The 229,282-nt window shown below is 54.2% G+C and carries 216 protein-coding genes and 1 tRNA gene (2 of these 217 cut by a window edge); 100 read left to right on the plus strand and 117 right to left on the minus strand.

The window, feature by feature from the left end; genetic code table 11:
• The 6 genes from hflC to rlmB form a co-directional block, all read left to right on the plus strand.
• Positions 1-645 carry the 3' portion of a protease modulator HflC gene (gene hflC, locus G506_RS0104120; protein ID WP_035387000.1) on the plus strand. Its footprint begins 237 nt before the window's first position, so 645 of the gene's 882 nt are visible here — the last part of the coding sequence; its start codon lies beyond the left edge, outside the window; the stop codon is at positions 643-645.
• Positions 646-802: 157 nt separating this feature from the next.
• Positions 803-982: a DUF2065 domain-containing protein gene (locus G506_RS0104125; protein WP_240473381.1), complete on the plus strand. Its 180-nt coding sequence runs from the start codon at positions 803-805 to the stop codon at positions 980-982.
• 56 nt (positions 983-1,038) lie between these two features.
• Positions 1,039-2,334, plus strand: a complete 1,296-nt coding sequence (locus G506_RS0104130) for an adenylosuccinate synthase (protein WP_028115772.1) — start codon at positions 1,039-1,041, stop codon at positions 2,332-2,334.
• An 88-nt stretch (positions 2,335-2,422) separates the two neighbouring features.
• A complete protein-coding gene (locus G506_RS0104135; RefSeq protein WP_028115773.1) occupies positions 2,423-3,043 on the plus strand; it encodes a tetratricopeptide repeat protein in 621 nt (206 codons plus the stop codon).
• A 130-nt stretch (positions 3,044-3,173) separates the two neighbouring features.
• Complete coding sequence (rnr, locus tag G506_RS0104140; protein WP_028115774.1) at positions 3,174-5,567, plus strand: ribonuclease R; 2,394 nt, start codon at positions 3,174-3,176, stop codon at positions 5,565-5,567.
• Positions 5,564-6,298, plus strand: coding sequence for a 23S rRNA (guanosine(2251)-2'-O)-methyltransferase RlmB (rlmB, locus tag G506_RS0104145; protein WP_028115775.1), 735 nt, complete (start codon positions 5,564-5,566; stop codon positions 6,296-6,298). The genes rnr and rlmB overlap by 4 nt, the downstream gene beginning before the upstream one ends.
• A 90-nt stretch (positions 6,299-6,388) precedes the next feature.
• On the opposite strand, the gene accC is transcribed toward rlmB, so the two are convergent.
• From accC to G506_RS0104170, 5 genes are all read right to left on the minus strand, one after another.
• Positions 6,389-7,735 carry an acetyl-CoA carboxylase biotin carboxylase subunit gene (accC, locus tag G506_RS0104150; RefSeq protein WP_028115776.1) on the minus strand — a complete coding sequence of 449 codons (1,347 nt, stop codon included), beginning with the start codon at positions 7,733-7,735 and terminating at the stop codon, positions 6,389-6,391.
• Between the two features lie 11 nt (positions 7,736-7,746).
• Positions 7,747-8,199 carry an acetyl-CoA carboxylase biotin carboxyl carrier protein gene (accB, locus tag G506_RS0104155; RefSeq protein ID WP_028115777.1) on the minus strand — a complete coding sequence of 151 codons (453 nt, stop codon included), beginning with the start codon at positions 8,197-8,199 and terminating at the stop codon, positions 7,747-7,749.
• Positions 8,200-8,207: 8 nt separating this feature from the next.
• The gene (gene aroQ, locus G506_RS0104160; RefSeq protein WP_028115778.1) at positions 8,208-8,663 is read right to left on the minus strand and encodes a type II 3-dehydroquinate dehydratase; all 456 of its coding nucleotides are present in this window, start codon (positions 8,661-8,663) and stop codon (positions 8,208-8,210) included.
• Between the two features lie 197 nt (positions 8,664-8,860).
• On the minus strand, positions 8,861-9,274 hold the full coding sequence (arfB, locus tag G506_RS0104165; protein WP_028115779.1) for an alternative ribosome rescue aminoacyl-tRNA hydrolase ArfB: 414 nt from the start codon (positions 9,272-9,274) through the stop codon (positions 8,861-8,863).
• A gap of 32 nt (positions 9,275-9,306) precedes the next feature.
• Complete coding sequence (locus tag G506_RS0104170; RefSeq protein WP_156904783.1) at positions 9,307-9,663, minus strand: hypothetical protein; 357 nt, start codon at positions 9,661-9,663, stop codon at positions 9,307-9,309.
• A gap of 471 nt (positions 9,664-10,134) precedes the next feature.
• On the opposite strand from G506_RS0104170, the gene G506_RS18695 reads away from it, so the two are divergent.
• From G506_RS18695 to G506_RS0104185, 3 genes are all read left to right on the plus strand, one after another.
• Positions 10,135-11,175 (plus strand): patatin-like phospholipase domain-containing protein, encoded by a 1,041-nt coding sequence (locus tag G506_RS18695; RefSeq protein ID WP_156904784.1) that lies wholly within the window; start codon positions 10,135-10,137, stop codon positions 11,173-11,175.
• Between the two features lie 98 nt (positions 11,176-11,273).
• Entirely contained in the window at positions 11,274-11,477 is a 204-nt protein-coding gene (locus G506_RS0104180) for a DUF2061 domain-containing protein (protein WP_028115781.1), read from the plus strand.
• 87 nt (positions 11,478-11,564) lie between these two features.
• On the plus strand, positions 11,565-12,152 hold the full coding sequence (locus G506_RS0104185; RefSeq protein ID WP_028115782.1) for an LON peptidase substrate-binding domain-containing protein: 588 nt from the start codon (positions 11,565-11,567) through the stop codon (positions 12,150-12,152).
• Positions 12,153-12,238: 86 nt separating this feature from the next.
• Here the strand turns inward: G506_RS0104185 and G506_RS0104190 are convergent, their stop codons facing one another.
• The 6 genes from G506_RS0104190 to cutA form a co-directional block, all read right to left on the minus strand.
• Entirely contained in the window at positions 12,239-13,465 is a 1,227-nt protein-coding gene (locus G506_RS0104190) for an ABC transporter permease (RefSeq protein WP_028115783.1), read from the minus strand.
• The gene (locus tag G506_RS0104195; RefSeq protein ID WP_028115784.1) at positions 13,465-14,148 is read right to left on the minus strand and encodes an ABC transporter ATP-binding protein; all 684 of its coding nucleotides are present in this window, start codon (positions 14,146-14,148) and stop codon (positions 13,465-13,467) included. The genes G506_RS0104190 and G506_RS0104195 overlap by 1 nt, the downstream gene beginning before the upstream one ends.
• A complete protein-coding gene (locus G506_RS18700) occupies positions 14,145-15,518 on the minus strand; it encodes an efflux RND transporter periplasmic adaptor subunit (protein WP_051201887.1) in 1,374 nt (457 codons plus the stop codon). The genes G506_RS0104195 and G506_RS18700 overlap by 4 nt, the downstream gene beginning before the upstream one ends.
• A 168-nt stretch (positions 15,519-15,686) precedes the next feature.
• The gene (locus tag G506_RS0104205; protein WP_028115785.1) at positions 15,687-16,100 is read right to left on the minus strand and encodes a desulfoferrodoxin family protein; all 414 of its coding nucleotides are present in this window, start codon (positions 16,098-16,100) and stop codon (positions 15,687-15,689) included.
• A 182-nt stretch (positions 16,101-16,282) separates the two neighbouring features.
• Positions 16,283-18,046, minus strand: a complete 1,764-nt coding sequence (locus G506_RS0104210) for a protein-disulfide reductase DsbD (RefSeq protein ID WP_028115786.1) — start codon at positions 18,044-18,046, stop codon at positions 16,283-16,285.
• Positions 18,047-18,048: 2 nt separating this feature from the next.
• On the minus strand, positions 18,049-18,363 hold the full coding sequence (gene cutA, locus G506_RS0104215) for a divalent-cation tolerance protein CutA (protein WP_028115787.1): 315 nt from the start codon (positions 18,361-18,363) through the stop codon (positions 18,049-18,051).
• A gap of 210 nt (positions 18,364-18,573) precedes the next feature.
• Here cutA and G506_RS18705 point away from each other — a divergent pair, with 210 nt between their 5' ends.
• Positions 18,574-19,143, plus strand: coding sequence for an FxsA family protein (locus G506_RS18705; RefSeq protein WP_276197521.1), 570 nt, complete (start codon positions 18,574-18,576; stop codon positions 19,141-19,143).
• A gap of 13 nt (positions 19,144-19,156) precedes the next feature.
• Here G506_RS18705 and G506_RS18710 read toward each other — a convergent pair whose 3' ends face one another.
• Positions 19,157-20,461: an MATE family efflux transporter gene (locus G506_RS18710; RefSeq protein WP_240473382.1), complete on the minus strand. Its 1,305-nt coding sequence runs from the start codon at positions 20,459-20,461 to the stop codon at positions 19,157-19,159.
• Positions 20,462-20,733: 272 nt separating this feature from the next.
• Here G506_RS18710 and G506_RS0104230 point away from each other — a divergent pair, with 272 nt between their 5' ends.
• The 4 genes from G506_RS0104230 to G506_RS0104245 all read left to right on the plus strand — a co-directional run bounded on the left by G506_RS0104230 (position 20,734) and on the right by G506_RS0104245 (position 23,626).
• Positions 20,734-21,024 carry a co-chaperone GroES gene (locus G506_RS0104230; protein ID WP_028115788.1) on the plus strand — a complete coding sequence of 97 codons (291 nt, stop codon included), beginning with the start codon at positions 20,734-20,736 and terminating at the stop codon, positions 21,022-21,024.
• Between the two features lie 37 nt (positions 21,025-21,061).
• Complete coding sequence (groL, locus tag G506_RS0104235) at positions 21,062-22,699, plus strand: chaperonin GroEL (protein WP_028115789.1); 1,638 nt, start codon at positions 21,062-21,064, stop codon at positions 22,697-22,699.
• A gap of 207 nt (positions 22,700-22,906) precedes the next feature.
• A complete protein-coding gene (locus tag G506_RS0104240) occupies positions 22,907-23,128 on the plus strand; it encodes a hypothetical protein (protein ID WP_156904785.1) in 222 nt (73 codons plus the stop codon).
• 183 nt (positions 23,129-23,311) lie between these two features.
• A complete protein-coding gene (locus G506_RS0104245; protein WP_156904786.1) occupies positions 23,312-23,626 on the plus strand; it encodes a hypothetical protein in 315 nt (104 codons plus the stop codon).
• A gap of 57 nt (positions 23,627-23,683) precedes the next feature.
• Here the strand turns inward: G506_RS0104245 and G506_RS0104250 are convergent, their stop codons facing one another.
• Entirely contained in the window at positions 23,684-24,112 is a 429-nt protein-coding gene (locus G506_RS0104250; RefSeq protein WP_028115792.1) for a PACE efflux transporter, read from the minus strand.
• A 118-nt stretch (positions 24,113-24,230) separates the two neighbouring features.
• Here G506_RS0104250 and G506_RS0104255 point away from each other — a divergent pair, with 118 nt between their 5' ends.
• Together G506_RS0104255 and G506_RS0104260 are read left to right on the plus strand one after the other, a co-directional pair.
• Entirely contained in the window at positions 24,231-25,121 is an 891-nt protein-coding gene (locus G506_RS0104255; RefSeq protein WP_028115793.1) for a LysR family transcriptional regulator, read from the plus strand.
• A gap of 62 nt (positions 25,122-25,183) precedes the next feature.
• Positions 25,184-25,804 carry a TetR/AcrR family transcriptional regulator gene (locus G506_RS0104260; RefSeq protein ID WP_028115794.1) on the plus strand — a complete coding sequence of 207 codons (621 nt, stop codon included), beginning with the start codon at positions 25,184-25,186 and terminating at the stop codon, positions 25,802-25,804.
• On the opposite strand, the gene G506_RS0104265 is transcribed toward G506_RS0104260, so the two are convergent.
• Entirely contained in the window at positions 25,794-26,804 is a 1,011-nt protein-coding gene (locus tag G506_RS0104265; protein ID WP_035387002.1) for a DUF2804 domain-containing protein, read from the minus strand. The two genes, G506_RS0104260 and G506_RS0104265, sit on opposite strands and share 11 nt — an antisense overlap.
• 116 nt (positions 26,805-26,920) lie before the next feature.
• On the opposite strand from G506_RS0104265, the gene G506_RS0104270 reads away from it, so the two are divergent.
• Positions 26,921-27,160, plus strand: a complete 240-nt coding sequence (locus G506_RS0104270; RefSeq protein ID WP_028115796.1) for a hypothetical protein — start codon at positions 26,921-26,923, stop codon at positions 27,158-27,160.
• Positions 27,161-27,219: 59 nt separating this feature from the next.
• Here the strand turns inward: G506_RS0104270 and G506_RS0104275 are convergent, their stop codons facing one another.
• Both G506_RS0104275 and G506_RS18715 read right to left on the minus strand, forming a co-directional pair.
• On the minus strand, positions 27,220-30,393 hold the full coding sequence (locus G506_RS0104275; RefSeq protein WP_035387003.1) for an HD domain-containing phosphohydrolase: 3,174 nt from the start codon (positions 30,391-30,393) through the stop codon (positions 27,220-27,222).
• A 201-nt stretch (positions 30,394-30,594) separates the two neighbouring features.
• A complete protein-coding gene (locus G506_RS18715) occupies positions 30,595-31,479 on the minus strand; it encodes an AraC family transcriptional regulator (RefSeq protein WP_051201890.1) in 885 nt (294 codons plus the stop codon).
• A 456-nt stretch (positions 31,480-31,935) separates the two neighbouring features.
• Between G506_RS18715 and G506_RS0104285 the strand changes: the two genes are divergently transcribed.
• On the plus strand, positions 31,936-33,081 hold the full coding sequence (locus G506_RS0104285) for an iron-containing alcohol dehydrogenase (RefSeq protein ID WP_035387030.1): 1,146 nt from the start codon (positions 31,936-31,938) through the stop codon (positions 33,079-33,081).
• Positions 33,082-33,145: 64 nt separating this feature from the next.
• On the opposite strand, the gene G506_RS0104290 is transcribed toward G506_RS0104285, so the two are convergent.
• Positions 33,146-33,769: a sugar O-acetyltransferase gene (locus tag G506_RS0104290; RefSeq protein ID WP_205619469.1), complete on the minus strand. Its 624-nt coding sequence runs from the start codon at positions 33,767-33,769 to the stop codon at positions 33,146-33,148.
• On the minus strand, positions 33,715-34,239 hold the full coding sequence (locus G506_RS21215; protein ID WP_035387004.1) for a prepilin-type N-terminal cleavage/methylation domain-containing protein: 525 nt from the start codon (positions 34,237-34,239) through the stop codon (positions 33,715-33,717). The genes G506_RS0104290 and G506_RS21215 overlap by 55 nt, the downstream gene beginning before the upstream one ends.
• 190 nt (positions 34,240-34,429) lie before the next feature.
• Between G506_RS21215 and G506_RS18725 the strand changes: the two genes are divergently transcribed.
• Positions 34,430-34,906, plus strand: a complete 477-nt coding sequence (locus tag G506_RS18725) for a phosphatase domain-containing putative toxin (protein WP_051201891.1) — start codon at positions 34,430-34,432, stop codon at positions 34,904-34,906.
• Positions 34,907-35,943: 1,037 nt separating this feature from the next.
• Here G506_RS18725 and G506_RS18730 read toward each other — a convergent pair.
• The 3 genes from G506_RS18730 to G506_RS0104315 form a co-directional block, all read right to left on the minus strand.
• On the minus strand, positions 35,944-37,455 hold the full coding sequence (locus G506_RS18730) for a DEAD/DEAH box helicase (protein ID WP_035387005.1): 1,512 nt from the start codon (positions 37,453-37,455) through the stop codon (positions 35,944-35,946).
• A gap of 257 nt (positions 37,456-37,712) precedes the next feature.
• On the minus strand, positions 37,713-38,237 hold the full coding sequence (locus G506_RS0104310; protein ID WP_028115800.1) for a MerR family transcriptional regulator: 525 nt from the start codon (positions 38,235-38,237) through the stop codon (positions 37,713-37,715).
• A gap of 34 nt (positions 38,238-38,271) precedes the next feature.
• On the minus strand, positions 38,272-39,156 hold the full coding sequence (locus G506_RS0104315; RefSeq protein WP_028115801.1) for a DMT family transporter: 885 nt from the start codon (positions 39,154-39,156) through the stop codon (positions 38,272-38,274).
• Between the two features lie 597 nt (positions 39,157-39,753).
• Between G506_RS0104315 and G506_RS0104320 the strand changes: the two genes are divergently transcribed.
• The 7 genes from G506_RS0104320 to rfaH all read left to right on the plus strand — a co-directional run bounded on the left by G506_RS0104320 (position 39,754) and on the right by rfaH (position 47,352).
• On the plus strand, positions 39,754-40,017 hold the full coding sequence (locus tag G506_RS0104320; RefSeq protein WP_028115802.1) for a chaperone NapD: 264 nt from the start codon (positions 39,754-39,756) through the stop codon (positions 40,015-40,017).
• Entirely contained in the window at positions 40,014-42,512 is a 2,499-nt protein-coding gene (napA, locus tag G506_RS0104325; protein ID WP_028115803.1) for a nitrate reductase catalytic subunit NapA, read from the plus strand. The genes G506_RS0104320 and napA (G506_RS0104325) overlap by 4 nt, the downstream gene beginning before the upstream one ends.
• Positions 42,513-42,522: 10 nt before the next feature.
• On the plus strand, positions 42,523-42,939 hold the full coding sequence (locus G506_RS0104330) for a nitrate reductase cytochrome c-type subunit (protein WP_028115804.1): 417 nt from the start codon (positions 42,523-42,525) through the stop codon (positions 42,937-42,939).
• Between the two features lie 451 nt (positions 42,940-43,390).
• Entirely contained in the window at positions 43,391-43,663 is a 273-nt protein-coding gene (locus G506_RS0104335; RefSeq protein WP_035387006.1) for a chaperone NapD, read from the plus strand.
• Positions 43,660-46,164 (plus strand): nitrate reductase catalytic subunit NapA, encoded by a 2,505-nt coding sequence (gene napA, locus G506_RS0104340; RefSeq protein WP_028115806.1) that lies wholly within the window; start codon positions 43,660-43,662, stop codon positions 46,162-46,164. The genes G506_RS0104335 and napA (G506_RS0104340) overlap by 4 nt, the downstream gene beginning before the upstream one ends.
• A gap of 9 nt (positions 46,165-46,173) precedes the next feature.
• Entirely contained in the window at positions 46,174-46,605 is a 432-nt protein-coding gene (locus G506_RS0104345; RefSeq protein ID WP_028115807.1) for a nitrate reductase cytochrome c-type subunit, read from the plus strand.
• Between the two features lie 252 nt (positions 46,606-46,857).
• Entirely contained in the window at positions 46,858-47,352 is a 495-nt protein-coding gene (gene rfaH, locus G506_RS18735; protein WP_051201892.1) for a transcription/translation regulatory transformer protein RfaH, read from the plus strand.
• Positions 47,353-47,517: 165 nt separating this feature from the next.
• On the opposite strand, the gene G506_RS0104355 is transcribed toward rfaH, so the two are convergent.
• From G506_RS0104355 to G506_RS0104370, 4 genes are all read right to left on the minus strand, one after another.
• The gene (locus G506_RS0104355; RefSeq protein ID WP_028115808.1) at positions 47,518-48,912 is read right to left on the minus strand and encodes a cytochrome c biosynthesis protein; all 1,395 of its coding nucleotides are present in this window, start codon (positions 48,910-48,912) and stop codon (positions 47,518-47,520) included.
• A gap of 1,370 nt (positions 48,913-50,282) precedes the next feature.
• The gene (locus tag G506_RS0104360) at positions 50,283-50,894 is read right to left on the minus strand and encodes a LysE family translocator (protein ID WP_028115809.1); all 612 of its coding nucleotides are present in this window, start codon (positions 50,892-50,894) and stop codon (positions 50,283-50,285) included.
• Between the two features lie 240 nt (positions 50,895-51,134).
• Positions 51,135-51,965 carry a CvfB family protein gene (locus G506_RS0104365; RefSeq protein WP_028115810.1) on the minus strand — a complete coding sequence of 277 codons (831 nt, stop codon included), beginning with the start codon at positions 51,963-51,965 and terminating at the stop codon, positions 51,135-51,137.
• 54 nt (positions 51,966-52,019) lie between these two features.
• A complete protein-coding gene (locus tag G506_RS0104370; RefSeq protein ID WP_028115811.1) occupies positions 52,020-52,712 on the minus strand; it encodes a pseudouridine synthase in 693 nt (230 codons plus the stop codon).
• Between the two features lie 148 nt (positions 52,713-52,860).
• Here G506_RS0104370 and epd point away from each other — a divergent pair, with 148 nt between their 5' ends.
• The 3 genes from epd (at position 52,861) to fba (ending at position 56,224) form a co-directional block, all read left to right on the plus strand.
• Positions 52,861-53,877, plus strand: coding sequence for an erythrose-4-phosphate dehydrogenase (gene epd / locus G506_RS0104375; protein ID WP_028115812.1), 1,017 nt, complete (start codon positions 52,861-52,863; stop codon positions 53,875-53,877).
• Positions 53,878-53,891: 14 nt separating this feature from the next.
• Entirely contained in the window at positions 53,892-55,076 is a 1,185-nt protein-coding gene (locus G506_RS0104380; protein ID WP_028115813.1) for a phosphoglycerate kinase, read from the plus strand.
• An 80-nt stretch (positions 55,077-55,156) separates the two neighbouring features.
• Positions 55,157-56,224, plus strand: a complete 1,068-nt coding sequence (fba, locus tag G506_RS0104385) for a class II fructose-bisphosphate aldolase (protein ID WP_028115814.1) — start codon at positions 55,157-55,159, stop codon at positions 56,222-56,224.
• Between the two features lie 371 nt (positions 56,225-56,595).
• Here fba and G506_RS0104390 read toward each other — a convergent pair whose 3' ends face one another.
• Positions 56,596-57,486 (minus strand): LysR family transcriptional regulator, encoded by an 891-nt coding sequence (locus tag G506_RS0104390; protein WP_028115815.1) that lies wholly within the window; start codon positions 57,484-57,486, stop codon positions 56,596-56,598.
• A 96-nt stretch (positions 57,487-57,582) separates the two neighbouring features.
• On the opposite strand from G506_RS0104390, the gene G506_RS0104395 reads away from it, so the two are divergent.
• Complete coding sequence (locus G506_RS0104395) at positions 57,583-58,038, plus strand: PACE efflux transporter (protein ID WP_240473383.1); 456 nt, start codon at positions 57,583-57,585, stop codon at positions 58,036-58,038.
• Between the two features lie 263 nt (positions 58,039-58,301).
• On the opposite strand, the gene ettA is transcribed toward G506_RS0104395, so the two are convergent.
• Complete coding sequence (gene ettA, locus G506_RS0104400; protein WP_028115817.1) at positions 58,302-59,966, minus strand: energy-dependent translational throttle protein EttA; 1,665 nt, start codon at positions 59,964-59,966, stop codon at positions 58,302-58,304.
• 331 nt (positions 59,967-60,297) lie between these two features.
• On the opposite strand from ettA, the gene G506_RS0104405 reads away from it, so the two are divergent.
• Positions 60,298-62,565: a TonB-dependent hemoglobin/transferrin/lactoferrin family receptor gene (locus tag G506_RS0104405; protein WP_028115818.1), complete on the plus strand. Its 2,268-nt coding sequence runs from the start codon at positions 60,298-60,300 to the stop codon at positions 62,563-62,565.
• 252 nt (positions 62,566-62,817) lie between these two features.
• Positions 62,818-64,074, plus strand: coding sequence for a serine hydroxymethyltransferase (gene glyA / locus G506_RS0104410; RefSeq protein ID WP_028115819.1), 1,257 nt, complete (start codon positions 62,818-62,820; stop codon positions 64,072-64,074).
• A 285-nt stretch (positions 64,075-64,359) separates the two neighbouring features.
• On the opposite strand, the gene arcC is transcribed toward glyA, so the two are convergent.
• The 3 genes from arcC to G506_RS0104425 all read right to left on the minus strand — a co-directional run bounded on the left by arcC (position 64,360) and on the right by G506_RS0104425 (position 67,270).
• Positions 64,360-65,301 carry a carbamate kinase gene (arcC, locus tag G506_RS0104415; protein WP_028115820.1) on the minus strand — a complete coding sequence of 314 codons (942 nt, stop codon included), beginning with the start codon at positions 65,299-65,301 and terminating at the stop codon, positions 64,360-64,362.
• 39 nt (positions 65,302-65,340) lie between these two features.
• Entirely contained in the window at positions 65,341-65,802 is a 462-nt protein-coding gene (argR, locus tag G506_RS0104420; RefSeq protein ID WP_028115821.1) for a transcriptional regulator ArgR, read from the minus strand.
• A 79-nt stretch (positions 65,803-65,881) separates the two neighbouring features.
• Complete coding sequence (locus G506_RS0104425) at positions 65,882-67,270, minus strand: YfcC family protein (protein ID WP_240473384.1); 1,389 nt, start codon at positions 67,268-67,270, stop codon at positions 65,882-65,884.
• 388 nt (positions 67,271-67,658) lie between these two features.
• Between G506_RS0104425 and arcA the strand changes: the two genes are divergently transcribed.
• The 12 genes from arcA to rimK all read left to right on the plus strand — a co-directional run bounded on the left by arcA (position 67,659) and on the right by rimK (position 78,459).
• Positions 67,659-68,882: an arginine deiminase gene (arcA, locus tag G506_RS0104430; protein WP_028115823.1), complete on the plus strand. Its 1,224-nt coding sequence runs from the start codon at positions 67,659-67,661 to the stop codon at positions 68,880-68,882.
• A gap of 196 nt (positions 68,883-69,078) precedes the next feature.
• Positions 69,079-70,080 carry an ornithine carbamoyltransferase gene (argF, locus tag G506_RS0104435; RefSeq protein ID WP_028115824.1) on the plus strand — a complete coding sequence of 334 codons (1,002 nt, stop codon included), beginning with the start codon at positions 69,079-69,081 and terminating at the stop codon, positions 70,078-70,080.
• Positions 70,081-70,563: 483 nt separating this feature from the next.
• Positions 70,564-71,016: a transcriptional regulator NrdR gene (gene nrdR / locus G506_RS0104440; RefSeq protein ID WP_028115825.1), complete on the plus strand. Its 453-nt coding sequence runs from the start codon at positions 70,564-70,566 to the stop codon at positions 71,014-71,016.
• Positions 71,016-72,131, plus strand: coding sequence for a bifunctional diaminohydroxyphosphoribosylaminopyrimidine deaminase/5-amino-6-(5-phosphoribosylamino)uracil reductase RibD (gene ribD, locus G506_RS0104445; protein WP_028115826.1), 1,116 nt, complete (start codon positions 71,016-71,018; stop codon positions 72,129-72,131). The genes nrdR and ribD overlap by 1 nt, the downstream gene beginning before the upstream one ends.
• 14 nt (positions 72,132-72,145) lie before the next feature.
• Complete coding sequence (locus G506_RS0104450; RefSeq protein ID WP_028115827.1) at positions 72,146-72,805, plus strand: riboflavin synthase; 660 nt, start codon at positions 72,146-72,148, stop codon at positions 72,803-72,805.
• A 15-nt stretch (positions 72,806-72,820) separates the two neighbouring features.
• A complete protein-coding gene (gene ribBA, locus G506_RS0104455) occupies positions 72,821-73,924 on the plus strand; it encodes a bifunctional 3,4-dihydroxy-2-butanone-4-phosphate synthase/GTP cyclohydrolase II (RefSeq protein WP_028115828.1) in 1,104 nt (367 codons plus the stop codon).
• A 110-nt stretch (positions 73,925-74,034) separates the two neighbouring features.
• The gene (gene ribH / locus G506_RS0104460; RefSeq protein ID WP_028115829.1) at positions 74,035-74,505 is read left to right on the plus strand and encodes a 6,7-dimethyl-8-ribityllumazine synthase; all 471 of its coding nucleotides are present in this window, start codon (positions 74,035-74,037) and stop codon (positions 74,503-74,505) included.
• A gap of 19 nt (positions 74,506-74,524) precedes the next feature.
• The gene (gene nusB, locus G506_RS0104465) at positions 74,525-74,944 is read left to right on the plus strand and encodes a transcription antitermination factor NusB (protein ID WP_028115830.1); all 420 of its coding nucleotides are present in this window, start codon (positions 74,525-74,527) and stop codon (positions 74,942-74,944) included.
• Positions 74,945-75,210: 266 nt separating this feature from the next.
• Entirely contained in the window at positions 75,211-76,176 is a 966-nt protein-coding gene (gene thiL, locus G506_RS0104470; protein WP_028115831.1) for a thiamine-phosphate kinase, read from the plus strand.
• Complete coding sequence (locus G506_RS0104475; RefSeq protein WP_028115832.1) at positions 76,173-76,649, plus strand: phosphatidylglycerophosphatase A family protein; 477 nt, start codon at positions 76,173-76,175, stop codon at positions 76,647-76,649. The genes thiL and G506_RS0104475 overlap by 4 nt, the downstream gene beginning before the upstream one ends.
• Before the next feature lie 379 nt (positions 76,650-77,028).
• On the plus strand, positions 77,029-77,517 hold the full coding sequence (locus tag G506_RS0104480) for an ATP-dependent zinc protease family protein (RefSeq protein ID WP_028115833.1): 489 nt from the start codon (positions 77,029-77,031) through the stop codon (positions 77,515-77,517).
• Between the two features lie 36 nt (positions 77,518-77,553).
• Positions 77,554-78,459 (plus strand): 30S ribosomal protein S6--L-glutamate ligase, encoded by a 906-nt coding sequence (gene rimK / locus G506_RS0104485; RefSeq protein ID WP_028115834.1) that lies wholly within the window; start codon positions 77,554-77,556, stop codon positions 78,457-78,459.
• 9 nt (positions 78,460-78,468) lie between these two features.
• Here rimK and G506_RS0104490 read toward each other — a convergent pair whose 3' ends face one another.
• Positions 78,469-78,702, minus strand: a complete 234-nt coding sequence (locus tag G506_RS0104490) for a hypothetical protein (RefSeq protein WP_156904787.1) — start codon at positions 78,700-78,702, stop codon at positions 78,469-78,471.
• On the opposite strand from G506_RS0104490, the gene G506_RS0104495 reads away from it, so the two are divergent.
• Positions 78,695-79,774 carry a succinylglutamate desuccinylase/aspartoacylase family protein gene (locus G506_RS0104495; RefSeq protein ID WP_051201893.1) on the plus strand — a complete coding sequence of 360 codons (1,080 nt, stop codon included), beginning with the start codon at positions 78,695-78,697 and terminating at the stop codon, positions 79,772-79,774. The two genes, G506_RS0104490 and G506_RS0104495, sit on opposite strands and share 8 nt — an antisense overlap.
• A 60-nt stretch (positions 79,775-79,834) precedes the next feature.
• Here G506_RS0104495 and G506_RS0104500 read toward each other — a convergent pair whose 3' ends face one another.
• The 4 genes from G506_RS0104500 to aceK form a co-directional block, all read right to left on the minus strand.
• Positions 79,835-81,055 carry an MFS transporter gene (locus G506_RS0104500; protein WP_028115837.1) on the minus strand — a complete coding sequence of 407 codons (1,221 nt, stop codon included), beginning with the start codon at positions 81,053-81,055 and terminating at the stop codon, positions 79,835-79,837.
• A 12-nt stretch (positions 81,056-81,067) separates the two neighbouring features.
• A complete protein-coding gene (locus tag G506_RS18740; RefSeq protein WP_035387007.1) occupies positions 81,068-81,301 on the minus strand; it encodes a hypothetical protein in 234 nt (77 codons plus the stop codon).
• A 305-nt stretch (positions 81,302-81,606) separates the two neighbouring features.
• Complete coding sequence (locus G506_RS18745) at positions 81,607-82,191, minus strand: FKBP-type peptidyl-prolyl cis-trans isomerase (RefSeq protein ID WP_035387008.1); 585 nt, start codon at positions 82,189-82,191, stop codon at positions 81,607-81,609.
• 294 nt (positions 82,192-82,485) lie between these two features.
• Complete coding sequence (gene aceK / locus G506_RS0104515) at positions 82,486-84,195, minus strand: bifunctional isocitrate dehydrogenase kinase/phosphatase (protein WP_028115838.1); 1,710 nt, start codon at positions 84,193-84,195, stop codon at positions 82,486-82,488.
• An 86-nt stretch (positions 84,196-84,281) separates the two neighbouring features.
• Between aceK and G506_RS0104520 the strand changes: the two genes are divergently transcribed.
• The 5 genes from G506_RS0104520 to G506_RS18755 all read left to right on the plus strand — a co-directional run bounded on the left by G506_RS0104520 (position 84,282) and on the right by G506_RS18755 (position 92,190).
• Entirely contained in the window at positions 84,282-84,962 is a 681-nt protein-coding gene (locus tag G506_RS0104520) for a tRNA/rRNA methyltransferase (protein ID WP_028115839.1), read from the plus strand.
• 535 nt (positions 84,963-85,497) lie between these two features.
• On the plus strand, positions 85,498-87,954 hold the full coding sequence (gene thrA / locus G506_RS0104530; RefSeq protein WP_028115840.1) for a bifunctional aspartate kinase/homoserine dehydrogenase I: 2,457 nt from the start codon (positions 85,498-85,500) through the stop codon (positions 87,952-87,954).
• A 3-nt stretch (positions 87,955-87,957) separates the two neighbouring features.
• Positions 87,958-89,007, plus strand: a complete 1,050-nt coding sequence (gene thrB, locus G506_RS18750; RefSeq protein ID WP_084631186.1) for a homoserine kinase — start codon at positions 87,958-87,960, stop codon at positions 89,005-89,007.
• Complete coding sequence (thrC, locus tag G506_RS0104540; protein ID WP_028115841.1) at positions 88,994-90,274, plus strand: threonine synthase; 1,281 nt, start codon at positions 88,994-88,996, stop codon at positions 90,272-90,274. The genes thrB and thrC overlap by 14 nt, the downstream gene beginning before the upstream one ends.
• 458 nt (positions 90,275-90,732) lie before the next feature.
• A complete protein-coding gene (locus G506_RS18755) occupies positions 90,733-92,190 on the plus strand; it encodes a multiheme c-type cytochrome (RefSeq protein ID WP_240473385.1) in 1,458 nt (485 codons plus the stop codon).
• A 106-nt stretch (positions 92,191-92,296) separates the two neighbouring features.
• On the opposite strand, the gene G506_RS0104550 is transcribed toward G506_RS18755, so the two are convergent.
• From G506_RS0104550 to G506_RS0104565, 4 genes are all read right to left on the minus strand, one after another.
• On the minus strand, positions 92,297-92,626 hold the full coding sequence (locus G506_RS0104550) for an SMR family transporter (protein ID WP_028115842.1): 330 nt from the start codon (positions 92,624-92,626) through the stop codon (positions 92,297-92,299).
• A gap of 12 nt (positions 92,627-92,638) precedes the next feature.
• Positions 92,639-92,986: an SMR family transporter gene (locus G506_RS0104555; protein WP_028115843.1), complete on the minus strand. Its 348-nt coding sequence runs from the start codon at positions 92,984-92,986 to the stop codon at positions 92,639-92,641.
• A 122-nt stretch (positions 92,987-93,108) separates the two neighbouring features.
• Positions 93,109-94,086 carry a LysR family transcriptional regulator gene (locus G506_RS0104560; RefSeq protein WP_205619470.1) on the minus strand — a complete coding sequence of 326 codons (978 nt, stop codon included), beginning with the start codon at positions 94,084-94,086 and terminating at the stop codon, positions 93,109-93,111.
• A 137-nt stretch (positions 94,087-94,223) separates the two neighbouring features.
• Complete coding sequence (locus G506_RS0104565) at positions 94,224-95,519, minus strand: OprD family outer membrane porin (protein WP_035387009.1); 1,296 nt, start codon at positions 95,517-95,519, stop codon at positions 94,224-94,226.
• A 410-nt stretch (positions 95,520-95,929) separates the two neighbouring features.
• Here G506_RS0104565 and G506_RS0104570 point away from each other — a divergent pair, with 410 nt between their 5' ends.
• A complete protein-coding gene (locus G506_RS0104570) occupies positions 95,930-97,717 on the plus strand; it encodes a flavocytochrome c (RefSeq protein ID WP_156904788.1) in 1,788 nt (595 codons plus the stop codon).
• A 133-nt stretch (positions 97,718-97,850) separates the two neighbouring features.
• Complete coding sequence (locus tag G506_RS0104575) at positions 97,851-98,741, plus strand: LysR family transcriptional regulator (protein WP_028115847.1); 891 nt, start codon at positions 97,851-97,853, stop codon at positions 98,739-98,741.
• 641 nt (positions 98,742-99,382) lie between these two features.
• Here G506_RS0104575 and G506_RS0104580 read toward each other — a convergent pair.
• A complete protein-coding gene (locus tag G506_RS0104580; RefSeq protein WP_028115848.1) occupies positions 99,383-100,675 on the minus strand; it encodes an SLC13 family permease in 1,293 nt (430 codons plus the stop codon).
• A 144-nt stretch (positions 100,676-100,819) separates the two neighbouring features.
• Here G506_RS0104580 and G506_RS0104585 point away from each other — a divergent pair, with 144 nt between their 5' ends.
• The 4 genes from G506_RS0104585 to G506_RS0104600 all read left to right on the plus strand — a co-directional run bounded on the left by G506_RS0104585 (position 100,820) and on the right by G506_RS0104600 (position 104,420).
• On the plus strand, positions 100,820-101,275 hold the full coding sequence (locus G506_RS0104585; RefSeq protein ID WP_051201894.1) for a YeeE/YedE family protein: 456 nt from the start codon (positions 100,820-100,822) through the stop codon (positions 101,273-101,275).
• A complete protein-coding gene (locus G506_RS18760) occupies positions 101,275-101,730 on the plus strand; it encodes a YeeE/YedE family protein (RefSeq protein WP_051201895.1) in 456 nt (151 codons plus the stop codon). The genes G506_RS0104585 and G506_RS18760 overlap by 1 nt, the downstream gene beginning before the upstream one ends.
• A gap of 95 nt (positions 101,731-101,825) precedes the next feature.
• On the plus strand, positions 101,826-102,203 hold the full coding sequence (locus tag G506_RS0104595) for a hypothetical protein (protein WP_028115850.1): 378 nt from the start codon (positions 101,826-101,828) through the stop codon (positions 102,201-102,203).
• Between the two features lie 753 nt (positions 102,204-102,956).
• Positions 102,957-104,420 carry a catalase gene (locus G506_RS0104600; RefSeq protein WP_028115851.1) on the plus strand — a complete coding sequence of 488 codons (1,464 nt, stop codon included), beginning with the start codon at positions 102,957-102,959 and terminating at the stop codon, positions 104,418-104,420.
• 67 nt (positions 104,421-104,487) lie between these two features.
• Here the strand turns inward: G506_RS0104600 and G506_RS0104605 are convergent, their stop codons facing one another.
• A complete protein-coding gene (locus G506_RS0104605; RefSeq protein ID WP_028115852.1) occupies positions 104,488-105,597 on the minus strand; it encodes an anhydro-N-acetylmuramic acid kinase in 1,110 nt (369 codons plus the stop codon).
• Entirely contained in the window at positions 105,594-106,904 is a 1,311-nt protein-coding gene (locus G506_RS18765; protein WP_051201896.1) for a peptidoglycan DD-metalloendopeptidase family protein, read from the minus strand. The genes G506_RS0104605 and G506_RS18765 overlap by 4 nt, the downstream gene beginning before the upstream one ends.
• Before the next feature lie 168 nt (positions 106,905-107,072).
• Here G506_RS18765 and tyrS point away from each other — a divergent pair, with 168 nt between their 5' ends.
• On the plus strand, positions 107,073-108,260 hold the full coding sequence (gene tyrS / locus G506_RS0104615) for a tyrosine--tRNA ligase (protein WP_028115853.1): 1,188 nt from the start codon (positions 107,073-107,075) through the stop codon (positions 108,258-108,260).
• Positions 108,261-108,390: 130 nt separating this feature from the next.
• Here the strand turns inward: tyrS and G506_RS0104620 are convergent, their stop codons facing one another.
• Both G506_RS0104620 and G506_RS0104625 read right to left on the minus strand, forming a co-directional pair.
• A complete protein-coding gene (locus G506_RS0104620) occupies positions 108,391-108,852 on the minus strand; it encodes a threonine/serine exporter family protein (RefSeq protein ID WP_028115854.1) in 462 nt (153 codons plus the stop codon).
• Positions 108,849-109,631, minus strand: coding sequence for a threonine/serine exporter family protein (locus tag G506_RS0104625; RefSeq protein ID WP_205619471.1), 783 nt, complete (start codon positions 109,629-109,631; stop codon positions 108,849-108,851). The genes G506_RS0104620 and G506_RS0104625 overlap by 4 nt, the downstream gene beginning before the upstream one ends.
• Positions 109,632-109,805: 174 nt before the next feature.
• Here G506_RS0104625 and G506_RS0104630 point away from each other — a divergent pair.
• From G506_RS0104630 to G506_RS18775, 9 genes are all read left to right on the plus strand, one after another.
• A tRNA-Trp gene (locus G506_RS0104630) sits at positions 109,806-109,882 on the plus strand.
• A gap of 143 nt (positions 109,883-110,025) precedes the next feature.
• A complete protein-coding gene (locus G506_RS0104635) occupies positions 110,026-110,241 on the plus strand; it encodes a hypothetical protein (RefSeq protein WP_156904789.1) in 216 nt (71 codons plus the stop codon).
• A gap of 647 nt (positions 110,242-110,888) precedes the next feature.
• Complete coding sequence (locus tag G506_RS0104640; RefSeq protein WP_028115857.1) at positions 110,889-112,118, plus strand: integrase family protein; 1,230 nt, start codon at positions 110,889-110,891, stop codon at positions 112,116-112,118.
• A gap of 82 nt (positions 112,119-112,200) precedes the next feature.
• A complete protein-coding gene (locus G506_RS0104645) occupies positions 112,201-112,587 on the plus strand; it encodes a hypothetical protein (protein ID WP_028115858.1) in 387 nt (128 codons plus the stop codon).
• A gap of 2 nt (positions 112,588-112,589) precedes the next feature.
• Entirely contained in the window at positions 112,590-113,114 is a 525-nt protein-coding gene (locus G506_RS18770; RefSeq protein ID WP_051201897.1) for a hypothetical protein, read from the plus strand.
• A gap of 705 nt (positions 113,115-113,819) precedes the next feature.
• Positions 113,820-114,020 (plus strand): hypothetical protein, encoded by a 201-nt coding sequence (locus G506_RS20850; RefSeq protein ID WP_156904790.1) that lies wholly within the window; start codon positions 113,820-113,822, stop codon positions 114,018-114,020.
• 439 nt (positions 114,021-114,459) lie between these two features.
• Positions 114,460-114,912: a hypothetical protein gene (locus G506_RS0104660; RefSeq protein ID WP_028115859.1), complete on the plus strand. Its 453-nt coding sequence runs from the start codon at positions 114,460-114,462 to the stop codon at positions 114,910-114,912.
• A gap of 25 nt (positions 114,913-114,937) precedes the next feature.
• Positions 114,938-115,204, plus strand: coding sequence for a hypothetical protein (locus G506_RS0104665; protein WP_028115860.1), 267 nt, complete (start codon positions 114,938-114,940; stop codon positions 115,202-115,204).
• Between the two features lie 167 nt (positions 115,205-115,371).
• Complete coding sequence (locus tag G506_RS18775) at positions 115,372-118,266, plus strand: DNA polymerase (RefSeq protein ID WP_156904791.1); 2,895 nt, start codon at positions 115,372-115,374, stop codon at positions 118,264-118,266.
• A gap of 267 nt (positions 118,267-118,533) precedes the next feature.
• Here G506_RS18775 and G506_RS20300 read toward each other — a convergent pair whose 3' ends face one another.
• Entirely contained in the window at positions 118,534-119,559 is a 1,026-nt protein-coding gene (locus G506_RS20300) for a hypothetical protein (protein ID WP_028115861.1), read from the minus strand.
• A 257-nt stretch (positions 119,560-119,816) separates the two neighbouring features.
• Between G506_RS20300 and G506_RS0104680 the strand changes: the two genes are divergently transcribed.
• Entirely contained in the window at positions 119,817-120,134 is a 318-nt protein-coding gene (locus G506_RS0104680) for a hypothetical protein (protein WP_156904792.1), read from the plus strand.
• A gap of 357 nt (positions 120,135-120,491) precedes the next feature.
• Here the strand turns inward: G506_RS0104680 and G506_RS0104685 are convergent, their stop codons facing one another.
• The 12 genes from G506_RS0104685 to G506_RS0104740 all read right to left on the minus strand — a co-directional run bounded on the left by G506_RS0104685 (position 120,492) and on the right by G506_RS0104740 (position 140,100).
• The gene (locus G506_RS0104685; protein WP_028115863.1) at positions 120,492-121,808 is read right to left on the minus strand and encodes a hypothetical protein; all 1,317 of its coding nucleotides are present in this window, start codon (positions 121,806-121,808) and stop codon (positions 120,492-120,494) included.
• Positions 121,789-122,466, minus strand: coding sequence for an ATP-binding cassette domain-containing protein (locus tag G506_RS0104690; RefSeq protein ID WP_028115864.1), 678 nt, complete (start codon positions 122,464-122,466; stop codon positions 121,789-121,791). The genes G506_RS0104685 and G506_RS0104690 overlap by 20 nt, the downstream gene beginning before the upstream one ends.
• Entirely contained in the window at positions 122,463-123,200 is a 738-nt protein-coding gene (locus tag G506_RS0104695) for an ABC transporter permease (protein WP_028115865.1), read from the minus strand. The genes G506_RS0104690 and G506_RS0104695 overlap by 4 nt, the downstream gene beginning before the upstream one ends.
• A 75-nt stretch (positions 123,201-123,275) precedes the next feature.
• Entirely contained in the window at positions 123,276-124,295 is a 1,020-nt protein-coding gene (locus G506_RS0104700) for an NAD-dependent epimerase/dehydratase family protein (RefSeq protein WP_028115866.1), read from the minus strand.
• A 12-nt stretch (positions 124,296-124,307) separates the two neighbouring features.
• On the minus strand, positions 124,308-126,317 hold the full coding sequence (locus G506_RS0104705; RefSeq protein ID WP_028115867.1) for a glycosyltransferase: 2,010 nt from the start codon (positions 126,315-126,317) through the stop codon (positions 124,308-124,310).
• Positions 126,318-126,325: 8 nt separating this feature from the next.
• Positions 126,326-128,749, minus strand: coding sequence for a hypothetical protein (locus tag G506_RS20305; protein ID WP_156904793.1), 2,424 nt, complete (start codon positions 128,747-128,749; stop codon positions 126,326-126,328).
• Between the two features lie 18 nt (positions 128,750-128,767).
• A complete protein-coding gene (locus tag G506_RS0104715) occupies positions 128,768-130,048 on the minus strand; it encodes a nucleotide sugar dehydrogenase (RefSeq protein ID WP_035387010.1) in 1,281 nt (426 codons plus the stop codon).
• A gap of 45 nt (positions 130,049-130,093) precedes the next feature.
• Positions 130,094-131,923, minus strand: a complete 1,830-nt coding sequence (locus G506_RS0104720) for a hypothetical protein (RefSeq protein WP_156904794.1) — start codon at positions 131,921-131,923, stop codon at positions 130,094-130,096.
• Positions 131,924-131,933: 10 nt separating this feature from the next.
• Positions 131,934-133,067, minus strand: coding sequence for a polysaccharide biosynthesis/export family protein (locus tag G506_RS0104725; protein ID WP_084631158.1), 1,134 nt, complete (start codon positions 133,065-133,067; stop codon positions 131,934-131,936).
• A gap of 268 nt (positions 133,068-133,335) precedes the next feature.
• Positions 133,336-135,141: an AMP-dependent synthetase/ligase gene (locus G506_RS0104730; protein ID WP_035387011.1), complete on the minus strand. Its 1,806-nt coding sequence runs from the start codon at positions 135,139-135,141 to the stop codon at positions 133,336-133,338.
• A gap of 179 nt (positions 135,142-135,320) precedes the next feature.
• Positions 135,321-137,753, minus strand: coding sequence for an immunoglobulin-like domain-containing protein (locus G506_RS20310; protein ID WP_051201898.1), 2,433 nt, complete (start codon positions 137,751-137,753; stop codon positions 135,321-135,323).
• Positions 137,754-137,868: 115 nt separating this feature from the next.
• Complete coding sequence (locus tag G506_RS0104740; RefSeq protein WP_084631160.1) at positions 137,869-140,100, minus strand: immunoglobulin-like domain-containing protein; 2,232 nt, start codon at positions 140,098-140,100, stop codon at positions 137,869-137,871.
• Positions 140,101-140,673: 573 nt separating this feature from the next.
• Here G506_RS0104740 and G506_RS21220 point away from each other — a divergent pair.
• Positions 140,674-141,162, plus strand: a complete 489-nt coding sequence (locus G506_RS21220) for an acyltransferase (RefSeq protein ID WP_084631162.1) — start codon at positions 140,674-140,676, stop codon at positions 141,160-141,162.
• 640 nt (positions 141,163-141,802) lie between these two features.
• Here the strand turns inward: G506_RS21220 and G506_RS0104745 are convergent.
• The 21 genes from G506_RS0104745 to G506_RS20325 form a co-directional block, all read right to left on the minus strand.
• Positions 141,803-143,383 carry a hypothetical protein gene (locus G506_RS0104745; protein ID WP_028115874.1) on the minus strand — a complete coding sequence of 527 codons (1,581 nt, stop codon included), beginning with the start codon at positions 143,381-143,383 and terminating at the stop codon, positions 141,803-141,805.
• Positions 143,380-143,838 carry a baseplate complex protein gene (locus tag G506_RS0104750; protein WP_028115875.1) on the minus strand — a complete coding sequence of 153 codons (459 nt, stop codon included), beginning with the start codon at positions 143,836-143,838 and terminating at the stop codon, positions 143,380-143,382. The genes G506_RS0104745 and G506_RS0104750 overlap by 4 nt, the downstream gene beginning before the upstream one ends.
• Complete coding sequence (locus G506_RS0104755) at positions 143,823-144,386, minus strand: hypothetical protein (RefSeq protein WP_156904795.1); 564 nt, start codon at positions 144,384-144,386, stop codon at positions 143,823-143,825. The genes G506_RS0104750 and G506_RS0104755 overlap by 16 nt, the downstream gene beginning before the upstream one ends.
• An 11-nt stretch (positions 144,387-144,397) precedes the next feature.
• Entirely contained in the window at positions 144,398-146,533 is a 2,136-nt protein-coding gene (locus G506_RS20315; protein ID WP_028115877.1) for a phage tail-collar fiber domain-containing protein, read from the minus strand.
• Positions 146,530-147,108: a phage tail protein gene (locus G506_RS0104765; protein ID WP_028115878.1), complete on the minus strand. Its 579-nt coding sequence runs from the start codon at positions 147,106-147,108 to the stop codon at positions 146,530-146,532. The genes G506_RS20315 and G506_RS0104765 overlap by 4 nt, the downstream gene beginning before the upstream one ends.
• Positions 147,105-148,274, minus strand: coding sequence for a baseplate J/gp47 family protein (locus tag G506_RS0104770; protein WP_028115879.1), 1,170 nt, complete (start codon positions 148,272-148,274; stop codon positions 147,105-147,107). Before G506_RS0104770 ends, G506_RS0104765 begins: the two co-directional genes overlap by 4 nt.
• The gene (locus tag G506_RS0104775) at positions 148,271-148,597 is read right to left on the minus strand and encodes a DUF2590 family protein (RefSeq protein ID WP_028115880.1); all 327 of its coding nucleotides are present in this window, start codon (positions 148,595-148,597) and stop codon (positions 148,271-148,273) included. Before G506_RS0104775 ends, G506_RS0104770 begins: the two co-directional genes overlap by 4 nt.
• Positions 148,590-150,887, minus strand: a complete 2,298-nt coding sequence (locus G506_RS0104780) for a phage tail tape measure protein (protein ID WP_028115881.1) — start codon at positions 150,885-150,887, stop codon at positions 148,590-148,592. The genes G506_RS0104775 and G506_RS0104780 overlap by 8 nt, the downstream gene beginning before the upstream one ends.
• A gap of 2 nt (positions 150,888-150,889) precedes the next feature.
• The gene (locus G506_RS21005; RefSeq protein WP_169628069.1) at positions 150,890-151,030 is read right to left on the minus strand and encodes a DUF6890 family protein; all 141 of its coding nucleotides are present in this window, start codon (positions 151,028-151,030) and stop codon (positions 150,890-150,892) included.
• Positions 151,031-151,074: 44 nt separating this feature from the next.
• Positions 151,075-151,335 carry a putative phage tail assembly chaperone gene (locus tag G506_RS0104790; RefSeq protein WP_028115882.1) on the minus strand — a complete coding sequence of 87 codons (261 nt, stop codon included), beginning with the start codon at positions 151,333-151,335 and terminating at the stop codon, positions 151,075-151,077.
• Positions 151,332-151,670 (minus strand): hypothetical protein, encoded by a 339-nt coding sequence (locus tag G506_RS0104795; protein WP_028115883.1) that lies wholly within the window; start codon positions 151,668-151,670, stop codon positions 151,332-151,334. The genes G506_RS0104790 and G506_RS0104795 overlap by 4 nt, the downstream gene beginning before the upstream one ends.
• Positions 151,657-152,181, minus strand: coding sequence for a hypothetical protein (locus G506_RS18805; RefSeq protein ID WP_051201899.1), 525 nt, complete (start codon positions 152,179-152,181; stop codon positions 151,657-151,659). The genes G506_RS0104795 and G506_RS18805 overlap by 14 nt, the downstream gene beginning before the upstream one ends.
• A complete protein-coding gene (locus G506_RS0104805; RefSeq protein WP_028115884.1) occupies positions 152,178-152,594 on the minus strand; it encodes a DUF5675 family protein in 417 nt (138 codons plus the stop codon). Before G506_RS0104805 ends, G506_RS18805 begins: the two co-directional genes overlap by 4 nt.
• On the minus strand, positions 152,594-153,037 hold the full coding sequence (locus G506_RS0104810) for a phage protein (RefSeq protein WP_028115885.1): 444 nt from the start codon (positions 153,035-153,037) through the stop codon (positions 152,594-152,596). The genes G506_RS0104805 and G506_RS0104810 overlap by 1 nt, the downstream gene beginning before the upstream one ends.
• Positions 153,038-153,049: 12 nt before the next feature.
• Positions 153,050-154,192 carry a DUF2586 domain-containing protein gene (locus G506_RS0104815; RefSeq protein WP_028115886.1) on the minus strand — a complete coding sequence of 381 codons (1,143 nt, stop codon included), beginning with the start codon at positions 154,190-154,192 and terminating at the stop codon, positions 153,050-153,052.
• Positions 154,193-154,201: 9 nt separating this feature from the next.
• Positions 154,202-154,849, minus strand: coding sequence for a phage virion morphogenesis protein (locus G506_RS20320; protein WP_028115887.1), 648 nt, complete (start codon positions 154,847-154,849; stop codon positions 154,202-154,204).
• Positions 154,842-155,318, minus strand: a complete 477-nt coding sequence (locus tag G506_RS0104825; protein ID WP_028115888.1) for a phage tail protein — start codon at positions 155,316-155,318, stop codon at positions 154,842-154,844. Before G506_RS0104825 ends, G506_RS20320 begins: the two co-directional genes overlap by 8 nt.
• Positions 155,315-155,776 carry a head completion/stabilization protein gene (locus G506_RS0104830; RefSeq protein WP_028115889.1) on the minus strand — a complete coding sequence of 154 codons (462 nt, stop codon included), beginning with the start codon at positions 155,774-155,776 and terminating at the stop codon, positions 155,315-155,317. The genes G506_RS0104825 and G506_RS0104830 overlap by 4 nt, the downstream gene beginning before the upstream one ends.
• A 94-nt stretch (positions 155,777-155,870) precedes the next feature.
• Positions 155,871-156,539, minus strand: coding sequence for a phage terminase small subunit (gene gpM / locus G506_RS18815; protein ID WP_051201900.1), 669 nt, complete (start codon positions 156,537-156,539; stop codon positions 155,871-155,873).
• A complete protein-coding gene (locus tag G506_RS18820; RefSeq protein ID WP_084631166.1) occupies positions 156,536-157,663 on the minus strand; it encodes a phage major capsid protein, P2 family in 1,128 nt (375 codons plus the stop codon). The genes gpM and G506_RS18820 overlap by 4 nt, the downstream gene beginning before the upstream one ends.
• Positions 157,663-158,562, minus strand: coding sequence for a GPO family capsid scaffolding protein (locus G506_RS20325; RefSeq protein ID WP_169628070.1), 900 nt, complete (start codon positions 158,560-158,562; stop codon positions 157,663-157,665). The genes G506_RS18820 and G506_RS20325 overlap by 1 nt, the downstream gene beginning before the upstream one ends.
• A 176-nt stretch (positions 158,563-158,738) precedes the next feature.
• Between G506_RS20325 and G506_RS0104850 the strand changes: the two genes are divergently transcribed.
• Positions 158,739-160,514: a terminase large subunit domain-containing protein gene (locus G506_RS0104850; protein ID WP_028115890.1), complete on the plus strand. Its 1,776-nt coding sequence runs from the start codon at positions 158,739-158,741 to the stop codon at positions 160,512-160,514.
• On the plus strand, positions 160,499-161,521 hold the full coding sequence (locus G506_RS18830) for a phage portal protein (RefSeq protein WP_205619472.1): 1,023 nt from the start codon (positions 160,499-160,501) through the stop codon (positions 161,519-161,521). Before G506_RS0104850 ends, G506_RS18830 begins: the two co-directional genes overlap by 16 nt.
• Positions 161,522-161,556: 35 nt before the next feature.
• On the opposite strand, the gene G506_RS20615 is transcribed toward G506_RS18830, so the two are convergent.
• From G506_RS20615 to G506_RS21300, 12 genes are all read right to left on the minus strand, one after another.
• On the minus strand, positions 161,557-162,207 hold the full coding sequence (locus tag G506_RS20615; protein ID WP_084631170.1) for a Rha family transcriptional regulator: 651 nt from the start codon (positions 162,205-162,207) through the stop codon (positions 161,557-161,559).
• 364 nt (positions 162,208-162,571) lie between these two features.
• Positions 162,572-162,820 (minus strand): ogr/Delta-like zinc finger family protein, encoded by a 249-nt coding sequence (locus tag G506_RS0104865; protein WP_028115891.1) that lies wholly within the window; start codon positions 162,818-162,820, stop codon positions 162,572-162,574.
• Positions 162,811-163,077 (minus strand): hypothetical protein, encoded by a 267-nt coding sequence (locus tag G506_RS0104870; protein ID WP_028115892.1) that lies wholly within the window; start codon positions 163,075-163,077, stop codon positions 162,811-162,813. The genes G506_RS0104865 and G506_RS0104870 overlap by 10 nt, the downstream gene beginning before the upstream one ends.
• A gap of 8 nt (positions 163,078-163,085) precedes the next feature.
• On the minus strand, positions 163,086-165,209 hold the full coding sequence (locus tag G506_RS20330) for a replication endonuclease (protein ID WP_051201902.1): 2,124 nt from the start codon (positions 165,207-165,209) through the stop codon (positions 163,086-163,088).
• 4 nt (positions 165,210-165,213) lie between these two features.
• Positions 165,214-165,390 carry a hypothetical protein gene (locus G506_RS20855; RefSeq protein WP_156904796.1) on the minus strand — a complete coding sequence of 59 codons (177 nt, stop codon included), beginning with the start codon at positions 165,388-165,390 and terminating at the stop codon, positions 165,214-165,216.
• Between the two features lie 2 nt (positions 165,391-165,392).
• Positions 165,393-165,695, minus strand: a complete 303-nt coding sequence (locus G506_RS0104885; protein ID WP_028115893.1) for a hypothetical protein — start codon at positions 165,693-165,695, stop codon at positions 165,393-165,395.
• 15 nt (positions 165,696-165,710) lie between these two features.
• Positions 165,711-165,923, minus strand: coding sequence for a hypothetical protein (locus G506_RS0104890; RefSeq protein ID WP_028115894.1), 213 nt, complete (start codon positions 165,921-165,923; stop codon positions 165,711-165,713).
• Entirely contained in the window at positions 165,920-166,135 is a 216-nt protein-coding gene (locus G506_RS0104895; RefSeq protein WP_028115895.1) for a hypothetical protein, read from the minus strand. Before G506_RS0104895 ends, G506_RS0104890 begins: the two co-directional genes overlap by 4 nt.
• A gap of 19 nt (positions 166,136-166,154) precedes the next feature.
• On the minus strand, positions 166,155-166,439 hold the full coding sequence (locus G506_RS0104900; protein WP_028115896.1) for a hypothetical protein: 285 nt from the start codon (positions 166,437-166,439) through the stop codon (positions 166,155-166,157).
• Positions 166,436-166,648 (minus strand): hypothetical protein, encoded by a 213-nt coding sequence (locus G506_RS0104905; protein WP_028115897.1) that lies wholly within the window; start codon positions 166,646-166,648, stop codon positions 166,436-166,438. The genes G506_RS0104900 and G506_RS0104905 overlap by 4 nt, the downstream gene beginning before the upstream one ends.
• A 37-nt stretch (positions 166,649-166,685) precedes the next feature.
• Positions 166,686-166,937, minus strand: coding sequence for a pyocin activator PrtN family protein (locus G506_RS0104910; RefSeq protein ID WP_028115898.1), 252 nt, complete (start codon positions 166,935-166,937; stop codon positions 166,686-166,688).
• Positions 166,934-167,149 (minus strand): helix-turn-helix domain-containing protein, encoded by a 216-nt coding sequence (locus tag G506_RS21300; protein ID WP_084631172.1) that lies wholly within the window; start codon positions 167,147-167,149, stop codon positions 166,934-166,936. The genes G506_RS0104910 and G506_RS21300 overlap by 4 nt, the downstream gene beginning before the upstream one ends.
• 447 nt (positions 167,150-167,596) lie before the next feature.
• Between G506_RS21300 and G506_RS21010 the strand changes: the two genes are divergently transcribed.
• The 3 genes from G506_RS21010 (at position 167,597) to G506_RS20335 (ending at position 169,245) form a co-directional block, all read left to right on the plus strand.
• A complete protein-coding gene (locus G506_RS21010; RefSeq protein WP_051201903.1) occupies positions 167,597-168,010 on the plus strand; it encodes a S24 family peptidase in 414 nt (137 codons plus the stop codon).
• A 305-nt stretch (positions 168,011-168,315) separates the two neighbouring features.
• Positions 168,316-168,486, plus strand: a complete 171-nt coding sequence (locus G506_RS20865; RefSeq protein ID WP_156904798.1) for a hypothetical protein — start codon at positions 168,316-168,318, stop codon at positions 168,484-168,486.
• 72 nt (positions 168,487-168,558) lie between these two features.
• Positions 168,559-169,245 carry a hypothetical protein gene (locus tag G506_RS20335; protein WP_051201904.1) on the plus strand — a complete coding sequence of 229 codons (687 nt, stop codon included), beginning with the start codon at positions 168,559-168,561 and terminating at the stop codon, positions 169,243-169,245.
• Between the two features lie 29 nt (positions 169,246-169,274).
• On the opposite strand, the gene G506_RS0104930 is transcribed toward G506_RS20335, so the two are convergent.
• Positions 169,275-170,348: a tyrosine-type recombinase/integrase gene (locus tag G506_RS0104930; protein WP_028115899.1), complete on the minus strand. Its 1,074-nt coding sequence runs from the start codon at positions 170,346-170,348 to the stop codon at positions 169,275-169,277.
• Between the two features lie 123 nt (positions 170,349-170,471).
• Between G506_RS0104930 and dusA the strand changes: the two genes are divergently transcribed.
• The 4 genes from dusA to G506_RS0104950 all read left to right on the plus strand — a co-directional run bounded on the left by dusA (position 170,472) and on the right by G506_RS0104950 (position 172,460).
• Entirely contained in the window at positions 170,472-171,485 is a 1,014-nt protein-coding gene (dusA, locus tag G506_RS0104935) for a tRNA dihydrouridine(20/20a) synthase DusA (protein ID WP_051201905.1), read from the plus strand.
• Between the two features lie 224 nt (positions 171,486-171,709).
• On the plus strand, positions 171,710-172,051 hold the full coding sequence (locus G506_RS0104940; protein ID WP_028115901.1) for a hypothetical protein: 342 nt from the start codon (positions 171,710-171,712) through the stop codon (positions 172,049-172,051).
• Positions 172,052-172,059: 8 nt separating this feature from the next.
• Complete coding sequence (locus G506_RS0104945) at positions 172,060-172,245, plus strand: PspC domain-containing protein (protein WP_169628071.1); 186 nt, start codon at positions 172,060-172,062, stop codon at positions 172,243-172,245.
• Positions 172,245-172,460: a hypothetical protein gene (locus G506_RS0104950; protein WP_028115903.1), complete on the plus strand. Its 216-nt coding sequence runs from the start codon at positions 172,245-172,247 to the stop codon at positions 172,458-172,460. Before G506_RS0104945 ends, G506_RS0104950 begins: the two co-directional genes overlap by 1 nt.
• 6 nt (positions 172,461-172,466) lie before the next feature.
• Here the strand turns inward: G506_RS0104950 and G506_RS0104955 are convergent, their stop codons facing one another.
• Complete coding sequence (locus G506_RS0104955) at positions 172,467-173,201, minus strand: enoyl-CoA hydratase-related protein (RefSeq protein ID WP_028115904.1); 735 nt, start codon at positions 173,199-173,201, stop codon at positions 172,467-172,469.
• 82 nt (positions 173,202-173,283) lie between these two features.
• On the opposite strand from G506_RS0104955, the gene G506_RS18855 reads away from it, so the two are divergent.
• From G506_RS18855 to dbpA, 5 genes are all read left to right on the plus strand, one after another.
• Complete coding sequence (locus G506_RS18855) at positions 173,284-173,745, plus strand: copper chaperone PCu(A)C (RefSeq protein WP_051201906.1); 462 nt, start codon at positions 173,284-173,286, stop codon at positions 173,743-173,745.
• 97 nt (positions 173,746-173,842) lie between these two features.
• A complete protein-coding gene (locus tag G506_RS20340; protein ID WP_051201907.1) occupies positions 173,843-174,508 on the plus strand; it encodes a TIGR04219 family outer membrane beta-barrel protein in 666 nt (221 codons plus the stop codon).
• A 90-nt stretch (positions 174,509-174,598) separates the two neighbouring features.
• Positions 174,599-176,059: a cryptochrome/deoxyribodipyrimidine photo-lyase family protein gene (locus G506_RS0104970; RefSeq protein ID WP_028115905.1), complete on the plus strand. Its 1,461-nt coding sequence runs from the start codon at positions 174,599-174,601 to the stop codon at positions 176,057-176,059.
• Positions 176,060-176,094: 35 nt separating this feature from the next.
• Entirely contained in the window at positions 176,095-176,244 is a 150-nt protein-coding gene (locus tag G506_RS20870; RefSeq protein WP_156904799.1) for a hypothetical protein, read from the plus strand.
• Positions 176,245-176,395: 151 nt separating this feature from the next.
• Entirely contained in the window at positions 176,396-177,772 is a 1,377-nt protein-coding gene (gene dbpA / locus G506_RS0104980) for an ATP-dependent RNA helicase DbpA (RefSeq protein WP_028115906.1), read from the plus strand.
• A gap of 1,016 nt (positions 177,773-178,788) precedes the next feature.
• Here dbpA and G506_RS0104990 read toward each other — a convergent pair.
• A complete protein-coding gene (locus tag G506_RS0104990) occupies positions 178,789-180,318 on the minus strand; it encodes a M17 family metallopeptidase (RefSeq protein WP_169628072.1) in 1,530 nt (509 codons plus the stop codon).
• Between the two features lie 130 nt (positions 180,319-180,448).
• On the opposite strand from G506_RS0104990, the gene G506_RS0104995 reads away from it, so the two are divergent.
• A complete protein-coding gene (locus G506_RS0104995; protein WP_028115908.1) occupies positions 180,449-181,906 on the plus strand; it encodes an aminoacyl-histidine dipeptidase in 1,458 nt (485 codons plus the stop codon).
• A gap of 87 nt (positions 181,907-181,993) precedes the next feature.
• Here the strand turns inward: G506_RS0104995 and G506_RS0105000 are convergent, their stop codons facing one another.
• The 7 genes from G506_RS0105000 to G506_RS0105030 form a co-directional block, all read right to left on the minus strand.
• Positions 181,994-182,872, minus strand: coding sequence for a DUF808 domain-containing protein (locus G506_RS0105000; protein WP_028115909.1), 879 nt, complete (start codon positions 182,870-182,872; stop codon positions 181,994-181,996).
• Positions 182,873-183,199: 327 nt separating this feature from the next.
• Positions 183,200-183,961, minus strand: coding sequence for an SDR family oxidoreductase (locus tag G506_RS0105005; RefSeq protein ID WP_028115910.1), 762 nt, complete (start codon positions 183,959-183,961; stop codon positions 183,200-183,202).
• Positions 183,961-184,857 (minus strand): 3-hydroxyisobutyrate dehydrogenase, encoded by an 897-nt coding sequence (gene mmsB, locus G506_RS0105010; protein ID WP_028115911.1) that lies wholly within the window; start codon positions 184,855-184,857, stop codon positions 183,961-183,963. The genes G506_RS0105005 and mmsB overlap by 1 nt, the downstream gene beginning before the upstream one ends.
• Positions 184,854-185,978, minus strand: coding sequence for an enoyl-CoA hydratase/isomerase family protein (locus G506_RS0105015; protein ID WP_028115912.1), 1,125 nt, complete (start codon positions 185,976-185,978; stop codon positions 184,854-184,856). Before G506_RS0105015 ends, mmsB begins: the two co-directional genes overlap by 4 nt.
• The gene (locus G506_RS0105020; protein WP_028115913.1) at positions 185,975-187,132 is read right to left on the minus strand and encodes an acyl-CoA dehydrogenase family protein; all 1,158 of its coding nucleotides are present in this window, start codon (positions 187,130-187,132) and stop codon (positions 185,975-185,977) included. Before G506_RS0105020 ends, G506_RS0105015 begins: the two co-directional genes overlap by 4 nt.
• A gap of 27 nt (positions 187,133-187,159) precedes the next feature.
• Positions 187,160-188,653, minus strand: a complete 1,494-nt coding sequence (locus tag G506_RS0105025) for a CoA-acylating methylmalonate-semialdehyde dehydrogenase (protein ID WP_028115914.1) — start codon at positions 188,651-188,653, stop codon at positions 187,160-187,162.
• 63 nt (positions 188,654-188,716) lie between these two features.
• A complete protein-coding gene (locus G506_RS0105030) occupies positions 188,717-189,919 on the minus strand; it encodes a thiolase family protein (RefSeq protein WP_051201908.1) in 1,203 nt (400 codons plus the stop codon).
• A gap of 598 nt (positions 189,920-190,517) precedes the next feature.
• Here G506_RS0105030 and G506_RS0105035 point away from each other — a divergent pair.
• Positions 190,518-192,989 carry a TonB-dependent receptor plug domain-containing protein gene (locus tag G506_RS0105035; protein WP_028115916.1) on the plus strand — a complete coding sequence of 824 codons (2,472 nt, stop codon included), beginning with the start codon at positions 190,518-190,520 and terminating at the stop codon, positions 192,987-192,989.
• Positions 192,990-193,062: 73 nt separating this feature from the next.
• On the opposite strand, the gene metA is transcribed toward G506_RS0105035, so the two are convergent.
• A complete protein-coding gene (metA, locus tag G506_RS0105040; RefSeq protein ID WP_028115917.1) occupies positions 193,063-193,983 on the minus strand; it encodes a homoserine O-acetyltransferase MetA in 921 nt (306 codons plus the stop codon).
• Between the two features lie 142 nt (positions 193,984-194,125).
• On the opposite strand from metA, the gene G506_RS0105045 reads away from it, so the two are divergent.
• From G506_RS0105045 to G506_RS0105060, 4 genes are all read left to right on the plus strand, one after another.
• Positions 194,126-194,845, plus strand: a complete 720-nt coding sequence (locus tag G506_RS0105045) for an SDR family NAD(P)-dependent oxidoreductase (RefSeq protein WP_028115918.1) — start codon at positions 194,126-194,128, stop codon at positions 194,843-194,845.
• A gap of 274 nt (positions 194,846-195,119) precedes the next feature.
• Entirely contained in the window at positions 195,120-195,788 is a 669-nt protein-coding gene (locus G506_RS18865; RefSeq protein ID WP_051201909.1) for a hypothetical protein, read from the plus strand.
• Positions 195,789-195,874: 86 nt separating this feature from the next.
• A complete protein-coding gene (gene ygfZ, locus G506_RS18870) occupies positions 195,875-196,753 on the plus strand; it encodes a CAF17-like 4Fe-4S cluster assembly/insertion protein YgfZ (protein ID WP_051201910.1) in 879 nt (292 codons plus the stop codon).
• Between the two features lie 122 nt (positions 196,754-196,875).
• Positions 196,876-197,070 (plus strand): DUF4250 family protein, encoded by a 195-nt coding sequence (locus G506_RS0105060; RefSeq protein ID WP_028115919.1) that lies wholly within the window; start codon positions 196,876-196,878, stop codon positions 197,068-197,070.
• A 258-nt stretch (positions 197,071-197,328) separates the two neighbouring features.
• Here G506_RS0105060 and G506_RS0105070 read toward each other — a convergent pair whose 3' ends face one another.
• From G506_RS0105070 to G506_RS21015, 5 genes are all read right to left on the minus strand, one after another.
• The gene (locus tag G506_RS0105070) at positions 197,329-198,105 is read right to left on the minus strand and encodes a ferredoxin--NADP reductase (RefSeq protein ID WP_051201911.1); all 777 of its coding nucleotides are present in this window, start codon (positions 198,103-198,105) and stop codon (positions 197,329-197,331) included.
• A 148-nt stretch (positions 198,106-198,253) separates the two neighbouring features.
• A complete protein-coding gene (locus tag G506_RS0105075) occupies positions 198,254-199,528 on the minus strand; it encodes a dicarboxylate/amino acid:cation symporter (protein WP_028115921.1) in 1,275 nt (424 codons plus the stop codon).
• A 301-nt stretch (positions 199,529-199,829) separates the two neighbouring features.
• Positions 199,830-200,702 (minus strand): mechanosensitive ion channel family protein, encoded by an 873-nt coding sequence (locus tag G506_RS0105080; protein WP_051201912.1) that lies wholly within the window; start codon positions 200,700-200,702, stop codon positions 199,830-199,832.
• Between the two features lie 99 nt (positions 200,703-200,801).
• A complete protein-coding gene (locus G506_RS0105085) occupies positions 200,802-201,848 on the minus strand; it encodes a hypothetical protein (protein WP_156904800.1) in 1,047 nt (348 codons plus the stop codon).
• Positions 201,790-201,975: a hypothetical protein gene (locus G506_RS21015; protein ID WP_028115924.1), complete on the minus strand. Its 186-nt coding sequence runs from the start codon at positions 201,973-201,975 to the stop codon at positions 201,790-201,792. Before G506_RS21015 ends, G506_RS0105085 begins: the two co-directional genes overlap by 59 nt.
• 371 nt (positions 201,976-202,346) lie before the next feature.
• Between G506_RS21015 and G506_RS18875 the strand changes: the two genes are divergently transcribed.
• The 3 genes from G506_RS18875 to G506_RS0105105 all read left to right on the plus strand — a co-directional run bounded on the left by G506_RS18875 (position 202,347) and on the right by G506_RS0105105 (position 205,504).
• The gene (locus tag G506_RS18875) at positions 202,347-203,330 is read left to right on the plus strand and encodes a phospholipase A (protein ID WP_051201913.1); all 984 of its coding nucleotides are present in this window, start codon (positions 202,347-202,349) and stop codon (positions 203,328-203,330) included.
• A 278-nt stretch (positions 203,331-203,608) separates the two neighbouring features.
• Entirely contained in the window at positions 203,609-205,135 is a 1,527-nt protein-coding gene (locus G506_RS0105100; protein WP_028115925.1) for a flavocytochrome c, read from the plus strand.
• 3 nt (positions 205,136-205,138) lie between these two features.
• Positions 205,139-205,504: a cytochrome c3 family protein gene (locus G506_RS0105105; RefSeq protein WP_028115926.1), complete on the plus strand. Its 366-nt coding sequence runs from the start codon at positions 205,139-205,141 to the stop codon at positions 205,502-205,504.
• Between the two features lie 117 nt (positions 205,505-205,621).
• Here G506_RS0105105 and G506_RS0105110 read toward each other — a convergent pair whose 3' ends face one another.
• The gene (locus G506_RS0105110) at positions 205,622-206,572 is read right to left on the minus strand and encodes a LysR family transcriptional regulator (RefSeq protein WP_028115927.1); all 951 of its coding nucleotides are present in this window, start codon (positions 206,570-206,572) and stop codon (positions 205,622-205,624) included.
• A 437-nt stretch (positions 206,573-207,009) separates the two neighbouring features.
• Between G506_RS0105110 and G506_RS21225 the strand changes: the two genes are divergently transcribed.
• Positions 207,010-211,947 (plus strand): S8 family serine peptidase, encoded by a 4,938-nt coding sequence (locus G506_RS21225; RefSeq protein ID WP_028115928.1) that lies wholly within the window; start codon positions 207,010-207,012, stop codon positions 211,945-211,947.
• 133 nt (positions 211,948-212,080) lie between these two features.
• On the opposite strand, the gene G506_RS0105120 is transcribed toward G506_RS21225, so the two are convergent.
• The 3 genes from G506_RS0105120 to G506_RS18880 all read right to left on the minus strand — a co-directional run bounded on the left by G506_RS0105120 (position 212,081) and on the right by G506_RS18880 (position 214,432).
• Positions 212,081-212,497, minus strand: coding sequence for a hypothetical protein (locus G506_RS0105120; protein WP_156904801.1), 417 nt, complete (start codon positions 212,495-212,497; stop codon positions 212,081-212,083).
• A 124-nt stretch (positions 212,498-212,621) separates the two neighbouring features.
• Positions 212,622-213,578, minus strand: a complete 957-nt coding sequence (locus tag G506_RS0105125) for a winged helix-turn-helix domain-containing protein (RefSeq protein ID WP_156904802.1) — start codon at positions 213,576-213,578, stop codon at positions 212,622-212,624.
• Positions 213,579-213,691: 113 nt separating this feature from the next.
• On the minus strand, positions 213,692-214,432 hold the full coding sequence (locus tag G506_RS18880) for a TetR/AcrR family transcriptional regulator (RefSeq protein ID WP_051201914.1): 741 nt from the start codon (positions 214,430-214,432) through the stop codon (positions 213,692-213,694).
• A gap of 438 nt (positions 214,433-214,870) precedes the next feature.
• Between G506_RS18880 and G506_RS18885 the strand changes: the two genes are divergently transcribed.
• Positions 214,871-215,671, plus strand: a complete 801-nt coding sequence (locus tag G506_RS18885; protein WP_051201915.1) for a cupin domain-containing protein — start codon at positions 214,871-214,873, stop codon at positions 215,669-215,671.
• Between the two features lie 71 nt (positions 215,672-215,742).
• Here the strand turns inward: G506_RS18885 and G506_RS0105140 are convergent, their stop codons facing one another.
• The gene (locus tag G506_RS0105140) at positions 215,743-216,588 is read right to left on the minus strand and encodes an enoyl-CoA hydratase/isomerase family protein (RefSeq protein ID WP_028115931.1); all 846 of its coding nucleotides are present in this window, start codon (positions 216,586-216,588) and stop codon (positions 215,743-215,745) included.
• A gap of 94 nt (positions 216,589-216,682) precedes the next feature.
• Here G506_RS0105140 and G506_RS21230 point away from each other — a divergent pair, with 94 nt between their 5' ends.
• Both G506_RS21230 and G506_RS0105150 read left to right on the plus strand, forming a co-directional pair.
• Positions 216,683-216,808 carry a hypothetical protein gene (locus G506_RS21230; RefSeq protein ID WP_276197522.1) on the plus strand — a complete coding sequence of 42 codons (126 nt, stop codon included), beginning with the start codon at positions 216,683-216,685 and terminating at the stop codon, positions 216,806-216,808.
• Positions 216,809-217,013: 205 nt separating this feature from the next.
• Entirely contained in the window at positions 217,014-217,814 is an 801-nt protein-coding gene (locus tag G506_RS0105150; RefSeq protein WP_028115932.1) for a DUF4437 domain-containing protein, read from the plus strand.
• A 55-nt stretch (positions 217,815-217,869) separates the two neighbouring features.
• Here G506_RS0105150 and G506_RS0105155 read toward each other — a convergent pair whose 3' ends face one another.
• Positions 217,870-219,069, minus strand: a complete 1,200-nt coding sequence (locus G506_RS0105155) for a DEAD/DEAH box helicase (protein ID WP_035387014.1) — start codon at positions 219,067-219,069, stop codon at positions 217,870-217,872.
• Positions 219,070-219,167: 98 nt separating this feature from the next.
• Between G506_RS0105155 and G506_RS0105160 the strand changes: the two genes are divergently transcribed.
• The 4 genes from G506_RS0105160 to G506_RS0105190 all read left to right on the plus strand — a co-directional run bounded on the left by G506_RS0105160 (position 219,168) and on the right by G506_RS0105190 (position 222,845).
• Positions 219,168-219,776 (plus strand): LysE/ArgO family amino acid transporter, encoded by a 609-nt coding sequence (locus tag G506_RS0105160; protein ID WP_028115934.1) that lies wholly within the window; start codon positions 219,168-219,170, stop codon positions 219,774-219,776.
• Between the two features lie 163 nt (positions 219,777-219,939).
• A complete protein-coding gene (locus G506_RS0105165) occupies positions 219,940-220,929 on the plus strand; it encodes a zinc-dependent alcohol dehydrogenase family protein (protein ID WP_028115935.1) in 990 nt (329 codons plus the stop codon).
• Positions 220,930-221,808: 879 nt separating this feature from the next.
• Positions 221,809-222,396 carry a hypothetical protein gene (locus G506_RS0105185; protein WP_028115937.1) on the plus strand — a complete coding sequence of 196 codons (588 nt, stop codon included), beginning with the start codon at positions 221,809-221,811 and terminating at the stop codon, positions 222,394-222,396.
• Positions 222,397-222,455: 59 nt separating this feature from the next.
• Entirely contained in the window at positions 222,456-222,845 is a 390-nt protein-coding gene (locus tag G506_RS0105190; protein ID WP_205619473.1) for a hypothetical protein, read from the plus strand.
• A 56-nt stretch (positions 222,846-222,901) separates the two neighbouring features.
• Here the strand turns inward: G506_RS0105190 and G506_RS0105195 are convergent, their stop codons facing one another.
• The 5 genes from G506_RS0105195 to G506_RS0105220 all read right to left on the minus strand — a co-directional run bounded on the left by G506_RS0105195 (position 222,902) and on the right by G506_RS0105220 (position 228,254).
• Positions 222,902-223,321 (minus strand): arsenate reductase family protein, encoded by a 420-nt coding sequence (locus tag G506_RS0105195; RefSeq protein WP_028115939.1) that lies wholly within the window; start codon positions 223,319-223,321, stop codon positions 222,902-222,904.
• A 13-nt stretch (positions 223,322-223,334) separates the two neighbouring features.
• Positions 223,335-223,646: a N(4)-acetylcytidine aminohydrolase gene (gene yqfB, locus G506_RS0105200; RefSeq protein WP_028115940.1), complete on the minus strand. Its 312-nt coding sequence runs from the start codon at positions 223,644-223,646 to the stop codon at positions 223,335-223,337.
• A gap of 236 nt (positions 223,647-223,882) precedes the next feature.
• Positions 223,883-225,388, minus strand: a complete 1,506-nt coding sequence (lysS, locus tag G506_RS0105205) for a lysine--tRNA ligase (RefSeq protein WP_028115941.1) — start codon at positions 225,386-225,388, stop codon at positions 223,883-223,885.
• Between the two features lie 68 nt (positions 225,389-225,456).
• Positions 225,457-226,555 (minus strand): peptide chain release factor 2 gene (gene prfB, locus G506_RS0105210; RefSeq protein ID WP_156904803.1). Its coding sequence is split into 2 segments (ribosomal slippage): positions 225,457-226,479 and positions 226,481-226,555, totalling 1,098 coding nucleotides; the frame shifts between segments, so codons are not numbered across the junction.
• A 163-nt stretch (positions 226,556-226,718) separates the two neighbouring features.
• On the minus strand, positions 226,719-228,254 hold the full coding sequence (locus tag G506_RS0105220; RefSeq protein WP_028115943.1) for a sigma-54-dependent Fis family transcriptional regulator: 1,536 nt from the start codon (positions 228,252-228,254) through the stop codon (positions 226,719-226,721).
• Between the two features lie 390 nt (positions 228,255-228,644).
• Here G506_RS0105220 and G506_RS0105225 point away from each other — a divergent pair, with 390 nt between their 5' ends.
• On the plus strand, positions 228,645-229,282 hold the start of the coding sequence (locus tag G506_RS0105225) for an HAL/PAL/TAL family ammonia-lyase (RefSeq protein WP_028115944.1). It continues 1,009 nt past the right edge of the window; the window shows 638 of its 1,647 coding nt (coding positions 1-638); its start codon is at positions 228,645-228,647; its stop codon lies off the right edge, out of view.

Below are 229,282 nucleotides of genomic sequence, written 5' to 3' on the forward strand. Positions count from 1 at the left end.
GTGACTTCCGAGCAAAAAGATGTGATCGTCGATTCCTTCGTGAAGTGGCGCATCATCGATTTCGGTCGTTACTACCTGGCGACTCAGCAGGGTAACCAGTTGTTTGCTGAATCTTTGCTGCAATCGAAGATCAACAACGCCCTGCGGGCTGAGTTTGGTAGCCGTACTATCAAAGAGATCGTCTCTGGCAGCCGCGATGAACTGCAGCGCGAAGCTTTGGATGCGACCGCGAAAGACGCCGCTGAGATTGGTGTGGCCTTGGTCGATGTGCGAGTGAAGCAGATCAACCTGCCGCCGGAAGTGTCGGAGTTCATCTACAACCGGATGCGTGCTGAGCGTGAAGCGGTGGCTCGTAAGCACCGCTCTGAAGGTCAAGAGCAAGCTGAGATCATTCGCGCCGGCGCGGATGCCAAGGTGACTCTGACCCTGGCGGAAGCCGAGCGTCAGTCGCGGGCTCTGCGTGGTCAAGGCGATGCGCAAGCAGCCAAGATCTATGCTGACTCTTATGGTCAGAATCCAGAGTTCTACAGCTTGCTGCGCTCTTTGGACGCTTACCGCGCTTCATTCACCAGTAAGGAAGACGTATTGGTCGTTTCACCGGATTCAGAGTTCTTCCAATACATGAAAAGCAATGCCGTGAACTAGGATAGAATCCTCCGGCAAAGCCCAACGCTCTGCGTTGGGCTTTTTTATTGCGTGAATTTTGGCGATACCCATTGCTCTCAGCGTCATTGAGTCAGTCTGATAACTGGCGATAATGGCGGGATTGTGGGTGTAATCGGTATCGCAAATGGAAATCGCAATGTTGGTCTTGGCCGGCGTGATGTTGGTCGAGGGCCTTGGCCCGTTGTTGTTGCCCAAGCAGTGGCAACGGGTGATGTCAGAGATGGCACATCAATCGCCAGAATCGTTACGACGCCTTGGCGGCTGCTTAGTTAGCGCCGCGGTGGTGCTGATTTGGATTTTTTCCGGTGCGGCATAAAACCAGTCAGTGGATTCTGGTAGAATCCTTTTTTAACCAGAAAGTGTGAACATCAAATGGGCAAAAATGTAGTAGTTCTGGGAACTCAGTGGGGCGACGAAGGTAAAGGTAAGGTTGTTGACCTGCTGACCGATCAAGCTAGCTATGTAGTTCGTTACCAGGGCGGTCACAATGCTGGCCATACTCTAGTAATCAACGGCGAAAAGACCGTATTACACCTCATCCCATCAGGGATCCTACGCGACAACGTTAAGTGCATCATCGGCAACGGCGTGGTGCTGTCTCCAGAAGCGCTGAAAAAAGAGCTGACCATGCTGAAAGAGCGTGGCGTGCCAGTTGAACAGCGTCTGGTGATCTCTGAAGCCTGTCCACTGATCCTGCCTTACCACGTTGCCATCGATCAGGCTCGTGAGCGTGCTCGCGGCAACGCCGCCATCGGCACCACCGGTCGCGGTATTGGTCCAGCTTACGAAGACAAAGTGGCTCGTCGTGCCCTGCGCGTTGGCGATCTGCTGGATGCAGAGCGTTTTGCCACCAAGCTGAAAGAAGTGATGGCGTACTACAACTTCATGCTGCGTGAATACCACCAGACTGAAGAAGTGGACTTCGACACCGTACTGGCGGATTCGCTGGAACTGGCTGAACTGATGCGTCCGATGATCGTTGACGTTGCCGATCTGCTGGATAAAGCCCGCAAAGCTGGCGAGCCAATCATGTTTGAAGGCGCTCAAGGCACCCTGCTGGACGTGGATCACGGCACCTACCCATACGTTACCTCCTCGAACACCACCGCTGGTGGCGTAGCGACGGGCTCTGGCTTTGGCCCGAACCACCTAGACTACGTACTGGGTATCGTTAAGGCCTACACCACCCGCGTTGGTGGCGGTCCATTCCCAACTGAACTGGATGACGAAGTGGGCAACCACTTGGGCACCAAAGGCCACGAGTTTGGCGCGACTACCGGCCGTAAGCGTCGTTGTGGCTGGCTGGACATCGTGGTGCTGCGCCGCGCAGTACAACTGAACGGCATGACCGGTATCTGTCTGACCAAACTGGACGTACTGGATGGTCTGGAAGAGCTGAAGATCTGTACCGGCTACCAGATGCCAAACGGCGAAATCCTGTCGGTACCACCGATGGACGCTGAAGGGTACGAAGCCGCAACTCCTGTATACGAAACCATGCCAGGTTGGTCCGACAACACCTTCGGTGTGGTTGAGCACGACCAACTGCCTAAGGCAGCACTGGATTACATCGCTCGTATCGAAGAGCTGCTGGAAGTGCCAGTGGACATCATCTCTACCGGTCCAGACCGCGTTGAGACCATGATCCTGCGCCACCCATTCGCTTAAGCGGATCGGATGTGGTAACTACGGGGCCTGCGGGCCCCGTTTGCGTATCTGCTATAAAGTTCTCACCCGCGCTGCCGATAACTTTGCTATGAAACGATGGTCTTTGATCGTTGCGGCATGGCTACTGGCCCCCGTGACCCAAGCGGCACCCATTCAAGCGGTAGATATCTATCCGCAGGATCTGCTGCTGCAGATGCTGCGAGACAACACTCACCTTAAGCGGGTGCGCGCCGATGACTGCCAGCTGCTGCAAGATATTGAAGCCCGAGCGGCGGTACTGAAAGTGCCGGCCTATCAAATGTTGTGGGCCGATATGCTGTTGTATGGGGTGTGCACCAACAAAGACGTTGAACAGGGCTGGCTATACCTCAATCGCGCTGCCGAGCAAGGGTTGGCGGACGCCATCGAACAGATCGGCCGCTATCATCTGCAAGGCAAGTTTGTGGTGACCGACGAAGCCTATGGCTTGCGGATGCTGCATACGGCCGCGTCGCTCGGTCATCAACGGGCGCTGTTGGCGGTGGCCGACTACTACGGTCAAGGCCGTGGCAGTGCGCTGGATTACCCCGCCGTGTACCAATGGCTGCACCAAGCCAAATTTGCCAATGACGCCGAGCGCGCCCGCGCCGAGCGCCTAAAAAATCAGTTGGCGTTGCAACTGCCGCCAAGCCTGCGGGAGCAGACCCGTCGCAGCGTATTGATGCGCTGACACTCGCTGGTGGCGATCGCGCTAGTAAAACTTAGAACTAGCGCAACTATTTCCGCGTCAGATCGCGAATTCCGTTATACTTTCCGCAACTTCTACTTCTGACCTTTATGGTTCCTCAATTGGTCTTTCTATGACTCAAGATCCCCACTTTGGCCGCGAGGCTGAAAAGTACGATAACCCCATCGCCAGTCGCGAATTCATTCTGCAGTTTATGCAGCAGCAACCGGCGCCGGTGGCGCGGGAAGAGTTAGCGGCCCACTTTGCCATTGTTGGCGATCAATACATCGCACTGACCCGCCGCTTACGAGCGATGGAGCGGGACGGTCAGATTGTTTACACCCGCAAAGGCCGCTACGGCCTGCCAGAGCGGATGGATCTGATCACCGGTACCGTGCTTGGCCACCGCGATGGCTTTGGTTTCTTCCGTCCGGACGACGGCGGCGACGATCTGTACCTGCCAGAACAGGCGATGTTCTCAGTCCTGCACGGCGACCGCGTGATGGCGCAGCTTGAACAAGGCGACCGTCGTGGGCGTAAGAGTGCCCGCATCGTTCGCGTGGTTGAACCGCGTAACCCGATGATCGTTGGCCGTTACTTCTCCGATCATGGCATCGGCTACGTGATCCCAGACGACAGCCGTTTGTCGCAAGACATTCTGATCCCAGCCGAAGGCCGCAACGGTGCCCGCGAAGGCCAAGTGGTGGTGGTTGAGCTGGTAAAACGTCCGGCGCCGCACACCCACGCCATCGGTAAAGTTGCTGAAGTGCTAGGTAACGAGATGGATCCGGGCATGGAGATCGAGATGGCGCTGCGTAGCCACGATCTGCCGCACGTGTTTGGCGACAAGGTGCTGACTGAGTGCGCTGCCATCCACGAAGAGGTGCTGGAGGCGGACAAACAGGGCCGTCGCGATCTGCGTAAGCTGCCGCTGGTAACCATCGACGGCGAAGACGCCCGTGACTTTGACGACGCGGTGTTTGCCGAGCGCAAAAAGAGCGGCGGCTGGCGCTTGTACGTGGCGATCGCCGACGTGTCGCATTACGTTCGCCCAGGCATGGCACTGGACAGCGAAGCTCGCGCTCGTGGTAACTCGGTGTACTTCCCGGCGCAAGTGATCCCGATGCTGCCAGAGAAGCTGTCTAACGGCCTGTGTTCACTGAACCCGCACGTAGACCGCCTCTGTATGGTGGCGGAGATGACCATCTCTGAAGCCGGTAAGCTGTCGGGCTACCAGTTCTACCCAGCGGTGATGCACTCCCACGCTCGTTTGACCTACACCAAGGTAGCGAAAATCCTCGATGGCGACGGTGCCCTCAGCGAAGAATACGCCGAGCAACTGCCGCACCTATTTGAACTGCACGAACTGTACCAAGCGTTGGATAATGCTCGTCAGCAGCGCGGTGCACTGGTGCTGGAGTCAGAAGAGACGCAGTTTATCTTTAACGAGCAACGTCGCATCGAACGCATCGAACCGCGCGCCCGTAACGTCGCGCATAAGATGATTGAAGAGTGCATGATCCTCGCCAACGTCGCGGCCGGTAAGTTCGTTAAGAAACACCAAGGCGAAGTGCTGTACCGTGTCCACGAAGGCCCTAGCGAGCAAAAGCTGCTGACTCTGCGTGACTTCTTGAAGCAGCAAGGTCTGGAGCTGGGCGGTGGCAGCGAGCCAAGTCCACTGGATGTGCAGAAACTGCTGCTGGAAACCAAAGATCGTGGTGATGCGGAGCTGATCCAAACCATGGTGCTGCGCTCGATGAAGCAGGCAGTTTACAGCGCCGATAACATCGGTCACTTCGGCTTGGCGCTGGGCAGCTACGCCCACTTCACCTCGCCAATTCGTCGTTACCCGGATCTGATCCTGCATCGGGTGATCCGCTTCCTGTCGGCCAAACAGGCGCAGCCAGAGCTGGCCACCGGCAAGCTGCAAAGCGACGGCGGCTATGGTTACGACGAGCAAGCGTTGGCTGAGCTCGGCGAACACACCTCGATGACGGAGCGCCGTGCCGATGACGCCAGCCGCGATGTCTCCGACTGGCTCAAGTGCGAGTTTATGCTGGATCACGTTGGCGACGACTTTGAAGCAGTCGTCAGTGGCGTCACCAGCTTTGGTTTGTTCGTACGCTTGAAGCGTTACCACATCGATGGTCTAGTGCACATCTCCAGCCTGGCCAACGACTACTACCACTACGATCCACTGCGCCAAGCATTGGTTGGCGAAGCCAGCGGTAAACGCTACCGTTTGGGCGATGAAGTGGAAGTGAAAGTGATGGCGGTGAAACTGGATGACCGTCAGATCGACTTGGCGCTGCTTGATGGTGGCCGCGCAGTCACTAAACGCAAAGGCAGCGGTAAGTCCAAAGCGGGCTCTGGTGTGTTGCGTAGCGGCAAGGACGCGCCGCGGAAACCGGCCGCTAAAGGCGGTTATAAGGGCGATGCCAAAGGCAAAGCCGACTCCAAATCTAAGGCCAGCCGCAGCGGCGACAGCAAGCGCGGTGGCAGTAACAAACGGAAAAAGCGTTCATGAAACATGAAATGGTGTTTGGTCTGCATGCCGTCGAGGCACTGTTGCAGCGCCAACCAGAGCGAGTAAAAGAGCTGTGGCTGTTAAAAGGTCGCGAAGATGAACGCCTGCAAAGCATCATCAGCTTGGCTGACGCCTTTGGCTTAAAGCCGCAGCTGACCAGCCGTAAGGTTCTGGATGACAAAGCAGAATCACCACAGCACCAAGGTGTGGTGGCCCGTGCGGTTGCCGAGCCAGTAAAAGGCGAGAATGAACTGGCCGAGCTGCTGGATAACGTCGAGGTGCCGCTGCTGTTGGTACTGGATGGGGTTACCGATCCGCACAACTTGGGTGCTTGCATTCGTAGCGCCGACGCCGCTGGCGTGCATGGGGTGATCGTGCCGCGGGATCGCAGCGCTGGTCTGGGCCCAATCGTACGTAAAGTGGCGGTGGGCGCAGCGGAAACCATGCCGCTGTTCCAAGTGACTAACTTGGCTCGCACCCTGCGTACTCTGCAAGAGCGCGGCGTGTGGATTGTCGGCGCCGCCGGTGAAGCGACCCATACCCTGTATGACGCCAAACTGACTGGAGCGCTGGCGGTGGTGATGGGCGCCGAAGGCAAAGGCCTGCGTCGCCTGACTCGCGAAGTCTGTGACGATCTGATCAGCATCCCAATGGCCGGAGAGGTGTCCAGCCTAAATGTATCGGTAGCCACTGGGATCTGTTTGTTCGAAGCCGTTCGTCAACGTCGCTGAACGCAGTCATACGATTGCAAATGATGTAAAAAATGCAGCCCGAGGGCTGCATTTTTTGTATCCGTTGACCGGTTGCTAGCAACGACGAGATTACTTCTCGTTTTCCAGCTTCTTCTCAAGATAGTGGATGTTGGTGCCACCATTTTGGAAGTGTTCGTCGGCCATGATCCGCTGCTGCAGTGGGGTGTTGGTCTTGATGCCATCCACTACCAGCTCACGCAGGGCGTTGCGCATCCGCGCAATCGCAATACCGCGGTTCTCACCGAAGGTGATCAGCTTGCCGATCATTGAATCGTAGTGCGGCGGTACGCTGTAGCCAGCATAGATATGGCTGTCCCAACGAATGCCCATACCACCTGGTGGGTGGAAATGTTCAATCTTGCCTGGTGATGGCATGAAGGTGTTCGGATCTTCGGCGTTAATACGACACTCAATCGCATGGCCGCGGATCTTCACATCGTCTTGGGTGATCGACAGCGGTTGGCCTGCGGCGATGCGCAGCTGCTCTTTGATCAGATCGATGCCAGTGACCATCTCGGTTACTGGGTGTTCTACCTGAATACGGGTGTTCATCTCGATAAAGTAGAACTCGCCGTTTTCAAACAGGAACTCGAAGGTACCAGCGCCACGGTAGCCAATTTCGATACAAGCACGCGCACAGCGCTCACCAATGGACTTACGCATTTCTGCGGTAATCCCCGGTGCTGGCGCTTCTTCGACCACTTTCTGGTGGCGGCGCTGCATCGAACAGTCACGTTCACCTAAGTGAATCGCATTGCCTTGGCCGTCGGCCAGCACTTGGACTTCGATATGGCGTGGGTTTTCTAGGAATTTTTCCATGTAAACCATGCTGTTACCGAAGAAGCTACCGGCTTCTGACTTGGTGATGGCGATCGCCTTCAGCAGTTCAGATTCGTTACGAACCACCCGCATGCCGCGACCACCACCGCCACCGGCGGCTTTGATGATCACCGGGTAGCCGATGCGCTTGGCGCACTGGATATTAAAGGCGTCGTCGTCGCCCAGCGGGCCGTCAGAGCCGGGTACGCAAGGTACACCGGCTTTTTTCATCGCTTCAATTGCCGCTACTTTATCGCCCATGATGCGGATGGTTTCCGCTTTCGGGCCGATAAAGATAAAGCCGCTTTTCTCTACCTGTTCGGCAAACTCGGCGTTCTCAGACAGAAAGCCGTAGCCTGGGTGGATGGCGATGGCGTCAGTTACCTCAGCAGCGGCGATGATTGCCGGTACATTCAGGTAGCTTTCCATTGCCGGTGCCTTACCGATACAGATGGTTTCGTCGGCCAGCAGTACGTGCTTCAGATCGCGGTCAGCGGTGGAGTGTACCGCTACGGTTTTGATCCCCAGTTCGCGACAGGCGCGCAGGATCCGCAGGGCAATCTCACCACGGTTGGCGATGACCACTTTATCCAACATGGTCGACTCCCTTATTCGATGATGAACAGTGGTTCGTCAAATTCGATTGGATCGCCGTTCTCTGGCAGGATCGCTTTGATTACACCCGCTTTGTCGGCTTCAATTTGGTTCATCATCTTCATCGCTTCGATGATGCACAGGGTATCGCCAACGTTAACGGTGTCGCCCACTTCCACAAACGGCTTAGCGCCTGGGGTGGCGGCACGGTAGAAGCTGCCGACCATTGGGCTGCGAACGTGGTGGCCAGCAGCAACGGCTGGTTCTGCGGCTGCGGTAGCAACCGGCGCGGCAGTGGCCACTGGTGCAACCGGTGCTGCTGTAGGGGCAACTACGGTGGTGGCGACTGGGGCAGCTGCGGTGGTCGCGGCGATACGTACGCTTTCTTCACCTTCGGTGATCTCCAGCTCAGCAATACCGGATTCCTGTACCAGTTCGATCAGTTTTTTAATCTTGCGAATGTCCATAGTGGCGCTTAATCCTGTGGTTTACGGTGCTCAATGTGGCGGCAGGCGGCATCAAAGGCGTATTGATAACCGTCACTGCCAAGGCCACAGATCACGCCCACGGCGACATCAGAGAAGTAACTGTGATGTCTAAATGGCTCTCTGCCGTGAACGTTGGAAAGATGGATCTCGATAAATGGGATGGCGACCCCCAGCAGCGCATCGCGCAGGGCAACGCTGGTGTGGGTAAACGCGGCAGGGTTGATCACAATAAAGTCAGCATCGCTGGCATGGATTGCGTCGATCAACTCCGCTTCGCTGTTGCTCTGCAGGTGCGACAGACGTACTGCGCGTTGCGCGGCGAGTTGCTGCAAGTTAGCGACAATGTCATCTAAGGTTACCGCGCCGTAAATGCCTGGTTCGCGGCGGCCTAACAGATTTAAGTTGGGACCATTAACCACAAAAATATGGGCAGGTTTCGGCATCTTGCAGCAATCCTCGGTTATTTTCGGTGACTTCGCGGTTAAGTTCCGAGAATCGCTAATTTTGCTCTCGAAAACCCACCATCCCTAGGTGGTCGGGTTATTATAACGACAACTTTTGGTTTAGCAGCACTTTACTGGTCTTATCACCGCATTTTAGCAGCAAGGTTTGTTTAAGCGCGGTTTTATTGTTCAGCCTGTTAATCGGGCTTGCGCCGCAATGCCTTGGTCTGACTGAGTTTCTTTTTGTTATCAACCCGACGTTTTTTCGAAGCTAGGGTGGGTTTGGTCGCCAACCGTTTTTTCGGCACCACCATCGCCGCCAGTAAAATCGCCTTTAGCCGTTCCAAAGCATCTTGGCGGTTTAGCTCTTGGCTGCGGTATTGCTGGGCTTTGATAATCAGTTTGCCGCTGGCAGTGAGATTCGCGTGGCCACGACTGAGCAGGCGCTGCTTGTAGATATCTGGCAGCGACGCTGAGTTTTTGACGTCAAAGATTAACTGGATAGCGCTGCTGGTTTTGTTGACGTGCTGGCCACCAGGACCGGAGGCGCGGATCATCTGCAGTTCCAGTTCAGCGGCCGCAATAGTGACGCGGTTAGAGACGATCAGCATAGGGGCGTATTGAGCAATTAAAGCGAATAGCACTATGGTACAGGCAATAAAAAAGCGACGCTAAAGCGTCGCTCTTTGAAACTGGTGTCGGCGTTACAGCAAGGCTTTATGCAGCGCCTGAGCATCGCTGTAGAACTTAGCGCTAACGCGACCGGTGCCGATACGGTGTATTCATTTTGCTCTGAGCTAATGATGTTGTTCTGTTCGAAGCGAACGGTCACGACCTGCTTACCAGCGCTTAGCTTGTGGCTGTCGGCGTAAGCGGGTACCGCTTGACCGTTGATCGCAGTAGCGAAGAAGCCATCACCCAATTGCAGTGAAGCGGCGGATGCAGTGGCGCTCATAAGTAGAGCCGTTGCAGCAGTAGCCAAAATAGTTTTAGTGCGCATGATGATTCTCCTTCCATTAGTTACAGCACTAGAAAGTCCATCTTCGGCAGGGCACCGAGATGTCCCCTGTAAACCCAATGACCCTTGTTATTGCCTTTATCAGTCATTTTAGAAGAGGCTCGTTTTGTGAGCTTCGTCACAGGTTGATTTAAGTTGTAACATCGGTTGTTAGCGAAGTGAACTCGGCAGCGACTGCAACTTTGGAAATTGTTGCTGAAAGTGGTGATTGTTTTGTGAGCAAGTTCACATTCAGGCTGGATGGCTAGCGGTGGCAACAAATGGCGGCAAAGCACGCCACAAGGCGGCTGAAAAAACAAAGTTCACCCTAAATTTTAACAAATTTGCCAGTTTTACTGTTGCTGGCTATCGATAAAAACGATTGTGAATTGGCTGCGGTTGACCGCTGATTGAAGCCGGTGATAAAAGGTTAAGCTGCTGAAATTAATTGTTAAAACTTAATGGAGAATGGCGGTGTTGCAGTTAGTGGTGGGGCAAGAGGCGAAGTATCAAATAGAGCGTCACGGCTTAATTCCGTCACTGTTTGATAAGTGGCTTGGTGCCAGTGGTGGGCCTAAATGGCTGCCGTTGGCGCCGTTAGAGCGACACTTAAGCCAACATTTTATTGGTCACAGCCAGCCGATGACGATGCTTGGTACCTCATCTGGGGCATGGCGCTGTACCACCTTGTGCCATCCAGAGCCGGAGCAAGCTCACCTGCGTCTACAGCAAGGTTATATTCATCAGTGGTATGCCCAAAAGCCGAGCCAAGCTGAAGTTGAGCGTCAATGCCGTGATCTGTTAGCTAAAGCGATCGCAGGGGCCGAGCCGCAGCAGCTGTTATCTCACCCCAATCGTCACCTTAATTTGATTGTCTGTCGTGGCAAGGGCATTGCGGCGAGTGAGCATCGTGGCGTAGCGACCTTGGCTGCGGCCTGCACTATGGCGTTAAACCTGCTTGGCCGCGAGCAATTGGGCTGGCTATGGCAGCGCTGGGTACTGCATGCCAAGGCGGATAGCCCCTTTATCGGCATGCGCGATCTGCTAACCCACAACACCCAATTGACCGCTGACGGTTTGCTGGACGCGATGTTGGCTACCGGGAGCATCCCGGTAGTGCTGCGAGGGGTTGCTGATCTGCCTAATACTGAACCGGGTTACTACTACGATGGCGGGGTCACCGATTACCACTTGGATCTGCCGGCACTGACTCAAGGTGGTTTAAGCCTGTATCCGCATTTCTATCCATATGCTGCGCCAGGTTGGTTTGATAAGTCGTTGCCATGGCGCCGCGCCAAGGGCAATTTCCGTAAGGTGGTGATGTTGGTACCAAGCGCCGAGTTTGTGGCGCAGTTACCCGACGGGCGGCTGCCGGATCGACATGATTTCGCCAAAATGGATAACGCCACCCGGATCGACCGCTGGCAGCGTTCCGTGGAACTGGGCGAGCAGTTGATCGATGCCTTTGAGCAGCTGCGGCAAGATCCGAGCAAAGCCATGATTACGCTGAAGTGACGTTGGTTTTTTAGATGACGCTGTTCGGCATTTTTAAGTTGATATGCAAATGATAATTGTTATCATTAAATCAACTTCCGAATGATATCGAGGCTCCCATGCTGAAAACCGCGACCTTTGCCGTAATGCATTTTTCTATCGCCTTTGCCGTGGCGTATCTGTTGACTGGCAGCGTGATGATTGGCGGCCTAGTGGCAATCGTTGAACCGGCGGTAAATACCGTTGGTTACTTTTTCCACGAGAAACTGTGGCGTCGTTTGGAGCAGCGAAAGTCTGCGCCAGCTCTCCTCACAACTGCTTAGACGCGAGCCGTTGAACACTAACTACACTTAGCTTTATGAAATGCGCGCCCGCAGTTGGGCGCGAGCGTCCTTTGTGTAGGAGGTGCCATGAATCGAGTCGACGCCGTATTGTTGCCCATCGACACGCCCGTGCTGCCAAAAGGCCGTAAGGCGCTAAAGATTGTTACCCCTGGGCAATTGCGCCGGCTGGCGGAGTGTTTGCAACATCCGCAGCCGTGGTTGGTGGTTTGCATGAACCGCGATGACGACAATCCGCTGCCGTGTTACCCATTGGCGACTCGGGTGGCGATCACCGATTTTTACAGTTTGGATGATGGCACCTTAACGGTGGTTGTTGAGGGTCAACAGAAGGTGCGGATCTCCGACGTTTGGGCGGAAGCCGATGGCGTTTGGATGGGCAAGGTGCTTCCAGTGCCGAATTGGCCACAGCGGCCATTGGAGCAAACCTACGAGATGGTCGGCACCGCGTTGGAACGGTTGTATGAGCAAGAGCCGAAACTTGGCGATCTCTATCCTAATCCCGATCTGCAAGACGCCAGTTGGATATCCCAGCGCTGGTTGGAAGTGCTACCGTTGATGGAGAAAGACAAGCAGATGCTGATGGCACAGCCGGATTGTCGCAAGACCATGCGTTATGTGCTGCAACTGATTATGTCCAAGCAGGAAGCGGAATAGCCCGATCTCCTTGCCACAGTCGCATTGCATCAGTGCGATAGCAAAAGAGCAGCCAATGAGCTGCTCTTTGTGGTTTTTTGGGGGGCTCACTCGTAACGGAGCGCTTCGATGGGATCGAGATTGGCGGCCTTGTAGGCCGGATAAAAGCCAAAGCCGACGCCGATCACCGCGGTGGCGGCAATGCTGATCAGCATGATGGTGGGCGACAGTGCCATACTGAAGCCAAATAAGTGCTCTAGTAGCAACAGCGCTGCTACTGACAACAGCAAGCCGATAATCGCGCCGACCAAACAGAGCACCACGCTTTCAATCAAAAACTGCCACAAGATGTGTTTGGGTTTGGCGCCAACCGCCATCCGCAGGCCAATTTCGCGGGTGCGCTCGGTGACGCTGACCAGCATGATGTTCATCACCCCGATGCCGCCGACCAGCAACGACACCGCCGCCACCCCAGCCAGCAAGCTGGCAAATACCTTGTTGGCGTTGGCGCGAGTCGCCAACATCGCCGACAGATCCATCACCGAGAACGGGTTCGGTTGATCGGCACCGATGCGATGACGTTGCGCCAGCAGGCGCTCAAGCTCGTCACTAACGTAAGCCATATCGTCGGCGGCAATCACAGACACCACCAGCAGTTTGACCCGATTAATGTCGCTGCCGCTAAAACCGATAACGCGGCGGTTGGCGGTGGTGAGTGGCATGATCAAGGTGTCGTCTTGGTCGCTGCCGCGCATATCTTGGCCTTTGGCTTTGAGCAAGCCGATGATCTGCAGCGGCACCCGATTGACGCGGATGGTTTGACCGACGGCCAACTCTGGATCGCCGAACAGTTCGGTGGCGACGGTACGGCCAATGAGGGTCACCTTAGCGGCACTTTTCAGTTCGCTTTCGCTAAAGGGACGGCCCAGTTCCAGTTGGTGATTATTGGCAATTAACAGATCGGTATTGCCGCCTTCAATTGAGGTATTCCAGTTCTGATTGCCCCAAACCGCTTGGGCTTGGCCACGAACCGAGGCGCCAACCGCGGCGATCTCCGGCAGTTCTCGGCGAATGGCATCGGCGTCGGCCAGAGTTAGCTTATTGACGCTGCCGGCCGCGCCTTGCACGCCGGTGTTGCTGACTGCACTGGTGCGCACCATCAATAGGTTGGTCCCTAGACTGGCGATCTGTTTATCCACTTCACGTTGCGCGCCTTCACCAAGGGCAAACATGATCACCACGGCACTGATGCCGATGATGATCCCAAGGGTGGTTAAGATTGAGCGCAGTAAGTTACGCCGCAGCGATAACAGCGCGGTTTCAATTAAGATCATCAGCTTGCCTCCGGCAACTGCAGTTGGCCATCGCGAACGGTGATGATCCGATCCGCTTGGGCGGCGACCTCGGCTTCATGGGTGACCAGCACCACGGTGTGGCCGCGTTGATTGAGCTGGCGAAACAGCGCCATGATCTCCGCCGAGGTTTTGCTGTCGAGCGCGCCGGTCGGTTCGTCTGCCAGCAAAATATCTGGGCGGTTGATCAGCGCTCGGGCAATCGCCACCCGTTGCTGCTGCCCCCCAGAAAGTTGGCTCGGGTGGTTTTGCAGCTTGTCCGCCAATCCCACCAGTTCCAAGCATTCGCGGGCCCGTTGTTCGGCGTCGTTAAGCCGTTGCTCGGCATACATCAGCGGCATCTTGACGTTATCCAAGGCTGAGGTTCGCGGCAGCAGATGAAACTGCTGAAACACAAAGCCGATATGATCCCGTCGTAGGGTCGCCAACTGATTGCGATCCATGCCGCTGGTGGCGGTGCCAAGAATCGACAGCTCACCAGCCTCGGCGGTCATCAGGCAGCCAATCAGGTTCATTAAGGTCGATTTGCCTGAGCCAGAGGGGCCGATGATCGCCACCATCTCCCCCCGCTCAATGGTCAGGTTGATGTCATTCAGCACCTGAAATCGTTCACCGGCCATCGGAAAGCTGTGGCTGATGGCGCGGCACTCGATGGCGGCGGTCATGACTTCACCTGTTTGATCTGGGTGATCACTTCGGTGCCGGTTAAATCTGGTGCCAAGATGGCGGTGTAGTCGTTATCCGCCAGCCCTAATTGCACCTCGACAATCTGCGGTTGGCCATCTTTAAGCAGCTGCAACTGGCCTAACTTCAGCTCGCCCCGTTGCAACTGTTGATAACGGTGCAACTGCTCTGGCGTCAGCACTTCGGCGGTCAGTTGCTCCATTCGTTGTTTCATCTGGGCACGGCCACCTTTAGCCATCGGATTGCCCGGTTGCGGCATGCCATCCCGCAGGTCTTGCTGTTGCTGCTCTGATAATCCGAGCTGCTCGGCGAACGCTAATGGCCCCCGGGCTTTGCCTTTGGCATCGCTGCTGGTGCTGCGGGCGGTTAAGCGCAGGGCGCTGTTGGGCACGCGCTGAATGCCGGCCAGATTATCAATCTGAATATCGAGATTGGCGGTCATCCCCGGCAGCAGCTGGTTGGCGGGATTATTGGCATTGATGATCACGGTGTAGCTGATCACCCCAGAATTGGACTGCGGCGCACGGCGGATCTGACTCACTTGGCCACGAAACGGTTGGTCAGGGAAGGCATCAACGGTGAAGTTGACCCGCTGTTTTAAGGCGATTTGGCCGATGTCGGACTCATCGATGTAGGCTTCGATCTCCATCTGGGCTAAGTCTTTGGCCAAGGTAAACAGCTCTGGGGTGTTGTAACTGGAGGCCACGGTTTGCCCGGCTTCGATGGTGCGGTCAATTACGAAACCGCTGATAGGGGCGCGGATCTCGGTGCGGTCCAGTTGGATTTGCGCTTGCTGCAAGCTGGCCAGATTACTGGCTTTGGTGGCGGCCAGTGCCTGCAACTGCGCTTGTGCCTGTTGCAGTAGTAGTTGCTGTTGTCCCAGGCTGGTGGCCAGCTGATCCAGCTCTTCTTCGGAAATGTTATTGCTGCGCTTAAGGCCCTCGCCACGGCTGAGATCGCGCTCGGCCTTGGCCAAGTCCAACTTGGCTTGGTCGATGCTGATCGCTTGTAAGGCGATGTCGGCCTCGGTCCGTTGCAGTTGTGCTTGCGCTTGCGCTACTTGGGCAGCAAAAGTGCGATCGTCGATTTTCGCCAGCAGTTGGTTTTGGCTGACGCTGTCATTGAAATCCACCAGCACTTCGGTGATTTGACCGGACAGTTGCGAGCCGACGACGACGTCATCAACCGCCGCTAAGGTGCCGGTGGCGCTGACGCTTTTATTGATGCTGCCGCGCTCGATGGTGGCGGTACGGTATTCAAATTGGGCGGTGGCTTGAGTCGGGCGGCTTTGTTGCCATGCCAGCGCGGCTACGGCGCTCAGCACGATGCCTGCAACAAGGGTCTTTTTCATAGGAACAGCTCGGACAGAAACAGTAGAGCTATTGTGCGCTGTCGGGTTTCGGCGCTGAATCGACTTTGCAGAGATTTACTTTAAAGGGGGCTGGCGGTGAGTTTGGCTTAGGGCGGAGTGTCATCAGCGCCCCTTTAGCGCGATGGAACACGCTAAAGGGGCAGCGGATTAGGCGACAGCTTCGGCAACCCAAGCGTCGTGCAGGTTGCACAGGCTGACGGCGTAGATCTTGCCTTGGTAGCCTTTCAGATCGTGCTGAGACACCGGCTTGTCACCGTTTTTCAGGCTAAATACGGTTTCGCTTAGCAGCTCCATCTGTTCGTTAAACAGGGTGTGCTTAACGATGTAGTGGGCTTCGGTCATCGCATGTTTGGTGGTGACGGTCGCGATCCCCTTGGTGATTTCTACCTTCGGCAGGTGGCCGCCAGCCTTGCCCTGCCAGCGCCCTTGCTGCTCGGCGGTAAAGTACGCCATGCCGGCAAAATTAACGGTGTTGGCGTTGGTTGCCGCAGCCACTTGGCTTGGCAGCAATAGCGCAGCAGAGGAAACCGCACCCAGTTTAATGAAATCACGACGTTGCATCGATGGCCCTTGAATTAGTGGTTATTGGTCGGCTTTGAAGATAGATATTGTTGGCCGTGAATAATGCTAACTAACTCATGTAAAACGATTGATTTAGTTAGGCAAAATCGATTGTTCTGATGGGAATTTAAGATAAAAAAATCCCACCTTGCGGTGGGATTTGTGGCTCGAACCGGCGGGCTTTAGTTGGCTAACACTTTATCTAAGTGGGCGGCGAACTTGTCGGCATTCATAAAGCCGGTCACGCGCAGATTGCCAATTTCATTGCCGTCGGTGCCGAAGAACAGCAGCGTCGGCAGACCCAACACATCGTATTGCTCATAGAACTGGCTGGTGATGTCGTTGGTGTCGGTCAGATCCGCTTGCAGGATCACCATCTGATCGGTGCGCTCAACCACCTGCGGTGCTGGGAAGGTTTGGTGCTCAAACTCTTTACAGGAGACACACCAGTCGGCGTACAGATCCAGCATCACCGGTTTGCCGGCGGCGTTGGCTATGGCCACCTCTTCGCGCAGTTGTTCAACGGTATCGATGTAGACGAACTTCAGCTGTGCATGGGCGGTTACGTCATTATTGGTGACCGCTTGGATGCCGTAACCGGCGCTGCCCAGCAGGGCTACCGACAGCGCACCGTAACGCAGCCACTTCATGGAAGACTGCTGAGTTTTGCTGTTGGCCCACAACAGGTAGCCGAACATCGCCAGACCCAGCGCCGACCACGCCAGATTCAGCCACATGCCCGGCCAGATCCGCTCCAGCATCATCAAGCTGACCGACAGCAGCAGGAAGCCGAACACGTGTTTGATGGTTTCCATCCACGCGCCAGCCCGTGGCAGCAATTTACCGCCAGAGGTGCCGATCAGCAGCAGTGGCAGGCCCATCCCCAATGACAGCGCGTACAGGGCGCTACCGCCGACCACCAGATCACCGGATTGGGCGACGTAGATAAGTACCCCAGACAGCGGCGCGGTGGTGCATGGCGAGGCCACCAGGCCGGAGATCAGCCCCATCGCAAACACCCCAGCGAATGAGCCGCCTTGCTGTTTGTTTGAAGCGATGTTCAGTTTGGTCTGCATGCTGGTTGGCAGTTGCAGTTCATAGACGCCAAACATCGACAGTGACAGCGCCACAAACAGCACCGCCAGACCGATCAGCACCGTTGGGCTTTGCAGTACCGCTTGGTATTGGGCTCCGGCGGAAGCCACCACCAAACCCAGTGCGGTGTAGGTTAACGCCATCCCTTGGACATAGGTCATCGACAGCGCAAACGCTTTAGCACTGGAGATCTGCTTGCCGTGGCCTGCGATGATCCCGGTCAGGATTGGGTACATCGGGAACACACATGGGGTGAACGCCAATAGAATGCCCAGACCAAACAGGGTTGCCAGTACCAGCCACAGGTTTTCGCCGGCCAGCATCGCCGCGAAACCGTCTTGCTCGGTTTGGAATTCGGCGCTATCGGCTGCTGCTGGAACGGCTGTCGCCGCCGCAATCACACCATCGTTCGCCGCCACTTCGCTCAGTGGCACTTTGACCTTAGTTGGTGGGTAGCACAACACCTTATCCAAACAACCTTGGTAGGTGATGGTCAGCTCGGTACCGCTGTCGGCCTGTAGGATCGGCAGTTGCAGATTGGCATTGTTGAAGTACACCGGCAGATCACCGAAGAAATCATCGGTGTGGATGGTCGCTTCGGGGTAGACCATCTCGCCCACTTCAGCGTTGCCTTCAACCTCGACCTTAACCTTGAACTTGTCTTGGTAGAGGTAGTACTGGTCGCTGGCCATGGTGAAGTTCAACTGCAGCTGGTTACCCTGCTGATAGAAGTCGAATAGGTAAGCTTGTTCGACCGGTAAAATTTCCGGTTCATCCTTTAAAAAATCGAAATTGGCTAAGGCGCTGCTAGTGGTTAGCAGTAGCATCAGCGAAGTAAGCACTCTTTTCATAATCAGCAGTTTTGTTGTATCCATTCCAGATAGGGCTGATGTCCCCACTGCACTGGCAGGGCGAGCATCTCTGGCACTTCGTAAGGATGGTGTTGGCGTAGCCACTGTTCCACCATCGGTAACTGGGTGCTGCGGGTTTTGATCAGCAGTTGGGTTTCTTGCTCACGACACAACTGCCCCTGCCAGTGATACAGCGAAGTGATCCCCGGCAACAGGTTTACGCAGGCGACCAATTGTTGGTCTAGTAGGCCGCTGGCTAGCTGCTCGGCAACGCTGTCGTTGGGGCAGGTACACAACAGCACCACGGTGTTGGTCATCGTTACTAAAATTCCCGATAAGCGAGTTCAACTCACAATCTGAACATTCGGTCAGTGCCGCTGTCCAAACTGCATTGATGTGGCGCCACTGTACTGCAGATCCAAGCGTGGTACTTCGGATCGGATCCCAGTTCAGGGCGCAACTTGAAATCAGACCACCAAACCCCAATCTATGTTGCAATGGTTATGAAAAAAATGAGGTCGCCGTTCGTGTTTCCACTGTTTCTGTTGTTCGCGGTAATGCCAATTGTCGAGATCTACCTGTTGATGACGGTAGGTTCGGTGCTGGGGGCGCTTAATACTGTGGCCATCGTGCTGCTGACCGCCGCGCTGGGCGCGTCACTGGTGCGCAGCCAAGGGTTAAGTACCTTGATGAATGTGCAGCGCCGCCTGAATCAGGGCGAACTGCCGGGCATTGAGATCATGGAAGGGGTGTTGCTGGCGGTGGCCGGGGTACTGCTGGTAACCCCAGGCTTTGTGACCGATTTTATTGGTTTGCTGCTGCTGACCCCATTTACCCGCCGCTGGTTTGCCAAAGCGATGCTGGCGCGAGTACAAGTTAAAGCCGCCAATGGCAGTGCCGGTTTTGGGGCGACTTTTGGCCAAGGCGGGTTTAGCCAGGGTGGTTTTGGTCAAAGCCCATTCGAGCAAGACCCGTTTGCAGGACAAGGCGGCCGCACCTTCGATCATGAAGGGGACAGTCATGTTGCCGCTGGGCGAGACCGCCAACTGGGTAAAGACGACGATATCATCGACGCCGATTACCGCCGCAAGGATTGATGCTTAAACTAACTTAGCTAAGACCTTGCTGTAACGCCGCGCCATTGTCATAGCGACAGGCGCGGCGTTTTGCTATCTGCCAACAGAGAACGCCAGCAAGACAGTTGGCACTGGCCATGGCGATAAAGATCCCTTCGGCGCCGCCAAGGCGCTGCCCCAGCCATGCCGCAGGCAACAGCAGCCCAAGTCGGACGATGTTCAGCGCCAACGCCGCCATCGGTTGTTGTTCGGCATTGAGCAGCACCGACAGCAAAATCACCATCCCCAACAGGCCATAACTGGCCGGCAGCCACAGCAGGAATTGGCTTAAGTAGTGGCCGGTGGCCGCTTCAATGGCAAATAACCCGGTTAACGGTTGATTGGCGAACCACACCAGCAGATACAGTGCCAATTGCACCAATAGTACCACTTTAAGGCAGCCAAACAGTGCGTGGAACGCCCGCTGATGTTGACCGCTACTCAAGTTCAGCGCCAAAAACGGCGTTAGGGTGCCGGACAGGGCGGTAACCAAAATCAGCATTACCCCTTCGATCCGCATGCCGACGCCAAAGGCCGCCACTGCGTGGGTATCGATCCGCGCTAGCATCGCAATTAAGGTCGCACTGGCGAGCGGATTAAGCAGGTTCGACGCAGTACAAGGGCGGGCGATATGCAGCAGTTCGCGCCAGTGCTGCAGCAGCAAGGGCGGTTGCGGCAGCGCCGCTAAGCGATATTTCAACAGCAACAACGCCAGTGCGGTTGCCGATGACAGCAGCCATGCCAACACCGTTGCCAGCGCCGCACCTTGCAGTCCGAGCTCAGGAAACGGGCCAATGCCAAAGATCAGCAGAGGATCAAGAATGGCATTGGTTACCGCAATCAGGGTAGTTACCAGCGCTGGGGCGAAACTGTAACCGGCGGCGCGCAGCGCTTGGTTAGCTTGGATCTGCAGCACCAACAGCGGCGCCCCCAAATACCAAAGCCAGATGTAGTCGTAGTACAGCGGCAATAGCGCCCCTTCGGCGCCCAGCAACTGAAACTGCCAATCGATGCTAATCATGCCGAAACCGCACAGCAGCACCGCAATCATGCCGGTGAACAGTAAGCTGTGGCTGACGAAGCGCCGCGCTTGCAGCAGATCGCCACGGCCGAGCAAGCGGGCGACGTTGACCGACAGGGCGCTGCCGCAGCCCAACGCGATGGCTACCACCATCAGGGTCGGCGCTAGCGTGAGCCCGAATGCGGCAAGGGGATCGGCCCCAAGGCGAGAGATAAAATAGGCATCGGTAAGCTGATACGCCAATAGGCTAAGTACCGCCAACAGATTGGAACTGGTCATGCGCGCCAGCGTCGGCAAAAGCGCGCCGTGGAGCATGTCCAACTTGGTTCTTAACAAGCGCAACCTACCGCTTATGGCTTAGCTAAAAAGAGAGGCGAGTGTAACAACTGCATACGCTACTGAGCAAAGTGCAAAGCGCACTTGTGGGCGATGGGTAACTTTTTTGCGGTGCTGCCCTTGTATTCAAATTGGCGAGCCCCATATCAGATTTCAGTTAGCAGCCTAGCTGCATTTTTTACCCTTACACGGAACCGTTTTAGGAGAGATATCAGATGACTATCCGTCCGTTGCACGACCGCGTTATCGTTAAACGCACCGAAGTAGAATCCAAGTCTGCTGGCGGCATCGTTTTGACTGGCAGCGCCGCTGAGAAGTCCACCCGTGGTGAGATCATTGCCGTAGGTAATGGCCGCGTTCTGGACAACGGCGAAGTGAAAGCGCTGGACGTTAAGGTTGGCGACACCGTGATTTTCAACGAAGGCTATGGCGTAAAGACCGAGAAGATTGACGGCCAAGAAGTGCTGATCATGTCCGAGTCTGACATCCTGGCGATCGTCGAATAATCCCAATCTGATTCAAGTTTGTAGAAGGAGCTAAGCAATGGCTGCTAAAGACGTAAAATTTGGTAACGACGCCCGCGTAAAAATGCTGGCTGGCGTAAACATCCTGGCCGACGCCGTAAAGGTAACTCTGGGTCCTAAGGGTCGTAACGTAGTTCTGGACAAAGCCTTCGGCGGTCCAACCATCACCAAAGACGGTGTATCGGTAGCCAAAGAGATCGAACTGGAAGACAAGTTCGAGAACATGGGCGCGCAGATGGTTAAGGAAGTCGCTTCCAAGGCCAACGACGAAGCGGGCGACGGTACCACCACCGCTACCGTACTGGCACAAGCCATCGTTAACGAAGGCCTAAAAGCCGTTGCCGCTGGCATGAACCCAATGGATCTGAAGCGCGGCATCGACAAAGCCGTTGTTGCTGCGGTTGCCGAGCTGAAAGAGCTGGCGCAGCCATGTGCCGATTCCAAAGCGATCGCTCAGGTAGGTACCATCTCTGCTAACTCTGACGAGTCCATCGGCCAGATCATCGCTACCGCGATGGAAAAAGTAGGCCAAGAAGGCGTGATCACCGTTGAGGAAGGTCAAGCACTGGAAAACGAACTGGATGTAGTAGAAGGCATGCAGTTTGACCGCGGTTACCTGTCTCCGTACTTCATCAATAACCCAGAAAACGGCACCGTTGAGCTGGACTCTCCGTTCATCCTGCTGGTTGATAAGAAAGTATCCAACATCCGCGAACTGCTGCCGATCCTGGAAGGCCTGACCAAAGCGGGCAAGCCACTGCTGATCGTGGCTGAAGACGTGGAAGGCGAAGCGCTGGCGACTCTGGTTGTTAACAACATGCGCGGCATCGTTAAAGTAGCTGCAGTTAAAGCCCCAGGCTTTGGCGATCGTCGTAAGGCGATGCTGCAAGATATCGCCATCCTGACCGGCGGCACTGTGATCTCTGAAGAGATCGGTCTGGAGCTGGAAAAAGCCACTCTGGAAGACCTGGGTACCGCTAAGCGCGTAGTTATCTCTAAAGACAACACCACCATCATCGATGGCGTTGGCGAAGAAGATCAGATCAAAGGCCGCGTAGCTCAGATCAAAGCCCAGATCGAAGAAGCCACCTCCGATTACGACAAAGAGAAACTGCAAGAGCGTATGGCCAAACTGGCTGGCGGTGTGGCAGTGATCAAGGTTGGCGCTGCCACCGAAGTCGAAATGAAAGAGAAGAAAGATCGCGTAGAAGACGCGCTGGCTGCAACCCGTGCTGCGGTTGAAGAGGGCGTGGTTGCTGGCGGCGGTACCGCACTGGTACGCGCGGCAGCGAAGATCGCCGATCTGACCGGTGACAACGAAGACCAAAACGTGGGTATCAAACTGGCACTGCGTGCAATGGAAGCGCCACTGCGTCAAATCGCGTACAACGCGGGTGTTGAAGCCTCTGTGGTGGCTAACAACGTTAAAGCCGGTGAAGGCGCGTACGGCTACAACGCCGGTAACGACACCTACGGCGACATGATTGAGCTGGGCATTCTGGATCCAACCAAGGTAACCCGTTCTGCACTGCAGTTCGCGGCGTCTGTGGCTGGCCTGATGATCACCACCGAAGCGATGGTCTCTGAGATCAAGCAAGATGCCCCTGCGGGTGCCCCAGACATGGGCGGCATGGGTGGCATGGGCGGCATGATGTAAGCTGCCGTTAGCCCCGCGTTCTCGGGCGCGAGCTTGTCAAAAAGCCGTGAGTTCAGCTGAACTCACGGCTTTTTTGCTTATAAAGCATAGGGTTACTTAAAGCGTGAAAATATTTGTCGAAGCGGTGATCTTGTCTACGTGTAACGGCGTTACACGAACTTAACCCCACAATTGGCTGGCGTATCGTTCCTTAGGAGGAGGATGGCGATGAGTAGATTACAAGCGCAGAACCAGCAGTATCGGATCGAGCTAATCCGCTTTCCGGTGCAGGATTGGTCGCTACCACAGCGGCGCTACCAAGTTGCACTGTATGATAATCGCACCGGCAATTGGTTGGGACACTCGCGCCCCAAAGTGTTCGACAGCTTCCTAAAGGCGCAAAGTTACTTTGATGGCTTGCGGCAACGCTACATCGTCGCTCAGCCGTAACCGAAGCCAAGCAGGTTGAACCGAAGTCACCACTTTGGCCACAAAACCACTGTATATGAACACAGCGGTGCAGCTTTAGGGTAGAATGGCAGGTGACTGTTAGTCACCCATGTTGAACAAAGGTCATCGCGCAAGCCGATGGCCTTTTTAGATCGCCCTTTGCGGCAGTTAGTAAAAGCGTTGATGAACCCCGATTCAAATCTAGAGGCCGCCACGCCTGCGGCTGAGTTTCCCTACGTTGCGATCCGCTTCTTCGAAGATCTGCGTGCCGGTCTGCGCATTCGCAGTGTCTACCGCAACCCCCATAATGACATCCAGTTTGGCGATATCGTCCAAGTGCCGGTAGGGGTGTTTGGCTGGCGTAAAAAGCGAGCATTGGTGGTGGAGTTGCTGGATCAGCCGCCGCATCAAGGTCGTTTGAACGCCATTGGTAATATTGTTGGTTCGGCCAATATTAAGCGCAGTGAGCAACTGCGCCAGCGTGACCAGGCCGCTTAAAGCCAGATACAACAACGCCGATGCAAATGCATCGGCGTTGTTGTGTTAACCGCAGGATTACGCTGTGGCCGGTTGCCGGCGGCGGACAATGGCAGCACGAATGTGGTCGTAGGCCAGATTGTAGAAAAAGGCGTAAATGGTGATCAGCACGGTTACGCCAATATCCATTAACAGCGCTTCCAGCCAGCCCACCTGCAGCATATAGGCCATCACCGGTACGGTGATCAGCAGTAACCCGCTTTCAAACAGCAGCACATGAGCAATTCGTGTCGCCAAGTTGCGATTTACCCGATCACCTGGGACCAGTTGATCAAAGCCCCAGTTAAAGACGAAGTTCCAGATCATGGCGATGGTGGCGATCAACACCATGGTGCCGGACAGCGCGGTGACCGGATGGTCGGTAAACAGCATCAGGCCGATAACCGATAGGGCGATCGCCAGCAGTTCAAACAAGGTCGCATGAAAAATGCGTTCAAAGGTACTCATGGGGGTCTCTAGTTTACGAAGTGTGGCGATTATCGAGATCTCGATAGCACAGCCAAGTCAGTCGCCATCACTACTCGTGATACCCTAGATTGGGCCGAACAGCTAACAGAACATCATCATGTACAGTTTCGAACAGCTAAAAATATTCGTATGTGTTTGCCAGTGTGGCTCATTTTCAGCGGCAGCTCGCCAGCTGGGAAGGGTGCAATCGGGGGTCAGTCAGGCCATCGCTAATCTTGAAATTGCGATTAACCAACCGTTATTTACCCGCAGTGGTAATGCCACGCAGATAACGGAAGCTGGGCAACTGTTGCTGCCAATCGCGCAATCGATTTTGGATCAAAAACGCTATTTTGATCAGAAAGTTGAGTCGATTGATCGGCAATTGGAGCAGCAGTTAGTGCTGGCGGTCGACGAATCGCTGCTGGAGCCATCATTAATGGCGATACTGAGTCAACTGGCGGAACGCTTTCCTATTACCGATGTCGAGCTGATTGGTGTCCCGACCTTTGACGTTGAGCAGTTGGTCAGGGAGAAACGTGCCCAGTTGGGGCTGCTGTATGCTGATGGTGAACTAAAAGTGGATATGGATTTCGTCACCTTGGGGCAGCGGCGATTTGTAACGGTTGCAGCGCCGCAACACCCGTTGGCGCAGTTAACTCAGGTGACCGATGCCGACCTTACAAGTCAGCGACAGCTGGTGCACCGCAGCTCTGATGGCAAAGAGTTGTGGTTCAGTTATCGGATCAGCAGTCGCTGCTGGTACGCCAATAGTCATCAAGCGTTAATCGATATGGCTGCTGCCGGCGTTGGTTGGGCAGTAGTCCCGGCTACACAAGTGCAACCGATGTTAGCAACTGGGAGACTGGTTCAGCTGCCAGTGAGCCATGAAGATCGGGGCTGGTTAACGACTTGTGGCTGTGTGATTTCTCGTAGCTATACCCGTGGTCCGGTGCTTGAGGCATTGCTCACTTTATTGCAGCAACACTACAGCGATTCTCACCATTAACCGGTTTGGATTTGCTGCTTGCGGGTGTTAGCTTAATGTAAATTAAAATTCGCATTTAGCTTATGTCACAGCCGAAACAGCAACGCAGCCAACAGACCCAGCAACGATTGTTGCTGGCGTTAGATGCCTGCTTGCAGCGCAAGTACTTTGAACAGATCACCGTGGCGGAATTGGCCGCAGAAGCGGGAGTGTCGGTCGGCACTGTCTATCGTCGCTTTAAAGACAAAGAGGCGTTGTTGCCACTGTTGTATCAGCGTTTCAGTGATGATCTGCAGCGCTGGCTTAGCAGTTTTACTGGGCAGTCGCTGGCGAGCTTTGAGCAAGCGTTGCAGCGCTATTGTGTGGAAACGTGGCAGTTTATGAGCGCGCAGCGGCATGTGCTACGAACTGTGCACCTGAATGCGCGCTTGCATGCCGAAGCGCTACCACAGGCGCAGTTGCAAGGGCGCTCGACCGAATATCAGTTGTTGCAGCAATGGCTGGCTAGCCACCTAAGTCAAGCGCAACAGGAGCGCTGCCATGAGCAGTTGCAACTGGTGGTATTTACGGTGACCAGTACCACCTTAGAAAAAGTGCTGTATCCGCAACTGACCCCAGCAATCGCCTGTGAACAGCAGGGGCAACAGTTCGCACAAGCGTTGGCGCAACTGCTTGGTGGCAGTTTTACCTCAGTTACCATTTAGCGTACTGATCCTCGACAAAGCCCCATTGCTGCTCGATGTGGATGTGGCGGCCATCAGCTAGGGTAATGCTGCCAGCAAAGAGGCCAAACAGCTGTTTAAAATCGCTGGCTGCCAGCAGTAGGTTAAGCCGTTGTCGATGACTGCCCTTGGGGGTAAAGCGCAAGTTGATGGCGCCGTCAGCACTGCGGATCTGCCACGGCTGTTGGGGATCATGCCAGTGATAATCAAATTGGCATTGTGGCAGTGGCAGCAGTTGGCCATTTAACCACAGAGCGTTTTCGCTGAAGCTGGTTTCGTTTACCCCGCAGGACAGGTTCAGGCCGATAATATCGCCGGTGCTGCTGCGGCCAGAGAGACAGGCCCAGTTCCAAAAGGTTTGTCGGCGTAGGTAGCCAGCAGTGAAGTCATGGTGGGCAAAGGCATCGAGGTCGGCCAGAGCAAACGATTGCTCACCCGTTTGCAGTTCGCCGAAGCAGCGGGTGCCCGCCACCTTGCGGGCGTAAGCCCAGCCATTGCGGCCGATGCGGCTGCACAGCGCCAGCGGCTCAAATTCGCTTTCATCAAACCACAGATCGGCCTGACAACGGGGATGATTGATCAGCAATCGCTTGCGCTGTTGCTGATGGCATAACTGCACATGCAGATCGCCGAGCCGCGCCAGACTTTGCCCCTGACGCAGATCATTGGTCAAGGATACGCCCAGCCCCAGCGGCGCGCGTTTGCTGATCTCCAACAACATGCCGTGCTGGGGTTGGTACAGGTAAACAAACGCTACTGCGGTGTGGCGCAGATGAGCCAAAGCACAGCCTCCGACTAACTCTGGGCTAACAAAGCCGAAGTATTGAAACTGCTTAAAGCCCAATTGGCGGCTAAGCCAATGGCTTGGTTGATAAAAGGCGTTTAGGTGTTGGTAATGGTTTAGGTCAATAGCATCAATGCTATCGCCATGATGGCCAAAGCGCGGCTGGCCATTAACAAACAATCCGTTGTTGTTATCCATCAAGCGTCCACTGCTGGAAATTGAGATTGGCTATGACCATAACAATTGTTGCCGCTCAATGGGCAGAGTTTTAACTATGGTTGCTGAAGGCTTTTACTGTTACCGAGGAGGCAAGCATGGCCTACGTGCAAATTGACGGTGTGCGCTTGGAAAAAGAGTTACTGGATCTGGCTAAAGCCCACACTACAGGGCGTGGCGAGGGGCGGATCTCTCAGGATGAGGCGCAGGATCTGATCAACAGCGCCATGGATGGCCAAGGGATGACGGCTACCGAGATCGCTACCCTAAACTACATCCGCGAGAATTTTTCGCTAACCAGTGCCGCCGAACGGGTGTTTGATGAACATCTGAAGTAGGTGCTATCGCCCTAAAACAACGCCGCAGTCGTTTGACTGCGGCGTTGTTGTTGGTGGCGCTAAAGTTCGAGCTGGTCGAGGCAGTGTTGAATGTCGACCTCATCGATCTGTGCTGGATCGAGATGCTCGTGGGCGTAGCGCAGATAGGTACCACTGCGCAGGAACAGCGCAAACAGCTGCTTATCAAAGTGCTGACGGTTGGCCATCTTAGTCATTATCTGGATCGATTCCGACAGCGTTTTGGCGCGCTTATAGGGGCGGTCGGCGGCGGTGAGTGCTTCAAAAATATCAGCAATCACCAGCGCTTGCTCTGGCACCGACAGCTGTTCGCCGGTTAGACCGCGAGGGTAGCCACTGCCGATGAGGGTTTCATGGTGGCTAGTGGCATAGCGCGGCACTCGGCTAAGTTCTGGCGGGAACGGCAGGCTTTCCAACATCTTAATGCCGCTGACCATATGTTCGTTGATGCGGTAGCGATCCTCCGGCGTCAGCGTGCCACGCTCGATCGACAGGTTGTACAGTTCGCCTAGGTTTTGCAGCAGTTCTGGCGGCGCCATGTTGATGCCATAGCTGGGCTCGTTGCTGTGATCATGCTGACTGCAGATCCGGTGCTGTGGTTTATCACTGAGCAACGCTTCGGTTGCCGGCAGGCTAGGTGCTTCACCGCGCAGCAGAGTTTGCTCTAATGGCGATAGCCCTAAGCGATCGTCAAAGTGGCGTTGCCAAGTTTGCGTGGCGATCTGCTGCAGTTGCTGACGTTGCTGCTCACTGAAACGCTCGCCGCCGATATTGCACTCGGCGACAAAAGCAAACTGTTGTTGCAGTTGTTGTTGGCGGGCGGCTAACTCGGCTTGGATCTGCTCGAGCTGTTGCGGCTGGGCGATCTGCTGCACTAAGGCTTTGATCTCAGCATCGCGCCACAGCACTTCAAAACGCATCCGTACTTCGTGAATGCGATTGTAGATCGCCTCTAGCTTACTGCCCTTGTCGACGATGTGATCTGGGGTAGTGATCTTGCCGCAATCGTGCAACCACGCGGCGATGCGAAACTCGCGGCGTTCATCATCACTATTGAAATGGAAGCCGGCAAAGGGGCCATCTTGGGCTTGTTCGACCGCTTCCATTAGCATAATCCCCAGTTCCGGCACGCGGTGACAGTGGCCGGCAGTATACGGTGACTTTTGGTCAATGGCGTTGGCGATCAGCTTGATGATCGATTCGATAAACGCTTTCTGTGCCTGTTCATGAGCGGCGATGGTGTCGGCCATCTGCTGCACCGAGCCGGACAGATCAGCCAGTTCACTGATGCTGGTTGGTACCGGTGCCACTTGCTCAAATTGGCGCCGCTTTATTTTTTGGGTTTCACGGCGTAATTGCAGAATCGGCCGCACTACCGGTTGGCTGAAAAGCCACGCCAGCGGCAGCAATAACACGATAATCGCGGCGGTAAACAATACCGAACCGCGGATCTGTTCGGTAACCTGATCAACCAAGTACTGCTCTGGTATCGCAACGACAAAGTAATCGTTTAGCTCACTCAAGCTACTGACCTTATCGGCGTAGACGTAGGTCGGCTGACCTTGAACAGTCAGCAACTGCAAGCTGCCTAGTCCTTGTTGTTGTTCCAGCAGTTGCAACAGCTTTTTATAGGGCAGAGTGCTTTTTTCGGTGGATGCCAATAACTGTGGTGAACCGCTGAGCCAGCGTCGGTCTAGAGCTTGATGCTGTTCGCGACTGATATTGGCCAGCGCCTTATTTAAGATCTGTTGTAGCAGTGGTTGCTCGTCGGCCACCACCATGTAGTAGTGACCGTCAAACAACGCATCAAGATCGCTGAGGTTGTCATGTAGGTTGATCTGATTGAGGTAATACTGTGCTTGCTTGTATTGCAGAATTTGCTTGGCTCCAAGCACGCCATCGATCTGGCCGTCACGCAGCGCATCAAACGCTGGTTTTAGCTCGTTAAATTCGATAATGGTAATGTCTGGATAGTGCTGCTTTAGCAGCGGGATCACCGACCAGCCAGCCAATATCCCCAAACGGCGCCCTTGCCACTGCAGCAGCTCGGTGATTGAGTCGGTTTCTAACGTTGCCAGCGCAAATGGCATGGTGAACATCGGTGTACTGAAGCGACCCAGTTGCTGGTTATCCTGATGGCGTTGTGACGATTGCAAAATATCGATTTCACCGGCAATAAAGGCTTGCTGTAACTGCGCCCAACTTTGGCCATTGCTAAAACGAAATTTAAGTCCGGTCATCTCGCCTATCAGCGTAAACAGATCAATGGCATAGCCTTTGGGAACGCCACCAACGGTAAAATCCATCGGCTCCCAAGCGTCTTGATTGGACACCCTCAGGGTTGGAGAATGAGCAATAAATTGCTGTTGCGCTTCGGTTAACAGCAGCGGCTGCGAAGGCGGTAGTGAGACGTCGTCGGTTGACTGTTGGTTGGTGGCCAGCACCTCGCCGTATTGGTCGACTAAATAGGCTTTGGTTATGGCGCTTAATGGCCGCCGTTTAGGATCGTTTTGGATCATCTTGGCGATGCTGGCCAACACCACATCGATAGCAATGACCGCATCAGTGTCGCCGATGCGGTGGCTGTAACTTTGGCCATTAATGTCGACTTCAAAAAACTGATAGGGATCGGTTTTATGGTTGCCGTGTTGCTGGGCTTGTTTGAACCAGGTTCGCTGCGATGGAAAGTAGTTATCGACCTCACTGAATTGGCGAGTCAGTTGAAATTGTTGATCGTAAATTTCGGTGGTTTGGATGCGCGGCAGATTTTCGCTGGCGGCCTGATAACTGGATACTACCCAGCGATCGTTGTCGCCAGCGGCTACCTGTTGACGCATTTGCGGCGCATGATTCAGGTCAAACAGCTGCAAAAAGCGATCGTCGCCGAAGCCGATGTAGGCGCTGTAGAATGCAGGCTGTTCCTCTAGGGCTTGGCGTAGCAGTTGCATCTGTTGTTGACGATGTTCGCCAGTCAGCAGCGGCTCGGCTAATTGAGCCAATAAGGCAACGGTGTAATTGGCATCGCGGTCGATCTTGCTGATCTGGGCCGACAGCAATTGGCCATTAAGCGAAAAGCGCTCGACCATGCTCTGCTGAATCATCTGTTTGGTGAAATGGTATTGCACCCCGATGACGACGGCGCCGGTAATTAGCGTCGCCAGAACCAACAGCCCAGCGGCCATTGCTTGGATGGAAAAAGTGCGGTTACGCAGCATTTAAGGAACGAGCCTCTAAGGTATCGCCGATGGCGCTGCGGGTAAGTATCGCTGCAGTCTGCCACCAGCGCCATTGATGAAGGTCATCTTGGATGAAGTTAATGGGAGGATGCCGGTTGCCGTGATTGATAACCCCGTTCCCAAGAGCTGGCTAAAACAATCATGAACTGCGGCAAACCCCTAGGACATATGTCAGTTCTGTCATAAGGCAGGGATTTTGCTGGGCGGGGTGCCAAAGTAGCGTTTGAATTCTCGGCTAAATTGAGTCGCGCTTTCATAGCCGACGGCAAAGGCGGCGGCACTGGCTGCCATCCCTTGATAGACGATCAGCCCTTTGGCTTTGTTTAAACGCAGCTTTTTTAAGTACTGCAGCGGCGAATCCGCCACTGACGCTTTGAAGGCGCGAAAAAAGGCCGATTCGCTCATTCCGGCGACTTGTGCCAGTTGCTCTACCGTTAGTTTCTGCTCGAGGTTCTGCTGGATATGCTCGATGCTGGCACTGATCCGTGCCAGATGTTGATCCTGCTGCACTAACGCGGCAAGCAGATGACGCTTGGGACCGGTAAGCAGTTGGTAGTAGATGATCGCCAACCAATGCGGCGCTAAGGCGTTAGCTGAGGCCGGTTGCAACAGCGCTTGAGCCAGCTGGTTCAGTGCTTGATGCAGAGCTTCGTTGCGTCGGAGCTTATCCACGCCGCTGCCCTGATAGGGCGCAAAGTAACTATCACCATGCTGCTGTTGCAGTTGTGCCACCATGGGGCGCAGCAGCGGCAACTCAAACGGCAGGTACATCCCTAGCATCGGCTGGCTCTTGGAAGCGAAGCTGTGACACTCAATGGGGTAGCTGGTGGCGATCAGTAATATGTCCTGATTGTCATAATCGAACCGTTGCTGGCCAAAGCGGACTTGTTTACGGCCTTGGGCTAACACCGCCATCCCTTGTGGATACATCACCGGCGTTGATTGCTGTGGCTGGTCGCGGCCATACAAGGCAATTTTTGGATAATGGCAGCACACCGGCTCGCCTTGATAATCACCACCATGCTGTTGATACAGCTGGCTTAGGGTGTCGCTAAACCGGGACATTGGCACATCCTTGAACCGTTGCAAATAATCACCATTGTGCGTAAGCCGGTAGCATTAGACAAACATTTGCCAAGATCTGGCAGGAATAGGCTGAAACTTGATGGGAATGGGCAAGAGTTATCGATGTCGTTGTTATTATGCTAAAGCAACTAATCTGGATAGCTTACAGATACGTGATCGGTAAGCGCTAGGGCGTGTTGACGTTTGGTGTTCAGAATTTGGTCGAGGATAGCGACTGTCAATCGAGGATTACGATTGAAGGCATAGTGGCTTTATGTCGAAATCGTATGACAAAGAGTGACAGGCGCTAGTCCGGCCCTGCAAGGCGCCCTTCGGTGATTAATGAACAGTCAAATTGATTGAGCAAGTCTAATTTGGCATTAACAATGGCCGATGATGGGCGCAAAAATATACGACAAAGGTCAACACGCCCTAAAACATCACCAAGGAGTGACGATGAAATTCAGTTTTGAGAACTCGACCCGAATCCATTTTGGCGAAGGGCAGATCGCCCAAATCAGCCACGATATTCCTACCGATAACAAGGTACTGGTGCTGTATGGCGGTGGCTCGATTAAGGCCAACGGCGTGTATGACCAAGTGGCAGCGGCGCTGGCGGGGCATCAGTGGGGCGAATTTGGCGGTATTGAACCCAATCCGCAGTATGACACCTTGATGCAGGCGGTGGAGCTGATCCGCTCAGAAGGTTATGACTACTTGCTGGCAGTTGGCGGTGGTTCGGTTGCCGATGGCACTAAATTTATCGCCGCCGCAGTCAGCTACCCAGGTGATCCGTGGGAGATCCTAGCTCAAGGCAAGCCGGCAGTCAGCGCCTTGCCAATTGGCTGTGTGCTAACCCTGCCGGCAACCGGTTCGGAATCTAACATCGGTGCGGTGGTCTCTCGCGGTAGCAGTAAGCTGGCGTTTATGGATCCGCGAGTACGTCCGCTGTTTGCGGTGCTGGACCCACAGGTCACCCTGACTCTGCCACCACGGCAGGTCGCTAATGGTGTGGTTGATGCCTTTGTTCATGTGATCGAGCAGTACCTGACGTTTGATCACGGTGCCAAAGTGCAAGATCGCTTTAGCGAAGGCTTGCTGCTTACGCTGATTGAAGAGGGGCCGAAAGCGCTGAGCCAGCCGGATGACATCACGGTTCGTAGCAACGTAATGTGGGCCGCGACCATGGCGCTTAATGGTCTGATTGGCGCTGGCGTACCGCAGGATTGGACCACCCATATGATTGGCCATGAGCTTACCGGCCACTATGGCGTCGATCACGGTCGCAGCCTAACCATCATGCTGCCTGCGGTCATGAAGGCGCGCCGAGTGCAAAAGGGCGACAAGATTGTCCAGCTTGGTGAGCGCGTGTTTGGGATCACCGCCGGCAGTCGTGATCAGCGTATCGATGCCACCATCGAGGCGGTAATCGCCTTCTTCAAGCAGATGCAAGTGCCGACGTCGTTGGCGGATATCGACTTAGGTGATGAGGCGATCGAAAAAGCGCTGGCAAGCCTGGCCGCTCATGGCCGCCAAGGGATGAGCGAGCAGGGCGATGTTGGCCCAGCAGAGCTGCGGCAGATGCTGGAATTGGCTCGTTAAGGTTGCGCTGTTAGCCAAATCAAAGCCCTGCAATTGCAGGGCTTTGTTGTTTCTGGAGCGTACTTTAAGCGCGGTTATCGGCTTTCAATACTCTGGCTGGATTACCACCGACGGTGGTAAAGGCGGCAACATCTTTGGTGACGACCGAACCGGCCGCGACAATCGCCCCTTTGCCGATGGTGACCCCCGGCAACACAATCACCCCTGCGCCCAGCCAAACGTTGTCTTCAATTACGATCGGTTTGGCGGTTTCCATCCCAGCTTGGCGCTCGGCCATATCATTGGCGTGATTAACGGTGATCAGCTGACATTTGGGGCCGATCAGCACGTAGTCACCGATGGTGATGCCGGCGTGATCCAACAGCACACAATCCCAATTGATAAAGCTGCGCTCGCCGATGCGAATAAACTGGCCATAGCAGGTGAACAGCGGCGGCTGGATCATGGCGCTATCAGCCATCTGCAGTCCCATCTGGCGCAGTAGCTGCTGACCGTCGTTGCAACTCACCCCTTGGTTAAAGGCTTTAAGTAGTGGATACAGTCGCTGACGGATCTGCTCCAGTTCATCGGCAAACAAGCTGTAGGGCTGGCCGGATTGCATTAGGGTGATGGCGTTGGTCATGGCGTTCGGGCTTAACAGCCGGTGGTTACGTACTTTACGGAATTTTGGTCGTAATACATACGACACAGACCTGCTTTGATGTCGCCGTTTTTAAGCGTATCAAAACCGATATAAAGTTGGTGCTGACTTGCCCCGGTCTTAATCACCAGGCTGGGATCGATTTCAATCACTTTATGTACTTGATGATTATCAACCATCCACTTGCCGTGTTCGTTAATCATCATCACGTCGATGCCATCGTTATTGAGGATGTCTTCTTGATCCAACGAGCTGTCACTGTCGATAGCCCCATTGTTGTTCATATCTAAAAACGGTTGGGATGCGCCGGTAGCAAATAGCAAATTACCGGGGATCTCTGCGGCGACTTGGGTCATGCGGATGGCGTCTTTTAACGATGCTGCTAGGGCCTCAATGGTGGCGATTCGCGCCTCACGTTGCATATCAATGTACTTGGGAGCTGCCACTGCAGCTAGTACACCTAAAATGACGATCACCACCACCAATTCAACCAAGGTAAAGCCGGGTTGCTTGTTCATGTTGTTCACCTCAGTGACAAAAAAGGGCGTTATTGTACCGCTCTCTCGCAGTTTAGCTGTTGAGTATCGATGTAAATTTGCGCGAGATCGGTAATTTTGCGCTTGAATTTGATTCGGGTTATCACCATTTCCTATGCATCTCATCGGCAAGCGTTAGGTTTGCTGTTTTTCCCTAATTGGATCAATTGATATGAGCTTTACTCCTGCCTTAACCGCCATTGGTGAACTGCAATTTGCCCTGCATCCCGCCCCAGGTCTAGATGGCCAATTAACGGCCGATGTCGCGACGTTAAAACAAGCCGGTGTCGGCGTGGTGGTAACCACTTTGACTCCAGCGGAGCTAACCGAGTTTGGTTTGGCTGAGTTAGGCCAAACTGTGCAAGCGGCCGACATCGTTTGGCTGCATCTACCGGTACAGGATAAGTCCCTGCCTGCCGCAGAATTTGAACAAGGCTGGGCGGATGCTTTAGAGCAGCTAACTGAATCTGCCGCAGCCGGTGAGCGAATTTCGGTGCATTGCCGTGGTGGCACCGGTCGCACCGGCTTAGTCGCCGCCAAAATCGCCTTGGCACTGGGTGCCGATTTTGATGCCACCATCGACGCGATTCGCGTCGCCCGCCCGGGTGCGCTGCAAGCGGAAGCGCAGTTGGATTACCTGCGCGGGTAAATTTTCGTTGGCGCAATCCTCTGCGGTTCATTCGGCCTGCTCTAAGCCGACTTGTTGACGCCGAGTGGAATCGCAAACGTAGCGGCACGCCGAGGGCAGGATGCCCGAGAGGCCCGTGAAGGCAGGGATGCCGCCTCGGGCCGGTGCTGCCGCGAAGTGCGGTGAGAACGAGGGGCTTTCGTCAACCTTGGAGGCAAAGGGGAATCCAATGGGGCGAAGCCCCGTGGCCGCCGGAGGCAGAGAAAAGAGAGTTGGTAGTGATTGATTCGCCGTAGGCAGAAACAGCAAGGCGATCGCCAAGTTCTATCTCCCTATTGCATAGCCATTAGCCTCCGGCGGGCGAGGGCTGCGCCCTCTGCACACCCGAAAGCCTCCAACACGGCGACAACTCTTCGCTCCTTGTGCTGCTCCTTTCGGCACTGCGCTGATGCGCCATCCCGGATACCAATGCTACGAGGTAGTTTCTCTGCTCAGAAGCGCTCACAGGCAATGAATCGAGGCAGCGTTTAGTGGCAATAGTGGGCCTATTTCGAGAAACGCTAACGTAGAGTCAATGGCTGTGAGCGCTTCCCTTCGGGCTGGCTGAAATGGCCACAATACGGCGTTAGTTAACTTTGCTTTAGAGCCACTAAAGCGTCAGTTAACTGCCTTGTCTTGTACCCATTTCAGCTCAGCTGAGTGCGGAAATACCTCGCAGCATTGGTATATAAGCAGCGCACTTCGGCCATCCATGCCCTACGGCCTCAATACGCAGCCCACCACTCAGCGCCGCGAGTCGGCCAAAGCCCGTTGGCGCAACCGTCATCTATAAATTGTATTAGGTTGCGTTTTTGATGACGGTGATTTGAAGTGCTTTTGACTGACAACTGACAACTGACAACTGACAACTGACAACTGACAACTGACAACTGACAACTGACAACTGACAACTGACAACTGACAACTGACAACTGACAACTGACAACTGACAACTGACAACTGCGCCAGATACAACAAGGGCGTCATCTTGCGATGACGCCCTTGTTTATGGACAAGCCTTAACCGTTGTTAGAACGGTTTGGCTGGCGGTTGCCGCCTTGGCCACCGGCGGCGTTGCCACTGCGGTTTTGACCGCCACGACGACGCTGGCCGTTGCGGTTACCGGCAGGCTTATCACCTTGGCCGCCATTGCCCTGATTGGTGCGCTGGCCGCCAGTTGGGCGCTGACCATCACGACCTTGACCACCTTGACGTTGGCCTTGGCCGCCGTTTGGACGACGACGGCGGTTGCCGTTGTGGTTGCGAGCCTGACCTTCACCGTTAGTGGCAGCGTTGCCTTGTGGCTGACCGCCTCCAGCTTGTGGGGCTTTCGGCTTTTTCGGTTTCTTTGGCTTTTTCGCTTTCAGCGGACGCAGTGGCTTTGATTCTGGCAGCGGGTGATGCGGATTGAAGCCGTCGACAACTTCCCGTGGCAGATGCTGCTGGGTCAGCTGTTCGATGTCATTCAGCAGCTCGAACTCTTCGGCGCACACCAAGGAAATGGCATGACCTGAAGCGCCAGCGCGACCGGTACGACCGATGCGGTGAACGTAGTCTTCCGCCACCTGTGGCAGTTCGAAGTTCACCACCTGTGGCAGCTGATCGATATCGAGACCACGAGCGGCGATATCGGTAGCAACCAAGGCGCGAATGTCACCGGATTTGAACTCGGCCAAAGCGCGGGTACGAGCACCTTGGCTCTTGTTGCCGTGAATTGGCGCCGCTTTGATGTTGAACTCTTCCAAATGACGCGCCAAGCGGTTGGCCATGTGCTTGGTCTTGGTAAACACCAATACCTGCTGCCAGTTGTTTTGGCCGATCAGCTGGGTCAGCAGCATCGCTTTTTGCTTCTTATCAACCGGGTGAACCAGCTGCTCTACGGTGCGGGCGGTGGCGTTTTTCGGGGTGACCGAAATTTCCACTGGGTTGTGCACCAAGCCTTTGGCTAAGTCGCGAATTTCATCAGAGAAAGTGGCCGAGAACAGCAGGTTCTGACGCTTGGCTGGCAGCAGCGCCAGGATCTTTTTGATGTCGCGGATAAAGCCCATATCCAGCATGCGGTCGGCTTCATCCAGCACCAGCACTTCCAGCTGGTCAAAACGGATGGCGTTTTGCTGATACAAGTCCAGCAGACGGCCGGGACAGGCCACCAGCAGTTCCACACCGCGGCGCAGATTCATCATCTGCGGGTTGATCTTCACCCCACCGTAAACCACCGCGCTGCGCAGCGGGGTGTGACGGGCGTATTGGTCGATGTTTTCCTGCACCTGCGCCGCCAGTTCGCGGGTTGGGGTCAGGATCAGCGCTTTACAGCGGTTAGCGCTGGCACGCTGACTGCCTTGCAGGCGCTCAAGGATCGGCAGGGTAAAGCCAGCAGTTTTGCCGGTACCGGTTTGCGCCGCCGCCATTACGTCTTGGCCCGCGAGGACCGCTGGGATCGCCTCAGCCTGAATTGGGGTTGGGGTGGTGTAGCCCTGTTCTTCAATGGCACGCAGCAGCGGTGCCGATAGGCCGAGATCGTTAAAACTCATGAGTTCTCGCAGTAGGGGGATTCAAAAGGGGGCGCAGTGTAGCCGAAAGTTCGAGCAATTGCTGCTTAAATGCGTCGATGGGGGTAATTGGCCATCTCTTGGCAGTGATTAGATGTTCGTTATCAGTCGTGAGTTTTGAGTTGTTAGCTAGCAGTAATCAGCTTGCAGTTATCAGTTATTAGGAGCTTGGTAACGGTGCCAGAATGTCAGCAATTAACAGCCGCTTTGGTGTGCTTGCTCTAACTGAAAACTGCCGACTAATAACTGCTTTTATCTGACCGTATTCGGTCGATCTCCACCTCATCGATACCGAGCGAGCGTAAAAACTGCAGGTGGCTGGCGGGCGCGCTTTGTTCAAAATTACGGTGCCACTGGCGCATCTGCGCTTCATCAAAGCCGGCGGTTTGCATCATCGCTACCCAACGGGCTTTGCTCATCGATACCGTCGCTGCCAATTGCGGCTGCTGCAGGGCCAACATTATCGCGTGCTGTTGTTGCCGCAATTGCTCAATCTGCTGTTCCAGCTCGCTGAAGTGTTGGCTCAGCAGCGCAGCTTGTTGGCTTAGATCATCCCGGCTGAGCAGCTGTTTGATCTCGCTGATCCCAAGGCCGTAGCTGCGATAACTGCAGATCTGCTGCAACCGCGCCACCGCTTTGGCGTCGTAATAGCGGTAGCCGTTGGCCGCTCGTAGGGTCGGCAGCAGCAGTTGCTCGCGCTCGTAATAGAGTAACGTGGTGCGCGACAGCGAATGCTGTCGCGCCAATTGGGTGATGGTGATCATGCCAAGCAAGCCAATAGTTTTGATGTCCGCCAGTTTAGCGTTTCGAGCGCCACAGCGGCAGCAGTGCCGACAGCATTAGTACCGCGATGCCAAGCACACCGACGCAGTTTGGCAGTTCGTGGAATAGGCCATAACCGAGGCCGATGGCAAACAGCATCTTGCTGTAGCCGACGTTGCTCACCACATTGGCGGGCGCTTTTTGATAGGCGCTGACCCCCAGCCCGGTGGCTAGCGCCGATACCAAACCGATCAGCCCAAGACCTAACAGTTCATGAATAGTTGGCGTCTGCCATTGGCTGAGCGCGAACGGCAGCACCAGCAGTCCCACCGCTGCCGCTTGATAGGTCATTAGGGTGGTTTTGCTGTGCACTTGGCTTAAGTGACGAACGCAGCTGGCGGCGCCGGCTCCGCCCAGTGCCGCTAACAGACCAGCGCCAATATAGAGGCTGTCGGTCAGGGCGAATGTCGGCTGGGTGATCAGCATTACCCCAATAAAGCCGACGGCGATGGTTAATACCCGCTGGCGGCTGATCGACTCGTTTAGCCACAGTTTGGCGATCAGCGCCACAAACAGCACCCCAGTAAAGCCCAGAGCAGTAGCGTCGGCCAGTGGCAGGTTGCTGAACGCGATAAAGCCAAAGTACAGCGACATCAAGGCGGTGATGATCCGCAGGCCATGCAGTGGCAGCGATTTGGGCCGCCACAAGTCTTGGCCGAAGCGCCGGATCAGCGGCAGTAACAGCAGCAGAAACACCAGTTGCCGACACAGCAGAATTTGCAGCAGCGACAGCTGCGCCGCCAATTGCTTGACCAGCGCCCCCTCCAGCACAAACAACAGATTGGAACCCAGTGCCAGTATCACTCCAAGTTGCAGCGGCGACAGTCGCTGGCAGTGGTTTTTTAACGCCGTTAACGACATCGGTTTATCTCCCCCAAACCCATAAAGGGGCGAGACGGTAAAGGTGACACTGGTAGACGGGTCAACGCCCAAGAGCTTCAGTTAATAGTTTTTAGCTATCAGCTATCAGCTATCAGCTATCAGCTATCAGCTATCAGTTGTCAGTTAGTCGTGAGTAGTTGCTCAGCGGGATGGGATTGGTTACTTCGCGGTGCTGTTGCTGTTACTAACCGCTAATGACTATCAACTGATTACTTCGTGGTGCTGTTGCTGTTACTAACCGCTAATGACTATCAACTGATTACTTCGTGGTGCTGTTGCTGTTACTACCGCTAATGACTATCAACTGATTACTGTGTGGTGCTGTTGCTCTTACTAACCGCGAATTATTACCCACTGTTCACAACGTTGGCCGCGCTTTCTGATCTTGCTCTTACTAACGACTAAATACTGATAACTGCCATCGCTATAACTGCTTATTTAGAAAGGCATTTCACTTGCATGTTAGGTATTTGTGACAACCTTTTCATAACAATTCTAATACCCCATAAGGGGTAGTTGCATGGGCGTTGCTCAGGCAGATACTGAGGGTGTTTTTTCACACGGTAAGGTAAGGGAATGGATCAGGAATATCACGTCGTAAGCCTGGTGGTACACGCTAATCCGGCGCAGCAGCAACTGGTTGAGCAACAACTGGCACAGCAGCCGCACGCCGAAGTGGTGACCGCCACCGAGGATGGCAGATACGTGGTGGTGATCGACGGCGACACTCGCCAACAGGTGCTGGATGACATCGAAGCCGTACAGCAGTTTGAAGGGGTGATCTCCACCGCCTTGGCTTACCACCAAGTTGAGCAACTACAGAGCGAGAATGCCCAATGAGTATTAGTCGTCGCGATTTTATCAAAGCCAATGCCGCGGTTGCCGCGGCGACCGCCGTGGGAGCCGCCATCCCAGTATCGGTGGCCAACGCTGCCACTGCCGGCACCTCTAACATCAAGTGGGATAAAGCCCCATGCCGCTTCTGCGGTACCGGCTGTTCGATCCTAATCGGCACCCAAAATGGCAAGGTGGTGGCCTCCAAAGGCGATCCGGAGTCTCCGGTTAACCAAGGCCTTGCTTGTGTGAAAGGCTACTTCCTGCCGAAGATCATGTACGGCGAAGACCGTCTGACCGCGCCGCTGCTGCGGATGAAAAATGGCCAGTTCGATAAGTCTGGTACCCTGCAGCCGGTCACTTGGGATACCGCCTTTGATGTGATGGCCGACAAATGGAAAGCCGCCCTGAAAGCCAAAGGCCCAACCTCGGTGGGGATGTTTGGTTCTGGCCAATGGACCGTTTGGGACGGCTACGTTGCCGCCAAGATGATGAAGGCCGGTTTCCGGACCAATAACATTGATCCGAACGCCCGCCACTGTATGGCGTCGGCGGTAGTGGGCTTTATGCGCGCCTTCGGTATCGATGAGCCAATGGGCTGTTACGACGACATCGAACACGCCGATGCCTTTGTGCTGTGGGGCGCTAACCCAGCGGAAGCGCATCCAGTATTGTGGTCGCGTTTGAGCAAGCGCCGTCTGGGTCACCCAGGTTGCACCGTGCATGCACTGTCCACCTATGAAAACCGCTGCTTCGACTTGTCTGACAACAAGATGATCTTTAAGCCGCATTCCGACTTGGTGATCCTTAACTTCTTGGCCAACTACATCATTCAAAACGATGCGGTTAACAAAGACTTTGTCAGCAAGCACACCAAGTTTGCCGAAGCGACTCCAGACATCGGTTACGGCCTGCGTCCAGAGCACCCACTGCAGCAGAAAGCCAAGAATCCAGACAACGGCAAGATGACGCCGATGAGCTTCGAGCAGTACGCCAAGTTCCTTGAACCGTACACCCTCGAGCATGCGGTAGAGATGTCCGGGGTACCGGCCGAGCAACTGCTGCAGTTGGCCAAGCTGTACGCCGATCCAACCAAGAAGATCATGTCGCTGTGGTGCATGGGCGTGAACCAGCACGTTCGCGGCGTGTGGGCCAACAACTCGATCTACAACCTGCACCTGCTGACCGGCAAGATCTCCGAGCCTGGCAACAGCCCATTCTCGCTGACTGGCCAGCCATCCGCTTGTGGTACCGCCCGTGAAGTGGGCACCTTTGCCCACCGTTTGCCAGCCGACATGGTGGTGATGAACGAGAAACACCGTGATATCACCGAGAAACGCTGGCAGCTGCCAAAAGGCACCATTCCAGCTAAGCCGGGCTACCACGCCACCTTGCAGAGCCGGATGCTGAAAGACGGCAAGTTGAATGTGTACTGGACTCAGACCACCAACAACCTGCAGGCCGGGCCGAACATCAACCAAGAGACCCTGCCGGGCTTCTTGAATCCACAAAACTTCATCATCGTTTCCGACGCCTACCCAACTGTGACCGCGTTGGCGGCGGATCTGGTGTTGCCAACCGCGATGTGGATTGAAAAAGAGGGCGCTTACGGCAACGCCGAGCGTCGTACCCAGTTCTGGCATCAGATGATCAAAGCCCCAGGGGCGGCACAATCTGACTTGTGGCAGATGTTGGAGTTCTCCAAGCGCTTCCAGATGGAAGAGGTATGGCCGGAAGAGTTGCTGGCGCAAGCGCCGCAGTACCGTGGCAAGAGCATGTATGAGGTGCTGTTTGCCAACGGCGTGGTCGACAAGTTCCCACTGTCAGACTGTAAAGGGCCAATCCACGACGAGAGCAAGCACTTTGGCTTCTACGTTCACAAAGGTCTGTTTGAAGAGTACGCCGCCTTTGGCCGTGGCCATCAGCACGATCTCGACAGCTTCGACGTCTACCACCAGACCCGTGGTAAACGTTGGCCGGTGATCAATGGCCAAGAGACCAAGTGGCGCTTTAAAGATGGCTTAGATCCGTACGCCAAAGCCGGCAGCGACTTTGATTTTTACGGCAAGCCAGATGGCAAGGCGCTGATTATCGCCAACCCATACGAGCCGCCAGCGGAGATGCCGGATGCCGAGCACGATCTGTGGTTGTGTACCGGTCGGATCTTGGAGCATTGGCACACTGCCTCGATGACTGGCCGGGTGCCAGAGCTGAAGCGGGCGATGAACTCCGCCAAGGTGTACATGCACCCACAAGATGCCGCTAAGCGTGGTTTGGCTAACGGTGACGAGGCTGTGGTGTCGAACTCTCGTGGTGAGATCCGCATTCGAGTGGAAACCAAAGGCCGTAACAAGCCGCCGGTAGGAGTGGTGTTTATCCCATTCTTTGATGCGCGGGCGCTGGTGAACAAGCTGATTCTGGACGCGGTTGATCCGCTCTCGAAAGAGACCGATTTCAAGAAGTGCCCAGTGAAAATCGTTAAAGCATCGGCCGAGGCCTAAGGAGAGCAACATGAACAAGTTACTGTTAACCGCTGGTGCCGTTGCCATCTTGCTGTCCGGCTGCAGCATGACCGAAAGCGCTCAGGTAGAAGCCCCGAAAGGGATGCGTGATGGGGCTGCTCCGGCGGTAACCATGGCTGCCGGCCCGGCGCCGGTGTACCCAAAGAAAGCGGCAACCGCCGCGCGCAATTGGGATGGGCAGCCACCGGTGATCCCGCACGATTACAAGCGGCCTATTACCACCAAGCGCAACAGCTGCACCAGCTGTCACAAAGCGCCGGTGGCTGGCAAGACCGCCAAGATCACCGCAACCCATGCCAGCCACTATGAGGCCAATGGCAAGTTGAACAACCTGTTCTACAACTGCACCGCCTGTCACGTTGCCCAAGCGGACAACGTTAAACCGGCGATTGGTAACCTGTTTTAAGGTTGCTGGTTAGGATCAAAGGGTCACCGCAAGGTGGCCCTTTTTTTATCGGCGACCAGTCATTAGTTATCAGTATTGATAGTAATTAGTCGTTAGTTATCAGTATTGATAGTAATTAGTTGTTAGTTATCAGTGATTAGTAAGAGCCAGAGCTAGAGGTTAGAGGTTAGAGGTTGGGGTCGACTGAGTTTTGCTCTTCTCAAAAACTACTGACTGACAACTGACAACTGACAACTGACAACTGACAACTGACAACTAACTACTGTGACGGCCAACTAAGCGTTGTGGCGTCCCACACAAATTCACGGCTGTGCAGAAAAGAGTTTCAAAAGCGTGAGTTGGATCTGTGAGCAACTTCTCTCGTGAACGGCATTACTCCCAACGGGGTATAGAGCAAGCGTTCGCCACAGGTCGATACTCGCTGCCTAATTAATCTGATAAGGCATTGATTGTGGGACAACATCCTCAAGAGTTGCACGTTGCCAGTTTGGTGGTGCACGCCAATCCAAGCAAACATCTGCAGGTGCAGCAGCAGATCGCGACACTGGCTAACGCAGAACTGGTTAGTCAAACCGACGATCACCGCTACATCGTGGTGCTGGACGGCGACAATCGTCAGCAACTGTTGGACAGCATCGAAGCGCTGCAGCAGTTCGATGGAGTGATCTCCACTGCCCTTGCCTATCACCAAGTTGAATCTGTAGAGAGCGAGAACGCCGCATGAGCATCAGTCGTCGCGATTTTCTAAAAGCCAATGCCGCCGTTGCTGCCGCTACCGCCGTTGGCGCCACCCTGCCTGTAACCATGGTGGAAGCCGCCGAAGCCGGTGAATCAAAACTGAAGTGGCAAAAAGCCGCTTGCCGATTCTGTGGCACCGGTTGTTCAATCATGGTCGGTACCGAAAACGATCGGGTGGTGGCCACTAAAGGCGATCCGGAATCCCCAGTAAACCAAGGTTTGGCCTGTATCAAAGGCTACTTCCTGCCGAAGATCATGTACGGGCAGGATCGCCTAAGCCAGCCACTGCTACGGATGAAGAACGGCCAGTTCGATAAATCCGGCAGCCTGCAGCCTGTCACTTGGGAACACGCCTTTGAGGTGATGGCCTCTAAGTGGAAAACCGCACTGAAGAAAAAGGGCCCAACCTCCGTTGGTATGTTCGGCTCGGGCCAATGGACCATCTGGGAAGGCTACGCCGCCTCCAAGCTGATGAAAGCTGGCTTTCGCTCCAACAACATCGATCCTAATGCCCGCCACTGTATGGCATCGGCGGTAGTGGGCTTTATGCGCACCTTCGGCATCGATGAGCCAATGGGCTGTTACGACGATTTCGAGCACGCCGACGCGTTTGTGCTGTGGGGCTCGAACGCCGCCGAGATGCACCCGATCCTGTGGTCGCGGATGTCCAACCGTCGCTTAAGCCACAAAGGCACCAGCATTCACACCCTGTCGACTTACGAGAACCGCAGCTTCGAGTTGACCGACAACAAGATGGTGATGAAGCCGCAGTCGGATCTGGTGATCCTTAACTACATCGCCAACTACATCATCGAAAACGATGCGGTAAACCACGACTTCGTTACCAAGCACACCAAGTTTGCCGAAGCGACCCCGGACATCGGCTACGGCCTGCGTCCAGAGCACCCAGCAGAGCAAGCGGCTAAGAACCCGGGCAATGGCAAAACTAAGCCGATGAGCTTTGCTGAGTACGCCGAGTATTTGAAGCCATACACCTTGGAGTACGCGGCGCAGATGTCTGGCGTTGACGCCGACAAACTGGAAGCGCTGGCTAAGGTGTACGCCGATCCGAAGCAGAAGGTGATGTCGCTGTGGTGTATGGGCATCAACCAGCACACCCGTGGTGTTTGGGCTAACAACTCGATCTACAACCTGCACTTGCTGACCGGCAAGATCTCCGAGCCAGGCAACAGCCCATTCTCGCTGACTGGCCAGCCGTCGGCCTGTGGTACTGCCCGTGAAGTGGGTACTTTTGCCCACCGTTTGCCGGCGGACATGGTGGTGGCCAATCCAAAACACCGCGAGTTCACCGAAGCCAAGTGGCAGCTGCCAAAAGGCACCATTCCAGCCAAGCCGGGTTACCACGCGGTGGCGCAGAGCCGTGCTCTGAAAGATGGCGATCTGAACGTGTATTGGACCATGTGTACCAACAACATGCAGGCCGGGCCGAACATCAACGATGAGATCTTGCCGGGCTTCCTAAACCCAGAGAACTTCATCATCGTTTCCGATCCATACCCAACCGTGACCGCGCTGACCGCCGATCTGGTGCTGCCAACCGCGATGTGGGTTGAGAAAGAGGGCGCCACCGGTAACGCTGAGCGTCGTACCCAGTTCTGGCATCAGATGGTGAAACCACAACCAGGAGCGAAATCCGACCTGTGGCAGTTGATGGAGTTCTCTAAGCACTTCACCGTCGAAGAGGTGTGGCCAGCGGAGCTTATCGCCCAGAAGCCGGAATACGCCGGTAAGACCCTGTTCGATGTGCTGTTTGCCAACGGCAAAGTGAATAAGTTCGAACGCAGCGAGTGTCAGTCACCGCTGAACGACGAATCCGATCACTTTGGCTTCTACGTGCAAAAGGGCCTGTTTGAAGAGTACGCCGCCTTTGGTCGCGGCAAAGCCCACGATTTGGCGTCGTTTGAAACCTACCACCAAGTGCGCGGTCTGCGTTGGCCGGTGGTGGATGGCAACGAAACCCGTTGGCGCTTTAAAGAGGGTCTGGATCCGTATGCCAAAGCCGGCAGCGGTTTTGATTTCTACGGCCACGCCGATGGCAAAGCGGTGATCATCGCCTCGCCATACGAAGCGCCAGTGGAAGTGCCAAACAGCGAATACGATCTGTGGCTGTCGACCGGTCGAGTGCTGGAGCACTGGCACACCGGTTCTATGACCGCCCGCGTGCCAGAGTTGAAAAAAGCGATGCCGTACGCCAAGGTCTACATGCACCCACAAGATGCCCAGCAGCGTGGCCTCAGCAACGGCGATGAAGCGCTGGTGTCTAGCCCGCGCGGCGAAGTGCGGGTGCGGGTGGAAACCAAAGGCCGCAACAAACCGCCGGTCGGTTTGGTGTTTATCCCATTCTTCGACGCCCGGGCGCTGGTCAACAAGTTGTTGTTGGATGCTACCGATCCGCTATCGAAAGAGACCGACTTTAAGAAGTGTCCGGTGAAGATTGTTAAAGCCCCAATGGTTGCGAAGGCGTAAGGAGAAACCATGAAAAAACCAATGATGGCCGCTTCCTTAGTATTGGCCTCGTCACTGACTTTGGTGGGCTGCTCGCTGTTTCAAGCGGCGGAGCCGTTCGAGGCGCCACAAGGCTTGCGTCAAGGCACCCCAGTTGCGGCAACCCAAGTGCAAGGTGAGAAGCCGGTGTACCCGAAAAAGGGCGAGATCCTTACCCGTAACTGGGATGGCCAGCCGCCGCTTATTCCACACGCGGCGGATAAGCCGATGAACCTGAAGCGTAACGGCTGTTTGATGTGCCACAAACCGGCTAAGCCGGGCGCTAAGCCAGCCAAGGCGACCGCGACCCACGCTTCGCACTTTTTAGACGGTGGCAAGAAACTGAACAACCAGTTCTACAACTGTACTCAGTGTCACGTACCGCAGTCACAGATTGTGCCGGAAGTGGCTAATAGCTATTAAGAACTGGGCTGCTAAATGCAGCTACGACTTGTAATTATCGAACTCCATCATTAACTCCGATAATTGTTAAGCGACAAAACCGACGCAGGCAGGCGTCGGTTTTTTTTTACGCATTTTTCGACAGGTTTTTCGACAAGCGGCCAGTGAATCAAATTCGTCACTTTGGTGCATTTAAAAGCTTTGTTATGCTGCTCTGCTTATATAGAAATGCAGTTTTTAGCGACTGTAGGTTGCCTAAAGCGAGGGAGTGGCATGCTGGCGTGGTATCTACTGCACTGTAAAAGTCGCAAGGAACAGGCGGTAGTTTCCTGGTTTGCGGCGCAGGACATCAACACCTTTGTGCCCGAAATTGCGGTGCAAAAGTTGGTGGCGGGTAAGAAAGTGCAGCGTACCGAAGCGCTGTTTCCGGGTTACCTGTTTGTTCGCTTCGATCCCCACGTTACCCCGTTCGCACGGATCAACGGCGCCCCCAATGTCGGTTCGATAGTCCGTACCAATAAGCAGTTGTTGCCGGTGGAAACCTCGTTGGTGGTAAGCCTGCGTGAAGCGCAAAATCGGCGCACCGAACCGATGGATGAACTGCCTAAGCGCGGCGATAAGATCCGCATTCATCAAGGCCCATTCGCTAATCTGGAAGCGATTTTCGACGAGCCCGATGGTGACAAGCGCAGCATGTTGTTGATTGAGATGATGGGCAAACCGCAGCGATTGTCGCTGGATAACCTCTCCTTCGGGCGGTTACGTTGATTGGGTAATAGTTTGATGTCCAGAATCTGGTCGAGGATAGCGGCTGTCAATCTAGGATTACGATTGAAGGCATAGTGGCTCTACGTCGAAATCGTATGACGAAGAGTGGCAGTTGCTAGTCCGACTCAGCAAAGGCGCCGGTTGGCGCCTTTGTTGTTTGGGTTATTAAACTCTGGCCTCGCGCCAACGTCGTACTAGGGTGATTGCCGCAGTCAGCAGGATAGAGCCCAAGATCAAGCCGATTGCCAGAGTCGCTTGTTGCAAGGCGGTTGGATCGATCACCAACATCAACCCCATCCCCGCCATCATGATGCCGGACATCAGCTTCAGGGTTTGCCCCTCTTTCTCGGTCAGCTTGCGCTTGCCCATGGTCATCGCAAACACGATCACAATCGCCAGCAGTGGGATCACGTAGATCAGGTTATACAGCACCAGATAGAGGTAACGACTGCTCAGTGGCAGATCGTGCAGAGTCAGCACGCTGGTGAAAATCATCGGGAAACCGGCGGTGCACAGCAGTTCATAAGCGTTGGCCAGAATCGACAGCACCACGGTGCCGATGATCATGGTGGTCATACTGCTGGCTTTGGTAAGTTGCCCCATCCGTTTAATCAGACCGCTGCGATTTTCCGCCGACATCGACAGTGACACCTCACCCTTAGTGGTGAAGTACTCCTTGATGTTCACGGTGGCGGCGGTAAGCGCCAGCAGTCCAGCGGCGGTCATGATCCAGCCGCCGTCGGAGCCCCCTAATAGCTCAAAGATGTTGAGCCAAGCGGTCATAAACAGGAAGTAGATAAAGCCGGAGAAGAACACAAAAATGCCGCCGACAATCAGCATTCGTACGCGACTTTTGGCATTGACCATAATCGACAGCAAAAACAGCAGCACAAAGAAGGCGCAGGGGTTAAAGGCATCAACCCCCGCCAGCACTACCGTCAGCAGCGGCAACGACATCTGTTCGGGCGCGACCACACCCAGCAGCGGTAACTCAATCGGTTGAATCGCTGGGGCCGTGGCAACCGCGCTGGTATCTAGGCCACAACTGCCATCGCTGCCTTTATCGCAGGTGGCGAACAGCGGTGGTGGATTGTCTTGTTGCAGTTTGAGAGTTTTGGCGAGCTCCGCTTGTTCGGCGTCGGTCAGCACGCCGCCATTGTGGCGATAGCAATCCACCAACTGCTTTAAGATAAAGCTGCCACTAACCGCTTCGCTGCTGTAGCCGACACTGGCTTTGCCGCAATAGGCAAAGTAGGGCACTGAACTGGCGGGGATTTGGGTTTCAGCGGCCACCTGTTGCAGTAGCTCGACGGTACCGGCCTGCTGGACTTTGGGGCTGATCAGGTTAATCCACGGGAAGCGTTGTGGCAGGGCATCGATAAACGGGTGGGCTTCGGCGCAGTGGGGGCAGGTTTCTGACCAGAAGAAATAGAGATTTACCTGCGCTGGCTTGGCACCTTGATCATTGAGCCACTCAACCTCGTTCGCTGCCAGCGGCGTTGCCACAATGGCCAGCAGTAACCATAGCGAGCCCCAAAGCCGCGCTAACATTCGTTCCATGAAACTTCCTAAGTAACCAAAATACTAATTGCTTAGGTTGTATAACAATTCCTCCTTGAGGTGTGTGATCCCCTTGGCTTGTTTGCTTTTTAAACAACATTCGAAAAGTTGGCGAGTTAAGTTGATGTGGCTTCGAGCGAACCGCTGACGCTTGCGCTAACGGGCTTCGGCTGTGCTCTTACGACTTACTGCAAGCTAATTGCTATCAACTCGCTTTTACCTTTGCCTCCGGCGGCCAAGGGCTGTGCCCTTTGGAATCCCCTACGCCTCCAAGGTTGACGAAAGCCCCTCGTTCTCACCGCACTTCGCGGCAGCATCGGCCCGAGGCGGCATCCATGCCTTCGCGGGCCTCTCGGGCATCCTGCCCTCGGCTTGCCACTGCGTTTGCGGTTTCACTCGGCGTCAACAAGTCGGCTTAAAGCCGCCATAGCAACCGTCATCAGAAGCATTAAGGGGAGTGATTTTCTAGCAACGGTTGCGCCAACGGTCTTTGGCCGACTCGCGGCGCTGAGCGGTGTGCTGCGTATTGAGGCCGGAGGCCATGGATGGCCGAAGTGCGCGGCTTAAATACCAATGCTACGAGGTATTTCCGCACTCAGCTGAGCTGAAATGGTTACAAGACAAGGCAGTTAAGTGACGCTCTAGTGGCTCTAAAGCAAAGTTAACTAACGCCGTATTGTGACCACTTCAGCCAGCCCGAAGGGAAGTGCTCACAGTCACTGACTCTACGTTAGCGTTTCTCGAAATAGGCCCACTATTGCCACTAAACGCTGCCTCGACTCATTGCCTGTGAGCGCTTCTGAGAAGAGAAACTACCTCGCAGCATTGGTATCGGTGACGATGCATCCGCGCAGTGCCGAAAGGAGCAGCGCAAGGAGCGAAGGGATTTCGCCGTGTTGGAGGCTGTTGGGTGTGCAGAGGGCAACGCCCTTGCCCGCCGGAGGCAAGAGGCTATGGAATGCCAAGCTTTAAGAGCTCGATAGCTGAGGCCAATAACACGTCGAATCGTCGTTACCTGCGAGTGACGCATTAATTGGCTAGGCTACCGAGATTTCCGCGAACGTGTTCGCGGCTACGATCGAATCACTGACGGTTGCGCCAACGGGCTTTGGCCGACTCGCGGCGCTGAGCGGTGTGCTGCGTATTGAGGCCGGAGGCCATGGATGGCCGAAGTGCGCGGCTAAATCAGGGACGATGCATCAGCGCAGTGCCGAAAGGAGTAGCACAAGGAGCGAGGGGATTTCGCCGCGTTGGAGGCTTTTGGGATTGAAAAGGGTGAAACCCTTTCCCGCCGGAGGCAAACGGCTATGAAATGATGACTTTGCCAGTTACCAGTGACACGTCAATGGCAGAGGAAACCGGCGAAGCCATCACCCCAACCACAACCACACTCCAAGACCAATCATCACTAAGCCAGAGAGGCGATTAACCCGTTTAACGTTTTGCTGATTGAGCATCCGCCGTAGGCTGCTGCCGCCGCTGGCGTACAGGCTCATGCAGATAAATTCGCTGGCCAGAATGATCGCCAGCAGCGCGCCCATTTGCGGTGCTAACGCTTTGCTGTGATCCAGAAACGGCGGTAGCAGCGACACCATAAAGGCCCAGCCTTTCGGGTTGGCAATGGCGGTAACAAAGCCGCGGCCAAACAGGTTTTTGCGGTTGATGGCGGCGATCTCGGCATCCGAGGCCAGCTTGCCGCTGCTGCGCATCCCTTCAATGCCTAGGTAGATCAGGTAACCACCACCCAGCCACTTTAAGGCGGTAAACAGTTGCGGGGTGTTCAGCAGCAGCGCTGCGACACCAAAAGCGGCGGCAAGGGCGACGATGGCGACCCCCAGCAGTTCGCCGAGCATCATCGGCAGGGTCCGGCGAAAACCGATGGTCATCCCCAAACTCAGTGCCAGCATCATGCATAAGCCAGGGGTTACTGAAACTAAAAAGAAGGTGGGGATAAACAGGGCGAGGGTAGTGATATCAGGCATGGCTGCGGGGTAGTGGCTAGCGATTAGTTTTTAGTTATTAGACAAAAGCGAGCAGCTGTTAGGCGGTGCTCCTATATTGATACCGCTTACGCTGATAAGAGCAGCTCTTACTAACGACTGCAACCTAATAACTACTGGCTATCCAGAATCAATAAAAAGCCGAGAACAACGTGGCGGGATCGGCTCAGCACAAGGCCTCTGGCGATCCCGAGAACGGGTTCTCGGCTACGGCTAAGCGGCTTATTTCAGCTCGATACCATTGTCCAGAATGGTGATGCGGCCGGCTTTGTAGAGGCCACCGATGGCGCGCTTAAATACCGCTTTGGATACGCGGAAGGTGCGCTTGATGGTCTCTGGATCGGACTTATCGTGGATCGGGGCAAAGCCGCCCGGCTGCTTGTTCAGGTAACCGATGATGTGCTCTTGCAGTTGATCTGCTTGCTTGTGGGCTGGCGGTGCGATGCTTAGGTCGATGCCACCGTGCTCGCGCACCTTTTTAATAAAGCCCTGCATCTTCATCCCCGGCTTCAGCTCTTGGTGCACGCTGTCGAAGTAGATCAGGCCCCAGTGCTGATGGTTGATGATCGCTTTAAAGCCTAAGTCGGAGCGACCGGCGATCAGCAGATCCACCGCTTGGCCGTTGCGGTAGCTTGGCTCGCTGGTATTTAGCATGCGGTCGATCTTGGCGGTGGCGGCGATGCGATCGGTGTTGTCGATGTATAAGCCAACCACGTAGTAGCGACCTACCTCGAACGGCACTTTTTGCTGGCTGAACGGCACAAACAGATCTTTATCTAGACCCCAATCCAAGAACGCGCCGATGCGGTTCACTTGGGTGCACTTCAAGCTGGCAAACTGGCCAACTTGCGCTTTTGGGGTTTGGGTGGTGGCGATCAGCTGATCTTCCGAATCTAAAAAGATAAACACTTCCACCAGGTCGCCAATTTCGGTCTCTTTTGGTACCCATTTGTTTGGCAGTAGGATCTGCCCCAGATCGTCGCCATCAAGGTAAACGCCGAAGCCGACCTGCTTAACCACCTTTAAGGTGTTGTATTGACCAATCTGGACCATGGGAACTCCGAAACAAGAGAAAACAAAAGGGCGCCGAGTATATCCACTTTGGCGTTAAATTGCCGCGATTTCCGCAGCGGTTAATGGCCGATATTCACCGGCTTGTAAACGTCTATCCAGCACAATTGGCCCCATCGACTCACGATGCAGTGTCAGCACCGGATTACGAAAGCGGCCAAACATCCGTTTGATCTGATGATAGCGGCCTTCGTAGATGGTTAGCCGTGCCTGATGGCTGCTGAGCTGTTCAAGCTGGGCTGGGCTGGTGGTGATCCCCTCATATTCAAAATAGATCCCCTCGGCAAAGCGGCGGGCGGTATCGGGATCGATTGGATTAGCGAGGGTGACCAGATAGGTCTTTGGCTTCTTCAGTTGCGGCTCGGTAATTCGCCGCGACCACAAGCCGTCGTTGGTCAGTAGCAACAGCCCAGTGCTGGCTTTATCTAAGCGGCCGGCGATATGCAGTTCCTCCTGCCACGCTTGGGGTAGCAGCGAAACCGCAGTTGGATGCTTCGGATCGCTGGTGGCGCTAACCACCCCAGCGGGTTTATGCAGCATCAGATATAGCGCCGGTTTGCCCGCTTGCAGCAAGCGGCCGCCGGCGACCACTTTGGCAAAGCGGTCAACAGCAAACAGCGGGTTGGATTCGACCTTATCATTGACCCACACTTGGCCATCGTCGAGCAGTTTTAGGGCGGTGCGACGGCTCCAATCCCGTTGCTGGCAGATAAGTCGGTCTAATCGCATGATAGCTTACGCTCAAAATCTAACAAATAATCACAAAATTGCGTGATTTAAGGGCAAACATCCTAGCAGATCCGAGACTTAAGCTGGTGAGTTAGGCTAGAATGGCTGCCGTTTTCTTGGCCCCTCGAACACACAAGGCATTGGACGCATGACGCTACGGGTTGCAATCAACGGATATGGCCGCATTGGTCGATCAACGCTGCGCGCCTTGTATGAAAGTCAACGTCAGCAGCAATTGCAGATTGTGGCGATCAATGAACTGGCCAGTTCCGCCGGCATTGCCCACCTGACCCAGTTCGATACCACCCATGGCCGCTTTCATCTGCCGGTCGAGGCCGACGACGGTGAACTGCGGATCGGTACCGATCGCATCACCCTGTTAAGTCATGCCGATCCCCGCGATTGCCCTTGGCGCGAGCTTAATATCGATATGGTGTTTGAATGCACCGGTCGTTTGAATAGCGCCGAGGCGTGCCGAGCTCACCTTGAGGCGGGCGCCAAGCGGGTGCTGATCTCCCATCCGGCCGACAGTGCCGTAGACGCCACCGTGGTCTATGGGGTTAACCACAGCCAGTTAACCGGTACCGAAACCATCGTTTCCAACGCCTCGTGCACCACCAACTGCAGTGTGCCGGTATTGAAGTTGCTGGATGATGCCTTTGGCATTGAACGCGGCGCCATCACCACCATCCATTCGTCGATGCATGATCAACAGGTGATCGATGCCTATCACGACGATCTGCGTCGTACCCGCGCCGCCAGTCAATCGATCATTCCGGTGGATACCAAACTAGCTTTAGGGATTGAGCGGCTGTTGCCCCACCTGAAAGGCAAATTTGAAGCGATTGCAGTGCGGGTACCGACCACCAACGTTACCGCCATGGATCTGTCGTTAACCCTATCCAAGTGGGTTGATATTGCTCAGGTAAACCAACTGCTGCAGCAGGCCGCCGCTAACCAACCACAACTGCTTGGCTACACCGAAGCGCCGTTGGTGTCGGTGGATTTTAATCACGATCCACGCTCGGTGGTGATCGATGGCAGCCAAACCCGAGTGGCCGATGGTCATCTGGTTAAGTTGTTGCTGTGGTGCGACAACGAATGGGGCTTTGCCAACCGAATGCTCGATACCGCGTTAAGTTTGAACGCGGTGTCTAAGTCTTAGAAAAAGGGAATGTTATGACCATCTTAAAAATGACCGAACTGGATCTGACCGGCAAACGTGTGCTGATCCGTCAAGATCTGAACGTGCCAGTGAAAAACGGCCAGGTAACCTCCGACGCCCGTATTTTGGCGTCGTTGCCAACTATCGAACTGGCGCTCAAAGCCGGTGCCAGTGTGATGGTGATGTCGCACCTTGGTCGTCCAACCGAAGGTCTGGTGGAAGCGGAATATTCCCTGCAGCCGGTGGTGGATTACTTGGCGACCAAGCTCGATGTGCCAGTAACCTTGGCCACCGACTACCTGAATGGCGTTGAGGCCAAAGCCGGTGAACTGACGGTGCTGGAAAACGTTCGTTTTAACGTTGGTGAAGGCAAGGATGACGAGACTCTGTCTAAGGCCTACGCGGCGCTGTGCGACATCTACGTGATGGACGCCTTTGGTACCGCCCACCGTGCTCAAGCCTCAACCCACGGGGTTGGTCTGTACGCGCCAATCGCTTGCGCTGGCCCTTTGCTGGCGGGTGAACTGGAAGCGCTAGGCAAGGCGCTGGATAACCCAGCCCGGCCGCTGGTGGCGATTGTCGGTGGTTCTAAGGTGTCGACCAAGTTGACTGTACTGGAGTCACTGGCGACCAAAGTGGATCAGCTGGTGGTGGGTGGCGGGATCGCCAACACCTTTATTGCCGCTGCCGGTTTTCCGGTAGGCAAATCGCTGTATGAGGCGGATTTGGTGGCTGAGGCACAAAAGCTGACCGCCGCGGCGCAAGCTCGTGGTGGTGACATTCCAGTACCGACCGACGTGATCTGCGCCGATAAGTTTGCCGAAGACGCGACCGCGACCTTACGAGCGGTATCGGAAACTGGCAGCGAAGAGATGATCTTCGATATCGGTCCAGACAGTGCTGAGGCGTTGGCGGCGATCATTAAGGACGCCGGTACTATCGTCTGGAATGGCCCAGTAGGCGTATTCGAATTCGACCAGTTTGGTAACGGCACCGAGCGCATCGCCCGCGCCATTGCCGAATCCGAAGCGTTCTCTATCGCCGGCGGCGGCGATACGCTGGCGGCGGTAGATAAGTACGGCATCGCCGATCAGGTCTCTTACATCTCTACCGGTGGTGGCGCTTTCCTAGAGTTCTTGGAAGGCAAAACCTTGCCAGCGGTAGCGATGCTGACCAAGCGCGCCGAGCAGGCAAGCTAAAGCAAGCACAACAACCTAATTTAACGCGCTGGCGCTGGTGCCGGCGCGAGCTGTTTCAAATCAATCAGTGGAGCCCCAACATGGCCTTGATCTCCCTTCGTCAGCTGCTGGATCACGCAGCGGAATACAACTACGGCGTACCCGCCTTTAACGTCAACAACCTGGAGCAGATGCGCGCCATCATGCAGGCGGCAGAGCATACCAACTCGCCGGTTATCGTGCAGGCGTCTGCCGGTGCCCGTAAGTACGCTCGCCCACAGTTCCTGCGTTACCTGATGAATGCGGCGCTGGAGCAGTACCCAGATGTGCCAGTGTGTATCCACCAGGATCACGGCACCTCGCCAGACGTATGTCAGCGTTCTATCCAGATGGGCTTTAGCTCGGTAATGATGGACGGTTCTCTGCGTGAAGACGGCAAGACCCCAGCGGATTACGGTTACAACGTGACTGTTACCCAGCGTACCGTGGCATTTGCCCACGCTTGTGGTGTTTCTGTGGAAGGTGAAATCGGTTGTCTGGGTAGCCTAGAAACCGGCATGGCGGGCGAAGAAGATGGCGTTGGCGCCGAAGGCATTCTGAGCCACGATCAGCTGCTGACCGATCCAGAAGAAGCGGCCCGTTTCGTTGCCGCGACTAAGGTAGATGCGCTGGCAATCGCCATCGGTACCTCCCACGGTGCTTACAAGTTCTCTAAGAAGCCGACCGGTGAAGTGCTGCGTATGGATCGCATCAAAGAGATCCACGCTCGCATCCCAGATACCCACCTGGTAATGCACGGTTCCTCTTCCGTACCGCAAGAGTGGCTGCAGATCATCAACCAATACGGCGGCGAGATCCCAGAGACCTACGGCGTGCCAGTAGAAGAGATCGTAGAAGGCATCAAGTACGGCGTACGTAAGGTAAACATCGACACCGATCTGCGTTTGGCCTCTACCGGTGCGGTACGTCAGTTCCTGGCTCAAAACCCAGCGGAATTCGATCCACGTAAATTCCTGCAAGCGTCAATGAATGCCATGGCTGGCATTTGTACTGATCGCTTTGACGCCTTCGGCTGTGCTGGCCACGGCAGCAAGATCAAGCCACTGAGCCTGCAAGCGATGTACAAGCGCTACCAGACCGGTGAAATGGATCCAAAAGTACACATCTAATCGCTAACCGATTGAGATTACCCAACCCCGCCTCGGCGGGGTTTTTTGTGCCATTTATCCGCCATCAGTTGTTAGGTGTCAGTCACTAGTTAGCAGTTATTAGCTATCAGTTGATAGTAACCAGTAAGAGCCAGTGCCAAGCGCTGCCATCGATGTTCCACCGACCTACTAATCACTAAAAGCTGATAACTGCTTTTGGCTATCGAGCCAGTGCCAAGCGCTGCCATCGATGTTTCACCGACCGACTAATCACTAAAAGCTGATAACTGCTTTTGGTTATCGAGCTAGTGCCAAGCGCTGCCATCGATGTTCCGCTGACCGACTAACGACTAACGACCAACGACTAACCACTGATAACTGCTTTTGACTCTTTAAGACGGTTCTTCGATTAATAACCCTGCCAAGGCGTTCTCTAGCCACAGCAGCGCTGGCCCTTTTATGCTCCCTAACGCGGTCACCCGATCCACTGGGACGCTCCATTGCTGCAGATCAAAACGGATTGGCAGCGACATCAATCGCCCCTGAGCGATCGCCGGTTCGGCAATGTGGGCGGGCAGGTAACACCAGCCTAGCTGTTGTTGGGTTAATTCACTCATGGCGATGAAATCGTTGCACCACAACAACTTAGGGGAAATCGTTGGGCAGGTGCTGATGCCTTTGCCATCGATACTGCGCAGCAATAGTTGCCGATGGCTGCTGAGATCACCGCGACCAACACTGGTCAATTTGGCTAAGGGGTGCTCCGGGTGGGCGACCGTGGCAAACGGCAACTGGCCGATGTAACCCAACTCGACCCCAATCGGCATGCTGTGATCAATCAGCGTTAGGCCGATGTCACCACGTCCCTGGCGAATGTGCTGATTAATGGCATCGCTATTCTCCACGTGCAGTGACAGGGTAGTGGCACTGAACTGGGCACTAAATTCGGCGAGGATCTGATACAGCTTGGGCAGCAGCAACGCCGGATCCACCAGCAGTGCCAGGCTGGTTTCGGTATCGCTATTTAAGGTTAAGGCGGTGGCTTGCAGGTCTTGCGCTTGCAGCAATACTGCTTGCGCCTGTTGCAGCAGCAGTTGCCCTTGCGGGGTCAGGGTGGGTTTGCGGGTGCTGCGGTCAAACAGGGTTTGGTTGAGATCGATCTCAAGATTGGCGATCCCTTGGCTGATGGCCGATTGCGCTTTACCCAGCTTACGAGCGGCGGCGGAGAACGACCCTTGTTCGGCGCAGCAGACGAACATCTCCAGTTGATGCAGATTGATCATGGCATTTATCTATCAGTAAAGCTGATGGTTACTAACTTGGGTTAATCATAAATAACGATAAATTGGTCGTCATTCAATTTTGATTAGGAAACGCCAGTGACCACAACTGCTGCTCAACCCATTCCAATGAGCCGCCGTGAGCGCGTCGGCCACAGCCTGTTATTTGAAGTGATTGCGCTGCTGATTATGATTCCTGCGGGCAGTTACCTGACGTCGATGGACATGAGCAAGATGACCGGCGTGGCCATCGCCATGAGCTTGATCGCCATGACGGTTAACTATGGCTATAACCTGTGGTTTGACCGAGTGTTTGGTGAAGATCGTTTAAACCGCAGTTGGCAGATGCGCTTGGGCCATGGTATCGGCTTTGAAGTGAGCTTGATGGGCCTGATGTTGCCGCTGTTGATGTGGGCGACCGGCTTTGATTTCTGGACGGTGCTGATTCTGGATATCGGTATTGTGCTGTTCTTCTTTATCTACGCCATCGTATTTAACTACGGCTATGACCAAGTGCGGGCGCGGTTACTGAAAGACCGTCTGCAAATCGCCTAGTTTAATGTGTGGCTATCAGTTATTAGTTAATAGTTGTTAGTTATTAGTAAGAGCTAGAGCAGTGTCCTTGAGTTACCGCTGAGTAACTGATTACTAAAAACTCATAACTGCTCTTACTAATGCAAAAAACCGCAACCTTTCCGGCTGCGGTTTTGTGTTAATGCCGAGTTCGTTATCGGTATCCGCACCGCTAAAATTAAGCGTTATGCTGGATGCACTGATGAGCAACTAATTACTAAAAACTGCCCACCGTAGACTGAACCTTAGCTAATGCGCTTGTACTTAACGCGGCTTGGCTCGGTGATGTCGATGCCTTGCTCTTTCTTCATCCACTCGGCGTATTCTTGGAAGTTACCTTCGAAGAAGTTGTGCTTGCCTTCGTCGCGGTAGTCCAGAATGTGGGTCGCTACGCGGTCCAAGAACCAGCGATCGTGCGAGATCACCATGGCACAGCCTGGGAATTCCAGCAGCGCGTTTTCCAGTGCCCGCAGGGTTTCGATATCCAAGTCGTTGGTTGGTTCGTCAAGCAGTAGCAGGTTGCCGCCAGCTTGCAACAGCTTCGCTAAGTGCAGACGACCGCGCTCACCACCGGACAGCTCGCCAACGCGTTTTTGCTGATCCACGCCTTTAAAGTTAAAACGGGATACGTAAGCGCGGGAGTTAATCTCGAAGTTACCGATACGCAGGATATCTTGGTCGTTGGAGATCTCTTGGAATACGGTTTTGGAATCGTCCATGTTGTCACGGAACTGATCCACCGAGGCGATCTGCACGGTTTCACCCAAGGTGATGGAACCGGAATCTGGCTGCTCTTTGCCGGAGATCATCCGGAACAGGGTAGACTTACCAGCACCGTTAGAACCGATGATGCCAACGATGGCGCCTTTTGGAATCGAAAACGACAGATCGTCGATCAGCACGCGGCCATCGTACGACTTGGTCAGGTTGTTCACTTCCAGCACTTTGTCGCCCAGACGTGGCCCTGGCGGAATGAACAGCTCGTTGGTCTCGTTGCGCTTCTGGTAGTCGCTGGTGTTCAGCTCATCAAAGCGGGCCATACGCGCCTTGGACTTAGCCTGACGGCCTTTTGGATTCTGACGAACCCACTCCAGCTCTTTCTCGATCGACTTCTGGCGGGCTTTCTCTTGCGCCGCTTCTTGCTTCAGACGCTCGTCTTTCTGCTCCAGCCAAGAGGAGTAGTTGCCTTCCCATGGAATGCCTTCACCACGGTCCAGTTCTAGGATCCAGCCAGCGGCGTTATCCAAGAAGTAACGGTCGTGGGTAATCGCCACCACGGTGCCTGGGTATTCCACCAAGAAACGCTCCAGCCACGCTACGGATTCGGCATCCAAGTGGTTGGTTGGTTCGTCCAGCAGCAGCATGTCTGGCTTTTCCAGCAGCAGACGGCACAGTGCCACACGGCGGCGCTCACCACCGGAAAGGTTTTCAATCTTGGCGTCCCACGCTGGCAGACGCATCGCATCGGCCGCGCGCTCTAGGGCGTTTTCCAGATTGTGACCATCTTTGGCACTGATGATCGCTTCCAGTTGCCCTTGCTCTTTGGCCAGCGCGTCAAAATCCGCATCTGGCTCAGCGTAGGCGGCGTACACCTCGTCCAAACGCTTTAGCGCACCAGCCACGTCGGATACCGCTTCCTCGACCACTTCACGAACGGTCTTGGCCGGATCCAGTTTTGGCTCCTGCGGCAGGTAGCCAACGTTGATGCCAGGTTGTGGACGGGCTTCACCTTCGAATTCGGTGTCAACGCCGGCCATAATGCGCAGCAGGGTGGATTTACCGGCACCGTTCAAACCCAATACGCCGATTTTGGCGCCAGGGAAGAACGACAGGGAGATGTCTTTAAGGATGTGACGCTTTGGCGGGACCACCTTGCCAACGCGCAACATGCTGTAGATAAACTGAGCCATGGTTGTGCTTCTGCTTAAGTTACAAGAAAACCCCAATTTTACCGCAAATTTGCCGACTGCTGCTGGCCTTTTAGTGGATTGTTGCGCGCTCGCTGTAAAGGGTAAACAGCCAAGAAGTTCGGCTTTGGTGAATGACACTGCCAGTTTGCTAACAACTACCGCTAACTAGGTAAAAGTTGGTTGCTGCAAAGTAAAAATGAGAACTGCACCTCCGTTTTTAATAAACCCTGCTGTTACATTCCTGCGCGATTTTAATTCCACTAACTAAGAATTGTTAACGTTTGCCCGCTTTTTGTGCAGTGGTGAGCGTTCTTCCTACGAGTTTCACTCCATGAACATGCGTTTGAATGTTATCAGTGCTGCGGTTGCCGCAGCCTTGACCGCCCCTGTTGCACTGGCTGAGCAGGCCGCAATTGATCCCGCTTCGGCCAAAGCCAAGCAAGATGTCGAGGTTATCGTGGTATCCGGCTCTCGTTTGGAGCAGAACCTGCAAAACGTGGCTGGCTCAGTATCGGTGCTGACCGAAGAGGACATCGCCCGCAACATGAGTACTGACTTTGCCACCTTGTTCCGCACCGAAGCGGCAGTGGACGTTAAGGGTGGCGCTGGCAAATCGACCTCAGTAACCATTCGTGGCATCGGCGGCAACCGAGTGATGATGGTCAAAGACGGCGTGCGCGTGAACAACCAGTACGCTTCACCACTGGGTCCTGGCGCTGAAGGTACCGGCCGTGGTCTGACTGAAGTGGAAGGCCTAAAACAGGTGGAAGTGGTTAAGGCTGCAGCTTCGACCATCTACGGCTCTGATGCCCTTGGCGGCGTGGTGGTAATGCAAACCAAAGACGCCGAAGACTATCTGCTGGGCGCTGATCACTACGCTTCAGTTAACGCTGGCTACACTGGTCTGAACGACGAGTATGCGGCGGGTTTCACTGCCGCCGCAGCCTACAACGATTTTGAAAACCTGATCGCATACCAGCACCGCACTGGTGAAGAGCAGCAGAACTACGACAAAACCCTGCCAGATTCCGATCTAGTGACCGACAGCGTGCTGTTTAAGTCTAAGTACCACTTCAACGACGACACCAACCTGCAGCTGACCCTGGATTTTCTAGAGCAGAATCTAGAGCGTTGGGAAACCGATGTTGAAGGTACAAACCAGGCAAAGCATGAGTGGATCGATACTGATCGTACCACCAAGGTGTTTAATGGCTCGCTGCGTTTGCGCTCTGAGAAAGCCACGTTCATGCACGATAATCTCGACTTGGTGATGTATTTCGGTAGTACCAAGCAGGACGAGTGGCGTGATTACTACAAGCACGACAATGCACCTAAAGACACTTTGACGCAGACCCGTGATTACGGCTTTGAGGAGCAGCGTTACGGCTTTACTTCGACCTTTGCTAAATACATTGGTCACGATAGTTACGGCCATAACCTAACCTACGGCGTTGATATTGAGCAGTCAGAGATGAGCCGTCCGCGCCAATACAACCAAATTACTGATTGTAATGCGACTGGTGCATTCGGTAAGCCTAAATGCGGTATATCTAACCCGTTTGCCTTTGCAGACACCGAGAGCCTTCGTGTTGGGGCTTTTATTCAAGACGACATTACTCTGCTTGATGGTGATCTGAACCTGGTAATGGGCTTGCGTTACGACTACTTCCGCAACACTCCTGATATTCAGATGGCGGTTGATGCAGGTAAAGATGCTGAAAACTTTGCGCAGATGAGTGAAGGTTTCTGGTCGCCAAAGGTTGGTTTGGTTTATCAACTGACAGATGACGTTAATGTCTATGCGCAATACGCGTACGGATACAAAATGCCTACCCCTGACCAGAAATGGGGGGAGTTGGTCGTCGAAGCATTACCTGGGATGGTCGAGATTCAGATTAATCCAAATTACGATCTTGAGTCCGAATCTAGCCATACCTACGAAGTGGGTGTGCGTGGAAACCACGACAATACCAGTTATGAACTGACCGCTTTCTACATTAGTGCTTCAGATTACATCGATTGGGAATTTACCGGTTGTGAAGGTTTCTTGTGTGACATGGGACTGGGCAATCTTCAATACCGTTACATTAACCTGGATGAAGTCACAATGTATGGTGCAGAGATGCAAGCCAGCCATTGGATCACTGATGACCTAAAGGTGTGGGGTAATATTGCCTATACGCATGGTGAAGATGGTAACGGTGATTACCTCAATACCATTAGCCCGCTGAAAGGTAATGTTGGTGTTAACTACTTTGATGAGTTGATGGGCAAACCATTGGATGTTGCCTTAAATGTTCATTTTGCCGACCACATGAGCAGAACAACTGATTTGGCTTTGGTTGATGTTGATCCTACTGGGATGAACAAGGTGTTCAATACAGCCGGTTGGGCTACCGTCGACTTTACTGTTGGCGTTGAGATGACCGATAACCTGCAAGTTCGTGCAGGGGTATACAACTTGTTTGATAAAGAGTACGTCAACTACGCCGATGTGGCTTCCTTGTCTAAAGGATTGGTTAATGCACTTGGAAGCGAGGATGGTGACTTTACCCAACCTGGCCGTTACGCTGGCGTTAACCTGAAGTACACCTTCTAAGCCTATGCTTTAGTTTCTCTCAAAAACCGGACCTCGCGTCCGGTTTTTTGTGCCTGTTGCTGGGCGGGAACGTAGTAATCAGGGTAGGCCGTTATCAAAGTGGTGGCTGTCAGTTATCGCTACCACCAAGGGATTGGCTTTTGCCGACGGTTGGCTTGGGTTCAAAATTTCACCGCGTTACAATCCGGCCACTGTTCACGAGCGCTGCGCTGTCAAACAAGCAGCAGCGGATCAACGCCATGGAGTAATGGAATGCTGGAAAAGAACATGAACATTGCCGATTTCGATCCCGAATTGTGGGAAGCAATGGAAGCCGAGCGAGTGCGCCAAGAGCACCACATTGAGCTGATCGCTTCGGAAAACTACACCAGCCCACGGGTGCTGGAAGCCCAAGGTTCGCAGCTAACCAACAAGTACGCCGAAGGTTACCCAGACAAGCGTTACTACGGCGGTTGTGAACATGTGGATGTGGCGGAAAAACTGGCTATCTCCCGTGCTTGTGAACTGTTTGGCGCCAGCTATGCCAACGTTCAACCGCACTCTGGCTCGCAAGCCAATGCCGCGGTATTTATGGCGCTATTGCAGCCCGGCGATACCGTATTGGGGATGAGCTTGGCCCATGGGGGTCACCTGACCCACGGTGCGTCGGTGTCGTTCTCTGGCAAGATCTACAACGCGGTGCAGTACGGCATTACCCCTGATACTGGCGAAATCGATTACGCCGAGGTACGTAAGCTGGCGTTAGAGCATCAACCAAAGATGATCATCGCCGGTTTCTCGGCTTACTCTGGGGTTTTGGATTGGGCCAAGTTCCGCGAGATTGCTGACGAAGTTGGCGCCTACCTGTTTGTCGATATGGCCCACGTCGCCGGTTTGATTGCCGCCGACGTTTACCCGAATCCGCTGCCACACGCCCATGTGGTTACGACTACCACCCACAAGACCTTAGCTGGCCCGCGTGGCGGCTTGATTCTGTCTGCTTGCGGCGATGAAACCATCGAGAAAAAACTGAATTCCGCGGTATTCCCCGGTGGTCAGGGTGGCCCGCTGTGTCACGTGATTGCAGCTAAAGCGGTGGCCTTTAAAGAGGCGCTGCAGCCGGAATTTAAAACCTATCAGCAGCAGGTGGTGAAAAACGCCCAAGCGATGGCGTCGGTCTTTAAAGGTCGCGGCTACAAGATTGTCTCTGGCGGTACTCACAACCACCTATTCCTGCTGGATCTGATCGATAAAGATATCACCGGTAAAGACGCCGATGCCGCTCTTGGTCGCGCTAACATCACCGTCAATAAAAACTCGGTGCCAAACGATCCGCGCAGCCCATTTGTGACCTCCGGTTTGCGGATCGGTACCCCGGCATTAACCCGTCGCGGTATGGGTGAATCGGAAGCTCGCGAACTGACCGGTTGGATCTGCGATATTCTGGATAACTTCGGCAACGAAGCGGTTGAGCAACGCGTAAAAGCGCAGGTGTTGGAGTTGTGTCAGCGCTTCCCGGTGTACGCTTAACGCTCTGATGCAGAGAGCAGGAATTAGTTGGTAGTGGATAGTTAATAGCTAGTAGTTAATAGTTAATAGCCAGTAGTTAAGAGCGTTTAGTTGATAGTGGATAGTTAATAGCTAGTAGTTAATAGTATTTAGTTGATAGTGGGGTAGAGCCGGTTAACTACCCTGACTGACAACTGACAACTGACAACTGACAACTGACAACTGACAACTGACAACTGACAACATAACAAAGCCGGTCATTGCCAAGCAGTGACCGGCTTTGATGTTACTCAAGGTTATTGCCTGTTAGCTGGCGACCGCTGGTGCAACGGTTTCTCGGCTAACGTGGGTACCGGCGGTGCCCGCCATGATCTGCTCTGCTTTGGCGAGGGCGCCGATGTGACCAATACCACCGGTCTCGGCGGCGAAGCGACAGACTGCATCCACTTTGGGCCCCATCGAACCGGCGGCAAATTGATATTGGCTGATCTCTGCCACGCTTACCTGATGCAGTGGGGTGGCGTCACTCTGGCCCCAATTCAGCACCACATTGTCGGCGTCGGTCAGGATCAACAGATGCTCGGCGTGCAGTTGCTTGGCCAACAGCGCCGCCGCCAAGTCTTTATCCACCACCGCTTCAACGCCATTGATCTCATCGCCATCGCGAATAACTGGGCTGCCACCGCCGCCACAGCAGATGACGATCTCGCCCGCATCCAGCAGCTCTCGTACCGATTCTAATTCGATGATCCCCAACGGCTTAGGTGAGGGTACGACTCGGCGCCAATGGTCGCCGTCGGCTTTGATGGTCCAGTCGTTGGCTCGCGCCAGCGCCAGCGCTTGTTGGTGCTCGTAGATGGGGCCGATAAATTTATCGGGATTGGCGAATGCCGGATCGTCCTTGCTTACTTCAATTTGCGTCAAGATGGTGGCGATCTGCGCCTGCGGCATCGACCGCTTGAGCCCCTGCGCCAGTAGCAGGCCGATCATCCCTTGGGATTCGGCGCCCAGCACATCCAATGGGTAACTGGCGACTTCGGTGTAGGCCAAGTTTTGCAGGGCAATCAGCCCCACTTGTGGGCCATTGCCGTGGACGATCACCAATCGATACTGTTGCGATAGTGCCGCCAACGCCGAGGTGGTTTTGGCGATGTTGTCGCGTTGATTCGCGCAGGTCATGGCTTGGCCGCGCTGCAGCAGGGCATTGCCACCAATGGCAATGACGATCAAAGGTTTTTGCTGAGTCATGTCATTATCTCTACAACGGATAACACAGTGGGTAAACGGCTAGTGGAAGGCCAGCACGGTCTTGATGGTCTGATACAGCCGTTCGATTGAGGTATTGCGGGTCGGGGTAACAAACATGGTGTCGTCGCCAGCAACGCAGCCAAGAATGCCGTCGCCTCGGCCTAGAGAGTCCAACAGTCGTGCGACCACTTGGGCGCCGCCCGGGGTGGTTTTGATCACCACCAGATAATCGTTAAAGTCGATGTCCGACACTAAGCTGGCCAACGGCACATCAATTGCCGGTACTGCGATTTCACCTGGCACGCAGTAAACGGTCTCCTTTTTGGCGTTGCGGGTGCGCACCGCGCCGATGTTATTCAGGATCCGCGACACCTTGGACTGGCTGACGTCGTTGAATCCTTGGGCTTTTAGCGCCTCTACCATCTCTTGCTGATTATGAAAGTGCTGCTCGGCGAGCATCGCTTTAAACGCTTTGATCAATCCAACATCTTGAGTACGCATATCGTCTTCCTTGCTGGTGCGGCAAATCGGTTGCGGTTGTCGACTCTGCGGCGGCGACCACCGCAGAGTCACGGTGCGATTACAGGGCGGCGAGGCTTAAACAGACCATGGAGATCACCGCCAGTGCCAGCAGCAGTGGCGCGATAAACTTGATCCAGCGGACGATGGAGATCCGGCCGATGGCCAAGGCGGCAATCACCACCCCAGAGGTAGGGGTGATCAGGTTGACCCAACCAGAGGCGGATTGGTAAGCGGTGACGGCCAGATCACGACCTACCCCAGCAAAGTCCGCTAATGGCGCGATGATCGGCATCGAGAACACCGCCAGACCGGAAGTGGAAGGGATCAGGAACGATAGGATGATGTGAATGCCGTACATCAGGTTAACGAACAATACCGAGTTAACGTCCGCCAATACGGTTTCACCCCAGTGCAGAATGGTGCCGGAGATCATGCCGTTATCCATGATGATGCCAATGCCGCGGGCGATCCCCAGAACCAGCATTACCCCGAGCAGATCGCGGGTGCCATCGACAAACTTTTCGGCAAACTGCTCTTCGCTAAGGCCGCCAATCAAGGCCACCAGAATCGACGCCAACAGGAACAGCATCGACATCTCGTTCATCCACCAGCCGCCGTAGGCCACGCCCCACACCATAATCGCGAAAGTGGCACCAAAGATGGTCAGAATGATTTTGTGACGACCGGTAAATTCAAGCGTTTGCGCGTCTTTTTGATGTAAGAAGTGCTGCTCATTTTGCTGTTTCAGATCCGCCACGACTGACAGTTCTGGGTTTTGCCGCACCTTAGCGGCATAGCGCATAACAAAGGCGCAGGCGGTGACAAAGCTGAGTACCAGAATCACCAGGCGCAGCATCATGCCTTCGGTAAAGGGGATGCCGGAGGCGTCAGAGGCGATAACGGTGGCAAACGGGTTGATGGTGGAACCCAGCACGCCGATGCCAGAGCCGATCAGCACGATGGCGACGGCGGTGACCGCATCATAGCCTGCGGCGATCATCACCGGCAGCAGCAGAATGTAGAAGGGGATGGTCTCTTCGGCCATGCCATAGATGGTGCCACCAGCGGCAAAGCAGAGCATCAACGCTGGGATCATCAGATGTTCTTTGCCCTTTAGCTTAACCACCGCTCGGGCGATGCCGCTGTCGATGGCACCGGTGGCGGTGATCACCATCAGGTAGCCACCGATAAACAGAATAAATAGCCCTAAATCGATGGTTTTTTGGATGCCGATGATCGGCGCGCTGATGATATCGAGAAAGCCTTGGGGGTTGGCTTCGGTGGCCGCATAGGTACCGGCAACGGCGATCTCACGGCCGAGATCTTCATTCATGACCATCTCGTATTGCCCGGCAGGAACCACCCAGGTCATCGCCGCCATAAACGCAATAATTATAAAAAGAATGGTGTATGCAGAGGGTAACTTAAATCGACTGATTGCTTTCATCACATTATTTCCTAAATGAAAAACCAATGACGCGAAACTGAATCAAGAACGAACTTTTGGGCCGGGCTTCCGGTGATTTAAGTATTTCAAATTCGACTTGTTGAATTTAGTGATCTGGGTCACTTAATGGTTGTTTTGTGCATAATGAATAAAGCGTGAGTAAAACTGGGTAACCGACCATTTTTAACAATGGAACACCCGTTATTAGCAAATATTCAGTCGCTATGTCGGTCAACCCAACAAATATTCCGATGAAATCGTTGATTTAAGTCAATTCTGGCGACCATGGCAGCGCTACACTTGCCGACAACAGCGACAGACTCCAATAGCCGCAGTTAAATCAAATATTTCATTTATCTAAGCAGTTAATTCTGTAGCGAGGTTCAAAATGAAAGATCTGTATGTTGGTTCCGAAGTCGGTAAACTCCGCAAAGTGTTGCTTCATCGTCCGCAATTAAGTCTGAAACACCTAACTCCCAGTAACTTTGAAACGCTGTTGTTTGATGATGTGCTGCGCATCGATCAAGCCGGTGCCGAACATGATCGGTTTCAACAAGTACTGACCGAAAATGGCGTTGAGGTGTTGCTGCTAAACGACATGTTGGCGGAAACCTTTATCAGTGCCGAGGCGAAAAAATGGGTACTTGACCGGCAGATCAACCACTACCGATTTGGTGAAACCTTGGCGACCGAAGTACGTCAGTACCTGGAAAGCTTAAGCAACCCAGATTTAGCCGAATGCTTAACTGGCGGGCTGACGCTGGCGGAGATGGGCGCTTGCAGCAAAAGCATGACCTTGGGGCGTTTAAAGCCGACGGACTTCTTAATTGAACCGATCCCCAATCATCTGTTCACCCGCGATACCTCTTGCTGGATCTACGGTGGGGTGTCGATGAATCCGATGGCCAAACCGGCACGCAAGCGGGAAACCGTGCACCTGCGGGCGCTGTATCAGTTCCATCCGATGTTTAAAAATAAAGACTTTATCAACTACCTAAGTGACTGCGATTGCAATTACGATAACGCCACCATTGAGGGCGGCGATGTGCTGGTACTTGGCCGTGGTAACGTGCTAATTGGCATGTCAGAACGCACCACGCCGCAAGGGGTAGAGCAGCTATCACGGGCGCTGTTTAAAACCGGCCAAGCCAAAAAAGTGATCGCGCTAGAACTGCCTAAATCGCGCAGTTGTATGCACTTAGATACCGTCTTTACCCAGATGGATCTGGATTGCTTTACCTACTACCCAGAGATCATGCGCAATGACACCGATTGCTGGGAATTAACCATGAATAATCAGGAGCAGCTGGAAGCCAATCGAGTTCAAGGCTGCTTTACCGATGCTATCGCCAAGGCGCTGGATGTGCCGGAACTGCGACTGGTTCCCACCGGTGGCGACATCTTTGAAGCGGAGCGCGAGCAGTGGAATGACGCCAACAATGTATTAGCCATCGAGCCTGGGGTCGTGGTGACCTACGAGCGCAACGTCAACACCATCAAAAACATGGAACAGGCGGGCATCAAGGTGCTGACCATTCCGGGTGAAGAGTTGGGGCGTGGTCGAGGTGGTGCGCGCTGCATGAGCTGTCCAATTTCTCGCGATGATATTTAACCTGCAGTAATAAAGTTCACGGTTATTAAAATTTGAGTTGCGTAAGGCTATTCCAGAAAAAGCTACTGCATAATTAAGTTTGCTTAATCTTAGATGTATTAGGTTAGCGACTTGGAATTTTAATAATTAGGTTTCATTAAAATGTTTTTTCGAATGTGCTTCTGCTGTTGTTGCTGTCGGCAACTAAGGAATTATTATGTCTTTTAATTTGCGTAATCGAAACTTTTTGAAACTTTTGGATTTCCAACCGCAAGAGATTCAACATCTGTTGACCCTAAGTTTAGAATTAAAAAAAGCCAAATACGCCGGCTATGAAAAACCACGGCTAACCAATAAAAATATTGCGCTAATTTTTGAAAAAGATTCCACTCGCACCCGCTGTGCCTTTGAAGTGGCGGCGCTGGATCAAGGCGCCCATGTAACCTACATCGGCAGCGGCTCGCAGATGGGCCATAAAGAATCGGTTAAAGACACCGCGCGGGTGCTTGGCCGCTTCTACGATGGCATTGAGTTCCGTGGCTTCTCGCAACAGGCGGTGGAGGAGTTGGGACAATACGCCGGGGTGCCAGTATGGAATGGGTTAACCGACAAATGGCATCCAACCCAAATCTTGGCAGACTTTATGACGATGCTGGAACATGGCCAAGGTAAACAGCTGCAGCAGATAGCGTTTGCCTATCTAGGTGATGCCCGTAACAACATGGGTAATTCGTTGTTGGTCGGCGCGGCCAAGATGGGGATGGATATTCGCTTGGTGGCGCCCAAGCAGTTTTGGCCGGATCCCGAGTTGGTGGCCACCTGCCAACAGATCGCCCAACAAACTGGGGCGCGGATCATGTTGACCGAAGACACCAGTGAAGGGGTACAAGGGGTCGACTTCCTCTACACCGACGTGTGGGTGTCGATGGGCGAAAGCAAAGCGGCGTGGGTGGAACGGGTTGAATTGATGAAGCCTTATCAAGTCAACATGGACTTAGTGCGTCGCACCGGCAATCCCCAAGTTAAGTTTATGCACTGTTTGCCAGCGTTCCATAACGATGAAACCACCATCGGCAAAGAGATAGCCGAACAGTACGGCATGAAGGGACTGGAGGTCACCGAAGAGGTGTTTGAATCCGAGCATTCGATCGTCTTTGATGAAGCGGAAAACCGGATGCACACCATCAAAGCGGTGATGGTGGCGACCTTGGGTGATTGATTGGCGTCATCCGACTGCGGCGGGGATCGGTGATCCCCGCTTTTTTATAACTTAAGTCAGTGGCTGGTCCGCCACGGTTTGCTAGGGCGTGTTGACGTTTGGTATTCAGAATTTGGTCGAGGATAACGGTTGTCATTCGGGAATTGCGATTGAAGACCCTCTCTTCTGAAATCAAAATCAGGGCTCTACGTCGAAATCGTATGATGAAGAGTGACAGCCGCTAGTCCGCCCCTGAAAGGCGCACATAGTGACCTTTAACAGCGAAGTGAAAGTGCCAAATTCAATCTACTTTGAGGAACTGACGTTAATGGCGCAAAAATATATGGCAAAGGTCTACGCGCCCTCCACTTCCAGAGCATTAGGTGGCTCGCAAAATTGACTCGGAACTGGCTTTAATGCGGGCTTTTTGTGACCGATTGATTTCCGTCAATGACTAAAATTGGGTATTCTTGCGGGCAATTTCCCCATCGTTTCGGAGCTCCGATGCACTGCCCATTTTGTGCCGCAAGCGACACCAAGGTGATCGATTCCCGCCTCGTTGCCGACGGTCTGCAAGTGCGCCGTCGCCGCCAATGTTTAACCTGTAATGAACGCTACACCACCTTCGAAACGGCGGAGTTGGTGATGCCTCGGGTGATCAAACAAGATGGCGTTCGCCAACCCTTTGATGAAGACAAGCTGAGCCGCGGTATTCAACGGGCGTTAGAAAAGCGTCCGGTCGGTGCCGATGAGGTTGAACAGGCGATCAATCGGATCAAATCGGCGCTGCGCGCCACTGGTGAGCGCGAAGTCAGCTCAGAGCTGATTGGCAACTTGGTGATGGAACAGTTGCTGAACCTCGATAAAGTGGCCTACATCCGTTTTGCCTCGGTGTATCGTTCGTTCGATGACTTGGCCCAGTTTGGCGAAGTGATCGCCAGTTTGGACAAACGCTAATGACCTTTTCCAAGATTGACCAGCAGTACATGGCGTGGGCACTTAAGCTGGCGCAGCGGGGGCTGCTGACTACCCGTCCTAACCCTCGGGTTGGCTGCGTCATCGTTAATGATGGCGAAGTGGTCGGTGAAGGTGCGCATCTGAAAGCCGGTGAGCCCCATGCCGAAGTGCATGCGCTGCGCGCTGCTGGCGATCGCGCCCGTGGTGCCACCGCCTATGTCACTCTAGAGCCTTGCAGTCACTACGGCCGCACCCCGCCGTGCGCCGAAGCGTTGATCAACGCCGGTGTTGCTCGCGTGGTGGCGGCGATGGTCGATCCCAATCCACAAGTGGCCGGCCGCGGTTTGAAGATGCTCAGCGATGCGGGCATCGAGGTTAGCCACGGCTTACTGCAAGCCGATGCCGAAGCGCTTAATCCCGGTTTTATTAAGCGGATGCGTACCGGCTTTCCCTATGTTCGCATCAAACTGGCGTCCTCGGTTGATGGCCGCACTGCGCTCAGCAACGGCGAGTCGCAGTGGATCACCGGCGCCAAAGCCCGTGAAGATGTGCAGCGGCTGCGAGCCCGCTCCGATGCGATCATCACCGGGGCTGACTCAGTACTGATTGATAACCCGTCGATGAATGTTCGTCATGGTGAGCTGGGTCACTGGCAAAGCCGCATCGACTCGGCACAATTGCAGCAACCGCTGCGGGTGGTGATCGATGGCCGCAACCGCTTGGCGCCGCCATTAAAACTGACCGAGTGCGACGGCGATATTCTGCTGGCCAGCACCGCGCCCTACCAGTGCCAATGGCCGACCCAAGTCAGCCAATGGTGCAGTGCTCCGCGCGATGGCAAGGTCGATCTGATCCTGCTGATGATGGAACTGGGCAAACGTGGCATCAACGAGGTGCTGGTAGAAGCCGGGGCCAGCTTAGCGGCGGCCTTTATCTCGGCGCACCTGTGGGATGAGTTGGTGCTGTACCAAGCACCGAAGCTGATGGGCAACCCCGCTCGCGGCCTACTGGAACTGCCCGAATTTAGCCAGATGCACCAAACGGTGGATCTGCAATTTACTGATATTCGTCGAGTTGGTGCCGATCTGCGCCTGACCCTGACAAGCAAGCATTAAGAGATTACAAACAGGTGTTTACTGGGATCATTGAAGCCGTTGGCGAACTGCGCAAACTGGAGCGACGCGGTGGCGATCTGCGGGTAACCGTGGCCACTGGCAAATTGCCGCTGGCGGACGTACAACTGGGCGACTCCATCGCCACCAACGGCGTTTGTCTAACCGTTGTTAGCTTAGGTGGCGATCACTTTATCGCTGACGTCTCGGCGGAAACCCTCGACCTAACCAACTTCAGCCGTTTTAGTGTTGGCCACAAGGTCAACCTAGAACGGGCGGTGACGCCATCGACCCGACTCGGCGGTCACTTGGTTAGCGGCCACGTTGATGGCGTGGCGACCTGTGTCGCCCGCGAGGTTCGTGCTCGGGCGATTGAGTTCTGGCTGCAAGCGCCAGCCAATCTGGTGCGTTATCTGCCGCACAAAGGCTCGGTCACTATCGATGGCGTCAGCCTGACCCTGAACGAAATTGACGGTACTCGTTTCCGGCTAACCATCGTGCCGCACACCGCCAGCGAAACCACCCTGACCGATCTGAAAGTGGGCGACAGCGTTCACCTCGAGGTCGATCTGTTGGCGCGTTACCTCGAACAACTGCTGCTTGGCCGTGAACAAGCCGAGCCGCAATCCTCTGGTTTAACTTTTGAAACATTGGCCCGCAGCGGCTTCATCAAATAACAAGGAACAACAGCAATGGCGCTGAATAAGATCGAAGAGATCATCGAAGATATCCGACAGGGCAAGATGGTGATCCTGATGGATGATGAAGATCGCGAAAACGAAGGCGATCTGATCATGGCTGCCGAAGCCGTGACCCCAGAGGCGATCAACTTTATGGCACGCTACGGCCGCGGCCTGATCTGCATGCCGATGAGCGCCCAGCGCTGTGATCAGCTGGGTCTGCATCAGATGGTTAGCAACAACACCGAACAGTTTGCCACCGCCTTTACCGTTTCTATCGAAGCGGCCAAGGGTGTGACCACCGGTATCTCGGCCTCGGATCGTGCCATTACCATTCAAGCGGCGGTGGCCAAAGATGCGACCCCTGCGGATCTGGTGCAGCCGGGCCACATCTTCCCGCTGCGCGCCAAAGATGGCGGCGTGCTCAACCGTGCTGGCCATACCGAAGCGTCGGTGGATCTGGCGCGTTTGGCGGGCTTTGAATCGGCGGCGGTGATCGTTGAGATCCTTAACGAAGACGGCACCATGGCGCGTCGTCCAGAGTTGGAAGTGTTCGCCGAAGAGCACGGTCTTAAAATTGGCACCATCGCCGATCTGATTGAGTACCGTAACCTGCACGAAACCACCATCGTCAAAGAGACCCAGTGCGTGTTGCCAACCAAATACGGCGACTTCGAACTGACCTTATACCGTGACACCATCGACAACCAACGCCACGTGGCACTGGTAAAAGGCGAGATCGGCGCGGAAACCCTAGTGCGCGTACACCTCGAAGATCCATTGCGGGATCTGCTGGGCTCGACCCACAAGGGCGAAAGCACTTGGGAGATCGACGACGCCATGGCCAAGATCGCCGCCGAAGGCGGGGTGCTGGTATTGCTGGGGCGTGAGCACCAATCCGAATACGTACTAGAGCAGTTGCAGGGCTTGGCACGCAGCCAAAGCGGCACCGAGATTGGCCTACGACCAAATCACGAAGCGCCGCGCACCGTCGGTGTTGGTTCGCAAATTCTGGCGGATCTTGGGGTTACCAAGATGCGTCTGCTGTCGGGGCAAACCCGCTATCACTCGTTGGCCGGTTTTGGCCTCGAAGTGATCGAATATATCCACCAATAATTTCCCTAATTTCCGATGGCACAGGCCGCTGACAAGTTCGCTGCTTGTGCTATCATACCGCCACTTTTTTGCCCCCTTGTCGGGGCTATAAGAAATAAATGGAACAGAACATGAACGTTATCGAAGGTAACATCGAAGCCAAAGGCGCTAAAATTGCTCTGGTAGTTGGCCGTTTCAACAGCTTTGTGGTTGAAAGCTTGGTTGACGGTGCACTGGACACTCTGAAGCGTTTTGGCCAAGTGAACGATGAAGACATCACTGTGGTTCGTGCCCCTGGTGCATTCGAACTGCCACTGGTTGCACGTCGTCTGGCTGCCACTGGCAACTACGATGCCATCATCGCCCTAGGTGCGGTGATCCGTGGTGGTACCCCACACTTCGATTTCGTTGCCGGTGAGTGCAACAAAGGATTGGCTCAGGTGATGCTGGAGTTTGATACCCCAGTAACCTTCGGGGTGCTGACCGTAGATACCATTGAACAAGCCATCGAGCGCGCTGGTACCAAAGCTGGTAACAAGGGTGGCGAAGCTGCTCTAAGCGCGCTAGAGATGGTAAACGTCTTGAAACAACTGGCTGACTAAGGCCAGATTGGAGAGTTGTGTGAAGCCTTCCGAGCGTCGTAAAGCCCGTCAACTGGCGGTTCAGGCCCTCTACTCCTGGCAGATGAGCGGCAACGCTATCGCCGATGTAGAGCATCAGTTCTTAACCGAACAAGATACCCAAGGTGCCGATGTGGCTTACTTCCGTGAGCTGCTGGCCAGCGTAGCAAACCAAGCGGACAGCTTGGATGCGAAGCTGAAGCCAAACTTGGCACGCTTGGTTGAAGAAGTGGATCAGTTGGAACTGGCCATTTTGCGCTTGGCAGCTTACGAGCTGATCTATCGCGATGACGTACCATTCAAGGTAGCGATCAACGAAGCTATCGAGCTGGCTAAGATCTTTGGCGCTGAAGAGAGCCACAAGTTCGTTAACGGCGTGCTGGATAAGCTGGCGATCTCCTTGAACCGTCAAAAAGGTTAAATTAAGGCGTCACTGTCTGACTCAATACTCAACGGCCACATCATCGATGTGGCCGTTTTTATAACCTCACCGAACTATCATACCAATGCACCTAAATATCTGAGTATTATTGCTGGTTTAAATCGCCTCACTCGGCGTTACTCAACTTACTGGTAGAGCCACTAGCAGCGGCGTTGAGTGCCTTGATTGAGACGATTTCTCCTTCGCACTAGACAGACCATTTACTTAAGTGAATTGGTATTACTAAAACGATTACCAAAAACATCATGAGTTCTGGCGAATTTACTGTAATCAAACGGTTCTTTACCCACCGTCGTAGCCGCAAGGATGTGATCCTTGGGGTCGGTGATGATGCGGCGCTGCTGAATGTGCCGGAAGGGCATCACCTGGTGGTATCGACCGACACCTTGGTCAGCGGCATTCACTTTTTTGCCGACATCGATCCCGCCAAATTGGCGTTTAAGACGGTGGCGGTCAACCTCAGTGACTTGGCGGCAATGGGCGCCGAGCCGGCGTGGATGACGCTGGCGATCACCATGCCAGCGATAGATGAGCCCTGGCTGGCGCAGTTTGCTAAAGGCTTGGAAGAGGTGTGTGACTACTACGGCGTGGCGCTGGTTGGCGGGGACACCACCCGTGGGCCGTTAAGTCTAACCATCACCGTTCATGGCCATGTACCGCAGGGGCGGGCGCTGCGCCGCGATGGCGCCAAGGTCGGCGATTGGATCTACGTGACTGGGCCATTGGGCGATAGCGGTGCCGGTTTACAAGCGCTGTACGATGGCAACACCGATCCAGCGTGGCAGCCATTTATCGACCGTCATTTAACCCCGAAACCGCGACTGGCGGCGGGTATTGCCCTGCGCGGCTTGGCATCGGCGGCGATGGACCTGTCCGATGGCTTGGGTTCTGATTTGGGACACCTGCTTAAAGCCAGCGGTGTCGGAGCGCAGATTGAGTTGGCGCAGATCCCGATTAACCCCAAGCTGGAAGCGCTCGTGGGGCGCCAGCAAGCGCTGCAGTTAGCGCTTGGCAGTGGCGAGGATTACGAGCTGCTGTTTACCGTACCAGACAGCCACAAGGCCGCCCTAAGCACCGCTATCAGCGAAACCAGTGCGGTGCCGATCTGCATTGGTCAAATCGTTGCCGGTGAAGGCATTCGTTATCTGCAACACGACCAACCGGTGCACATTGATGTACACGGTTACAACCACTTTGCGGAGGAAACATGAGCCGCTTTCCTGGAATTAAGATGTCCAATCCGGTGCACTTTTTGGCATTCGGCTTTGGCTTAGGCCTGGCTCCCAAAGCGCCGGGCACCTTTGGCACCTTAGCGGCGTTGCCGCTGTTCTTCGTCATGCAGGATCTCGGGTTGCCACTCTACGCTGCGATTGTGGCGTTGATGGGGCTGGTCGGGATCTACCTGTGTGACAAAACCGCCAAAGACATGGGCGAGCATGACAATCCGGCGATCGTCTGGGATGAAGTGGTGGGGATGCTGATCACCATGGCGGCGCTGCCCCAAGGCTGGCACTGGTGGTTAATCGCCTTTGCCGCGTTTCGCTTGTTCGACATCGTTAAACCGTGGCCGATTCGGCTGTTGGACCGCCACGTTCACGGCGGTTTTGGGATCATGATTGATGATGTCCTTGCGGGTTTCTTTGGCTTGGGCGTGGTGCAATTGTTAGCGCATTGGTTCGGCTGAATCGCCGCAGCCTAAATCGTCCTTTGGGGCGGCGCGGATCACTGAAAATGCCCAACCTAGGTTGGGCATTTTTTGTGTTTCCTGAATGTGTCTGGCAACCAATCTTTAACAAGTGGTGATTTGTGGCAAACCATGCAAACGGCCTCGCCTTGGCGTTTTATTGAACATTAAATATTAAAATTGAACAGTGATTTAGTCTTTCTGCGGTGGTTGTCATCAAAGCCGGCGGAAGTTGGCTAAGCTAGTTGTTGGATTGGTTATTTACGTCAATCTTACCAAGCTGAACGAAGCCTGAATCGTGCTGGTTAACCACTATCCGACCTAGCCCAGTTGCTTGTACTATCTGCGGCCTTTTTTTCTCTAGTCTAGGAGTCTCGTTATGAGTCAATCCAAAACCACTATCGGCTGGCGCGAATGGGTTCATCTGCCTGAGTTAGGTTTGCCAAACATCAAGGCAAAGGTAGATACCGGCGCTAAGACCTGTGCACTGCACGCATTCCGCGTTGAACCATTCGATCGCGACGGCAAGCAGTGGGTGCGTTTTGCGATTCACCCTCTGCAAGACGACACCGAGACCGAAGTGATTTGTGAAGCGCCGGTTTCCGACCGTCGCGAAGTAACCAACTCCGGTGGCTCTACTGAGCTGCGTTATGTTATCTCCAGCCGTATGGTGGTTGGTGGTCAAGAGTTCGAAGCAGAGCTAACTTTGACTAACCGTGATAGCATGCGCTTCAGAATGCTACTGGGCCGCAACGCGATGGAAGGTCGTTTTGCGGTAGACGTAGCCGAGAGCTACCTGCTTGAGCCAGCTCCTATTGCTGAAGCCGAGTGCAGTGAAAACAACGACCGCTGCAGCGACGAGGGCTGATAGCGAGCGCAACCCATTAATTAAGGAATTTATGCTATGAAGATAGCAATTCTGTCCCGTGGTCCTAACCTGTACTCCACCAAACGTTTGGTGGAAGCGGGTGAAAAGCGTGGCCATGAGATGCACGTCATCAATACCCTGCAGTGTTACATGGACATTGCGTCCACCAAACCTGCGATCTGGTACCAAGGTGAAAAGCTGGAAGGGTTTGATGCGGTGATCCCTCGGATCGGTAGCTCAATCACCAACTACGGCACCGCCGTAATTCGCCAGTTCGAAATGATGGGCGTGTACTGCTTGACCGAATCCATTCCTCTGGGGCGCTCTCGTGACAAACTGCGTTCACTGCAGCTGCTGTCGCAAAAGGGCATCGGCATGCCGAACACCGGTTTTGCTCACGCCATCGACAACACCAAAGATCTGATCAAAATGGTTGGCGGTGCACCACTGGTACTGAAGCTGCTGCAAGGCACTCAGGGTCGTGGTGTGGTATTGGCGGAAACCCCGAAAGCGGCGGAAAGCGTGATTGATGCATTCCGCGAGCTGGAAGCGGACTTCTTGGTGCAAGAGTTCATCAAAGAAGCGGGCGGCAGCGACGTACGTTGTTTCGTGATCGGCGACCAAGTGGTGGCAGCGATGGAACGTACCGCAATGTCTGGCGAGTTCCGTTCTAACCTGCACCGTGGCGGCAGCGCACAGCTGACCGAACTGACTGAGCAAGAGCGTAACACCGCGATTGCGGCAGCGCAGACCATGGGGCTGGGCGTTTCTGGGGTTGATATCCTGCGTAGCGAACGTGGTCCACTGGTGATGGAAGTAAACTCCTCCCCAGGCTTGGAAGGCATCGAACTGGCCACCAAGATCGACGTGGCGGCGCAGATCATCGAGCACATCGAACAAAACGCTAACTGCCAAACTGTAGCGAAACGCAGCAAAGGCTAAGCGAATAAGCTAAAGTACTGAAAAAGCGCTGTTCTCAGGACAGCGCTTTTTTGTTGCCTGATTTTTGCACCATTGTTGCCAGTGGCTGTGCGCCACTTCACAAAATTGGGTGCAGTTTGATTTGGTCGCTTTTTTGTTGGCGCCGATCTCTGGCACTTTTGCAGTATCGACCGTTGGCGTCTTAACTGATTGCAGTCCAAACGTTGGCGTTTGGCCGAAAAAGAGGATCACCATAATGAGCACCCCAAAGCCTGCTGCGACCACAGCGCGCAAAAGCAAACCGATTGAGTTTGGTGGCCAAACGATTCTACCCGGCCAACAGGTGACGGTGGATATTCCGTTGGCGTCGATGGTGACCCAGCAGAGCCTGCCGCTGACCTTGCGGATCTACCATGGCCGCAGTGAAGGCCCCTGCTTGTTTGTTAGTGCGGCGATCCACGGCGATGAGATCAACGGCGTAGAGGTGATCCGTCGTCTGCAAAAGCTCAAAGCGTTAAAGCGGCTTAAGGGCACCTTGGTGCTGGCACCAATTGTTAATGTCCACGGCTTCTTAGATAAAACCCGTTATCTGCCTGATGGTCGCGATCTGAACCGCAGCTTCCCAGGCAGCCAGCGCGGCACCTTGGCCGGTCGAGTGGCGTACACCTTCTTAGAAGAGGTGGTCAACAAGTGTACCCACGGCATCGACTTGCATACCGGCGCTCGCCATCGCGATAACTTGCCGCAGATCCGTGCCGATCTGGACCAGCCGGAAACCGCCGCGATGGCGCACGCCTTTGGTGTACCGGTGGTGATGCATTCGGCCATTCGCGATGGGTCACTGCGTCAGGTGGCGGGGGAAAACGGCACCCCAATCTTGCTGTACGAGGCCGGCGAAGCGCTGCGCTTTGATGAGGTTTGCATTCGCGCTGGGGTGAAAGGGGTGATGAACGTGATGCGTCATCTGGGCATGCTGCCTAGCAGCAGCCGCGCCAAGCACGTTGATGACGCGATGATCTCCCGCAGTTCATCTTGGGTGCGGGCACCGATCTCCGGTATCTTCCGCGCCACCATTGCGATGGGGGCGAAAGCGGAAAAAGGGGCGGTATTGGGGATCATTGCCGATCCGTTAGGGGATGCCGAAGAACCGGTGATTGCCCCGAAAGACAGTATCGTCATTGGCCGCACCAATCTGCCACTGGTGCACGAGGGCGAGGCGCTGTTCCACTTGGCCTACTACGATGACGCGGTTGATGACATCGCCGAGCAGTGGGAAGAGTTTGAATACAGCTTGGATGAATCGATGACGTTATCGGAAGAGCCACCGATCGTCTGATCGCGGTTTTAGTCGCAAACAAAACGGGAGCCACCAGGCTCCCGTTGTTGTATTTGCTGCTTAGGCGGCGGCTGGTACCGCAGGACGCTGCAGCGGACGAGCGTCGATTGGGAAGTGCAGGATAGCGGCGATAAACGCCAGTACCACGGTGCTGTACCAGATTGGTTCGTAGCTGCCGTAGTAGTCGTAGATACGACCACCGACCCAAGCGCCCAGGAAGCTGCCCACTTGGTGAGTGAAGAAGACGATGCCGTAGAGGGTCGACATGTACTTGGCGCCGAAGATCTGCCGTACCAGACCGGAGGTCAGAGGCACGGTACCGAGCCAACAGAAACCGATGGCAGCGCCAAAGATTGAGGCGGTGCTGGCGTTTACCGGCAGGGTAACGAACGCCAAAATCACTGCGGTGCGCAGGAAGTACAGCGCCGCCATCACATGACGTTTATCGAAACGGTCACCCATCAGGCCCCAGAAGTAGGAGCCAAAGATGTTAAAGATCCCGACGTAGGACAGTGCCATCGCCGCGACCGTGGCGTCTAAGCCTTTGTCGGCCAAGTAGCTTGGCAGATGAGTGGCAATAAACATCACGTGGAAGCCACAGACAAAGAAACCGGCGTTCAGTAACCAGTAGCCTTTGTGACGAAATGCTTCGGCCAGCGCTTGCTTCAGGGTCTGCTGGTCATGTGCCATGGCTGCGGCAGCAGCAGGGTTGCCAATGCGGTTGGTTTTCATAAAGGCGGCAAACGCCAACATGGCGCAGCAGCACAGGGCGAACACCTGCATCGCGGTTTGCCAGTCAAAGTTGGCCAGCAACGACTGCGCGCCAGGGATCACCGCAAACATACCGAAGGAACCGGCGGCGGTGGTTAAGCCAAACGCCTTGGCGGTGTGTTCTGCCGGAACAACGCGGGCAATTGCGCCCAGTACCACCACGTAGCTGGTGCAGCTTAAGCCAAAACCAACCAGTGCCCCCAAGGTTAAGAACAGCATGCTTGGCTCGGCAGTGATCGAGGTCAGGTACAGCCCCAAGCCGTAGGCGATGGCGCCAACGCCGATGATGCGTTTGGCACCAAAGCGGTCAGCGGCCATCCCAACAAACGGTTGGAAAGCGCCAAACAGCAAGTTTTGTACGGCGATCGCCAGCGCGAAAAATTCGCGGCCAGTGCCAAAGGTGTCAACCACAGGGGTCATAAAGATCCCGAAGGATTGACGGATCCCTAAGCTGAAGATCAGCGTGGCAATCCCAAGCCAGACCAGTACAGGAAAGCGAAAAATACTCATTAACAAAAACTCTTAATGATGGTGGTGATGGTGATGGTCGTGTTGCGCCGGCGATGATTTGATCGGGCCATACAGTTTGACCGCATCGCTACGGTGACTGCCGCCATCGCCAGAATGGCAACCGGCGTCAGTGGCGTTTTGCGCCATCGCTTGTTGCAAGCCGGTCCAGTTGTGAACCAGAGCAATCGCTAACAGCAGGGCGATAAACCAGCGCAGCAGTTGGGCACGGAGGGATTGGCTGAACATAACGTCTCCACGATGAATAGCCGCCATCAAACAATGGGCGGTAGTCGGTACTCACTTCATTAACTGTAGAGCTAATGAAGTGAGTACAAGGCGGCGGAGTGTACGTTTTAGCGGCAATTGGCGCTATACGCCGATCACAATATTTGCCGTTTTTTGTGAATGAGCACAGGTTCTGGAACCAAGTAGTAATGATTGTGTAGAAAAAGGCTACTGGGCTGTTGAGTTTTTGCTGAGTTACAGAGGGACGGGGGGTAACAAAAAGCCCGCCAAGGTGGCGGGCTTCGCAAGCTATTGATGTCAGTGGCTTAGTGGCCGTGACCGCCGCAGCAGTCATCGCCTTTAGCGCAGTTGCCAGAACCGCCACAGCACTCATGGTCTTCGTCGTGATCGTGGGAACCACAACCGCCGCCGCCACAGCAGCCGCCAGCTTGGTGCAGGTGACCGTGAGCGATCTCCTCTTCAGTTGCCGCGCGCAGTTCGGTGATCTCGACTTCAAACATCAGATCTTCACCGGCCATTGGGTGGTTGCCATCCATTACTACGCTGTCGTCTTTTACTTCAACCACAACGACTGGACGCGGGCCTTGCTCGGTGTCGGCCATAAAGCGCATACCAGGAACGATGTCGTCGATACCTTCGAACGCTTCCATTGGCACTTCTTGGATCAGACCTGGTTCGATTTCGCCGTAAGCGTCAGCCGCAGCGACCTTCGCGGTCAGCTTGTCGCCAACTTGCTTGCCAGTCAGCTGTGCTTCCAGACCAGGGATGATGTTTTGAGCACCGTGCAGGTACTCCATTGGGGCGCCGCCAAATGACTCTTCAATCATTTCACCTGCGCTGTTGTGCAGGCGGTAGTGCATAGTAACAACGATGTTGTTGTCGATGATCATTTGACCACTCCAGAATAGAAAACGAATTGTCGTAAGCGCTGCATCTTACGGATAGAGCAGAGCGCTGACTATGATCAGCCTAACATTTTTGTTGGTTGGTATTGATTATTGTTCGCAATTAGTGGGTTAAAGTGGGCGAAATTGCCTTTCGTAGTTAGACGTTGGTATCTGTTAGTTGGCAGTCAGTAGTTAGAAGTTTTTAGTTGTTAGTTGGCAGTTGTTAGTTTTTAGTGAGAGCCAGAGCCAGAGCCAGAGCCAGAGCCAGAGCCTGAGTCGCGAGCTCTGGCTGCGGGATTAGGCCGGTGGTCGTAGGCGGCGTGCTGGTTTGTAGGGGTAGATGTCGGGGATGATGGCGTCGCGGATGTTTTGCTGCACCTGCTGCCAATACTCGGCGGTCAGCAGATCTTGATGATGCGGGGTAAAGGCTTGGCGAATGCTTGGGCGAGCCAGTAGGAAGTGGCCAAACTCCTCGGGAAAGACATCATTGGGGGCGATCGAGAACCACGGCTCGGCGGCAAACTCTTGCTCAGGATATTGCGATTGGGGAATGCGGCGGAAGTTGCAGTCGGTCATGTACTCAATTTCATCGTAATCGTAGAACACCACCCGGTTGTGGCGGGTTAGGCCAAAATTCTTAAACAGCATGTCGCCGGGGAAGATATTGACCGAGGCCAGCTGCTTGATCGCCAAGCCATATTCAAAAATGGCGTCATCGATCTGTGCTTGCGAAGCACCATCTAAGAAGATATTCAGCGGCGTCATGCGCCGCTCGACGTATAGGTGTTTCACCAACACCTGATCGTCACTGAGTTCGATCTCACTGGGAGCGACTTTGAGCAGTTCCTCCAGCAACGCTTGGCTAAAACGATCGCGCGGAAACACGAAGTCGCTGTATTCCTGAGTGTCCGCCATCCGGCCAACGCGGTCGTGGCGTTTAACCAAGTCGTACTTGGCTTTGACTTCGGCTTTGGTGACGGTTTTCGGTGGCGCAAACTGATCTTTGATGATCTTAAACACCATCGGCAGCGACGGCAGGGTAAATACCGCCATCACCATCCCCTTGATGCCGGGGGCGATCGTAAACTGGTCGTGGCTGTGATCCAGATGATGCAGGAAGCTGCGGTAAAACTCAGTTTTGCCGTGCTTTTGCAGCCCCAGAGCGGTGTACAGTTCGGCCCAGCTTTTGTGTGGCATCAACTGCTTTAGGTAGCTAACCAGCATCCCCGGGTGGTCGGTGTTAACCATGAAATAAGCGCGAGTGAAGCTGAAGACCACCGACAGATCGTCACTGCCATGCAACAGCGCATCGATATACAGGCCGTTGTCGCTGTGACGGATTGGCAGCAGCAACGAGGTAAAGCCGCGCGGGCCAATCAGCCGGCCAACCAGATAAGCGCCCTTGTTGCGATAGAACACGCTGTTGAGCAGCTCAATGCGGTTGTAGTGGTTGGCGGCCATTATCGGCTCCAGCCGTTGCCACACCAGGGTCAGATCCTCATCGATATTGGCAAACGGTTGGATAAAGCGTTCCGGGCGGATCAGCGCGGTGAGCGCGCCGATGGGATCGTCGCCAACAAAGCGGTATTTGCTCAGTTTTTCCGGTTGAAATGGCTGACGCTTGCGGACACTGGTATGCAAAAACAGATGTTGCTGATCAAGGCCGCGATGGCGAAACAACGCCGAGAACACTGAGTTAAAAAAGGTTTCGGCGACTTCCGCCTGCGGGTGGCCGATCAGCAACTTGGAATAAGCGCGTTTGGTCTGTTGCCACAACTCATTGGAGATCACTGGCTGATCCAGCTGTTCTAAGATCTTTTGGGTTTGCAGCCCAACCCGCTGGCTGTACAGCGCAATGCGCTCGCGCTGGGCGGCATCGGCGGCCTGCCAGTTTTGCTGGATAAAGTGGTCTTTAGCGCGGCGTGAGATCCGCATAAACAGCCGGAAGTGTTTATCGAATCCGGCCAAAATCTGATAGGCGAGCTTACTCGGGGCGGCAGCGTTCATCATCACTCCTTGATGGTTAAGCCACTGGCCATAATCCTGACCTAGCTGGCTTGCTTTGGCAACGGAACTCGATACCCTTAGCGGCTATGACAGAACTGTATTTTATTTTGGTCTCCCCGCAGCGCGGAGAAAACGTCGGCGCGGCAGCGCGGGCGATGAACACCATGGGCTTTGATAAGCTGCGGATCGTGAATTCCGAGGCGCACCTAAGCGATGAAGCGAACTGGACCGCCCACGGCAGCCAGCATATTTTGCAACAGGCCGAAGCCTTTAGCGATTTGGCCTCGGCGCTGGCGGACATCGACGTGAGCTTTGCCACCACCGCCCGCAAGCGCGGTGATAAACGCCGTTTGCACAGCCCCAAAGGCGCCGCAGAGCAGCTGCAACAACTGGGCGGCAGCGTCCGCAAAGCGGCGATCGTGTTTGGCTGCGAAGCCTCGGGCCTATCCAATGACGATCTGGCGCAGGTGGATTTGTTAACCACCATTCCACTGGCTAACCCGTATCCGTCGCTCAACCTTGGCCAAGCGATCATGCTGTATGCCTATGAGTTCTCGCAGTTACCCGAAGCGACTGAGCTAAGCGCCAACGAGGCCCAGTTTGCCGCGCTAAAACAGCGCAGCGTGAAACTGCTGGATCGCTTAAGTGTTGCCGATGAAGAACCACTGCGGCGCTGGGTTGCCGATAGCGTTGGCACCATCAGCCAACGGGACGTGGCCATGCTGCATTTGTTATTAGGTGATATTGAAAAACACCTAAAGGACTGAGGCGACAAAATAGGCCGTTGACTTCCCCCTGCGGATGAACGAACGTTAATACACACTTTTTGAGGACGACCTGCTGCTCATGCACTCTGCACAACTGGCACTGATCACTGTTTCTGGTATTAGCACTGGCACTGGCACCACTACCGGCATTATCCGGTCAGAGGCGGGCTTGTAGTACCTCAAAAAAACACAGAATAAAAAATACCCAAGCCCGCTTAACCAAAGCGGGCTTTTTTGTTTTTTGGCTTCGGCAAACGGCGGCGTACACCAACAATACCAATTCGTTTAAGTACATGACCTGTCTAGTGCGCAGGAGAAATCGTTTCAATCAAGGCGCTCAACGCCGCTGCTAGTGGCTCTACCAGCAAGTTGAGTAACGCCGAGTGAGACGATTTAAACCAGCAATAGCGATCAGATATTTAGGCGAATTGGTATTTCCAGAAGGGCAGCGTAAGGCGATTAGAACCAGCGTCTTAACCAAGCCTCGGTGGCGACCACAGTTGGCCTATGAATCAACTTAGGAGTTAAGCAAACCATGAAAGTGATGAAATTTGGCGGCTCGTCGCTGGCGGACGCCAGCAAGCTGCAACGAGTGATGCAGCTAGTGAGTGACGAAGCGGCGCAGTTTCCAGTGATGTTGGTGGTGTCCGCTCCCGGCGGCGTTACCGATATGCTGGAACAAGCCACCTTTGAGGCGGTGGCTGGCCAATACCCAAATCCATCCTTTGAGCAACTGTCGGCGCGACTGGCTGGCTTGGTGGCGGATGTTGCCGCCCTTAAGCCAGACGCGGCGGTGGCGTTGCATCAGCAGTGGCAACAGGAGCTCAACCGGTTGGCGCAGCGTCTACAAGGCTTGGCTCTGTTGCAGCGCTGCCCCGATGAGGTTGCGGCAGAACTGTTGGTGACCGGCGAACGCTTGTCGGTAGCCCTGCTGACTGCCCTGTTCAGCGACGCGCCGTGGCCAGTGGCCAGTCTCGATCCACGCCAGTATCTGCTGGCGGAGGGCGAGCCGCTGTCGGCGGAAGTGAACATCGAACTGTCACGCAATAACTTGGCCTCGGTCGCGTGGGGCGACAACCGAGTGTGGCTGGTGCCGGGCTTTACCGCTGCCAACAGCAATGGCGACACCGTCACCTTGGGTCGCAACGGTTCTGACTATTCCGCGGCGGCGCTGGCGGCCTGTGTCCATGCTGACAGCTGCGAGATCTGGACCGACGTTGATGGCGTCTACAACCTCGATCCACGGTTGATTGATGATGCCCAGTTGGTGCCAAGCCTGAGCTACGAAGAGGCGATGGAGCTGTCCTACTTTGGCGCGTCAGTGCTGCATCCGCGCACCATTGCCCCGATTGCCCAGCATCAGATCCCTTGTCGTATTCGTAACACCTTGAATCCGGCCGCTGAAGGCACCTTGATCCACGCCCGTACCGAACCATCGAAGTCGTTGGTAAAAGCCATCAGTCAGTTGAAAAATCAGTGGATGATCAGCGTTTCCGGCCCGGGCATGAAAGGCATGGTTGGTATGGCCAGCCGAGTGTTTGCGGCGATGGCACGCACTGGTGTGTCGGTCACCTTGATCACCCAAAGCTCGTCGGAATACTCGATCTCCTTCTGTGTGAGCGCCGAAGATGGCGTCAAAGCGCTTAAGGCGTTGAACCAAGACTTCGAGCTGGAGCTAAAGCAGCAACTGCTGGAGCCGGTCGACGTACAACGAGATCTGGCCATTGTCACCTTGGTTGGCGATGGCATGAAGACCCGCAAAGGGGTGGCGGCGCAGTTCTTTAAAGCGCTGTCGCAAGCTGGCGCTTCGGCACTGGCGATTGCCCAGGGCAGCAGCGAGCGGGCGATCTCGGCGGTGGTGAATCAAGACAAAGCGATTGATGCACTGCGGCTGTGTCACCAAAACCTGTTCGTTGGTCGCCAAGCGATCGACGTGGTGGTGATTGGTGCCGGTAACGTTGGGATTGAGCTGATCGCTCAGATGGCGGAGCAGCAGCAACATCTGCAGCAGCACAACATCAGTTTGCGCCTGTGTGGGGTGACCAACTCGCGCAACATGGTGCTGCGCGCCGGTGGCATCGACCTTGCCGATTGGCAGCAGGCGTTGGCAGAGGGCGAGCCGCTGGATATGCCGCGACTGCTGAGCTTTGCCCGCGACGCTCATCTGGTGAATCCGGTGTTTGTTGATTGCACCGCTTCCGGCGAGATCGCCAGCCACTACTTGGCGGCGCTGGAATCCGGCTGGCACATCGCCACTCCTAACAAAAAAGCCAATACCGACTCGATGGCGCTGTATCGCCAGCTACGCCAAGTGGCGCGCCAGCAAAAGCGCCAGTTCCTCTATGAAGCCAACGTTGGTGCCGGTCTGCCGGTGATCGACAACCTACAAGGGCTGCTGCGAGCCGGGGATCAGCTGCATCAGTTCTCCGGCATCATGTCCGGCTCGCTGTCCTACATCTTTGGGTTGCTGGAAGAGGGCATGAGCCTATCTGAAGCCACTGCGGCGGCGCGGGACAAAGGCTTTACCGAGCCGGATCCGCGCGATGATCTGTCCGGTATGGATGTTGCTCGTAAGGTGCTGATCTTGGCGCGCGAGGCGGGTATGGAGCTGGAACTGGAGGATCTGACCATCGACAGCGTGCTGCCGGCGGAATTTGATGCCAGCGGTGACGTCGACACCTTTATGGCCAATCTGCCACAGGCCGATGCCTTGGTGGCGGCGCGGATTGAGGCAGCCCGTGCCGAGGGCAAAGTGCTGCGTTACGTTGGTGCCATTGACGTTGATGGTAACTGCAAAGTGGAAGTGCAGGCGGTGGGGCCAGAGCACCCACTGTACCCAATCAAAGGCGGCGAAAACGCCTTGGCCTTCTACAGCCGCTACTACAGCCCGCTGCCGTTTGTACTGCGTGGCTACGGTGCCGGTGCGGCAGTGACCGCCGCTGGGGTGTTTGCCGATGTGCTGCGCACCCAAGCGTGGCAGCAGGAGGGTTAATCGATGCGTGCAGTTACCGCTTACGCGCCGGCGTCGATGGGCAATCTGTCGGTGGGTTTTGATCTATTGGGGGCGGCGTTGGCACCGGTCAACGACGCTCGGCCATTTGGTGACTTGGTGACCGTGGCGCTGTTGGCAGAGGGTTGCGAAGTCGGCGACAGTGGTATCGTCCTGACTTGCAGCGGTCGTTACGCCGAGTTTTTGCCAACCGAGGGCAACATTGTTGAGCGCTGCGCCGAGGTGTTTATCGAACGCCATGTGCCGGACTTTCTGCAGCGTCATCACGGTCTGGCATTGCATCTGCAGAAGAATCTGCCGATTGGCTCTGGCCTTGGCAGCAGCGCCAGCTCGGTGGTGGCGGCGCTGGCGGCGCTGAACCGCTTCTTTGGCGAACCGCTGGATCCCGAGGCGCTATTGCTGTTGACCGGTGAATTGGAAGGAGCGATCTCCGGCTCGATTCACTACGACAACGTTGCCCCCAGTTTGCTTGGCGGCATGCAGTTGATGCAGGCGGATCGCGCCCTCACTCTGCCGCAGTTTGAAAACTGGTATTGGTTGGTGGCTTATCCGGGGATCACCCTGTCCACGGCCAAGATGCGGGCGCTGTTGCCGGCCCAGTACGATCGCGCCACCACCATTGAGTTTGGCCAGAACTTGGCGGGCTTTATCGCCGCCAGTTATCGCGGTGATGAGGACAGCGCCTTGGCGCTGCTTAAAGATGTGTTGGCAGAGCCGCACCGCGCCGCCCATATCCCTGGGTTTGTCGCCGCTAAAGCCCAACTTAGCGAGCTTGGCTTTGAGGCGGTGGGGATCTCTGGCTCTGGCCCGACCCTGTTTGCGGTCTGTCGTGATGGCGCCTTGGCCGAGCAGGGGGCGCAATATCTGCAGCAGCACTACCTCACCAATGAATTTGGCATGGTGCGGGTGTGCCGCATCGCTGCAGATGGGGTGAGCTATTCCGAACCCCAATCACTGCAATCTCAATCCAACCCTCTTCAATCCGATCAGGCAGAGCCAGCCCAGTCGCAGGAGCAGCAAGATGCAATTAACTAACCTTAAGGTGGCCGAGCAGCAGGTCAATTTTCGCCAAGCGGTACTGCAGGGCTTAGGCGAGCAGCAGGGGCTGTTCTTCCCGGATGCGTTGCCGCAACTGGATTTAGAACCACTGTGGCAGTTGGACTTAGTCGCCCGCAGTCAGAAGATCCTTGGGGCGCTGCTGGCGGATGAGCTTGGCCAAGAGCTGGTGGATACTCTGGTTGCTAATGCCTTTAACTTTACCGCGCCGCTGCGGCCGGCCAGTGCCAAACAATACTGTTTAGAGCTATTTCATGGGCCAACCTTAGCCTTTAAGGACTTTGGCGCACGCTTCTTAGCCCAGTGCCTAAGCGCCTTTGCCGGCGAGCAACCGCTGACTATCCTAACCGCCACCAGTGGCGATACTGGGGCGGCGGTGGCGGATGCCTTTTATGGCCTCGATAACATCAATGTGGTGGTGCTCTACCCCGATGGCGGCATCAGCGAGCTGCAAGAGAAACTGTTCTGCACCTTAGGTGGCAACATCCGTACCATCGCGGTGGCGGGCAGTTTTGACGATTGTCAGCAGTTGGTGAAACAGGCCTTCAGCGATCCGGCATTAAAGGCGCAGTTTGGCTTAACCTCGGCCAACTCGATCAACATCGCCCGGCTGTTGGCGCAGATCTGTTACTACTTCGAAGCGTTGGCGCAGTTGCCAGAGGCGGAGCGCGCCAACGCGGTGTTTGCGGTGCCATCGGGTAACTTCGGTAACTTGACCGCGGGCCTGATCGCCAAAGCGATGGGGGCGCCAATCAAACGCTTTGTCGCCGCCACCAACAGTAACGACACCGTACCGCGTTATCTGCAAACTGGTCAGTGGCAACCGCTGGCGGTGTACAACACCCTGTCGAATGCGATGGACGTGACCAGCCCCAACAACTGGCCACGGATTGAAGCGCTGTGTCAGCGTCAACAGTGGCCGCTGAACGATCTGGCCGGCGAGCGCGTCGATGAAGCGCAAACCGCGGCGCAGCTGCAGTGGTTGTTTGAGCAAGACTATTTAAGCGAGCCGCACGCCGCGGTGGCCAGTGCCGCCTTAAGCCGGCAGTTGCAGCAAGATGAGGTTGGGGTGTTCTTAGGTACCGCCCATCCGGCCAAGTTTGCTGGTGCGGTCGAGTCAATTTTGCAGATCGAATTGCCGTTGCCACAGGCGCTGGCAGACGCCAATGCCAAGCCACTGCTGAGCGATAACATGGCGGTCGATTTCAGTGCCCTAAAAGCCTACTTGCAGCAACATCTAAGCTAATCCAGTAAGCGTTATTTAACGTCATTAGGGCAGCCAGCAGGCTGCCCTTTTTGATCAGCAAAGTACTCAACTATATTGCCAATATTGCAATATCGGGATGATGGAATGTTGAGCGGTTTGTTTGCCCAGTGAGCAAACAGTTTGGTGGTTGCCGCTTTTACCCTTCGCTAACCTCAAAAAAACAGCAGGGTTACCAATACTAACTAACCTCAACAATGCTGAATTATCTTAATGATTTTATTCAGCTTTAGTGTTTTTAGGTGGCTTGTTGATAGTGAGTGTTTACATTGAATCTAGTTTGAATTTATTTCTTTTTAAATCAGTGCGATGACTCACATTTATTGGCTTTATATCCAAAAAGTGTTAGGGCGAGCGTTAAAATGCAGCAAATGGAGCCCAACGGCCGTTGTCGTTGGTGAATTTCTTGCACATGGCTGTGTCTTTTTTAAACGACGATAATGATGATTAAACGCTACACTCCGGTGGCCCTTGGGCTGCTGCTGGCGTTGTCTGCAGGTACCGCTGTTGCCGCTGACAAACCCTACGCCCCATCCAACGTGACCACCACCGCTCAAGGCGAACTGACCACCACCCAGTGGCAGGATCCAAAGCGTTGTAAGAGCTGTCACCCAGTTCAGTTCGAAGGTTGGCAGGGCAGCATGCACTCCATCGCCTTTATCGACCCAGTATTCCAAGCGGAATGGGCCCTAGGCGAGAAAGAGACCAATGGTGCGACCCGCAACCTGTGTGCCGGTTGTCACACCCCAGTGGGCACCATCACCCAGACCGTGAGCTTCGATCCAAGCAAGGGCAAGCACGGTGGGTTTGAGACTGAAGGCATGGCGGCGACAGGCGTATCTTGCGATACCTGCCACACCGTAAGCGCGCACACCATGCTGGACACGCCAATGCTCGAGCACGGCAACGCCTCCATCGAACTGACCCCAGGTGCCAAGCGTGGTCCATTGGCTGACTCCAAGTCACCAATGCACAAGACCGTGTACTCTGAACTGCATGGCAAGTCTGAGTTCTGCGCCAACTGTCACAACGTATTCCACCCAGGCAGCAACTTCCCAATCGAGCGTACCTACGACGAGTGGAAGTACTCCCCATACGCTCAGAACGGCGTTCAGTGTCAAGACTGTCACATGGTGCCAGTGGAAGTGGCGATCCGCGTAGCGGACGAAATGAAGCCAGTGAAAGAACTGGAAAACCACGGTCTGAGCGGCAAAGCAGCACGCTCTGGCAAAGTGGTTCGCGACGTAGTGCATAACCACTCCTTCGTTGGCGGCAACGCGGTTATCGCTCCGCTGCTGGGTGTCGAAGGTGGCGAAGCCCACTCTGCTGAAGCGATCAAGCGTCTGCAAAGCGCCGCCAGCATCTCTACCAAGGTTGAGAACGGCATTGGCGATCTGCGCACTCTGCACGTCACCGTGCACAACAACCGTGCTGGCCACGCGCTGCCAACCTCACTGACCTTCATCCGTCAGCTGTGGCTGGAAGTAGTCGTACGTGATGCCAACGGCAACGAACTGCTGCGCTCTGGCACCATCAACGCCGACAACGAACTGCCAGAAGGCACCGTGATCTTCCAGAACAAGGCGGTTAACGCCAACGGTGAAGGTCCACAGCACAAGCCGTGGGAGGTGTACAGCTTCTCTGAGCAGAACACCATTCCACCAAAAGGCTCTCGCACCGCTAACTTCGCTTTCAACCTGCCTGAAGGCATGGCCTACAGCGTTGAAACTCGTCTGAACTACCGCTCCTTCTCCCAAGGTGCGGCGACCCTGCTGGTTGGTGAAAAGGTACGGGTACCATTCGTTGAGATGGCCACCGAAATCACTAGCTACAACGGCGCTGGCGATGTGGTATCCACCACCACTGACGTCAAAGCGGGTCTGCAACCAGCGAAGTAATCGCAGTTGTTGACTGAAACAGCCGACTGAAAAGTTGACTGAGTAAGCAAAGGCCGAGCCTCCCTAAGGAAGCTCGGCCTTTTTGTTGGCTTTTACATGGGTAACGCTATGCGGTTTTCATCACCACCACCGCCGAGATCACCATGGCGATCCCAGCCCAGCCAATCGGCTTTAAGCGCTGTTTAAACAGCAGCGCACCACCGATGGCGGTGCCTAAAATCCCGATAGCCCCCCACGAGGCGTACGCGATCGCCAGATCGATCTCTTTAACGGCTTGCGCCAACAGGGTAAAGGCCAGCATCACCAAGGCGATGGCGGTAATCCCCCAGCCTTTGTGAGCAAAGCCGCGGGAGCGAGTCAGTGCCATATTGGCAACGATGTCCACCAGAGCGGCGACTACCACAAAGCCAAACGACAGGGTAAAAAACTGGTTCATGGCTAGCCTCCATTAGGCCGTTTGGCGGTCGTGCTGGTGTGATTCCCCAAGCGTCACACAGACAATGCCAATGATGGCCAGCCCCAAACCAGCGAATTGCTGCAGGTTCAGATCGGCATCAAACAGCAGTACCGATACTAAGGTGATCAGCGCAATGCCAAGACCTTCCCAAGTGGCGTAGGCAACCCCGATGGCGATCTTCTTCGCCGCCAGCGACAAAAAGTAATAAGACAGCGCAATCAGTAGGTACATCGCCCCATAGCCCCACAAGGCGTTGTTATTACCAAGCAGCGACATGGTGCTGGTACCGGCCACCTCGGCGGCGATAGCGAGCAGCAAAAACAGACGAGCGATGGGCATAACAACTCCTTAGAGCCCTCAAATTTGCATAACGCTTTGGCGAACTGCGAATTTTGGTTGGGCATATTTGGTTGTTGTCAGCTTAGCCAGCGGCATTGCCACTTAACAGGGAATTGCGATATTCAATTTTGAATATCTGTTTGGGTGAGGATCTCGGCCATCACTTGATGCAGATGACGGTGCAATGGATGGTTACGGTGGGTTTGCAGACAGCCGCCGGAGATCACGAACTGGCTGAACTCGCGATTGACCGTTGGCATTGGGTAGGCGGCCAGCTCTGGCATCAATCGCGCGGTGCTTTGGCTGGCAAACATAATCGCATCGGTTTCCAGCAGCATCTGACAGGCCACTCGGACGTTGTAGCACTTCAGCAGCACGTTCGGTTCAAAGCCCATGCGTTGGTACTCCGCTGCGACCGTACACATCGGCTTATTGGTTGACGGTGCTGGCAGTGACACCAGCGGCAAACTGGCCACCTGTGGCCACTGGTTACTGGTATTGGAGAGCAGTGGATGACCACGACGGGCGAGGATCACCCGCTGTTCGCGAAACAGCGGCCGCAGGTAGATCTCTTTGGACAGTTCGGTTTCTTGGTCGAGGATGCAGTAGTCGTGCTCGCCGTCGAGCATCTCCTCGTGGGAGTAGCTGTTCCAACTGGTAAAGCTGAACGAGGCGTTGGGAAAGGCGCGATGGCAACCGCTCAGCAGTTTGCGTCCTTGCTCGTCCAGCAGATAGGGATCGGCGACGATGGCGATCCGTCCTTGGTAGAGCCGTGGATCGAACTTTTCAAACTCGCGCAGCACGGTTTGCAGCGGTGCCAACATCGCGTCAAATTGGGCGGCCAAACGCAGCGCCATTGGTGACGGTTCGACCCCATGGGGACGACGGATAAACAGTGGATCATCGAAGGTCTGCTTCAGTTTCATCACGCCGCGACTGGCACTGGGTTGCGAGATCCCAAGCTGCATTGCCGCCAGCTTAATGCTGCGGTTATCGACTACCGCTTTCAGCAGCCGCATCAGGTTCAGATCCAAGTTATCCAGTGGCTGAGTCATCAACACGTCATCCTGTAAACTGCGCTCTGGGATGGCGCAGATCATCACAGTTTGCCGACTAACCGATTGTTTGCAAAGTAGATTGGATGATTGCTGTGACACAAAAAACGGCGTCCAAAGGACGCCGTTGCTTAGGCATTGGTAGGGCACAGCGCCTGTGGGGGGAAGCGCGCTAACGGGTATTAAAACTGGTAGCGGTAATCCAGATAGAGGCGGTGATCGGTGTTGTCTTCTTTAACGCCTTCGACCGAGCCGATCTCGGTGCCGTTGTAGTTGGCGAATAGGTAGCGCACGGACAGGCCTTTGACCATCGGCATGGTGTAACGGGTATCGATGGCTAAGAACTGTTCCTCGGCTTGCCCCAAGCTGGCGTCCTTGGCGTTTTCGATATCAGAGCCTTTGGCATAGGAGATCTGAGTCGACAGCCCTTGCAGTGCTGGGGTCAACTTGCCGAAGTCAACGCCAGTTCGCACCAACCACACCGATTCATTAGCGTTGGTCATATCTGGGCCAATTGGCGCACGAGTCGGCAGCGGATTGGTGCCGTGATCGCCTTTGAAGTTGTCTTCTAACCAGATCTCGTCGGTTTGGCTGAAGGCCACGCCGAAGCTAAAGGCGTGGATCCGGTAATCGGCGTCGATAAACCACACTGAACCGTCATTGCTGGTGATGCCATCGTCGTTCTTGTCACCGTTTTCAGCAAATAACGCGCCGTTGTCAGAGGAGCTGAAGTAACCGGCGGACAGCTTGATTTTTCCGGCACCAACCGCTTCGGTGTAGCTGCCGCGAATGCCGAACTTTTCTAGGTAATCTGCAGACACCATGTATTCGCTGTCGGCGGCGAATTTGCCCTGTTTAAACTGAGCACCGATACCGTAGATAAGATCGATCTTAGGACCGTTAGTGTTGGCGTTAAAGTCGTCCCATTGGTCGCTATCGCGGGCGCTCCATTGGTCAAAGGCGTAGCCATACACTTTGACGCTATCGACAATCTGATAGCTGCCGCTAATACCCCGGAAGGTGGATGGAATGGCGCGACTGCCAGAGCTAGCAACAAACATATTCTTGGTTTTTTGATAACCGATTTTCAGCGACGCCCCCTGGCTTGGCAGCAACTCGATGTAGGCTTGGCCAATTTTGCCAAACTGGTTGTCAACGCCATTGCTGTTATCACCGTCGGGCAAAATGCCGGCGCTGTTGTTGGTGCCGGTGGTGTTGATGTTCTGTACACCGTAAGCGGACCAGCCGATTTTGAACCAGTCGGCGATCTTGCCGGATTGGTAGTTCAGCTCCAACCCCTGCGCCAAGGTGTTGCTGTCCTTATTGGGGCTGTCATCGTATTCACGATCAAAGAACACAGTGCGGCTTTTGATTTCCAAACTGTCTTGATCAGTCAGGCCGCTGAAGGCGTTAGCGGCAGTCGCCACGGACAGCAGCGCTAAGCAAACCGCAGAGCGTTGCAAAGTTATCGTTTTCATTTTGTAAATTCCCAGAAACATTATTGGCAAAAGAGTAATAAGTGAATCTGGAATAATTGTTGAGATGCTTCACAAGCTTAATGGTTTTATTTAAATGATATTTAATGGTAGTTAAGTCAACCGTAATAGTCGTTTGGTAATGTAACTATTGGTTATTTAAATCATTGATTTTAATTGTTTTGTCTTTTGGCTCTTGAGCTCCACTCGTGAAGATGATCACAATGAGAGGATGATTGAAAGAAAAATATTTACCGAGAGCCGATGGGGTTATTTTGCTATTTAAGTTGAACTTAAAAAGGCTTCAAAAAGTTAATTTGTTGGCGGCGTTGAATATGATGGTGGTCATATTTTTACGGAGTCGATAACGGTTTAATTGCCAGCGTAAATTAACTCTTTCTAGGTAGATGATGATGAACCTGAAGTTAGCGACTCTTTCTGCAGCTGTGGTATTGGGCCTGTCCCTGACTGCACCGGCGGTTGCCAGCCAAACTCTGGCACAATTCCACGGCGAAATGGGCGGTTGTGAAACCTGTCACGCCGGCGAAAAGCTGAAAGACATTAAAGCCGGTCTGACCGACAGCCAAACCCACGAAAACAAGATGTGTGTTGAGTGTCACGGTGGCTACGAAGAGCTGAAGAGCACCAAGCCTAATACCCATATTGATCCACACAGCTCGCACCTGGGTGACATCAACTGTACCGCTTGTCACGCCGCGCACGACAAGCCAGAGATGACCTGTAACCGTTGCCACAACTTCGATTTCGAAATGCCTTTTGCTGATGCCAAGCAGAAGAAAGCGTGGAACGGCGACTGGAACCAAGAGAAGATCCAAGCGGCTATCGCTAAAGGCCCACAAGAAACGGTGGACGTAATCGTAGTGGGTGGTGGTTCTGCCGGTCTGAACGCGGCGATGGCGGCGAAGATGAAAGGCGCTTCAGTGGTACTGCTGGAGAAGAACGACTACACCGGTGGTAACTCAATGCTGGCGGCGGGCGGCTACAACGCCTCTGAAACCCGTCAGCAGAAAGAGAAAGGCGTACCAGACACCAAAGAACTGTTCGTGGCTGACGCCATGAAAGGTGGCCGTAACCAGAACGACATCGAACTAGTGAAGGTACTGGCAGAACACTCTGCTGAAGGCATCGAGTGGCTGGAATCTCTGGGCGCCAACATGGAGGATCTGAAGTTCTCTGGTGGTCAAACCGAGATGCGTACCCACCGTCCTGCCGGGGGCTACTCGGTTGGTCCACACATCATCGATACCCTGCGCAAAGCTGCAATCAAGCATGACGTCGACGTACGGGTTAACTCCCGCGTCGAGAAGATCGTATTGAACGACGACCAGTCTATCGCTGGTGTGGTGGTTCACGGTCGTCACACTGGTTACAAGATGATCGCCGCCGATGCGGTAATTCTGGCGACCGGTGGCTACGGCATGAACAAAGAGATGGTGGCTTACTACCGTCCAACCATGGCCGACATGACCTCTTCCAACAACATCACCGCCACCGGTGATGGCATCCTGTTGGCCAAAGAGATCGGCGCCTCTATGACTGATATCGACTGGGTTCAAGCGCACCCAACCATCGGCAAAGATTCCCGTATTCTGATCTCTGAAACCGTACGTGGTGTTGGCGCGATCATGGTGAACATCCACGGTGAGCGTTTCATCAGCGAAATGACCACCCGTGACCGTGCCTCCGATGCGGTACTGAAGCAGCCAGAGCAATACGCGTGGCTGGTATTCGATCAGCAACTGGTTGAGAAGAAGAAGATGGTGGAAGGTTTTGACCATCTGGGGATGCTGTCCAAAGCCAACACCGTTGCAGAGCTGGCTGAAATCACCGGCATGAAGAACTTGGCGGCGACCGTAACCGAGTACAACCAGTTCTACAAAGACGGTAAAGATCCAAAGTTTGGCCGCAGCGCGCTGCCTGCCGACATCGTTAAAGCGCCGTTCTACGCGGTGAAAGTGGCTCCGGGCATTCACCACACCATGGGCGGCGTGGCGATCGACACCGACGCTAACGTACTGAACTTGCAAAGCTGGAAGATGGAAGGGCTGTACGCTGCGGGTGAAGTGACCGGTGGTATTCACGGTTACAACCGTCTGGGCGGCAACGCGGTAGCCGACACCGTTGTCTTCGGCAAGATTGCCGGTGAGAACGCCGCCAAGTTCGCGCTTGAGAAAAAGTAACTTTATTGACTTAGTTCAATGAAATCGCAAGCGGAGCCAGTGGCTCCGCTTTTTTTGGTTCATTTTTTTACCTAGCTAACAGCATTGAGGTTATTGCTTTGTTACTTTGAACCGGAATCATGAGGAATATCACATGCGCGTCACTCTTAAACAGTTAACTGTGTTCAAAGCCATTTGCGAACAGGGCCAGATCTCTAAAGCGGCTAAGCAGCTGCACCTATCGGTGCCGGCGGTAAGTATGAGCTTAAAAGAGCTGGAGACCACCTTGGATACCAAACTGTTTGTCCGTGGCGCTTCGGGGTTAACGCTCAATCCTGCCGGTCAGGTTGCACTGACTTACGCCAATACCATCTTGCAGCAAGTGGGCGAGTTGGAGCGCAGCTTCGCTGCACAAGCGATTGGCCACAGCGGCACCTTAACCATTGGCGCCAATAAGACCTGCGGTAACTATGTACTGTCGCGCAAACTGCCGCACTTTAAACAGTACAACCCCGCCATCAATACCCGTCTGCGCATTGGCAGTTCAGCGGCGATTGAGCAACTGGTGCTAGATAATGAGTTGGATATGGCTTTTATTGGCACCCCGCCAACCCAGCTTGGCTTAAGTTACCAGCCATGGCTAAGCGATCGCTTGTGTGTGGTTGCCAGCCCAGAGCACAAGCTGGCCAAGCGCATTCCCAATCTCGATGAATTGTCGGCAGCCACTTGGGTGCTGGATGAGGAAGAGTCTGCCACCCGCACTGAATCGTTGCTGCTGCTGCGGGAGATGGGCGTAACCGTTAACGATGAGATGGTGATGAACACCATGGGGGCGATTAAACGTGCCGTCGGTACCGGTCTTGGCCTGTCGGTATTGCCGCTGCTGGCGGTAGACGCGGAATTGGAGCGCGGCGACTTGCGTGAGATCCAAGTGGGTGGCTATCAAGCGCCAGCACGCCCGATTTACCTGATCTACAAAAAAGAGCGGATGGCGCCGCTGCTGGAACGCTTTTTAGAGCACTGCGGCATCGTCCTGGAAGGCTAAATTTCGAGATAAATAACGGTGGCTTGGCCACCGTTTTTTGTTGCTGATAGCATCTGCTGCGACGTTGCAGCCACCAGATAATTTTACTGATTGCTATTCGCCTCCGGCGGGCAAGGGCTGCGCCCTCTGCACACCCCAATGCCTCCAACACGGCGATAACCCTTCGCTCCTTGTGCTGCTCAGCGCCGCGAGTTGGCCAAAGGCCGTTGGCGCAACCGTCAGTGACTTATTCGTAGCCGAGAACGTGTTCTCGGAAATTCCAACAGTTCATAACTCCAAACTCGCAATTTCACGGTGGCGGTAACTCAGAGTGTTCTAAGCCGACTTGTTGACGCCGAGTGAAACCGCAAACGTAGCGGCAAGCCGAGGGCAGGATGCCCGAGAGGCCCGCGAAGGCATGGATGCCGCCTCGGGCCGATGCTGCCGCGAAGTGCGGTGAGAACGAGGGGCTCTCGTCAACCTTGGAGGCGTAGGGGATTCCAAAGGGCGCAGCCCTTGGCCACCAGAGGTAAAGCTACGAAGTACAGCAATGCTATAACAAGTCGAAACACCGACCTGCCAACCAACAATCCCGCGAATACGTTCGCGGCTACCGATTGCGGTGAGAACGAAGGGTTTTCGGAATGCCGCCTTCGATGCTGCTATAACAGTAGCAATACCCCCCACAACCCCAATACCGTCGCCAGTTTGACCTTGATGCCCGCTTGCGCCAGTTGTCGTAACGGCACCGCCGCGACGCCGGTCATCAAGCTGTTGCTTGGGGTAGCGGTGGGTAACACAAACGCCAGCGCGCAGCCGATCCCCACTAACAGCGCGATCTGCTGCTCACTGCTGCCCTGCGGCAACAGCACCAACGACAGCAGTGGTGCCAGAATTGCCGCGCAGGTGACGTTGCTCATCAGCTCGGTTAACAGCGCGATTGTCAGCAGCAATAACCCCAATTGCAGCGGCAGCGGTAAGTCGCTTAAGCAGGGCATTAAGCCGTCCACCAGCATCTGGCCGCCGCCGGAGTATTGCAGTGCTTTGCCTAAGCTGATGGCGGCGACAAACACCAGCAAGACTCGATATTTAATCGCCCGTTGCAGCTGCGGCAGGGTAATCAGTTTCAGCGCCAGCATCGCCACAACCCCCAGCACCGGGATCAGCCCGTACCACTGACTGCTGCCGCGCCATAAAATCGAAGCCACCACAAAGCCGCCGATGGTCAGCGCCACCAAGGCCAGCGCTTGCCATTGCTGACGGTTCAGCGCTTGTTTGGGAAGAACGATGCCGTCACTGAAGCTCGGTTTAAAGTGATATTCCAGAATAACCATTGCCAGCAACCATAAAGCAACGCTGAGCGGCAGCGCCAGCAGCATCCAATCGATAAAGCCCAATCCGGTCAGGTTGCTGGCAATAAAACTGGTGGAGCTGCCGGCTTGGGTCGCCATCCCGCCAAGGGTGCTGCTAAAGGTGATGGCGATCGCCAGATAGTGCTGCTGAGCGACGCTGCGATGCTGCCCCAGCATCAGTGCTAGCGGCAGCATCAGGGCGGTGGTGACGGCGTTGCTGGTCCACATCGAGATCAGCGCGGTTAAGGCAAACAGCAGATAACTGGCGCGCCGTTCGCTGCCATTGGCCCAGTGGCTGATGGCGGTTAGGGTGATGGTGTCTAAGCCTTGGCTGCGACTGAGGCTGGCAAAGGCAAAACCAAATACGAAGATGGCGAGGGTGGGGCTGCTGCCGATCTCGATTAAGTCACCGATCGGCAGCATGCCATCGCTGAACGCCAACAGTGGGATCAACAGCGCACTGTGCAGCTCTGGCAGTGGTCGCAAGGTCCATAGCAGCAGCGCCAGCAGAGTTAAACCGAGCCCTTGCCATGGCAAGCTCAGGTAAGGGCTTAACCCCAGCCAAGCGACAAAAATCAATAAAAACAACAGCCAGTGGCGCATAGTCATTCGCGATAACAACGGAGGGCGGCAGCGTAGCAAATTGCCACTGCCGCAGGCCTAGAATGGGTCACGCTTCTGTCTTTGCCGATTCAATTTTAATAAAGTGCCTTTTGCTTATGTTGTAACCAGTTAGGGAAGACAAAGATGGATTCATTAACGATCAATGGCTGGGCGGCGCTGTTTGCTGATTGGTTGCCGTCGCTGCTCGGCGGCATGTTACTTGGGGGTTCGGCGCTGCTGCTGTTATTGGTGAATGGCCGGATTGCGGGGATCAGCGGCATTACCGGCGGTTTGCTACGCGCTGGTGGCGATAAATTATGGCGGGGGCTGTTTTTGCTGGGGATGATCCTCGGCGGCGCCCTCTCCGTGGCCTTTCTCGGCGGCGTTATTCCCGCCATGTTGCCAATGCCACCGTGGCAGTTGGCGCTGGCGGGCTTGCTGGTTGGGCTTGGCACGGCGATTGGCAACGGTTGTACCAGCGGCCATGGCATTTGCGGCTTGGGGCGACTGTCACGCCGCTCGATGGTGGCGACGGCGCTGTTTATGGCGGTTGCGGTGGTGGTGGCATCACTGCGCTTACACCTGTGGGGGCTTAACTGATGACCCAAGCGGTAATAGCGAAAAAAAGCCCAAGCATTAGCCTGACGTTAGCGCTCAGCTCCTTACTGGCGGGGCTGCTGTTTGGTGCGGGGATGGCGTTGTCACAGATGACCGATCCGGCGCGAGTGACCGCGTTTCTGGATGTGCTGGGGCAGTGGCGCGGCAGTCTGATGTGGGTGATGGCGGGGGCATTGTTGGTGTTTGCCCCCGGTTATTGGTTGTTGGTGGCTAAGCGCCAGCAGACGTTAGTGGGGCAGCCGTTGCAACTGCCAACTAATGGCCGCATCGATCGCCGTTTGCTGATCGGCGCTGCGCTGTTTGGTGCCGGTTGGGGGCTGGCGGGATTGTGTCCGGGGCCGCTGTGGGCGTCGTTGTCATCACTCAATCCGCAGCTGCTGTATTTTCTAGTGCCGATGTTGGTTGGTCTGAAACTGGGCTCGTGGTGGCAGCGTTAGGTCGATTTACTTGCTAAGGGCAAGGCTCTGGCATAACCTCGCTGCACTATTAATTGGCGCGAACCTGTCGTTTGCGCGCTGACAACGAGGTCGTTATGTCTGTGATTGCCGTACCTAATGTGGTTGAGCTGGAACTGAAACGTCACCACAAGCCACGCCACCAGAAGAAACTGGGCATCGGCGCTTATGCTGAGACCTGTGTTGAGTTTCGTTTTGAAGGCGACATTGAGAAGTTCGATGCGGTTGACGATGCGCTGACCGAGCTGCAGATCGACAAAGGTTGGGATCTGTTTATCGCTTACTTCAACAACAAGTACCACGTGGCAGTGAGCTTCTACACCCAGCAAGAGTCGCAAGACGACGTAATTGCTGCGGTAACTGGCGTACTGAACGCGCAACTGGGCACTGTTGCAACCACCATTCTGGCTGGTGATGCCAACTACGGTGACTGGAACGGCAGCTACGCAGAATAAGCGAGCGGCCTTTCATTGCCAACAAAACCGCGCTTCGGCGCGGTTTTTTGTTGTCATTTTTCTAGGGTGAATTAACTCTCGCTGGTATTCGCGACTGCCACCGGCGATCTTGCTCTTACCAACGACTGCGAACTAATCACTGCTAACGCTCTTATCTTTGCCTCCGGCGGCCAAGGGCTGTGCCCTGAGGGATCCCCTGCGCCTCCAAGGTTGACGACAGCCCCTCGTCCTCACCGCACTGCGCGCCAGCACCGGCCCGAGGCGGCATCCATGCCTTCACGGGCACTCTCGGGCATCCTGCCCTCGGCTTGCCGCTGCGTTTGCGGTTTCACTCGGCGTCAACAAGTCGGCATAGAGCGCTGTGAATCTCCGTCACTGTGGTGTCATTAGTTGCTGCTCTGAACTATCTAGATTTCCACGAACGTGTTCGCGGCTTCGATTGAACCGCTGACGGTTGCGCGAACGGCCTTTGGCCGACTTTAATCCAATCGGTGTTACTGCCAGTAAAGCGAATTGAGAATTGTTGCAATGCTTGATCTAACGCAGTGACGCGTTGGGCATCTCGGCATAGCGTACTGATATGGCGTGCTTAATTGAAAAAACAGAATACGGCAACCTGTTGTAATTTGTTTTTGCAAATGAAATTGAGAGCTATTATCGCTTTCAACGATTAGCGCTGATGGTCAAGGTGGCCTCGGCCGCATGCCGAACAGTGTCCCGCCGATGGGAACCATGCATAAAGGATGAACAACGATGAATAGCCGCTTAACCAGCCAAAATGGCGCCCCAATTGCTGATGATCAAAACAGCTTAACCGCTGGCGCCCGCGGTGGCGTGATGCTGCAAGATTGGCACTTGATTGAGAAGCTGGCCCACTTTAACCGTGAGCGGGTGCCAGAGCGGGTGGTACACGCCAAAGGCTCTGGTGCTTATGGCACTTTCACGCTGACCAAAGATCTGTCCGAGTACACCATTGCCGATCACTTTTGCGGTGTCGGTAAGCAGACCGAAACCTTTGTGCGTTTCTCTACCGTTGGTGGTGAGGCGGGCTCTGCCGATGCGGAGCGGGATCCACGTGGCTTTGGCTTGCGGTTTTATACCGCCAACGGCAACCACGATGTGGTCGGCAACAACACCCCGGTGTTCTTCCTGCGTGATGGCATCAAGTTCCCTGACTTTATTCATACCCAAAAGCGCAATCCCAAGACCAACTTAAAAGATCCGCAGGCGATGTGGGATTTCTGGTCGCTTAACCCAGAGGCGATGCATCAGGTCACCATTTTGATGTCCGATCGTGGTATTCCAGCCACTTACCGCCACATGAACGGATACGGCAGCCACACTTTCTCGTTGTGGAATGCCAAAGGCGAGCGTTTCTGGATCAAGTACCACTTTAAGACCCTGCAGGGGATTAAGAACCTGTCCAACGAGCAGGCCAATAAACTGAAAGGGATCGATCCGGATCACGCCCAGCGCGATCTGTACGCCGCCATTGAAGACGGCGATTGCCCGAAATGGTCGGTGAACCTGCAGATCATGCCGGAAGCGGATGCCAAGGAATACCACCTCAATCCGTTTGATCTGACCAAGGTGTGGCCGCACAAAGACTACCCACTGATCGAAATTGGCGTGCTGGAGCTAAACCGCAACCCAGATAACTACTTCAACGAAGTGGAGCAAGCAGCACTGTCGCCAGCCAATATGGTTCCTGGTGTTGGCGCATCCCCATGTAAGATGCTGCAAGCGCGTCTGTTCGCCTACGCCGATGCCCAGCGTTACCGGATTGGTGCCAACTACAACAATCTGCCGGTGAACTGCCCGCACGCCACCGAAGCCAATCACTACCAACGTGGTGGCCACATGGCTGGCAGCGGTTGCCCATTCCATGGCAAAACCCCAGATAACCGTGGTGGCGTTAACTACGGCCCGAACACTCAAGATGGCCCTGTACAGCAGCCGCAATTTGCCGAGCCTGCATTAGATATCGATGGAGTGATGGCTCGTCACGACAAGACCGTGGAAGAGAACTACGCCCAAGCCGGGGATCTGTTCCGGATGATGAGCCCTGAGCAGCAGCAGGCGCTGTTTGCTACCATCGCCTCCACTTTGCATCTGGTGACTGACGAAGTGCGTGAGCGGATGCTGGCTCACTTTGATCTGTGTGACGCCGCCTACGGCGACGGCATTCGCAGCGCCATCGCCGCCTGCAAGCTGTAATTAACCGCTAATAGCAAAAGGCCAACCCGCGAGGGTTGGCCTTTGTCGTTTCTGGGGAAGGAGTTATTTAGCGGCCGTGGTAACGGCCACCCAGCACCGCGGCGCGGCTGGCGCCGGTGACCGCAGGCAAGTTGCCCGGTAACCGTTGCAGGTGGCGATACGCCAGCCACGCAAACGCGCTGGCTTCGACCCATTGCGGATCCAGCCCCAATACGGCGGTGGACTGCACCGTGGCGTTTGGCAGTTGTTGCGCCAGCTGGTGCATCAGTTCGCCATTAAAGGCGCCGCCACCACAGACATACAGTTGCGCGTTAGCGCTGTGCTGACTGACGCAATCGGCGATGCTGGCGACGGTGAGCATAAGCAGGGTAGCCAATACGTCGTGATCGCTGATCGGATCGAGACTGTTCAGGTGCCCTTGTAACCACACCATATTGAACAGTTCGCGGCCGGTGCTTTTCGGCGGGCTTTGATTGAAATAAGCGTGGCTGAGCAGACGTCGCAGCAGCGCTTGATTGACCTGACCTTGCGCCGCCAACTGACCGTTATCATCGTAATTACAGCCAAAGCGTTCGCGGCACCAGGCGTCCATTAAGGTATTGCCGGGGCCGGTGTCGTAGCCAACCACTTCGCCACTGCCACCGCTGGCAGGCAGCCAAGTGATGTTGGCGATGCCGCCAATGTTAACGATGGCGCGATCTTGCTGATTTTGAAACAGCGCTTGATGAAACGCCGGCACCAGTGGCGCCCCTTGGCCGCCAAGGGCGATGTCCATTCGTCGAAAATCGGCAATCACATCGATGCCGGTCAGCGCCGCTAGGGTGCTAGGGCAACCTAACTGCAAGGTGAAGCCGTTAGGGCCATCGGGATGGTGGCGCACGGTTTGGCCGTGGCTGCCGATGGCGGCGACCTCGCTGGCATCGAGACCCGCTTTGGCTAACAGGTTGTGGCAACACTCGGCAAACACGCGGGAAAGCTGCCGTTCGGCGCGGCCAAGGCGGTCAATTTCGTTGTTCGCCGGTTGGCATAGCGCGTGCAGTTCACGCAGCAGCGGCGGTGGCAGATCGAGGCTGTGGCTGCACAGCAGTTCGGGGGCTTCATGTTCATTGAAGCGAATTAACGCGGCATCGACACCGTCCATCGAGGTGCCAGACATTAGGCCGATAACCAAGGTCATAGCGGGTTGGTTTCCTGTCGCGCCAGTAGGATCGACTGGCGATGAGCAATTTGTGCCAACAGCGGTTTGCTGTTGGCTAAGAAGGTTTGTTTTTCTTGGCCGCTGAGCGAGCGCGATTGCGGCAGTTTAACGGTACGCGGGTTGCGATGAACGCCGTTAACCAAGAATTCGTAGTGCAGGTGAGCGCCGGTCACTCGGCCGGTGGCACCCAAGGTGCCGATGGTTTGCCCCTGTTTCACTCGCTGGCCCTTGTTCACCAGCCGCTTTTTCAGATGCAGGTACTTGGTGACGTAGGTGTTGGAGTGTTTGATAAACACGTAGTTGCCGTTGTATTGGTTGTAGCTGGAACTGACCACAGTGCCATCACCGGCGGCCATAATAGGGGTGCCCACTGGGGCAACGTAATCGGCGCCGTTGTGCGGCCGCACTCGGCCGGTGACTGGGTGTAAGCGGCGCGGATTAAAGTTCGACGAGATGTAATTAAATTGCACCGGCGCCCGCAAGAACGCCTTTTTCATGGCGCGGCCTTGGTCGCCGTAATAGTTGCCGTCTTGGTGGCGAATTGCCCGAAACACCTCGCCTTGGTTAACGAACTCCGCAGCCAGAATATGGCCCTGATCAACGTGTTGACCATCAAGGTAATGCTCTTGCCACAGCACCGCAAAGTGATCACCAGCGCGCAGATCCAAGGCAAAATCGATATCCCAGCCAAACAGCGCCGCTAGCTCCATGATGGTGTTGGCGGTTAGCCCGGCATCCACCGCCGCGTTCCAAAAGTTCGAGGTAATCGTCGCGCTGGCGTAGTGCTGGCGAGTTTGCAGGGTTAGCTGTTCAAGCTGCTCGCTGAAACCGCTGTCGCTGCGGCTAATTACCAGAGTGTCGCTGGCGGATTGCGGATAGCGCAGCCCCAGCAATTGGCCGTCTTCGATCTGCAGTTCTAGCACCTGTTTGGGTTTGATGTTTTTCAGTGCTTTGCCTGCTTGAGGAAGCTGCGTTAGCTGATGCAGGGTTTGTGGCGATAAGCCGGCGCGTTTAAACAGCAATGCCATGCTGTCACCGTTTTCAACGGTGAATTGCTGCCATGGGGCTTGTTGCTCGCTATCGGTTTCGCTGAGGCTTGGCAGGTTAACCGTCAACGGCAGTCGCAGCTTAACCGGCAGCGGAGGGGTAAATTGCGCCGCTAATGAGTTAGGGCTGGGCAGGGCCATCATCAGTACCATTAGGGCAAGGGTTACCATCATGGCGATGCGATGGCGAATGGGCAATTGCCGAAGTTGGTTGGTGCTGGCTAACAGAGTTTCAAGCATAACTAACGTCGTTGTTATTATGGCGCACGCCAAGCTCACAGTTTAGTCATTAAGCCCCGTGATAGCGGGCTTTTGCAATGACTTTGACCGCGGCTTCGCGTTGCTTTATCGCGGGTAATCATTAACATTATCGCTTTTGTAGACAGATTCAAACTGTGGAGACAGGGCATGACTGATTTGGATAAGGCGTTGGCCGAGATCCGTCGCGGCACCGATGAGATTTTGGTGGAAGAGGAGCTGGTTGCCAAGCTCAAGCTAGGCCGCCCATTGCGGGTGAAACTGGGCGCCGATCCAACCGCGCCAGACATCCACCTAGGTCACACCGTGATCCTCAACAAGCTGCGTCAGTTCCAAGACTTGGGCCACGAAGTTATCTTCCTGATCGGCGACTTCACCGGCATGGTTGGTGACCCGTCAGGCAAGAACACCACCCGTCCACCGCTGACCAAAGAGCAGGTAATGGCGAACGCCGAAACCTACAAAGAGCAGGTGTTTAAAATTCTGGATCCGGCTAAGACCCGCATCGAATTTAACTCCAGCTGGTTGGGCGAACTGGGTGCCGAAGGCATGCTGCGTCTGGCTTCCCAGCAGACCGTAGCTCGTATGCTAGAGCGTGACGACTTTAAAAAGCGTTACGCCAGCGGCCAATCCATCGCGATCCACGAGTTTATGTACCCGCTGCTGCAAGGCCACGATTCCGTAGCGCTGCAAGCTGACATCGAGCTGGGCGGTACCGATCAGAAGTTCAACCTGCTGATGGGCCGTGAGCTGCAAAAGAGCGCAGGCCAAGAGCGTCAGGTGGTGATCACCATGCCGCTGCTGGTGGGTCTGGACGGCGTTAAGAAGATGTCCAAATCGGCGCACAACTACATCGGTGTATCCGAAGCGCCAAACGAGATGTTCGGTAAGATCATGTCGGTGTCTGACGAACTGATGTGGGACTACTACACCTTGCTGTCGTTCAAGCCGCTGGAGCACATCGAGCAGCTGAAAACCGACATCGCCGCTGGTGCGAACCCACGTGATGCCAAGATTGCGCTGGCCAAAGAGATCATCGCTCGCTTCCACAACGAAGCCGCAGCGGAAGCTGCCCATGAAGATTTCACCCTGCGTTTTGCTAAAAAAGCGATCCCAGATGAGATGCCAGAGCTGAGCTTCGACGCTGGCATGGCGATCGCCAACTTGCTGAAAGAGGCCCAACTGGTGGGCACCACCTCTGACGCGATGCGGATGATCAAGCAGGGCGCGGTTAAGATCGACGGCAACAAAGTGGACGACACCCGTCTGGTGCCAGCCGCTGGTACTGCGGTTTACCAAGTAGGTAAGCGTAAGTTCGCCCGCATCACTCTGAACTAAGTCAGTTTGATGCCACAAAAAAGCGCCGCTAGGGGAAATCCAGCGGCGCTTTTTTATGCGTAGAGCGCAGTTGTCAGTGTCAGTCGTCAGTTATCAGTGATTAGTAAGAGCAAGAGCCAAAGTCGCTAGGCTAGATAATCCAGCGCCGGCGATAGAAGATCAGGCCGGGCAGGGCGAGCCCCAGCGCCAAACCGCCAATCACAAACAGGGTGGTAAGGAAGTTATCGAACAGTATTGCCAGCAGTTCTGGGCTGTAATCCTGTTGGTTTAGCTGCACCAAGGCGGTCATCGATTTAAACGCGTAGACCCCTGGCAGCATCGGGATCACCGCCGCCACCGTAAACACTTTCGGCGGTGCCACTAAGCGCGGCGACAGCCAAATCCCCAAACTGCCAACCACAATCGCCGCAAACAGAGTCGCCAGCTCAATGGATAAGCCGTAGTTCATCAGGCTGACTCGGCACATCACCCCAATGGCACCGAGGATGGCGCAATACTTCAATGCCCGTACCGGCACATTAAACAGCAGGGCAAAGCCCAGCGCTGGAATGGCGGCGAGGGCGCCTTTAAATAACAGTTCAAATAGGCTCATGGGATCAGCGGCCACAGGTTAAACAGATTGATTGCCATAACGATGCCAATGCTGGTCGCCAGCGTCAGCAGCGATGCCATGGTCCAACGGGATAGGCCAACGTTGATGTAGCCTTTGACCATGTCGGAGGCGGCGTTGATCAGCGGCACCCCCGGCACCAACATCAATACCGATGACGCCATTACTACCGTCGGCAGGTTGCCTAACTGAAAATAGAGCGCTGGCGCCGACGCGGCGGTGGTGACAAAGGCGGTGGCGGCGAAGTTCAGCAGCGGATTAAAGTGGCGATGGCCCAGCTCTTGGCGTACCAGCATGCCGCAACAGGTAGCCACAAAGGTCATTGCGAATACCGTCCAGTCGCCGCCGGCCAACATACTAAAGGCCGCACAAGAGAGGCCGACCATAAACAGCACCAACCAGCGGTTGTAGCGTTCCGGGTTGATCTTATTCAGCCGTTCGCGGATCGAGTAAGCGTCCAGTACTTTGTGTTCGGCCATTACCACCAGATGCTGCAGTTCGGTCACCACTCCCATATGGATGCCGTGATCGCGGCAATAGCGCACGGTGGTGACGCAGTGTTGGTTTTGGACGCTGGTGACGTTAATGGCGTTGGCGGTTAGGGTGACGTGCACCTCTTGTAAGCCCAGCGCTCGCCCCATCCGGCGGCTAAGATCGGCAATCAGCATCGACTCGGCGCCATGCTGCATTAGTAACTGACCAAGGCGGATGCTGATACGCGTCAGTTCATATTGGTCGATAGGGGAGGTTTCAGAAGCCACAGCAGAAGTATGGTTAAGCCATTGGAATGGCGCAATTATGCCCTAAATGTTGCGTTTTGGTTGTGCGTTGCGTTGATTTCCTGCAGTTTGCTGCTTAAGTGGTCAGTCGCACCAGTTGCCACGAAAAAGTGCTTTACCTTTGGCTTCGCTGATATACAATGCACCTCGTTCTCAAGGGGTATAGCTCCAATTGGTAGAGCACCGGATTCCAAATCCGGGTGTTGGCGGTTCGAGCCCGTCTACCCCTGCCATATAAATCAACGGCTTAGCAGAAATGCTAAGCCGTTTTTTTATGTCTTAAATTTACCGCCGATTGGCCGTTGCCAATTTTGGTGATGGTTGTTCTATACCTTTAGCCTGCCGCCAGCTTAATCAGTGGTTAATCGGCGCATTGATGGCGCTGTATGCCCGCCCCCAAATTCCATTCGAAACTAAGCCATTCGAGTTCATCAAGACGGTTACGGTCGATATCCGGTTATCTGCGCTTCAGTCTGGTGGTGACATTCGGTTGCCCGATAGCGCTTGCGGGATCGTCGAGCCAACATCTGTCAGTAACAAGCTGCATTTAAACGCCGTTGTTTACGGTCAATATCCGAAACCTTTCGGCTGAAATAAGCGCATAAGCTGCTGTGTTGACCCGCTGAATGGGCTTAGCCATCGATCTCGCTGCGGAGCCATTAAGTGATTCATCAGGAACCCTATAGCTAGGGTTGTCGTGGGGGTATATTAGAGGGAGATTCAGATTAATAATGCGCGAGCGCATTATTAATAGAATGTTGCGCAAAAGTCGTGGTAATGCGCTGCTCGCTCAACTTACCGTTCCAAAATTCTGAATACGTCAGCATGGGTGGACGACTAGAACGACAAGGCTAACGGCCCAGCCCAATCTCATCTCCCCAACCGCATCAAGACTCGATGCATTTCGAGCGCCTAATACAGCATTGCTCATGGGCATCGCCATCTACACCCGCGTCGGCGAAGGGATTGGAGATAAATTTCAGACCTTGATTGTGACAGTGTAGGAGTGCTGTCGTGGATTCTGTCGTGAGTTGTGCTGCTGGTTTAGACGGGGATGATAAACGGGATCAGTTAGGTAATGTCGGCAATATACATTGCTACAATCAGGGTCTGAGTATTAGCCGGAAAATCAGTGATAGTGCGGGATAGCGACGAGTGCTGATTGCAGAGCGGCATCCGTAACAGCGACATTTAGAGGCATATATTAGTGAAGGGATATCTACTATCGTAGGAGTCCCTATGTCTAACCGTCGCACGCGACACTTCACTAATGCGCTGATCAAATCCTTACCGTTACCGCCCCCCGAGTCGAAATCCAATTGCGAGCAGTGGTCAGACACTGAAGTGGTGGGGTTAAAGATCTTGGTGGGACGAACGGGCAATCGCACTTACTTGCTGCGTTATCAGTCTCCCGAAACACGGCGCAAAAGCAGTATCAGCATTGGCCGTTGGCCAGATCTAACGATTAAAGAGGCGCGAGATCGGGCAAGGCGATTGAAGGTAAAGATTGCCGATGGCATTGATCCAAAGATCGAACGCGATAATCGGGAGGTAGTTGAGCTGCCCGATGTGTTCACCTTTTTCCACGAAACCTTTTTGCCTTGGGCGAAGACATCGAAGAAGTCGTGGAAGGACGACGAGACTCGATTCTTGCGCTGCAAACCGATCTATCGGATCCCGATGGATAAACTCAGCGCACATGCCATTTTGAAGTTCCAGTCCCATCTGGCGACTGAAACCTATAAAGGTAAACTTTACACGGTAGCCACCAACAATCGGGTATTGGCGTTGGTGAAAACGTTGTGCTCGATGTCAGCTCGGATCTTGAATACCACTAACCATGCAACCAAGGTGCCGCTAAAGGCTGAGAATTCAGCTCGAATGCGATATCTCGATGTGAATGAGACGGCTTTGCTGATTAAGGTCGCGCGGACGTATTACTGTAAGGTCAAAGGTAACTTAATCGCGTTGCTGTGGTTGTCCGGAGCGCGTCTGCGGGAGTTGATGTGCCGACAATGGTCAGATGTTGATCTGACGAATCGCACCATCTTCATCAAATCGACCAAAAATGGGCAGGCGCACTTTATCCATCTCTCGCCACTGATGTTGGAGTTGATGCTGGAACTTCGAGCGTTGAAGCAGCCAGGCAATCCCTATGTCTTTCCTGGCAGTCGAGAAGGCACCCATATCTCCCCGCCACGAAAAGCGTTCCAGCTGATACTAAAACAAGCGGGTATCGATCCTGATGGTTTGGTGTTGCACAGTGCTCGCCATAGCGTTGCCACTAACCTGTTGAATCGAGGCTTAGACATCACAACGGTGCAGCGAATGTTGAACCATGCCGATATGTCCAGCACGCTCCATTACCGCAAATTTGATAAACAAGCGCTGCAACTGGGCAGCAATACCCTGTCGGAACTGGTTGAAGAGGCCACCTTACAACTTAACCATAAGCGCACCGGCATTTAGCTGTCTGACGAATGAACCGCCCTTGGAAGGCTTTAGCTTTTCAGGGGCGTTTTTGTATCTGTGATCCAGAAAAGGAGTTGGCATGCAGATGATCCGAACCCTTACCGACCTAGCGCAATTGTCGCTACCAATGGCGGTTAAGGATGAACTTAGAGCTCACTTTCTCTTGCCGTGGGATGGTGATTTTGATGAGGCGGCAAACTTTTGGGATGAAACGGCCACGCTGCTGATTTTGATTGAGCAACATGATACCGAGGAAGCGATTCTTCTTTGTGATGCTCAGCTGAATGGCTTGATTAGCGATGCGGTTAAACACCTTGAATACGTGGTCGAGATTGGGCTTGAAGGCCATCTGCTCGGCTTGAATATCTACCAAAGTGATGGAGCTGGTTGCTTCATTCTTACTGTGAATTCTCGGCGTGATTGGATTGTCGATGCGCTGACTGAACAACTTAACTTGGAGGAATAACTATGACCCCTAAAGCAAGTGCCAAACCTGCACTGAAATCCAGTAAGGCGGATCTATCGAAAGCCCCCGCAGTACCTAATCAGAATGATGATGCCAAAACTGATCCTTACCGAGTGCTTCGGCAAGCGACCTGTCCAAAGTTGAGCCCTAAGACCGATAGCCATTTGCAGTATGAGATTGCTCGGCATGATGGCGAGGGTGCCATCTACTTTCGAGTTTCCGGTAATTCATCGTCCGGTTTGTACTCGAAGGCATGGGTTAGGTTTGAGGCCGTATTCGCCATTCTGGATAAGCAGCGGGGTAATACGATGAAGTCGGCCATCATAAAGCCGATTGTGTCGGGTGGTTCCAGTAATACTTGTGGCTTTAGCTGCGCTGTCCTGCGTGACTTGGAGTTGCTGGAGTCGGTCGACGGCAATCAATTCTTGCATCAAATTGGCAGGGACTACGACAGCGTAAAAGTGGCATTACTGGCAATGGGAGCTGACGCGAAGGGTGAGAAAACGCCATCTCTGCAAGTGTCGTGATGCGCTCCGCTTCATCTTGGCTAAAGTCTTGGAAACTGACAGGGAATAGACCGTAGCGAGCTTGAAAACTGCCGTCCTCAGTAACCGTCCTCTCTATTGTTTCAACTAGCACGCGGCTCGAAGGGCTTAGTGAGACCTTCTTATGGATCAAGCACAGGGTTTCCAGAACCGTTGTGCTGGTTGGCAGTATTGATGCGCCTCATTACCCGTCGGCAATGAGACTGAATTGATGGCGATAGTGTTTGCAAAAATAACCTATTAATTACAGCGCCCAGAGCGCAATTAATTACTAGTTAAGCATTTTGAGTGATTTTTTAGTTGAATGCTGTTCTGGTCATGTGCGGTAACGCTTTGGAAAGGCCATGTCGGTAAGGTGGCGATGACGAGTATGGAGGATGGTGATTCGCTGCATTATGCCCGTTTTGAAGCGTGGTTTAGCGGTGAGGGTAAGGCATCGAACAGTATGAACCCGTTTTGAGCAGATGTGCTGTGCTGGGGTTAAACCTCTGGTTCCGGTGGGATGATGTTTATCCTCACTGGGACGATTCGGTGAAATCTTGCTGCTCTGTTGCCAAATTTGATGCTCTGAGGCATCAGTAACCGATCACTTCTGGCCCCCATTTTCCAACCCTGATTTGCCCATCGTAACGATATTGGACAACGAGTTTGCCGCTAATGGCTTCTACAGTCCATGGAGAATATCAGATGAAACAACGTCGGCCTTTTAGGGCAAGACCATTACGCCGACCCCGTGTTGGTGAATCAAGCATAAAGCTGGCTAAAGTTGGTGCTGCCATCGGCTTTAAGCTTGGTCGAACTCCGTATGCTGCTATCGCAGGTGGGGCGATAGGCTTTATCGCTGGTGCAGTGCTGGATGAAAGCATCGGCGAGAAGCTGTCTTGGTAAGTACTAGAAACAGGGCATCCGCTCTGTTTTTTTCGGTGTTGAGCCTTCGTTTAGTGATGATCTCCACAAATTTCATAACCCGTCACAAATGAGACATGAGCCTGTCTATGTGTTTTTTTTGCATATTCTTGCTGCTTGTCGAGCTCGCACTGCATCATGCAGCTGGGTGTTGGTGGTCACTAGTGAATTTAATATTATGTTAAATGGAAATGGGTTCGTGGATTGAAGAAGGCGCGGAATACCTGTCGGTTAATTATTGTTCGTTGCTACATATGTTCTTATTCTCCATTCTATTTATCCAAAGTGTACTCAATAATCTTAAATATTTAGTTGAAATACCGTCGTTTTGAGATTTAGGGCAGAGGGTATTCAAACCTGAACTTTAGGAGTACATTTGCAACAGAACTTATATCGAATCCAAGTAATGAGGATTAAAACTATGACTAAGAAGAAAGGCAAAACCATAATGGTGACGCCAGATAAGCAAACGATAGCAACTAAGTTGATTGCTTCGATTATTTGCTTAGAAGACTTGTACGTTCTTTTAAATAAGAAAGGTCGTACGCTGAGCTACACCCGATTGACCGATAAGGAGGGTAAAACTAAAGCGGATGCCGATGCCTGTACTCAGGATATTTGCGACAGCAATGTGATGATGAATTTAGGTAACAGTTGCTGGGTCGATAGTGGCGCAATTGAAGCCATTGAAAATCACAATGGCAAGGAATTCAAAGGGCTTATTTTTCGCGGTGAGGATGACGCTATTTTGAATTATTTAACGGTCGAGTCCACTGAGGCTCGTGATGAGCTGGCGCTTAAATTTAATGCCGCGCTAGAGAGCTACTATGCGGGCAAATTTCAACAGCCAGAGCTGGCTGTGGTGTTTAACTAAGTAAAAAACTAAAGAGGTATATACTATGAATGGGCTATTCGAAAACTGTAATGCTTTTGCTGAGGAAGTCGTCAATAAGATTTGCAAATCTGGGAAGAAAAATGGCAGTCAAGCATATTTTATTGATTTAGTTCACCGGATCATTGATTGCAGCTGTTGTGAGCTAGGTAATAAGGAACTTTTAAAGGATAACATTGAGTGTCGTTTGAAAGCTCTTGAAGTGACTAACTTGGGTTACAAAAAACATGTAATCCCAGTTATTCAAGATGCATTTATTTTTGTTAATAAATAAGGGGTTTTGTTTGCCTGTGTAAGGTACGCCTTAGGGCACGCGATATTGCACCAGTCTCAGTTGAGCGCACCATTTATAGCCGTCTATTTTGCCAGTTTTTATCCGATGTTCGGCGGGATCATTGCATCTAAATGATCTCGCCATCTTTATTTAGTGAGGTTTTATAAATGTTCAACGATAACGAAAAATACAATAGTTCGCGTCAGGAGGTGGTGCTTGTGGATCAAGAGCTTACGCGGTTTATTACTGCGCTTGAGCGCGGTATCGACCAAGATGCTACCGACGAAACGCTGCGACAGTTCTTTAACTTTAAGTCGGCACATAACGCTGCCGTTGAGCTGCGCGATCGTCAAATAAAGATATTCTTTGACGGCGTGCGTTCTGCACCATGGGCAGCGCTCCGTGGCAAGGGTAAGGCAGTGCACATCGCGATTGACTCCGAGTGGGTCTTCAACCCAGAGACGGGGAAAAACGATATTTTGTGTTACTCGTATTGCGTTCGCGCTGGCGACAAGACCTTCAAAGGCGTTAAGTCGACCGAGATGGCAAAGTTGATCAAACAATGTCGTGATCAAGGGCTGACGAAAGACGAGGAGATGTTAAAGCGCAAGCAACTAGCTAACAGCACTAAGGGCTACAAGGCCAACTTCGACCAGTTCATTCAAGAGTTGTTGCTCAAGGCTAAAGCTCGTGGGTTTATCGACGAATGGCCTGAGCATACATTTATCTATGCGCACTTTTTACGGGCTGACATTGCTTCCTTTGACGAGTTCTGGAATATCGGTACAAAGGGTAAAAATAAGGCTAACTGTTTCACTGCGGTTCAAGGCTCGATCACATCGGGTCGTGGTGCGTATGGCATTGATCTAGCGTCGATTGGACGCAGCAAGTACAAGACTGAAAATACCAAGTTTTATTGTGGCGGTAACAACGTGATTGAAACCAAGGTGCGTTTCATCGACACAATGTTGTTAAGTAGCAAGGCTTCACTCGATGACATCGGTGAGCTTGTTGGCATTCCAAAGATGAACTTGGCTGACGGCATGATCGCGCGTATGGACGATTTGTACTGCGAAGATCGGGGCTTATTTGAACGTTACGCCGTACGCGATGCCCAAATTGCCTTGGAATACGGCCTTAAAATGCAGCAGTTCGCTTTGGTTGATATGCGCGAAGATACCGGACTAGAGCTGAAGCAATTGCCTTCAACGCTGGGCAACTTTGCGGTGTCTCTGTTCAAGCATACGGGCGGTGGTGTGGATCAGATGCATGAGTTCTTGGGGTACGAGAAACGCAAGAGCGAGTATTTTCACGCCAAGAGCAATGGCATACGCAAATCTGTCACGATAGCCAAAACCGTAAGCCGTGAATATACCGATGCGCTGGCCGTGCATTGCTTCTATGGTGGTGCCAACTTTGGGGCGTACTTTGGGGTAACAGAGCAGGGCGACTATAACGATTATGACTTGTCTGGTGCGTACACCACGGCATTGGTTGACATTCTCGAAGCCGATTACCTGAACTCGTTTGAATCGAAGAACCTTGAAGATTACCTAGGTCACACCATGGGCTTTGCTTATGTGCGCTTTAAGCATCCAGAGGGCACCAAGTGGGGGTTATTACCGTGTCGAACTGACTTGCGTGGGATTTATTACCCATTAGAAGGCGAAACATATGTGACAGCGCCAGAGTTACAACTAGCTCATGATGCTGGTGTCGAGATTGAGATCCTTCATGGTCAGGTTATTCCATGGAAAAGTGGCTCGGTATCGCAGTTTAAGGCTTTCACTAAGATCATTCGCGAGCAACGGTCGAAGTATAAACGGGAGGGCAATGAGCTTTATGACCAGCTTTGGAAACTGATCGGCAATACGTTGTACGGAAAGGTCGGGCAGGGACTTCGGGAAAAGTCGGGTTTCGATGTTTCATCTGGGTTAAGCAGTAAGATCCCCTACTCGCCAGTGACCAATGCGCATTATGCTGCTCATGCCACGGGATTTGTTCGTGCCACGATGATGGAGATTATCCGCAAGCTAACGATGGATGAACAGGTGCAAATCGTTAGCGCAACGACAGACGGATTTCTTACCAATGCTACGCAAGAGCAACTGGATAAATGTCTAGATGGTCCATTGGCCAAACGGTTCCAGCACATCTGCAATGAGGTCAGTGGCGAGGACATGATGCAACTCAAGCATCATGCAAAGCAGATTGTTTCGATGAAAACTCGTGGGCAATTAACCACTGAATTGGGTGACACCAAGCCGGTATGTGCTAAGGCAGGGGTTAAACCACCGAAAGGTGTCGACGAGAATGCTTGGATGGTCGAGCTGTTTTTAGACCGTTATCCGAAACAGAAGATTGAACGCAGTCATTTGGCATCGGCTCGTGAGATGTGGTTAAAAGAATTGGACTTGATCAGCATCCACACCGAACAAACGCTGAACCTTGAGTGGGACTTTAAGCGTCGGCCTGTAACCCCCCGTATGGTGACAGTACGTCATCCCGTTAGCGGTGAAATAGTGGAGCATCTATCGTTCGATACCGTTCCATGGAGCACGGTTGATGAGGCTTTAGACGCTCGAACTTACTTCGATGAGTGGCGGGCAAGCCACTGCTTGAAGACGATGGAGGATTGGGAGAGCTGGATGGACTTTTACAAGGTTCGCCGTTACCTCAAGGGTACAGGTGTTAAGTACCTAGAAGATGGTTCAGAGGGCATTTTTAAGGTACAGATGCTGCGAGCTATCGTACAGGGTGGTTGGGGTTTGCCAGAAGCGCCACAACGCGCCCCACGAGGTCACTATGACAAGTTGGTGGCCATGTTTGATGTCGATGGTATCGGGGGCATCACTAAGCAGGACTTAGCGAACGCTAAGAGCCGTAAGTTGTTGACCGCACGCTTACCAATCACGTCGCGTATGCTGCCACTACTGTCTTGGTTTGCTCGTCAGTACCCGACTGTGGATTTGACCTTGGTGTTTCATCCAGACGAGGTTGATGACGCTGTGTTGATGCTTGAGACATACAACGCTGATGCTGCTGAGAAGCTAGCAGCATAACCTGAACTGAGCTAGAAGCCCGATTCGCACTGGATCGGGCTTTAAATTTCAGACCTTGATGTTAGCAATGTAGGGCACCGATTGCTGACAATCTCTAACTATCTCGCGATGGCTGTCAGACGCATTGTGGTCGTCATCTCTGCTACATAATCGGCAATGTCCCATTGCTATAATCAGGGTTTGAAATTTAGTTTTTGGATGTAAAAGTAGAAGGTTACCAAGTTTCCGATAATTGATTATTCTATGATAAATCTTTGCTTTCATGAATTAATCTCCATCCTCAAGGTATCCCATGTCTATACCATAGTCATAACCTTCATCTGGATTTAAATTGTCGTAATAATCTATTTCATCATAGTCACCATAGTCATCATACATATGATTCGAAAAAGTCTGACTTGATTTTCTATTTTCTTCGATTTTAATAGATATTCTTTTTATATCGTCAATTGACTCATGGTGCTTCATGTTTTTGATGATTTCTTCGATAATTGCTATCCCTTCATCTTCCTTGCTTATTAAATGGTGATGGTCATATGTTAAGTTAACTTCATAGTTGAAGGTGATTTTAATGATGCACCCATAGAGTGAGTTGCTTGTTTTACCTATAGAAACAATCATTGCGCTCTTAAGGTGAAATAAGTCCTCAAAAATTTCATCTGCTAGGATTCTTGGTACATACCCAATGCATCCTAATTTTGTCATCACCATTAAAGCCTTGCTGTGGTATGTGTTTAGATATTCATGTTGAATATCTACTAAATCTCCAGCATTTACATGTCTAAGTATTTCCTGCCGACTTGTTCCGTCGCTGTTGGAGAAAGATACCCCTTTAACATTAAACTCAATGCTTTGTGATCTAAAGTTTTTTGCTGTTGGTGTGCAAGGCGATTTTTCATTATTTTTAAGTAGGTTGCCGTTAGTTTTTTCCTTGCGCATTATAGTGGGGGTGCGGATGATTTCTTGGGCCTTTTTAAAGCATTCACAAATTTCACCTTTATTTTTACTGGACAGAACATCTTTACTTTTAGATATTTCGATTAGTTTCTTCTCTATTTCGTTAAGCCAAAGGGTCTCATTAATTTGTTCGATGCTTTCAATTGTCTTATTATAAGATTCTCTGACAAGGTAAGAGTTATATTGGCAAGTCTTAAAAAATACATTTTCAATGTTTTTTCTTTCATGTATGAATTCAGTAATAGATGAGAAGTTTGTTGTGTATAATATTTTTGCAAAATGTAATGCTAATGCGCAGTCATCAACAGTATTAATTTGGTGGCCAATAGCCTCCAAAAGCAGTTGGCATTTTCTCGATAGAGTTATATTTCTAAAAAAAGCAAAAATAAATTCACCTGAATGTTGAGGGATGTTGATTGTTTTGTATCATGGCAAATTTTGAATTTTTGTGATGCCCATCTAAAATTCGACATTATTATTGTTGTATGGTGCTTCGAAACATAACCAATAAATCTATCATTAATGCAGAGGTGATTTATATGTTTGGGTTCTTCAAAACCGTAAAGAGACGGGCTCGGCTAATAGATTTGTTAATGCGAACTGGGTTGTCTAGAAAATTAGCACAAGAAATATCATTGATTCCTAATATGGATTGGATGAGGCGTAATATAAATGCTCTAGAAAATTTCAATGATGATGAGTACGCACTTGCTATGATGTGTTTTATAGTAAGGAAATATCTTGATGGAGAACCGATAAGTGATGAAGTTTCAATATATACATCAGGGGCTATCATGCATATTTGCTCAGAATCTATGTATATGGATTTAAGTCCGGTATTAATTGAAGAAGGGTTGAATTTATCTTATGAGATGAAATGTATGGTTGAAAAAAGTAGAATATATGAATAAGCACGTTAAAAAATGTGTGTTCTCGACTCTGAAGTAAGGTAATAGAGCAGTTAAATCGTAAATGGGCGTTTCAGTAACATTCGGTTGCCGATAAAGCTTGCATGATGCCCTTTCGATGCAAGGTGAGATTACATGCAAAATGGTTCAAGGGAGATACTTGCCATGAATCAGATACACCGAAATAACTCATTCCAAATCCGGGTGTTGGCGGTTCGAGCCCGTCTACCCCTGCCATATAAATCAACGGCTTAGCAGAAATGCTAAGCCGTTTTTTTATGTCTTAAATTTACCGCCGATTGGCCGTTGTCGATTTGGCGGTGGCTGTTCTTTCGGGTTTCCCACTTAAACTATGTGAAACTACCCTCGTCGAACCAGCCTTACCAGCAAGAACAGCATATAAAAGCAGACTGCCGCCAGCAGTGTGCTCTGCAACACTCGGGGGTGACTGGCGGTAGATTGAACCTGCGGGCCCACTACGATCTGCACCATGCTTCGTCCGAGCGCCGCCTCTTGCTCGGTTTCGGTTTGCGCTTGTAAGGCGGCAGTCAGAATTTCTGAGGCGATTTGAACCTCCAACTGAGCCTGATTGTAACGGCGGATCAACTGATTCATCTGGCCGTCACCGTTGCCATTGAGTAAGTTGGCGCGAGCGTTGTCGAGGCGTTGGCGCAACTGTAGTTGTTGCTGTTTAAGAATTCTGGTTTGCGCGTTATTGCTGTTGCTGGCCTGAAATTTTTCTAATTGCAGTTGAATGGCAAGTAACTCATTTTCCATGGTGGCAATGTTTTGATAGGCCAAACTTAAGTGGGTCATCGGATCTTGAAGGCCACTATCGAGTTGTAATTGGGTTAGCTGTAAGGTGGCATCCGTCAATGTTTGGCGTGCTTCGGCGACAGTTTGATTAACGCTGGACAAGCGACTGCTGAATAACTGATTGCTTAATTCGTCGGTTTTTCGGCTGACCAGTTGGGTGATCAGGGCGCTGCCGCGCAGCGCATCTTCGGGGGTGAGATCTTGAACCTCAAGGGTGATTAACCCCGACTGAATGTCCATTGATGATTTGATGAAACCAGCAGCGCGGCTGTTGATGCTGGACATCAGTAGCGGCAGATTGCGCAACCGATAGAAAGGATCAACGCGGTCAGAACTTAATCGGGACAGCGTTCCTTGGTGATGTTCGAGTTGTTCTAGTAGTTCGTGTGAGTGCAAAAAAGCCAAGGCGCTGTGCACATCCATCCGCGAGGTTTGGCCGCCAAGGCCGGTCAAACCACCTAAGGTTGATACCGTATCCTCCCCTTGTTTTGATGAGACGCTAAGTACGGTTTTAGCGGTAAACAGCGGAGTCGCGATAACGCTTTGATAGACAAACACCATTAACGTAGGCAACAGCACTAACAGAAGCAATTGCTGCCGAAGTTGGCGTCGCTGTGCCGTTTGCCGCTGGCGGTACTGTAACTGGCTGTCTGGCACGGCTTCGGCAGTTGGGATCAGCGCTTGCGCTGCTTCCCGATTGGCTTGTTGTTGCCGTTGTTGCTGTTGCTCTTTTTCAGCAAGACGCTGCTGCTTTTGTTGTTCTGCAACCGCCGCCCGTTCTGCGCGCCATTTGGCGAGTCGTTCATTCTCCTCGGCGGTTTGTTTGGCTGGTGACTGATTATTATTGGACTCTTCGGCCATTGGAAAGGCTCCTATGTGGATGCCATTGCGCCAAAACTTGCTCGGCGATATCGACATCGGGGCACTCGATCAGTTGGCCATCGATTAGGGCAAAAAATCGCTGGCAGTGCTTTTTTAATTGTTGGGTATTTTTGCTGATGAAAATTAAACCACTATGCCGCAGACGCTGTTGCAGCGCTTGTTCACATTGCGCCAGCATTGGTCGTCCGCCGACCGCGAGTGTTTCATCCGCTAGCAACCAATCGGTCGGGATCGCCAGCGAGCAGCAATAGCCCAGCATGGCACGCTGTTGCGGAGTAAACAGTTTTAACGGTTTATCAAGCGTGTCGCCAAGGCCACCAAACAGAATCGCCCAATCCAGCATCGCAGTGAATGATTCGCCGCTGCTGTTGGCCAACAATTGCAGATTGTCGACGGCGTTAAGTTCCGGATGAAATAGCCCAGCAAATCCCAGTGGCCATGAGATGCTGCCATCACGAAGAAGGGCGCCTTGGCTTGGGTTAATGGCACCACATAACAATTTAGCGAGGGTGCTTTTGCCCGCGCCGGGTAGGGCGATAATGCCGATCCGCTGTTGTGGCTGAAATTGCACCGAGACGCCCTGCAGTAGCGGTGGTGTGTCTGGGTATTGGAATGACACATCAATTAGCTGGATCATGCGCGATGTCGGCTGAGTTTATGGTGCTCGATCCAATCGTTAATCAGATGCGATAGCAGTAAGCAGCACAGCGAAAAATAGAATGGGTAGGCACCATTACTTAGTACGGCTTGATAGCCGAAGAAGTAGCCTTCGCGTAGCAGTTCAATCACGTGCACCAGCGGATTGAAGTTAAGCCAGTAGACAAAGGTGACTGGCACTTCGGCGCTGATGTAGAAGATTGCCGAAAGCCAAAACAGGGGCCGCAAAAACAGTGGCACACTACGGGCAAAGGTATCGCTGACTCGGCCAATGGCGGCAAACAAGTTGCCGGTTGCGACCCCCAGTAACCAAGCCAGTGACAGTGCCAGCAGCACCACGCTAAGATCGTTTGGGGCGGGTAGGGCAAACCATAGGGCGATTAGGCTGAAGACCACCGCTGCGGTGATTAAACCGTTAAACCACTCTAGCAACGCCGTTGCCATTAGCACGTCTGCGAGCGTAACGCGCGGCAGGATCGGCAAGAACCGATTGGCAACGACGCTGCGATTCATCGAGGTGATGGCCTGGCGCACCAACGCGTAGGGGAGGATCCCGGTGGCCACGAAGAGTGCCGGATTGGTGGGAATTGGTGACGCCCGACCAAGCAGGTTAAATGCCAATGCCACCAAGCCAATCCAGAATATTGGGGTGAGATAAGCCCACAACGAACCAAGTTGGCCGCCGGCAAACCGGGTGGCGCGCTCTCGTTGCATCAAGGCGATGAGCCGCGGATGTAGGCTCAGTCCTTGAGTGTTTGCTGCACGTAAGTTTGGCGATGTTGTCACAAACTACACCCCGTAATAGTTACGGTACCAATCAACAAATTCTGAGATCCCCTTGGCGATCGGCGTATTGGGGCGAAAATCGGTTAGGCTTTGCAGTAACCCGGCATCGGCCCAAGTTGCTGGCACATCCCCCAGTTGCATCGGAAGCATATTTTTGCGAATCGTCATCCCCAACTTGCGCTCGATTTCGCTGATAAAGTCCATCAGTTTTATTTTGTCGGAGTTGCCAATATTTACCACCCGATACGGTGCGGCGGGGCTGAGACTGTCATTGGGCAGTGGCGTCGTGGTGTGACGCTGATCTTTGGCTGCAGGTATGGCATCCATTAGTTGTCGGATGCCAAATACCAGGTCATCAACGTAGGTAAAATCACGAGCCATATCGCCGTGGTTATAAACGTCAATAGCGTCGCCATTAAGGGCGGCATGTACGAACTTAAACAGTGCTAGATCGGGTCGCCCGTAGGGGCCATACACGGTAAAGAATCGAAACATGGTTACCGGTAAATCGTAGATATGAGCGTACGAGTGACCCATCGCTTCGTTGGCTTTTTTGGTCGCGGCGTAATAAGTCAATGGGGTATCGCAGGGTTGTCGCTCATTAAATGGCATCTCGGTGTTGGCGCCGTAGACGCTGGACGTGGATGCCATTAACAGGTGCTCGACGTTAAGTTCACGCGCACACTCGAGAACATTAAAGGTGCCAACCAGATTGGAATCGGTGTAGGCGCGTGGATTTTCCAGCGAGTAACGAACCCCAGCTTGGGCAGCTAGATGAATGATGATCTGTGGCCGCTGCTGGCGGCACAGTTGCGTCAACGCTTGATAGTCCTCAAGCATCGACTGTTGGCTTTGAAAGCGGGGGTACTGGGCGAGAATTCGGTGTCGTTCGCGCTTGATGTTGACGTCATAGTAATCGGTCATGCCGTCATAGCCGATTACCTCAAAGCCCTGCTCTAGCAGTAGTTTGGCAAGATGAAAACCTATAAATCCGGCGCTGCCGGTGACTAAAATCCGTTTCATTTGCGGTGATCCTTAACCTGTATTCGAGAGTGTTAATTCACGGTTGATTGGCGGCATTTGCGGATGGCCAAAAAACAGTTGTTGGGTCATTGCCAAAATGTGCTCAGGATCGTGGCGACGACAGGACTGCAGCCGCGCTTGGGTTGCCATTCGCGTGAGTCGCAGCGGGTCATTCAACAGCATGGCCAGTGCCTGTTGAATCTCATCCGAACTGGGGTCGTGGGCCTCACTGAGAATGTGGCCGGTTACGTCATGATCGACGATCTCTGGTACCCCCCCTGCGGGCGTGGATAACACTGGTGTTCCTGCGATTTGCGCTTCTATAACCACATTGGGCAAACCTTCTAGGCGGGCTAAATGCATTAACAGATCGGCTTTTTTTAACCAAAATGGCACCGCAAATGACACCCCTGCGATAAACACTTGATGCTCAACGCCAAGGGCTTTGATGCGATCCTCTGCCGCTTGTTGAAGTTTGCCTCTGCCAACAATAATGAAGCGGGTGTCAGGGTGGTTGCGGCTGTATTCTGCGGCGACATCAACCCAAAACAGTGGCCGCTTGTTGTCGTCATAGCGGAAAATCCCAACCACGGTATGTTGGCACCTAGGGGATTGTTCGACGATGCGTTGCCAAAGCCGTTGGTCATTGTTGACACTTGCAGGCAACGGTTGTTGGGTAAAGTCGTTGACGACGTTGGGGATGATGCTGAAGCGGCTGGGTTGAAACCTTAGCCATTGAGCGTAGCTATCAGCGGCGATGCGGCTATTGGCGCTAAATTCGACCCCTGGGACGGTGATCATCGCGCGGTAGATGGCGGGCATTTCGGCACGCATTAGCTCAGGACGATGGCACGGCGGCATGCCGCGAAAACTGCAGATAATCTTTGGCACCCGGGCGATTAGCGCAGCAACAACGCCAATGATCACCGCGCCATCTTGCCAGACGTAGAGTACCTCGGTTTGTTGCTGCCGCAGTACCTCGACTAGCGCTAAGATCGGTTCTCTTAGACTTGCGGTAGTCTCTTTTAATAAGGTTTGCTGGCTAGGATCGGCCACCACTTCTTCCAGTTGTCGTTGTGGTTGGTCATTCAGCTGAATAATTGGTACTTGAGCGCGTTGCAACACCGGAGCAAAAAAATCGCTTTTTAATTCTGGCTTAGCATGTCGAACGCATACGAACGGCTCGATGGTACGTTGCTTGGGGGGTAGAAGGTTCAATTGCGCCGCCATTCGACTTAGCTGACGTTCGGCGCCGCCACTGCCTAATTGGCCAGTAAAAAAACAGACCTTTAGTGGCTCACTGCTGCTGGGCTTTGGGAGGCTTTGCGGCATGCGTTGCTGAAATTGTTGTACCAGTTCTCCTAATGCTTCAGGGCGGTTTGGGAGGTTTTTTCGCGGCAGTTTACTGTTAACTTCTATCTCGATTAAGCGTTGCTGCATCGCTTCGGAAAACTGGGTGTTGGCTGGCAACTCGGCGGCAATCGCCAGTGCTTCTTCGTAGCGCTCTTGTTGTGCCAGCACTACGATGTAGCGGTTGCGTAAGGCTTTTTCTCGTGGGTGCTGTTTCAAGAATGGCAGTAGCAAATTATCCAATTCGGTAAACAGTTGCAGTTCTGCCAGACCTTGCAATGCCACTTGAGTTTGCAAACGATCCTTTCCCCGATCTGGTGTGGCTTGCAGTAGCATCTGCAGCCCGGTCTCAGGGTCTTTGTTGCGCAGGTACCATCGCATCGTCATTCGGCATGCCATCGCATTGAGCGGGTAGCGTACCGCTGCTTGCAGCCACAATTCGAAACTACCATCAAGGCGGGTGCGTTCAGCGACGGTCAATAATTGAATAGCGAACTGTTCACAGTGCCGCAGGCTGGCCAATTTCGGTCGATACCGTTTGAGCAGTTCGATGGCATCGTCGGCGTGTGGTAGACGTTTTAGCTGTTTCGCCAGTGCTTGGCGCTCATCGCTGGGATCGGTGGCATTGGGATCAACAGGTTTACTCAGGTATTCGGCTAAAAACTCAATCATTATAAGCTCTATAGATTTCCACGTTGGCGGCAGCGGTTCACTTGAAAGCGAAAGTCGGGGTTGTCTGGTTCGAGGTTGAGTAACCGCAGCCACGGCAGCAGCGCCGCCTCAAAATGACCACGTTTGACTAAATTCCGGCCCAGGATTTGTTGGACTCGGGGAAGGCCAGGGTAATAACTATCGAGTTCCATGGCGGCTTCGATAACCTGTTCTGGCTGCATCTTTTCGGTGTGTACCAACTGGCTGATCCAATCGCGCTGAAGGCGTTGAGTTAGTGTTTGGAACTTTTCGGCTAAGTCACTGTTTGTCGAGGCTAATTGCAACAGTTGATAACGCTGCTTGATATCATTGCTTGCGCGGGCGGCGGATAAGGCTTTGGCTGGGATCCGTTCTAACGTAGTGCGCGCCTCGGTTTGTAGCCGTTCGGCATCTGGTTCATTGGTGTTAAGAATGGTGTTGGCGGCGTCGCTGGCGGTTTGCAATTGACCGCAACGAAAGGCGCTGCGCATCCGTTGTGCTTGCGCCAACTGGTGTTCACTGTCGATGGTAAGTGCGGCTTCGGCGGCGCTTAATGCGTGCGAGTAACGTCCCAAACTAAATAGCAGTCGGCTGCGCAAAAAAGGCAGTTCAAAAATTGCATGTTGACCGTCGCCTAGTTGTTCGTGCAGTTGTTCAAGCTGGTCGATATCGCCTTGTTTGTAATGCTGGCGGATGTCACTGGTCAGTGCTTTTTGCGCAAGCCTTGCGGCCGCTTGCGCTTCGCGCAAGCGCGGAAACGCCAGCAGCAGATGGTGCAGATGGTTAAATTTGCTGGCAGTGGAGTGCGCGGCATCGGCTTGTTGTAGTAGTGTCTGCGCCCAATCGGCGAACCGAGGATTAATGACTTGCAGTGATTTTAGGCTAAGCGCTTGATTTGGAAGGTATGCTTTGGTTATGAGCGCCGCCTGACGGTGTTCGCCAAGTTCATTTAACTGGCCGATATACTCTTCAATGTCATTGCTGTTATGGCGTTGGATGAAGGCCATTAATTGTTGCTCATCGGCCAAATCAACAGCAGCGATCCCCAGTTGCAGCAGTTGTACCGGTGGCAACAGTGCAATCAGGGTTTCAATTAATTGCGGATCATCGTCTGATAGGCAGCGGCGATCCTGCTGCGCTAACCGCTGCAATAAATTGGCGGCTTGTCGGTGGCGGCTGTTTGCATTGAGGGTGCGAATGGCAAAGGTGGCCGATCTGGCGGGGTGCTTGAGCTGCTCGAGCGCCGCGGCGATGGCAAATAAGTTATTGCAACTTAATTGCCCACCACTTTCCAGCAGTCGTTCGGCCATTGCCGCTGCCGCGATAATATCGCCGTAGCTGAGCAGCAGTTCACAGCAGGATTGCAGCGATGGACGATGGTCAGGATGCTGTTTGAGTGACTGCTGCAGGGCTTGAATCGCGGCGGCAGTTTCGCCGTTTTGAGCGTCAATTTGGGCGATCAGAGCATACAGTTCTGGGTGGTCTTGGCCTGCATTGATCTGCGTTTGCAGACGCAGCTTCAGTGATTGGTGGTCGTTGTTGGCAAAGAGTGCCTGATAGTGTGGCAGTGCTTTACTGGTGAACTCATCGGGGGCAAGCTCGACGGCAATACGGTCCAAAGTGGTACCGATTACTTGCTGATACCAATCACCAAAAAGTATCTGACAAAAGTCTTCAGTGAAATGGGCTAAAGCATCGCTATGATCTTCGATGGCATTCGCTTGCCCCACCTCTAGCATACGTTTGGTCGGGTCATAGACTGTGCCTCCGACCTCAGTGACCAGTCGTTTCACGGTGTTAATCAACCTTGAACGGCTGGGGATCAAGTCGCCATCTGGCTTGCGAGCATCGACATGGGTGACAAACAGCACGCGTTTTAGTTGCTGCTGTAGATATTGAATATCGGCGAGGATCTGTTCGTCGGTCATCAGCGTGCGTCGGATCTGTTGCAGCAGTTGCGATTGTTGGCGTTGTTGCTCAGTGCTGCCCCACTGTTGTTGTAAAAAAGCGCTGATTGCGGTGCTGTCGCCATTGCCGATTAATCGCCAATATTGCCGCCGACGCTCGGCATCGGCGAAGAATTCGGGAAACTCGTTGTAAAGGTAGTTCAGCTGGATGCAGTCCTCACCCAGGGTCAGTTTTTTTAACGATGAAATTTCCACCACATACATGTCGGCATGGCACAGTGGCATCTGTTGGCAATCATCGAAACGGTGGCTGCGCGCGATCAGCGGCCACGCTTGCTGGCTGGGACTGGCATGCCCAAGCATAAATTTGACCTGTTGTACGGCCTCGGCCGAGGTGTGAACGTAGCCATAATTGCGATGACGATTCAGTTGGTAGCCGTAGGTTTTGGCCATATTTCGTAGCGGCGTATTAATTCGGCACGAACCGATAGATGCGATGGAAAACATGAGGGTCTGGCGGTCTCCTTATAAGGCCCAATAGCGGATGTCGTCGCGGACATTACGCCCATAAAATGCGCTTTGAATGTCAACTAAAATGCCGTTAGGTTTGAGCCTCTCAAGCAGGTTAGGATCATTGATGTATTCGTCGTGGCCGGCGGCAATAATCAACATGTCGAGCTGTTGCAGCTGTTCAATATCGCAGGCTTCAATGCCATGACTATGCAGTTGCTGCGGCTCGGCGCGGCAATCGTGAATCATCGGTGAACAGGAGAAACTGCGAAGTTCCTCGACCAGTTCAAATGAGCGAGAGTTGCGCAGATCGGGGCAGTTGGCTTTAAAGGTCATCCCGAGTAAACCGATGCGTGCTTGCTTGGGAGTAACGTCAGCTTCGCTGAGTAGCCGCAGAATTTGGTGGGCGATGTGTTTGTGCATGGCGTCGTTCAGACGGCGTCCAGCCAAAATCACTTCGGGATTGTGGCCGATGCGCTGCGCCAAGGATGCCAGATAGTATGGATCGACACCGATGCAATGGCCTCCGACCATGCCGGGGGTGTATTTGTGGAAGTTCCATTTAGTGCCTGCTGCTTCAATCACTGCTTTGGTCGAGATGCCGATTTTGCTGCAGATCATCGACAGTTCGTTCATCATCGCAATGTTGATATCACGCTGGGTGTTTTCGATGACTTTGGCGGCCTCGGCCACCTTGATCGATTCGGCGCGGTGGATTCCAGCTTCGATCACCGGTTCATAAATGGCGGCGACTCGTTCCAGCGAACTGGGGCTATCCGCTGCGACAATTTTGTGAATTTTGTCGACGGTTCTGATCTTATCGCCGGGGTTGATCCGCTCCGGGGAATAGCCAATGGCAAAGTCCCGACAGGCCTTTAGGCCACTAACTTGCTCCAGGATTGGCGCGCACTCATCTTCGGTAACTCCGGGATAGACGGTAGACTCGTATACCACCAGGTCGCCTTTGGATAGCACCTGACCTATCGCCTTACTGGCGGACAGCATTGGCCCTAAGTCTGGGGTTTTATCGGGGTTGGTCGGTGTCGGTACCGTTACGATATAAGTGCTGGCTGCGGCGATCTCCTCGATGGCGGTGGTGTATTGAAGACGGCTCGCTTGCAACTGCGACTGTGCCAGTTCGTTGGTGCTGTCGATACCATCTTTCAGCTCATTGACTCGGCGGTGATTGATATCGAAACCGATGACGTTATCGAACCGTTCTGCTAATAGGACTGCCAGCGGCAGACCAACATAACCAAGGCCGATGACCGCAATCGTCTCTTGCTGGTGTTCCATCACATGTACTCCGTTACTACTTGATGTCGATTTGACCGTGCAGGGTTAGGTGCGAAGGCGTGTCCAAAAACCACCGGTGCCGCGCAGCGAGGTGGGGTGTTGCAAAAAGTAATCGGTTAAACAGGCCATAAATGCTTGGCACCAGCGCTGGCAATACTGCTCGAGTGATTCACCATCGACGGGCAGTGGTAGAGGGTTTAATTGAACTTGTACTTGCTGATCTTGCCAGTACAGCAATGGGAAGAAGCTGGCGGTACCTTTGCGCCAAGCAATGCGGGGAACAACATCGGAGATCCCAATCGATTTGCCGAGCAGTGGCAACTGCACCCGAGAACTGGCGACCTTGCCATCAATGGCGATCGAAACCACTTTGTTGTCTCGCAAACTGCGGATCAGCTCGCGGCCGATTTTGCTGGTGTCATTGCCGGACGTGGTGAGTAGGGCGCCATTGAAGCGGTTATCGCCAAGATCGGGAACAGAGGCCACCCATGTTGCTGGCAATCCTCCGGCCTGCAAAGCTACGGGGCCACCAAACAAAACCCCAATGTGTGCTGCTGCAACGATTGCTCCATTGCCTTGTTCAAGCGTCTGTTTGAGTACCTCGGCGGCCTTATCGATGCCATTAAAGTAGGGCAAGACCTGTTGTTGCTGCTGTGGCCTACATTCAAGCCAGTCCAATAGGAAATGGTCAAAATCACTGATTTGATTGAGTTGCTGCACAAACTGCTGGCGATCGGCAGGTGCCAATCCTTGTTCCGACAAGGTGTTGAAGATCCAGTCGCTGCGATAACGAGGAACGCTGTGGCTGCAAGGGCTGTTGAATATCCGCTCGACGCCGCTAGCAAAATCGTTAGGTAATTTATCTGAGCGACGATTAAGCCACGCTTGATAGCTGTCGATAGCGCTTTGCTGCTGGCCTGATTCCAGCAGCATGCCGACGTGCTCTCGTTGTACAGCAGCATTGTTTGGGGAGGCGGTTGCAACTTGACTAAAAATCGCCAGAGCAGGCGTGAGATTGCCAATGGCGCGGTAGCTTCGAGCCAATTCTAACTTCAAGGTATCAGCTTGGTTTTCAGGTGGTAGTTGCGCAATTAACCGCTGCGCTTGCTGCAGCTGTTGTCGCGCTAAGCAGGAGCGCGCTAGCAGGTCGATAGTGCGTGGATCGTTACTGTTCTTGGGCAGCAGTTGCTCCACTCTGTCAGTTTGTGGATCTTGAGCGAAATAGGCGCGGGCCAGTTCAAATTTGGCTTTTAGGTGGTTGCTGTCAGCAATCGCACATTGATTTAACGCAGTAATGGCTGCAGTGATGTGATTTTCGCTGACGAGGATGCCAGCGGCGGTGGCGATCCAATCTAAGTTGCTGTCGCCATCACGTTCGGCATGGAGTAGTCGCAACGCGATGGTGACGGCGTCATCGTGGTGTTTGTTGCGGTACAGCGCGAGCATCGCCAGATAATCAAAGCGGGGTGAATTTAAATCATCAAGATATTGCTGAGCTAAATCGGCGGCACTATCAAGCAGATTATTGGTTAACAGAATTTGCAGTGCTTGCTCGCGGCTTTCGGGGTGATGTTTAACATCGGCAATTAACTGCTTAATGTCATCACGCTTTTGCTCTTTGCTAAATAGCCGCAGCCGCATATTGGCTTGGTCTTTTAACAGCACCGGATGTTCCGGAGCGCGATCCAACATCACCGCCAGTACTTTATTGGCTAGGGGGTAGTCAGCTTGGCGATACAGAGTTAAATAGGGGCCGTTTCGCACCGCCATCAACAGTCGATGATCTTCGCTGAGTGTTTGCTGTAATGACGCCAGCATTGCCGTTTCATCTTGCTGCAGTGGCGCACCGTCGAGCAATTCCATTTTGCTATACATGGCAGTTCCTTTAATCGATTGACAATGCATCCAGAGCATCATCGGCAATGACAATCGGGGCTAAAATCAGGTCGATAAACTTCCTGAATTCACTTGCGGATGAATTGCTAATATAGACGATATCGTCGTGTTTCATCGGCAGTGAACTGGCAAGAAAAAAAGCCTGAGGTTGACTTAAATCAAGATGATAAATCGTCGGAAGGCCGCGTTTAAATTGGGCGCTAGGCACCGGTGCGGCCAAGTCTTGTAGGTGTTTAGTGGTTTCAAATCGAAATAAAAAAATATTTTGGGCTGATGCTTTTTCATCATCCAAACCGCCGGCTTGTGCAAGTGCATGACTTAAACTGAAGTCCGGCTCATCCATCTGATATTTGCTCGGATCTCGGAGGGCGCCAAACATCGAAAACGTTCGCGGCCGGTGTTCGATAAGCAGATTATCTTGTGGCTGCAGATATAGATTACTGATGGGATCCGTTATTAACTGCGTAAGTCGGGTCGAATAGAGCCGTTCGCGGCGGATCAGGGTGACGGTGGCATCAAAGGTATCGGCTTTGGTGCCACCGGCTTGGGCAATAGCATCCAATATTCGCAGCCCAGAGGCTGGCAGCGGCAGCCGTACAGGCGCATTTACATCGCCGCCAACGGTGATCAAATTGGCCGTTGGGTCATTGCGGCCAACAACCACTTGTGGGTCGATAGCGACCGGTTGTAACGCTTGTTGCAGTTGTCGTTGCAGTTGCTGCAAGCTCAGTCCCGCAGCGGTGATGGTACCGACAAAGGGCAGCAGCAGATTGCCTTCATCGTCCACCGTGATCTCCATTTGCCATGGTTGACCACTACTGGCTGCGAACAAGCCGTTGGCTACCGCTTCCCATATGGTTATCTGCAAGCGTTCGCCATTCGCAATAGTGGGCGCTTTGGCTGGCGTCTGGATTTGAGCCGGGACTTGATTGGCCAAGGAGTCCATTGGAGGTTGTTGTTGTAATTTGAGGATGGTTGCTGGCGACAGTGGTACCAAACTGAAGCCGGAGTGTTCGGCGGGGGCAGGGAAGCTATCACTGCTGGGGCCAAAGGCAGGTAAGGTGGTGCAGCCACTGATAAAAAGGCTAATGAAGGCTAAAAACACTCCCTGTCGATACATCATGGTTGTCGCCAAACCTCCACTGTTCGGTAACGCTGATTGTTATTTTGTGGTGGCGAACTGCACTTGCTTGGCTGTTCGCAGGTTTTTATCAGTAATGCAGGTAAATGAGCTTTTTCATTAGGTTACGTCGCATTGCTATTTCAAATGTAGGTCATATTTGAGTAACTGGCAGGGCAATTTGGCCAATTAACGGCGTGGCTTACTGGCAGCAAAAAGGGCTTGCCACTGGCAAGCCCTTTGTTGTCGAGTTATTGAACGTTGGCGCCGGTTAGTGGCGGCGGCGATACATGGCGTCAATTTCGCTGGCAAACACTTGGGTGATCACCTTGCGGCGCAGTTTAAGGGTTGGGGTTAGCTCACCACGGTCGATACTGAACGGGCGGGGCAGCAGGGTGAACTGCTTCACCTGTTCGTGGCGCGCTAGTACAGCTTGGTTTTGCTGGATCCGCTGCTGAAATTCTTGTTGTACCCGATCATTGCTAAGTAACTGCTCTGGCGTCTCAAAGGCGATCTGTTGTTGCTGCGCCCACGCTTGCAGCTGCAGCATATCCGGTACGATCAGAGCTGACACATAGTTGCGACCATCGGCGATGATCGCCGCTTGTTCGATAAAGGTTTCCAGCGCCAGTTGACCTTCCACTAACTGCGGCGCGACGTATTTGCCGTTAGAGGTTTTCATCAACTCTTTGATGCGATCGGTAATGTGCAGATGACCGTGGTTATCGATGTAACCGGCATCACCGGTTTTATACCAGCCATCTTCAAACGCTTGATTGGTCTCGGCTGGGCGGTTGTAGTAACCAGCCATCACGGTATCGCCCTTAACTAAAATCTCATCATCAGCACCGATGCGCACTTGCAGATTGGGCAATGGCAAGCCGACGCCGCGGGTTTGGCGACTGGCGATGCGGTTACAGGTGACGGTGGCGCTGGTTTCGGTGGCACCATAACCATTGAGTAGCGGAATGCCGATGTATTGGAAGAAGCGGTTAACTTGGTCATCCAAGCGAGCGCCGCCGGCCGCCATCATCTGCAAGTTGCCGCCCAGAGCATCGCGCAGTTTTTTCAGTACCAGCTTATCGGCCAGTTGGTGCAGCGCGACGGCAATGCCAGAGCGTTTGCGGCCGTCGATTTCTGCTTGATAGTGGCGTCGGCCTTGGCGCAAGCACCAGGTAAACAGAATGCGTTTGTGCAGTGGTGCGGCGCTGACTTTGGCGCTGATGGTGCCATGGATCTTTTCAAACAGGCGCGGCACTGCGCACATCACTTCTGGCTTTACCTCGGTCAGTGCGCTTTGCACTGTGGTTGGGTCGGATAGGTACGCCACCCGTCCACCTTGGCTTAAGACGTACAGACTCCAACCGCGCTCGTACACGTGCGACAACGGCAAGAAGCTCAACGACAAAGTGTTGGCCGCTAACGGCACCGCCAGCGCGTGTTGTTGAATAACCGCGGCGATGTTTTTGTGGCTAAGCATTACCCCTTTAGGCTCGCCGGTGGTGCCGGAGGTGTAGATCAGAGTGAACAGATCGGTCAGAGCGACGCTGTTAAAGCGTTGGCTCAGTTCCGCCTGAAACGGCGCGGCGTCGGTCGCCAGCAGCTCGGCAAAGGGGATGATCTGCAGTCGACTTGGCTGCGGTTGCAACTCGGGGTTGATCAACACTAAGGTGGTTAGGCTAGGGCATTGTTCGGCCATCGCCAATGCCGCTTGATATTGCGCCTGCTCGCCAACGAACAGAATGTTAACGCCGGCGTCATTGACAATATAAGCCGCCTGTTCGCTGGTGCTGGTAGCGTAGATCGGCACCAACACCGCACGGGTCTTGATGCAGGCCAGATCGGTTAACACCCACTCTAAGCTGTTGCCGGCAAAGATCCCCACTTTATCTTGGGATTGCACTTGCAACGCCAGTAAGGCGGCAGCCACGGCATCGCTTTGCTGTGCCAATTGTTGCCACGTTAGGCTGTGCCAGTTGGCGTTTTGCTGGTAGCGGATTGCTTCTTGATTAGCGCGCTGGGCGGTGACTTGCGCCAGTTGCCGGGCGACCAGATAGGTGTTGAGATCGGTACTCATCGAGAGCTCCAAAAAACGGGATCCTCTCAGGCTAGACAGTGATGGCAGGATTGCCTAATGGCGCTTAGGTTGAAGGCGATCTTGGTCACGTTTGCTGGCGCTGGTCGTACCTGTTGACCGACCAAAAACGCCGCCCATGGCGGGCGGCGTGGTCAAGCGATTAACCTAGGTGGGGTGAGTTAACGAAATTCGACAAAGGGTAAGCGTTCACCCATCTCATTGAATGGACTGCCATCGCCGATATCTTCATCGTAAAGTACCGGCACGCCGCCTTCGCCATATTCACTGTAGCCCCAGCATTTTACCTGGCCAGTTTCAAATACGGCGCAGTGCTGATAGCCGCCACCGGCGATATCCACCACCCGAGCCTCGGTACCGAAATCGACAAAACCGGCAGCAGATACTGGGTTTTCCGCGCTGGTACCGAATTCAGTGTTAACGTCGTTACCGGCGTAATCGTCATCGCCCCAGCAGCTTACTTTGCCATCGGCGTACAATACGCAGGTGTTGTAGTAGCTGGTGACGACTTTAGTCACAGGCTCGCTGCTTGGCAGTTCGACAAACGGCAAGTTGTCGCCCATTTCGTTGTCGTCACTGCCCATGGTGATGAAGTACACCCGGCGCTGTTGACTCCAGCTGTAGGTGACGCTGCCATCGTAGCGGGTGACGGTGTCGGCGGTATCGCAGTACAGTTTGCTGTTGCTGATCTCGGCGTCATCGAGTTCGCCATTCATATCGCCCGCGTCGGCACCGTACTCCAGTAGCACGCCGATATTGCCCGGGGCATCGGCACATTGGCTGAGACCGGCGTTTTCGCTGCTGAGTTCGGTAATGCGATAGTTAAAGGTTTTATCAAATTGGACGGTATTACTGTCGCCAAGGCCATCGCCGCGATCCTCTTCATCACCAACCCCTAACTGGCCGTCGTTGTTGCTGCCCCAGCATTTGACTTGGCCGCTGTTGGCCAGCGCGCAAACGTGGTCATAACGGCTATGGATCTGAGTGACTTCGATGCCACCCAGCTCTACCACCGGCAGGCTGTCGCCCATCTCATCGGCTTGGTCGCCGATCTCTTCAAACGGGTTGATGTTGCTGCGCGAGAAGACATCCGCTTGACCTTGGCCTAATTTGCCGTCGTCGTTATCGCCCCAGCATTTGACGTTACCATCTTCCAGAACCGCACAGGCGCCATCATCGTTCATGGTCATGGTGATGGCTTGGTAAGGTGCGGCTGTGGCCGGATTGGTACCTAAATCGACGATTGGGATAGCGTCGCCAAGTTCTGCCGCCAGATCGCCAATGCCATCACTGAAACCAAACGGAATGATCGATTCACTGGCATCGCCCCAACAGGCGATCTCGCCAGTGTTAAGTAGGGCACAGGCAACCTCATTTTCGCTAACGTGCACTTCGACGCCATAACGGCCGCTGCCAAAATTCACCGGGATCATGGCGTTACCGAGGTCTTCGATAGCTTCAACGTCGTCGTCGAAACCGGTTCCTAGGACGCCGTCGTCGTTTTCGCCCCAACAGCGGGTAGTTTGATCGTCAAACACGCCACAGCCGAAGCTTTCAGCAATATCAAAATGCAGCAATTTGGCATCGGGCAAGATTGCGGCGGTAACCCCACCTTCCATGTCGCTGATCTGCAAAATGCCGTCGTTGTTGCTATCAACGCCATGGTAGAAGCCGTAGCCGCCGAATTCGCAGTCATTGGCGTAGGGCTCCTCAACGACGCGAGTCAGACTTTGGGCGCTATCGCTTTGATCGAGACAGAACTCGCGGCTATCGAGCCCGCCAAATGCATCAGACCACGTGGCGATCTTCGGCAGATCGCTGCCGCTACAGCTGTGTAAGCCATCAATTACCGCAAAGGTCAGTTGTTGCTCGCTGCTGCTTTTGCAGATCTCAATGCGGTTGTCGCTGCGACCGACGCTGGCTTCGCCAAAGTCGTCGCCAAGCTCGTCGTCATCGCCGATGGCAAAGGCGCCGTCGTTATAACCCCAACAGCGCAACTTGCCATCGTCGTCGGTCAATACGCAGGTGTCGTAGTAGTCGGCGACGATCTGGTGATTCGGTTTTAAGATGGTCACGGTACGGTCGAACTGCACTTGATTGCCGCTGGCGTCGCTGGCGGTGTAGCTAACCACATAGTCGCCGTAGCGCTGGCCGTTGACCTCTCCGCTGATCTGCACCGTAGGCGCGTCATCAAAATCATCCACTACGGTGACGTCACCGCCGTCGTAGTCGCTGCCCCACGGCAGTTCGAGACTCGCGCTGGCAACCACAATTTCAGGGGCGCTGCCATCAACCACGATTACGGTACGGGTGACGCTGGTGCTGTTGCCAGCGGCATCGGTGGCGGTAAAGGTGAGGATGTACTCGCCTAAGGTGCTGGTATCGACGCTGCCGGTAACGGTGATGGTCAGATCGCCATCTTGGCTATCGATAGCGCTGGCGCCAGCATCCAAATAGTCGCTGTTGCCATTGATGGTGATAGTGTTACTGCCATTTAGGGTAATTTCTGGGGCGGTGCTGTCACTGTCGCTGTCAGTACAAGCCGCGAGGCTTATTGAGCTGACTACAAGCGCCGCAATGCGGGTGTATTGCATGGTGTGCTCCTTGAAATAAACCGATTGTTGTTATGGTTGTTGTGCTTGCTGCACGGTTGTTATTTGGTGGAAAAACAGCAAAGGTCAGCGTTGATGACGCTGGCCTTAATCGTGGTTAGCGAAACTCAACGAACGGCAGTTTGCTGCCCATCTCGTAGTAATCTTCGCCGTTACCGATGGTGTGCCCCCACAGTGCCGGATAACCCAGTTCGCCGTCTTCGCTGCCGCCCCAACACTTCACTTGGGCGGTTTCAAATACCACGCAGGTCTGAGTACCGCCGGAATCGATATCGACTACTCGCGCATCCGTGCCTAAATCGATGTAATCCAGATCGCTGATAGGTAGGGGCTCGGCGGCGCCATAATCCAGATCGTGGTCGTAACCGGCGTAGTTACCCTCGCCCCAGCATTTCACTCTACCGTTATCAAACAAGGCGCAGGTGTTGTCATAACTGGTGCTTAGCTTGGTAATGGTGGCGCTGTCGTTCAGTTCGGCGAATGGCAGGTTGTTGCCCATCTCTAGGTAATCCGCCCCCAGTCGCAGGATCCGAACCCGATGGAAGGTGCTGAAGGTGCTGAAGTCGGTCAACGTATTGGTAAGGTATTGATCGTCGCAGTGCAGGTAATGCAGATCGACTTCGCCCTCTTCCAATATTCCGTTGCTAACGATGCCGCCGCCTTCACCGCTGTCTTCGCCCCAACGCACCAATACGCCACCATAGTTGGGGGCCGCCGGGCACCAATCGGCGCCGCCGTTGTCGGCGGTCAGTTGGGTCACTTGATAGACGTTAAAGCGTGGGATGCTGTATTGATAGTCGGTTGAGCTCGCGTGGCCGTCACCGCGGTCGCTGGTATCGCCGATGCCCAACTGACCGTCGCGATTTTCTCCCCAACACTTGATTTGATTGTCGTCGGTCAAGGTGCAGACGTGGTGTTCGCGCAGGCTGATGTCGATGACGTTGATGTCGCCGAGTTGAGCGTAGCCGAGGTTATCACCCATATCCTCGGCCTCGTCGCCAATGGCGAAGTAGGGATTGGCGTAGTATTCCTGATCGCTTTCACCTAAACCCAGTGCCCCACTGTGGTTGTAACCCCAGCATTTTACCTTGCCATCCTCTAACACCGCACAGGCGCTGTTGATGCCCATCTCCATGGTGGTGACCAGATAAGGAGCAGCAGTGGCAGGATTGAGGCCAAAATCGATGGCGGGTAGATTGTTGCCCAAGGTGCCATCGCTAAAACCAATATCGCCTTCGGCATCATGGCCGATGACGGGGTGGTTGCCATTGCCCCAGCATTTGACCTGTTGGTTGTTCAGCACGGCACAAGCGACGTTGGCACCGCTGACGTGCACTTCGGTGGCATACAAACCGTCACCCAAATCCACCGGTACTAGGGCATCGCCTAACAGTGCTTGATCGTACACATCCAGATCGTCGCCCCGACCAAGGGCACCATCGCGACTCGAGCCCCAGCAACGGGTGGTATTGTCGGCAAACACCCCGCAGCCCATGGATTCGGCGATATCAAAATCCAGCAGTTCGCTGTTTGGTAAGATGGCTGGGGTAACGCCGCCCTCCATATCACTGATCTGCAACACGCCATCTTGGTTGTCATCGTTGCCGTAGTAGAAGCCGTAACCGCCGTATTGGCATTGAGCGAAAGGCTCAGCTTCGACGCGGGTCATAAATGGCCGGTCGGCATCGACAGTTTCACAGTATTCCACCCGGTCAACCAAAGTTTCGCCATCCAACCATTCGGCTACTTTGCCGTCGCCCGAATCGCATACCAGCACCCCATCACTGATCTGATGGCTTAGGGTTTGCTCTGGGTAATCGCGGCAGATCTCTACATGGGTCGCTTCGGCGGTATCATCACCGACACTGTCACGACTGCCATTGCCGTGGCTACCATCGTTGTAACCCCAGCAGCGTAGTTGACCGTCGTCCTCGGTAAATACGCAGGTGTCGTAGAAGTCGGCTTTGATCTGGTGCTTGGGTTTAAGCACCGTGACAGTACGACTGATGCTACTGCTGTTGCCGCTGGCATCGGTGGCGGTGTAGGTCAACAGGTAGTCGCCGTAGCGTTGCGGATTAACTTGGCCTGCGATGGTTACGGTTGGGTTATCGTCGGTGTCATCGCTAACCTCTACGCCGCCATCGTTGAAGTCGCTGCCGTAGCCAATGGTTTCAACTTCAGCACCGATTAGGCTAATCACCGGTGCGCTGTTGTCGGCGTCAATGTTGTTCAGGTTATTGCTGTTGGTGTCGCTTTCGCTGCCGTCACCGCAACCAGCCAAGACCATGGCGGCAGCAACTGCACTCCAACGCAAAGTTCGCTGTGTCATGTCATCTCCCCAAGTAATTCAGTTGTTTATCGTTGTTGTTAAAATCATGTTAACAACACCAAGGGCAAATTACAGCGCGGATCAGTGCCAAAATCGATTTGTAAGCGATTGATTAACAGTATTTTTATTGTGGTTATTGCGCGGGCGGTGGGGTTTTGTGGCGGTAAAATGTGAATGGCTTTTAGGCTAAAAATTCATCATCAACAACGACTTGATGGTTGTCCGTTGAGCTGGCATTTAGTCGACGATTGTGGTGCTTGGTTGTGCCGCATCGACGCAGTATAATCCCGCCTCTTTTTTCGACAGTGAGCCACCATGACCTACGCCGCTTCCCGTTTTTCCATTGCGCCGATGCTGGATTGGGTTTATTGTTGTTTTTTTTCAATTACTTAAGTTGTTGAAGGTGTACTATAGGCGTACCCTTTGTTTTTTTTGTCCGAAATGAAGTCGCCAATCATTTATTGTCATCTTGATTGTATCCAGATGGATTCTTGAAAGAGATATGGTTGTCCCATGCTCTTGATTTAAATAAAATCATTTAAGATGATTTGTCATATGACCTAAAGGTTAGATATGTTTTATTGTTTTGGTTCGGTAATATATAGATTTCTAGAAAATTCACATATTAAGTCTAGAGAGAGAAAATTTAAAAGAAGATATTCTTTAGATAAATCCTTTGATTGTAAAAGAATCAATGTTCATTTCTATGGAAAAGGTGACATTATAGGTGGGAAAAATTCTTATGTCGGCCATCAAACAGCTATACAGGTTGCAAGTGGTTGCTATGTAAGAATAGGTGAAAATGTCAGAATTAGCCACAATGTAAGAATGTATACAACATCAACAAACACTGACCAAGATTTTAACTGTCTTCCTTTAAATAGTTACTCTGGAAATATTGAAATTGGCAATGGTGTTTGGATTGGAGCAAATGTTTTAATATTGCCGAATGTAAAGATAGGGAATAATGTTGCAGTAGGTGCGAATAGTGTTGTGGTTCGAGATATTCCTGACAACACAGTATATGGTGGGGTTCCTGCAAAATTCATAAAAAACAAATGAATTTATAAATGCTTGGGTTGTTATTATTCAGGCATTATTTTGCTCTTGAATCCTTACTATTAATAACCTTTCAAAAGGGGTGAGTTTGCTCTCCCCTTTGTCATTTCTGGCGTTGTCCCGTTTTGTCCGATTTTTTAAATGGACAGTTTTCCTTGCCAGCCCTTACTGGGCGCGGATTGCGGCGATCTTACCGGATCGCCTTTTGATCACCTCAAATTATCAAAAGCTGCCACGCAAAATAGCAAAGCCTATTAAATTCATAGACTTACTTTTTTGCCTCAGTTCGCCCAGATCGGTCAGCTTGGACAAAGTTAGAAAAAGCCGGACGGGAGTCCGATTTTTGAAAGTGTCATCAGTCGCCAGAAAGCGCCTTGGCGCAAGGCTTTGCAGGCAGAATCGGACCAAATTAAAACTGGATTAAAAAAATGCCCCGAAACCCGCGCTGGGTGGGGGAGTTGTGCGGATTACGTGGCAAAACCCCAGTTTTACGTGGGCTTTGCGCAGGCGCAGTGGCGCGCTGTGCGATTGTGCAGAGTGCATTCAATGCTCGGATTGTCTTTTAAATGGATGCGGCAGAATCGCGCTGATGGCGTTTGGTGGGGCTGGATTGGTTGCTGCCCTCAAGGGGGAGGGCAGCAATTTAGATCATTGGGGCGAGGGTGCTACCAAGGTTTTTGGCTTGGCCGCTTTGACTGGAGAAGTCACCTGCAACATCCGCAGCGGTGGTTGGCGTTCCGGCTTTGGTGACGATGTGGGTATGGCTTGCAGCGCTGCTGGCGAGCTGTTCGACCACGGCCATCAGTTCGTGCAGCAGTTGATAGATGTTGGTGTTGTCACTGCCGGCCCAATGGGTAGTAGCCACGGATTTGCGTAGTTTGGCAACGCGCTCTAGCAAGTTTTCACCAGCCAACAGTTCGTGGGTTTTCTCGGTGGCGATGCGGGTGCCAGATAGACCCAACAGGGTTAGCCAGTTAGCGGCGATAGTTCGATGGCCTTGGGCTTGTTCGATATCGTGTTGTTCAACACTGCGCTGGTGCGCCCCTAATTGGTGCTGCTGGCTATCGGCTTTGACTGTCACGGTTCGGGCCGTCTGCTGTAGGAGGTGTTCCGTGTGTAGTAGCTGATCACCACCGCTAGTGATGTGGTGGTACGCCTCGCCTTGTTGAATGCGACTGTCGCCATTAGCCAGCTGCGGCAGCGAAAGCTCCTCACCTAATACGGTACGCACGAATGGCCGGTGGCTGTGGCCAAAGGCGAATCCCAGCTCGACGATAGTGCCTGGTTGCGCAAAGGTGAACTGACCCGCGCTGTGACTTACCGCACCGGGCAGTGGCACATTTCGATAGGGCGGCACTAGGGTGTTATCGCTGCCATCAGGATTAATCAGCTGCACATCTACCGCTAACGCTGGACGTTTGGCGGTTTGCAAATGGCCAGCAACGACCGGTTCACAGGTGTTGATCACCCGAGCAAGTTGGCTTAGGTGAGTTTGGGCGCCCAGTTCGGGGAAGTGTTGCTGCAGTTCTCGTTGCTGGGCGGTTTCCGACTGGTACCACTGCAGCGTTAATTGGCTGCCATCGAACAGCAGCTGCTGAACGCGATTGCCGTTAACCAAGGTATCTGGACGGATGGCTGGCAGCATTGGCAGTTGCACGCCGCTGTTGGCGCGTTCGCCAGCATAAAGCTTATCGTCAACGGCGATGGGATTACTGGCCCAGTGGCTTTGCTCCCACGAACCGAGCCAGATAGTGCCGTTGGGTTTGCTGAACCAAGTGTAATTGTCGATACCAAATATCACCCCAAGTTGGGCCATCAGCGCATAGCCGGTACCTCGATGGGTCAGGTTCGCGGTGGCCAGTTGGGCGCAGGACTCTGGGCATTCCAACGTTAACCCGGTGATCACCGCCATCGCATCCAGCAGATCACGAAGGGTTGGGTGCAGCATCGACAGTGGTAGCGGCTTAGCCAGACGTGCGGCGGGTTCACGCAAAATCAGGCGATGGGTTTGGTTGGTGAGGGTTTGGCAAGATTCCACCGTGGCGGTCATCCAGCACTTCAGTGGTGGTGCATAGGCTAATTCCACTTGGACCGACTCGCCCTCGGCCAACGCTTGGCCGCAGGTGACAATGGCACGACCGGCGCTGCCTTGGGTGAGTGCTGCGGTAATGCTGAGTAGCGGATGAACCCGATCGCCAACGCGCAACTGTTGGTGCAGCTTCATAAGCTGGCCCCCTCTGATTGCGCCAGTGCTTGGTCAAAGGCTTGGGTGTTTTGGCTGCGCTGCTCTTGCTGCTCGGCGACACTTTTCACTTCACGCAAGGTGAAGCTTACTTGCCACGCATGCAGCGTGGTTTGTTCGGTCAGGCTCAATTGGCCGGCGAATTTGGCAAGGCGGCACTTAACGACGCGTGCCGTAGCATTGCCAATCCGAAAAGCATGGCGACTGCCATCAGTGGCCTTTTGCCGAGACAGCTCAACCAAGCGAACGGCTTGGCGTTCGTTGGTGTACGACAGACGACCGGTTACTTTCAACTCCACCGGTTTGGTGCCTGTTTCGGCGGTGATTGCTTGTGAGCTTTTGCCGCTGGCATCTTCATCGGCAAAGTTGGCGCTGACTGATACGGTCAGGTTATCGAGGTGAACGGCTTCACCGTCGAGTGTTAACTGAACTGACATTGTACCTCCAGCTCTGGCAGTGGCTGATCGCTAAGCACCACCGTCGCTAAGTAGTCGAAATGGGGTGGTAGCACTAGGTTGCGGATCTGTTTGGTTAGCTCTGTGGCTGAGCCATGAAGTTTGCGTGCCCAAAGTTCGACAGGTTGCGGCGCGGTGTTGGCTTGTTGCTGCAAAGCGGCTTGGTTGGTATTCCAGTCACTGCGCCACTGTGACAGCGCCTCAGCCAGTTCGGTCGGCTGCTGTGCCATCGCAGCGATGGCCGCTTTGCCTTGGTTTTGTTTGCGGCCGATAACTGTTTGGACCGATGACGGCATACGCCACAGGTTGGGATTGCGGTTGCTGATCAGATTGTCGTCTTGGGCGGCCTCGGCTTGCAGGCGCGCCAGCTCAGATTGCCAAAACTCAAAGCCCGCCTGGCGCTGAAAACTGGTCACCCTGTTGACCAGCTGAGCTCTGGACATGGCAACGATTGCAACGATGTAAGCGTAACCGCCTGCAGGTAACTGAATGCTATCGAGGCGGGCAGTGCAGTAGTAGATGTGAGTCATTTGTTTGGCACCTACGCTGCGCGCTTCCACATATAGACGTTCATGCGGCGGCCGCGAACGTCGAGTGTTGCACCTGATGTGCCTGTGCTTGAGACAGATACCGAGTGGCTGTGCGCACCGAAGTTCACATCAGTGTAATGGTAGTGACTTCCATCACTGCCAATTGACAAAGAATGCGTGTGTAATCCCGCTGAGTTAGTTAAAGGTTCCCATGAGTTAGATGAGTAGTTCCCAAATGTAAACCCTTTGCCTGATGCCCCTTTCCCATAGATAAATGCCCCCTGAGCAGTTGTGTAACCATTAATGCGGACACCTCCGCTGTGGTGGTGGTTTCCTGCGCTATTTGCTGAGCCTGAGTGCCCATGATCTCCGGTTGTATTGGTGGTGAATCGCTTATTAAGCATTGCACTCCCGCTACTTGCTGAGTGCGTATGCGCTGGCACTGGCACGGTCGGCGTATTTGTTCCCGAAACCTCGCCAATCCCCGACGTTGCACTGCGAATACTGACGTCGCTTTCAATCAGCGCCCATGTGCCTGGATAGCCATAGGTGGCAGGATTGGCACTGTTGGTGGTTATCAGCAGGTGGCCAGGTGGGAACATTGCAGCCAGTACTGCAGTGGCAACAGCGCCAACTTGAGCTGCGGTATGGCCGTGGTTGGAGCGGGAGAAGTCACTGGAATTTAAGCCGTCCAATTTATCAGCGTCCACGGCTTTAGCTCCTTTACCTAGATAACGAGCATCAGCTGCAGCTTGAGTTAGCTTGCTCGCTGCTAAGTCAAATGCCGCTTTTACCGCACTGGCGGTGGCTGCAAGTACCGTGCTAGTGCTGTTGGTGGCGCCGCTAAGTTGGACAACGCCTTTGGAGGTAGTCGATGCGTTTGGTAAGTCACTGGCAAGATGTTGGTGTTGTTTGGTGGCTTTATTTGCCAGCGCCTCTGATAACCCTTCAACGTGGTTGATCGCCATTTCGCGTTCGGTGTTGTCGGTTTTGAAGAAGCTGTCGTTCATGTGCGAATAGTTGAGCTTGTCGCCGATTTTGTATTCTTCGCCGTCAACAATCCCTTGCCCCGTCACAAACCAGTAGGCCGATACCAGTTGGCCATTGCCCTGTTCGTCAGTGATATACGGCTTGGCGGGGAATACGCCACTGGTGGCGTTCCAGTCACCAAGGTTAACCACCGCGCCTTGGGCAATTCGTAGGGCAAAATCCGCGGTCTTTTTTACGTCCGATAGGGCTTGAGAACTTGGCACATGGGCATCGCTTTCCAGTGCCGGATCGTGGCTCACTTGCGCTTTTTCTAGATACAGTGCCAAACCGCCGAGGCGGCGAGCATCGCGCCAGCCGTTGCCGTCGCGTTCGGCCACTAGGGCGTAATGGCGAACAAATCCGGCGGCATCGGTATCGCTTTCTGGCACGGCATCCATGGTGTGCAGGGTTGCGACATTGTGCCATGCACCAAGGGCGCTGCCTTGCTGGCATACTTCGGCCACCAGCAATGCGCCGTTGCCAGTGATTACCGTTGCTTGGGCCAATTCGGTGCGCAGCCCTTGCACGTAAGCGGTACCCGGCAAGCAGTGCCATTGGTCGTCGATGGGCTCGGGTTTAAAGCCGTCAGCTAAAAAAGCCACGTTGCCATAGATGTCGCGGTTACTGGCTGCTTCATCGGCCATTAGGCCGAATAAACGCTGATGCCAGTCGACCATCCAGGTGCTTGGATCAACCTGCAGTTGGGTGGCTTCGGTGGCGCCGGAATAGCGCATCACCATGTTTTTAACCAAGGTGTTACCGGTCTGCTGATCGGTGGTCGCCAATTTCTGTTCGATGCCTTTATGCACCGCCATGGCAATGGTGCCAGTGGCGCGATTGGCAAGGAACATGGCATTGAACTCAAAGTCTCCAAGGCTGGTTGGCAGCACGACAGCATAAACAATATCGCTTGGGGTTAGTGCGCCAACCTGATCTGGCGATTGGCGATGGCGTACCCATTCAGGTCGGCACTCAACGGCAGCGCGGTCAATCGGCTGGGTGGGGTCTAATTCGGGGATCAGCGCCAAGATAATTTCATCCAGCTCAACAGGCTGGCCATTCAGTTCGCACTGGGCGCGATAGGCTTCAAAAGCAGTGGTGATGACATTCTGGCTCATGCGGGTAACTCGGCAAGATAGATCTGTTGTTGGTAATGCATTTGGGCTGCGCGCAACTGCATGGTGGCGGGGTAAAATACCTCGAAGCGATAGCGGCGGCAGGTGCGGCCGTATAGCTGGATGATGTTGGCAATCAATGGCTGGTTTTCGCTGATCACGCTGTCATTCAGTTCAATGGTGATCACATCCCAATCGGTGTTTGGCTGACGCTCTTTGATGGTGACGACGCCAAGGCCCAACCGTTCAAAAATCTGCTTGAAGCCGATGGCGCTGCCACTGTCGCGAAAGTTTTGCCAGGCGTAGTGCACCCGCATCCGATACAAGGACAACGGCTCGTCGGTTAAGCGCGGCACGGCGCGCTCCCAACCAATCAGGTTCAACAAGCGTTCGTTACAGGTAAGCGGGTTGGCTTGGGTCAGCGGCCACAGCAGCCAGTGTTTCACCTGCTGCCAGAACTGGCGCAAACCGCGCACCAAAAACGCGGGCTCTTTCGGATCTTTTGGCAAGGTTTCGCCATCCATCCACCACGGTGCTTTGGCGATTGGCAGCGAAGGGCTGTGCAGTTCGTGGTTCATGGTTGCACCTCGGTGATGGTTAGGCTTGCTAGCGTTGGCATCACAATGCCGCTGGTGATGTCGGCGTAGCTGATGGTTAAGCCGCCAAGCGCTGGCAGCTGCTGATGGCACTGGGCAATCAAACGGCTGATGGAGAACGTCGCCAGCGGTTGCACGCGGCTGATGTCGGCAAACCCGTCCAGCTCACGAAAGGCGGCGCGGATCCGTTGTTCGATGGCCAGTTGCAGTGATCCGCGTTCGTCAGCCGTAGCATCGGCAGCGGGCCAATACTCGGCGACAATGACGTGGGGTTGACTCGGAATAGCAAACACCTCTAGGTCGTCACCGTGACCATGAAAACCGGCATCGATGTGGCCATTGATGGTGGTTAGTAGCGAAGCCGGTACCGCACCCACAGGCATCCAGATGTAGCAATTGGCGGTACCAGGACCGCGGGGGGCATCATGCTCGAACGCCATGTGATCCAAGCGAACACCACCTGCTGTAGCGATGATGTCGCGATAGACCGCATCGATATGGAACTGGCCAGCGGTCGCAAAGCGGTTTTGGATCCTCTGGGCTAAGGCCTCGTCCTGCTCTTGGTCTTGTCCTGGTGCTAACAACCAATTGGGCTGGTTGGTTACGCTGGCAATCCCATCGATGGCAACAGGCAGACGGTTAAAATAACCGGCGGGTAGATTGTGCGACTGCCCCGCTTGGGTTGCTTCGCACAGCACTTTGCCATCACCACCAACGGTGATCACGGTATCGGCCACCACCTGCAGCGCGTAGCTGTGACCATCAATCGGCTGAGTTTCAACGATGGTGCCAGCGGCAATGGTTAACTCTGCGGTTGGATCGGCAACCGTGAAATGCAGATAGCCACGGGCTTTGGTGGCAGGGTGGCGTTCGATGTCCACTCCTTTGCCTTTCAGTTCCAAATAGACGCCACGGGCGGTGCTCAGAAACATCGCCGGCAGCACATGGCCAGCGATCAGCTTGTTGGTCAGCCACAGCACTGGCGTGACTACTACCGCTTTCACCAAGCGCCAGAACGGTGACATGGCGCGGTCGTTGGCGATAGCACTGCCAGCGGCGCTCACCGCTTGCTCTAGCTCGGCAGTTACTTGGTCTTCGGTCATCGGCAGACCTTCGTCGGCCATCACTTGGGCAAAGTTCACGGTCACGGGGTGATCTCCAAATTAAGCCCATCGCCATGCTGGGTTTGGGCGGTTAGCAGGTAGCGGTCATGCGCTTGTTCTTCAATCCAGATGGAGCCGGACACCAGCCGCGCATCTTGTTCCACCAGCAGTTCAATCTCGGTCAGCACATCCGCGCGCTCGGCTTGGCTGCGGTTGCCCAGCAGCTTGCGCGCCAGTCCTGACTCCATGATGGTGTGACGGATGTCTTGGCCGATGCTTGGGGTGCCATCGACCTGCAGCGGTTGTTGGCCGTCATCGAGCATCAGCCCGCCGTCTGCTATCAACAGATCCACAAATGCTTTATCCAATGGTTAACAACCTCTGTTCATCAAGGCCAAGCAGCGAAAAGCTCGGCATTGGCTGGTGAATATGAATGTCGCCGGTCTGTACGCTTTGGCTTTGTTGGTTGCCGCCTGTGGCTTGGGCGATAACTTGCGCCACCGGTACCGGCGCGGGGGCAACGGGCTTAGTTAGGGATTGGTGTGATGCCAAACTGGTTTGCGCTTGTTCAATCGTTGGCATGTTTAGGTCGACCATTGATGGTGCTTGTCGCTCAATTGCAAGTTGTGATGTCGTGATCTCAAGTAGTGGCGCCACATTCACAATTGGCTCTGAGGTTGACTGCAGCGACGGTGCGGGTTCGATAGCTAATAGCTCTGATGCCAACTCTGGCAGTTCGATATCAATGCCTGGGATCTTATTCAGCAGGCCGATAACCCCAGAAAACAGCGTCATCAGGTTGTCACCGATGGCCGCAAAGAAGTTGCCCACCATGGTGCCGACCATCAAACCGGTGTTGGCGAACTCGGCCAGCTCGTCGCCGCTGGATTGAATTGGCGTCAGCCAGCCAAACAACAAACTGCCGATGGCCGAGACTTTGCTCCAAATCCAACTGAACACAGCCACCAGTGGCGCGAACGCCTCAAACAAGCCGCTGGCCTTTAAACCGTCAACAAAGCCACTAAAAAATGCTGAAATTGGTTGCCAGTAACGCATTACCATCACCGCACCCACGGCCAAAGCCCCGATCAGTAAGCCAACGGGATTGAGCCCCATCACCAGATTCAGCATCGCTTGACCAGCGGCGAGCACCTTAGTGACAGCGGCTTGGCGCAAACTGGCCAGCGTTAGTCCCTGCATGGTGCGAGTCATGGCGGTGTAGCCGTTACTGATGGTCACCAGCATCCCCTTGAGCTGACCGAAAGCAGCCGATAGAACGCGAGTGCTAACGGTGCTAGCCCATGTGGCGGCGGTCTGCAGTTGGGTTTTGGTGGCGCTTAGCATTGACGCCACGGTATAACCACGAATGGCGCTGGTCAGTGCCGTTGTACTGGTGCTAGTTAGCAGCATGACCGGACTTAATGCCGCTGTGCCGGTGCGCAATAACGCAAACACGGCGCTGCCGGCACTGATGATCCCGGTTAGAACGGTTAGGCCAACGGCGGCGGATAACACAAAGCTGGTCAGCCCCGGAAACTCGCTGGCTAAGTGGCTAACGCCATCAATCAGCCCCGCAAGGGCGCTGCTGACGGTGTTAACCACCGGCATCACGGCAGCGGCTAAGTTTTCCTGCATGGTCATCCAGCTGCCGGTTAACCGCTTGATGGCATCGGTTTGGCCGTCAGCCAGCTTATCCAGTGCGGCAGTGCCAGGCGTGGCCATTTCCCCCAAGGCGGCTTTCAGCTTGTCTTGCTGGCGCAGTAGGGTTTGGATCACCATCGCGGCGTCGCCGCCCTTTTCATCCAGAAGCTCAAATTCGTTGGCATCCAAGTCGCCAAACTTGGCCTGAACTTGGTCAAGGATGTCTAGGATCGGCCGCATCTTGCCTTCGGCATCCAGCGTATCAATCCCAAGCTCGGCCAGTGCCGAGCCCTCACGAATAAAGGCTTCGTAAAAGCTGGATGCGTCGGATTCGCTGTGCTCTACCTGCAGCGCCCCAATAACGGCGATCTGCTCTGGCAAGGCAATGTCGTAGTTCTTGGCAAGGCTGCTGATGGATTCCATCGCCCCCGCCATTTCATCAGCCGAGACGCCGAAGTGGCGCGAGGCCACGGCGTTGGCGTTGGCCATGGCGCTGATAAAGTCGACCTTGCCGATTTTGTCGGCTTCGTCTTGATAGGCGTGGTACAGGCGGCCAAGGTATTTGCTGACCGCTTGCACATCTGAACCGGTGGCGGCGGCCAGCTTGGCGGTGGCAGCGGTGATCTGCGATAGCTCAGCACCGTTAACATCGCCGACAGCACGGCGCACCAATTCCGCCTGCTGCACGAACTCGGCAGAGCTAACGCCAAATTCGCGGCTGAACTCTTGCGCGGCATTGCGGATCTCAGCCAGTTCACCTTCAAAGCCGGAAGACTCCAACCCCTTTAGGGCTCGGTCCAGCTCCAGCCCTGGGCTAATGGCGGCAACCACGCCCATGCCTGCGGCAATGGCGGAGCCAGCGCCCGCTACCATGTCATCAAAGTTACCGCGCAACTGCTGTTGAAACGCCTCAGCCGAGCGGTTGAGCTTATCCAGTTGGCCGCCAACCTTAGTCAGGCCACTCGATAAGCGGTCGTTCAGACTGATTTTGACTTTGAGTTCTTCGTTTTGGCTCACGGTTACCCCTTAAAGGCTTTGCCGATGCCGGCGGCGGTGGCGTTACTGCTCAGTTGCCAATAGCGGCGGTCTAGCCACAGCGCCATGGTCAAGCTGTCTTCACTGTCATCCTCTGCGGGCAGGTAGTGGCGGCGTAGTGCCAACAGCTGCCCGAGAGGATTTCGTTCAAGCTGCTCGACTGCGGCACTTATCGCTTTAGTGCAACGTCAACGCGTGGGGCGAACTCAGCCAGCAGCACTTCGGCCATCGCTTGTGGGGCGGCTGGGTTTTCATCCATAAAGCGGGTTAGGTCATCGCGCTGATCGGCAGCGATGGTGCTTTGCAAAAACTGGATGGTGGTGCCCGCCAAGTTTTTGCCGGCGCCATTGATGATGCGGTTGTAGCTTTCGGTGGTGACGATAAAGGTGTAATCGTTGCCATCGGCGGTCAAAGTCAGTGATTTTTTCATGGTTTTTCTCGGTTCAGTTTCGGATGCAGCAACTGGTGTAAGTGCGCAAAGCCGTTGTCGATTTTCAGTTCGATGACCTCTCGAAGGTGGGCAGAGTCCTGCGCAATTCGGCGGTCAAGGTTGGTTAGGTAGCTCTCAAATTCCGCCCGCTTTAAGTAGGCTTCTTTGATCTCTTGCAGCTGGGCTTGTTGTTCGGTCAGGGTGGTGGCGTGGCCATTCACTTGATTGCGTAGTCCTTCAATTTGGCTGCGCAGGTGGTGGCTTAAGCCGACTACTACTGCCACCACAATGCCCAGGAACGTCAGCAGCGCGGTCAGCAGTTCAGCTTGGGTCATGCTTGTTTCTCGGTGGTTGCCTGTTGTCTTTGGGCGTGCCGAACCAGAACTGCACCGACATCCCCACAAAGGTGATGATCTGGCCGAAGATAAACACCGCTAAATCGCGGTTGGCATCCGGCAGAGTCACGCTAGAGACAATCCACAGCAGCGCACAGGCCAGCAGCAGTAAGCCAATCGACATCAGCGATACCATGGGATGGTCTCGCAGGGTTTCGCGGGCGTGGGCAATGCCAGATAACCGCTTGGCTTCGCTGTTGGCGTGGATCTGCAGTTCGGCCAATTGCAGTTCGTTCAATTGGGTGCGGTGCTGTTGTTCCAGTCGCTTTAACTCCAGCAGCAGTTCAGGGTGATCGCGCAGCGCCTGTTCGATGGACTCGGGGTTGTTATCCACCCCCAGCGCAGCGGCAATCATGCCCCCGACCTTTTCACCGGCACCGCCGCCAAGCAGGCTACCCAGCACTGGCGCGGTATTGCCGATTAAGTTTTTAACGTTGTCCCAGATGCTCATAAGCGGATGACCTCCAGTGGCCAGTCTGATGAACCAAGCTCCTGTTTCAGCGCATTTAGTGCTTTGACGGAGTGAGCCACGCCCCATTGGCTGGGGTGCATTTCAGTGCCAGGGGCGATGCAACCTTCTAACTGGCGAGGGAAGTTGGCTGCGTGCACCAAGCAATGGGTGCGCTGGCTTGGTCCTTGAACGGTTACGCCAACATTGGCGTTCTCTACTGCGAAACAGTCGCCGAACCGTGGCGAGTGGTGGCGCATTAGGGTGTAGAGTCCGGCAGGAATGCAGCTCTTACCCTTGGCGTTGTTGTTCCACTCGCGCTCGGCGGTGAAGCAGAGCCGCTGCCCATCTAGCAGCAGCTCGCCGAACGTTCCGGTTGGTAGCGACTTGGTGATCAAAACAAGGCGCGGTTTCATCAGAAGTCCCGGGTGGTGGTTTTGGACAGGTACGGCACACCATCAATGCGGATAAAGTCCGGGCTGGTGATAAAGCCTTCCAGTGAATGTTTGGTCTTATCAGCGCTGGTGGTGTCGATGCTAAACAGATCGGTCACCTTCAGCTTTACGCCAAACACTTCAAGGTGCTGTTCGCGCTTCATCGCACTGCCAAAGCAGCTGATGTCGAACGGCTCCAAATCTTGGAAACTACCCGCCGATTTCGCGGCCTTGATGATGATTTCGAACTGATCGGAGTCCAGCTCTAGCGACACCGATGCTTCGCAACTGCCAACGGTGTAGCCGTTGGTCACGCCACGAGTCATCGCGACCTGGGTGTTGTCAGTGATGCTGACGCTCATCGACTCCACCATCACCAGATGGCCACCGATGTTGATGTCAAAGTTTTGGGCGGATAAACGCATGGGGAATGCTCCTTACAGGCCGCTAAGGTCGAGGCCCAAGCCGATGCCAATCGATTTCGGGCTGTGCCAAGGGGTTAGGGATAGATACACCTGCATGTTGGTGCGGGTGAGCCAAGTGATGCTGACGGCTTCGTCGCCTGGGGGCTTAATTTCACCTGGCAAGGTGGCATTGCCGAACTTTGACGATTTCGCCATCTGTCGCAGTGGGGCAGCCAGCAGGGTCTTGGTGGAAGCAATCGAGCTGGCCGAGCTGTTAATGGCGCGGTCGGCAATCATTGGGATCGCTTTTAGGCGCACAATGCGGGCGCCTTTCATCAGCACTCGCAGGTTTTCAATCACCTGAAAATCGCCAGTGTCGGTATCCAGCGTGCGGCCGTCGGCCCAGTAGGTGCCGTCGTAGTCTGGGAAAGTGGCGGGTACGTTCATCCGCTCTTTTTCCATTGCCTGCAAGGTGGCGCTGTCCACCGCTAAACCAGCGCTGTCGAGTACCGGTGAACCCAGACCAATCAGAGGGCCGGTTTTTACGCGCATTGGGCTGTCAGCCACGGTCACTGAACGATTACACAAGCGGCCAGCCAGTACGCCCAAGTTGTTGCCGTGGGTTGGTGGTACCACCATCACGCCGTGCGCGGCGGCACCAGACAGCAATGCGGTCATAGCGGTGTGGTACTGGGACCACGATTCGGTGACGGTGGCAGCGGTTTTGGCAGAGCGTGCTGCTTCGGTTTGCAAGCCACGCAGTGGCAGCATCACAAAGCTCCAACGCGCCCACTTGGCCACCAGTTCGGAATGCAGCTCTTGCGCCTTGGTGATGTCGGCTTGGTCGGCCACGGCAGAGCAGCGCACGATCGCTTCAAAGGAACCGACCTTTTGCGCGGCCATTGCAGCGTCATACCAATCTTGGCCATCCGGCAGTACCCAAACCCCAGCAGTCCAGTTGCTGCCGGCGTTTAGCATCGCCGCACGCAGGGTGGTTTTTAGCTCGGTATCGTCTTCGCCCAGCAAGCGGTCAAAGTCGGTTTCGGTATTGACGTTCAGCAGCACGCCTTTTTCTTGGGCGGCGGCACACGGGCCAATAAACAGGAAGTGGCGTTCAATTTCAGCGCCAGAGCCTTGTCCTTGGTTGAGTAGCGCAACGTTAATCGTCGGATACATGGGTTAACCTCATTTCTCTTTAAAGAATCGTTTTACTTCGGCCATTACGGCGTCATCGTGGGTGCCAACCAATGGCCGTGCTGGTAGTTGGATGGTCCAGCTCTGCTTGCTGTCTTCACCACGCAGACGCTTAAGGGCAACAACGCACTGGCGTTCGGTCATGTTGGCGATGATCCATTTCACCGGTGGTGACTTGGTGGTTGCCTTGCCGCGGGCGTTTTTGCGGCGAATTTTGTAACCGGCGCTTTTCAGTGCTCGGGCTAGGCCACGGTTTGGCGGGCCATCGTTTTTCTTGCGATACACCTTGGCTGCCCATGCTGCGGTGCGGGTTTCGCGGCGACCGTAGTGATGGACGTGCGACAAAATGCGGTTCCAGCGGGTGTGAAAGGTGACGGTTATCGAGTCACCAAAACTTTTCACCCGTAGTTGGTCACGCTTAGCGCCACTTAATTTCTTGGCGTTTTTCTTCTTAAGGTTCTTTTTGCGAGGTGCCCAAGGCGTACCATCTGGCCCACATTCTTGGCGGATCATCTGCTTGTTTTTGCGCTCCAACACTCGGCGCACGCGAGCGTTTAACTGCTTGCGTCGGTCGTTGGATAGGGTCATCCGCTGCAGCTGCTTGCGCAGGCGATCGGCGTCTAAAACTAATTCACTCATGGCAGGCCACCACGGTGATGGTTTCAGCGATATCGACTTCTGGTGCGGCGATGCACCAGTGCTGGCCATTGAATTTCACTGATCCTTGCTCGTCTGGAATAAGCTCCAGCAGCTCGATGAAACTGACCTCTAAAGCGATATCAATTTTGCCCTCATCGACCACTTCGGTTTTGACGGTTACGGCGCTGTCGTTGGCTTCCAATAGATAGCGGTGTTCATCGTTATCAATCAGCCATGCGGCGGCTTGGGCCAGCAAGGTCGCGGTATCCACTTGGGTAAATGGCACGTCTTCAATGCTAATGGCGCTGACGTAATAGAAGTGCGCCAACTGAATGCCATTGCCAGAGCGCTTGCCAACCAGCGACAGCTGTGCCGGTGCCATCCAGCTTTCCAACTTGTGGTGCAGTTTGCGGGGCAGGCAGTCCAACAGCGCGGCGGTAAACGCCTTGTGCAGATGACCAAGGCTCATAGGAACGTCACCCGTACGCCGGAAATCCCCAGCAGGCGATTAACGTAGGATTCAGACTCAGCCATCAGTGCTTCACGGGTTTCGCTGGCAAGCGAGTGGGCGTTATTGGCTTCGCTGCGCTGGGCAATGCTGCCGAACTCGGCCAGCAATAGCGCCTTGGCGCGGGCAAATACGGCAGTCTGAAACGCCATGGATGCCCAGCTGCGTTCGTGCACATTAAAGCCCGGCACTTCGTTAGCGTTGGCAATGCCTTCGGCTTGCCACTTCGCCACCTGCTGCTCTAACCGCTCTGATATCGCCGTGGCGGCATTCATCAGCGCCGCAATCTGGTTGTCTTCGTGCACGTCTGCCGGCACTGCACGGGCGCGCTGAAATTCCGCCACATACAGATCAGGCCAAAACAACACCCCACTGATGACAGCGGAGGAGGCTTCAGGAACTGGATTGCCATTAAACATGCCGTTTCTCTTATTAGGACGGCTGGCCAACGGGGCATAGGGGATTAGGCTAAGCCTGTCTCCTGTGCGCCGTGGCCGCCGTTTGGGGGAGCCGTTATAGGGCGTTAAGGCGCATTGAAATACGCCCGATTAAGGTCTTAACGCCGATTTTGCTGTATTGCTGCTGCGCCATTTCCAACAGCTTTTGCGCGGTTTGCAGGGCGCTGGCGTTGTCGATGGCACTGGGCACCATGCTTGGATCTTCTTTGGCCAAGATGTGCAGCGCCGCCAACTTGTAGTAACGAGCGCACAGTGGCTCTGGCAGACGCCAGTCATGGGTTAGCCGAGTCAGCACCACAGCAAAATAGGGGTCGATGGATTGGCGGGCGGCGAATTGCCGCTCCGCCCAGGCAAACACCACATCGGCAGCGAACACCTCCATCGGGCGGCGAAATGGGCTGGTTTGCCCCTGCATCACCGCGATATGGGTGTAATCCAGTGCTTGGCCTAATTGTTCGGTGTCGAACAACCAAACGATGCACTGCACAAAGATGCGGTGTTGATACACCTTGCCCGCCGCCAAATACCGCGCCACTTCCGGCAGATAGCGTGGCAACAAGGTGTCACGCTTGAAGTCGTTGCGGTCATCTTGGCGCGCCAGTTGGCGCAAGAACGCAAGGTCTTCATCAAACTGCCGCTCGATGGTGTCGCGCTCGGCTGCCCACTGATTGGGGGCGGCTTTGAACGTCACTTGTTCGCGGAAATTGGCGGCGGGTGAGATCATTTGCCTTTCACCAGCTGCGCGGCAGCGTCTTCGGTGCTTACTGCATCGGCCGCATCGCTCTTGGTGGATTGCTCGACGATATCGGAAACGGGGGCGTCTGCGCCGTCTTCGGCCACGCTGGATGGGCGCGGGCCAATGACCATCGCGGCTTCATCAATCGCGGCATACGCTTCGAACACGCCAACGGCATAGCCTTCGTTACGCCAGTAGGTGGATTCCAGCTGCATGCGGTCGTCGTGGTCCTTCACCTTGCGGCGGCGCGAACCCTTCTGAGTTAACACCTGCAGGTTTTTCAGGAAGGTGACGGCGATGCGTTTACCAGGGAAGAACGGTGGCACGATGGCGCGGCGACCGGCGATGGTTTTTGCCAGAGTCTGGGCAGCTTTGTGCTCAACTGGGGAATCGGCAGCTTCCAGTAGGCGATGCTGTTCAGCAGCCACCAAGTCGCGGCCCACCAATACCACCAGATTTGGATCGTTCTGGAACACGGGATCAATCAGCGAGTTGATCAGGTCTTGCACCAGCGAATCCAGATTCTTGTAGGTGCCGTTGCCAGCCGCATCCAGATACACCGGCGCGGTGATCACTTGGTTTGGTGCGTGCTCTTTCACGTAGGCTTGCCAACCGACGTTGACGTCCTGCCCCAGCGGGTTAGCGCTTGGGTTAGTTGGGCGTGCTACGGCGGTGCCATTAAAACCGATTTTCAAGATATCCAAGCCAAAGCCGCGGTTGCCGTTATCGGTCAGCAGCTTTTTGAATTGGCCCTCGGTGCCGGAGTTACCCCAGACGCTGAGCTCTTGCCACGTAATAGCCATGCAGGAATCGGTATCGGCCAGCTTGAACTGGTGGCCATCTTTACCCAGCGAGCCTTTGAAGCGCTCGCCATCGCCGCGACCGGTCAGCAGCGCACCAACGCCGACGTTCACCACTTGGCCGACAATCTGATCCACGTCCAGCGTGGCGATTTCAGACAGCAGGCCATCGGATTCCAAAATGGCTTTGCGCAGCTTGATTTCCATCGGCTCGGTCAGCGAGAACTGCTGCGCCGCGTTGTCACAGCCATAGGCTTTCTGAATGGCTTGGGTGTAGCCATTCAGACGGGTTTGCAATAACGCTGATTTCATTACAGCACATCCTCATCTTGGTGATCGCCGCCAATACCCGCAGGGTTTGGCAGTTGGTTTGGTGCCAATGCCGACAGTTGAGTCAGCTGCGCTTGCATCTGGGTCACCTGGGCAGTCAGTTGCGTTACCGCGTCAGCAGCCGGTGCTGCCTCTGGCACTTTGGTGGCTTCGGCCAGCTGCTGTTCCAGCTCGGCTACTTTGGCGGTTAACTGCACCACCTGCTCGGCGGCGGTTAGCTCTGGCTCTTGCGGTGCTGGGGCGGCCAGCTTGGTTTGCAGTTGCACTAAGGCTTCACCCAACTGGGTGACTTGCTGAGACAGTTGGGTTAACTGCTCGGCATGAGGATCAGAAGGAGTGGTCATCTGAGGTTCCATCTTTGGTTGAGAGTTAGGGGAAAACGCCGCCGCTAAGCGAGAGAACACGCCCTCTGGCTTTGGCGTAAGGGCAGAGAGTTGAATCGCTTCGGCCTCGCCCACCAGCAAATGACTTTGCTGTGCAGACAATTGGATCCGCTCTACGCCTAAACAGGCGGGGGCGTCAGTCAGGGCAATGCCGCGCAGATAGGCTTTGCCGGTGTCGGCAAACTGCGGATCTAGCTCTACCGATGGGTAACACAGCTGTTCGGCTTGGTTGATGGCGACCATCTGCGCATTGGGGCGCAGACGTGCATAAAGCGCGGTGCCGCCGTTTTCGTCACGGGCTTGCAGTTCAACCACATCACCAATTGGCGAGCGGTCGTAACTCCAGTCGTACAAATGAATGGGATAGATCCGCGCTTCGTATTGGTTTGGATCATACGAAGCCGCCGCATCCTTTAGCATCTGCGGTTCGATCGTGCGCTTATCCGCAGTGACGCCGCTGGTGCAGACTCGGATCCAATCGGTGATTAGCTTGGGCATGGTGCTGTCCGTCAGGTTTGATAGCGGCAGCATAGGTAGCCACGCTCGGCGCTGCATTAGTGGCGTTTTCGGCTCATTCCTATTTTTCAAATATCGGAAAAGTCAGGAAATTTGTTGCGTTAACTGCAGCAGATAGCCGCCTACCATGGCGCCATTACTCCTTTTTTGAGGCCGCAATGGCGCACAGCGAAGAACTCCGACATGCCGCGCGGCGGCTGTTCCTTATTCATCGAACCCCCGACGAGATCGCCAACGAACTGCAGCTGGCGCGTTCCACCGTTTATGCGTGGATTTCTCGCTACAACTGGGCTGAACAGCTCAGCGAATTTGGCTTGATGGAATCAATAGAACGGCGGGTGCAATGCTTGCTGCTGGTTGATGACAAAACCCCAGCCCAGCTAAAAGAGTTGGATCTGCTGATGGAACGCCACGTCAAACTGATGGTCAGTCGCGCCCGCAGTGAAGCCAGCACCCAAGCGGCCGCCGCCAAGCAGCTCGACAGTGGTGGTGCCGACACCGCTGGCGCCCCAAGAAGTGGACGGCGTAAGAAAGAGAAGCCGGTTAAAAATGACGTCAGCAAACTGACCGAAGAAGACTTGGCCAAGTGGCTGGATATGCTCTATCCGTTCCAGCGAGTAATGCACGACAACATTCATCAGCGCATTCGCAACACCTTGAAGTCGCGCCAGATTGGCTGGACCTATTACTGCAGCGGCGAAGCACTGTGTCGCGCCATCAGTGACGGCGCAGATCACATCTTCCTGTCAGCCAGTCGCGCCCAGGCGGAAGTGTTCCGCTCGTACATCATCAAGATTGCCCAGCAGCTGTGGGATATCGAGCTCAGCGGCAATCCACTGGTGCTGCACACAGCTAAAGGCAAAGCCACTTTGCGGTTCTTGGGTACCAACGCCAACACCGCCCAATCCTATTCCGGCCACCTGTATGTGGATGAATACTTCTGGATGCGCGACTTTGCCAAAATCAAAACCGTATCCAGCGCCATCGCCACCCATAAACGCTGGACGCTAACCTACTTTTCCACCCCATCCAGTGAAGAACATCCAGCCTATGGCTTCTGGACCGGTGACGAGTGGAAAGGCACCGATAGCAAGCGACAGGCCACCCCCTTTCCGAAATTTGATGAACTGCGCGACGGCGGCCGCCTGTGTCCTGATGGTCAGTGGCGCTTGGTGGTCACCATGGAAGATGCGGTGGCGATGGGCTTTGACCTGGTAGACATCGACCAGCTGCGTGACGAACGCAGTGATCACGAATGGCAAAACCTGTTCTGCTGCAAGTTCGTCAGCAGTGCTGATGCCATCTTCCCGCTTAACAAAGTGATGCGCTGCATGACCGATGCTGGGCTGTGGACCGATGTCGAGTGGGGCGCGGCTAATCCTTACGCGATGCGACCGGTGTGGTTGGGTTATGACCCCAGCCGCACGACCGATCCCGCGTCACTGGTGGCGATTGCCCCTGCCGATGACTTCAAACAACCGCATCGCTTACTAGAACGGGTGCGGCTAAAGGGGATGTCAGCCCGTTATCAGGCCGAGCAGATCATCAAGATGTGCGGCAAATACAACGTCACCCACATCGGCATCGACCGAACAGGTATTGGCCATGACGTTTACGACCTCGTTTATGAAAAATTCCCCGGCATCACCCAAGGCTTTCACTACAGCGTCGAAACCAAAAACACGCTGGTGCAAAAGATGCTGGATGTGCTGGATAACAAACGGCTGCTGTGGGATGCCGACTACAAAGACATTGCCCTGTCGTTTCTGGCAATTCGGCGGGTGGTTACCCGTAGCGGCAACGGCATGACCTTCGCCGCCAACCGAACCAAAGAAACCGGCCATGCCGACGACTTCTTTGCCATCGCCCATGCGCTGGCCAAAGAACCCCTTAACTGTGGATCAGAGAGAAAAAGTACGTGGAACCTGTATTAACTCAAGCCAGCGACAATCCGGTGATGGCCTTTAGCTTTGGCCATGCCGAACCACTGCTGAAAGATTCGTGGCTAACCGACATGGCGGGCGTCAATCTCGATTTAGAATTTAACCACTATGTGCCGCCAATCGACCGCAAGCTGCTGTACCAAGCGGCCAACACCAACGCCTATCTGGGGCCGGTATTGATGGCGCGGCGCAATATGGTGCTAAACGCCATCATCACTAACGGCCAGCTAAGCCGCGGTGCGCTTGGTCCCTGCATCCACAACTACCTGTGGTTTGGAGACATGGCGCTGCTGAAGCTGCGCAACAACATCGGCCAAGTGGCGGCGGTGGCGCCGTTATCCTCTTACTACCTGCGCCGCCGTCCTGATGGCGGCTTTAATTATCTGCAGGAAGACAGCGACGGGGTGATCACCGTTAAGCGTTATCGCGCCGATGATGTGGCGTTCCTGGGACAATACGATCCGCTGCAGCAGCTGTACGGCGTACCGGATTACATCGGCGGGCTGCAAAGCGCGATGCTTAATAGTGATGCCACCATGTTTAAGCGCCGCTACTACAAGAACGGCGCCCACATGGGTTACATCCTCTACACCTCGGATCCCAAACTCAGCGAAGACGATAAGAGCAAAATCGAACAGGCGTTGGCGGGCAGTAAAGGCGCGGGCAACTTCCGCAACATGTTTATCAACATTCCAGACGGGCAAGAGAAGGGCATTCAGGTGATCCCCATTGGCGATTTCAGCTCGAAAGACCAGTTTGCTAGTGCTAAGAACATTACCGCCCAGGACGTGTTAACCGCCAATCGTTTCCCCGCTGGGATGGCGGGGATCATCCCTCAAGGTGCGGCCAGTTTGGGTGATGCCCTAAAAACCGATGCGGTTTATCAACAAAACGAAGTGCAACCGTTGGCCCATGATCTGGTTGAGTTCATTAACAGCGACCCAGACTTAGCCCGACTGGGGCGGTTATCGGTAAAACCGCTGGTCACCGAAGCCTAAAACCACAAAGCCCCGCAAATGCGGGGCTTTTGTTATCAAGCTTGAATACTATCGAGCATGGCCACGGGCGCTGGCAGATAGTGCAGGGCTTGACGAGTGATGGTGGTGTGGCGCTTGGCGGAGTCAACAAATCCTTGCAGGGCACAGATGGCAAAATCCAGTTCGCTTAATGGTATGCGAGTTTCAGAATACTTATTGCCTTGCAGGTTTTTGACAATGCAGGCCATCGCATCGGCATTTTGCTTTACCCCTTGGGCACTTTGCTCAAGGGCGCGAAGCAGTTCTCTAGGGATTGGGGCGTTACGAACTACGCCGTCATTGGCTGGATAGTATTGGCAAGGCTGACTAGGTTGCAGTTCACTGGCCATGCGATTGAATTCGTTGATGTAGGCTTCTTTGATGGCGGCGGCTTGCTTGCCGGAAAAACCCATTACCAAAAACATAAAGCCGTCTTTGGTCATTTGATACACCTTGAATGGACGGCTTGCACCGCTACCTATGGCGATATTTTGAACATGGGCTGAAAAGTTAGCTGATGCAAATTCGGCTGAGCAATCAAGGGATTCAAGCTTGCGAAGGACGTTCTTGTGCTGTTTACCAAATGCTTTGGCAACCAGTAGGGATGAGGTAGTTGGCTGGCCTTGATGGGCGCGAACGGCATTGGCCGGAATAACGTGGTTGGTCATGGTGAGACCCTCTCGGAATAAGAAGTTATCTCCACCACTAACAGGTTCCTAATCTATTGGTGGTGGGCTGAGCGAGGTTAGGAACTACCGCTTCCAAGAATACGGCCCGACCGAAGTCGGCCTCACCCAGCCCCCCATAGACAATTGGGTGCGGCTAGGCCTGCGATCTTAAACCGATAGAACGGTGGTATCGCATCTTGGAATCTGCGGGGTTCCTAATCCCGGAGTTGGATTTTGCCAACTCGACGGCAGGATATGGCTGGCTCAAATTCATGTCAATAACCTAATAAATCGATTAGTTCAGTTTGTGATGATCACAATTGTGGTCATCATCCTTAGCATCAGCTCAATTTTGAGCTGATGGTCAGGCGGTCACTTGGTTAATAAACAGTTGCATCTGTTCGGCTGGCATCGCTCGCACTAAATCCACCAGCACCCGCTGGTTGGCTTGCAGCCCCGGATTCAGGGTGTGGCGGTAGCTCCATTCCGCCACGAACGTGTGACCACAGTGCGGATTGGTGCAGCAGCAGTACATCTTGGCGTAACCGGGAATTGCATCACTGGTGGACTGAATTCGCGCTTTCTCGCCACACTCTTTGCAGGTTACGCGCATTGCTGCATCCCTTTAAAACCTGCCCAGTCCATCTCTTTGATGCGTTCCACGGTGGTGGCCACCGTCTCCAGCTGTTGTGACGCCTTGCGGGCGTTGGAGCCATCCGCGCCATTAATCTTGGCGGCGCTTTTTAGCGGCACCCCACGGCAGTAGTGGTCTTCTAGGCTGGCGATGATCGCTTCGGATTTGATGGCGGTCAGGCTTAACAGCGCTTGGATGCGCGGCAGAGGCTCGCGCCCAGGTAAAAGCATGTTCATGTTGTCTCCTATAGGGTGCCCAATTCACGCACTTGGCCGTCTTCAAGGCGCCAGCGGGTGCCATCGAAGCCCATCACGGTGTTGCCGTGTCGTAAATCGTCAAGCTGGTGGAGTGGAATTCGCACTGCCGAGGCAAAAGCCGCCAGTGGATCAGTCGGTTTTGCCATCGGTCGGTCGATCACTCGGTGGCCAATGTCATGGTTCACCAGTCGTGGCCGACCCTCTGAATCGTACTCCGTACACTTATTGTTAGTGCTCCGAGAACGGCAGCTGTCGCTGCCTTTAGAAGCCGCGCCGGCGGCGCGAAAAGCCCACACCTTCGAGCGAGTGCGGATGTTGATTGGGTATTCGGTGCCGATCTGCACGCCAACCATCTTGGTTTGCGCTTCGCCGTATTTATTGCAGCCGTTATCCTCTTTTAAGCCTTTCAGGCCAATCGCCAGAGCGGTTTTCACAAAAGCTTTCCAGTCGCCAGAACAGGCGGCGGCACGGACCAAGCCAACGCGGTCTAGGCCATTGGCATCAGCCGCAATGCGGCGGGTTTCACGGTACAGGCCAGCGGTCATCACTAAGCCACCGAAGGAGAACTGACGAATGCGGTTGCGGGTTGCCCAAGTGCGAACGTTGATCACCACCTCGTTAGCAGGGCGGCCAGTGTCGTCATCAATCAGGTTGTCCACTTCCGACAGGCTGACGTTCTTGGCGATGTACTTCGCCACGTAGCCAACGGCAGAACCTTTGGTTGGGTCAATCGCTTTCCAGTCAAAGCGGTTTTCAACGCCGCGGTCGGTGGCGTCTTCGGCGCTGACGTATTCGCGGCAAATGTCGCGCAGGGCGGTGGCGTTTTCACGGTGGCAGAAAAACAGGATGTGCCAGTGCGGGGTGCCATCAACGTGCGGTTCAACCCCACGGAAATAGCGGTATTCAATTTCATCGCGCTTTAGCTTGGCGCGGATCTTTGCCCAAACGCCGTTAAGGGCGCGTTGGCCATCTTTTGGCGAAGCGCCGTTGTATTTGTTGTTCAACTTGGTGCCCTGGGCGCGCATCCGGTGGTACTTACTTGGTAGAGTAAAGGTCGCCATAAAGCCAACCATGCCATCTTCTTCGGCCAGCTCTTGCAGACCACGGGCACGAACCATCAAGTCGATGCGGCGCAGCTCGGGGTTAGAGACACTGGCGTTAACCGCATCGCGCAGGCTGATCACCTCGTCGTCTTCGCTCACCAGCTCTTGGCCGTTAATCCAATCGTTTTGGGCGCGACGGCGGGAACGGAACTGGCGCACCGCTTCTTTACTGGCATAAGGTGATCGGCCACTACCATTGCCAACGTTGCCGCAGACAATTTGCAGATGTTCATTGCACAGATCGCGGGCTTCACGAATTCGCCGTGCCCACCAATCCTCGCAAATCATCTTTTGGATTTGGCACTCGCCCTTGGCGATGAACAGTTCCTCACCGACTTCAAGTAAGTCCGGCAGCTGCGGGTGGCGAATGCCCTTGGTACGGCAAAATGCCGCTAATGCTTGATGCGCGGCCTCGATGTTTTCAGCGTAGCCAGTCAGTTCGCTGTGGGCGCAGTGGGTAAAAATCTCGAAGGCGCGGGTCGCAAGGTTCAATGCCAAGCGATCGGCGACGGCCTCATTGCGCAGTTGGCTGGCCTTAGTAAAAACCGGATATTGCTTCAGTACGCCCTGCACAAAGTCGATCTGCTGTCGCGCCCAGATGTTGGCACTGCGCAGTGGATCTTTGGCGGTAAGCGAATAGGCGCGGCGTTGCCACTCTTGTTTCACGTAGGCAGCGAATCGCTGCGGGATCATCACCAGCTGCTGTTCAAGCCATGCGGTTGAATCGCGATAGGGGCGAGTTTGGCTTAACGCGGTTTGCTGGTATGCCGGGCGCTGCTGGCTGGCCGCAACATGGGCGGCGGTTAACTTAGGTTCATCCGCTTCAAACAGCGACATCTGATTGCGGCTAGTCGGCAACTGGTCAACTTGCTGCTCAAGCGAGGCGATCATATCAGCGGCTTGCCAACGATGATTGGCGCTAACGCGGCCTGCGTTAACGCCATCATCGCTGCTAAACAGCGGATATTGCTCGGCTGAGCTTACAGAGTTGAACTGAGTTTGCGGCATTCGTTCAGTCGTCGGCTTCGTTAGTGATGGTGACAAATACAGGGGTTGGCTCTTTGCTTGGTAACCGCCAGTGGGGAATGCGGCGGTCTAACCATTCGATGGGATCAGCGATGCCATGTCGCTTTACCTCATCCACCACTGCCGCAAGCTCTGGCGACAGTGGCTGATTGATGTTGTTCATAACTAAGCCGCTTGGCTGGCAGATTGAATGGCGGCTTTGGCCTTTTGGTCTTTGTATGCCCACAGGCGCCACTCTAGTGGGTGCGGGCGATCTGCTCGGTCTAGCAAACATTTGGCGGCGTTGTGCAGCATCTTAAAAGCGCCGGCGCCATAAAGGTCGCAGTGCACGAGTTCGCCCATCGCAAAACTTGCGAGCGCATGACTGCTGGCAATTCTTTCGGCTTCATGGGTTGCTGACGCCGCGCGACGTTGGTGGCTGTATAAGTCATTCCACAGACGGCGATGTGGGCTCATGGTCTTTTTCATCACGCTATTCCTTTGTTAAGCCGCGTTGCGCTGTTTGACGATGGCCAGCAGTCGTTCGTGGGCGCGACCTGCGGTGGTGCGAATTTGAAATTCAAAGCCGTTCAAGGTGCGAACGCCATCCAAAATCTCTTGAGCTTCTTCGGCGCTTAGCAGCGATTCGCGGCCACACAGCAGCTCGCAAAACTCACGGTCCAGATAATCAAAGTGTTTCGGGCTAACCAGTTTCATTGGGCGGTTCCTGTTAAGTGGGCGGCTACCGCGTTGCAGGCAGCGGCGGGGTTTTTGTGGCTTAGGGCGCGGCGCAGTTGGCCCAATACCCACAAACCGCGTTTGCGCTGTTCGTCGCTTGGGATAGAGCTGGATGGCAAGGTGCCATCAAAGCTGGTGTGCATCAGCGCGTTGCTGTTTGGCACAGGGGTTAGGTGTTGCAGTGTTTCCATGACTGATCTCCCTGCTTGATTAGGCGTTACACCAGGTGATGCCGACTGCCGACATCTTGAAGCGGCGCGGGCCAACATGAATGCCGTCTTTCATCAGCGCGGCACGTGCCGGATAAGGCAGCTGTGGGGTGGTCACCACTTCGTTGATCTGCTGGCGCAGTTCGTGCAGCAGCTTGGTGGTGTCAGCTGCGATCGCTTTGTTGTGACGCAAGCAATGGTCGATGCCATCCAAACAATCGTTGACGCGCTCCAAGGCATTCAACAGGCAGCGACCAACGATGGTGCTGTTCAGGTTGATGCTCATGCTTGCATCCCCAACAGCTGCTGACGGGCAAAACCGGTGGCTTGCATCTTGCGCATTTCTGCAACGCACAGGCCGATCGGAAACACCGCTTTCACTCCACCTAAAGCCAGCTTGATCTCTTGCTCGCTTAGGCTTGGCAGTTGTCCGGCGTCTACCGCGGCCAATTTGCCGCGCAGGTTTTCAAACAGGTCAATCGATACGCGTTTCATAAAATTCCCTCTTACTGCTAATTCGTGTTGTTGCTTGTTAGTGAACCGAGTCGAACTCGGCTTTGGCTTCGGCCATACGGCGGTCGATGTAGTCGGCCAAGTCATCCACGTTGACGAAGAACGGGCTGCGCTGGCTGTTATCCATGCGAAACGCCGGGATTGGCAGCGACTGAGCATTGGCCTTTAGGTAGGCGGTGCGCAGGTTGATGCCGAAATAGGATTGGCAGATCGCGCTTAGCTCGATAATCGGCTTACCAAAGGTGGCGTGCAGGGCGTAGCGAGTGTTCATGTGGCGCTTCCTTCCTTTCGGTAGCGAGAGGGCCAAATCTCCCGCGGGTCTTTATTCAGTGCTGCCGCAATTAACTGCTGGCCGCGTTCGTATTTGCGGTTTTGTACCGCCCGAATAGTCGGTGGTGCGATTCCGTTCGCTCTGGCGATTTCCGCCATGTTGGTTCCGTTTTTCTCCAGTGCCGCTCGGATATCAGCAGGGTGCCAATCCACTTTCTGACCTCATTTGTTTCTGGTTGCGCAATCATAAGATCACACCATCTTAAGCAGCAAGAACTTTTGTGGATGAATTTGCGTTCATTAGAGGTTGATTTGCGCCGATAGTTGATTTGCGTCATAAACATGTGAGTTCAATCACATTTGTGGGCTCTTAAACCACAAAGATGGTATGATTGAGCAATCATGTTTTCGTTTCTGGCGGTTTGTATGCACAACTATTTAGGAAACGTTCTCGAAAGAGTTCACAGTTTGATAGGTTCTGGCTCGGTTAGAGCTGCCTCACAGCGATGGGACATCAGCCCAACTGCGCTGAGCAATATGTTCAAAGAGGAGCGTTGGCCGCATATTTCAACACTCGAGAAAATCTCATCAGCGGAGGGAGTGACAGTCGAATGGTTGTTAACTGGCATTTCAGAGCCAGTAGAGGGACACAGTTCAACAATGGTTGATATTCCGTGTTACTCCGTAGCAGCCTCGGCTGGGCAAGGTCAGACCGTTACCGATGAAAGTCAGACCGATGTGATGCGGGTTAATAAGGAGTGGTTGCGAGATCTGGGGCTGCAGAACGCCAAGTTAGCGGTGATCCAATCCAGCGGCGATTCGATGCTGCCAACCATTCCTGTTGGTGCCCCCTTGCTGGTGGATTTAGGTGTGAATTGCTACATGCAGGCGGGGTTGTATGTGTTCCGCCGTGGTGATGAGCTGAGCGTTAAGCGCTTAAGCCAAGATGTGATCACCGGCAACATTACCGTCGCCAGTGACAATTCGCTTTACCCAACTGTTAACTTAACTCCAGAACAGGCCGAAGACCTCAACATCATTGGCCAAGTTCGTTTGGTCATGTCGAAGTATTGATGCAGCAAGAATCCCCAGATACATAAAACCCCGCAACTGCGGGGTTTTGTTTTATGAGAGTTTACCGGAACTAAAGCTTTGAATTTGCTTCGTGATAATGCTCTCGACTCTAACTAGCAAACTGGATGAGCGGGCAAGCATGTAGTAAATTGGGCGCCTACGCGACAAATGTGATTGAGATCACGCGCCGAAAAGGTCAATATTGATTTGAAGTTATGCGACCTATGCTTTAGATTACGCGCCCTCTTCATGTCATTAATGGTCCGGCGCTATTGAATTTGCAATTGCGCTCATAGGAGTTGCCAATGATTAAAACAACCTATCAAGGTTCGACCGCTCGACAGCGTCAGGCAATACTTAAAGGCATCAAAGTTGATCTGCGCTCAAGCGAGTCATCCGCACAGAAGAAGACCTCAGCCAAAGAGCTGCGTCGTAGCGTAAACTTCTTTGAAAAGGCTTTGCAGTCAGTTTTGTAAATTGAAGCTTAATTTCAACAGGAAAGGCTGGTTTTGAACCGGCCTTTTTTGTGCCCAGATGGAGGGCACCGATTGTCAGACCAGAATGTTACACCACCGAAAGAGTGGGTATTTTTACAATTAACTGATGTTCAAGATGATAGCCCAGAGATTGTTGGGCTGATCGCGTACTCGCTATATAAGAAGCAGAAATCAAATTTGGCGGTTTCGTTGCGATCAGAAGGTGAGAGTGAAGTTAAAATTCAGCGTCGATTGGGTTATTTCCATGATGACATCCTTCGAGATTCAGATCGGCAAGATGAGCTTAAAAGACGCGCTGAAACCCTATTGCTTGAGACTATTGAACACGTTGAGGCTCAGCTGCGCGATAAAGTTTTCCAGCCTCAACTTCAAGCTGCCCAAAAGCGTAATGAGGATCTTGACAGCAAGCTAAAGCGTGAGCGCGTTCGACATCAAGAGGATCTAAAGGCGGCGGGAGCAAAGGCTGTCGCAGAATTTGTCGAAAAGATTGCTGATCACAATGTATCGGAAAAAAGCTTTGGTCGTAAGGGCTGGGATTGGCTTTGGAATGGCTTTGCTGGTGTTGTTGCTGGGGCGCTTACCATCGGTATTATTTACGCTGGCTCAATGGCGATGGCTGATCCCGACGACAGAAATGGTTTGATTAAAAATTTTGCGATGGAAGTCGCAGGGTATTTAGCTCAACAGCCAATAGAAGATTCCCCCAAGTCCGCAAGCACGGTAAAAGACGGTAAGTAAGCAGAACCCCGCCGAAGCGGGGTTTTGCTTTATGCCCTTTCAACCAGCTGCTTGTCATGCAACTTGTGCGGGAACAGTTGGGTGTAAACCTGCCACAAAATGTTGAGGTTACGGTGGCCAGTTACTTGGGCGACTTCTTCAATGGTGTAGCCTGCTTCGAATAGGCGACTGGCACCTTCGCGGCGCATATCGTGATAGCGCAAATCTTCGATACCTAACGCATTGCGAACGCGCTGGAACCCGGCAGTGACCGAACGGGAGTTGTATGGAAATATCCGATCGCCTTTGCGCGGTTGCTTGGTGGCAATGGCGAATGCGTCCCCCAGTAGCGGCACAATCATGTGATTGCCTTCTTTCTTGCGTGGGTCTTTGCGGTCGCGCACCAACACGGTTTTATTGGTTTGGTTAAGATCTTCCCAGCGAAGGTTGCAGACTTCGCCAACGCGCATGCAGGTTAGCAGACTAAATTCCAAAATATCGGTAAACGGGATCAGGCTTTTACCGCCGTGGCCTTCACGTTCCAATAGTCCCTGTTTTAACTTTTCTAGCTCCACCGTTGTTGGCCGCCGAGTGCGCTTTTGTGATTTACCCACCAGCTTCATATCAATTAGCACCGGCGTGGCTTCTTCAAAGATGGCGTGGTTCGCCTCGATATTGAAAACCGGCTGGGCTTTTTTCATGACCGAACGCAGATAGGCGATATCGTGATAGATGGTGGCTGGTCCCGCTCCGGCCTCGCGGCGGTCTTTGCAGTGCTGGATTAGTGCTGCAGTGGTTAATTTATTGGTGTCGATTTTGGCAACGTCGCAGTCGCGCAGCATCTGGATCACATAGCGCTTGGTGCGCCCGGTGTTATTCCATAAGTCCCTTTCAGCAATAAACAAATCGATAAGCTCGGCAATTGAAGTGGTACGCCTTGCGTTCACCCCGTGCGCCTCGATCTCGTCTAACTGGTTTTTGCCCCACGTTTGCGCCAGGCTCTTTTTGCTAAACGTCTTGGCGTATCTGTGTATAATCTGGCCTAAATTTTTGACCGTGATCGTCGCCTTGTAGCGGGTTTCACCGCTGGCTAGCTTTCGCTTTTGAATGCTGACTGATGCCATTAACAGCTCCTTCGCGAGGCGTACTGAGTGCGTTGTTATTGGGCGTACTATAGGCGTACCGAGCAACCAAATCTATCCAAATCTATCGACTTTGATAGACATTTGAGACAGTAAGATAAACCCATGAAATCAACCGAAAACCCGCGAAACGCCACGGCTTTCGCTGCTTCCCGTTTTTCCATTGCGCCGATGCTGGATTGGACCGATCGTCACTACCGCTATATGGCGCGACTGATCTCCAAACACACCTTGCTGTACACCGAGATGGTGACCACTGGCGCCATTATTCATGGCAAAGGCGATTACTTGGGGTACAACCAAGAGGAACACCCAGTGGCGTTGCAGCTGGGCGGCAGCAATCCGGCGGATCTGGCTCACTGTGCCAAGCTGGCGCAGCAGTATGGCTACGATGAGGTCAACTTGAACGTGGGTTGCCCATCGGATCGGGTTCAAAATGGTCGCTTTGGCGCCTGTTTGATGGCCGAGCCGCAGCTGGTGGCGGATTGCGTTAAGGCGATGCAGGATGTGGTGGATATTCCGGTGACGGTGAAAACTCGAATCGGTATCGATGAGCAAGACAGCTATCAGTTCTTGACCGATTTCGTGAGCACCGTGGCGGACGCCGGTTGTCGTGACTTCACCATTCACGCCCGCAAAGCGTGGCTGCAGGGGTTATCGCCGAAGCAGAACCGCGAAATTCCAGAGCTGATCTATCAGCGCGCTTATGATGTGAAGCGCGATTTTAGCGATCTGACCATCGGCGTGAACGGCGGCATTACCACCATTGAACAGTGCCTTGAGCACTTGCAGCATCTGGATGGGGTAATGGTCGGCCGCGAGGCGTACACCAACCCGTGGCTGTTGGCGCAAGTCGACAGCGCCATTTTCGGCGATGACCGTGCGCTGCTAAGCCGGGTTGAAGTGGTCGAACAGATGATCGCTTACGTTGATGCCCATGTGGCCCAAGGTGGCCGAGCGAACCACGTTACTCGCCATATGCTGGGTCTGTTCAATGGCCTGCCGGGCGGTCGTGGCTATCGCCGTTATCTGGCGGAAAACGCCCACAAACCGGGCGCTACCGGCGATGTGCTGGCCCAGGCGTTGGCGGCACTGCCAAGCGAAGCGCTGACCGCATAAGCTCGGCCTAACTTCGCAATCTGCACAAATAGTGAGCTTGACCAAATAAGGTGGTCAAGCTCACTATTTTTTTATCTGCAGGTTATTGGTCAGAGCTACCGAAAAATGCAATCACAAGCGCATTAATATTCTATTGATCAGTAAGTTAAGTCTAAATTTTCCACACTGGCACAGCACTTGAAATAGACCTTGGTGTCATTCACTGAACAACCAAGGAAAACATCATGTGTGCGGTTAACTCGAAGTGGCGCAGTGGTTTGATTGCAGCGGTAGCGCTGCTGACCATGGGCAATGCGGCGGCGACCAACATGCAGCAACAGATTGATACTCAGATGAAGCTGAGCAGCCAACAAACCAGCTTGGCGGTACAAGCGGCAGCGCTGCAACAAGCGCGCCAGCAAGCGCATCAAGCGTTGCTGGGCTATCAATCAGCCCCGTCGCTGGTGGCCGAGGAAGTGACCGAGCAGCATCAACAAATTGCCCAACAAGCCCGCCAAGACGCCCAGCAATTGGCTGCAGACTGCTGGCAGGGGCCTGACCAGCCAGTAGCGGTGGCTCGACAATGAGCGGGCGCATGAACACTCTGATCCCTGAGGCGTGGTTGTATGGGGTGGTCGCCGGTTTAAGTCATCGGCTCGGTTGGAATGTCTACGGTTGCCGAGCCGGCTGGTTACTGTTGGCCTACTTCTACCCAGTAAAAATGCTGCTGGCTTACCTGATTGCCTTGTGGTTAATGCCCAAAGTGCGGCGAGGCCAATAATGAAGTTAGTGCTGATCCTGTTAGGACTGATGGCATTACTGGTGACCGTGGTCGGGCTGATTGACCCGTTTACTTTAGTGTTTGGCAGTTGGTTGCAATGGTTACCGTTACCACTGCTATTACTGCTGATTGTGGTGGTACAACTGATCCTGGTAGCGTTGCTATGCAAAGCCGCCACCAGTTGGCGGCGGCATCGTCGTTGTCGCTTACATTAAGCCGAATTACTGGCGCATCGCCCGCAAAATCGCTTTGGCTTCTGGCCCCTGCAGCGCTTTATCAAACGCCGCTTCTTCGGCTTCCATGGTGGCGATGATCGCTGCTTCATCCACTTTCAATAGCGCCTTAGTGGCTTGCAGTGCCTGCGGCGGCTGAGCCGCAACCGCTAACGCTTGTTCAAGCGCGTATGGCAACAACTGATCCGCCGGCAACACCTGATTCACCAATCCCAATGCCTTGGCTTTATCGCCATCAAATACCTTGCCCAATAGCAGCAGTTCGGCGGCTTGCGCGCGGCCAATTCGTTGCGGCAGCAATAAGCTAGAGGCGGCTTCCGGTACTAAGCCGATATTGACGAACGGCAGGCGTAGTTTGGCGTTGTCGGCGCAATACACCAGATCGCAGTGCAGTAGCACCGTGGTGCCGATACCGATGGCCGGGCCGGCCACCGCAGCGATCAACGGTTTGGAAAAGGTCGCTAAACGCCGCAGAAAGCCATGCACCGGCATCGCCGCTAAATTGGCATCCATCGCCAAAAAATCATCCAGATCGTTGCCGGCGGTAAAGCATTGATCGCTGCCTTGAATGAGCACCGCGTGGACCTCATTATCCAATTCGGCATCGTTCAAATAGTCGGTCAGCGCCGCGTACATCGGCTGGGTAAGGGCGTTTAACTTATCCTGCCGATTGAGGGTTAAGACCATGACATGGTCGATGCGTTGGCACAGTATCAATGACATAAGCGATTCCTTGCTGATTGTTATTGCCGGACTAAACCAATACGTTAGTGCAAATGGTTGATACCAGTCTAAAGGATGAGCAATGAGGATTAAACGACTGTTTGAATTTGCCGCAATTACCCTAATGGTCAGTGCATCGGTGCAGGCGGCGCAGGTACAGATCAGTGATGCCATGGCACGGGCAATGCCGCCATCGGTGCCCAATACTGCCGGTTACGCCAAGCTTACTGCCGATACCGATGACCGCTTGCTGGCGGCACAGTGCGATGGGGTCGAGCGCACCGAGATCCATACCATCTTGATGGAAGATGGTTTGATGAAGATGCGTCCGGTTGCTGCGGTTGAGTTGCCGCAAGGCCGCGAAGTATTGCTAGAGCAGGGCGGCTATCACTTGATGATGATGGGCTTAAACCGTGCCGCTAAGGTTGGTGGCAGCTATGATTGCCAGTTGACCTTCGCCAAGGCGCCGCCGCAGTTGGTGCGCTTTGTGGTCAGAGCCATCCAGCAGCCGCAGGCCGAGACCCACCAGCACCATCATCACTAAAACCATTGCAGGGTTCGATCAAGTTTCGATTAAGATGTGGCGCAGATTATCGGCGCCCACCGCGGGTGGTTGGTGCCCAAATTAAGGAAGAAAAACAATGCAATCTAAAGGTGTAGTAGCGGCATTGGTAGCAGCCGCACTGGCATTGCCAGCGCAAGCTGATGTCCTGGCAGTGAAGGTCGGTCTGGATTACTTCAAAAGCAGCGCCGACGGTTCAGTTGCGGCCAGCGACCGTGACTACGATAGCGAGTCCAATGTCAGCGTATACGCCGCATTTGAGCACCCAATTCCGCTGCTGCCAAACGCCATGTTGCGTTACAACGACATGAGCAACAGCACCAATCAAACCAAGGTTGATCTGACCAACGCTGATCTGATCCTCTACTACGAACTGCTGGATAACCCGGCGCTGGAACTGGATCTGGGCATCGATTACCGCATCTATGATGGTGAAGCCACTTGGGCTGCTTTGGAAAACCGCGACCTCGATGAAGGCGCGCTGCTAGGCTACGTCCGTGGCCGTTTTAACATCGTAGGCACCGGTCTGTTTGTTTACACCGACATCGTTGCTGGCGATATCGACGATAAGAAGATCCACGACTACCAACTGGGCGCCGGTTACGTGATGGACTTCATCCCGCTGCTGGATTTGACCGCCAAAGTCGGTTACCGCGAGCACAGCTTTAACGTCAGCGGTTTTAACGGCATCAGTGCCGATATCACCCAAGACGGTTGGTTTGTTGGCGCCGAACTGGCGTTCTAAGCCACACCCATCGAACCGAGACCTCGCCGATTGGCGGGGTCTTTTTGTAGCGGCGGATCTTGGCCGTCGCCGTATGCGTACCGATGGGCTATGGCAAAATCCACCATCAACATCGTCTGGCTTAAGCGTGACTTGCGCCTAAGCGATCACCAGCCGCTGGCTGAAGCCACGCATAGCGGCATTCCGACCTTGCTGCTGTATCTGTTTGAACCGTCACTGCTGGCGGATCCGCACTACGGCGATCGTCACTGGCGTTTCGTCGGCCAATCTCTGCAAGATCTGGATCGGCAGCTAAGCCAATTTAACAGTCAGGTGTTGGTGCTAAAGGAAGAAGCGCTGACGGCTTTCGAGCTGCTCAGTCAGCGGTTTGAGATTGCCGCGGTCTATTCCCATCAAGAGGTGGGACTGGCACTGACCTTTGCCCGCGATAAGCAACTGGCGCGGAGGTTCAGGCAACGGCAAATACCGTGGCATGAAGCGGCGTTTGGGGCGGTCATCCGGGGCGCGCGTGATCGTGCGGGCTGGGATCGCCATTGGCACAAAGCGATGCGGGCAGCGTTAGCGCAGCCGTTGTTGTCGCAACAAACGTTATGGCCGAGTGCTCACTGGCAAGGCTTGTCATCTTGGCCACTGCCGTCGCAATGGCTGGACAAACAAGCGGGGATGCAAACCGGTGGTGAGTCGATGGCGTGGCGAACCCTTGACGATTTTTTTGCTGGTCGCGGCCGCGATTACTACCGCGCAATCTCTAAACCGCAGCAAAGCCGCAGTGCCTGCAGCCGGATGTCGGCTTATCTGGCGTGGGGCAATATCTCGCTGCGGCAGATGTACCAGCAATTGCTGGCGCATTGGCAGGTGAAAGGGTTTCGCCGCAGCTTAACGGCGCTGTCCTCAAGGCTGCATTGGCATTGCCACTTTATTCAGAAGTTCGAGTCCGAACACCAGATGCAGCAGCGTTGCTTGAATCGAGGGTATGAAGACTATCCGTTTGACGATGATCCGAAACTGCTCAGCGCTTGGCAGCAAGGCCGCACCGGCATCCCGTTGGTCGATGCCTGCATGCGCTGTCTACACGCCAGCGGTTACATCAATTTTCGGATGCGAGCGATGCTGGTGAGCGTGCTGTGTCATCACTTTAATCTGGACTGGCGCGCTGGCGTTACCCATCTCGCTCGGTTGTTTTTGGATTTTGAACCGGGCATTCATTACCCGCAGTTTCAGATGCAGGCCAGCGTCACTGGCATCAACACCATTCGCATCTATAACCCGACAAAGCAGGCGCAAGAGCACGATCCTGAAGGCCAGTTTATTCATCGTTGGTTGCCGGAATTGCGTCAGGTGCCGCCGCCGCTGTTGTTTCAGCCGTGGCAACTGACGCCGCTGGAGGCGCAGCTGTATCAGCTGGCGCCGGAGAGCATTTACCTCAATCCGCTGGTGGATATTGAGCAGACCGCCAAGGCGGCACGGCAACGGTTATGGGCTTATCGAAAGCAGCCCCAAGTACGGGCCGATCGCCAGCGGATTTTGGCGCGGCATGTGCGTCCACGTTAAGCTTGGGCAATAGCTCGAGCCATAACGGAGGCGCCATGCACCGCACTACCGAACAATCGCAATCGGCACTGCAGTGGCTGCGACAGCAGCCCTATTACCCGCTGGTAAAACTGATACTCGGCAGCTACACGCTGCTGGCGCTGCTGGGTTTTCTGGCTGGTTGCTGGTTGTTTCGTTCGCTCTAGCGCTATCCCCCAATCAGCTTCAGGTTGATGTTGCCACTGTCACTACGGATATCAATTTAGCGCTGACGGTGCTAAAGTCCGCCGCCCTCGGCGTCTCTTAAGTAGACGCTATCCTTTCGGCAGTTTGCCGGGTCTATTTTAAGAGAGTGCCATGACCGCATTTAACACCTTGCCATTGTCGCCAGCGATGTTGGCGAACCTAGAGCAGCTGGGCTTCGCCAGCATGACCCCAATCCAAGCGGAAGCGCTGCCGCTGATTTTGCAGGGCGATGATCTGATCGCCAAAGCCAAAACCGGCAGTGGTAAAACCGTAGCGTTTGGTTTGGGCTTGCTGCACAAGCTGGAGCCAAAGCAGTTTGCGCTGCAATCGATGATCCTCTGTCCAACCCGTGAGTTGGCGGATCAGGTTGCCAGCGAACTGCGTCGTTTGGCGCGGGCGATGGGCAACATCAAGATCCTAACCCTGTGTGGTGGTCTGCCGATGGGGCCGCAAATTGGCTCGCTGGAGCATGGCGCGCACATCATCGTTGGTACCCCGGGCCGTATTTTGCAGCACATCAAAGCCGGTCGTTTGGACTTTAGCGCGCTGACCACCTTGGTCTTCGACGAAGCCGATCGGATGCTGGATATGGGCTTTGAGGCCGACATCAACGCCATCAAAGAACGCCTGCCGCACCAGCGTCAAACCCTGTTGTTCTCTGCGACCTACCCAGAGCAGATCGAAAAGCTGGCGTCGCGGGTGCAGCGTAATCCGAAGATGATTGAGATCGCCGGCAGTGAAGTGCAAGCGCAGATCACCCAGCGTCTGATTGAAGTGGAAGGCCACGACAAAACCGAACTGGTGAAAGCGCTACTGAACAAGTACCAGCCAGAATCCACGGTGATCTTCTGTAACACCCGCATCGCTTGCCAGCAGTTGGCCGATGATTTGGAAGACGCGGGCGTTTCGGTGGTATCACTGCACGGCGATAAAGATCAGCGCGATCGCGATCAGATGCTGGTGCGCTTTGCTAACAAGAGTGTCTCAGTACTGGTGGCGACCGACGTGGCTGCCCGCGGTCTGGACATCAAAGAGTTGGCGATGGTGATCAATTTTGAAGTGGCCTTTGAAACCGAAGTGCACGTTCACCGTGTTGGCCGTACCGGCCGCGCTGGCAGCGAAGGGATGGCGATGACCCTTGCTAGCGGCAACGAGATGCGTCGGGTTGCCGACATCGAAGAGCTGCAAGGTTACGAGTTCGAGCGCTTGGCGGCCAACAGCTTGCCAAAAGTGGCTTACCTGCATCTGGATGCGCCGATGGTGACCCTGTCGATTGGCGCTGGCCGTAAGAGCAAGATGCGCCCAGGTGACATCCTTGGTGCCCTGACGGCCAGCAAAGAGATCGCCGGTAAGTCGATTGGCAAGATCAGCGTCGCCGACCGTCTGTCGTACGTTGCGGTAGAGCGCAAGGTGGCCAATAAGGCGCTGAAGATCCTGCAAAATGACAAGATCAAAGGGCGTAAGCTGATTGTGCGGATGCACAAGTAATCGGCCTGCGAGTCTCGCCAGCCCCAGCCATCGTGCTGGGGCTTTCTTTTGGCTGTGTCGTAGCTAAGTGTTAGCCCTTGGTCGCCGGAGGCAAAGATAAGAGAGTTGGTCGTAATTAGTCTGTAGTTATCAGTAAGAGCGAAATCGCCAGTGGCAGTAGCGAATACCGGCGATAGCCAATATGTCAGCATTTCATAGCCATTAGCCTCCGGCGGGAAAGGGTTCCACCCTTTTCAATCCCTAATGCCTCCAACACGGCGACACCCCTTCACTCCTTGTGCTGCTCCTTTCGGCACTGCGCGGATTCATCGTCCCTGATTTTGCCACGCACTTCGGCCATCCATGGCCTCCGGCCTCAATCCACCGCACACCGCTCAGCGCCGCGAGTCGGCCACAGCCCGTTGACGCAACCGTTGTCAGAAAATCACTCCCCTTAATACTTCTGATGACGGTAGTTTTGGCAGCTCTAAGCCGACTTGTTGACGCCGAGTGCAACCGCAAACGCAGCGGCAGTCGAGGGCAGGATGCCCGAGAGTGCCCGCGCAGACAGGATACCTTGGGTACAACAGTTAACTTCGACACAGCCAAAAAAAGCCCGAGCTGTAGCAGCACGGGCAAGTCTCTGGAAAGTAGCAGTACCATCAAAGGTTGATGGCATACATGCCGCCATTACTCCACGCCGAGGCATCAGCAGCGAATGAGGTGTACAGGGCAACATGGTAGGTAAACAGGTTCATGGCGAACTCCAGTATCAAAATGAATAAGTTAGATGACGGCGTCGGTGCGGTTCCATGGCGCAATCTCGGTTCCGTGGAGTCATCGTCGTTACTCGGTTCCGTGGAGTGTCGTAATCCTTTATTGGCGCCGGCGTTAAGCCGATGACCAATTGAGTAAATATCATACTCCCATGTAATTTTATTACAACAGAAATAAAACCCAGCTCACAAAGTTGCGCCTTAGTGAAAATTTATTACGCCCGGGTATCACGCCCTGCGGCGGATCCGCAGGGCGGCCGCTTAATAATCCAGTAGCAACGCCAACAGCGTCGCTACCGGTACGGCGGTTGGCATGCCATACAACGGATCGCGCTTTTCCACCGCACTGCCGGCGATATCCAAATGCAGATAAGGCAGCGGCAGATCACTGCCCAGCTGATGTTGATCCAACCCCGCCGCGCCAATCAAAAACGCCATCGGGAATTGGTGGCCGCGGCTGATGTTAACCGAAGCGCCGTTGTTGGAGCTGAGCAAATCCTCCGACGGCGTACGCGCTGCCACTTGGGCAAAATCTTCCCGGCGCAAACGCGATAACTCAAACGGCTCGGCCAACTGTTCTGATATCGCTTGCAGTTGCCCGCCATCGCCACGAGCACGAGCGACGGAGTTTTCCACTACCGCACTGTAAGGGCCATAACTGCGAACCACATGGCCGGTTAAGGTCGCCAATGACATCAAGGTTGGCTGATTGGCCATGGCCGGCGCCAATTCACGCAGATGCGACAGCACATCCGCCAGCACCAATCGGCCTTCGGCATCGGTGTTGCCAATCCGCACTCGTTTGCCGCTGTGACCAGTGATTATCTCATCCGGCACAATCGCTTCGCGACCAATGCTGTTACGCACCAGCCCCAACTCGGCAATCACTTCCACCCCTTTGGGTTGCAACTGCGCCAGCGCCGCCATTAACCCCGCCACCGCCGCGGCGCCGCCCTTATCGCGACTCATCCCCGCCATCGCACCGCCGATTTTCAGATCGGCACCGCCGGTATCGAAGGTGACCCCTTTACCCGCCAACAACCAACTTTTGTGGATCGCTCCAGAGCTGCGATATACCAAGCGCACCACCCGTGGCTCGTGCCGCGCTACCCCATAAGACGCCCGCGCGACCCCACTTAATAGCGGATAGTCACGTTCGATGATGGCGCGATCGCTGATCACCTCAACGCTCACCGCGCTGCCAGCAAAGTGCTCAGCACAATAATCGGCAAACGCCGGCGGGGCCATCTGCTCCGGATCACCACCGCACAGATCCCGTGCCAGCGTACGGCCAATCTCTAGCGCATTGGCACGGGCCACATTCTCAAGCCCCAATACGCCGATGGTCATCGGCTGGCGTTTAACATCGAACGGTTGATATAACTGCTGCCCCGCCCCCAGCAATGCCGCGCTCAGTGCCTCGCTATAGCGGCTGTCATCGCTGCGTTCAACCAGCAGCAATGGATGTTTAGCACCGGCTGCTAACGCCCGCGCCATCCCAGCCTGTGCCGCTTCAGCAAATTGGCGTACATCAAGATAATCGTCATCAAGTGCTCCGGTTGGCGCCAAGACCAAACGACCACCGGCCAACCCGGGAGCGAGCAACAGCGTCGGTTGCCTGGCAATGCCCGAATCAATCCCGATAGCATGGCTAACTAACTGTTTCAGTTCAGGAAAATCAGGCAATTCAAACTGATGGCCGACTACCACCAGCGCATCAAAACCACCCTCACCAAACACACTGTCACGCTCAGCCCGTTGCCACATCACTGGGCTAAATACCTCGGTCATCATCTGCATCCTTGTTGCGTCGAAAAGTGCCTATCAATCTACCTTGCAACTACTGAGGTCGCTAACGCCGAAGTCAATAGTAGCGTGATACACTGTCGCCAATTTTGTACATCCTTGTTAGGAGTTTGTCGTGACCGAAATCAGCGCGCTGCAACCACAAGCCCTATGGCAATGGTTTGACACCATCTGCTCTATCCCTCACCCATCCAAACATGAGATCGCCCTGCGTGATCATATCCAGCAATGGGCCGACGATCGCGGCTTAGACACCCAACTGGATGCGGTTGGCAACCTGATTATTCGCAAGAACGCCACCGTCGGCATGGAAGACCGTCAAGGGGTAGTTATCCAAGCGCACCTCGATATGGTGCCGCAGAAAAACAGCGATACTGACCACGACTTTACCGTTGACCCAATTCGCCCTTACATCGACGGCGAGTGGGTAACCGCCACCGGCACCACCTTGGGCGCCGATAACGGCATCGGTATGGCATCCGCCTTGGCGGTGCTGGGCAGCGACGATGTCGCTCATGGCCCACTAGAGGTGCTGCTGACCATCGATGAGGAAGCGGGCATGACCGGCGCCTTTGGTCTGGAAGCGGGGGTATTGACTGGCTCGATTCTGATCAACACCGATTCTGAAGAGGAAGGCGAAGTCTACATGGGCTGCGCCGGCGGCATTGATGCTGGTCTGTCGGTTGCGATTGCACGTCAGGCTGCCGCAGCCGACACCGTCACCGTCGAGCTGGCACTCACTGGTCTGAAAGGCGGCCACAGTGGCTGTGATATCAATATCGGTCGTGGCAATGCCAACAAACTGCTGGCGCGCTTCCTATTTGGTCATGCTGACGAACTGGGCCTGCAACTGGTAAGCCTGTCCGGTGGCAGTCTGCGTAACGCCATCCCGCGTGAAGCTTGGGCCACCGTGACGGTACCGAGCAACAACTTGGCCCGTTTGACTGAACTGACCGAGTTCTACCAACAACTGCTGAACGAGGAACTGGGCGCAGTTGAAAACCCAATCGCGTTCGCGCTCACTGCAAGCAGCGCCGCAAACGAAGTATTTACCCCAGCCTGCCAAAGCAAACTGCTGGCGCTGCTCAACGCCGCGCCGAATGGCGTAGTACGGATGTCAGACAGCTTCCCAGGCGTAGTCGAAACCTCGCTCAACGTTGGAGTGATCACCACCGAAGCCGATCACGTTGCCATCAGCGTGCTGATCCGCTCCACCGTCGACAGCGGTCGCAGCTACGTGGAAAGCACCCTGCGTGCACTGGCGACACTGGCTGGCGCGGAAGTCGAATTCTCTGGCGCCTACCCAGGCTGGAACCCAGATCCAAGCTCGCCAATCATGCAAGTGGTGCGCGAAACCTACCAAGGAATGTTTGACAAACTGCCTAACATTCAGGTGATCCACGCCGGTCTGGAGTGTGGTTTGTTTAAGAAGCCATACCCAGAGATGGACATGGTTTCCATCGGCCCAACCATCCGCTTCCCGCACTCGCCGGATGAGAAAGTGGAGATTGCCACCGTTGAAAAATACTGGCAGCTGCTGCTGGCAGTGCTCAACGCGGTACCAGCCAAGTAGGCTACTTTGGTTTAGCCAAAATCGACCAAGCCCACCGAATTCGGTGGGCTTTTTAGTGGTTGCTGACTAAGGTCGCAACCGCCGCAATTAGTGGCTGTCGTGTTTGTGAAAGCGGCTAACCACAAACACCGTGATAAAGCCGGCAATCACCCCAATCACGCCATTGAGGACGGTGGGTAGCACACTGGAGATCACCACTCCGACTCCGGGAATGGTGGCACTGTAGGCGGCGGTATCCGCCACAAACTCGGCAATGGCATGGACTCCATGCACCAAGATCCCACCACCGACCAAGAACATCGCCACGGTGCCAATCCAACTTAAGGACTTCATCAGTTTCGGCGCCAGCGCCAACAAACCGCGGCCAAACGCCTGCAAGGCACTGCTGCCGGGGCGTTGACTGAAGTAGAGACCGACATCATCCACTTTGACAATCACCGCCACTAAGCCGTAGACAAAGATGGTCATCAACACCGCAATGGTGGCTAGGGTGGCACTTTGAGTCAGCAGCGGTTTGGCGGACACCACCCCAAGGGTGAGGACAATGATCTCCGCCGACAAAATAAAATCGGTGCGCACCGCCCCTTTGATCTTGTCGGCCTCATCGATATTGGCGCGATCCGGTTTCTCGCCGGAACGCATCTCCAACAATTTCTCGGCCCCTTCAAAACAGAGAAACAGGCCGCCGAGCATCAATAATGGCGTAATCAACCACGGAATAAAGACGCTGATCGCCAACGCCGACGGCACCAAAATCGCTTTGTTGAGCAGCGAGCCTTTGGCCACCGCCCACACCACCGGCAACTCGCGATCCGCTCTAACGCCAGAGACCTGCTCGGCGTTAACCGCCAAATCATCCCCCAGCACCCCAGCGGTTTTCTTCACCGCGACTTTACTCATTACCGAGACATCATCCATCAAACTGGCAATGTCATCCAACAGGGTTAACAAACTGGCACCGGCCATCGGCATACTCCATCAATCTGGCAACTTGGCCACTTGCGACCAAGCGCAACCAAGCTCCACGCTCATACCAATTCGCTTAAGTAAATGGTCTATCTAGTGCGATGGAGAAATCGTTTCAATCAAGGCACTCAAGTAAGTTGAGTAACGCCGAGTGAAGCGATTTAAACCAGCAATAGTGATCAGATATTTAGGTGAATTGGTATTATTCACTGCTTAGCCTAGCACCCTAAACCAACAAAGCTCATCGCCTCATTACTCATGAGACGATGAGCTTTAGTACCAGACCGATGGTAGCGCTCAGGTCATAGCCAATGGCTATCGACCAGCTTAGAAGTTGATGCCGCCGTCCAGTTCCAACACTCGACCATTAAAATAGTCGGACTCAATAATGAACTGCACCGCCGCGGCGATCTCATCCGGCTCGCCAACACGGCCGACGGGGATAGCTTGCTCTAAGCGCGCCTTGGCTTCGGGCTTCATCGCCGCCACCATCTCGGTGTTGATCACCCCAGGGGCGATCGAGGCGGCGCGAATGCCGTGGCGAGCCAACTCTTTGGCCCAACCGTTAGACAGTGCCACCACCGCCGCCTTCGAGGCAGAGTAGTTGCTTTGGCCAATGTTACCGGCGCGCGCCACCGAGGAGATATTGATGATCACCCCGCCTTCGCCCGCCAGTGCCATCTGCGCCGCCGCTTCCCGACCACACAGGAAAGTGCCATCTAAGTTCACCGCTAGCACCTGCCGGAACTGCGCCAAGCTCATCTTATCCAGCAGCTGGCCATTTTTGGCTTTTATCAGCATGCCATCGCGCAGTAGCCCAGCGTTATTGACTAGCACCGACAGCGGCCCCTGACGGTTGCCAATATCGCTAAACAGCTGCTCGACTTGCGCTTCGTCGCTGATGTCACAGGCGTAAGCTTGAGCAGCGATCCCCAAGCTGCTCAGCTCGGTAACTGCCGCGTCCAGCGCCTGTTGATTGATGTCAATCAGCGCCAACTCGGCGCCCAACTGCCCCAGCCGCTTGGCCATCGCCATCCCTAAGCCACCGGCCGCGCCGGTGATTGCAATCCGTTTGCCTGCAACGTTCATTAGCGTTCCTGCTGTTGTTGAAATTGTTGGAAGATGGAGGAGAAGTCCAACTTGCCATGACCTTGACGAGCGTGCTGCCGATACAGTGCGGTAGTCAGTGCCCCCAGCGGCGTACTGGAATTACTTTGCGCCGCCGCCATCATCGCCAGCCCCAGATCTTTGGCCATCAGATCCACCATAAAGCCGCCTTGGTAATCGTTGCTGGCTGGGGTTTGTGGCATCACTCCTGGGCAGGGGTTGTACTTTTCTAAGGTCCAGTTGCCGCCGGAGGAGACCTTCATGATCTCCGACAACACTCCGGCATCAAGGCCGTGATCTCGACCTAACTGCAACGCTTCACTGGTGCCGACCATCAACACTGACAACAGCATGTTATTGCAGATCTTGGCCACCTGACCAGCGCCATGGCCACCGGCATGAAAGATGTTGGCGCCCATCTGCTCCAGCACCGGCTTGGCAGCTGCAAAGCCTGCATCGGTGCCGCCACAGATAAAGGTTAAGGTACCGGCGGCGGCCCCAGCGGTGCCACCAGATACCGGCGCATCGACAAACTCCAGGCCCTTGGCCGCCGCCGCATTGGCCACGGTGGTAGCGCTGTCGGCATCGATGGTGGAGCAATCGATCAGCAAGGTGTCGGCGGCCACTTTATTAATAAAACCGTCGTCGCCGAGGTAGAGTTGGCGCACGTGCTTGCCCGCGGGCAACATGGTGATCACCACGTCTGCTCCAGCAACCACACCACAGCCACTGCTGGCGGCAATGGCGCCCTGCTCGGTCAGCTCGGCCACCGCCTGAGGGTTGAGATCAAACACCCGTACGGTGCGGCCGGCTTTCACTAAGTTGGCGGCCATCGGCCCGCCCATGTTGCCTAGGCCAATAAACGCGATGGTAGTCATAACGCACTCTCCTTCAATCCCTGCAATGGATGCTGTGGCCACGGACTTTCGGTTAACTGCTCAATAAAGCCTGCTGGCACTTGCTCGATACCGCTAAATTGCCACTTGGGGCTGCGATCTTTATCAATCAACAAGGCTCGGACCCCCTCAACAAAATCCCCCAGCTGGGCACAACGTACTGCCCAGATAAGTTCTTGTTGGAACACCTGTTCTAGGCTCCACTCTCGACCCAATGCCAGTTGCTGCCACAGCAGACACGCGGTGATCGGACTGCCCGCTTGGGCGGTGTTTATCGCCCGCTGTAGCCACTGCTCGTCACTGTGGGTATGGCCAAGACGAGTCATCACCTCAGTCAGCTCACCGGCCATCAGTTCATCGATCAACGGCTGATTGATCGCCAAAATGCTCGGTGGCATCGCCTCGGCGGCGCGCTCACTGAAACACAGCAAGCGCTCGGTCAGCTGCTGCTTATCGGCGGCTTTATCCTGCTGCCACGGCAGCTGGGTCAGCACTTCCAGCACCGCCGCTTTATCGGCGCTGGCCAACAGATGATCGCCAAGACCCACGTAACAGGCATCCGCCCCATTCATGTTGTAAGCGGTTAAGCCTAAGAAGCGGCCGCAATGACCCGGCATCCGATTTAAGAAATAGCTGCCGCCCACATCGGGAAACAGACCAATGCTGATCTCCGGCATCGCGATCCGCGAGGTTTCGGTGACCAAGCGAAAATCGGCACCGGCCATCAACCCCAAACCGCCGCCCATAACGATGCCACTGCCCCACACCAGCAGCGGCTTGGGATAGCGGTGCAATTGATAATCCAGCTGGTACTCTTGGGTGAAAAAGTCAGTCACTTGCTGATCCAATTCACCGGCATGGCTACGCTGACTGTCGTAGATGGCGCGAATATCGCCGCCAGCGCAAAACGCCTTTTCGCCCGCCCCTTGCAGCCACACCGCCACAATCTGCGGATCCGCCGCCCAGTGCGCCAACTGTTCACTGAGACTTTGCACCATCGCCAGCGACAAGGCGTTAAGGGAACGTTCGCTGTTTAAGGTGGCGATACCAATCTGATGGCCCGACTCGGTATCGAGTCGTTGGAACATTACCGGGGCACTCATAGGATCTCTCCGGCGGACTCATCCAACAAACGTCGCGCGATGATCAGCCGCATGATCTCGTTGGTGCCCTCTAAGATCTGATGCACCCGAACATCACGAACGTGGCGCTCTAGCGGATACTCTTTGATGTAACCGTAACCGCCATGCAGTTGCAGCGCTTCGTTACAGACTTGGAAGCCAACGTCAGTGGCAAAGCGTTTGGCCATCGCACAGTAAGCGCTGGCTTCCGGATCGCCGCTATCAAGCTTAAACGCCGCCAAGCGCACCATCTGCCGCGCCGCCACCAGTTCAGTGGCCATGTCTGCCAGCTTAAACTGCAGCGCTTGGAATGCCGCTAACGGCTTACCAAACTGGCTGCGCTCCTGCATATATTGTTGGGCGCGCTCCAACGCCGCTTGGGCGGTGCCCAAGGAACAGGCGGCAATGTTGATGCGACCACCGTCTAAGCCCTTCATGGCAAAGGTAAAACCTTCGCCCTCTTGCCCCAGCAAGTTCACAGCGGGCACTCGGACGTTGTCGAACGACACCAAGCGGGTCGGCTGAGCGTTCCAGCCCATCTTCTCTTCCGCTTTGCCGTATTCGATGCCAGCACTGTCAGCAGGCACAGCAAACGCCGAGATCCCTTTCGGACCGGCTTCACCAGTACGCGCCATCACCACCAACATTTCGGTGCTGCCCGCGCCGGAGATAAACATCTTTGAGCCACTAATCAGGTAATCATCGCCATCACGCACCGCTTTAGTTTTCAAGCTGGCGGCATCGGAGCCACTGCCCGGCTCAGTCAAACAATAGGATGCCAGTTTCTGGCCGGTGGTTAGGGCTTCGCACCACTCATATTTAAGCGTGTCAGTGCCCCATGTGGCAATCATCCATGTCGCCATATTATGAATCGTCATCATCGCCGTGGTGGCGGTACAGCCTTTGGCGAGCGCCTCAAAAATCAGCAGGCTGTCGAGTCGCGACAGGCCTAAGCCACCGGCCTCTTCTGGGCTGTATAGGCTACAAAAACCCAGCTCACCGGCGCGCTGGATCACCGCTTTCGGGAAGTGATGATTGGCGTCCCATTCACCGGCATGAGGGGCCAGTTCCGCCTCAGCAAACTGGCTGGCCATCTCCACGAACGCCCGTTGATCTTCAGTAAGATTAAAATCCATAACTCATTCCTTTGATGCTCGGCATCACTACTTCAGGGCAATAGTCAGGTTCTGACCGGCGACAATGCCAGACTCAGGCCAACGGGCGGTCACGGTTTTGGTTTCGGTGTAGAAGCGCACCGCTTGCTTGCCGTAGGCGTGCAGATCGCCATAGAAGCTGTTCTTCCAACCGGTGAACGAGAAAAACGGCAGCGGCACTGGGATCGAGATGTTGATCCCCACTTGCCCCACTTCCACTTCGTGCTGATATTTGCGCGCGGCCGCGCCCGAGTTGGTAAAGATGCTGGTACCGTTGCCGTATGGGTTGGCGTTTACCAGAGCCAAGGCATCTTCTAATGAATCGACGGCGCTACAACACAACACCGGCCCGAAGATCTCCTCTTGGTAGATGCGCATTTGCGGAGTGACATCGCTGAATACGGTGGGGCCAACCCAGTTGCCGCTTTCAAAACCGGCGACGGTGCAATCAGAGCCATCCACCAAGCAAGTGGCACCTTGATCTTTGCCCGACTGGATCAACTCCAGCACCCGCGCTTTGGCTTGCGGGTTGATAAGTGGGCCATAGCCGGCCTCTTTATCGTCCCAGACGCCGGGGCGAACTTTGGCGATCGCCGCCGCCACTTCTGGGATCCACTGCTGCGATTCACCAACGAATACCGCCACCGAAATCGCCATACAGCGCTGGCCAGCAGCACCAACCGACGCGCCAACCAACTGGTTGATCACCGTTTGTTTATCGGCATCCGGCATCACCACCATGTGGTTTTTAGCACCAGCAAAGGCTTGCACCCGCTTCATGTTGTCGGTGCCAGTTTTGTAGATGTACTGCCCCACTGGCACCGAACCCACAAATGAGATCGCTTTGGTGTCGGGGTGGTGCAACAGCTGATCCACCACGGTCTTATCGCCGTGCAGTACCGCCAGCAGCCCTCTCGGCGCACCCGCTTGTTCAAACAGTTCGGCCAAGCGCATTGGCGTCATCGGATCTTGCTCAGAAGGCTTAAGCACAAAGCCATTACCGCAGGCGATCGCCAGCGGGAACATCCACAGTGGGATCATCGCCGGAAAGTTAAAGGGGGTAATGCCGACGCAAACCCCGAGCGGCTGGATGTAGCTGTAACCGTCGATGCCACGGGCGATGTTTTCTACGGTTTCGCCCATCATGTTGGAGGCGATGTTGCAGGCCTGCTCAACCACTTCAATACCACGCCAGACATCGCCCTTAGCGTCTTCAAAGGTTTTACCGGTCTCTTGCGACAAGATGGTGGCGATCTCATCGTGATGCTCTTTAAGCAGATGCTGATAGCGCAGCATCACTCGGGCGCGCTCTGATACCGCCACCTCTTTCCAGCTTTGCTGCGCCAGCTTGGCCGCCGCTACCGCTTGATTCACCTCTTGCTCGGTGGCGCTATTAAGCACCGCAATGACCTGATTATTAGCCGGATTGGTTACCTCAATCTGCAGGCTCCCAGCACCATCACAGTACTCGCCACCAATTAGGTGCTTAACTTGTTGAATCATGTTTCTTCTCCCCAGAAAACCAAACGCCGCCAGCAACAAAGTTACTGGCGGCGTGTTACTCCATTAAACTAATTCAATTGCGACCGCGGTGGCCTCACCGCCGCCGATGCACAAACTGGCAACCCCGCGCTTAAGATTGCGCTGTTTCAGTGCATGCAACAGCGTCACTAGGATGCGACTGCCACTGCAACCAATCGGGTGTCCCAAAGCACAAGCGCCGCCATGGACATTCACCTTGGCCGCATCCAAACCAAGCTCTTGAATGGCCAGCATGGTCACCATCGCAAAGGCTTCATTAAGCTCATACAAGTCGACCTCGCCTGCGCTCCACCCTAGCTGATTAAGCAGCTTATTAACCGCACCGACCGGCGCAATGGTGAACTCCGCCGGCAACTGAGCGTGACTGGCATGGCCAGCAATTTTAGCCAATACCGGCATGTTATTGGCTTGCGCATAACTTTCCGAGGTGATCACCAGTGCGGCAGCACCATCGCTGATAGAGCTAGAGTTCGCGGCAGTGATGGTGCCCTCTTTGGCAAAGGCAGGACGCAGTTGCGGGATTTTATCGGGACGGGCATTACCCGGCTGTTCATCAACGGCAACGGTCACTTCGCCTTTGCGCGTGTTGATGGTGACCGGCACAATTTCATCGGCAAACGCACCACTTTCAATCGCTGCATTGGCACGGCGTAGCGATTCCAGCGCATAGTCATCCATCTGCTCACGGGTTAGGCCGTATTCGTCAGCGGTTTTCTGGGCAAAGGTGCCCATCGCCCCGCCGCTGTAAGCGTCTTCAAGGCCATCCAAAAACATGTGATCCAGCACCTTGCCATGACCCATGCGCATACCGCCGCGAGCTTTATCCAATAGATAAGGAGCACCACTCATGCTCTCCATACCGCCGGCAACGACCACATTGGCCATCTGCGCTTTAATCATATCGTGGGCCATCATCACGGTTTTCATGCCAGAGCCACAGACCTTGTTAATCGTGGTAGCACCTACCGCCAATGGCAGTTCTGCCCCCAATGCCGCCTGACGGGCCGGCGCTTGCCCCAAACCCGCAGGCAACACGCAGCCCATTAAGACTTCATTGACTTGTTCTGGATCGATATTGGCACGCTCTAGCGCGGCCTTGATGGCGGTCGCCCCAAGAGTAGGGGTCGGCACTTGACTAAGGGAGCCTTGAAAGCCACCCATTGGGGTGCGGGCAACGGCGGCGATAACCACGGATCCGGTGGGGTTCGACGATGGATTATTTGACATAGCTACTCTCCGATGTAACTGCAATGTTGCCAAGCTAATACAAAGATTACGCTTACGGCAACGTAAACCTCTCACTTGCGCGCCAGACCAACTGTAAAGCTAACGTGCATAGCAAGTGCGACTGGTAACAACATCAATGCTGTCACCGAATGGGTTAAGCCGCGCAATCATCAACCAGCAAAATGACGTACTGATGATTGCAACTGCTCCTATCGACCTTAGCAGTCAGATCCTCTAGCTATAACCAATGGCTATTAAGTCAAATAGATCAACCTCGTACTTATGACTAACCCGAACAATGTCGGGCACCAACAATCAGGCCATTTGCTCAAGAAATCCCAGCAAAACCAACACAAACACCAAAGCTAATTGGATAAAAAATCAGAAACACCGCCAATCCCTCCATCCAAAGGGCACAGCGCAAAGCAATAGCTATTCAACAGTTGTGAATAAACACCCAATTGAAACCACCATCAGGATGTTAGGGGATTGTTACTGCGAGTTTTTTAGGGCAAGTTCAAACACTAGCGAGAGTGGTTGTCGCTAATTTCCAGCCGTAAACAGAATAAAAAGTGAAGCGACCGATAGGGAGAATAGGATGAGCTTACACAAACCTTCGCTGCTGGCTTTGGCGATCACCGCCGCCATCAGTGGCACCGGCTCCAGTTACGCCGCCGAACAGGACGCCGCAGCCGAAAATGTTGAACGAATTGCGGTTACCGGTAGCCGCGTCGCCCCCCGCAGCGTCGATGACTCACCGGTTCCCATCGACATCATCGATGCCTCAGAGTTTGAACGTCAAGGCGCTACCGATATGGACAGCATGCTCTCCAAAGTCGTGCCATCCTACAATGTCAACGATCAGCCTATTTCTGACGCCGCCACGCTGGTTCGCCCGGCCAACTTGCGCGGTCTGTCTCCTGATTCCACCTTGATTCTGGTTAACGGCAAGCGTCGTCACCGCGCCGCGGTCATTACCTTTTTAGGCGGTGGTATTTCTGACGGTTCGCAAGCCCCGGATGTCTCAACCATTCCGACGATTGCGCTGGATAGCGTTGAAGTGCTGCGTGATGGTGCAGCGGCGATCTATGGCTCCGATGCCATCGCAGGGGTCATCAACTTTAAGCTTAAAGACGATGCCGAAGGCGGCAGCCTGCAAGCCCGCTATGGCCAATACTATGAAGGCGACGGCGACACCATCACGGTTGCCGGTAACATCGGCTTGCCACTGTCAGAAAACGGTTTTATCAACTTCAGCGGCGAATACCGCACGGTTGATCCCACCAGTCGCAGTGTCCAGCGTGATGACGCCGCCGGCCTGATTGCCGCAGGCAACACTGCGGTGGCCAATCCAGCACAGATTTGGGGTAGCCCAGAGGTCGAGGACGATTACAAATTCTTCGTCAACGCCGGTCTGCAGCTGAACGATACCGACGAAGCCTACCTGTTCGGCAGTTATGCCGAGCGCACCGCCATCGGTGGTTTTTACTTCCGTAATCCAGAAACCCGAAGCGGCGTATTTGCCGATGCCGATGGCAATCCACTGATTGCTGATCTGACCGACGACATGAGCGGCAACTGCGATGGCTTGACCCGAGAGCAAGCGATGGCTAGCGCCACCTGTTTTGTGTTTAACGAACTGTTCCCAGGCGGCTTTACCCCAAGCTTTGGCGGCGATGTATTGGATCTGTCGTTGTACGCCGGTGTCCGCGGCGAATTCAACAATGGCCTGAACTACGACTTCAGCATGGGCCTTGGCCGTAACGAGGTCGAGTTCTTCATCAATAACACCGTCAATGCCTCGCTGGGGCCAGATACCCCAACCAGCTTCCGCCCGGGTAAATACGTGCAGATTGAACAAGGTTACAACGCTGACTTCGGTTACGCATTTGATAGCTTTGATCTGGCCTTTGGTGCCGAATACCGCAACGAGACCTTTGAAGTTTATGCCGGCGATCCAGCCTCATTCGAAATTGGCCCGCTCGCGGCGCAAGGCTTTGGTACCGGCTCGAACGGCTTCCCGGGTTTTCAGCCAGAAGCCCAGGGCAGCGAAAGCCGCGGCAACTACGCGCTGTATGCTCAGGTAGGTAGCGATCTGACCGACGATCTATTTATGGATGCCGCGGTACGATTCGAAGACTATGAGACCTTTGGTACCACCACCAACTTCAAAGTATCTGGGATCTATGAGCTAACCGACAACCTCGGTCTGCGCGCGGCGGTTAACACCGGCTTCCGTGCCCCAACCGTCGGCCAAGAGAGCGTGCGTAACGTCACCACCCAGTTCTCGGCGACCGGCCTGCAAGATCAAGCGACCCTGCCACCAACTAACCCTATCGCAGTACAAACCGGCGGTAAGCCATTGGAGCCAGAAGAGTCAGTCAGCTACAGCTTTGGCGTAGTGGCCAACTTTGGTGACATCGATCTGACCGTCGATTACTACAACATCGCCATCGATGATCGCATCAGCCAGACTTCACCGATTGAACTGACCGACGCCGATATTCAGGAGCTGCTTGATAACGGCTATGCCGATGCCGCCAGCTTTACTTCGGTGCGCTATTTCACCAACGATTTTGATACCACCACCCAAGGTATCGATGTGGTTGCCAGCTACCCAATGACCACTGACTTTGGTGACATTAAGTTCTCTCTGGCTTACGGCTGGAACGAGACCGAGGTCGACAGCTTCAACCCCGACAACATCAGCGAAACTAAGGTGCGTCTGCTGGAGGAAAACCTGCCGCATCACAAAGGCAGCCTGAGCTTTGAACACAGCTTAGGGGCTTTCGATAACCTGCTGCGGGTTAACTATTTTGGCAGTTACTACGAGGATCACATCGACTCGGAAGTCTTCCCAATCGAGGGCAGCGCCGCGTGGACGGTTGATGCTGAGATCAGCTACAGCATCACCGATACTGTGGTTGCCAGCGTCGGCGCACAAAACCTGCTGGATGAGCGCCCAGATGACAACCCCTACGCTGGCGTTGCTGGCTCTGAGTACCCAACCACCGCCCCAATCGGCATTAACGGTGGTCTGTACTACGTGCGTTTGGCCTACAACTTCTAAACCAAACAAGTCAGCACAACCAATAACGGCTGCCCGAGGCAGCCGTTTTTCTTTGCCCAAACATCAACACGCCCTAGCAATTAAGCGCTTTGAGATCGTATGGGGTCGCTTGATAGACATAATAGTTAAGCCAGTTACTGAGTAGCAGCGCCCCATGGGCATGCCAGTTGGCCAACGGCTGGGCGGTATCGTCATCATTAGGAAAATAGTTTTGCGGCAAGGCTGGGTTTAAGCCGGCGGCCAAATCGCGGCGATATTCATCCTGCAAGGTGGTGCGGGTGTATTCCGGGTGACCGGTAACAAACAGATTACGATTGTCGTTCGAGAGCACCAGATAAGCACCCGCTTCATTGGCATGAGCCAACACCTGCAACTCTGGGTGGGCATACAGCCAGTCCAGCGGTACTTGGGCATACCGCGAGTGAGGCACCCAAAAGTTGTCATCAAAACCGCGCAGCAACGGCACATGCTGATGCACCCGCTGATGCTGAAATACGCCTGAAATCTTGTCCGACCGCAACTGCCGTTTGATCTGATAGAGGTGATACAGCGCCGCGTGCGCCGCCCAGCATAAGAACAACACCGAGGTGGCGTGCTGTTGCGACCAATCGATTATGGTGCGGATCTCATCCCAATAAACCACCTCCTCAAACTCCAACTCGCCCAGCGGCGCCCCGGTAATGATCAAACCGTCATAGTTGCGATCTTTGACCTCTTCAAAATCACGATAAAACGCGTCCATATGATCACAAGGAGTATGTTTGGATGGGCGATGATGGATCCGCAGCAGTTCGACATCCACCTGCAGCGGCGTGTTACCAAGCAGCCGCAGCAGTTGGGTTTCGGTTTCAATCTTGTTCGGCATCAAGTTGAGGATCAGCAATTTAAGTGGCCGAATGTCCTGTTCGGCGGCGCGCTGCTCTGACATAACAAAAATGTTCTCCGCCCGTAACAGGGTCGAAGCCGGTAACTCATCGGGTACTCGAACTGGCATTGCGGCACTCCGTGCTTAAAAGGTAAGCATCACTTATATCAGGCCATCTAGACGTCCACAACCATCGAACCACTTATCACGTTGTAATGGCGCAGGCTTGCTTCTACTATCGCAGTACTCCCTGTTGAAAAAGCTTCATTTTATGTCCGAACTGAGTGCCATCATCGTTGGCGCCAACTCTGCCCTATCCCAGCAACTGGCTACCCGCCTGCATCAGCAAGGCGCCAAACTGGGTCTAATGGCCGCCGATCCGGCGGCGCTAACCGAATTGCAACAGCAAACCGGAGCCATAATCGTGGGATTGAACATCACCGATCCCAAACAGTGCCAACAAAGCTTTAACGAGCTGTGGCAGCAGTTGGATGGCGCCACCTTGGTGCTGATCAACACCGCCGCCAACGGCTTGGATCTGGAACTGCCGTGGCAGCTAGACCAGCAAATTATCGACGTTAACGTACAAGGCTTCGCCGCCATCGCTAACGCCGCTTTTAAAAAAATGGTTGAGCAGAAGTTTGGTCAAATTGGCGCCTTTACCTCGATTGCCGGTGAACGAGGTGGCCCGCAAACTGCTTTTCACGCCAGTAAAGCGTTTCAGCAAAATTACCTGCAAGGGCTGCGACTGCACGCCCAGCGGTTGCGATTGCCGATCACCATCACCGATCTGCGCCTAGGCTTTTTAGAGAAGATGCAAGGACGCGGCGGCGGCCTGTGGGCAGCACCGTTAGATAAGATCAGCAAACAATCGCTCAAGGCATTGCAGCGCGGTCGCCATACGGTCTATGTCACCGGCCGCTGGCGCTTAGCCGCATGGATAAGCCGAGTATTGCCAGAGTACATCTATAATCGCCGCCGCTATAAGTAGGGCGTGTAGGCCTTTGCCGTATATTTTTGCGCCCATTATTGGCTACTTTTGAAAGCAAATTGAACTTGCCCGGTTTGTTTTGCTGTTCCATGGTCATTGAGGGGCGCCTTGCAGGGTCGGACTAGCAACTGTCACTCTTCGTCATACGATTTCGACGTAGAGCCACTATGTCTTCAATCGCAATCCTCGATTGACAGCCGCTATCCTCGACCAAATTCTGCACACCAAAGGTCAACACGCCCTAGCCAAGGACCTTAGCCGAGGATCATAGCCAATGAGTCGTGAGGATCTGATAAAGCTGATGGCCGAACACTTGCAGCAGCAACTGCAAGGCAGCCACGACGATCCTCTGTTAGCGCCGCAGTTGGCAGCGGCGTTTTACGATGCCATGCTCGATTGGCAAGCCCCGCAACTGCCAGCAGACAGCCAAGTCGGCGCCATCATCGCTTGCGCCTTTGGCTATCAGCGCCAGCCCAACGGCAACATCACCGCGGGCGCGATGAATCAGCAACTGGCGCAATTGGTGATCCAACTGCAGCGACAGCATCAATGCCCCGCCTATCTGCAATGGGAGATTGCCGAGGCGCTCGCCGATGGCATCGACCAAGGGCAAGTGATATCGATTAACCCCGATATCCACCCACAAAATGCCACCGTGAACTATTTGAGCACTCAAGGGGTGATCGATAAGGTCGCGCAGCAAGTGCCTGATCCCAGCACCCTTGGCAAAGTGCTGGTGGTGGCATGGCGCCACCACATCACCCGCTGCGTCCAAGTTGCTCGCGATGCCGGCTTTGATGCCTATGCGCCGACGCTGTCGTTATTGCCCTATGATTACGATCCCTGCTCTGGCCAGATCTGGACCCGCAATCCACGCGACTATTTGCTGCACGATGTGTTGGTGCGTCTGAAAAAAGTTCAAGCCCGTCTACCGGGGCGTTAAAACTGCCAAGATGGTCACAGTGACTGTTGTCGGCGCAACTTATGATTTACCCTAATTCCCGAGTTAATTAGTCAAGAATGGTGCCCATGAGCCAACTGTTTCCCCTGCCAAGCCTTGGCGTGATCCGCGCCAGCGGTGCTGATCGCATCAGCTATCTGCAAGGTCAGCTAACCAGCGACATCGTTAAACAGCCAGAAAATCACTGGAACTTTAGCGGTCACTGCGATCCTAAAGGCAAGATGATTGCCGCGTTTCGACTGCTAAAACAGGCCGAGCAACTGTTGCTGTTGATGCCCAAATCACTGCTGGAGCTGGATCTGCCAGCGTTAAGCAAATACGCGGTTTTCAACAAAATCGATCTGGTTGATGCCTCAGCCGAACTGCAACTGTTTGGCTTGACTGATAACGCCGCCATTGCCGATTGGCCTGGTGACGACAACCTCAAACAACAGGATCAGGCGTTGGCGCTTATCGACGGTGACCGTGCCATTATCGTGCTCCCACAAGGTGCCGAGTTGCCAGCCTCGCTGGCGGCACTGGCTCAAGGTGACGAACAACAGTTTATCGCCTCTGAACTGGCGGCGGCGCGCCCATGGTTTGAAGCCGAGCACAGCAGCGAACTGGTACCGCAGATGGTCAACCTTGATGCCATTGGTGGCATCGCCTACAACAAAGGCTGTTACATTGGCCAAGAAACTGTTGCCCGAATGTACTTCCGTGGCGGCAACAAGCGGGCGTTGTACACCCTGGCTACCAGCGTTGATGCAGATGGTGACGATCTGCAACTGAAGCTGGGTGACAACTGGCGCCGTGCCGGCACCATTATCGCTAAAGCCAGCGATGGCGAACGCCTGCTATTGACCGCGGTGATGACCAAAGAGTTGCCAGAAGCGCCAGAATTTATGCTGGGTGAACACACGGCGGAGCTGCTAGAGCGCCCTTACCCGCTGATGGAAAAGCAGTAACCGCTTTTGCCGGTTAACAAAGTAACGGTTTACCACCAACTGCTGTGCAAACGACAAAGACCCGCTTCAGCGGGTCTTTTGCTAGCTATTCTTGCTAGTGGGAAGGTAACTGAGTCACCGCGATGAATATCTTAGATGCCAATAAACTGCAGCCAGCCATTTTAGTGGGGATCATCAACGAGCGACTGCGTCACGATGGTCACAACTTAGCGGATCTCGCCGCCGAATTAGAGCTAAACAGCCTTGAGCTAGAGCAGCGCTTAGCCGACGCCGGATTTCACTATCAAAGCAGCAACCAGCAGTTTGTGCGGAAATAGCGGTTAGCAGTTAGCAGTTGGCAGTTGGCAGTTGGCAGTTGGCAGTTGGCAGTTGGCAGTTGGCAGTTGGCAGTTGGCAGTTGGCAGTTGGCAGTTGGCAGTTGGCAGTTGGCATGTTGCTTCCAGGTTTCCGAGATCTGCAAGCTATTGCTCTTGCCTTTACTAACAACTAACGACTGCTCTAGCCCTACTAACAACTAATAACTAACGACTGCTCCAGCCCTACTAACAACTGATAACTAACGACTGCTCTAACCCTTACCAATACTTTTCAACAGTGATTTGCCCGGGGGTCCGACGCAGGTTTTTGCGCAGCCCCATCTCTTCCAACACCTCGACGGTATCGCGGATCATCTCAGGGTTGCCGCAGATCATGGTTTGACTGCGAGCCGGCGCTATTGGCACATCCGCACGCTGTTGAATTACGCCAGACTTCAACAGTTCTGGGATCCGCCCTTTCAACGCGTTTGGGTCGTCATCGCGACTGACAATTGGCACAAAGCGTAATTGCTGTGGGTGTTTTGCCAGCAGTGCTTCAATCAATGGCAGATAAGCGAGATCGTCGCTATGGCGCACCGCGTAGACCAACACAAAGGTTTCGTAGCGCTCCCAGCAATCTTCACTTTGCAAAATCGACAGGAATGGCCCCACTGCGGTGCCGGTGGCAAACATCCATAGCTCTCGCCCGGCGGGCACCTCATCTAGGGTTAAAAATCCGTTAGGGCGGGTTGCCACCATCACTTCATCACCGGGGCTTAAATCTTGCAGACGCGGCGACAACTCGCCCTCTTCAACCGTCACCGCCAAAAACTCAAGGGTGTCCTGCTCTGGTGGATTAACAAATGAGTAGGCCCGTTGCACCCGCTCGCCCTGTTGTTCCAGTGCCAACTTGCCAAATTGACCGGCGACAAAAGGATCGGTATCAGCACTGACTTTTAGGCTAAATAACCGCGGATTCCAATCAATCCGCTCAACCACTTTGCCCTGTACCCAACCGCGACTTGTTTGTGGACTTGCGTCGTTTGTCGTTGCCATTTTCGCTACTCCCTTGGAAACCACCAGTCTTCTAAGCGTAGTCCAATATCACTGCCTAAGTTATTAAATTAATGGATTTTTATTTTTGTATAACAAACAAAAAACCTCGCCGAAGCGAGGTTTGATAAAGGTTAACCAAAGCGCAGGTTCAGCGGGTTTCGACCGCAACGCCGGTATCCGCAGCCTCGGCGGTCGCAACCGCTGGCTCGGTGCGATCGACCAAGGTCACCACCGCGGTATCGCCAACCACGTTAGCCGCGGTCACAAACATATCGATAATCCGGTCGACGGCAATCACCAGCGCAAAAGCGGTTTCCACCGGTAAACCCATCTGGTGGATCAGTACCCCAATAACAACCGCACCGCCGCCCGGTACCCCACCGGCGCCAACTGACAGCATAAACACAATGGCAATCAGTGCTGGCAGCTGTTCGGTGGTGATTGGTGTACCAAACGCATTAGCCAAGAAGAAGGCGGCGATGGTGACGTAAATGGATACCCCACACATATTCATGGTCGCCCCCAGTGGTACCCCAAAGCCGGCGGTCGCAGGATTAACCCCCAACTTATCGGTCAAGGTACGCAGAGTCACTGGAATGGTGGCGTTGGAGCTGGCACATGAGAAGGCAAACAGCATCTGCTCGCGAGTCTTTTCACGGAACTGTTTAGCGCTAATGTCGGTAAACAGGCCGATCAACACCGGGTAAACCACCACCATCCACACTACCAGCAGCACCACAATCAGACTGATGTAACCCAACACCGCTGAGAACGTGGTGGCATCCAAGGTGGCGCCCAATTTAACCATCAGCGCAAACACCCCGATTGGTGCAGCACGCATCACTAGCGTGATCAGCGCCATCATAATGGTGTTGGCTTTGGCAAACGCCCGACCGACACCATCCATCTGGCTGCCCAGCTTTTTGATGATGAAACCCAGCAGCAGCGCCATAAAGATGATCTGCAGCATATCGCCGTCAGCAAATGCCTGCACTGGATTGCGAGGGATGATATTGGCCACCAACTCGCCAAAATTTGGCAGTTCAGTGCGTTCGATGGCGGTCGCCGCTAGTTGCGGCAGATTGGCTCCTACCCCCGGCTGGACAATCAGCGCCACCACCATCGCTACAGTGATGGCGAACAGGGTATTAGCGATATACAGTGCAAAAGTTTTTCCGCCCAAGCGGCCAAACGCTTTGGCGCTTGGCAGTTGGGTCATACCAGCGACAATCGAACAGAACACCAATGGCACAACCAACAACATGATCAGATTAACGAACATGCTGCCCACGGTACTGGCAATGGCGACCCCAGTGGTTGCCAAGGCACCACCATCGGCGATGCCGCCACGCATTAAAAAGCCAAGCAGCAAGCCGGCAAACAAACCGACGAAGATCTGAGTGGAGAGAGAGTATTTAGACATAGACCATGGGCCATCAGCGGAAACTGCGGCTCAGTCTACTGCCATGAATTTATTGATGAAAGTGGCCGAAAAATTGACCGTCGTGTGACATCCGCTGGCTCGCGCAAAAATCACCTTGGAATTTCACGCTAAAAAACACAATCAAACAGCACAAAATATCAATTTGCACACAAAAATATCCATAAAATACCACTTGTGACACAACTCACAAGCCTGAAAGTTGCCGAGTATTCGCCCTGCGAAACCACAAAAAAGGCGCCCTGGTGCAAACCAGCGGCGCCCTATTTGAACGGTTTAACGCTTACTGCTGCGGGTAAGCGTCACCGTAGATCTGCATAAAGTCTGCGCGGATCAGTTGTTCCAGATGGTTGGCTTGTTCGGTTGGGCAGAACAACATCACGTGCAAGATCTGCTCACCTGTATCGCGACTGCTGATGTGAATGTGCGGATCTGGGCCGGGTAGGTCAACCCCTGCGTGTTTCTCAATAACGCCGTTATAGCGGCGAGCGACCTCGATAAAGTCTTCACAGTGACCGTCGATACGTTGCCGAAGTTCCGGTAACAGTGGGTAAAGGTTGTTGAACTTAGCGACCACAATAAAGAAATCGTGGTAAACATAGCGCTTCATAAAATTAAGGTTTTTCACCGGATAGGTGAAAAACAAACTGTTGGGCAAGGTGATGGTCTTACCGGTGAAATGGTATTGACCATGGTGCAGATCGATCTCTTGCACCACTGTTGCCATCAGCGTGTGCTCTAGCACTTCACCGCAGTTATGGCCAACCTCAATCCAATCACCAATCCGAAAAGAACGCGAACTGGCCCGTTGAATCGAGCCGGTAAAACAGAGGATGATCTCCTTCGAGGCCACCACCAGTGCCACCGCGACCGCCGCGACCGACAACGCAAATTCGCTGATTTCAGATTTCCATAACAGGAAGATGCTCAGTGCCACCAAGGTAAAACTGACGTTCTTGGTGCGCGAGATCCAATTGCGCTGATCCTCTGACAGGAACATCGCATCGCCACGGATCCGCGACAGGATCACTTTGCGCGCCATCAACGCTACGCCGATCAGCAGCACGCTGAGTAACAATTTATGCTCGAATAACAACTGCCACCCGTGCAGCAATGCTTGTTTCCAGCCCACGCTTCCCCATTCAAACTCAATCATCGATTAGCACACTGCCTTATTCATCTCAAAGCGCTCTCGCGTTCGCCTTGGCCTAGATTACCGAAAAACGCCACCACAACAGGTCAAGCCAGCCCGCCGTTAACGGACACTGCCTGCAACCACCCCGGTCGCGGATACGGGTACTGCCTTAACGGTCACTTGGGCGGCGGCTGCCGTTGCTTGAGCATGCTGGTTTACCAGCAGCTTTAGCTGTTCAGTCACCGTTAGTTGCTGCTGCGAGGTTTGCGCCAGTTGGCCAGCCAACTGGGTCAGCAGTTGTTCAATGCTTAACAGGTACCCCTCTAACTGCCGTTCATCCGCTTGTTGCAGCTGCTGCACCGTGGCCCCAATCTGCTTGGTATGATTAGCCTCTACCGTGACCTGCTGAACCAGCAATTTAATGCTATCAATCTGCCGTGGCTGCTGTTCGATAAGCTGCTCTAAGGCAAACAGGCGTGCTTGAGCAACGGCGAAGGACAGCGGCGCTGCATCATCAATATCAATCTCTTCCAGATCATACACCGCCGCCTGTTGCGGGCGCAGGTACAACAGCCGCACGGTATCGGTTTCCAGTCGCACTTGCTGTGGTAACAGCTCTGTCATCTGCCGTTGCGCCCGTTCGCTGCGGTCATCGGCAATCAGCGCCACCAACCGCCGCAGTTCACGCTCAAGCGCTTGGTATTCATCGGGATAGTGTTCTGGGGTTGCCAACGATTGCAACACCTCGCGATTGGCGAACGCCGGTGCCAATAACTGCACACTGTCATGGCGAACTTGTTCTGCCTTATCCAAGGCCAGTTCAGCATCACTAAGCCCATCCAGACAGGCCTGATAGCGACTGCGGCGACTAAAAACGCCAATGCTTTGGTGCAGTTGGGTCGGATCTGCGGCGATTTTGGCAAAGTGTTTACCAGCCTCCGCCAGCGCGTCCGTTGCCTGCTCAAGCTGCTTTGGGGCAAACCACGCCAGTTCGCTCTGCTGCAAACGCTGCTGCGCTTGTTGTTGACGCTGCGCCAGTTGCGTAACCAAGGCTTGCAACGGCTCGGCGGCAGTAACAGTGGGCAGTTCGGTGACATTGGTGGTGCTGCTACACCCGGCCATCACCAAACCACAGAGCATCAGCCCCACTGCCATTACTTGCTTCATTTACTGCCACCATGTCATCAACGTTGATCTTGTGGCAGTGTATTTGGGCGTTGTCGTAGCGACAATCGTTATTCAGTAATTTAGCGGCTGCAAAATTGGCAAACATCAGTTGCTTGACCAAGATCACAAGCCAAAATCCTATGATCACTCTAAAGTCACGATCAACCCGCCAATATCGGCAAGCGAGCCGCTATGCTTGGCGCTGCAACTGTTAGGGCGTGTTGATGTTTGGTGTTCAGAATTTGGTCGAGGATAGCGGCTGTCAATCGAGGATTGCGATTGAAGTCCCTCTCCTCTGAAATCAAAATCAGGGCTCTACGTCGAAATCGTATGACGAAGAGTGACAGCTGCTAGTCCGCCCCTGCAAGGCGCCCCTCCGTGGCCACGGATCAGCAAAACAAACCAGCAAAGTTCAATTTGCTTTCAAAAGTAGCCAATAATGGGCGCAAAAATATACGGCAAAGGTCAACACGCCCTAGTAATGGAGTACCCCAGACGATGAGTTCGCTGCTACTGCTCACTGCCAGCATCAACATGGCCTGTATCGAACAGCAACTGCTGCATGGCGATCAAAGTCAGACTCTGGCCGAGTTAAAACAGCGCTGTCAGTCGCTCACTGAGCAACCGCTTGAACGGCAACCGGTCGCCGTCAGCGCCGCGCAAGAGATTGACCGCCGCCGCGCCGCCGAAAAACAGATCGACAACAATCGCTTCGGCTTAAGCGCCTACCACAACAACTATGTGCTGCTGGCCAGTTACAACAACAACCCCAACCAAGCGACCTGGGAATATGGTCCCGAGGGGATCCAACCCTGGGAGGTAAAAGCCCAATTTAGCTTTAAGGTACCAATTACCCCCGACTGGTTTGGCGATGACAGCGGCTTATACATCGCTTACACCAACCAAAGTTGGTGGCAAGCCTATAACGGTAAGGTTTCGGCGCCGTTTCGCGACACCAACCACATGCCTGAATTGGTGTGGATCCACAAACTGAATGACTATCAATTTGGCGACTGGCAATGGGATCTGTTGTCGCTGTCGCTCAATCATCAATCCAACGGCCGCAGCGGCGAGGCCTCTCGCAGTTGGAATCGGCTGATTGCCACTAGCGCCTTTAGTTACAACCGCTGGGTGCTCGGCGGCCGCGCTTGGTATCGGTTACCCGAGGACGCCAAAATTGACGATGGTGATCCTAACACCCCGCCACCGGCTGAGGGCGATGACAATCCAGATATCACCGACTTTATGGGCTATGGCGAGTTATTTGCGATCTACAACCGTGATGACCACAACTTCAGCCTGCGCACTCGTGGCAACCTGCGCGAGCACCAAGGGGGATTAGAACTTGGCTGGTCATTTCCACTCACCGGTAAACTGCGCGGGCATGTTCAAGGTTACTGGGGCTATGGTGAAAACCTGTTGGACTACAACCACCGCTCTGAACGGATCTCTTTTGGGGTTGAATTAACGCCATTGTTATAGCCCCGCTGATCCTTGTTGAGTGTTTTTGCATAGCGCTAAAAAAAGAATATTTTTGAGTTAGATGCGGGCTTGCTAACGGCACGTTTAGCGCTAATGCCAAGCAACTGGTGATTTACCCCACAGTTTTGCCGGTTTCAAAAAAACTTTACTGCGCTTAAGTCACCCACGCCTAGGCCGAACGTGACTGAAACAACAATCTTCTTTTGCACGCCCGCCACAACAGCACAGTTTGGAATTGATTACTTTAGCCCTGCACCTATTACAGCAGGGTATAGATCATGACCACTCGTAGAGACTTCATCAAAAAGATGGGCGTCGGCGTTGCCGGCACCATGGCATTGCCAGTAATGGCGGCCGAAACTCAAGCCGATCCAAACACTTGGGACGAAACCGTAGACTTAATCATCATCGGTTCTGGCTTCGCTGGCCAATCCGCGGCGATTAACGCCAAGCGCGCCGGCATCAACAAAGTTGTCGTACTGGACAAAATGCAGGTTATCGGTGGCAACTCCGCCATCAACGGCGGCTGGTTTGCGGTTCCACGCAACCCAATCCAGCTGGCCCAAGGCATCAACGACGACAGCCCAGAAGTACTGGTAGCGGATCAGATCGCTGCCGGTCGTGGCCTAGCCAACCCAGCCCTGCTGCAAAAGATTGCTGATCACGCGCTGGACTCCTACCAGCTGTGTGTCGATTCTGGGGTTAAATTCCGTGAAGGCTTCAACCAACTGGTTGGTGGCCACACCAAAGCCCGCGCTATCCGCGTAGTGGAAGGCACCGGCGGCGGCATCACCCAGCGTCTGTACGAAGTGGGCATGAAAGAGGGCGTTGAATACCGCCTGCAGCACAAAGTCGAAGACTTTGTCATGACCACCACCGACAAAGGCAGCAAGATCGAAGGCGTTATCGTTAAGAAAGGCTACCGCTTCCCGAACGAAAAAACCGGTCACATTGTGCGCATCAAAGCGACCCACGGTGTGGTGATCTGCTCCGGCGGCTTTGCTCGCAACAAAGAGCTGTGTGCCATCGTTGATCCAGCACTGGATCCAACCTTCGATTGCACCAACCAGTTGGGCGCCACCGGTGAGGTGACCCTGACTGCAATGAACAACGGCGCCATGCCAGTACACATGAACCTGATCCAATCCGGTCACTGGGGCTCCCCAGATGAAGGCGGCTTTGGCTGGTCGAACGCCCTGCTGTCCATCGGCTGGCACAAAGGCATCGGCGTTTCGGTAAACACCGGTAAGCGCATCATGAACGAACGTGCTGACCGTTTGACCTGTGCTACCGCGATGGCCAAAGAGCGTCACGAAGACAACTCTCCGGCGTACCCAGTGGTGTTCTTCAACTACAACCCATACAAAGACGACGAGCGCGTAGTGCGTTCAGTACGTGACGAGATGGCATGGACCTTCAACTCGCTGGATGAGTTGGCCGCCCGCTTCAACATCCCAGCGGCCGAATTGAAAGCCACCGTAGAACGCTTTAACGGCTTCGTTAAAACCCAGAAAGATCCAGAATTTGGTCGTGAAATGGACTCTGCTGAGATCCTTAAGCCACCGTTCGTTGCCTCGCGGATCTGGCCAAAAGTGCACTACTGCATGGGCGGTCTGAAAACCGATAACGACGCTCGCGTACTGAGCTCCAAAGACTTCCAGCCAATCGCTAACCTGTACGCCACCGGCGAAGCCGCAGGCGGTGTTCACGGCTCGACCCGTCTGAGCTCTTGCGCTTGCTTGGAAGGCCTGGCGATGGGCTTCGTACTGGCAAAAACTCTGACCACTGACATCAAAGGAGCCTAAACCATGAAAAAATTAACTCTATTGGCTGCTTCTTTGCTGTTGGCAATGACCGCCCACGCCGGTGAAATCGTTAAGCAGGAAGGCGGCATGAAAGGCCGTAGCCAGCACGCTTTTATCTACCAAGATGATTGCCAAAGCTGCCACGACAAGAGGCCTCGCAAGTACATGGACGATAAGGCCTGTCGCGATTGTCACGGCGACATGAAGGATATCGAGATCCCGAAAGAGCGCCTGAAGTTTGAGCACGCGGATCCGCACCAGAGCCCACACTACGGTGAAGGCGCGTCCTGTATCGCTTGTCACAGCGAGCACAAGACCTCGGCTCCAGCCTGTGAAGAGTGTCACCGCGCGTGGTTTGACGAACGTTAATCGTCTCAGCCACGTCACGACAATCACTCAGTCATCATCAACCTAGCCTGTCGTGATTGGCTAAAAATGAAAGTGCCCCAAGTTCTCGCTTGGGGCATTTTTGCTTCTAAAGATGCACTACAGCAGCGCGCTGGCGCTGGCAACAATCCGCTGGGCTTTACGCTGCATCGCTTCAATCACATATTGGGCCGCCGCAGGTTGGGTGCGCCCCTTCAGTGACACCATGCCAAAATTGGCTTCGATAGGCTCAAGATCGGTCACCTTCAAAATGCCGAGCTTGCCCTCATTGAGTGCGTCATAGACGCTCGAGAGTGGCGTTAGTGCGATCAACTGGCTATCAAACAGCGCCGGCTTTACGGTAACGAACTGGTCAAAACGGATCAGCCGCCGCCCAGAGACCATGCTACCTAAGGTTAGCCCCGGAATATGATGCTCAAGAAACTGATCTGGCATGGTTCGCGGCAGTGCCAACGGGTATTGCTGTAAGTCGTGAAATTTCAGCTCAGCCCGCGCCAGTAACGGATGCTGCGGGTTACAGCACAACAACACCGGTTGCGCTGCTAACCGAGTAACTTGCAGATCTTGGCGTTGTATCAGCCCGGTACCGACCACCTCATCGACCATAAAATTCAGTTCACCAGACAGCAGTCGCCGCAGCGAACGCTGCCAATTGTCGATTCTAAGTTCGAGATTCAAGGTCGGATGGCGCCGAGTCAGTTCGCCAATCACAGGTCCCATTAAGGTTTGCGCCGGAATGGCACTGGCACCAATTGCCAACTCACTCCAATCGCCACTGTGCATCAACTCTAACTCCATCCCCAGTTGCCGCACATCGCGCAAGATCCGCTCACCGTGGCGCAATACCGACTCGCCATAGGGGGTCAGACTGACCGCCCCTTGCTGGCGGTCCAGTAACGGCGCTTCTAACAGTTCCTCCATCCGCTGAATGCTGCGGCTCAAACTGGGCTGACTCAAATGCAACGCCTCCGCAGCGGCGCTAAAACTGCCTTTACGGCACAGCATCTGAAAGTGGCGCAGGTGCCGAAGTTCCATGGTGTTGGTGCGCATAACATTTCCTTTGCAGCGAATAAATACGACGCCATAGATAGCCAAATTGCATTCAACCCAACGCCTTTATGAGTACGTTACCGATCAACCAAGTTCGCTGCAAACCTCCACGTTTCAGCCAAAGCTGTGGTTTATCAACAGCAAACCAGCAGGTGATGTCACGACAACTGACAACACTGGTAAGCCAAAGGGAAAAATCAGCCGGCAACAGAGGCATAAGCCAGTCATGCTTTTTATGCATACACAGTCGGCAAAGTTTGCATTGGAACGTATTAAAAAGATGACGCAACATCAGCCAAGGGCCGTGATTCTGTACGCCGAACACAGCAAAGCACCGCTTTGGCCAGCACGCCCCCATCCCGCAGTTGCCTCTTTGGGGTAGGGAAACCGCCACTTTCGGACCAAGGACCGCCCCATTTGGGGCTTTGAGGTTATAAATGCAACTAAAAAAAGCGACCATCATGACACTGACGGCGCTGTATGCTGCGGGAATGGGCTCGGCCCACGCCTCGGCCAACAGCCACAGTGCCAATATAAGCGCCGACTCTTTGCTGCAACTGCATGCCAGCGACGCCCAACTTAATCACAACCGCATCGTTCGCCAACAGCCCGGCATGACCCTGCAACAACGGCCCGGCTCTATCGGCCTAAACGTTCACCGCAGTATCGCCGCCAGCAGCACCAAAGTGCCGTTTGAATGGGAAGCCGATATCAACGGTGAACAGACCTACATCGTGCAACTGACCGACGCCCCAGTGGCACTCTATCAGGGCGAGCGCCATGGCTTTGCGGCCACCGCAGTGCGCGCGCAGAAGCAATTTAGCCGTGGCGCCAGCAGCGCCAATCTGCACCCACAAAATCCAGTGGTCGCCAGCTACCGCAGCTTTTTGGGCAATCAGCAAGACGGTGCATTAAACCAAATTAGCCAAGTTGCCCCTGCCGCCAAAGTGACCCGCCGCTTTACTATGGCACTGAACGGCATGAGCATGCGTCTAAGCCAAGATGAAGCCGCCAAAGTGGCCGAACTGCCCGGCGTCAAAGCGGTGACTCGCGCCAAAACATATCAACTGTTTACCGATGTTGGCCCCAAACACATTGGCGCTGATCAGCTATGGCAAGGGATCGGGGTGCCCAGCAGTAACACCGTCTTTGGTGAAGGTATTATCGCTGGGATCTTGGATACCGGCATCAACACCGATCACCCCTCCTTCGCTGCAATTGCCGGCGATGGCTATCAACACATCAATCCCTTTGGCAGCGGTAACTTTGTCGGCGACTGTGCCATCGCCGAATACGCCAGCCTATGTAACGACAAGCTGATTGGAGTGCGCTCCTATGAGGTGATCACCGACAGCTATAAGGATCCAGGGTTCCAGCCAGAGGTACCTGAGTGGGAAGTCGATTACCTGCGACCGCCAACCGGCGAGGATTACAACGGTCACGGCTCGCACACCGCCGCCACCGTTGCCGGCAATCTGTTGTTTGATGTGCCCTACAAACTGCCAAGCCTTGGAGTCAGCGGCGATGGCTTCGACACCGACTTGGTGTTTCCAGAGGTATCCGGGGTCGCACCACGGGCCAATATCATCTCCTATCAAGTCTGTTTTGCCGGTGGCTCCGGCGATCTGTATGCCGGTTGTCCAGGGGATGCCCTGTTGGCGGCCGTCGAAGATGCCATCAGTGATGGCGTTGATGTGATCAACTTCTCCATCGGTGGTTTGGAGAGCCTGCCTTGGCACAGCGCCCTAGAGATGGCCTTCCTAGCCGCCCGTGAGGCCGGCATTTCCGTGGCAGCCTCTGCCGGTAACTGGGGCACCGCCGGTCCCTCGTTGATTGACCACGTTTCACCGTGGCTAACCTCAGTTGCCGCTAGCACCCATGGCCGCGAAATCACTGCAACCGATGGCAGCTTAGGCAGCTTTACCGGTGAAGGTGCACCCGCGCAAATCATCGGTAAAGGGGTAACCGGTGACTTTACTGGCACGCTCGTTAACGCCGCCGACTTCGATGACATTGAGGCCGGCATGCCCGGCGATGGCATGTGTTTACAACCCTTTGCCGATGCCACCTTCAGTGCCGATCAAATTGTTCTGTGTAAGCGCGGAGAGATCGCCCGCGTTGCTAAAGGCACCCACGTTGCCGCTGGCGGCGCCGGTGCAGTGGTGCTATACAATGCCGTCGCCTACGACGATGGCCAAGGTGGCAATAGCCTAAATCTCAACCCATTCCCAATCCCGGGGTTGCATGTTGATTACTACGCTGGCCAAGAGTTGGTAAGCTGGCTGGAAAACAGCGAAGTCGCACCACAGGCAACCATCACCGCGTCCGAGGTGATCACTCAAGCACGCGATGCCGACGTACTGGCAAATTTCTCTAGCCGCGGTCCTAGCCGTACCAATCCCGATACCATGGTGCCCAATGTCTCAGCCCCAGGGGTAAACGTATTTGCCGCCTACGCTGACGACATGCCATTTACCCAATATCCGGCGCCAACCGACTATGCGGCCATCAGTGGCACTTCAATGTCTGGCCCGCATGTGGCCGGCGCCATGGCGCTGCTTAGCCAAGCCCACCCAGACTGGACTCCAGCGCAGATCCAATCGGCTCTGATGACCACCGCCTTGCCGGGTAAGTCCTACGACTTTAGCTACCCACCACAACTGGTTGATGCCAGCTTCTATGAGATGGGCAGCGGCGTAATTAACGTTGCCCGCGCCGTTAAAGCCGGACTGCTGCTGGATGAAAGCGGTGATAACTACCGGGCGGCGAACCCTGCCGAGGGTGGCGATGTAACCGCCCTGAACGTGCCTTATCTGGCCAATAGCGAATGCGCCGGCAGCTGTACTTGGATGCGAACCTTTACCGCGACTGAAACTGGCAGTTGGCAAGTGACTGCTGAAGAGTTGCAGGTCGATGGCACCGAATTCCTTGAACTTGAAGTCTACCCAAGTGAATTCACCTTGGCCGCAGGTGAAAGCCAAAGCATCATGGTGACCGCCAAGATCATGGACGTTGAAAGCGTATTTGCCACCTCCTCCTCGGTCGAGGTCTTTGGCAAGGTACACCTAACGCCAGATAACGCCGCGCTGCCAAACCAATACTTGCCAGTGATGGCTCGCTTTGCCGGTGATGCGTTACCCGCCATTGTTAGCGGTGATATCCATCGCGACAGCGGCAGCATGTTAACCCCAGCGCTGCAGACTCGTCAGATCGCTGAACTTGGTGTAAAAGTCAGTGGCCTGACTGCGGGCACCGACTACCACTATCAACTGTCAAAAGCGGTTGATTACAGCTTCCGCGAGCCAGAAACGCTGATCAACAATCCTGGCATCGCCATCGAATTCTTCGATGTACCGGAAGGTACCCGCCGCCTAGTCTGGGAGATCAAGCACGAAGATAAGGCGGTTAAGAGCCAGCTGGATATCGGCATGGATCTTGATGAAGATGGCATGGTCGATTGGTTTGACGAAGCGATCTGTTACTCCTTTACCGATCTGAACGACTACTGTGCCATTAATGATCCTCGTCCAGGCCGCTACTGGGCAGTAATTGGCAACTACAAAGACGTTTGGGGCGATGCCGAAGACAGCAAAGACAACATCACCATGTCGTTGGCTTTGGTTGGCAGCGACGACAATAGCAGCCTCACCGTGTCAGGCCCGAGCAGCACCGATGGCTTAACCCCATATCACTTGCAGATGGACTGGGATCTCGACGCACCAGAACTCGACCAGCGCTACTACGGCGTAGTCGAAGTGGGTAATACCCCAGAAAACATCGGCAACGTCGGCATGATGGCAGTTAACCTGACCTATGTAGGCGACGATCTGGCGGTGGCGGCTGACCGTCAGCAAGTTGGCGAAGGCGACACCGTTGAGTTTGCCATCACTATGGCACCAAACCTGTTGGGGCTAGAGCGCAGCGTTGATCTGCAAATGCAGTTAAGCGATGGCCTAACCCTGCTGCCTGAAACCTTAAGCATCATCAGCAACAACAACGATCTGGCCGGCGACGCCGAGATTGACGGCAACCGCATCAGCTTGGCCGCCACCCAGATCGCCAGTAACGCCATCACCCGCAGCTATTCGTTTAGCACCAGTGACAACGATCCGATGTGCCGGATCCCAGTTGGTGATGACCCCTTCTATTTGGATCTGTTTGATGTCGCCGGCTTTGAGCCAAGCCCAGAGATCTTCGGCCCAGTAAACCGTATGGCATGGATGAGCCTCAGTGACTTTGGTTTGGATGCTATCCCACTGTACGGCAACATCGAGTACATGGAGCGTGACATCCTGCAAGTGTCGCCTGGCGGCTTTATTCAGTTGGATTCGCTGCCGCTGTTCTGGCCGGCACACTACCCAATGGACGCTGACTTCTTCCCAGATACTGTGGTTGGACCGCTATGGCGTGGTGACGGCGTGATTGAAGAGCCGATGCACGACTACGTCAACGAGGAAACCCATGGGGTAACCATGGCGACCACCACCGATCGTCGCTACCTGATCGTCGAATGGGACAATATGAAGCAAGGCCCGGCGTTCTTTATCAACGACAACCCCGATCCAGACGCCCGTTACAGCTTCGAATTATTCGCCTCAACCGAACTTAACTTTGCTCCAGGTGAACATGAGTTCGTGTTCGCTTACGACAAGATGGTTGGCGACAAGGGGCACCTTGGCTCAATCGGTCTGCATGGCTACTACGGCCCTCGCGGCACCTTTGGTCCGGCTTACGGTTACCTCGGTGAAAGCTACGCCTTTAACGACGTTGATGAGCGCGTCGCCGAAGGGATGGTGCTGTGTGCCAACTATCACGGTCCCGAGCAATCGGCCATTGAAGTGCGTTTCCAAGCCTACAGCGGCGCCAACGCCGTTGGCCAAGCGCAGCAACTGGAAGTCACCAGCAGCTACGATGGCAACAGCCTGACCAAGGTGGTGCAATTGGCCTCGCCATCCAACCTAACCATGTCACCACTGAGCGACATGAGCGTTGGCGAAAACCAAGCCATCAGCTTTGATGTGCTGCTGCGCGATCGCGATAACAGCGCTAATGGCCTGATGGTGGAGGCTGAGCACATCAATGCCACGATCGACGGCATGACAGTAACGTTGACCCCGGAACAAGATTGGCATGGCGACACCACCGTGACCGTGACCGGTTACGATCTGGCATTTCCCAACGATGCAATCAGCCAACAGTTTACCCTGACTGTTATCTCTGACGGCCAAGACCCTGCGCCACCAACCAATCCTGGTAGTGGCAGTGGTGAGGAGCCTGATGATGTTAGCGACGACAACAGCGGCGACTCTGGTAGCGTTGGCATCGTTGCCCTGATGCTGCTGATGCTGCTCAGCTGGCGTCGCCGTCAAGCCTAATTACCCAAGCAACATCGACCAAGGCCTAGCGTTCGCGCTAGGCCTTTTTCGTTTCAAGAAGATAAAAAAAGGGTCGCCGACAAAGGAGGAGCAAATTCGGCGACCCTTAAGGGGCTGGTAAATCGCAGTAGCACTAGAAATACAGCGGTAATAGCCCGGAGCTACGCTGTACGCCGTTACACACGACTTGGACTACTGCCCCCAGATCTGTCGCTGGGGATTGCTGAAATACTTGGCATTGCTGCTGTTGTGGTTGCTGATTGACGGTGATCTGTACCTGCGCCAGATCACTGACCTGATAATCAAACTTAAACGGCTGTGGGGTTGGGGTAATTTCAAAACGCTGCACCGCCAACAGTTGCTGTTGCTGCGACAGTTGCAAGATGACGCTGCCAGCCGAACCGTAAATGATACCTCCAGGTTGAATTGGCGCCGTCGCAGCTTGCAGTGCCAGCGTGCTCGAAAACACCCCAGCGGCAACGCCAGCAATCAGCACCGCTGGCACAATTTGCGCGGAGATAATTTGCGCAAGTCTCGCTGAATTTTGCATTGCTCTCTCCATCGACCCGACTTACATGCATGACGTTGCACTGAAACTGCCTTAGTGGCTAAAAATAGCCATTGAACCCCTTTGAATAATTTTGAAGCTTATGTTTTTCAATAACTTAGACTTGCTATAATTGCAGCGGCAGGTGACCGCTTAGCAGTTGGTAAAGTTGCTCCGCTTCCACCGCAACCCCTTGTGCGCCATGTTGCTGGAGCAGTCGTCGCTGCTCGGCAGAGGGCAAAATGGTGTACATCAGATAGGGGGTATCATTGCCGCGCTGGCGTAGGGTTTGTACCAGCTTTAACCCTGCTAATGGCTCATCGGCACGACCCATATCGGAGATGATGGCGTCGTAGTGATACATCGACAGCAGCATCAATGCCTCATGGCTGTTGGTGGTGGTATATACCGCGACTCGCTGCTGCTGCAGAAAATGCACTTCATTAAGGTTATTTTGTGGATGATCATCGACCCATAAGATCCGGCCGATAGGATTAACCGGTTCGCCCAACTGCAACCGCTGCGGTGGCTGCAGCCACTGCCACAACAGCAACGCCAAAGCGACCGACAACAACGCCGACAGCAGCCAGCCCCAGCGCAACAACCACGGTAACTTTGGCGTTAACGAAGCTGGCGTTGCCGACGCAGGCACGGTAGCGGCGGGCGCTGCAACATCCGGAATAGCAACGGCAGTAGCGGCAACCGTACGCTCAGAATGGGCAGGTTTAACCGAAGCCTGCTGCAACTGCTGCTGAGCCGTTACCGACAACCGATAACCGCGACCATGAACGGTTTGAATCAAGACAAATTCAAGGCCGGCCTGCTTAACCAATTTGCGGGTATCTGATACCAAGCGCGACACCGACCAATCGCTAACGACGGTATCGGGCCATAACTGCGCTAAGATACTGGCATTAGTGACCGGCTCTGGCGCCGCTTCAATTAGCATTATCAGCAGCCCCACTTGCCGTGGCTCGGTGCTGATCAGTTGGCCATCACAAGACAAACTGCGTTGTTGCCCATCCACCACAACTTGGCCAATCCGATACTCCATGGTGTTGGCGATATCCTTATCAATACACACACAAAGCACATGGTTACACTAGTGGCTTTATTGGCGCAAGTGGCCAAAGAGCGAATACTCAAAAAATACCAATTAAGAGCTAATTGCTATATTGCTCAGTAAGTTGCAACCATTCACCCAGTGGCATGCTGCAAACAGTAAAGGCACTTGTCTTGTTGCTGCTGTTCTAACTGATTAAGGTACATGTAACAGCGCATCCCCATCTTTTCAAACGCGCTGTAGCTCACTTCACTGTTCCACTGGTAGCCTTTAAATAGATGGGTTAACTGGTTAAAAACCTTGGTACGTTCTTCATCAATAAACTGGGTATCGATCAACCCACACTCCAACGCATTTAAGCAACCACTTAGGAAAAAAGTTACCGACTGAGTCAGGTAAAGGATCTCTTCATCGCTGGCAACCAGATCGCCATTGCTGACCAGATCTCGAATGCCTTGGTTAATGTAACGCCAAAAGTTATCGATCTTCTGTTTAAACAAACGCACCTTGCGCTCGTCGGCCATCTTCCACACTCGTGAATTCACCGACACTTGCCGCACCAGCAAAAATGCCGGGTACTTATGCGCCATCTCAAAACTGAGCACGATCGGCAATAAAAACCGCTCAATCAGCGTCATGTTGGGGTATTGCGCTTCAATCGCCGCGAAATGATTGGAGGTCGCATTGCGTAAAAATAAGCACACCAACAGATCCTCTTTGCCCTTAAAGCGCTTATAGAAGGTGGTGGTCGATTGGTTGGATTCGGCGATCACACTGGAAACGTTAAACGACAACAAGCCATAGTTCTCGATATGGTGTTCAGCCACGTCCAAGATTTGGCTTGCTCGTTGTAAGTTGACTCGTTCACAGGGCATCGCGGATTCCTACTTATTCGCTGCTTTAGCGCTGCAGAATAGGCAACTTTGAACCCGATTACTGTGATGGCTTTCGGCTTTAGCCACTAGCGATTACGACCTAGAAACCGATTTTACTGAATCAATCTTCAGAAATGACGACGGCTGCAGCAATTGCCAAAAAATATTATTTTTGAACTGGGCAGCCCATCGAAAAAACTTCGTTCACGGCCTCTCGTGATTGCCAATCGGCAGATCACAGTTCCTTGGCGATCATGACAAATAAACTTCACTATCCGCTGAATGTGGCTCACAAGTGGCAACTCTATCTATAAAGTTATTTTGCTAAAGCGCCACAGTTGCCACGGCTTCACTGTTTTATCGTCGTTTCATCCAAGCGCTTGTTGATGCTCCTGCGATTACCGAGCAAGCGCACGCAAACACCAAAGAGAATGTCAGATGAAACAGACTTTAATCGGCCTAACGCTCGTTAATGCAGTATTGGTTGCCGCCCCAGTTGCCGCCAATTCCGATCACAGCGCTGAAAAAATGATGAATGAACACGGCCACTTTGTGACCGCGCAACGACCGTTCCAGCAAGGCACCCACATCCCGTTCGTAACCAGCCCATTCTCGCCATCTAAGACCATGCCAGAGCAGTGCCGTAACCCTAAGGTTGAGGCCTACATTAAGGCGTGGGAAGCCGGTGAAGTGAACTTCGACACCATCGCAGCCGATGATTCGGTACCAGCAAAGAACCGCGGCTGTTTCACCCTGGACGATGCTGGCAACGTGCTGACGCTAGAACGCTGTGATGTCACCGCCTCACCGGTAGGCTACATCTGGAAGAACCTCAGCGACTGGCCAACCACCATCGGCATCACCAATGGCTTACCATCGGATCACAACCCGCACTACCACGGTCAGCCAGAATGCTACTACGCGGTATCCGGCCGCGCTCGTACGCTGGCTGAAGGCGAATACAAATGGATGGAGACCGGCGACTACTTCTACATCCCAGGACAAACCATTCACAACACGCCGATTGAAGATCCAGCCGGCTTTGGGGTGATCTACTGGTACCCAGAAAATGGTCACTTTGATGGCTTTAAATACTACTGGCGTAACGACGTTAAATACCTGCGCCCAGCAGAAGCGGCGTTTGACGAGGTCGACGTCATGCGTAAAGCGGCGATGGGGCTGAAGCCTTACGGCGATAACCAAGAATACTTCGACAAAAAACTGTCTGAAGCGAAATAAACTGCCCGACAGCCAAAACGCCGCGAACCTCACTCGCGGCGTTTTTCTATGCTTTCATTACTGCTTGAGCTTCAGTTAATGTCTTGGATATTAACCACCAACTGTTGCCAGTTCTTCTGATTATCGATAGAGAACTGCGCGCCCTCATCATCGGCCCACTGAAAGCGTTTTACCGCTGGGGTGTGACTGGTGGCTTGATAAAGCCAGTACGCTTCTGCTTTTAAGGCATCGACAATCGGCTGGTCAATTGACTCATAGACCATCTTCTTGGTGGCATTGATCGAATGCGCCGGCCACTGGGCGATACGATTCGCCAGATTTTCCACGTAGGGACCAATCTCATCCGGTTCTAGCGCTTTGTTAATGGTGCCGTAGGCTTCCGCTTCATCAGCATCAAAGTCCCGAGCACTTAAACAGATCTCCAACGCCCGCCCAAGCCCTGCTTGTCGTGCCATCCGCGAAGCACCGCCGCCGCACGGCAAAATCCCCATCGCCACTTCCATCTGCATCATCTTGAACTTACCACGAGCGGCAAAACGCATATCGCAAGCTAGGGCAAATTCATGGCCGCCACCGCGAGCCATCCCCTCTAACTTGGCGATAGTCGCCTGCGGCACCTTACTGATCCGCTCACACACCGCTTGCAGATCCAGCACTTGCGCTTCGTTGCGAGCGATCGCTTCCGTCGGCATCTCTTTCAATAGATCGGTGTCATAGTGACACACCCAAATATCAGGATTAGCCGACTGGAACACCACCACTTTGACGCCACGATCGTTCTCCAACCGAAACGCCAAGGCGTTTAAGTCCGCCAGCATCTGTTGGCCTTGCACATTCACCGGCAGGAAATCGAAAGTAACCCACGCCACCGCATTATTGACTTCCACGGTAAAGGTTTGAAAGTTCTCGTAATACATTGCATCAGTCCTTATTGAGCGAAGTTATTGCCACCGCAGGTGGTGGCGCTGGCACCTCAACAAGGCTAGTCGAAAGTTGTAAGTCAAACGTCCAATGGGCATCGGCAGTTACAAACGCTCTGGCATCGGCCGCGAAACCCACCTACAAGCGTTAAGTAACTACCAGCAAACCAAGAACCTGCTGATCAGTTACGATCCCAATCCGCTGGGCTTTTTCTAAATTTCACTGATAGCAATGGCAGCATAAACGGCGTGATTTAGCGCCGTTTATGCTGGTGTTAAAAGCATCACGACCACGCTTTGACGCTAACGATTCTTTAGCAAAGCCACAATCTGTTTCCCATTTCTCAGCATTGTTGACCTCGGTTTCCCCAACTAGGCTGAGCTGCAGTTAATTTTGATAGCTATTTCCATGGGGATCCTCAATGAAACTCAAACCGCTAGCGCTCGCCAGCATTGCCGCCATCTGCATCACTTCCGCGCAGGCCAACGAACATCGTGTGATCGCCGCCGATGACATCAACTGGGGCATGCTTAACCCCGCCCGTGGCGAGGCCAGCCCCAAAGCCGCCGATCTGTGGGGCGATCGCACCAAAGATATGGCGACTGGCATGCTGGTGAAGTTTCAAAAAGGCTTTAGCTCGCCACCGCACATTCACAACATCAGTTACCGTGGGGTGGTTATCGAAGGCTTGATGCACAACGATGATCCTGACGCCGCGGCGATGTGGCTACCACCAGGTTCATTCTGGACCCAACCCGCCGGCGAAGATCACATCACCGCCGCCAATGGTGAAGCCAATATGATCTATCTGGAGATCGACAGCGGCCCATATTTGGTGCAGCCCAGCAGCCAAGCGTTTGATAATGGCGAGCGGCCAATCAACATCGACTCCAGCAATCTGGTGTGGCTGTCTGCAGATGACGCCGAATGGGTTGATCGCGGCGGCGCTCAAATCGCTTACTTGTGGGGCAACCCGCAAGCCAACAGTGGCAGCTTTGTTAAATTGCCTGCTGGTTTTGATGGCGAAATCGAAACCAACGGTGACCTAAAAGCGGTTGTGGTGAAGGGCTATGGCCAATACCTTTGGAACAATGAAAAACCGTCAACCAAGCTAAGTCCAAGCAGCTTCTTTAGCTCTAGCGGCAAAGGCGAACACCACATCAAAGCCGACAACGAGTTACTGCTGTATATCAACACCAATGGCGGTTTCAGCGTCGAATAAACCGCCATCAATAACAAAGCCAGCAATATGCTGGCTTTACTGTTTAGGGCGATGATTACTGCGGTTTGCGCTTGGCTTTCGGCACGTAATTCAGAATCGAAATTGGCACCGGTTTACGTGGCGCAAATCCCTCGATTTCCCGCCGCTCCAACAGGTGGTTAAGGCGGCTTTCAATCATGCACAGGTTTTTAAAGTCGTCTTTGGACACCAGTGAGATCGCCTCACCTTGGGCGCCAGCGCGGCCGGTACGACCAATGCGGTGTACGTATTCGTCCGCCGGGAATGGCAAATCGTAGTTGACCACCCGCTCTAGGTTTTCAATATCGATACCACGGGCAGCAACGCCAGTGGCCACCAGATAGTGGATCTTGCCCGCTTTAAAATCTTCCAGCAGTTGCTCGCGCACCGCTTGGCTGCGACCGCTGTGGAAGCTCTCCGCCTCAATGCCGCGCTTGGCTAACTGTTCCACCAACTTGGCAGCGCCGTGTTTGGTTTCGATAAAGATCAGCGCCCGTGGCCATGGGGTTTGCTGGATCAAATGGCTCAGCAGCGACGATTTCTTATCTTTATCAACGGTGGTGATCCACTGCTCAATATTCGCTTTGCTGGCCGCGGCGGCGGCAATGGTGATCTGCTGGGGGTTGTCGACCGCATTTTTCGCCAGTTCGCGCACCTTTTGTGACAAAGTAGCCGAGAACAGCAACGACTGACGCTCGGCTGGCAAGCGGGTGACGATCTCATCGATGGCATCGATAAAGCCCATATCGAGCATCTTATCGGCTTCATCCAGTACCAGCACTTCTACTTCATCAAAGTGCACCGCACGCTGAGTGTAGAGATCCCGCAGACGGCCTGGGGTCGCCACCAACAGATCGACGCCATCCAGCAGCGCCTGTTTTTGCGCTTGGCTATCCACCCCACCGTATACCGCCAGAGTCTTTAACCCGGTGTGTTTGGCGTACTTAGCGGCGCTCTCCGCCACCTGCAGCACCAATTCGCGGGTTGGCGCCAACACCAAAGCACGAAAACGCTTTTTGCGTTGGGTTTCCCCGCCCGCCAAGCGCTGCAAAATTGGCAGCACAAAAGCGGCGGTTTTGCCGGTACCGGTCTGGGCGGCGGCGATCAGGTTATCGCCACTGAGCACCAGTGGGATCGCTTGGGTCTGGATCTTGGTTGGGGTTTGGTAACCGGCGTCGGCCACCGCTTGGCACAGTGGCGCCAGCAACCCAAGGTCAGTAAATGAGGTTGAGGACATGGTCACTTCTACAGAATCACAATCTGGCGCGGATTATAGCGACTATTGGATTTAGGCTATGAAATAATTACCGAAATCTTCAACTCCCCAATTTCGCTATGTCTAGCTACTTCGCCGGTTTCAGCCTTGGGCTGTCACTGATCCTACCGATCGGTTCACAAAACGCCTTCGTCCTGAAACAGGGGCTGAAAAATCAATATGTGCTGCTGGTGTGCTGCATCTGTGCGCTGTCTGATGCACTGCTAATTAGTGCTGGTGCCGCCGGCTTTGGCGCCATCGTCAAGCAGTTTCCAACCATCGAAACCGTCGCCCGCTATGGTGGTGCACTGTTTTTAGCCAGCTATGCGCTGTTCAGCTTCTACTCTGCCGCGACGGCTTCACAGCGGTTAGAAGCCAGCGAACACAGCGCCAGTTCGATGACCAAAGCGGCGTTGATGTGCTTGGGATTCACTTGGCTTAATCCGCACGTATATCTGGACACCGTGGTGCTGCTGGGCTCAATCTCGACTCAATATGGCGAGCAACAATGGCAGTTTACGGTAGGCGCCATGGCCGCATCGCTGGTGTTCTTTTTCTCGTTGGGGTTTGGCGCACGCTTGCTGGCACCGGTGTTTAACAAGCCGAAGGCGTGGAAGATGCTGGATCTGTTGATGGGACTGATTATGGCGCGACTGGCTTGGTCTTTAGTCAGCAGCGCCTCACTGTAACTGTCACAAGTAAGCGCTTCATTTATACCTTTTGCAGATAATTAATCAGCAACAGAGCGATTATATACAAAAGCTTAAAACTGATTGTGCACCAAGGTCATTAATTGGCTGTACTGGCTTTGCATATACTTGACTGGTCAATTTTCAACAGGAAATACCGATTATGAAAGCATCAGTCATTCGCGAGTTTGGTGGCGTAGAGAAGTTTGAACTGGCCGAGATGCCACAGCCTGAGGTTAAGGCTGGCCATGTGCTGGTTAAAGTGGCCGCTTCCAGCGTCAACACCGTCGACATGATGCTGCGGGAGATGGGGACTGCATTGCCGTTCGCACCGCAACTGCCGGCGATTCTGGGGATGGACTTTGCCGGTACCATCAGCGCCGTGGGTGACGGCGTAACCGACTTCGCGGTTGGCGACGAGGTCTACGGCTGCGCCGGTGGTCTGGCGGATCTGCAAGGCTCGCTGGCCGAATACATGCTGGCGGATACCAAGCTGATTGCCCGTAAGCCAGCCTCGTTATCAATGCGCGAAGCGGCGGCACTGCCACTGGTAGCGATCACCGCTTATGAAGGTCTGCAGCGCGCTGGCATTAGTGCCGGTCAGAAAGTACTGGTTCACGGCGGCGCCGGTGGCGTTGGCCACGTCGCGGTGCAGTTAGCCCGTTACTTCGGCGCCGAGGTGTTTGCCACTATCTCTAACGACAGCGGTGCTGAGCTGATGGCCAAGTTGGGGGCCACCGCCATCAACTACAAACAGCAAACCGTTGCCGACTACGTTGCCGCCCATACCGATGGCGTAGGGTTCGATCTGACCTACGACTCCGTCGGTGGCGAGAACATGCATAACTCCATCGAAGCCACCAAGCTCAACGGTCAGATCGCCTCTACCGTATCGCTGCTGGAGATGGACTTGTCGATGCTGCATCTCAAAGGCCAGTCGCTGCACATCGTGTTTATGTTGATCCCGATGATCCACAATATCGGCCGCGCCGCTCACGGTGAGATTTTGGCCAAGATCGCTGACATCGTTGACCAAGGGGCACTGACTCCGGTGCTGGATGCGGAGCAATTTAGCTTGGCCGACGCTGGCGCTGCCCACAGTCGTCTGGCCAGCGGCCAAGCGATCGGCAAAGTGGTAATTGATGTCGCCTAATCAGTCAGTTTAATCACTTTAAAAGCGCTGCCGTGATGGCGGCGCTTTTTGCATTTTAAGGCGCAGCAATACAGCGCTAATACCATTCTGCATAATCATCTGGTCTATCCAGCTTTCCCAGTAAACCCTCTTGTTTTAGCCTCCGGCGGTCAAGGGCGGTGCCCTTTGAAATCCCCTTCGCCTTCAAGGTTGACGAAATCCCCTCGTTCTCACCGCACTGCGCGGCAGCATCGGCCCGAGGCGGCATCCATGCCTTCACGGGCCTCTCGGGCATCCTGCCCTCGGCTTGCCGCTGCGTTTGCGGTTTCACTCGGCGTCAACAAGTCGGCAAAAGCATTCTGAATAGCTGTTACCGTGAAATCACCTGTTTGCGGTCTGAACCGGATAGATTTTCGCGAACCGGTTCGCGGCTACAATTGCGCCACTGACGGTTGCGCCAACGGGCTTTGGCCGACTCGCGGCGCTGAGCGGTGTGCTGTGGATTGAGGCAGGAGGCCATGGATGGCCGAAGTGCGCGGCTAAGTCAGGGACGATGCATCCGCGCAGTGCCGAAAGGAATAGCGCAAGGAGCGAAGGGTTGTCGCCGTGCTGGAGGCAATTGGGATTGAAAAGGGTGGAACCCTTTCCCGCCGGAGGCGAATACCAATCAGAAAACTTATCTAGTGGCTTCGACTTCGCAGCAGAAGATCAACACATCAATCTAAATAATACAATCCACTACCGGTAGCGACCACGACGTTGGATTTGCTCAGCGCTACCGACCATTACGACCAATTTTGCCAATTATCCAGCCACTAGGTAGCGTTTCTGGCTAAGGCCGAGTTTGCGAACCGGCGCTGACGATCCCTATAGTGCCGTCAATCAATAAGGAGATTGACGATGAAAACCACAACCCTCACCACCTTGATGACGCTGCTTATCAGCGCCAGCAGCCACGCCGCTTTTACCACCTCGGTTCCCGAACAGGACGCCTTCTTTGATCTGCTACGCGCCCATTGCGGCAAAGCCTATCAAGGTCAGGTGGTCAGCGGTGCCAAAGCCGGTGATGGCTTTAGCGATAAAACCTTGGTGATGCACGTGCGCGAATGCAGCGACGACCAGCTGAAAATTCCGTTTCACGTTGGTGATGACCATTCCCGCACTTGGATCCTAACCAAAACCGGCGCCGGGATTTTGCTTAAGCACGATCATCGCCAGCAAGATGGCAGCGATGATGAATCAACCATGTATGGCGGCCACACCAACCATCGCGGTTGGGCCAACGCCCAATCCTTCCCGGCTGATGATTACTCCAAGGATCTGTTCACCCGCTTAGGCTTTCCGCAGTCCAACGGCAACATCTGGCACATCTACATCTACCCAGAGGTATTTAGCTACCAACTGACTCGCGATGGCCGCGACTTTAAAGTGGATTTTGACTTAAGCAAACCGGTCGCGCTGCCACCTACGCCGTGGGGCTATCAATAGCGATTGGTTCATCAGCGCCCTATGCTTACAGCCTGTTTTCACCGTGATCTGAGGCATCGATGAAACGGCTCAATTCCGTTATTGCGCTACTTTTGCTGATGTGGGTTGCCGGCTGCGGCACCAGTGACGATAGCCTGCGCCAACAAGGCCATAATGAGGCCTATATTCAAGGGTTTCATGATGGCCGCCACAGCGGCATGAAACGCGCGGGCAATAATTTCGAGCATTACCTGAGAGACGAGCAGCGCTTTAATAACGATCGCCAATACCAGCAAGGCTGGCAGGCTGGGGAACAAGAAGGGATCCGCTTACAGCAGCAGGCCAAAGCGATCGGCACCGGCGCGGCGGCGGCAATGCCCACAACCAACAGCAGTTCGGTTGATCCGGATGCCATTGCTGATGAGGTTCTAAAAGAGGTCGACACCTCGACACTTAAGGGATTGCAGTAAACTGACCAATAATCAGGCCTGCCAACTGGCAGGCCTGATATTACTGCGTAAAAGGATTAACCGACGCGGTTGCCGTTGGCATCCAGCACCAGTTCGCCATCCTCTTTGAACAACGGCCCAGGCGGCCAGTTATCCAACAGGTCTAATACCGTTTCGCTAGGACGACAGAGTTTCACTCCTTTGGCGCTGCAGACGATTGGTCGGTTCACTAATACCGGATGCTGTAGCATCGCCTCCAAGATGGTTTCGTCGCTGACGCCATCGGCCAACAGGTCCAACTCGGCTGCCGGTGATTTGGTTTCCCGCAGCGCTTGACGTGGGGTTAACTCTGCTGCCGCAAACAGCGCCAACAGTTGTGGTTTAGTCCAACCGGTTTGCAGGTAGGGGATCACCACTGGCTGATAGCCAGCGGCTTCGATGATGCTGAGAACATTGCGCGAGGTGCCGCAATCGGGATTATGGTGAATAACGATCATGGCTCACTCTCCATTACGCCAGTTGATAGCTGATCACGTACAGCTGTTGGATGCCTGGGTAGATCTCATCGATCACCGCTTTCAGCTGTGGCAAGGTCATATTCTCTTGCTCGGCGTGGTAATCGGTCAATTCACTGAACAGAATCGGCTCAACGGCATTGATCTGCAACCGGCAAAAATGACGACCGTCTTCAAAGGTTGATACCTCAACCACCGAGCCCACTTCAAAGTTTTTCTCCGCTTCGTCGCGGATGGTGATGGTTTTCTTGCCGGACAGAATGTCGGCTTCAAAACGTTCAAAGAACGTCATTTCAGTGCGGTACATGGATTACCTCTAGAGAAAACAAAGCCGAGCACAGAGGCTCGGCTTATCAACGCTTTCCGCTACTAACTATTAACTGAAAACTAATAGCTAATAGCTAATAGCTAATAGCTAAAAACTAATCGCTTTCAGCTAATTACGCGTTCGCTTGCGGGCGCATCGCCGGGAACAGGATCACGTCACGGATGGCTCTGGGCATTAGTGTGTTGGTTCACCAACACCACCATCCGCGCATTGAATCAGCCGTTCGCTTGCGGGCGCATTGCTGGGAACAGGATCACGTCACGGATGGTGTGAGTGTTGGTGAACAGCATCGCCAGACGGTCGATACCGATACCTTGACCAGCGGTTGGTGGCAGACCGTGCTCCAGCGCGGTGATGTAGTCACCGTCGTAGAACATCGCTTCGTCGTCACCGGCGTCTTTAGCGTTAACCTGAGCCTTAAAGCGGTTGTCTTGGTCTTCCGCATCGTTCAACTCAGAGAAGCCGTTGGCCACTTCACGGCCGCCGATGAAGAATTCAAAGCGGTCGGTGAAGAATGGGTTGTCATCGCTGCGACGAGCCAGTGGCGAGATGTCCGCTGGGTAGCCGGTGATGAAGGTTGGCTGGATCAGTTGCGGCTCGGCGGTTTCACCGAAGATCTCTTCCAGCAGCTGACCACAAGTCCAGAACGGCTCTACGGTGATGTGCAGAGACTTAGCGATGGACACCATCAGATCGCGGTTTTGTACGCCCTCGAAGTCCAGTGCTTGGATTTCAGCGTGCTCTGGGTTGTAGTGCTTGATCGCTTCCAGCATGGTCATACGAGCGTACTTGCCACCGAACTCTACGGTGTGGTCGCCGTATGGCATCGCCGAGTGACCCAGTACCTCGATCGCCACGGTGCGCAGCATATCTTCGGTCAAGTCGATCAGATCGTTGTAATCCGCGTACGCCATGTAGAACTCAATCATGGTGAATTCTGGGTTGTGACGAGGAGACAGACCTTCGTTACGGAAGTTACGGTTGATTTCGAATACGCGATCGAAGCCACCAACCACCAGACGCTTCAGGTACAGCTCTGGAGCAATACGCAGGAACATCTCTTGATCCAAGGCGTTGTGGTGGGTGATGAATGGACGCGCCGACGCACCGCCTGGGATCACCTGCATCATTGGGGTTTCCACTTCCATAAAGTCTTTCGACTCCATGTAGCGGCGGATGGCAGAGATCAGCTTAGAACGTACTTTAAAGGCGTTACGGGAATCTTCGTTAACGATCAGATCCACGTAGCGCTGACGGTAACGCTGCTCTTGGTCGGTCAGACCGTGGAACTTCTCTGGCAGTGGACGCAGTGCTTTGGTCAGCAGCTGGTATTCGCCCATATCTACGTACAGATCGCCTTTGCCGGACAGGTGCAGCTGACCTTTAATACCGATGATGTCACCGATATCCAGACCGCCAATCGCTTTCAGTTCTTTCTGTACGTCTTTAGAGGCGTAGCCCTGAATACGGCCAGCAACGTCTTGGATCAGCAGGAATGGACCACGCTTGGCCATGATACGACCAGCGATGGCTACGATGTGGCCCGCTTGTTCCAGCTCTTCTTTGGTCTTGTCGCCAAACTCGGCCTGCAGTTCAGCAGACTTGTGGGTTGGGCGCCAGGTGTTTGGGTGACCGTTCGCTGGGCAGTTTTCACGGATCAGGTTCAGCTTAGCGCGACGTTCCGCGATCAACTTGTTTTCATCTTGTACTTGTTCAGTCATTGTCTTCAATTCCTAAATTCTTCCGTTATCGCCACGCTCGATGTTTAGCGTGGCAATAAGTCCGGTCGTTACAGACCGGATTTCAAAGAGGCTTCGATAAAGCGATCCAGATCACCATCCAGCACCGCTTGGGTGTTGCGGTTTTCCACGCCGGTGCGCAGATCCTTGATGCGGGAATCATCCAGCACGTAAGAGCGGATCTGGCTGCCCCAGCCGATGTCGGACTTGGCGTCTTCAGCGGCTTGCTTCTCGGCGTTCTGCTTGTGCATCTCCAGCTCGAACAGCTTGGCTTTCAGCTGTTTCATCGCTTGGTCTTTGTTCTTGTGCTGCGAACGTTCGTTCTGACACTGCACCACGGTGTTGGTTGGTACGTGGGTAATACGTACCGCCGATTCGGTGGTGTTAACGTGCTGACCACCAGCGCCCGAGGCACGGTACACGTCGATGCGCAGATCCGCTGGGTTGATGTCGATCTCGATGGAGTCGTCTACTTCTGGGTAGATAAACGCCGAGGAGAACGAGGTGTGACGGCGGCCGCCGGAATCGAATGGCGACTTACGTACCAAGCGGTGTACGCCAGTTTCGGTACGCAGCCAGCCGTAAGCGTATTCACCGACAAAGCGCACGGTGGCGGACTTCAGGCCAGCCACATCGCCTTCGGACACTTCGATCACTTCGGTCTTAAAGCCTTTGGCCTCACCCCAACGCAGGTACATGCGCAGCAGCATCGAACACCAATCTTGGGCTTCGGTACCGCCAGAGCCCGCTTGCAGATCCAAGTAGGCGTCGTTGCTGTCGTGAGCACCAGAGAACATCCGACGGAACTCTAGGTTTTCCAGCTTGGCGCCAAGGTCATCCAGTTCAGCTTGCGCTTCGTCAAAGCTGTCCTGATCTTCCTCTTCCACCGCCAGCTCCAGCAGTTCGGCAACGTCTTCCAAACCCTGCAGCAGATCGTCGATGGTTTTTACTACCGCTTCCAAGCCTGCGCGCTCACGACCGAGCGCCTGGGCGCGCTCCGGTTCATTCCATACGTCCGGCTGTTCTAGCTCGGCACTTACCTCTTCTAGACGCTCTTGTTTAGCGTCGTAGTCAAAGGTACCCCCTAAGGAGATTTGTCCGTTCCGACAACTCCTTAATTCGGTTCTGAACCGGATTAATTTCGAACATGTATGCCCTACTGATTTCTGAGTGGTTTTTGAAAGCGGCGATTGTACTAAAAAGCGGCGGCGTTGGCAGCCGAAAATCAGCATCGATAACCGCCATAAATGGTAGTTAAATAGGCAAACAAAAGGGCGACTCGATTAACCGAGTCGCCCTTGTTGATGAAGCGCTACATCAACCCCAATTTTTTCATCCGACTGCGCAGAGTATTGGGGTGCACTTGCAGGTGTTCGGCGACGCCGCCGGGGCCGTGGATCTTGCCACCGGTTAAGCGCATCGCATGCTCTAGGTATTTGGCGGTCATCAGATCCAGCGGCACCAGTTTATCGCTGGTGAAGTTGGCATCGATTACGATGGTGTCTTCCACTTCACTGATCGCGATGCCGTTACTGCCATCGGCATTTAAAAAGCCAAAATTAAGCTGGCCACCACGGGATTGGATCATCGCCCGCTCCACCGCATTATTCAGTTCCCGGACGTTGCCGGGCCAATCGTGAGCCTGCAACCGCAGCATATCTTGGCTGCTGATCAGCGGCAGCTGTTTAAAGCCAAGGCGGGGCATCAACCCTTCCATAAAATGGTGCACTAACAGCGGAATGTCCTGCCGTCGCTGCTGCAAATTAGGAATGTCGATTGGGAACACATTGAGGCGATACCACAAATCTTGGCGAAAATCGCCGCTTTTAACCATCTTGCCTAAGTCGCGGTGGGTCGCCGCCACCACGCGGATATCGAGCTCAACCGAATCGGCGCCGCCAACCCGAACAATGGTGCGGTTTTGCAACACCCGCAACAACCGTACCTGAGCCGATAGCGGCAATTCCCCCAGCTCATCCAGAAAGATGGTGCCGCCATTAGCCTGTTCAAAATAACCTTGCTTGCGCTTTTCGGCGCCGGTAAAAGCGCCGCGCTCATAACCAAACAGCTCAGAATCGATCAAGCTGTCAGGGATCGCGCCGCAGTTAACCTTAATAAAGGGTTTATTGGCGCGGCTGGAACGACGATGGATGGCGTTGGCGATCACCTCTTTACCAACCCCGGTATCACCGGTCAGTAGCACGGTACTTTCCAGTGGTGCAATCGCTTCTACCTGTTCCATCACGGTTTTTAAGCCATTGCGGGCGCCGATCACCTCGTCATTATCGATGATGCAACGACGCAGCTGACGGTTTTCTGAGATCAAACTGGCGTTATCGACCAGCAAATTATGCTGCTGCAGGTAGTAGGCGGTCACCACCGAAAATGGCCGCTTAAACTGCTGCAGTAGCTCGGCATGGCGATTGTTAAAGGCTGCTTCATTGTGAGAATAGAGCGCCACCACCCCAAGATGAACATCGTCGCTTTTCAGCCGCATCAGCAATACCGAGCGCGCCTGTGGCAGCAACTGACTCAGCACATGACTGGTGGTGGGGTCTTGGCTGATGTCGGTCAAGATCCGCATGGTTGGGCGTTCCGGATCACTCAACTGCACACACATCTGCTCGGTCAAAGCGATGCGCCGATCCAGCAGTCGACCGCTGTGCGCATCCGCCACCGCCACCCCCTGGATCTCCTGACTTTGCGGCATAAACAGGTTGATGTAGATGCCATCAGCAGGAAAGTGCGGCTGCAGTACCGCAAAGCTCTCAAACAGGGCTTTTTGGATCTGTAAGCTGCTAAACAACGCTTGGGTAACGTCGCGATAAAGTTTGGGTTCTAAAGACATTTCCTGGGCAGCGGAAGCGCAATTAATTCAGAGATCATTCAACTTTACAAAAACACACTTCAGCGATTCTGTGTCACAGCTCAAACTTGTTTGGACGTCCATTGGCGAGACTTCCAAACTGGCGCTTTGATCACGCTATTTGGTAATCAACAAAAAGAGAATTCCATTCATTGACAAAAATTCGCGAAAAAAACCGGTTTTTGCCAAGCATTTGGCAGCAACACGAAGTTTCGTGGGCGTAAATTACGATATCTCGTGGTTGCTCGTGCTTGATCCCGATTCACGACAATACCTCTTTCGCTGTACCTCCATCGGCATACACTGCGAGCACAGCAATCACGAACCTCACTCGTGATTGATTACCACTTTCGTATTCTTGTGGAGCACACCATGAAGACTTCAACCAGCAAAATCGCCCTAGCGGTCCTGATGACCCTGGCCGGCGGCCAAGCATTGGCAAAAGACAGCATCGAACTGAACGGTTTCGATATGACCCTAGAGCAAGCGTGGCAGATCGCCGAAGGCAAAGCCGAGGTCGAGATCGACGGCAAAGCGGAAAAGCGCTTAGAGAAAGCCTTTGATACCCTGATGACCTCTGCCCGCCTAGGTAAGCCAGTGTACGGCCTGACCGTGGGTGTGGGTCTGAACAAGGATCAAAAGCTGTTTGATGCGTCTGGTGAAATGACCGAAGAAGCGCTGAAAGCGTCTCGCGAATTCCAGTACAACGCGTTCCGTTCTCACAGCGCCGGTGTGGGTGAGCCAATGGATCCAGAACTGGTACGTCTGGGCATGGTAGTTCGTCTGAACACCCTGCTGCACGGCCAAACTGGCGTACAGCCAGAAGTGGCGGATCTGTACGTACAGTACCTGAACCACGACATCATCCCAGTGATCCCATCCCAGGGCACCGTTGGTGAAGCTGACATTCTGCTGGCCTCTCACGTTGGTCTGGCGATGGTTGGCGAGTGGGAAGTGTTCTACAAAGGCGAGCGCGTAAGCTCCGCTAAAGCGATGCAAGACGCCGGCAT

Origin of the sequence: Ferrimonas senticii DSM 18821 (genome assembly GCF_000422665.1) — a bacterium.
Lineage (GTDB): Bacteria > Pseudomonadota > Gammaproteobacteria > Enterobacterales > Shewanellaceae > Ferrimonas > Ferrimonas senticii.

What these genes read in the sequence shown, in the direction of transcription:
- thrA (WP_028115840.1), top strand. Translation starts at nt 85,498, where the DNA reads ATGAAAGTGATGAAATTTGGCGGCTCGTCGCTGGCGGACGCCAGCAAG.
- metA (WP_028115917.1), bottom strand. Translation starts at nt 193,983, where the DNA reads ATGCCAGTTCGAGTACCCGATGAGTTACCGGCTTCGACCCTGTTACGG.
- gpM (WP_051201900.1), bottom strand. Translation starts at nt 156,539, where the DNA reads ATGATCTCACCCGCCGCCAATTTCCGCGAACAAGTGACGTTCAAAGCC.
- G506_RS0104740 (WP_084631160.1), bottom strand. Translation starts at nt 140,100, where the DNA reads ATGACACAGCGAACTTTGCGTTGGAGTGCAGTTGCTGCCGCCATGGTC.
- napA (WP_028115803.1), top strand. Translation starts at nt 40,014, where the DNA reads ATGAGTATTAGTCGTCGCGATTTTATCAAAGCCAATGCCGCGGTTGCC.
- G506_RS18865 (WP_051201909.1), top strand. Translation starts at nt 195,120, where the DNA reads ATGAGTCGTGAGGATCTGATAAAGCTGATGGCCGAACACTTGCAGCAG.
- G506_RS0105075 (WP_028115921.1), bottom strand. Translation starts at nt 199,528, where the DNA reads ATGTCTAAATACTCTCTCTCCACTCAGATCTTCGTCGGTTTGTTTGCC.
- G506_RS0104725 (WP_084631158.1), bottom strand. Translation starts at nt 133,067, where the DNA reads ATGATGTATCGACAGGGAGTGTTTTTAGCCTTCATTAGCCTTTTTATC.
- dbpA (WP_028115906.1), top strand. Translation starts at nt 176,396, where the DNA reads ATGACCGCATTTAACACCTTGCCATTGTCGCCAGCGATGTTGGCGAAC.
- G506_RS0105060 (WP_028115919.1), top strand. Translation starts at nt 196,876, where the DNA reads ATGAATATCTTAGATGCCAATAAACTGCAGCCAGCCATTTTAGTGGGG.
- G506_RS18755 (WP_240473385.1), top strand. Translation starts at nt 90,733, where the DNA reads ATGATGATTAAACGCTACACTCCGGTGGCCCTTGGGCTGCTGCTGGCG.
- G506_RS18710 (WP_240473382.1), bottom strand. Translation starts at nt 20,461, where the DNA reads ATGACCAGTTCCAATCTGTTGGCGGTACTTAGCCTATTGGCGTATCAG.
- G506_RS0105220 (WP_028115943.1), bottom strand. Translation starts at nt 228,254, where the DNA reads ATGTCTTTAGAACCCAAACTTTATCGCGACGTTACCCAAGCGTTGTTT.
- G506_RS0105000 (WP_028115909.1), bottom strand. Translation starts at nt 182,872, where the DNA reads ATGGCCGGTGCCAGTTTGTTAACCCTGTTGGATGACATTGCCAGTTTG.
- G506_RS0104255 (WP_028115793.1), top strand. Translation starts at nt 24,231, where the DNA reads ATGTACAGTTTCGAACAGCTAAAAATATTCGTATGTGTTTGCCAGTGT.
- G506_RS18745 (WP_035387008.1), bottom strand. Translation starts at nt 82,191, where the DNA reads ATGATCATCGACAACAACATCGTTGTTACTATGCACTACCGCCTGCAC.
- G506_RS0104595 (WP_028115850.1), top strand. Translation starts at nt 101,826, where the DNA reads ATGTCTGTGATTGCCGTACCTAATGTGGTTGAGCTGGAACTGAAACGT.
- G506_RS0105140 (WP_028115931.1), bottom strand. Translation starts at nt 216,588, where the DNA reads ATGTATTACGAGAACTTTCAAACCTTTACCGTGGAAGTCAATAATGCG.
- G506_RS0104265 (WP_035387002.1), bottom strand. Translation starts at nt 26,804, where the DNA reads ATGGATAACAACAACGGATTGTTTGTTAATGGCCAGCCGCGCTTTGGC.
- G506_RS0104825 (WP_028115888.1), bottom strand. Translation starts at nt 155,318, where the DNA reads ATGAGCCTTGGTCATCTGCACAAGGCGTTTACCGCCGCGCTGTTGGAC.
- G506_RS0104970 (WP_028115905.1), top strand. Translation starts at nt 174,599, where the DNA reads ATGGCAAAATCCACCATCAACATCGTCTGGCTTAAGCGTGACTTGCGC.
- G506_RS18715 (WP_051201890.1), bottom strand. Translation starts at nt 31,479, where the DNA reads ATGTCCCGGTTTAGCGACACCCTAAGCCAGCTGTATCAACAGCATGGT.
- G506_RS0104555 (WP_028115843.1), bottom strand. Translation starts at nt 92,986, where the DNA reads ATGCCCATCGCTCGTCTGTTTTTGCTGCTCGCTATCGCCGCCGAGGTG.
- nrdR (WP_028115825.1), top strand. Translation starts at nt 70,564, where the DNA reads ATGCACTGCCCATTTTGTGCCGCAAGCGACACCAAGGTGATCGATTCC.
- G506_RS0104380 (WP_028115813.1), top strand. Translation starts at nt 53,892, where the DNA reads ATGACCATCTTAAAAATGACCGAACTGGATCTGACCGGCAAACGTGTG.
- tyrS (WP_028115853.1), top strand. Translation starts at nt 107,073, where the DNA reads ATGACTGATTTGGATAAGGCGTTGGCCGAGATCCGTCGCGGCACCGAT.
- arcA (WP_028115823.1), top strand. Translation starts at nt 67,659, where the DNA reads ATGAAAGATCTGTATGTTGGTTCCGAAGTCGGTAAACTCCGCAAAGTG.
- G506_RS20315 (WP_028115877.1), bottom strand. Translation starts at nt 146,533, where the DNA reads ATGAGCCAGAATGTCATCACCACTGCTTTTGAAGCCTATCGCGCCCAG.
- G506_RS20850 (WP_156904790.1), top strand. Translation starts at nt 113,820, where the DNA reads ATGAAACAACGTCGGCCTTTTAGGGCAAGACCATTACGCCGACCCCGT.
- arfB (WP_028115779.1), bottom strand. Translation starts at nt 9,274, where the DNA reads ATGCTGATCGTCTCTAACCGCGTCACTATTGCGGCCGCTGAACTGGAA.
- G506_RS0105155 (WP_035387014.1), bottom strand. Translation starts at nt 219,069, where the DNA reads ATGTCCTCAACCTCATTTACTGACCTTGGGTTGCTGGCGCCACTGTGC.
- G506_RS0105105 (WP_028115926.1), top strand. Translation starts at nt 205,139, where the DNA reads ATGAAAAAATTAACTCTATTGGCTGCTTCTTTGCTGTTGGCAATGACC.
- G506_RS18725 (WP_051201891.1), top strand. Translation starts at nt 34,430, where the DNA reads ATGAGCTTTACTCCTGCCTTAACCGCCATTGGTGAACTGCAATTTGCC.
- G506_RS0104560 (WP_205619470.1), bottom strand. Translation starts at nt 94,086, where the DNA reads ATGATCTGCGCCATCCCAGAGCGCAGTTTACAGGATGACGTGTTGATG.
- G506_RS0104690 (WP_028115864.1), bottom strand. Translation starts at nt 122,466, where the DNA reads ATGATCCAGCTAATTGATGTGTCATTCCAATACCCAGACACACCACCG.
- G506_RS0104345 (WP_028115807.1), top strand. Translation starts at nt 46,174, where the DNA reads ATGAAAAAACCAATGATGGCCGCTTCCTTAGTATTGGCCTCGTCACTG.
- G506_RS0104135 (WP_028115773.1), top strand. Translation starts at nt 2,423, where the DNA reads ATGAAACGATGGTCTTTGATCGTTGCGGCATGGCTACTGGCCCCCGTG.
- G506_RS0104950 (WP_028115903.1), top strand. Translation starts at nt 172,245, where the DNA reads ATGAAGTTAGTGCTGATCCTGTTAGGACTGATGGCATTACTGGTGACC.
- G506_RS0104125 (WP_240473381.1), top strand. Translation starts at nt 803, where the DNA reads ATGTTGGTCTTGGCCGGCGTGATGTTGGTCGAGGGCCTTGGCCCGTTG.
- G506_RS20330 (WP_051201902.1), bottom strand. Translation starts at nt 165,209, where the DNA reads ATGCCGCAAACTCAGTTCAACTCTGTAAGCTCAGCCGAGCAATATCCG.
- G506_RS0104405 (WP_028115818.1), top strand. Translation starts at nt 60,298, where the DNA reads ATGAACATGCGTTTGAATGTTATCAGTGCTGCGGTTGCCGCAGCCTTG.
- G506_RS0104790 (WP_028115882.1), bottom strand. Translation starts at nt 151,335, where the DNA reads ATGAAAAAATCACTGACTTTGACCGCCGATGGCAACGATTACACCTTT.
- G506_RS0105080 (WP_051201912.1), bottom strand. Translation starts at nt 200,702, where the DNA reads ATGATTGAGTTTGAATGGGGAAGCGTGGGCTGGAAACAAGCATTGCTG.
- G506_RS0104195 (WP_028115784.1), bottom strand. Translation starts at nt 14,148, where the DNA reads ATGACCGCCGCCATCGAGTGCCGCGCCATCAGCCACAGCTTTCCGATG.
- G506_RS0104355 (WP_028115808.1), bottom strand. Translation starts at nt 48,912, where the DNA reads ATGGAACGAATGTTAGCGCGGCTTTGGGGCTCGCTATGGTTACTGCTG.
- G506_RS0104245 (WP_156904786.1), top strand. Translation starts at nt 23,312, where the DNA reads ATGAACCCCGATTCAAATCTAGAGGCCGCCACGCCTGCGGCTGAGTTT.
- G506_RS18820 (WP_084631166.1), bottom strand. Translation starts at nt 157,663, where the DNA reads ATGAAATCAGCGTTATTGCAAACCCGTCTGAATGGCTACACCCAAGCC.
- G506_RS0104830 (WP_028115889.1), bottom strand. Translation starts at nt 155,776, where the DNA reads ATGTTTAATGGCAATCCAGTTCCTGAAGCCTCCTCCGCTGTCATCAGT.
- G506_RS18880 (WP_051201914.1), bottom strand. Translation starts at nt 214,432, where the DNA reads ATGCCCTGTGAACGAGTCAACTTACAACGAGCAAGCCAAATCTTGGAC.
- G506_RS21215 (WP_035387004.1), bottom strand. Translation starts at nt 34,239, where the DNA reads ATGAACAAGCAACCCGGCTTTACCTTGGTTGAATTGGTGGTGGTGATC.
- G506_RS20305 (WP_156904793.1), bottom strand. Translation starts at nt 128,749, where the DNA reads ATGTTTTCCATCGCATCTATCGGTTCGTGCCGAATTAATACGCCGCTA.
- rnr (WP_028115774.1), top strand. Translation starts at nt 3,174, where the DNA reads ATGACTCAAGATCCCCACTTTGGCCGCGAGGCTGAAAAGTACGATAAC.
- G506_RS0104700 (WP_028115866.1), bottom strand. Translation starts at nt 124,295, where the DNA reads ATGAAACGGATTTTAGTCACCGGCAGCGCCGGATTTATAGGTTTTCAT.
- G506_RS0104755 (WP_156904795.1), bottom strand. Translation starts at nt 144,386, where the DNA reads ATGACTCACATCTACTACTGCACTGCCCGCCTCGATAGCATTCAGTTA.
- G506_RS0105160 (WP_028115934.1), top strand. Translation starts at nt 219,168, where the DNA reads ATGTCTAGCTACTTCGCCGGTTTCAGCCTTGGGCTGTCACTGATCCTA.
- G506_RS0104620 (WP_028115854.1), bottom strand. Translation starts at nt 108,852, where the DNA reads ATGAGCCTATTTGAACTGTTATTTAAAGGCGCCCTCGCCGCCATTCCA.
- G506_RS0104895 (WP_028115895.1), bottom strand. Translation starts at nt 166,135, where the DNA reads ATGGAAACACTGCAACACCTAACCCCTGTGCCAAACAGCAACGCGCTG.
- ribH (WP_028115829.1), top strand. Translation starts at nt 74,035, where the DNA reads ATGAACGTTATCGAAGGTAACATCGAAGCCAAAGGCGCTAAAATTGCT.
- G506_RS18740 (WP_035387007.1), bottom strand. Translation starts at nt 81,301, where the DNA reads ATGTTCAGCCAATCCCTCCGTGCCCAACTGCTGCGCTGGTTTATCGCC.
- G506_RS0104270 (WP_028115796.1), top strand. Translation starts at nt 26,921, where the DNA reads ATGGCCTACGTGCAAATTGACGGTGTGCGCTTGGAAAAAGAGTTACTG.
- G506_RS0105030 (WP_051201908.1), bottom strand. Translation starts at nt 189,919, where the DNA reads ATGTCAAATAATCCATCGTCGAACCCCACCGGATCCGTGGTTATCGCC.
- G506_RS21230 (WP_276197522.1), top strand. Translation starts at nt 216,683, where the DNA reads ATGGGCATCGGCAGTTACAAACGCTCTGGCATCGGCCGCGAAACCCAC.
- accB (WP_028115777.1), bottom strand. Translation starts at nt 8,199, where the DNA reads ATGGACATTCGCAAGATTAAAAAACTGATCGAACTGGTACAGGAATCC.
- G506_RS0105020 (WP_028115913.1), bottom strand. Translation starts at nt 187,132, where the DNA reads ATGGATTTTAATCTTACTGAAGATCAACGGGCGTTCGTGGAGATGGCC.
- G506_RS20320 (WP_028115887.1), bottom strand. Translation starts at nt 154,849, where the DNA reads ATGAGTGAATTAGTTTTAGACGCCGATCGCCTGCGCAAGCAGCTGCAG.
- G506_RS20870 (WP_156904799.1), top strand. Translation starts at nt 176,095, where the DNA reads ATGCACCGCACTACCGAACAATCGCAATCGGCACTGCAGTGGCTGCGA.
- G506_RS0104320 (WP_028115802.1), top strand. Translation starts at nt 39,754, where the DNA reads ATGGATCAGGAATATCACGTCGTAAGCCTGGTGGTACACGCTAATCCG.
- G506_RS0104370 (WP_028115811.1), bottom strand. Translation starts at nt 52,712, where the DNA reads ATGCGATTAGACCGACTTATCTGCCAGCAACGGGATTGGAGCCGTCGC.
- G506_RS0104210 (WP_028115786.1), bottom strand. Translation starts at nt 18,046, where the DNA reads ATGAAAAGAGTGCTTACTTCGCTGATGCTACTGCTAACCACTAGCAGC.
- G506_RS0104750 (WP_028115875.1), bottom strand. Translation starts at nt 143,838, where the DNA reads ATGTCAGTTCAGTTAACACTCGACGGTGAAGCCGTTCACCTCGATAAC.
- G506_RS0104990 (WP_169628072.1), bottom strand. Translation starts at nt 180,318, where the DNA reads ATGACCGAGGTATTTAGCCCAGTGATGTGGCAACGGGCTGAGCGTGAC.
- G506_RS0104190 (WP_028115783.1), bottom strand. Translation starts at nt 13,465, where the DNA reads ATGATCTTAATTGAAACCGCGCTGTTATCGCTGCGGCGTAACTTACTG.
- G506_RS20855 (WP_156904796.1), bottom strand. Translation starts at nt 165,390, where the DNA reads ATGAACAACATCAATCAGCCACTGTCGCCAGAGCTTGCGGCAGTGGTG.
- G506_RS18875 (WP_051201913.1), top strand. Translation starts at nt 202,347, where the DNA reads ATGAGTTCGCTGCTACTGCTCACTGCCAGCATCAACATGGCCTGTATC.
- G506_RS0105015 (WP_028115912.1), bottom strand. Translation starts at nt 185,978, where the DNA reads ATGAGTGCCCCGGTAATGTTCCAACGACTCGATACCGAGTCGGGCCAT.
- G506_RS0104930 (WP_028115899.1), bottom strand. Translation starts at nt 170,348, where the DNA reads ATGGCATCAGTCAGCATTCAAAAGCGAAAGCTAGCCAGCGGTGAAACC.
- aroQ (WP_028115778.1), bottom strand. Translation starts at nt 8,663, where the DNA reads ATGCCGAAACCTGCCCATATTTTTGTGGTTAATGGTCCCAACTTAAAT.
- G506_RS0104495 (WP_051201893.1), top strand. Translation starts at nt 78,695, where the DNA reads ATGAGCACCCCAAAGCCTGCTGCGACCACAGCGCGCAAAAGCAAACCG.
- G506_RS0104500 (WP_028115837.1), bottom strand. Translation starts at nt 81,055, where the DNA reads ATGAGTATTTTTCGCTTTCCTGTACTGGTCTGGCTTGGGATTGCCACG.
- G506_RS0104765 (WP_028115878.1), bottom strand. Translation starts at nt 147,108, where the DNA reads ATGAACCACGAACTGCACAGCCCTTCGCTGCCAATCGCCAAAGCACCG.
- rlmB (WP_028115775.1), top strand. Translation starts at nt 5,564, where the DNA reads ATGAAACATGAAATGGTGTTTGGTCTGCATGCCGTCGAGGCACTGTTG.
- cutA (WP_028115787.1), bottom strand. Translation starts at nt 18,363, where the DNA reads ATGACCAACACCGTGGTGCTGTTGTGTACCTGCCCCAACGACAGCGTT.
- groL (WP_028115789.1), top strand. Translation starts at nt 21,062, where the DNA reads ATGGCTGCTAAAGACGTAAAATTTGGTAACGACGCCCGCGTAAAAATG.
- G506_RS21010 (WP_051201903.1), top strand. Translation starts at nt 167,597, where the DNA reads ATGGTTGATATTCCGTGTTACTCCGTAGCAGCCTCGGCTGGGCAAGGT.
- G506_RS0105035 (WP_028115916.1), top strand. Translation starts at nt 190,518, where the DNA reads ATGAGCTTACACAAACCTTCGCTGCTGGCTTTGGCGATCACCGCCGCC.
- G506_RS0104600 (WP_028115851.1), top strand. Translation starts at nt 102,957, where the DNA reads ATGAATAGCCGCTTAACCAGCCAAAATGGCGCCCCAATTGCTGATGAT.
- G506_RS0104955 (WP_028115904.1), bottom strand. Translation starts at nt 173,201, where the DNA reads ATGTCATTGATACTGTGCCAACGCATCGACCATGTCATGGTCTTAACC.
- G506_RS0104720 (WP_156904794.1), bottom strand. Translation starts at nt 131,923, where the DNA reads ATGTATAGCAAAATGGAATTGCTCGACGGTGCGCCACTGCAGCAAGAT.
- G506_RS0105070 (WP_051201911.1), bottom strand. Translation starts at nt 198,105, where the DNA reads ATGGCAACGACAAACGACGCAAGTCCACAAACAAGTCGCGGTTGGGTA.
- G506_RS0104945 (WP_169628071.1), top strand. Translation starts at nt 172,060, where the DNA reads ATGAACACTCTGATCCCTGAGGCGTGGTTGTATGGGGTGGTCGCCGGT.
- G506_RS0105150 (WP_028115932.1), top strand. Translation starts at nt 217,014, where the DNA reads ATGAAACTCAAACCGCTAGCGCTCGCCAGCATTGCCGCCATCTGCATC.
- G506_RS0104205 (WP_028115785.1), bottom strand. Translation starts at nt 16,100, where the DNA reads ATGCAACGTCGTGATTTCATTAAACTGGGTGCGGTTTCCTCTGCTGCG.
- G506_RS0104810 (WP_028115885.1), bottom strand. Translation starts at nt 153,037, where the DNA reads ATGCGTTTATCCGCCCAAAACTTTGACATCAACATCGGTGGCCATCTG.
- G506_RS18765 (WP_051201896.1), bottom strand. Translation starts at nt 106,904, where the DNA reads ATGCTTGAAACTCTGTTAGCCAGCACCAACCAACTTCGGCAATTGCCC.
- G506_RS0104815 (WP_028115886.1), bottom strand. Translation starts at nt 154,192, where the DNA reads ATGTATCCGACGATTAACGTTGCGCTACTCAACCAAGGACAAGGCTCT.
- G506_RS0104695 (WP_028115865.1), bottom strand. Translation starts at nt 123,200, where the DNA reads ATGCAACGAGAGCGCGCCACCCGGTTTGCCGGCGGCCAACTTGGTTCG.
- G506_RS0105110 (WP_028115927.1), bottom strand. Translation starts at nt 206,572, where the DNA reads ATGCGCACCAACACCATGGAACTTCGGCACCTGCGCCACTTTCAGATG.
- G506_RS0104910 (WP_028115898.1), bottom strand. Translation starts at nt 166,937, where the DNA reads ATGAACACTCGCTACGCCCTGCACGCCACCTTTGGTAAGCCGATTATC.
- G506_RS0104640 (WP_028115857.1), top strand. Translation starts at nt 110,889, where the DNA reads ATGTCTAACCGTCGCACGCGACACTTCACTAATGCGCTGATCAAATCC.
- G506_RS0104635 (WP_156904789.1), top strand. Translation starts at nt 110,026, where the DNA reads ATGGCGCTGTATGCCCGCCCCCAAATTCCATTCGAAACTAAGCCATTC.
- ribBA (WP_028115828.1), top strand. Translation starts at nt 72,821, where the DNA reads ATGGCGCTGAATAAGATCGAAGAGATCATCGAAGATATCCGACAGGGC.
- G506_RS0105100 (WP_028115925.1), top strand. Translation starts at nt 203,609, where the DNA reads ATGACCACTCGTAGAGACTTCATCAAAAAGATGGGCGTCGGCGTTGCC.
- fba (WP_028115814.1), top strand. Translation starts at nt 55,157, where the DNA reads ATGGCCTTGATCTCCCTTCGTCAGCTGCTGGATCACGCAGCGGAATAC.
- G506_RS18855 (WP_051201906.1), top strand. Translation starts at nt 173,284, where the DNA reads ATGAGGATTAAACGACTGTTTGAATTTGCCGCAATTACCCTAATGGTC.
- argR (WP_028115821.1), bottom strand. Translation starts at nt 65,802, where the DNA reads ATGCGTACTCAAGATGTTGGATTGATCAAAGCGTTTAAAGCGATGCTC.
- G506_RS0105085 (WP_156904800.1), bottom strand. Translation starts at nt 201,848, where the DNA reads ATGAAGCAAGTAATGGCAGTGGGGCTGATGCTCTGTGGTTTGGTGATG.
- G506_RS0104565 (WP_035387009.1), bottom strand. Translation starts at nt 95,519, where the DNA reads ATGAAAACGATAACTTTGCAACGCTCTGCGGTTTGCTTAGCGCTGCTG.
- G506_RS0104365 (WP_028115810.1), bottom strand. Translation starts at nt 51,965, where the DNA reads ATGGTCCAGATTGGTCAATACAACACCTTAAAGGTGGTTAAGCAGGTC.
- G506_RS0104665 (WP_028115860.1), top strand. Translation starts at nt 114,938, where the DNA reads ATGAATGGGCTATTCGAAAACTGTAATGCTTTTGCTGAGGAAGTCGTC.
- G506_RS0104745 (WP_028115874.1), bottom strand. Translation starts at nt 143,383, where the DNA reads ATGAAGCTGCACCAACAGTTGCGCGTTGGCGATCGGGTTCATCCGCTA.
- G506_RS0104805 (WP_028115884.1), bottom strand. Translation starts at nt 152,594, where the DNA reads ATGAAACCGCGCCTTGTTTTGATCACCAAGTCGCTACCAACCGGAACG.
- G506_RS0104575 (WP_028115847.1), top strand. Translation starts at nt 97,851, where the DNA reads ATGCGCGTCACTCTTAAACAGTTAACTGTGTTCAAAGCCATTTGCGAA.
- G506_RS0104475 (WP_028115832.1), top strand. Translation starts at nt 76,173, where the DNA reads ATGAGCCGCTTTCCTGGAATTAAGATGTCCAATCCGGTGCACTTTTTG.
- G506_RS0104870 (WP_028115892.1), bottom strand. Translation starts at nt 163,077, where the DNA reads ATGAACATGCTTTTACCTGGGCGCGAGCCTCTGCCGCGCATCCAAGCG.
- G506_RS0104660 (WP_028115859.1), top strand. Translation starts at nt 114,460, where the DNA reads ATGACTAAGAAGAAAGGCAAAACCATAATGGTGACGCCAGATAAGCAA.
- G506_RS0104310 (WP_028115800.1), bottom strand. Translation starts at nt 38,237, where the DNA reads ATGATCACCATCACCCAATTGGCGCGACAGCATTCGCTGTCGCGCACC.
- aceK (WP_028115838.1), bottom strand. Translation starts at nt 84,195, where the DNA reads ATGAACGCTGCCGCCCCGAGTAAGCTCGCCTATCAGATTTTGGCCGGA.
- G506_RS18775 (WP_156904791.1), top strand. Translation starts at nt 115,372, where the DNA reads ATGTTCAACGATAACGAAAAATACAATAGTTCGCGTCAGGAGGTGGTG.
- mmsB (WP_028115911.1), bottom strand. Translation starts at nt 184,857, where the DNA reads ATGACTACCATCGCGTTTATTGGCCTAGGCAACATGGGCGGGCCGATG.
- G506_RS0104185 (WP_028115782.1), top strand. Translation starts at nt 11,565, where the DNA reads ATGAATCGAGTCGACGCCGTATTGTTGCCCATCGACACGCCCGTGCTG.
- arcC (WP_028115820.1), bottom strand. Translation starts at nt 65,301, where the DNA reads ATGACTCAGCAAAAACCTTTGATCGTCATTGCCATTGGTGGCAATGCC.
- G506_RS18805 (WP_051201899.1), bottom strand. Translation starts at nt 152,181, where the DNA reads ATGAGCATCTGGGACAACGTTAAAAACTTAATCGGCAATACCGCGCCA.
- G506_RS18770 (WP_051201897.1), top strand. Translation starts at nt 112,590, where the DNA reads ATGACCCCTAAAGCAAGTGCCAAACCTGCACTGAAATCCAGTAAGGCG.
- G506_RS18885 (WP_051201915.1), top strand. Translation starts at nt 214,871, where the DNA reads ATGAAACAGACTTTAATCGGCCTAACGCTCGTTAATGCAGTATTGGTT.
- G506_RS18700 (WP_051201887.1), bottom strand. Translation starts at nt 15,518, where the DNA reads ATGAAAAAGACCCTTGTTGCAGGCATCGTGCTGAGCGCCGTAGCCGCG.
- G506_RS0105190 (WP_205619473.1), top strand. Translation starts at nt 222,456, where the DNA reads ATGAAACGGCTCAATTCCGTTATTGCGCTACTTTTGCTGATGTGGGTT.
- dusA (WP_051201905.1), top strand. Translation starts at nt 170,472, where the DNA reads ATGAAATCAACCGAAAACCCGCGAAACGCCACGGCTTTCGCTGCTTCC.
- G506_RS20340 (WP_051201907.1), top strand. Translation starts at nt 173,843, where the DNA reads ATGCAATCTAAAGGTGTAGTAGCGGCATTGGTAGCAGCCGCACTGGCA.
- ribD (WP_028115826.1), top strand. Translation starts at nt 71,016, where the DNA reads ATGACCTTTTCCAAGATTGACCAGCAGTACATGGCGTGGGCACTTAAG.
- G506_RS0104315 (WP_028115801.1), bottom strand. Translation starts at nt 39,156, where the DNA reads ATGTCGTTAACGGCGTTAAAAAACCACTGCCAGCGACTGTCGCCGCTG.
- epd (WP_028115812.1), top strand. Translation starts at nt 52,861, where the DNA reads ATGACGCTACGGGTTGCAATCAACGGATATGGCCGCATTGGTCGATCA.
- accC (WP_028115776.1), bottom strand. Translation starts at nt 7,735, where the DNA reads ATGTTGGATAAAGTGGTCATCGCCAACCGTGGTGAGATTGCCCTGCGG.
- G506_RS0104705 (WP_028115867.1), bottom strand. Translation starts at nt 126,317, where the DNA reads ATGATTGAGTTTTTAGCCGAATACCTGAGTAAACCTGTTGATCCCAAT.
- G506_RS0104130 (WP_028115772.1), top strand. Translation starts at nt 1,039, where the DNA reads ATGGGCAAAAATGTAGTAGTTCTGGGAACTCAGTGGGGCGACGAAGGT.
- G506_RS0104480 (WP_028115833.1), top strand. Translation starts at nt 77,029, where the DNA reads ATGAGTCAATCCAAAACCACTATCGGCTGGCGCGAATGGGTTCATCTG.
- G506_RS0104425 (WP_240473384.1), bottom strand. Translation starts at nt 67,270, where the DNA reads ATGAAAGCAATCAGTCGATTTAAGTTACCCTCTGCATACACCATTCTT.
- G506_RS0105045 (WP_028115918.1), top strand. Translation starts at nt 194,126, where the DNA reads ATGTCCGAACTGAGTGCCATCATCGTTGGCGCCAACTCTGCCCTATCC.
- G506_RS0104230 (WP_028115788.1), top strand. Translation starts at nt 20,734, where the DNA reads ATGACTATCCGTCCGTTGCACGACCGCGTTATCGTTAAACGCACCGAA.
- G506_RS0104550 (WP_028115842.1), bottom strand. Translation starts at nt 92,626, where the DNA reads ATGAACCAGTTTTTTACCCTGTCGTTTGGCTTTGTGGTAGTCGCCGCT.
- yqfB (WP_028115940.1), bottom strand. Translation starts at nt 223,646, where the DNA reads ATGTACCGCACTGAAATGACGTTCTTTGAACGTTTTGAAGCCGACATT.
- ygfZ (WP_051201910.1), top strand. Translation starts at nt 195,875, where the DNA reads ATGAGCCAACTGTTTCCCCTGCCAAGCCTTGGCGTGATCCGCGCCAGC.
- napA (WP_028115806.1), top strand. Translation starts at nt 43,660, where the DNA reads ATGAGCATCAGTCGTCGCGATTTTCTAAAAGCCAATGCCGCCGTTGCT.
- G506_RS21225 (WP_028115928.1), top strand. Translation starts at nt 207,010, where the DNA reads ATGCAACTAAAAAAAGCGACCATCATGACACTGACGGCGCTGTATGCT.
- G506_RS0104330 (WP_028115804.1), top strand. Translation starts at nt 42,523, where the DNA reads ATGAACAAGTTACTGTTAACCGCTGGTGCCGTTGCCATCTTGCTGTCC.
- G506_RS0104795 (WP_028115883.1), bottom strand. Translation starts at nt 151,670, where the DNA reads ATGACCCAAGCTGAACTGCTGACCGCGCTGCTGACGTTCCTGGGCATT.
- G506_RS0104260 (WP_028115794.1), top strand. Translation starts at nt 25,184, where the DNA reads ATGTCACAGCCGAAACAGCAACGCAGCCAACAGACCCAGCAACGATTG.
- G506_RS0104645 (WP_028115858.1), top strand. Translation starts at nt 112,201, where the DNA reads ATGCAGATGATCCGAACCCTTACCGACCTAGCGCAATTGTCGCTACCA.
- G506_RS0104865 (WP_028115891.1), bottom strand. Translation starts at nt 162,820, where the DNA reads ATGCGCGTAACCTGCAAAGAGTGTGGCGAGAAAGCGCGAATTCAGTCC.
- G506_RS0104905 (WP_028115897.1), bottom strand. Translation starts at nt 166,648, where the DNA reads ATGAAACGCGTATCGATTGACCTGTTTGAAAACCTGCGCGGCAAATTG.
- G506_RS0105195 (WP_028115939.1), bottom strand. Translation starts at nt 223,321, where the DNA reads ATGATCGTTATTCACCATAATCCCGATTGCGGCACCTCGCGCAATGTT.
- G506_RS0104360 (WP_028115809.1), bottom strand. Translation starts at nt 50,894, where the DNA reads ATGCCTGATATCACTACCCTCGCCCTGTTTATCCCCACCTTCTTTTTA.
- thrC (WP_028115841.1), top strand. Translation starts at nt 88,994, where the DNA reads ATGCAATTAACTAACCTTAAGGTGGCCGAGCAGCAGGTCAATTTTCGC.
- G506_RS0105185 (WP_028115937.1), top strand. Translation starts at nt 221,809, where the DNA reads ATGAAAACCACAACCCTCACCACCTTGATGACGCTGCTTATCAGCGCC.
- rimK (WP_028115834.1), top strand. Translation starts at nt 77,554, where the DNA reads ATGAAGATAGCAATTCTGTCCCGTGGTCCTAACCTGTACTCCACCAAA.
- G506_RS0104940 (WP_028115901.1), top strand. Translation starts at nt 171,710, where the DNA reads ATGTGTGCGGTTAACTCGAAGTGGCGCAGTGGTTTGATTGCAGCGGTA.
- G506_RS0105005 (WP_028115910.1), bottom strand. Translation starts at nt 183,961, where the DNA reads ATGAACGTTGCAGGCAAACGGATTGCAATCACCGGCGCGGCCGGTGGC.
- thrB (WP_084631186.1), top strand. Translation starts at nt 87,958, where the DNA reads ATGCGTGCAGTTACCGCTTACGCGCCGGCGTCGATGGGCAATCTGTCG.
- G506_RS0104900 (WP_028115896.1), bottom strand. Translation starts at nt 166,439, where the DNA reads ATGAGCATCAACCTGAACAGCACCATCGTTGGTCGCTGCCTGTTGAAT.
- G506_RS20325 (WP_169628070.1), bottom strand. Translation starts at nt 158,562, where the DNA reads ATGCCCAAGCTAATCACCGATTGGATCCGAGTCTGCACCAGCGGCGTC.
- glyA (WP_028115819.1), top strand. Translation starts at nt 62,818, where the DNA reads ATGCTGGAAAAGAACATGAACATTGCCGATTTCGATCCCGAATTGTGG.
- G506_RS0104390 (WP_028115815.1), bottom strand. Translation starts at nt 57,486, where the DNA reads ATGATCAATCTGCATCAACTGGAGATGTTCGTCTGCTGCGCCGAACAA.
- G506_RS0104285 (WP_035387030.1), top strand. Translation starts at nt 31,936, where the DNA reads ATGAAATTCAGTTTTGAGAACTCGACCCGAATCCATTTTGGCGAAGGG.
- G506_RS0104250 (WP_028115792.1), bottom strand. Translation starts at nt 24,112, where the DNA reads ATGAGTACCTTTGAACGCATTTTTCATGCGACCTTGTTTGAACTGCTG.
- G506_RS0104585 (WP_051201894.1), top strand. Translation starts at nt 100,820, where the DNA reads ATGGATTCATTAACGATCAATGGCTGGGCGGCGCTGTTTGCTGATTGG.
- G506_RS0104730 (WP_035387011.1), bottom strand. Translation starts at nt 135,141, where the DNA reads ATGAGTACCGATCTCAACACCTATCTGGTCGCCCGGCAACTGGCGCAA.
- G506_RS20615 (WP_084631170.1), bottom strand. Translation starts at nt 162,207, where the DNA reads ATGACCAACCACGTTATTCCGGCCAATGCCGTTCGCGCCCATCAAGGC.
- G506_RS18760 (WP_051201895.1), top strand. Translation starts at nt 101,275, where the DNA reads ATGACCCAAGCGGTAATAGCGAAAAAAAGCCCAAGCATTAGCCTGACG.
- G506_RS0104715 (WP_035387010.1), bottom strand. Translation starts at nt 130,048, where the DNA reads ATGGAACACCAGCAAGAGACGATTGCGGTCATCGGCCTTGGTTATGTT.
- G506_RS21220 (WP_084631162.1), top strand. Translation starts at nt 140,674, where the DNA reads ATGTTTTATTGTTTTGGTTCGGTAATATATAGATTTCTAGAAAATTCA.
- G506_RS20310 (WP_051201898.1), bottom strand. Translation starts at nt 137,753, where the DNA reads ATGCAATACACCCGCATTGCGGCGCTTGTAGTCAGCTCAATAAGCCTC.
- G506_RS18730 (WP_035387005.1), bottom strand. Translation starts at nt 37,455, where the DNA reads ATGAGTTTTAACGATCTCGGCCTATCGGCACCGCTGCTGCGTGCCATT.
- G506_RS0104180 (WP_028115781.1), top strand. Translation starts at nt 11,274, where the DNA reads ATGCTGAAAACCGCGACCTTTGCCGTAATGCATTTTTCTATCGCCTTT.
- G506_RS0105025 (WP_028115914.1), bottom strand. Translation starts at nt 188,653, where the DNA reads ATGATTCAACAAGTTAAGCACCTAATTGGTGGCGAGTACTGTGATGGT.
- G506_RS20865 (WP_156904798.1), top strand. Translation starts at nt 168,316, where the DNA reads ATGATTAAAACAACCTATCAAGGTTCGACCGCTCGACAGCGTCAGGCA.
- argF (WP_028115824.1), top strand. Translation starts at nt 69,079, where the DNA reads ATGTCTTTTAATTTGCGTAATCGAAACTTTTTGAAACTTTTGGATTTC.
- rfaH (WP_051201892.1), top strand. Translation starts at nt 46,858, where the DNA reads ATGCTGGCGTGGTATCTACTGCACTGTAAAAGTCGCAAGGAACAGGCG.
- G506_RS0104570 (WP_156904788.1), top strand. Translation starts at nt 95,930, where the DNA reads ATGAACCTGAAGTTAGCGACTCTTTCTGCAGCTGTGGTATTGGGCCTG.
- G506_RS0104580 (WP_028115848.1), bottom strand. Translation starts at nt 100,675, where the DNA reads ATGCGCCACTGGCTGTTGTTTTTATTGATTTTTGTCGCTTGGCTGGGG.
- G506_RS0104605 (WP_028115852.1), bottom strand. Translation starts at nt 105,597, where the DNA reads ATGACCTTGGTTATCGGCCTAATGTCTGGCACCTCGATGGACGGTGTC.
- G506_RS0104850 (WP_028115890.1), top strand. Translation starts at nt 158,739, where the DNA reads ATGGCGCACAGCGAAGAACTCCGACATGCCGCGCGGCGGCTGTTCCTT.
- G506_RS0104275 (WP_035387003.1), bottom strand. Translation starts at nt 30,393, where the DNA reads ATGCTGCGTAACCGCACTTTTTCCATCCAAGCAATGGCCGCTGGGCTG.
- G506_RS0104170 (WP_156904783.1), bottom strand. Translation starts at nt 9,663, where the DNA reads ATGCGCACTAAAACTATTTTGGCTACTGCTGCAACGGCTCTACTTATG.
- thiL (WP_028115831.1), top strand. Translation starts at nt 75,211, where the DNA reads ATGAGTTCTGGCGAATTTACTGTAATCAAACGGTTCTTTACCCACCGT.
- G506_RS0104885 (WP_028115893.1), bottom strand. Translation starts at nt 165,695, where the DNA reads ATGAAAAAGACCATGAGCCCACATCGCCGTCTGTGGAATGACTTATAC.
- G506_RS0104680 (WP_156904792.1), top strand. Translation starts at nt 119,817, where the DNA reads ATGCGAACTGGGTTGTCTAGAAAATTAGCACAAGAAATATCATTGATT.
- lysS (WP_028115941.1), bottom strand. Translation starts at nt 225,388, where the DNA reads ATGACTGAACAAGTACAAGATGAAAACAAGTTGATCGCGGAACGTCGC.
- G506_RS0105165 (WP_028115935.1), top strand. Translation starts at nt 219,940, where the DNA reads ATGAAAGCATCAGTCATTCGCGAGTTTGGTGGCGTAGAGAAGTTTGAA.
- G506_RS0104520 (WP_028115839.1), top strand. Translation starts at nt 84,282, where the DNA reads ATGACAGAACTGTATTTTATTTTGGTCTCCCCGCAGCGCGGAGAAAAC.
- G506_RS0105120 (WP_156904801.1), bottom strand. Translation starts at nt 212,497, where the DNA reads ATGCAAAATTCAGCGAGACTTGCGCAAATTATCTCCGCGCAAATTGTG.
- ettA (WP_028115817.1), bottom strand. Translation starts at nt 59,966, where the DNA reads ATGGCTCAGTTTATCTACAGCATGTTGCGCGTTGGCAAGGTGGTCCCG.
- G506_RS0104890 (WP_028115894.1), bottom strand. Translation starts at nt 165,923, where the DNA reads ATGAAACTGGTTAGCCCGAAACACTTTGATTATCTGGACCGTGAGTTT.
- G506_RS0104240 (WP_156904785.1), top strand. Translation starts at nt 22,907, where the DNA reads ATGAGTAGATTACAAGCGCAGAACCAGCAGTATCGGATCGAGCTAATC.
- G506_RS0104685 (WP_028115863.1), bottom strand. Translation starts at nt 121,808, where the DNA reads ATGGCCGAAGAGTCCAATAATAATCAGTCACCAGCCAAACAAACCGCC.